The sequence below is a fragment of the Pantoea sp. BJFS-204 genome, assembly GCF_049310725.1.
GTDB classification, from domain to species: domain Bacteria; phylum Pseudomonadota; class Gammaproteobacteria; order Enterobacterales; family Enterobacteriaceae; genus Pantoea; species Pantoea agglomerans.
The window spans coordinates 169376-400061 of record NZ_JBMOWE010000002.1; the positions used below are offsets into that span (position 1 = coordinate 169376).

Here is a 230686-nt window from a genome sequence, read left to right on the forward strand (position 1 = left end):
GCGCTACGCGCCCATTTTACCGGACACGCCTATGATCCTCACTGGCACGACAGTTATCTGATTGGCGTGACCGAGCAAGGTGTACAGCAGTTTCATTCACGGCGCAAACAGCATCAGAGCCGACCAGGCACGGTCTTTATGCTGGAGCCGGAGGAGCTGCATGATGGTGATGCCATCAACGAAAGCGGTTTTACCTACCGGATGCTCTATCTTTCACCGCAGCAGATTGCGCAGCACCTGGCTCCGATGCTGGCTGATAAACCCTCACTGCGTGAGCTACGTTTTGCCGCCACGCTGCGCGACGAGCGTCCACTGGCTTATGCCGTCTGGCATGCGTTTGATGCGCTGTGGCACAACCATCCCGCCATCATCAAAGAGGCGGCGCTGGACCGGATGTTTGGTCAGCTCATCCCGCACCGGCAGTGGTCACAGCCCGCTCAGCCCCCGGATAAAGATGCGCGGCTGGCGCTGCAGGCGCGTGACTGGCTGATTGCCCATCATGCGGATAATCCCGGTCTGGAGCAGATGGCGCAGCATCTGCAGGTAGATCGCTTCCGGTTATCGCGTCTGTTCCAGGCTCACTGGGGTTTACCGCCCCACGCCTGGCTGGTGCAGTGGCGGCTGAGCCAGGCGCGTCGTCAGCTGGCGCAGGGCCAGCCCGTCGCCGATGTGGCAGCCGCGCTGGGTTTCGCCGATCAGAGTCACCTGGGCCGCTGGTTCAAACGCGCCTGCCAGCTTACCCCTTCCCGTTATCAGCACGCCTGCACAAATCTTCCAGACCTGGGTTAAGCCACTTGCCACAATGCGTTTTTTTAGTCAGGAGAAGCGCAATGCAAGACCCACGCTGTGTAATGATACTCAATGCCGCTCTGCCGCCTGGCAAAGCCACCAATGCTGCCGCCGTGATGGCATTAACCCTGGGACAGCGACATCCGGCGCTGGTTGGCGACGCCCTGGAGGATGCTGACAGGCGCCCTTCTCCCGGTTTGATCACCACCGGCATTCCGGTGCTGGCCGCGACTGACGAGCAGCTCAGTGCATTGCGGGAACAGTGCGAACAGGCTGAATACGATCTGGTGCTGTTTCCGGAAGAGGGTCAGACCACCACCGATTATCAGGCGCTGAGCGCCGTCCTGCGACAGCAACCGCGTCAGCAGTGGCGCCTGCTGGGCGTCGCCATCGTCGGCGATAAAAAAGCCCTGCGAAAGCTGACGGCAAAACTGGCGCTATTCAGCTAATCTTTTTGCGGGAAGCTGGTCATGGCTTCCTGTTTTTCCCCTCCCGCCCCTCGGCCCCGCCGTTTGTACAGGTTACTTGTACAGCTTTCGTTTCGGAATAGTCCTTATAAGCTGCTGATAAGTGTCAAATAGCACACTTTGTTAAAGAATCCGATTGTACAGATTGGGCTTCATTGTATAAGTTTACTGCCACGAGTTGTCATGCGACTCTGTAACGAATGATGCACTTGCGTCGCCTCTGAAGGTGTCAGTGGATTTCCACCTTCAGAGGTTATTTTTTCTGTTCAATTTGTGACACTGGTACCATCGCATCTGTCCATGCGGTGGTTTTTTTGATCGCTTTGTCCTGACATCCGAACCGGAATCGGGCTGTTCTGAAGGGCTTACACATGCAATATATTCTTCCCCGGACCAATCAGGAAATTGCTGATTATTTTAATCCTGCCGCCAATAAACCCGCCAGCGAGATGGAGATGCTGGGTATCCTGGTTGCAGAAATTTTGCAGTCAGGCATGCCAGTGAACAATAAAGCGATTATCTCAAAGCTTATTCATCGGCTGGAGCTGGAAAGCGACAGGGAATTACTGGATATCTACCGACAGCTGCTTGAACTGGTGGTCCATAAAACCCCGGACGATTTTTCACTGTAGCATCGACTCCACGGAGGGAGTCATCCGCCTTTTTCTGGTATCTTCGCCAGTCGCCCGGTACTATCTGCCCCTCACTGTTTATCCTGATCTTCCCGCCCCTCGCGCGGGAGCAAAATAACTAAAGAGCCTGCAATCCTTTATGACTCAAACCAATGATATTGCCGCAACCGACGTTGTGGCGGGCGATATCAGTGTAGGGCGCGTTCTGCGTTCGCCTGCGCTGCTGACCCGCGAATGCCTGGCCGGGGTGATTACCGCGCTGGCGCTGATCCCTGAAGTGATCTCCTTTTCCGTTATTGCCGGTGTAGACCCTAAAGTCAGCCTCGTCGCCTCGGTGGTGCTCTGCCTGACCCTGTCGATACTGGGCGGACGTCCGGCGATGGTAACAGCGGCTGCGGGTTCAGTGGCGCTGGTTATCGGGCCGATGGTCCATCTGCACGGCGTTGAATATATTCTGCCTGCGGTGGTGATGGGCGGCGTCATTCAGATTCTGTTTGGTGTGGCCGGTCTGGCGCGCATGATGCGTTATATTCCCCGTTCGGTGATGCTGGGATTTGTGAATGCGCTCGGGGTGCTGATTTTCTTTGCTCAGGTGCCGCACGTCTGGGGACAGTCATCACTGGTGTGGATCTTCTTTGCCGTCACACTGGCTATCGTGCTGTTGTTGCCGCGTCTGATAAAAAGTGTTCCTTCACCGCTGGTTGCCATTGTGGTAGTGACTGCCGTCGCGCTGTTAATGGGCTATCGCATGCCGAACGTGGGCGATGAAGGGCCGATGAGTCCCGGTCTGCCCGGTTTTAACAGCCTGCTGGTGCCACTTAACCTGCAGACCCTGCAGATTATCTGGCCCACGGCCCTGAGCATCGCCTTTGTCGGGCTGATGGAGTCACTGCTGACCGCCAAACTGGTCGATGACCTGACCGATACCCCATCCAGTAAGCGTCGCGAATCCTGGGGCCTGGGCGTGGCGAATATTCTGGCGGGCTTTTATGGCGGTATCGCCGGGTGCGCGATGATAGGTCAGACCATCGTCAATGTTGAGCTGGGCCGGGCGCGCAGCCGGGTCTCCACCGTGGCCGCCGGTCTGGTGCTGCTGTTACTGGTGACCGGACTGAGCCGGATTATGGCGCAAATCCCGATGGTGGTACTGGCCGGGATCATGATGGTGGTGGCCGTGAAAACCGTTAACTGGCATAGCCTGCAACCCGCTACCCTGAAACGTATGCCGTGGTCAGAGACGCTGATTATGGTGCTGACGGTAGCGGTGACTGTCTGGACAGGTAATCTGGCACTGGGCGTTCTGGCTGGGGTAATCCTGGCTATGCTGCTGTTTGCCCGCCGTATTGCGCACGTTATTCATGCGGAGCGTCAGCTGAGCGAAGATGGCGAGTCGGTGCGCTATGTGGTGCGCGGCCCGCTTTTTTTCGCCAGCAGCAACGATCTGTTTGAGCATTTCGATTATGCCCATGACCCTAAAAAGGTCACTATCGATTTAACGCACGCGCAAATCTGGGATGCGTCCAGCGTCGCGGCGCTGGACGGCATTGAGTATCGCTATCAGCGTTATGGTGCAGAGGTGACCATTGAGGGGCTGGATCCACGCAGCACGGACTTCCATCAGCGTCTGACCGGTAATTTCGGCTAAAAACGCCGTTCTGCTGCCTCTCCGGCAGCAGAACTCACTCAGCCTGTTGCCGCCGCGCGCGGTAGCGGCCAACCATGGTAATCAGCGCCTGGTAGATTAAACCGGCGTAAAGACTTGTCAGAATCGCCAGACCAGGCTCTTTGCCCTGCTGATGCCATGACATAAACCACATGAATACGCCCCACAGTACAGAGAACACCAGCCACCCGCGGACGAACTTCATCATGCCATTCATAACGACTCCTCTTAAATGAAGCGCTACCTTAGCGCGCTCCGGCCTGAAACGCATTGCCAGCATGCGCGAGTTGCGAGGCGTCTCAAATAATCGTCGACAATTTGCCATGCGTGTTGATGATTTAGCCCTGTCCGGGCGGTTTTGTTGCAATTCTCTATACTCAACGTTCCGCTTACCTGATCGGGGAATTACGATGAAACGTACTGCTTATCTGTTATCCACACTGGCTATCCTCGCCACGCTTACGGCCTGTGCACCGCCGCCACCGGGCAGAGATGCCCCGCCACCGCCACCACCTGGCGGGCAGCAGCCGGTGGGCGCACCCGGCGGCAGCGGCCCGGCAGGACAACCGCAGGCCTGACATTATTCTGCCAGCCTGCGTTGCGGGCTGGTTAATGCCGGAAGGCGCAGCCGCAGGCTGACATCTCACCCGGCAGCACTTTGCCTGCGTGAGAGTGACGCCGCTGTAATTGCCCCTGCTCTTCAGCACTGCTGTTGCCTGCCTGCTGTCCCAGCCAGCGATCCAGCACGCGACCAGCGATCTGCCGGATGTCAGGTGACCAGCTGGTAAGATGCCAGGTTGAGCTGCGGGCTTCTTCACTATCGCCAAAACCTGCCACTGCCAGATGAATACCCTGACCAAAATCCCGAATCGCCTGCATTGCACCAAAGGCCATCAGATCGATTTCACAGAAGAGTGCCTGGATACGCTCAGCAGCACGTGTCTTTTTCAGGTAAGACATCATCGCCTGATAAGCGCAGTCGCGATCATCACTCCCCACAGTCAGTTCGGCGTTCAGCGCCATGCCCGCCGCCAGCAGGGCGGCGCGATAGCCCTGTTTTTGCGCCAGTTCGCCTGGCTGAGCCTGCATAAAGCCAAACCGCTGATGCCCCTGTTTAAGCAATAATTCCGCTGTCACCTCACCCGCCCGCAGTGCATCCGCCTGCAGTTCAGGCTCAGCGTCAATCTGAAGCACTGGCAAATTGCAGGCATCAGTAACGCGGTTACCGGGGAGTAACAGCAAACCACGCAGCCCGAGTGGTGTAGCCTGCCGGATGAGTGCGGTCAGTGTGACGTCGGTTTCGGCACTCAGTAGCACCGAGATAACACCGCGCGCGTTAAGCTGGCGCATCACTTCGTCCAGCATTTTTTGTTGATACGGATTGAGCAACTGACTGGCGACAACACCGATAACCGGAGGGACCGCCGGTTCAGTTAAGTCAGGTGTGGAAGGTGTAATCATTGGCATTAATTCTCTGCGACGGCAAACAATAGCTACCACAATACGGTAAACCACAACGTTTCAACAGGTTACAGAGTTCGACACAAGCCGCAAAAATGAGTGAAATCGGATGTAATTGGGATGAATCGGCAGAACCCCAAAAGGGCCAGGCTGGCGTTAACGTAGATGCAGGAGAAGGACCGGGCAGCAGGAGTTGAACCCGCATCGTCAACCCGTTAAGAGTTGCAGTAATACCTTTATACCATGCCCGAATGGCGTGCCTGGAAAAGCCGCGCTGTGTGAACAAGAAGCGTAGTACGACTTTCTGACCAGGCAAGCGCAAGCGGCAGGTATATTGCAACCGTCGTATGAAATCAAAAAAGAGGTGCTGCTGCCTGTAGGCATTGATTATTCAGCTAACCTTAAGTTTCAGGCAGCCTGTTCCGACCGGGACTTATGGCCAACATTTTGCAGAGGTCAAGACTATGCCGTCAGGACAATTTTACGTGGTTGATCAACCCGAACTGAATTTTACCGCCAATTATCATATTGATACGGTTAATGATAAACCCTATCCCTCGCGGATGGTACTGGAGATCCGGAAGCAGTCACAGCCGACCGACGCCTTTGATGATATCAGCATCGGCCATGAAGTGACCTTTGTCTCTTCCAGTGGTGAGGCGCAACGGATGGTGCTGGTGAGTGACACTGATGATGAGCTGGTGTTCAGCTCCCGGGGCTGATGCCGGCTTATACCGCTAAACGGAGGTTGCAGTCGCCGTATCCGCCAGATAGCAGGCACAAAAAAACCGCCCTTGGGCGGTTACGACATTACTGCATATTGCTTTTATTTTATTAGATTTTCTTCGGCAGAAATATGGTGCCCGGGGCGGGACTTGAACCCGCACAGCCTTACAGCCGAGGGATTTTAAATCCCTTGTGTCTACCGATTTCACCACCCGGGCAGGGTGTAACTGGAGGCGCGTCCCGGAGTCGAACCGAGGTACACGGATTTGCAATCCGCTGCATAGCCACTCTGCCAACGCGCCTTAAACTGATGTGCCGTCAGGTTAACCTGACCTGCGAATCTGGAGCGGGAAACGAGACTCGAACTCGCGACCCCGACCTTGGCAAGGTCGTGCTCTACCAACTGAGCTATTCCCGCAATTCAGCAATTTCGTCGAACCTGCTGATTTTATTTATCTTCTGGCAGCCTGGCTGCCGTTCGATGCGATGCATTCTACTTAGATGACGCAATGAGTCAATAAAATTATCCTCACAGCGCGTCCGTTTGCTGCTTTTTAAATCGTATCGATCACGGTTCGAGCAGATCACCGCGCGCGGCGCTTAAATACTGGAACATAGACCAGAAAGTCAGCACGGCAGCAATGTATAACGCCACCACACCAATCGCCACGACGGTCGCATCAGGACGCCACAGCAAGGCAAACAGTGAGAACATCTGGGCAGTGGTTTTCACTTTACCAATCCAGGAAACCGACACGCTGCTGCGTTTACCAATCTCCGCCATCCATTCACGCAGCGCAGAGATAATGATCTCGCGTGCAATCATGGTGGCGGCGGGCAGCGTAATCCACCAGGCGTGGAAATATTCCGCCACCAGCACCAGCGCAATGGCCACCATCACTTTATCCGCTACCGGATCGAGAAACGCACCAAAGCGTGTCGTCTGCTTCCAGCGGCGCGCCAGAAAGCCATCAAACCAGTCGGTGATGGCAGCAAAAACAAAAATCAGTGCAGTCGCCAGCGGCGCCCAGGTGAACGGCAGATAGAAAGCCAGCACAAAGAACGGGATGAGCACGACTCGAAACAGGGTGAGACACGTCGGAATGTTTAATTGCATATGCCGGTAACTGTCTGGATATAGGTAGAATTTAGCCTATGTTCCTACATTGCCCCCCCCGTTTCAATGCTAGTGTTTCAACGAGTAGTATATTTTTTCTGCCAGAGCATGTGAGATACCGGGTACATTGGCGATCTCCTCCACCGACGCGTTCATCAGCGGTTGCAGGCCCCCCATGTACTTAAGCAGTTGCTGACGCCGTTTCGGCCCCACCCCTTCGATGCTTTCCAGTGCGCTGGTGTTCTTTACTTTGGCCCGTTTTTTACGGTGGCCTGAAATGGCATGATTGTGAGCGTCATCACGAATATGCTGGATCACATGCAGCGCTGGCGCATCGGGTGGCAGCGAAACGCCCTCACCTTCCGCTTCAAAGAACAGCGTCTCCAGTCCGGCTTTACGATCGCTGCCTTTCGCTACGCCGAGTAAAATCGGCCGGCTTTTGTCCCAGGGCACATCCAGTTCCGCGAAGACCTGCTTCGCCTGAGACAGCTGGCCTTTACCGCCATCGATCAGAATCACATCCGGAATCTTATCTTCTTCAATGGCTTTACCATAACGGCGGCGTAACACCTGATTCATGGCGGCATAGTCATCACCCGGCGTAATGCCGCTGATGTTGTAGCGACGATAATCGGCACGCAGCGGACCATTCTGGTCGAACACTACGCAGGAGGCGATGGTCTGCTCACCCATGGTATGACTGATATCGAAACACTCCATGCGTTTAATTTTGTCCAGCTCAAGAAACTCCGCCAGCGCCATCAGCCGCTGATGAATTGTGGAGTGCTGTGACAGCCGCGTGGTTAACGCCGTCGCGGCGTTGGTGCGCGCCAGTTTGAGATAACGGGCGCGATCCCCGCGCGGCTTGCTCTGAATACTCACCCGACGTCCGGCCAGTTCACTGAGCGACTCAGCCAGCAGTTCACGCTCTGGCAAGGTGAAGTCCAGCAAAATATCGCCAGGCAGCGTACGTGCCTCGCTGCCCTGCAGGTAGAACTGCCCGACAAAGGTCTGAACGACCTCAGCCAGATCGGTATCGACGGGCACTTTCGGGAAGTAGCTGCGGCTGCCTAGCACTTTGCCCTGACGGATAAACAGCACGTGGAGACAGGCCATGCCCGCTTCATAAGCCACACCCATCACATCAAGGTCATCACCCTGATTCGAGACAAACTGCTTTTCGGTGATCCGTCGCACAGCCTGAATCTGATCGCGCAGGCGTGCCGCCTCTTCAAAGCGCAGGCCGATGCTCGCCTCTTCCATCCGTTTGACCAGCTGGTTGAGAACCTGATCGTCTTTCCCCGCCAGGAACAGGCGCACGTAATCGGTCTGCTGTGCATACTCCTCCTCACTGACCAGTCCCGCGACACAGGGACCCAGACAGCGACCAATCTGATATTGCAGACAGGGCCGGGAGCGATTGCGGTAGACGCTGTTTTCGCACTGGCGGATAGGGAAAACTTTTTGCAGCAGCCCCAGCGTTTCACGCACCGCATAGCCGTTGGGGAACGGGCCAAAGTATTCGCCTTTGGCATGCTTTGCACCACGGTGCATCGCCAGTCGCGGATGGGTATCGCTGCTAAGAAAGATGTAGGGGTAAGATTTATCGTCGCGCAGCAGCACGTTGTAGCGCGGCTGGTAGAGCTTGATGTAGTTATGCTCAAGCAGCAGCGCTTCGGTTTCGGTGTGGGTTACGGTGACATCGATGTGCTGGATATTACTAACCAGCGCTTCGGTTTTGCGGCTGCCGACCTGAGTGCGGAAGTAGCTGGTCAAACGCTTCTTCAGGTCTTTGGCTTTGCCCACATAGATGACGGTGCCTGAGGCGTCATACATGCGGTAAACACCGGGCTTGCTGGTTACCGTACTCAGAAAGGCTTTGGAATCAAAAACGTCATTCACTACTGATTAACGGCTCCGCATTATAGAGGCCATGTCGAATGGCCAGATGCGTTAACTCTACATCGCCACTGATATTCAGCTTGCTGAACATCCTGTAGCGGTAACTGTTAACGGTTTTAGGACTGAGATTTAACTGCTCGGAAATTTCCGTCACCTTTTGTCCACGGGTGATCATCAGCATAATCTGCAATTCCCTTTCCGACAAACAGCTGAAGGGGGATTCCGCTTTTTGTGGCTCAATCTGGCTCAGCGCCATCTGCTGAGCGATATCTGAAGCGATGTAGCGCTGTCCGGCATTGACCGAGCGAATCGCATTGATCACCTCCTGCGGCGCAGCCCCTTTACTGAGGTAGCCTGCAGCCCCCGCCTGCATCACTTTCGCAGGCAGCGGATTTTCCGTGTGAATGGTCAGCATGATGATTTTGATATCGGGATTGTAACGCACGATTTTGCGCGTCGCCTCCAGTCCACCGATGCCCGGCATGTTCATATCCATGAGGATCACATCAACCTGATTGGCACGGCACCACTTAGCGGCATCCTCGCCACAGTTGACCTCTCCGACCACGGCCAGACCTTTGACATCCTCCAGGATGCGACGGATTCCGGCACGGACAAGTTCATGGTCATCAACAAGAAGCACACTGATCAACGGGGAAACTCCAGAGGCTAAAAAAAGAGGAATCAATTAACGAATACAGGCGATAATCATACCCGCTTTTACCTCAAAAGCACATCAACAAAGCAAAACAGTCGACGCTTCGCATAACGATTTCCAGCCCCGTGCAGCCAGCAATAACAGAGATTTCTTACAACCGACAGGCGTACTGAATAATCCTTAAACTCTTACTATTTCATGGTATTAACATCAGACTTTGCTGTGCCTTATCGCTGCAGGCCCTTGTGATATCTGGCCCGGCAACACCTGTAATTACTTTCAGCGATTGATTAGTTGTACTGGACAAACCAGCTGTTTATAGCGAAGCGAACCGGCTGCTCCAGCAACTTACTGACCCTGTGATATACTCACGCACTGCTGTTCGGACAGATTGCCGACATATTGTCATTCACCAAGGAGAAACGCATGAGCGATGAAGATTTTGCAACTTCGCAGGAAGCCCGGAAATTAGCGGATGAAATCGCGGGTCTGAAGATGATGATCACCCTGATCCTGAAAGGTATGGGCCAGGCTGATGCCGGCAAAGTGATTATCAACATGGAACGCTATGTACAGACGCTGGGCGACAAGCCTCAGGCGGAAGTATTCAGCAATACCATTAAGCAGATCAAAACAGCCTACCGTCAGTAAGCTTGCTTGCCCCCACAGCCGCGGGGGCAAATTAATTAACTGTGCGCCTGCCAGTTAACCGAAACGCCCAGCGTAGGCAGTACCTCTTCCGGACTAAAGCGCCGCGTTCCCCGATACTTTTCAGCCAGCGCTGGCTGAACCACCGGAATACGGATCGCAAACAGATTATCTTCTGACAGAATAAGTCCCGGCGTCAGCGGCTCATACACCACCTGATGCTCTTCAAACATCTTCTCCAGCATCGGCGTTGCCGAACTGATGATGTATTCCATACCGTTCAATTCTGCCAGCTGCACGGCGTGCCAGATAATATTCAGTGGCAGTTCAGCGTCCACATCCAGCCGTGCCGAGAAGCGCGACATTTCCCACACTTTCTCATGGCTGAAAGGCAGTACGATGCCTTCACTCAGTTCAGGTTCGAACCAGGGCATCAGACGCGCACAGCCGCTGATGCCCTCCCGCGCATTCCATGCGATCAGCCAGGTGACATCTGAACGATCGTAGCGATCATATTCCTGTCCTGGCGTGCTCAGACGTGGCGGAATTGACCACCCTTCGCCGCGCGCAAAGACGCTGTATCGGTAGCTGCCGAGTTCGGCAAGCAAAGAGGATGGCATATCCTTTAATTGCGTTTGCACTATTTTCATCATGCGCCTCTGACATCCCCATGTTTGCAATGATTTCTTTGCGCCAGCCTGGCAAAGTCCCGGCGCAGAATAGACAACAGACCTGTGCAAAGGAACAGCTAAATGTAGCCGTTGCTTGATGTTCAGATCAGTCCGATTGCCGCTGCATAGCAGGCAATCTGCGTTTTATTGGAAACATTGAAACGCTTTTGCATATTTTTTTGGTGAAAGTTAACGGTATGTTCAGAGATGGATAAAATAAGTGAAATTTCGACCGCCGTTTTTCCTTCGGCTGTCCATTTCAAAATTTCCAGCTCGCGCTGACTAAACTCTTTTTTTAGTACCATCATTGCATCATCGCTAAAGCGTTCCAGCGTATCCAGACTTAGTTCCGCTAAAAGGTGTAGTTTCACCTCCAGCTCAGCATGGCAGAGCTGGACAGAAATGGGCTGTTGCGACGATATAGATAATATACCAATGACGCGATTTGGTGCCATTGCAGAGCAAGAAAATCCGCTCTGCAGCCCATATTCTCTCGCCTCACGCCACAAATTGCCGGCGTCAGCGAACAGTTCCTCCGTCCACGCCATGCCTCTGCCCGGTCGCTGACACAACCTGAGCACCGGATCGACAGCGTAATAATTCTGCTTCTCATAGCGTTTAACCCATAATCTGGGATAGGTGCTATGTAAATGAATGCGCGGTCGGGTAAAAGGCACCGGGTGCTGAATCAAAAAGGCAAAATAATCGAAGCCTAATGATTCAATAAATTGTTGCAATAACGGCTTCAATTCAGAAGAAACCGTTAATGCCTGAAATTTTTCTTTCGCCTCAGCTCGCCAGGCGAAATAATTTTCAGTACTCATATTGCCTCAGCGTTAATTTCACTCGCCCTTCCGGTAATATTCATTCAGATTCATCGGATAAAATAAATTTGCAGAAGAAAATTAATTTATCTTTCAGGACGAATCTGTCGCGATCTACAGCGCATTTAACCTTTCACCGTTGGAGCGGAGTGAAAAAGTGTTCCTGCCTTTACAAGGTGAGGCCGATCACAGCAATTTCAATCACCCCAGGAGAATAAGATTTTTCTGATAGGATTTCAATCCCTGACCTCCAGTGCAATTTTATCTCAGACCCGAAACGTCTGCTGAAAATATTGAATCGCGATGCTGATTGTTGGGTAAATAACGAGTAAACAAGGCGTTAATTACTCCGTTATAAGCGAAGCGGTAGTGACAAATTTCTGACATATTTTTCATCAGGAAATAAGCCCGGCTCTCTCTTTGCAGCATCAGGACCGGTTTCGTCAGACGACCCCGCAGCCCCTGTGGCGTCTGTTGAGGCCGCTAACCGGCTTGCTGACCGCGCCACGCGCTTGCCGGTGACAGACCTGTCCCGGTTTTCAGTGGCAGCCCTGTAAGCGTAACGATGTGCTGTTTAATAAACCTTTTCGGGTCTCCCCTGCCCGACCATGCTCTGTGCCCGTCGATTCACATGCTGCTGTGGTTTATCGACTTATCTGACTGCAAATACCTGATCCAGGACAGCGCGTCCGTAAAAGTCTCGTTTACTTACTTTGCTGTCTGACCGCAATACGTGGCGGAGATCACTATTTATGGCGTAATGCTCAACACTGACTCTATTTTAATCAGTTAAATCACTTTCCCGATAGTCACGCAACTAAATCATATGAAAATAAATTTGCAGGAAAATCCGTTCTTTTCTCAATCATGCACGCTTTATTTATGCGATACCTTTCCCTTATTTCTGCCAGCGCAACCGTGAAATAATTTCATCATGCCACCAGCAGGCGCTGAGCAAATGAGGCTGAGAATCTGCACAAGGGTTTTATCCCGCAGGCATCGTTTTATTCTTACAGATGGCCCTGAAATCGGTTTTTTTAGGAGCATCCTGACCTGTTGTCAGACTATTTCAGTAAGGGATCAGGTTCAGCAATGATAACTGGATGGGTTTTACTGGCACCATAAGAACATTTCTTAATCAAACACGGTATTAATCCTGTCTGATGATTTATCGGCAGTAGCCTGCACCACGCATACCCAGATGAAAATGTGAGGCGTGAGCGGCGTTATAGTCCGGCCCCAGCGCATTGCCGAATACCTCACAGCCGCCACGCCACAGCGTATGAAGCATTGCCGCTTTTTCTTCCGGCTGTTGCCAGTGACGACTGACCTCAAGCCGCTGGCCATCAGCCAGCTGAAAGCCTGTCACATCCCAGGCATCGGCGGTGGCATGTTCACTGAGCCGCCCCTGGGCACGATGATAAATATTACGGCAGGCGTAACTGCCGACATGGATAATTCGTACCAGTGGACTGTGCATCTCTCTGGCGGTCTGTTCACGACTGCGCAGAGCATACATGGTGCTGGCGACGGCCATAGGACAGCTGGCCAGAAAGCTGCTGCTGAGGCTGACCGGGCCAAATTTCTGAACCCGCAGCGGATGACTGAGCGGACAGTGACCCGTGACGTCCGGACGCTCGCTGAAGCTGACCCAGCCCGCCTGTTGAGCGCGTCGCATCACCGCCAGACACGCGTCTGGATCGCTGGCCAGCCTTTTCATCTTAATCTGCGTCATCCAGCCCGGCGGATCGGTAACAGAGAGTGGCGTAAAGGGATTAAACTGCGGCGGCAGATGCTGCTTAAGCCAGGGTAAGCTGACCCATCCCAGCGCAAGCAATAGCAAAAACAGGATAAGCGTGCGCATAGTCCCTCTCGCAGCATGATGATTAGCAAACAAAAAGTGTAGAAGCCCATCGCCTTTCACGCCGCCTGACTGACATAACGTGATGAATAATTACCCAGGCTGACGAAGGTTTGAACAAAACCGCGCTTTATTGCCGCTTCCGGGGCGGCAGGCATCACAATTGGTAAAAAAGCGTTACCCGATCCCGGCTCTCTTCCTCTATCTTATGCCGACTTGCCCTCAGGCAGACGCCTTGACTAACAGCCAGCAGAGCTGAACACAACATCACGACAGGAAAGACAATTCTATGGTTGATCAATCTAAAGAAACCGCAAGCACCCACGAGACGCCCGATAAACTCCAGCGCAATCTGCACAATCGTCACATCCAGCTGATCGCCATTGGTGGCGCTATCGGTACCGGCCTGTTTATGGGTTCCGGTAAAACCATCAGCCTGGCTGGCCCCTCGATCATTTTTGTCTATATGATCATCGGTTTTATGCTGTTCTTTGTGATGCGCGCCATGGGGGAGCTGCTGCTCTCCAACCTTGAGTACAAATCCTTTAGCGATTTTGCCGCGGATCTGCTTGGCCCGTGGGCCGGCTACTTTACCGGCTGGACCTACTGGTTCTGTTGGGTGGTAACCGGCATTGCCGACGTGGTGGCAATCAGCGCCTATTTCCAGCTCTGGTTTCCGGGCTTCTCGATCTGGATGAGCGCCCTGCTTTGCGTGGTGGTTTTTCTGGCGCTCAATATTGCCACCGTCAAGCTGTTTGGTGAGATGGAGTTCTGGTTTGCGATCATTAAAATCGTCGCCATTGTGGCACTGATCGTAACCGGGATTGTGCTGGTATCGATTCACTACCCCTCACCGGGCGGCGGCACAGCGTCACTCAGCAACATCTGGGATCACGGCGGCATGTTCCCGAAAGGCCTCAGCGGCTTCTTTGCCGGCTTCCAGATTGCGGTGTTTGCCTTTGTCGGCATTGAACTGGTGGGCACGGCAGCGGCTGAAACCCACAATCCGCATAAAGTGTTACCGCGCGCGATTAATGCGATTCCGTTGCGGGTCATTATGTTTTACGTGCTGGCGCTGATGGTGATTATGGCGGTAACGCCCTGGACCCAGGTGATGGCCGATCGCAGTCCGTTTGTTGAGATGTTCGTTCTGATTGGTCTGCCTGCGGCTGCGAGTATCGTTAACTTTGTGGTGCTGACTTCTGCCGCCTCCTCAGCCAACAGCGGCATCTTCTCCACCAGCCGTATGCTCTATGGCCTGTCGCAGCAGGGTGTGGCCAGCCGCGCCTTTGGCCGACTCTCTGCCCGTGCGGTGCCGACTACCGGCCTGTTTTTCTCCTGCCTGTGCCTGCTGATTGGTGTGGCGTTGATCTACCTGATCCCGGATGTGATGAAGGTCTTCACGCTGGTGACCACCGTCTCGGCCATTCTGTTTATGTTCGTCTGGACCATCATTCTGTGCAGCTATCTGGCCTACCGTAAAAAGCATCCGCAGCGCCATGCGGAGTCGGCATTTAAGATGCCGCTGGGCAAATTCATGTGCTGGGTCTGCATGGCATTCTTCGCATTTGTGCTGGTGCTGCTGACGCTGCAGGAAGATACGCGCCAGGCGCTGATGGTTACGCCACTCTGGTTTGCCCTGCTGGGTGTGGGCTGGATGCTGCGTAATCGTCGTAGCCGCTAATCGGTAATATCATGAACAAAGCCCGGTCAGATGACCGGGCTTTTTTTTTACAGGCGATCGCCCAGCGCAGAGAAAATGGCGGATAAAGAGGGGCGTTCATTAGGTAAGCGCTGCGGCCGGGGATCGGGCTGCTGAGGCGTGCCCAGACCAAAGGTGAAGGTATACTTATCGCCTTCGCCCATGCGCAGGTCGGCAATCGTCGTCTGACCGTCCTGCTCACGCAGCGCGTAGAAGCCGTGGCTGAACCAGGCGACACGTTCTGCATACCAGCTGCCCCGAAAAGCGTCGAACAGTTCAGGATGACGCGGATACCACGCCACCTGCAGTGGCCGTGAGGGCGACAATAGCGACCAGTAAACTTCACCATAGCGATCCGGCGTCATAATCACGCTGCGCCATACCAGCGTATTAAAGGCCGTGGGCGTCACCAGCACTTTATTGTCCGGAATACCCTGCTCCGCCAGCGACGCTCTGATCTGCCAGCCTGCGACGCCCTGAATCACCACACTCCAGACCAGATAAAGGGTACTCAGCATCAGCCCGAGCCGGTTTCCGCGCAGCCCTTTATCACTGCGCCGCCAGAGCGCGACGCCCAGGCCTGCCAGCAGCGGCAGCGTATAGAGTGGATCGACGATGTAGATACTGCCGATGGCATAAGGATAATCGGTGATCGGCAGGCCAAGCTGGGTGCCATACACCGTCATCAAATCGAGCAGCGGATGGGTAATCAGCGCCAGCCAGATGGCAGGCCACCATGCTGCCCACTTCACCCGCTGACGAAACAGACCTGCCACCAGCCATGCAATCAGTGGCGAGAGCAGCGTGAGCCAGAGCAGCGCATGCGTTTCCGTGCGATGCAGGGTCATGTTGCGTATCGCATCGCCATGATCAAGAAAGACATCGAGATCGGGTAAGGTGCCGCAGACGCCGCCCACCAGCGCGGCCTGCCAGACCGGCACCCGACGTCCCATCACTGCGACACTGACTGAGGCACCCAGCACCAGTTGCGAAACAGAATCCATTGATTAACTCCGTACCTGAACCGTGGATGTATCCTGAATTAGCGTACGCGAATCCCTTCGATGATCATGCGCTGCACGTTATCAACAGCCTGATCGAAAAACGCCGGATCGCTGAGCGTCTGGCCGGTAACGGCCTCAACCTGAGTGGCAAAATCGGCGTAATGCTGCGTGGTGGCCCACAGCATAAAGATCAGATGCTGCGGCTGTACGCCTGCCAGTCGTCCTTCATCAATCCAGCGTTCAATAATTGCCGCTTTGTCATCCACCAGCTGCTTAAGATCGCCTGCCAGCTCCCCTTTCAGAAGCGGAGCACCCTGCAGCATCTCCAGACAGAAGAGCCGGGAAGCCTGAGGATGATCGCGCGACACTTCCAGCTTCAGCCGGATGTAGCGACGAATCGCGACCAATGGATCCTGATCGTGCGCCAGCGCGCGCAACGGTGCCAGCCAGACATCCAGAATCTGCTTAAGCACGGCCACATAGAGCACTTCTTTAGAGGGAAAATAGTAGAGCAGATTGGTTTTAGAGACATCGGCCAGCTCGGCCACCTTATCGAGGCTGGTGCCGTGAATGCCAAACTGTGAGAAGAAGGTTAATGCCGCTTCCAGTATGGCGGCCCGCTTCGCTGCGACCGCACGCGAACGTCGCGTTGGCTTTTTTTCATCGGTATTCACACGTTTACCTCATCCTTCTGGTGTCAGCGCATCATAGCAAAGGGATTCATCGCTGCCCAATCCGCGCCCTGCACCTTTTTTGCTCAGCCTGCATGGAAAATGTGCAGCGAATTTTGACCAGACGGTCTGAAATGGACCAGTTACTCCACTTACCTCTTTCGGGTTAACTTTAACTCACTGTTATTTAAAACAATAAAAAAAGTGGCACACAGTTTGCAGAATTGTGACTGAGCGCGGCCCACACGGACGATGCAGGATGCAGTGCAGCGCGTGAAACACCTTTCCCCCATCGCAACGAGGTTTCACATGAAGATAGGCGTCTTTATTCCGATTGGTAACAATGGCTGGCTGATTTCGTCCAATGCGCCGCAGTACATGCCGACTTTTGAACTGAACAAAGCGATCGTGCTGAAAGCAGAGCATTACCATTTCGATTTTGCGCTCTCGATGATCAAACTGCGCGGCTTCGGCGGAAAAACCGAGTTCTGGGATCATAATCTCGAATCGTTCACCCTGATGGCAGGCCTGGCCGCCGTGACATCACGCATTGAGATCTACGCCACCGCCGCCACCCTGACGCTGCCTCCGGCGATTGTGGCGCGCATGGCGTCCACCATCGATTCCATTTCAGGCGGTCGCTTTGGCGTCAACCTGGTGACCGGCTGGCAGAAGCCGGAATATGAACAGATGGGAATGTGGCCTGGCGATGAGTACTTCAGCAGCCGCTACGCTTATCTGACCGAATACGTTACCGTGCTGCGCGACCTGTGGGGCACCGGAAAATCGGACTTTAAAGGTGAGTTCTTCACCATGAACGACTGCCGGGTGAGTCCGCAGCCGCAGCGCCCGATGAAGGTGATCTGCGCCGGACAGAGCGATGCCGGTATGGCCTTCTCTGCTCAGCACGCCGATTACAACTTCTGCTTTGGTAAAGGTGTTAACACGCCTGCCGCGTTCAGCTCTACCTCGATTCGCATGAAGCAGGCCGCTGAAAAAGCGGGCCGCGATGTCGGCTCCTATGTGCTGTTTATGATCATCGCTGCTGAAACGGACGAAGAAGCGCGGGCGAAGTGGGAACACTACAAAGCAGGTGCGGATGAAGAGGCGCTCTCCTGGCTCACCACTCAGAGTCAGCAGGACACCAAATCGGGCAGCGACACCAATGTGCGCCAGATGGCGGATCCGACCTCGGCAGTCAATATCAATATGGGCACCCTGGTGGGGTCGTATGCCAGCGTGGCGCGGATGCTGGATGAGGTTGCGCAGGTCGAAGGCACCCACGGCGTGCTGCTGACGTTTGATGACTTCCTGCAGGGTATCGAGAACTTCGGGCAGCACATTCAGCCGCTGATGGCCTGTCGCAGCGCCCTGCTCGACGCACAGCAGGAGGTGGCATGATGGCTACCGTTTATTGTGCTCACACGCCGGATGTTCCCCAGGTTGAACTGCCGGCGCGGCCAGAGCCGATCGCCTTTCCGCCTGGCCAGACCGCGCTGATTGTCGTGGATATGCAGAACGCCTACGCCACTGAAGGCGGCTATCTCGATCTGGCGGGCTTCGATGTTTCCGCCACCAAGCCGGTGATTGCGAAAATCCATCAGGCGGTGACGGCGGCCCGTGCGGCAGGCGTTCAGATCATCTGGTTCCAGAACGGCTGGGACAGTGACTATGTAGAAGCGGGCGACGCCGGTTCCCCCAATTTCCACAAATCGAATGCCCTGAAAACCATGCGTAAACGGCCTGAACTGCAGGGGTCGCTGCTGTCGAAAGGCGGCTGGGATTACGCGCTGGTCGATGAACTGGTGCCACAGCCCGGTGACATCGTGCTGCCGAAATCGCGTTACAGCGGCTTCTATAACACCCCGCTCGACAGCATGCTGCGCAGCCGCGGGATCCGTCATCTGATGTTTACCGGCATCGCCACCAACGTCTGCGTTGAATCGACGCTGCGCGACGGCTTCTTTCTGGAGTACTTCGGCGTGGTGCTGGAAGACGCCACTTATCAGGCCGGCCCGCCCTTTGCTCAGCAGGCTGCCCTGTTCAATATCGAAACCTTTTTTGGCTGGGTATCGGATGTCGATACCTTCTGCGAAAGCCTGAATGCCCGCTAATCCACGATAAGGACGACGCTATGCCGAAAAGTATTATTGTTCCGCCAGGCACCACCACCCCCATCGCCCCGTTCGTTCCCGGCACGCTGGCGGATGGCGTGGTCTATGTCTCGGGTACGCTGCCGTTTGATGCTGACAACAACGTGGTGCATGTGGGTGATGCCGCAGCGCAGACCCGCCACGTGCTGGAAACCATTAAAAAGGTGATTGAGACCGCCGGTGGCAGCATGGCCGATGTGACGTTTAATTCGATTTTTATCACCGACTGGTCGAACTACGCCGCGGTGAATCAGGTTTATGCCGAGTACTTTCCCGGCGAAAAACCGGCGCGCTTCTGTATTCAGTGCGGTCTGGTCAAGCCTGATGCGCTGATTGAGATCGCCAGCGTGGCGCACATCGGCAAAGCGGAGGTCTGATGCAGCTGGATATTCTGGGTCTGCAAAATCCCGATGCACCGACACTGGTGCTCTCATCCGGTCTGGGCGGCGTGGCGGGTTTCTGGCAGCCGCAGCTGGCCGCGCTAACGGCACGCTATCGCGTGGTGACCTATGACCAGCGCGGCACCGGTCGCAGCGCTGACAGCCTGCCGGAAGGCTACAGCATGGCGATGATGGCGGCGGAACTGGCCGCCGCGCTGGCGCAGCACGGCATCCTGCGCTTCAGCCTGATCGGTCACGCGCTGGGCGGTCTGATGGGGATGCAGCTGGCGCTGGATTATCCGGAACGGATCGAACGGATCGCGGTGATCAATGGCTGGCTGACGCTGCATCCCCATACCCGTCGTTGCTTTCAGGTACGTCAGGACCTGCTGCTCAACGTCGGCGTCGAGGCATTTGTCCGCGCTCAGCCGCTGTTTCTCTATCCTGCGGAGTGGATGGCACAGCATCAGACACTGCTGGATCAGGAAGATAGCCATCACGTCGCACATTTTCAGGGGATGGAAAATCTGATGCGGCGGCTGCACGCCCTGATGAGCGCCGACTTCAGCGCGCGGGCTGCTGCCATTCCACAACCGGTACTGGTGATCGCCAGCCAGGACGATCTGCTGGTGCCGTGGAGCTGCTCAACTGAGCTGGCCGCGGCCCTGCCCAATGCGACTGAACAGATGATGGCCTGGGGCGGCCACGCCATGAGCGTCACCGCCCCCGAAAACTTTAATGCCCTGCTGCTGCAGTGGCTGGATCAGACTGATGACGTGCAGCCGCTGCAGCGCGTCGTCGGATAACCTTTTCGCGGAGAACACGATGAGCCTGGATACCCTTACCCCTGCCGTTGAGAAAACTGAGTTTCGTAATGCGATGTCGCGGCTGGGCGCTGCGGTCAACATCATCACCACTGAAGGCCCGGCCGGACGCGCAGGCTTTACGGCCTCGGCGGTGTGCAGCGTCACGGATTCGCCGCCGACGCTGCTGGTCTGTCTTAACCGCTCTGCCTCGGTTTACCCGGTGTTCCGCGAAAATATGCAGCTCTGCGTCAATACGCTGGCGGCGGGCCATGAAACGCTCTCCAATCTGTTCGGCGGCAAAACGCCAATGGCTGATCGTTTTATTGCCGCTGAGTGGTCAACGGCCGTGACCGGCTCGCCGGTGCTGAGCGGCGCCGTCGCGTCCTTTGACTGCCGCATCACTCAGATTGTCAGCGTCGGTACGCATGACACGCTGTTCTGCGAAGTCGTGGGGTTAGTGCGCAATGATGACACCCACGGTCTGGCGTGGTTTGACCGGGGATACCATCCCCTGTTGCGGCAGGATGCCTGTTAACGCTTCCCTGAATCCCACCGGCATTCATAACGCTCTGGAGTAGACGATGGCACGATCCTGGTTTCCGCAATGGCAAAAGAAGTCGGCATTAACAGAAAACGGTATTATCGCCCCGGATGAGACCCTGCCTCTGGGGCAGACGCTGGTGCTGGGTTTACAGCATGCGGTAGCGATGTTTGGCGCAACGGTGCTGATGCCCCTGCTGATGGGGCTGGATCCCAATCTGGCCATTCTGGTCTCGGGTATAGGCACGCTGCTGTTCTTCTTTATCACCGGCGGTCGGGTGCCCAGTTATCTCGGGTCGAGCGCTGCCTTTGTCGGCGTGGTCATTGCGTTAACCGGCTTCAGCGGTCAGGGGCTGAATCCCAATCTCAGCGTGGCGCTGGGCGGCGTGATAGCCTGCGGCCTGCTCTACACGCTGATTGGTCTGGTGGTGATGAAGTCCGGCACGCGCTGGATTGAAAATCTGATGCCGCCGGTCGTGACCGGTGCAGTGGTGATGGCTATCGGGCTGAATCTGGCCCCGATTGCGGTTCACAGCGTCTCCGCCTCGTCGTTCGACAGCTGGGTTGCGGTGATGACCGTACTCTGCATTGGTCTGGTAGCGGTATTTACCCACGGGATGATTCAGCGACTGCTGATTCTGGTCGGCCTGATTCTGGCCTGGGCGATCTATGCGCTGCTGACCAACGGTCTGGGGCTGGGTAAGCCGGTCGATTTTACGATGCTGTCACAGGCTGCCTGGTTTGGTCTGCCGCACACCACTGCACCCACCTTTGATCTGCAGGCGATGGTGCTGATCGCCCCGGTGGCGATCATTCTGGTGGCTGAAAACCTCGGGCATCTGAAAGCGGTGGCGGGCATGACCGGACGCAATCTCGATCCTTACATGGGACGCGCTTTTGTTGGCGATGGCCTGGCCACCATGCTCTCCGGATCGATCGGCGGCAGTGGCGTTACCACCTATGCCGAAAATATCGGGGTGATGGCGGTGACCAAAGTCTACTCTACGCTGGCGTTTGTCGCCGCGGCGGTTATCGCCATCCTCGCCGGTTTCTCGCCGAAGTTTGGTGCGCTGATCCACACTATTCCGGCCCCGGTGATTGGCGGCGCATCCATTGTGGTGTTCGGGCTGATTGCGGTAGCGGGTGCCCGCATCTGGGTACAGAACCATGTTGATTTAGGCCAGAACAGTAACCTGATCATGGTGGCGACCACACTGGTGCTCGGTGCCGGTGATTTCGCGCTGAAAATCGGTTCTTTCACACTGGGGGGTATCGGTACCGCCACCTTTGGCGCGATTATCCTCAATGCGATTCTGCGCCGACGCAGTGCGGCAAAGCAGGACAAGCCACTGGCGCGACAGCAGGGTTAACGACCTACTCCAGCGGTGTGGCAGCAGGCTGCACCGCTTTTTTTCGTTTCAGCCGCAGCTCACTGACGATCACCCCGCAGACGATCAGCGCGCCGCCCAGCAACGCCAGCGCAGGCAGGCGCTCACCCGCAATACGCCCCACGACGCCAGCCCAGACTGGTTCCCCGGCATAAATCACCGTAGCGCGGGTTGGCGAAACGCTGCGTTGCGCCCAGTTCATGGTGACCTGAATCAGGGCGCTGGCCGCACCCAGCCCCAGCGCGCTGAGCAGCAGCGGCGTTGAGATGGCAGGCACCGTTTCCCCATTGGGGATCATCAGACCAAAGGCGCACAGCGATGCCACCGCCAGCTGGATCAGGGTCACACGGCGCACATCGACCTTACCGGCATAGCGGCTGATTAAGATGATCTCGGCGGCGATCGCCAGGGTACTGATCAGCGTCGCTATTTCACCTGCATTCAGAGTGATGCGACCATCCTGCGGCCCGGCCACCAGCAGCAGGCCGGTAAACGCCAGTACAATCCCCAGCCACGACATCAATCCCGGCGGACGGCGCAGAAACAGCCATTGCAGCAACGGCACGACAGGGACATAGAGCGCGGTGAGAAAGGCGGACTGACTGCTGGAAATGGTCTGCATTCCCCACGTCTGAAGACCATAGCCCCCGGCGATCGACAGGCCAATCAGCGCGCCCGCTTTCACCTCCAGCCAGGTCATGCCTGCCAGATAGCGGCGGAAAAAGAGCGCCAGCAGCAGTGCCGCGGTGGCAAAACGCAGGCCGACAAAGAAGAACGGGCCGGAGTGCTGCATCGCACGATGCACCACCAGAAAGGTGCCGCCCCAGATCATGGTTATGAAAAGTAATACCAGCTCCTGCCGCGTCAGGCGCAGGGTTAAACCGCGGAGTGTGTCCGACATAATTCACCTGATGATGTGTCCGGACAATATTGTGGGGAGAGCGAGGGGGAAAAGCAACGACGTTAACCGCCGGTCTCAACCGGCGGCAGTGTGGGGTTATGCGTCCGGTTTTTTAGGACTGCTGCGTCCCCCTTTCTCCCCGGCACGCGCGGCGCGCTGCGGATCGTTTTTAAAATTACCGCCGCTGTTTTTTCCCCCTTTACGTCCCGCTTCTGCGGCACGTTCACGGTTTTCAGCAAAATTTCCAGAACCCCCACGATGTGTTGTCATGATTTGCTCCTGTCGCGTAGTGCGATAATTAAGAATTAAAAACAGAGGGCTGACGGCCCGAAACCCGAGCTCAGCCCATGTTTAAATAATAGCCAGATTATCCTTTCACTCGTCCGCCAGTCACATTTAGCAACAGAGTAATCACCAGAAATTTGGCTAAACAACGAACACTCTGCCGACTTACAACCGATTAGCTGCTGATTTATTGCCCGACACCTCCGTTCCGGCTTCGGCATCGCCTGCGTAAAACGAAAGCTCTTCTATACTTTTTCTGGACGTCAAAACCATCTGGAGAGATCAATGGCTAAGATTCTGGTGCTCTACTATTCGATGTACGGACATATCGAAACAATGGCGAACGCGGTTGCAGAAGGCGCTCGTCGGGTTCCCGGCGCGGAAGTGGATATCCTGCGGGTACCAGAAACGATGGAGGCCGATCGCTTTGCACAGGTGGGTGGCAAAACCGATCAGCAGGCGGCAGAAGCCACGCCTGAGGTGCTGCCGCACTATGACGCGATTATCGTCGGTACTCCGACCCGCTTCGGCAACATGGCCGGACAGATGCGGACATTCTGGGATCGCACCGGCGGACTCTGGGCGTCAGGCGCGCTGTTTGGCAAGGTTGCCAGCGTCTTTACCTCAACCGGCACCGGCGGCGGTCAGGAACAGACCATCACGTCTGTCTGGACCACCCTGGCGCATCACGGCATGGTGATTGTGCCAATCGGCTACGGAACCAAAGAGTTGTTCGATATTTCACAGGTTCGCGGTGGAACGCCTTATGGAGCCACCACCCTGGCGGGCGGCGATGGTTCGCGTCAGCCTACCGAAGCGGAACTGAATATCGCCCGTTTTCAGGGCGAACATGTGGCCGGACTGACCGTCAAACTGCAGGACTGATTTAATCAAAGGAGAAAAGTATGTCTACTGAACAATCGAAAGCACATCACGTTGGCGAATGGGCAAGTCTGCGTCATACCTCCCCTGAAATTGCCGAGGCCATTTTCGAAGTGGCTAACTACGATGAAAAACTGGCAGAAGAGATCTGGCGTCAGCAAGGCAGTGATGACGTGCTGATTCGCGCCTTTGAAAAAACCGATAAAGATCTCCTGACCTGGGATGATAAGCCCGTAGAACGTAAGAACGTCTGATTCAGGGGCGGGACTTTCCCGCCCTCAATTTTTAGCTCACCAAGGAGTACGCTATGTCTTCCTATCAAAGCATTAATCCCGCAAACAACCAGTTGCTGAAAAGCTGGCCGTCACACGATGAAGCCGCCGTCAGCCATGCCCTCGAAGTGGCCGATCGCCTTTTCCATTCTTCATGGAGCAAAGGTGATATTCAGCCGCGTCTGCAGGTACTGAAAAAACTGGCTGACCTGATTGATAGCCGCGCGGAAGAACTGGCCACCATCGCCAGTAAAGAGATGGGTAAACTGATTGGTCAGAGCCGCGGAGAAGTGAAAATCTGCTCGCAGATTGCCCGCTACTACGCAGAGAATGCGGAACGTATTCTGCAGCCGCAGTCCTATCCCAGCGATCTGGGCGAAGCCTGGGTTGAGTATCACCCGATTGGCGTTTTAGTCGCCGTCGAGCCGTGGAACTTCCCTTACTATCAGCTGATGCGCGTGCTGGCACCTAATCTGGCGCTGGGTAACCCGGTGCTGGCAAAACATGCCAATATCGTGCCGCACTGTGCCGATGTCTTTGAGAAGCTGGTTCGTGAAGCGGGTGCGCCTGAAGGGGCCTGGACTAACCTGTTCATCTCCACCGATCAGGTCGCCGATCTGATTGCTGACGACCGGGTGCAGGGTGTCGCCCTGACCGGATCCGAGCGCGCGGGCAGCGCCGTGGCTGAGCAGGCCGGTAAGCATCTTAAGAAATCGACGCTGGAGCTGGGTGGCAATGACGTGTTTGTGGTGCTGGATGATGCCGATCTTGATGAAGCGGTACGTCAGGGCGTGCAGGCTCGCCTCAGCAACTGCGGACAGGTCTGTACCGCCGCAAAACGTTTTATTCTGCATGAGAAGATTGCCGATCGCTTTATCAACCAGTTCAGCGCTGCACTGAGTTCCGCTACGCTGGGCGATCCGCTGGATGAGAAGACTACGCTTGGCCCGCTCTCCTCCGCTGACGCGCGTGACCGCCTGGTGAAACAGGTAGACGAAGCCGTCGCCAATGGCGCAAAACTGGTCACGGGCGGCAAAGCCGTTGAAGGTGCAGGTTGCTACTATCAGCCAACCATTCTCACTGGCATTACCCCGGATAATCCCGCCTATTATCAGGAGTTCTTCGGTCCGGTCGCGCAGGTTTATGTCATAGGTGACGATCAGGCGGCTGTGGCGCTGGCGAACGACTCTCACTATGGTCTGGGCGGCTCGGTCTGGACACGCGATATTGCACGCGGTCGTAAACTGGCCTCCGCCATTGAAACCGGCATGGTGTTTATCAACTCCCAGAGCGACACCTCAGCGGAGCTGCCCTTTGGTGGCGTGAAACGTTCAGGTTATGGTCGTGAGCTATCTGATCTGGGCATCAAAGAGTTTGCTAACCAGAAACTGGTGGTCGTGGCGGGTTAATCGCCTTGCAGCCATAAAAAAACCCCGTCTCGACGGGGTTTTTTATTATCAGCCGGATAGCGCGATTACTGTGTTGCCACAGCCGCTGACTTTGATTCGTCGTTGTGCGCTGTTGCAGGCGTGTTCGAGGCGTTAGCCTGGTCAGCCGCACCTTTATCGGCACTGGCTGATTTCGCTGCCGCGTTGTCCGCTTTCGCTTTCTCAGCGGCGGCTTTATCCGCTGCTGCCTTGTCCGCTTTTGCCTTCTCAGCGGCGGCTTTATCCGCTGCTGCCTTATCCGCTTTTGCCTTCTCGGCTGCGGCTTTATCGGCTGCTGCCTTGTCCGCTTTTGCTTTTTCAGCGGCGGCTTTATCGGCTTCAGACTTCTCAGCGGCAGCTTTATCGGCGTCAGCCTTCTCTTTCGCCGCGGTCGCTTTATCCGCTTCAGCCTTATCAGCAGCAGCATCATTGGTCGCTGCGGCTTTCGCACTGTCGTCGTCAGACTGGGCTGCCGGTTGTGGTGCCGCCGCTGGCTGCATTGGCGTGCCCTGCAGCGCAGCATTCAGCACCTGAGAGAACTGATCCCAGCTGCAATAGCCGTTTGCATCGGTCTCACAACCCGCCAGCTGCAGCGTAACGCGCTTCGGTGGGTTCTTCAGGCTCAGCACGTCTGCGTTGCGCAGCTGATCGGCGCTCTGATAGACATACTCAACTTTGAGCAGGTCTTTATCATTTTTGGCATCATGCCAGCGTTCGAAAACAACCTGACCGCCAATCGGCGTTTTTTCGAAGGTATCAGGCAGTTCATAAGGCTTGACCTGCAACGCGCTCAGCAGCGAGGCGATGTTTGAGTCATGGCCTACCATCAGCGTAATTTTTGGCGCGTTGGCTTTGTCCTGGTCCACTAACTGACTGCGGATGTAGTCCACCAGCGGTGCCGCCACTTCACGGGAAATGTCCGGGCTGGTAAACAGCGCATCCTGGTAACCATTTTTAATCGCTGACAGCTCTTTCCACTGCTCAGGCGTTTTGATCTGACCCCATGCAACCTGATCCAGCGGGAAACCTTCGTAATATTGCAGCGTGAACGCATCCATCAGGGAATTCCCCGTTTTCAGCGGGCCACTGACATTCGGTTCTTTACCATTTTCAGCGCTGAAGGTGTTCTGACCACTGCTGAGATCGCACTGCTTTTTATTGTTGCAGTCAGGCGATGCTTTGTAGTCGACAATCTTTTCCAGGCGCTGGAAGGCAGGCTTCAGCGACAGTTTTTCATTTGCAGCGGCCATCTCAGCCAGCGCTTTCTTATTGAATGCTTCACTGCCATCTGTGATAACCGGATTGAAGATAGGATCCATGGAACCCATTTCATCCTGATGAGAGACCGCGACGTCACAGCCCGGGAAGGCGCCATTAACAAAGAACTGGGCGGTGGCCACAGTGCGCTGCAGGCTGTTGGCGTAAACAAAGACGTTATTGCTGTCAGGACAGCTGCCGTTCTTTACCAGGCCCTGCTGTGCCAGCCACTGACGGGTGTAGTTACCCATGTAGACTTCCAGCACACCACCTTTCGTGGTCAGCTGTCCGCCGGGAACATCCCACTGCGGCCAGCTCTTTTTGGTCGACTGCGCCAGCACGCTGCCATTATCAGCCAGCGGTGCACGCAGATTGTGACGACTTAACATCAGCACCTGTTGCAGCTGCATATCACCCTCAGCAGCAAATGCTACCGTTCCGACCGGCAATGCAGCGAGCACTGACAATGCGCAAAGACTCAGTTTCTTGATCATTGTGCCTATTCCATTCATTCAGTAAAGAAACACTCTGGCTATCAACCCATTAGCTCGCCTCAGAGCGATGTAATCAACAGTGTAACTCAGCTCGCCTCAGAAAAGCGCCAGATGTTTGCAAAAACGGTGAGTGGACTATAGCAGAGATGCACCGGAGAGATGAATGCGCAGCCACGCGTCACAGAGAGTGGCACGCTTTTTTCAGACAGGAAGAAGTTACAGAGAGAGCAGAAACGAAACAGGCCAGCACTGCGTGCTGGCCTGTAAAATGTGGCGGAGGAGGAGAGATTCGAACTCTCGGATGGTTTCCCATCGGCGGTTTTCAAGACCGCTGCCTTAAGCCGCTCGGCCACCCCTCCGTTTTGAAACTGTACTGCATTGGCAAAACATCTATTTTTGCCGCTTTATTGCCCAGGGCAGATAAAGTGGCGGAGGAGGAGAGATTCGAACTCTCGGATGGTTTCCCATCGGCGGTTTTCAAGACCGCTGCCTTAAGCCGCTCGGCCACCCCTCCGCAATGACGCGCACTATAAACACCCCGTTTAGGGATGTAAAGCACCTATCTGTCTATTCGCCTGAAAAACAGCCAGATTGTGATTTTTCGGTGTCAAAATCGCCACTCTGCTCAAACAATTAGCAGTTTAGCGCGTAAAGAAGGGTAAAACGCCTTTTCCCTCTTTAATGGCCTGCGTATTCTCGGCACATATTTGGTGTTCTGCTTAAAGGAGCGCAACATGGAAAGAATTGTCACCTCATCGCAGTCCTCACTGCTGTCTACGCACAGAGTTCTGCGCAATACCTATTTTCTTCTCGGACTGACCCTGGCCTTCTCGGCCGTTACGGCTACCGCCAGCACCCTGCTGGCCCTGCCTGCGCCGGGTTTAATCCTGATGCTGTTTGGCTTCTATGGCTTAATGTTTTTAACCTACCGTCTGGCTAACAGCCCGATGGGCATTCTGGCCGGTTTTGCCTTTACCGGCTTCCTGGGTTATTGCCTGGGGCCTATCCTGAGCTCATTCTTAACCGCAGGCATGGGTGACGTGATAGCGCTGGCGCTGGGCGGTACGGCGCTGGTGTTCTTCTGCTGTTCGGCTTACGTGCTGACCACCCGTCGTGATATGTCCTTCCTCGGCGGCATGATGATGGCAGGTTTCGTCGTGTTGCTGGTTGCTGTGGTAGCCAACATCTTCCTGCAGCTGCCTGCATTGCATCTGGCCATCAGCGCCCTGTTCATTCTGTTTTCAGCCGGTGCGATTTTGTGGGAAACCAGCAACATCATTCACGGTGGCGAAACCAACTACATCCGGGCGACGGTCAGCCTCTATGTTTCGCTCTATAACATCTTTGTCAGCCTGCTGAGCCTGCTGGGGTTTGCCCGCAGTAACTAATCCGCAGTGACAGTAGCCTGTAAAACCCCGCTTCGGCGGGGTTTTTGCTTTTACTGCCCGCCAGGTTTGATAAACTGCGCCGTCATTTACTAAGAGGATGTCACGTGAATTTTAACGGTAACGAAATCGCCGTCGATGCCGAAGGCTATCTGAAGCATCCCGGCGACTGGAGTGAAGCACTGGCTGTCCACATAGCCGATCAGGAAGGCCTGACCCTGACTGAAGCACACTGGGAAGTGGTCCATTTTGTGCGCGCCTTTTATCTGGAATATAACACCTCACCCGCCGTGCGAATGCTGGTGAAGGCGATGGCGCAGAAATATGGCGAAGAGAAAGGTAATAGCCGCTATCTGTTTCGCCTGTTCCCTGAAGGGCCGGCTAAACAGGCGACGAAAATCGCCGGCCTGCCTAAACCGGCGAAATGTCTGTAATTAACCGGTCGTAAAATCGCGGGGCGGCTCTGCGGGCTGGTGCGGCTCCACCAGCACCTTTTCAACGCGCGCGCTGCGTGGCCCGCCCGCTTTAAGCCAGGCGATCAGCGCATCGACCTGCTCCGCCTCACCCCAGGCCAGCACCTCGACACTACCGTCATCCAGATTTCGCGCATAGCCCAGTACGCCCAGCGTCCTGGCTTCTGCCTGAGTACTGTAACGAAACCCGACGCCCTGGACGCGGCCATGAACCCATGCTTTAAAACAGGCTGCTGACATTATTCTCTCCTGCTGCTGTTCGTTGCAATTTCCCGTTATCCACCGGACAATGGCGCCTCATTTTTTCAGGTAAGCATAGCAAACTATGACAGTCAGATTGATTCTCGCAAAGGGACGTGAAAAGTCCCTGCTCCGTCGCCATCCATGGGTCTTTTCAGGTGCCGTTGCGCGTCTGGAAGGTAAAGCGCAACTGGGTGAAACCATTGACGTTTGTGACAGCAACGGTAAATGGCTGGCTCGCGCCGCTTATTCACCCGAGTCGCAGATCCGCGCCCGCGTCTGGAGCTGGCAGGCCGATGAATCCATCGATATCGCCTTCTTTGTCCGCCGGTTTGAACAGGCGCAGCAGTGGCGCGAATGGCTGGCGGCCCGCGATGTTCTGGACAGCTATCGCCTGATCGCTGGTGAATCTGATGGTTTACCGGGCGTCACCATTGACCGCTTTGGCAACTTTTTAGTGATGCAACTGCTCTCAGCAGGCGCAGAATATCAGCGTGCAGCGATCATCACCGCCCTGCAGCACTGTTTCCCTGGCTGCGCCATCTATGACCGTTCTGACGTCGCCGTTCGTAAGAAAGAGGGTCTGGCGCTGACGCAGGGCACCGTTACCGGTGAACTGCCGCCGCCGCTGCTGCCGATTACTGAACATGGCATGAAGCTGCTGGTGGATATCCAGGGCGGTCACAAAACCGGCTATTACCTTGATCAGCGTGACAGCCGTCTCGCCACGCGTCGTTACGCACAGGATGCCCGCGTCCTTAACTGCTTCTCTTACACCGGTGGATTCGCGGTTTCGGCGCTGATGGGTGGCTGTAAAGAAGTGATCAGCGTGGATACCTCCCAGGAGGCGCTGGACGTTGCCCGTCAGAACGTTGAACTCAATGAGCTGGATCTCTCCCGCGCGCAATTTGAGCGTGATGATGTTTTCAAACTGCTGCGCCGTTATCGGGACAGTGGCGAGAAATTTGATCTGATCATTATGGATCCGCCAAAGTTCGTCGAAAACAAAAGCCAGTTGATGGGCGCCTGTCGCGGCTATAAAGACATTAATATGCTCGCCATTCAGTTACTGAATCCGGGCGGCGTATTAATGACCTTCTCCTGCTCCGGTCTGATGGCCACCGATCTGTTCCAGAAGATCATCGCCGATGCCGCGCTGGATGCGGGCCGTGAAGTGCAGTTTATTGAGCAGTTCCGCCAGGCCGCAGATCATCCGGTGATCGCCAGCTATCCGGAAGGTCTCTACCTGAAAGGTTTCGCCTGCCGCGTCATGTGACTTGAAAAAACGGCTCCTGCCCCCATATTCGTAAGAGAGCTTTTTTTCGGAGGTCACAATGATTGCCAGTAAATTTGGTATTGGTCAGCAGGTTCGTCATCGTTTGTCCGGCGTACTGGGCGTTATCGTCGATGTCGATCCTGAATACTCGTTAGATGAGCCTAAAATTGAAGATGTTGGCGCGGAAGAGAAAATGCGCACCGCGCCCTGGTATCATGTGGTGATGGAAGATGAGGAAGGCGATCAGGTACATACCTACGTTGCTGAGATTCAGCTTTCCGGCGAAACCAGCATTGAACACCCTGAGCAGCCTTCAATGGATGAGCTGGCAGCATCGGTGCGTCAGCAATTACAGGCACCTCATCTGCGACATTAATCTGTGGCGGCACGCTCTGCCGCCACACTCATCATTTCTGACGCGTTATTCCCAGACGCGGAATTTCAATCTTCGGGCAGCGATCCATAATCACCGTCATGCCCGCATCCTGTGCCAGTACCGCCGCTTGCTCATTAATCACACCCAGCTGCAGCCATAATGTTTTTGCCTCCACGGCGATAGCCTCCTGCGCCACGCCCCACGCGGCTTCAGAATTGCGAAAGACATCCACCATATCAATCTTGCCCGGTACATCCGCCAGGCTGGCATACCCCTGCTGCCCCAGCAGCGTTTTCCCTGCCAGTTTCGGGCTGACCGGGATCACCTCATATCCCTGGTCGAGCAGATATTTCATCACACCGTAACTGGGACGTTCGGGGCGATCGCTTGCTCCGACTAAGGCGATACGTTGGGTGCGCGTCAGCACCTCACGAATTGTCTGATCGTTCATGTTTATCTCCTTTCAGGCCAGTGTTGAGTGTAGATTGGCGTGCCCTTTAGCGGGTAAGTCCTCAGCGAAATTAATTGAACCCGCGCACGAATAAATATGTTTAAATGTAAATTAACTGCCATAATGTAAGAATTTGCTACACACCATCCTTTGTGTCTTCAGTTACCGGAGTTGAAATGAAGCTGTCGCTGGCTGTTACGGGGTTAATTACCCTCCTCGTTTCGGCGTCCTGTTCTGCCATCACATTAAAGCTCGATCCTCAGATCGATTTGCTGGTGCTGGATGGTCGAAAAATTTCAGGCTCCCTCCTCAAAGGCGCAGACAGCCTGGAGCTGGACCGCGGTCAGCATCAGTTTCTGTTTCGGGTAGAGCAGCAGCGCAAAGGTCAGAATGAGAACGTCATCGCTTATCAGTCGGTGCCGATGATCGTCACGTTCACCGCGGTTGCCAAAACCATTACCATTCGGTTGCCTGCGCTGGAGACAAAACGCGAGCGTTATCATTTTGACCGCAGCCTGAACTTTCAGCTGGTGGATGAAAAAGGCACGGAGATTACCAGCGTGCGCGACCACCTGCCGGTCACCACATCCGCAGATATGGAAAAAGCGATGCTGAATTATAATCGCACCCGCCAGATTGCCTCTGTGCCGCGGTTTGCAAATACCCCTTCTGCAACGCCCTCTTCCGTCCGGCTTACCGCCGATCTGGACTGGACTACTCAGGCCGAACTGCCCTCGCTGCACCGCTGGTTTCACCGCTTCGATGAAGCCACGCGTCAGCAGCTTCTGACGCTGGTCAAAATGCTACGTACGAGTTGATAAAGTCGAAAGGCCAGAGGTACACTCGTGCTCTCTCTTCTTGCGCATGAGCCTTACCAGGACGCCTTTATGGAACAGACTGTTCGTACCCTCGGCACCACAAAACATATCGCGCTGGTCGCCCACGACCACTGCAAAGCCGCCCTGCTTGACTGGGTGAAACAAAACCAGCCCGCGCTGGAATCGCACATCCTCTATGCCACCGGCACTACCGGGAATCTGATCAATCGCGATACGGGTCTGAATGTGACAGCCATGCTGAGCGGCCCGATGGGCGGCGATCAGCAAGTGGGTGCGCTGATTTCGGAAGGGAAGATCGATGCACTGATTTTTTTCTGGGATCCACTCAACGCAGTGCCGCACGATCCGGATGTCAAAGCACTGCTGCGTCTGGCTACCGTATGGAATATCCCGGTAGCCACTAACCGTTCCACGGCTGACTTTATCATTCAGTCGCCACTGTTTGCGCAAAGTGTAGAGATTATGATCCCCGACTATCAGCGCTATCTGGCCGATCGTCTGAAGTAACTCAGGCTTTACGCATCACCGGCACACCCAGCTCGCGGAAGTGATCGACAAACGGTGACGGCGCTGCCTTATCGAACATCAGAAAAACCTGCTGACGCGCGCGCGTCAGTGCCACATAGGCCAGACGTCGCTCTTCTGCATCAGGGAACGCTTCTGGCTGCGGTAATAAGCCCTGTTCAATGATCGATTCGCGCGCCTCTGCCGGGAAGCCCTCTTTACCCTGCTGTAATCCCAGCAAAATGACGTAATCCGCCTGCTGACCTTTGCTGGCATGAATCGTCATAAATTCCAGATTGAGCTTTGGCCAGCGGGTTCTGGCTTTATCCAGTAAATCCGGCCGCAGATAGTGATAACGCGCCAGCAGCAGAATTCGCTCATCAGGCTTCGCGTAACCGCTGAGTTTGTTCAGCAAGGCTTCCAGCTGATCCTGCGCCAGCAGCGAAATCGACTTTTTATTGCCTTTGGTGACGCTGTTCAGCGGTTTTGCCAGCTGCTGCGGGTTCTGTTGTATAAACCGGTTGGCAATGTCGCCAATGCGGTCGTTGAAACGGTAGGTTGTGTCCAGTACGCAGCGGTCTCCTTCACCAAAATAGTGATGGAATGCCGTCGTCAGCGTCATCTCCGCCCCACTAAATCGGTAGATAGCCTGCCAGTCATCGCCAACAGCAAACAGTGCAGTACGCTTATTCTGCTGGCGTAATGCGCTCAGCAACGCGGCACGCTGAGGCGAGATATCCTGGAATTCATCCACCAGAATGTGTTTCCACGGACTGATAAACCGTCCTTTTTCCAGAATGGCAATCGCCTGGTGAATCAGACCTGAGAAATCGACCGCGCCCTCCTCTTTTAATGCGCTCTTCCACGCTTTCAGCAACGGTGCCATCAGTTTGATGCGCTTACTGAAGAGATCCCGGATCTCTTCGGGTACGTCGGCGATCATCGCTGCCTGCGCACCGCCATGCATGCGCATCAGACCAAGCCAGCGCTCCAGCCGTGACGCCAGCCGGTTTGCCAGCCTGTCGTCCTCCCAGAATGGCCCCTCGGGTAACTCCCACTCCAGTTCATCACGCAGCCACTGACGCCAGCCGTTTGCCTGCGCCTTCTTCTCATGACACTGCTGCCGCCACTGCTGGATCAGCAGCGTGCGACGCGCATCGGCATCACTCTCAAGTTTGCTGATAACCGGCTGCTTATTACTGCCTTCACGAATAATATGCAGCGCCAGAGAATGGAAAGTCCGCGCCTGGATGTCAGCGGCGGAGAGCCGCGACTGGATACGTGCGTTCATCTCTTCAGCCGCCTGGCGGCCAAATGCCAGTAACAGGATTTGATCGGCGCTGGCCAGCTTGCGCTGCATTAACCAGCCTGCACGAGCCACCAGCACCGAGGTTTTACCGCTGCCCGCGCCTGCCAGCACCAGCAGAGAATTCTCGCCATTAACCACCGCCTCACATTGCGACTGATTGAGTGGCGTGCTCTCGACGCTGGCAAAGAAATCCTGATAGCGGTTGAGCATGGCGGCCGTCCAGTCACGGTTTCGCTGCCGCAACGCCGTGTCGCCCTGCTCCAGCCAGCGCTGACAGAATTGCCAGTTATCCCGGCAGTCAGCAAAATCTTTTAAGCGGGAGAGCGGCATCGGCAATGCATCGAACTGTTTGAGGATGTTGGTTTTCAGCGCCTGCAACTCGTGGCGGTTCAGCCAGCGATCCTGCGCGCCAAACGCCTCGATTTCGTCGCGTAGCGCCTGCAGCACCTCGCGGCACACTGCGCTCATCTCCAGACTCCAGCTCTGCCAGGCCTGCAGCAGATAGTGGTGAAAGCGCTGCGTTTCCTGCCATTCCGTGCCATGCAGGCGGACCACTTTTTCATCGGCCAGCAAAAACTCCAGCTCGCCCCACACCAGCCCGCGCTTGCAGGCGATATCCAGTAACTGGTTAAAGGGGATCAGATACTCATGCTTATCGCCGCTGACTTCGACGCCTGCCGCCATCAAACGGACACGATTATAAGGATGCTGGGCAAGCCGTTTGCCCATCGAGGTTGCTTTCAGTTCCACGCCGACACCAACGTCAGAGAATAGGATTAGGGGGAGTTTACCTGTCAGACCCTTAGCGCTCCAGCCTTAAAACAGGCTAAACTTGGCGTCACATCTTGCGGAATGCAAAAGGAAAAGAAGATCATGCGCACCGTTTTAAATATTCTTAATTTTGTTCTGGGCGGTTTTTTCACCACCCTGAGCTGGCTGTTTGCCACGTTAATCAGCATCGTGCTGATTTTTACTCTGCCGCTGACCCGCTCCTGCTGGGAAATCACCAAACTCTCGCTGCTGCCGTTTGGCAACGAGGCGGTGCATGTTGATGTGCTGCGTCCGGAAAGTAAGAGTCATATTCTGAATACCGGCGGCACCTTTCTGAATATCTTCTGGCTGGTTTTCTTTGGCTGGTGGCTCTGCCTTTCGCACATCTCCGTGGGGATTGTGCAGTGCATCAGTATCATCGGTATTCCGGTAGGGATTGCGAACTTTAAGATCGCCGCTATCGCGCTCTGGCCGGTTGGCCGCAGGGTGGTATCAGTGGAAGAGGCGCGCGCCGCGCGCGAAGCCAATGCCCGCCGCTATTAATATGATGTCGGATGCCGTGCCAGGCTGGCGCAAATATCTGTTTAACAGTACGTGGCGCTATCTGCTGCGGATCCTGTTTGCACTGAGTGGCTGCGCCGCCATTCCCTGGTGGCTGCATCAGATTGAGTGGACGATCCCTCTGACCCTGGGCGTGGTCGCTGCTGCGCTGGCCGATCTTGATGATCGCCTGGCCGGTCGCCTGAAGAATCTGCTGATTACCCTGCTCTGCTTCTGCATCGCCTCGGTTTCAGTCGAGTTACTGTTTCCCTATCCGTTCGCCTTTATTATCGGGCTGGCAATCTCGACCTGGGGCTTTATTCTGCTGGGCGCCCTTGGCCAGCGCTATGCGACTATCGCCTTTGGTGCTCTGCTGATTGCGGTCTATACCATGCTCGGCATTGGACTGTTCAGCCAGTGGTATATGCAGCCGATGCTGCTGCTGGTCGGCGCGCTGTGGTACAACCTGCTGACATTACTGGGCCATCTGATGTTTCCGGTCCGGCCGGTGCAGGAACAGCTGGCCGGGAGTTTTTCACAACTGGCGCGTTACCTTGATGCCAAAGCGAACCTTTTCGATCCGGATGCGGGCGATCAGGATGATGCCGCGTTTATCGATGCGGCGATGGTCAACAGCCAGTTAGTGGCGCAACTGAATCTGACCAAGACCACACTGCAGAGTCGTCTGCGCGGCGATCGCGGGTCGCGCGGCACCCGCCGTAGTCTGCACTACTACTTTGTGGCGCAGGATATTCATGAACGGGCCAGCTCTTCCCATCTGCAATATCATCTGCTGCGCGGCGACTGGCGCTACAACGAAATTCTGTTTCGCTTTCAGCGTCTGCTGAATATGCAGGCTCAGGCCTGTCGCCAGCTGGCACATTGCATTCTGATGCGTCAAAGGTGGGTGCATGACAGCCGTTTTGAGCGTGCATTTGAACGATTACAGAAAGCGATAGAACGTCTGGAGCAGCATGATCCTGACGCTACGCATACCCGTGCTCTTTTCTGGCTGCTGCGCAACCTGCGCGCCATCGACGCACAGCTTGCTTCGATCGAATCAGAACAGACGCTGGCCGGTGAAGATCCTCAGCACAGTGACAATCTGCTGTCACGCGAAGGATTGAGTGGCTGGAGTGATATCCGGCTGCGCTTCAGCCGCCACCTCTCTCCCGAATCGGCGCTGTTCCGGCATGCGGTTCGCATGTCTGTGGTGCTCTGTATTGGATATGGTTTTATTCAGGTAACCGGGCTGGAGCGGGGATACTGGATTTTGCTGACCAGCCTGTTTGTCTGCCAGCCCAACTACAATGCAACGCAGCGACGACTGGCCTTGCGCATCGGCGGAACGCTGGCGGGGATTGCGATTGGTCTGCCCGTTTTATGGCTGGTGCCTTCGATTGAAGGTCAGTTAATCCTGATAGTGATCACGGGCGTCCTGTTCTTCGCTTTCAGGCAGGTGCAGTATGCACAGGCCACGCTGTTTATCACTCTGCTGGTGCTGCTCTGCTTTAACCTGCTGGGTGAAGGATTTGAAGTTGCCCTGCCGCGGGTAGTGGATACCCTACTGGGCTGTGGGCTGGCCTGGCTGGCTGTCGCGTTTATCTGGCCAGACTGGCGCTTTCGTCAGTTACCTGCCGTGGCAGAACGAACGCTGAAAGCGAATTGCCGCTATCTGGACGCGATCATGGAGCAATATCATCAGGGCAAAGATAACCGTCTCGCCTATCGCATTGCACGGCGTGATGCGCATAACGCGGATGCTGAACTGGCGTCAGTGGTCTCAAACATGAGCAGTGAAAGTCGCACCAGCCAGAAGCTGCGCGATTCGGCTTTTCAGCTGCTTTGCTCCAACCATTCGTTTCTGAGTTACATTTCTGCGCTGGGCGCTCACCGCGATAAAATTACCGCACCCGAACTGCTGACATTGCTGGATGATACGGTTTGCTATGTGGAGGATGTGCTGCAGACGGAAGTTGTCAGCGATGAGCACGTAGAAACGATGCGCCATCAACTGGCTCAGCGAATCAGCCAGCTGGCCGCAGATGCGGATACGCGTGCGCCGCTGGTGCTCCAGCAACTCGGTCTGCTGGTGGCATTAATGCCCGATGTGGCTCGCCTGCGCCGCACGCTAATCACTGATTAGCCTTCGCCGCTTCTGAGATTGGGGTTTGATAAAAGCGTGCGCTGGAACCACGCATTCAGCTCCGCCCGTGTCGCCTGCGGCAGCGCGGCGGCATGGTGGCCCGTGATCGCCCCCTGCAGCGCAAGTAATGTCTGGAACCCAACGTGCTGGTTGATCGCTTTAAGCTTCAGCCAGCACTGTTTAGCCCCCATCTGGTAGAGATGATTGACGCTCATGACGCCCGCCTCGTACAGCATCATCTCCATACGTACGCTGAGATTTGGCAGATCTTTTAACCGCGGTGAGGATTGTCGGTCCTGCAACTCCAGCTGCGCCGTTTCTAAAGAGGCAGCAGAGAGCGCCAGCAGATGGTCAGGGTCGCGCCACAACGCCTCATCGACCCGAAAGTAATTGAGACTCACCAGCTTGCCCCGCTTGCGAAAAATCAGGGGTTGCAGCGGACGATCTGTAAGGTATTCCCGCAGAGGCTCACTGGCACGCAGATAGAGTTCGTCTTTATTAATTAAGGCAAAAACCACACTTTCTACAGCCAGGGCATAGCCTCCGAACTGGGTGCGCGACTCTATTGTTCCTAATGGGGCCAGGCGCGCTCTGGAGCGCTCTACAACCGGATTCACCTTTTTCATTGCACCACCTCCATGTAAGAAATATATCATAAATTACCTTGGGTATCAGGTAATTAGAAGATAAAAAAAAGCGTCAACGGGTTCAATTAATAAATAGCGTTTCAACTAATCTTGTCGCGATTTTGCGAGGCGTTTTCAGAAATTTGGGTTGATCTTTATCCAGGATGACAGTACTGTATATTCATACAGTCCACTGCTGGTGATTAACTTATGCGAACACAACATCCTAATAATGCACGCTATGCTCATCATTATGCGTCCTCTTCCGTTCCGGCCTCTCAGGGCGGTGGAATTACTGAGTTACGCTACAGCGAACAGCCCGGTATGATGCAGATGTTGCTGTTGCCTTTATTGCAGCAGCTGAGTCAGCAATCACGCTGGCAGTTGTGGTTAACACCGGCATATAAACTGAATCGCACCTGGCTGCAGGAATCAGGATTACCACTGGATAAAAGTATGCATATCGCCGATTCTGAACGTCTGAATGCGGTTGAAGCGATGGTTAAAGCATTGCGTACAGGAAATTACAGTGTCGTTCTGGCATGGATTCCTTACGATCTTGACGAAGATGAACGACGTCAACTTGAAAATGCGGCGGCAGAGGGTGAAGCGTTAGGATTGATTTTGCGTGCAAGCGGGACATCAGAAGCGCCTCTCAGACCGCAAACTGCGATAAAAATTCAGTCGGATTTGTTTCATTAAGTAAAAATCAGAAGTTTCCCAAGCTATTTTTCTTATCTGTCGCAGCTAAACCACTGATTCTGTTAGTTCGAGCGTTGACAATGGTTTAGCAAGTTTTTAGGGCTTTTTGCCGCGGCAATAAGACCAGCCTAATTGTTAGAAATTGTGTATAAATCGCTGTTTTTTTACATAAGCGCCTCACATCATACTTGTAAGTTTCCAATCTCGTTGTAGACTTTAGCTCGCCAGGGTGCTCAATAACCTCCGTTTTTTGCGGTAGAGTCATAAGCGAGCGTTTTGACCCGGCGAAGGATTTAAACCAAGAGCAACCTTTTTGCTCATTGCCTATTTGGATGATAACGAGGCGCAAAATGAAAAAGACAGCTATCGCAATTGCAGTGGCACTGGCTGGCTTCGCTACCGTAGCGCAGGCCGCTCCGAAAGATGACACCTGGTACACCGGTGCTAAACTGGGCTGGTCTCAGTATCACGACACTGGTTACTACGGTAACGGTTACGAAAACAATGACGGTCCAACTCATGAAAGCCAGCTGGGTGCAGGTGCATTCGTTGGTTACCAGGCAAATCCATACCTGGGCTTCGAGCTGGGCTATGACTGGCTGGGTCGCATGCCTAACAAAGGCAACGTGACTAACGGCGCATTCAAAGCACAGGGCGTTCAGCTGGCTGCTAAACTGAGCTACCCAATCTATGACGATCTGGACGTGTATACTCGTCTGGGCGGCATGGTATGGCGTGCAGACTCAACGCAGACTAACCCAACTACTGGCCGCATCAGCGACCACGACACCGGCGTATCTCCGCTGGCTGCTGTTGGTGTTGAATATGCGCTGACCAAAAACTGGGCTACCCGTCTGGATTACCAGTGGGTTAACAACATCGGTGATGCACAGACCGTTGGTACTCGTCCAGACAACGGCATGCTGAGCGTAGGCGTTTCATACCGCTTCGGTCAGGATGACGTCGCTGCTCCGGCGCCAGCTCCGGCTCCAGCACCAGCTCCAGTTGTTGAAACCAAGCGTTTCACTCTGAAGTCTGACGTTCTGTTCACCTTCAACAAATCTACCCTGAAGCCAGAAGGCCAGCAGGCTCTGGATCAGCTGTACAGCCAGCTGAGCTCAATGGATCCTAAAGATGGTTCCGTTGTCGTACTGGGCTTCACCGATCGCATCGGTTCAGAGCAGTACAACCAGAAACTGTCTGAGAAACGTGCTCAGTCAGTCGTAGATTACCTGGTATCTAAAGGTATTCCTTCCAACAAGATCTCTGCACGTGGCATGGGTGAATCTAACCCAGTTACCGGCAACACCTGTGACAGCGTGAAAGGCCGTAATGCCCTGATCGACTGCCTGGCGCCGGACCGTCGTGTAGAAATCGACGTTAAAGGTATCAAAGACGTTGTAACTCAGCCACAGGCTTAAGTTTATACGTAATAAAAAACCCCGCTAAGGCGGGGTTTTTTTATGCCGGTAATAAAACCGGACTGAGAGATGAAGGCTCTGATTGCCCTGCCCGATTCCGATTATTCGCTCTCTGAACCGGAGTTACCCAGAATCGCCTGCAAATCCTGCTTCAGGCTCGACATCTGAGTGGCATATTTCTCTTTACGTTCTGCATCTTCTATCAGCTGAACAATCGTTTCAGAGAGCGTGCAGCCGCGCCGCTGTGCCAGACCTGCCAGTCGCTGCCAGACCAGATATTCCAGGTCTATCGATTTTTTTCGCGTATGCTGATGTTCAGCGTTGAAATGGCGTTTTCGTCGGGCACGGATGGTCTGCTTCAGTCGGTTATCCAGATCAGCATGAATATGTTCTGCGATCCATTCATTCACTGTAACCGGATTATTTTCCATTGCCAGCAGCTTATCCACTGCTGCCTGCGCCGCGCTTAACTCAAGGTGACGCGTGATCAGTTCACCTTCCCGATGTTTTTTCACCAGGTATTTCCACTTCCATCCACATTCAAGATTTTCGAGTTGCTGGTATTTCATCGGAATCTCATCGTGATCACGTAACGAACTAAGAATAACAGCTTTTTTCCCGGATGCAGCAACGAAAAACATGCTGTCACCATCACATCTTCAACAGGAAGTCTGCAGTGCTTAACAAGGGTGAATCCTGTATAATCTCGCTTTTCTTAAAACAGACAAATGCGATTATTTTGACCAGCACTCAACTTACGTGGCAGACCTTACAGCCAGATAGCGCGCAATACCAATCCGTTTTCTCCCGAATTGCTGATGAAGAAACTGATGCTCTGGCAACGGTACAGCCCCGGTTGCTGAATGCACTGGCGCACTTACACCATCAGACGCAGGGGTTCCCGTTACTGCTGGTTCGTAGCCAGGAGAATCGCGATTATCTGACATTCATTGCCCAGGCCGCAGAGCGGGTTATGGCCGACAGTACCACTCTATTCGGCGGTGATTACCATATCATGGCCGACAACGTCACGCTCCAGCCCCCCTCCGATCCTCAACGCCCATTCACCAGTCAGGGTGGTATTCACTTTGCTGAATGGACTGAGATGGAGCAATTGTTTGGCTGCGTGCGCCAGTATAAAGATCGCATCCAGCTGGAACCGGGCCTGATCCATCGTGCTAATGGCGGCACGCTGCTGCTTTCCCTGCGTAGCCTGATGACGCAGCCGATTCTCTGGTTACGCCTGAAGAAGTGTGTTGAGCAGGGCTATGTTGAGTGGACATCTCAGGATGAACGCCGGCCGCTGCCAGTCTCGATTCCTCCCTTGCCGCTCAATCTGAAACTGGTCCTGTGTGGCGATCGGGAAGCGCTGGCAGAATTTCAGGAGCTGGATCCCGAAGCTCACGAAATGGCCATCTATACTGAATTTGAAGAGAATATTCAGATTCTGGATGAAGATGACATGCTTGCCTGGTGTCGCTGGAACATCGAACTGGCGCAACAGGCGGGTCTGCCCCTGCCGGAAGCGGACTTCTGGCCAGAACTGATTAAAGAAGGCGTCCGCTACAGCGGCGATCAGGAGACGCTGCCACTCTGCCCCCGCTGGCTACAACGCCAGATGCGCGAATCGGCCCTGATGGGCGATGAACTGAACGCTGAAGCGCTGCGTGATGCGCTGGAAGCGCGTTTGTGGCGCGAGAATTATCTTAATGAGCGGATGCGTGACGAGATCCTGCTGCGACAGATTCTGATTGAAACCGAAGGCGAAGTGGTTGGTCAGATTAATGGCCTGTCGGTCGTTGAATATCCAGGCCATCCCCGTGCCTGGGGCGATCCATCGCGTATTACCTGCGTGGTACATCCCGGCGATGGCGAATTCATGGATATCGAGCGTAAAGCGGAGCTGGGCGGTAATATTCATGCCAAAGGCATGATGATTATGCAGGCTTACCTGATTGCCGAGCTGGAACTCGATCAGCAACTGCCCTTCTCGGCCTCAATGGTCTTTGAGCAATCTTACTCCGAGGTGGATGGTGATAGCGCTTCGCTGGCTGAACTCTGTGCCTTAATCAGCGCGCTGGCTAATCAGCCCATCAATCAGCAAATTGCGGTGACCGGCTCGGTTGATCAGTTCGGCAACGTACAACCGGTGGGCGGACTGAACGAGAAAATCGAAGGCTTCTTTGATATCTGCCATCAGCGAGAACTGACAGGTCAGCAGGGTGTGATTATTCCCGCCAGCAATGTCCGTCATCTCAGCCTCAGCCAGGCGGTTGTCAGTGCGGTTGAACAGGGTCATTTCCATATCTGGGCAATTGACCGTGCCGATGAAGCGCTACCGCTGCTGACCGGTAAAATCTGGAGTACCGAGGATGGCCTGGGCGACTGCCTGCTGAATACCATCCAGGAACGCATTAGCCTGTTCAACCAGCCGGACGGTCCGCAACGTCCCTGGGCGCTGCGCTGGCTTAACTGGTTCAACCACCGTTAATCCGATTTGCTCAGCGTACAACTGTTCGCTAATATTCGTGATTCACTAAAACAAGGCTTATTGAAAACATGGTAGATAAACGCGAATCCTATACCAAAGAAGATCTGATTCTGTCAGGTCGTGGTGAACTGTTTGGCGAAAATGGTCCGCCGCTTCCATCCGGCAACATGCTGATGATGGACCGCGTGGTCAAAATGACCGAAGACGGCGGCAAATATGACAAAGGCTTTGTTGAAGCGGAGCTGGATATCAATCCTGATCTCTGGTTCTTCGGCTGTCACTTTATAGGCGATCCTGTGATGCCGGGTTGTCTGGGCCTTGATGCCATGTGGCAGCTGGTTGGTTTCTATCTGGGCTGGCTGGGCGGCGAAGGTAAAGGTCGTGCGCTGGGCGTGGGTGAAGTGAAATTCACCGGTCAGGTCCTGCCAGATGCGAAGAAAGTGACTTACCGCATTCACTTCAAACGCGTTATTAACCGCAAACTGGTTATGGGTGTGGCAGATGGTGAAGTGCTGGTTGACGGTAATCTGATCTATACCGCCAGCGATCTTAAAGTCGGCCTGTTTAAAGATACCGCCGCTTTCTAAGTGTTTCCCCCGGAAACAAAAACCTCCGCGCATGGCGGAGGTTATATTCCCTTTTCAGTGACATCCGGTTATGCAGCTACCGACCTGTCCTCCATGGCTTGTCGCCAACCTCCCAACCAGTGAGACTTAGCGTCAATCAACTGATACGGACACATCTCTTTTGAGCGTCCAGTAATGCCTGCCTGATAACCACGTGAATGGGCGCGTTCGAGGCGGTCTCGTTTCTGTCTCTTCATACTCCGTGTCCCTCATGTAAGGTCTGTGGAATCTGGTGGAAAGAAAAGTGGTGAATTAATGTTCAACCACCCTTATGTTCTACCTCCTGCGCACCCAAAGATCAATGCCCAATCTTCATGCCAGTGTCATAAATGTGACCTTAATCGGTAAAAATAATGACGTTCTGTGATGCATGCGACAACACTATCTTTCTGATTAAGCTAATAAAAAAGCCCCTGACCTCTGTCGATAAAGCACGACAATCGGTCAGGGGCTTAGCTTATTTATTCACATCAATCTTAATTTAACGCAACCACGCTATTGGCAATCTTCTGTGCTGTCTGTTGCCAGCCCGCCGCCAGCGTTCTGACCATCGCATCGTAGCCATCTTCGGTCTGCGGCAGTACCAGGTTAAACGCCTGTTTGGTCAGCCGGCCCTGATGTTCCAGCGTCCATTCGCCACTGACGACTGCTTTGCCATCATAGCGTCCCTGAAAGCCTGTCACGGTCACATTCAGCGTATCGTGCTGCGCGCCTAAAGGTGAACCGGCTACCAGCCGGCCTGGCAGCGCCTTGCTCAGGTTAGTGATCAATGTCTGCTGCAACTGCTGATCGAGCGGGCTGGCCCAGAGATTATTCGCGGCGATAACGTATTTGACATCGCTGGTCTGATAAACCAGTCCATTGCCTGCCAGATAGTCCGGCACCGTCACCTGCTGCACCCACAACATCGGTTGCGCTTCATTCAGCTGGCTGCTGCTGACCTGCATGGAAGCCGCCCCGGAGGGCAGCTGATACCAGGTATTGTCAACGCTGCTACTGCACGCACTCAACACCAGCGCGGCACAAAGTATCAATCCTTTATTCACTGTTTCGCCCTCTTCGGCTGGGGATCCTGTCCCGGTTTTGCCTCAAATACCAGCGCATTGCTCTTGGTGTTAAGCGTTCTTAACACCGGCTGGAGTTCACGCAGAACCTTATCCAGGCGCTGCATATCCCCCACCAGCTTGCTGTAGGCTGGTGAGCCTGGCTGCAGGCCTTTCATGCTGCGGTTCAGCTCGCGCAATGTCTGCTGCAGGTCTTCCGGCAGGGTTTTCATAGCCGGACTGGCGGTGACTTTGTTGATGTTGTCGATGGTGCGCTGCAGATCACGCATCGTTTTCTGGCTCTCTTTAAGCGTACCTGTCGCTTCATTGACCATACCGTTCAGTGGCAGACTGTTAATCTTATCCAGCGCCGCCATCAGCTTCTGCTGAATCTGGCTCAGGCCACCGCTGACCGTTGGGATAACTTCATAGCCAGAGACTTTCTGCGGCCCTTTGTAAGGCGGTGCATTGTCATAGAAGTCGAGATCGACATAGAGCGCACCCGACAACAGGCTACCGGTTTTCAGCGTCGCACGCAGGCCACGTTTTTTACCATCCTGCAGATGCTGTTGCAGATCGAAGTTCTCACCCAGTCGGCTGATAAAGCGATCCGGCTCAATGCGAATCAGCACCGGCACGCGGTAATCATTGTTCAGCGCCTGGTCCAGACCGGCTTTCATCAATGGCGCTTCTGAGACGGTACCCAGGCGAATGCCGCGGAACTCAACCGGCGCCCCCGCCTGCAGACCACGAATGGAGTCGGTGAAGAACATCAGGTAATCAATATGGTTGGTGTAGAGCGAGTCCTGAATGCTGCGCTGATCGTCAAACAGATGATAATCAGACTTATTCTGCGCAGGCTGACCCAGCTCCCAGCCATCCGGCACGTCAAAACTGACGCCGCCACTGAACAGCGTGGTCAGCGATCCCATTTCCACCCGCATTCCTGAAGCGGACATATCCACGGCGATGCCGCTGTCCTTCCAGAAGCGAACGTTGGTTGTAATCAGGCGATCGTAAGGCGCAGCGACGAACAGCTGATAGGTCATCATGCGTTTTTCGGTATCAAAAGCGCTGGTCTCGACCGTACCGACGCGATAGCCACGGAACAGCACCGGATCCCCCGGATTGAGCTGACCCGCTTTCTTGCTGTCCAGCACGATGCGAATCCCTTTGGCATCCGGTGGCGCTAACGGCGGCGCATCCAGCAGCTTAAACTGCTCGGGTGCCTGGCTTTTAGTGCCCGGCTGTAATTCGATATAGGCACCGGATAACAGAGTGCCGAGACCGCTGATCCCTTCGCGACCCACCTGCGGTTTCACCACCCAGAAAACGCTGTCGCTGTGCAGCAGTTTTTCCATGCCTGAATTCAGGCGCGCTTTGATTTCCACATGGTGAAGGTCGTCGCTTAACACCGCGCTTTCCACCACACCGACATCCACACTGCGGCTTTTAATCGTGGTTTTACCCGCAACAATGCCTTCGGCGTTTTCGGTGATGAGGGTGACTTCCGGCCCCTGATGGCTGAAGTGATAAAAGAGGATCCATCCGCCGATTAACAGCGTAACGATGGGGACAATCCAGACTGGCGACCAGCGCTTAATCTGTTCCACCTTTGCATGGCCGTGATTAGTTTCCGTCAAGGCGCGACTCCTTCATATTGTTTTCGCGTACACGATCCCAGGTTAATCGCGGGTCAAAGGTCATGGCAGCAATCATGGTGATAATCACCACCATTGCAAACAATACTGCCCCCCACGCGGGATAAACATTCATTAATTGCCCCATGCGCACCAGCGCAGAGAGCACGGCAATAACAAACACGTCGATCATTGACCAGCGGCCAACAAATTCGACCACTTCATAAATTTTGTGCATCCTGTGGCTGTCACGCTGTCCGCGTCCGCTGGCATCCCAGCAAAGCCAGCCAATCGCCAGCATTTTCAGCGTAGGCACCATGATACTGGCGATAAAGATCACCAACGCCACCGGATAGGAGCCATCACCCCACAGCACAATCACCCCCGCCATGATATTGGAAGGATAGGCAGTGCCGAGGGTTTCCGTCACCATAATCGGCAACAGGTTGGCCGGGATATAAAGCAGTATGGAGGTGAACAACAGCGCCAGCGTCCACTGCAGGCTGTGCTTACGCCGTGCCTCAGCCGTGACGCCGCAGCGGGGACACTTATGCTCTGCTTCCGGCAGAATGGCCGTACAGCAGGGACAGGAGCGCAGACCCTGCTCTAAACCACTGATGCCCACTTCGGGCGGATGGGGCAGTGCAGGTCGGGGTGACAGACTGTCCCACAAGCCGCGTCGATCAACGCACTGAAAGGCCCGCAACTGCAGCAGACAGAACAGAACCCACGGCCAGAAGCTGGTCTCCAGGCCGATCTCGCCATAGGCCATCAGCTTGACGAAACTGACCAGCACGCCCGCCATAAAGATTTCTGCCATGCCCCAGTTACGCAGCTGAAACAGAATACGTGCCAGACCAGTTTTGAGTCCAGTCGGCAACGGGACCCGATTGACCAGAAGGATAATGGTGATCATGCAGAAGGCCGGAACCGCCTGCACAAAGAGAAGGAACAGCGTCGCCAGACTGCTGTAATCTTCCGTCACCATCACCTGAGGGATCTGCGCCAGGGTGATCTGGCTGGTCAGCCCGGCCACCTTCATTGAGACAAAAGGAAACAGATTCGCCAGCAGCAGCATAAACAGCGCTGCCAGCGCATAGCCCGTTGGCCGTTTACGCGGTTCGTGCCAGTTGGCCGTCAGGGAGGTGTGGCAGCGCGGGCATGACGCACGGCTGCCAACGGGAATGTCCGGCAGCTTAATCATTAAATCGCATTGTGGACAGAGCATCCACGCGTTACTTTTCACTGCTGAACACATCCGTTAGCCCTGCCCTACGCGCCGTTTTTCAGTGACTCTAGCTCTTCCCAGCGCGCAAAAGCGGTTTCCAGCTCCTGCTCAGTCTGAGCCAGATTATCCAGCACCGGTTGCGTCTGATCGTGTGCCTGACTGAAGAAGTCGGGATGACTCATCTTCGCCTGCAGTTCTCCGATACGCGCTTCCAGCTGCTCCAGTTTTTGCGGCAGCTGTTCCAGCTCACGCGCCAGATTGTAGCTGAGTTTATTCACGCTACGCTTCGCATCACCCTTCTCTGCTGCAGGCTTAGAGGCGTTACCCGTCGCTTTCGCCGGTGCTGCCGCCTTGTGCTGCCGGTAGGCGGCGCGCTGCTGCTGAGCATCGTGATAACCGCCAACAAAGGTACCAATCTCACCGTTGCCTTCAAAAATCCAGCACTCGGTAACGGTATTATCGACGAACTGACGATCGTGGCTCACCAGTAACACGGTGCCCTGATAACCATCAATCAGCTCTTCCAGCAGTTCCAGCGTTTCGACATCGAGGTCGTTAGTCGGTTCATCCAGAATCATCAGGTTGCTGGGACGCAGGAACAGGCGTGCCAGCAGCAGACGGTTACGTTCACCGCCCGAAAGGGCGCGCACCGGCGTCATGGCACGTTTTGGATGGAACAGGAAGTCCTGCAGATAGCCCAGTACGTGGCGCGGTTTGCCGTTGACCAGTACTTCCTGCTTGCCTTCGGCCAGGTTGTCCATCACGGTGCGATCCGGATCCAGTTCAGCGCGATGCTGGTCAAAGTAGGCTACTTCCAGCTTGGTGCCGGAATGCACACGACCATGGTCAGCTTTCAGCTGCTGCAGCATCAGGCGTAGTAAGGTAGTTTTCCCGCAGCCATTTGGTCCGATCAGCGCAATTTTGTCGCCACGCTGAACCTGGGTTGAGAAGTCCTTCACCAGCACTTTGCCATCGACCGCGTAGTCGACATTTTCCAGCTCAAAGACAATCTTGCCGGAACGGGACGCTTCGCCCACCTGCATGTTGGCTTTGCCCATCACTTCGCGGCGTTCTGAATGTTCACGACGCAGCGCTTTCAGCGCACGCACACGGCCTTCGTTGCGGGTACGACGAGCTTTGATGCCCTGACGGATCCACACCTCTTCCTGCGCCAGTTTGCGGTCGAATTCGGCGTTCTGCATCTCTTCAACGCGCAACGCTTCCTCTTTGCCTTCCAGATAGAGATCGTAGTTGCCTGGCCAGGAGACCAGCTTGCCACGGTCCAGATCGACAATGCGCGTCGCCATGTTGCGGATAAACGAACGGTCATGGGAAATAAAGATGATGCTGCCGGTGAAGTTCTTCAGGAACGTTTCCAGCCAGTCGATGGTTTCGATATCGAGGTGGTTGGTTGGCTCATCCAGCATCAGGACGCGCGGGTTACTCACCAGCGCACGACCCAGCGCCGCTTTACGCAGCCAGCCGCCCGAGAGCGACGACAGCTCGGTATCGGGCTGCAGACCAATCTGCTCCAGCACGTCATGGATGCGGCTCTCCAGCTGCCACAGATTCTGGTGGTCGAGAATGCTCTGCAGACGCGCCATCTCATTGAGGTTTTTATCGCTGGGATCTTCCATCACCACATGGGAAATGGCGTGATAGGCTTTCAGATGCTCAGCCTGCTCTTCAACGCCCTCGGCCACGAAGTCATACACCGAACCGGTAATATTGCGCGGCGGATCCTGTTGCAGACGCGCCACGACCAGATCGGTTTCATAAATAATGCGGCCATCATCCAGTGGCTGTTCGCCATTGATGATTTTCATCAGCGTGGATTTACCTGCACCGTTACGGCCCACCAGACAGACGCGTTCGTTCTCTTCGATGTGCAGTTCGGTGTTGTCTAACAGCGGCGCATCGCTGAAGGAGAGATAAGCGCCGTGGATACTGATTAATGACATGTAAGCTTATTCCTTACCGGCGTGAGTGATCAGCCAGCAGTTGTGAATTTGACGGTTACGCGCGAAGTCCTGCGACTGCGTTTTCTGGGTAATATCCTGCGCCTGCAGGCCCAGTGATTTCAGGCCATCCATGTCCATTTTGAAACCGCGTTTGTTATTGGAGAACATGATGGTGCCGCCGCGACGCAGCAGGCGCTTCAGGTTACGCATCAGCATCATATGATCGCGCTGAACGTCGAAGCTCTCTTCCATACGTTTTGAGTTGGAAAACGTTGGCGGATCGATAAAGATCAGGTCAAAGTTCTCGTCACTCTCATTCAGCCAGCTCAGACAGTCCGCCTGCATCAGACGGTGCTGACGCCCGGTCAGTCCGTTAAGACGCAGGTTGCGCTCCGCCCACTCCAGATAGGTACGCGACATATCTACCGTAGTGGTTGAACGCGCGCCACCCAGACCGGCATGCACACTGGCGGTACCGGTATAGGCAAACAGGTTCAGGAAATCTTTGCCCTGACTCATCTGGCCCAGCATTTTACGGGCAATGCGGTGATCGAGGAACAGGCCGGTATCGAGATAGTCGGTCAGATTCACCCAGAAACGCGCATTAAACTCTTTAACTTCCAAATAGTCGCCCTTCTCGCTCAGCTTCTGATACTGCGCTTTGCCTTTCTGGCGTTCACGCGTTTTCATAATCAGACGGTCGGCAGGCAGTTGCAGCACGCTCAGCGTCGCGCTGATGACATCGAACAGACGCTGACGCGCTTTATCAGGATCGATAGTTTTCGGTGGCGCATATTCCTGGATAATCACCCAGTCGCCATAGCGATCGACAGCAACGTTGTAGTCTGGCAGATCGGCATCGTAAATACGGTAGCATTCAATGCCTTCCTGACGCGCCCACTTCTCCAGTTTCTTCACGTTTTTACGCAGGCGGTTAGCGTAATCTTCCGCAATCTGTCCGGCGCTTTCATGACTGTTAACCGCCAGCTTATAGTTTTTCTGCACGCAATCCAGCGGACCGTTCTTCGCTTTAAACTGGCGATCGGCACGCAGCTGCAGGCAGCTCAGCAGTTCTGGCGAGGCGCTGAACAGCGACAGGTTCCAGCCGCCAAAATGCTGCTTCATCAGACGTCCGAGCTGGCTGTGCAGCGCAATCAGGGCTGGCTCGCTCTCCAGACGTTCACCGTAAGGAGGATTACTCAGCACCGTACCGTGAACCGCCGGATCGACCGGATTAGTCAGCTTCAGCAGATCCTGCTGGCCGAAGGTGAAAAGTTCAAAGACGCCAGCGCGGCGGGCATTCGCCTGCGCCCACTCCAGCACCCGACCATTATTGTCGTAGCCAAAGAAGCGCGCCTGAGTGGCAGCCGTACCAGTGCGGGCACGGTTCTGCGCCTCAGTTTTAACCTCCTGCCACAACGCAGCGTTAAACTGGCTCCAGGCGGTGAAGCCCCAGTGCTTGCGCAGCAGGCCAGGCGCACGATCGCAGGCAATCAGTGCGGCTTCAATCAGCAGCGTACCGGAACCACACATCGGATCGATCAGCGGTGTCGTCGGCTCCCAGCCAGAACGCAGCACGATGGCCGCCGCCAGGGTCTCTTTTAACGGCGCCTGACCGGTCTGCTGGCGATAACCACGCTGATGCAGCGAGCTGCCGCTGAGATCCAGCGCAATGCTGGCGCGATCGTCATTCAGCCAGACGTTGACACGGATATCTGCCTGCTCACGATCGACGTTAGGTCGTTCGAGGTTCTGACGGGTAAAGCTGTCCACGATGGCATCTTTAACTTTCAGCGCACCAAACTGGCTGTTACGAATCGAATCGTTTGTGCCGCTGAAATGCACAACAAAGGTTTTGTCGCTGCCGAACATCGTCGGCCAGTCCACGCTCTGCACACCCAGATAGAGATCCAAATCGCTGTAGACGCCAAACTCGCCCAGCGGCAACAGGATGCGTGATGCTAAACGACTCCACATCAGGCTTTGGTACATGGTGCGATCGTCGGCTTCGTAGTGAACGCCTCCCTGCACTACTTGCAAATCCTGCGCGCCCAGCGCGTCCAGCTCACTTTTTAACAGCTCTTCGAGCCCACGCGCCGTGCTGGCAAACAGAGAATTCATATCGTCACTTTTTAACTCTTGAGAAAATTGTCGCGCATTATAGCGAATCGGAGACCTATGTCATAAAGTTAGCTTCTTTTGTGCTGCGCGTCGGGTTCAAGGAGAACACCATGATCACGCTTTCCCGCTTATTTATTCATCCTGTGAAGTCGATGCGGGGATTAGCGCTGTCACACGCGCTGGTCACTGACAGCGGACTGGCATTTGATCGTCTGTTTATGGTGACCGAACCTGATGGCACCTTTATTACCGCGCGTCAGCACCCGGAGATGGTGCGCTTCACGCCCGCGATTTTACCGGATGGCCTGCTGCTGACGGCCCCGGATGGCAGTCACTCCCTGATCCGCTTCAGCGATTTCGATGAGCAGGATCACCCCACCGAAGTCTGGGGAAATCATTTCACCGCGCGCATAGCGCCGCCTGCGATTAACCAATGGCTGAGCCAGTTCTTCCCGCGTGAGGTTCAGTTGCGCTGGGTCGGGCCGCAACCCAGCCGCCGGGTTAAAGCGTTTAATCATATTCCGCTGAGCTTTGCCGACGGCTTTCCGTTTTTGCTGATCAACAACGCGTCGCTGCATGATCTGCAACAGCGCTGCCCGGCCAGCGTCCGTGCCGAACAGTTTCGTCCGAATCTGGTCGTCAGCGGCGCTGCCGCATGGGATGAAGACAGCTGGGCGGAGATTCAGATTGGCGACGTGATATTCGAGGTTCCTAAGCCATGCAGTCGCTGCGTGCTCACCACTGTCAGCACCGAAACCGGCGTTAAGCATCCTGCCGGTCATCCGCTGGCCACGCTGCAGACGTTCCGCACCGCCCTGGATGGCAGCGGGGATATTGATTTCGGTCTGAACTTAGTGGCGCGCAACAGTGGGGTGGTGCGCGCTGGTGATGAGATGATTGTCCTGAAACGTCATGCACCGCGCAGCTATGGTGCCGGTGAAGTGGTCGAAACACTGAAACCAAAGCAGCAGGCGCCTGATGCCGTGACTATCACGTTTCAGGGGCATTCGTTCACCGGAGATAATCAACAGGTATTACTGGATCAGCTGGAGATGCAGGGCTTCCGGATCCCCTACTCCTGTCGGGCGGGACTGTGCGGCAGTTGCAAGCTGAGTCTGGTCGCGGGTGAGGTTAAGGCGCTGAAACAGAGCGCCCTGCGTCAGGACGGCACGCTGTTGAGCTGCAGCTGTATTCCGGCTGGCGATGTAGAACTAAGGTAGTCAGACTGCGCGGGCGTAGCGCGGCGCGACATCCTGATACAGGGGCTGCAGGCGATCGTTCATCACCTTGATGGCATCGCCGAGCACCATGTTTTTTCCGGCCAGCGTCAATCCCGGCTGCGCCAGCAGGCAGAGTGCCGCGTTATCGCCACTCTCAACCACCAGCAGTCGTGCCTGCGTTCCCTCGTCTGCCAGCGTAACCTGTACCATTTCACCGGGACGGGGCTGCATTGCCGGGGCATAAGAGGCGAAATGCCAGCTTTTCGGCATCAGTGGCTTGAGGAAGCGTGCAGCGACCAGCGCATTTAACACCAGTTCGGCGCGATGGCTGCCACTGAGTTTGCACTGACGGCAGGTCTCTTCAAAGGTGTAATAAAGGGCGGCGTCATCGACACAAAAACCCGATTCAGTGAAGGCATCCGGCGTGAGCATCTTGCGGGAATAACGGGAACGAAAAAGCATACCATCTGCCAGGTCGAGCATCATTCGGTCGTGGCTGTTGTCAAAATACCAACGCCAGTTATCATCGGGTTTAATTTTCATCGTGTGCCCTGTATTTACCGCTGCGCCAAAAATCACGCAGAATTCAGCGAAAAAAGAAACATAAGTAAAAGCTGAAAAAGCGTGCAACAGGACAAAATATAAACGAGCCGAGGGGATAAATAAACCCCCTGGCCAATGATTGTGAGAATTGTCTTAGAGATGGGTGACGATATCTTTAATTAAGCCTGGCCCCTGATAAATAAAGCCTGAATAAATCTGAACCAGTGTTGCCCCGGCGGCGATTTTTTCACGCGCTGCCGTCAGAGAATCGATCCCGCCTACCCCAATAATCGGCAACCGTCCCTGCAGTTCCTGAGAGAGGCGCTGTATCACCGCCGTGCTGCGCGACTGCACTGGCCGTCCACTTAACCCACCCGCTTCTTCAGCATGCTTAAGACCGCTCACCAGCGAACGATCGAGCGTGGTATTACTGGCAATCACGCCATCAATCTGATGACGAATTAAACTGTCCGCGACCTGAATTAACTCTTCTTCAGAGAGATCGGGCGCAATTTTTACGGCCAGCGGAACATATTTCAGATGACGCTGTTCCAGCTCTTTTTGTTTCTGTTTGATGGAAGAAAGCAGATCATCCAGCGCCTCGCCATATTGCAGCGAACGTAAACCTGGGGTGTTAGGTGAGGAAATATTGATGGCGATATAACCGGCGTGGGCATAAACCTTTTCCATGCAGATCAGATAATCATCTTTGCCCTGCTCGACCGGCGTATCTTTATTTTTACCGATATTGATCCCCAGCACGCCGTTAAAGCGCGCTTTCTTCACGTTTTCAACCAGGTGATCAACACCCAGATTATTAAACCCCATCCGATTGATAATTCCGCCCGCTTCCACCAGACGAAACATGCGTGGCTTATCGTTCCCCACCTGGGCGCGCGGCGTGACGGTGCCGACTTCAACAAAGCCAAAGCCCATCGCCGCAAACGCATCGATGCACTCTGCGTTCTTATCCAGACCCGCCGCCAGGCCCAGGGCATTCTTAAAGGTCAGTCCCATACAGGTGACCGGACGCGACGGCAGATTCTGGCGATAAAACATCTCCAGTGGGGTGCCGTTCATAAAACGCAGTTGCTGAAAGGTGAGTTCGTGTGCGCGTTCGGGATCAAGTTTAAACAGCGCCGGTCGGACGATAGGATAAAACATGCACTCTCCTGAAGGACGGAAGCGATCGTGAAAGTCGGTGCACGGGAAATTGTGCGCCAGAATGGTAAAGTGCTCTGGCGCAAAAGTAAATCGAACAGCGGGGAAGCGTGAAGTTAACTGAAAATGCTTTGATCTTACGCGGCGGAATCGTTTACGGGTTGATTTTTCACCTCAGAGGGAAAGAGATATTCCCGCAGGATGCCGTGACGTTGCATGATGCCAAAAATACCGAGACAGACGAACGCTTCAGCCCCGACCATCGACCATGCGGCACCGATTGCGCCAAACTTCCACGCCAGGAAACAGCAGAGCGGCACGTTAACCACACCAGCGGCCATCATCACCCACATACGCTGGCGGGCCAGACCATGTGGGATCAGAATCTGTAATCCAGCCGGGTAGGCAATGTTGCCAAACAGGAAGCAGAGCACAAAGACGCGCAGCACATCCGCTGACTGGATAAAGTCTTTACCCAGCAATATTGAGACCACCAGGTCAGCAAAGAACCAGGTGAAGATTACAATCGACAGACTCAGGGAAAACGACAGCAGCAGGCTTTTGCGTGTCGCGGCAATCGCGGCCCGTTTATCCCGGCCGAACAGGTGGCTGACGCGCGGGAAGAAGGCGCTGCCGATCTGCTCCGGCACAGAGTTGGCCGCTTTACGCAGGCGATCGGCGCCGTTGTAGATCCCGACCATGTAAGTAGAAGCAAAGGTGGCGAGAATCACCACGTTGACGCTGTTGAAAAGGTTAGCGCCGGCAATGGCGATAAATACATCCATGCTGTCGGTGATGCGCTGTTTGATTTCGCGTGGTTCAAAGCGATAGCGGCCTATGACTTTCATCTCCAGCACAAACTTCAGCGTAATCGCCGCGCTGATAATGGAGACCGCGCCAGGGATCAGGGCAGCCAGCCAGGTATCCTGCGGAGATTTCACCAGCAAAAAGGTCAGCGGAATCGCACAGAAGTTACCGAAGGTGGCGATCATCGCCGTCTTACCCAACTTCTCAAAGCCCTGCATCAGCCAGCCGAATGAAAACAGCGAGCCGACTAGCGTGGTGCAGTTCGCCAGAATGATGAAGAACAGAGGATGCCAGGAGGGATTGAACCACGTCGCAGTCAGCAGCGTGCCGCTGGTGACCACCAGCAGCATCAGCTTGGCGTTAAACGTTGACCAGAAGAGCTGGCTAACGCGTTCTTTGTCATCACGATGGTGAGCAATATCTTTGGTGGTAAAGACATTGAATCCCCAGTCGGAGATGGTGCTGCAATAGAGGACGCAGGCGATCGCCAGCGCCAGCGTACCCATCTGCTCTACGCCCAGAACGCGGGCAAGATAGGGCAGCGTGGCCAGCGGAAACAGAAACGATGCGCCACGGTAAGCCAGCAGCGAGAAAATATTAATAACCAGACTTTTATCGAGTACTTTTGCCATGTCGCAACAACCTTATACACATTGCATGTCTCACCTTCTCATTTCGCTAAGGCATAAACAATATCGCTTCACATTTTTCAGAATCAGGCTGCGCGCTTAAGCTCTTTTTTAACCTTGTAATGCTGCAGCGCAATAAAGAGTTCCGGGCGATTAAACAACAACCACTCTTTAAGATTTTCTGATTTTACATTACGACCCATAAAGCGAATGGCATTACAGACATATTCCGGCACCGGCGTTTTATTATAGAGAGACAAATAGATCATCAGACGGAACGAGTGAAGTAAATAAGATTTTTCCAGCGAACTACGCCAGGCTGATTTAGGGAGCGAACTGGTTAACGTATTATAAGCATGCATAAAAGCGTCATAGCGCTGATAGAAAAACTCATTGCCTTTGGTACTGTTGGTCAGTGAACCACTGCGGATGCGCTGCTTATAATAGACCTGACGGCTGACCCATGCGTGCTGGCATTTCATAAACACGGAGAGCGTAAAGTTGTGGTCTTCATGAATCCGACGTACAAAGCGCAACTTATGCTGTTCAATGACGCTTTTTCTTAAGGCGTAATTCCAGACGGCAGAGGTATATCTGCCATTACGCAGCAGGCGCAGAAAGACCTCCTGTGGTTTCTGCTGGCCAAACTGGTCATGCTTCACTTTTGGCGAGGTGATATCAATGTGGCCATCTTCATAGACGCAGGAGTTAAAACAGAAAAGATCCGTTTCAGGATGCTTCTCCGCCACCATTGCCAGCTCAGTGACGAGGCCATCAACCACGACATCATCCGGGTCACAGAAAAAGAGAAACTGACCCTTTGCCAGTGCAATGCCGGTGTCCCGTGCATTGCCGAGGCCGCCATTTTCAATGGTGATCACTTTCACCTGAGAAAGGTGCGCATAATTCTGTTCAATTAAGGCTAATGTTCCATCAGTAGATCCATCATTCACAATGATTATTTCATTGGGCGCTTTAACCTGGCGTAATAACGAATCGACGCACTCTACAATATATTTCTCAACATTGTAGGTTGGAATAATAACGGATAACAGGATGTCAGACATATGCAATTCTCTGCTGTTAGAAAATGACAATACGATTCACCTGCCTGATGCAGGTTCTGACCAGAGGCGAAACGTCGAAAAGAGTAAGGCGCGATTATTATGATTGCTTTCATTGAGCCCGATTATCTTAAACCTGTAATGCGAAAAAAGACCAGCCGTAAAAATCATCTTAATGTTTCATGTGAGCATCACTCTTAACGAAAGTGCATCTATAGCCCGCAGTAATGTTAAAACCGTTGAGGATCGATTTAAATTAGCCCTGCAAAGCAGACGTAACCAGATTCAGAAATCTGTAAGCGAACATCTGAAACGATGAATAAGTTCAGCATTCCTTCATTATTATTACAGTTTGCTTTCTGCAATAAATCTTAATCTTTGGCAGAGGCTGCCGCAGATAAGCTGATTCTGTGCTGCTTCGTCGCGCTATTTTGTCAGCCGTTGCGCTTTATGGCCGCGCCACTCTCAGAAAAAATGATTAAGCAATCAGACGAAAGATATTTTTTCTGCTCAACCGACACATTTTGACGATCTCGTATCATGCCCCTTAATGAATTGTTCCGCTGCCAGCGCTTAATTTAAGAATTATCGGAAGCGGCGATGCTGACATCTGTCGCAACGCCTTCTATTTGCAGATTTCACCCTTACTTTGCCGGATAAATCATTTAAGCCCACTCCCCTGCTCTGACAGTATGAAGGCATAAGTTCTCAACATTTGATAATCAATAACTTTTAGTTATAAGGAGTGATGATGCGAGTTATTACGCTGGCAGGCAGCCCACGATTCCCCTCCCGCTCAACCTCACTGCTGACGCTGTGTCAGCACAAGCTGGAGGCGCGTGGTATTGAAGTCATTCCGTGGAATATTCACAACTTTCAGCCTGACGATTTAATCAATGCGCGTTTTGATGCACCTGCGCTTCTCGCCCTGCGTGACGATCTGGCTTCGGCTGATGGACTGATTATTGCGACACCTATCTATAAAGCGTCGTTTTCGGGTGCGCTGAAGACGCTGCTCGATCTGCTGCCTGAACGCGCACTGGAACACAAAGTCGTTTTACCGCTGGCCAGCGGCGGCAGTGCCGGTCATATGCTGGCGCTGGACTACGCCCTGAAGCCGGTGCTCAGCGCCTTAAAAGCGCAGGAGATCCTGCATGGTGTTTATGCCGAGGATCATCAGATCAGTCATTACGACCGTCAGCCCGAACTGCAGGATTCACTGTCACAGCGCCTGGATGAGGCCGTCTCCGCCTTCTGGCTGGCACTGACCCGTCACCACCATCCCGTTGCGCAAGCGGTATAAGGAAGCGATCGATGAAGCTGAGATTAGGAAAGTGGCTGGTGGCCGGACTTCTGCTGGCCGGCCTCCAGGTACAGGCCGCCGAATCCGATCCGTCTGAGATTCGCATCGGCTATCAGAAAGGTTCGGTCAGCATGGTGCTGGCGAAGTCACATCAGTTACTGGAGAAGCGTTTTCCCCATACCCGGATTAAGTGGATCGAGTTCCCTGCAGGTCCGCAAATGCTGGAAGCGCTGAATATCAACAGTATCGACCTGGGCAGTACCGGTGATCTTCCCCCGCTGTTTGCCCAGGCCGCGGGCGCGGATCTGCTCTATGTTGGCGCGGAGCCGCCAAAACCCAAAGCGGAAGTGATTCTGGTGCCAAAAAGCAGCCCGCTGAAACAGGTTGCGGATCTGAAAGGCAAGAAAGTGGCTTTCCAGAAAGGCTCCAGCTCTCACAACTTACTGCTGCGCGCCTTACAGCAGGCGGGTCTGACCTTTAAAGACATCACGCCGGTCTATCTCACCCCCGCCGATGCGCGCGCCGCCTTCCAGCAGGGTGACGTTGATGCCTGGGCAATCTGGGACCCCTACTATTCATCGGTGCTGCTGCAGGGGAATTCGCGCCTGCTGATTGATGGCAGCTCCCTTAATCTTACCGGCTCCTTCTATTTAGCGACCCGCAGCTATGCCGAAGCCCATGGCGCGTTTATTCAGCAGGTGCTCGACACCTTCAGCTCTGCTGACGCGCTGACAATCAGCCAGCGTCAGCAGAGCACCACGTTACTGGCACAGGCGATGGGCTTGCCCGAACCGGTCATCGCCAGCTACCTCAGCCATCGGCCGCCAACCCGCATTTCGCCGGTCAGTGCCGAAACCGCGGCCGCCCAGCAGCGTACCGCTGACCTGTTCTATGCCAATCATCTCTTGCCAGTAAAAGTGACGATTCAGGATCGCATCTGGCATCCGCATACCGTGACGCAATAAGGAGCAACAATGAGCGTATCCATTTTCTGGTTCCTGCCGACGCATGGCGACGGCCACTATCTTGGTACTGCCGAAGGGGGGCGACCCGTTGACCACGCCTACCTGCAACAGGTGGCACAGGCCGCTGACCGCCTCGGTTTTGGTGGCGTACTGATCCCGACCGGCCGCTCCTGTGAAGATGCCTGGCTGGTTGCCGCCTCGCTGATTCCGGTGACGCAGCGCCTGCGATTCCTGGTGGCGTTGCGTCCTGGGGTGATTTCACCAACCCAGGCAGCGCGTCAGGCCGCCACGCTGGACCGTCTTTCTAACGGACGTGCGCTGTTTAATCTGGTGACCGGCGGCGATCCGGAAGAGCTGGCGGGCGACGGCGTGTTTCTCGATCACCGCGAGCGTTACGCGGAATCCGCCGAGTTTACCCGCGTCTGGCGTCGGGTGCTGGAAGGCGAAACCGTCGATTATGAAGGCAAGCACGTGAAGGTTCGCGGTGCGCGTCTGATGTTTAACCCGGTGCAGCAGCCTCGTCCCCCGCTGTGGTTTGGTGGCTCTTCTGAACCCGCCCAGGAGCTGGCGGCCGAACAGGTCGATGTTTACCTCACCTGGGGCGAACCCCCTGCGCAGGTTAAAGAGAAGATTGATCAGGTGCGCGCGAAAGCGGCAGCCCAGGGGCGCACCGTCCGGTTCGGCATCCGTCTGCATGTGATCGTGCGTGAAACCAATGAAGAGGCCTGGCAGGCCGCAGACAAACTGATTGCCAATGTGGATGACGCCACCATCGCGAAAGCGCAGGCGGCGTTCCAGCGGGCAGACTCTGTGGGGCAGCGCCGGATGGCCGCACTGCATGGCGGTCGCCGCGACAAGCTCGAAATCAGCCCTAACCTGTGGGCAGGCGTCGGCCTGGTGCGCAGCGGAGCCGGGACCGCGCTGGTCGGCGATGGTCCGACCGTGGCCGCTCGCATCAAAGAGTATGAAGCGCTGGGCATTGAGACCTTTATCCTGTCGGGTTATCCGCACCTGGAAGAGGCTTATCGCGTCGGCGAACTGCTGTTCCCGCATCTTGATCTGCAGGTTCCACTGGTGCCCCAGCCGCGCGTGGTTCAGGCACATGGTGAAGCGGTAGCCAACGATTTTACCCCTGAGAAAAAAGTCGCCCGGGGCTGAGGAGAGCATGATGACCAGAACCCGAAAACGCCTTGCTGATACGCTGGTGCCCTGGCTGCTGCCGACGCTGCTGGTGGTGGTGTGGCAGATTGCCTCGCAAACCGGCTGGTTATCGACCCGTATTCTGCCCGCACCGGAGAAAATTGTGACCACCTTCTGGCAGCTGACCGCCAGTGGTGAACTCTGGCAGCACCTGGCGATCAGTAGCTGGCGGGCGCTGATCGGCTTCAGTATCGGCGGTTCTATCGGCCTGCTGCTCGGGCTGATTACCGGCACCTCCAGAACCGGTGAACGACTGCTGGATACCTCGGTACAGATGCTGCGCAATGTGCCGCATCTGGCGCTGATCCCGCTGGTAATCCTCTGGTTCGGTATTGATGAGTCCGCCAAGATCTTTCTGGTGGCGCTGGGGACGCTGTTCCCAATCTACCTGAATACTTATCACGGCATCCGCAACATCGATCGCGGGCTGGTTGAGATGGCGCGCAGCTATGGCCTTTCCGGCTGGAGCCTGTTTATCCAGGTGATCCTGCCAGGCGCGCTGCCCAATATCATGGTCGGCGTGCGTTTCGCGCTGGGCCTGATGTGGCTGACGCTGATTGTCGCAGAGACCATCTCTGCCAACGCGGGTATCGGCTATCTGGCCATGAACGCGCGTGAATTCCTGCAGACCGATGTGGTGGTGGTCGCCATTATTCTTTACGCCCTGCTCGGCAAACTGGCGGATGTCGCCGCGTTGTTGCTTGAACGTGTCTGGCTGCGCTGGCATCCCGCTTATCAACTGAAGGAGGAGAACGCATGAGCCAGACTCTCTCACCGGCGCGCCTCAACACCGGCACCCCGGTTGGCGTTAACGGCGTCAGCAAACAGTATGGCAGCCGCACCATTCTCAATAAGATTGACCTGCATATTCCCTCAGGTCAGTTTGTGGCGGTGGTGGGCCGCAGCGGCTGTGGTAAAAGCACGCTGCTGCGCCTGCTGGCCGGTCTCGAACAGAGCTCCAGCGGTGAACTGCTGGCAGGCAATGCGCCGCTGCAGTCGGCTCGTGAAGATACCCGCCTGATGTTTCAGGATGCGCGACTGCTGCCGTGGAAAAAAGTGATCGATAACGTCGGGCTGGGTCTGCGCGGACGCGAATGGCGCAGCGCGGCGCTGGATGCGCTGGCGGCGGTAGGCCTCGCCGATCGGGCTGATGAGTGGCCAGCCGCCCTCTCCGGCGGCCAGAAACAGCGCGTCGCACTGGCCAGGGCGCTGATCCACCGGCCCGGTTTACTGCTGCTGGATGAACCGCTGGGGGCGCTGGATGCCCTGACACGCATTGAAATGCAGGGATTGATTGAGTCACTGTGGCAGCAGCATCACTTTACCGTGCTGCTGGTTACGCATGATGTCAGTGAAGCGGTGGTGATGGCAGATCGCGTGCTGTTAATCGAAGAGGGTCAGATCGGGCTGGATCTGCTGGTGGATCTGCCCCGTCCCCGCCGTCGCGGATCGGCGCGGCTGGCCGAGCTGGAAGCGGAGGTACTGGATCGGGTCATGCAGCGTACGGAGCGACCGCAGCCGGTTCGTTACGCGCAGCAGCGCTGAAAAAGGGGAGTGTCTCAGACGCTCCCCTTTTTAATTATCAGGCGTTCAGTGCCCGGGTAATTTTTTCGTAGAGGTCGCCAGAGAGTTTATCCAGCTCCAGCAGCTGCTCCAGTGCCTGGCGCATCATCGCCTGACGGCCTTCGTCATAACGTTTCAGGCGAATCAGCGGCTCCACCATCCGTGCCGCAACCTGCGGATTGCGGGTGTTGAGGTCGGTAAGCATCTCCACCAGGAACTTGTACCCGCTGCCATCTTTAGCATGGAAGGCGGCCGGGTTAGCCGAGGCAAAGGCACCCACCAGCGAGCGAACACGGTTCGGATTACTCATGGTGAAGGAGCGATGATTCAGAAGCTGGCGCACGTTGCGCATCACGTTAGCGGCCGGACTGGTCGCCTGCAGCACAAACCATTTATCCATCACCAGACCATCCTGATGCCAGCGCTCATCGTAAGCTGCCAGCAGCGCATCACGGCACGGTAACTGTGCCGCAACTGCAGCAGAAAGCGCCGCCAGCGCATCGGTCATGTTGGTCGCCTGGTGATACTGGGTCTGCACCAGTTTATCCGCCAGCTGCGCATCACTGAAGGCGAGATAGGTCAGGCAGATATTTTTCAGGCTGCGCTGACCAATCGCGTCATGCTCCACGCGGTATTCAGGCTGCTGATTGGCGTTGTAGATCGCAAAAAACTCATCGGCCAGTTCGCGTGCCAGCGTGCGTTGCAGCGCGTCGCGCACCAGCGCAATCGCCTGCGGATCGATAGTATCAAACAGCTCGGCAATCTCATTTTCCGACGGCAGCGTCAGAATCAGCGCGGTCAGTGCCGGGTCGCAGTCGGTATCCAGCAGCACCGCGCGGAAGGCGTCGGCGACATGCAGCGGCAGTGACAGATGCTGGCCCTGCTGATAGCGGGCGACATTCAGACGGATATAGGTCGCCAGCAGGCTCTGAGCCGCATCCCAGCGGGAGAAGTCGTTGCGTGCATGACGCATCAGGAAGGTGAGCTGAGCATCACTCCATTTGTAATCAAGCTTCACCGGGGCAGAGAATTCGCGCAGCAGCGACGGCACCGGCTGGAAGTAGACGTTATCGAAAATAAAGGTCTGGAACTCCTCGGTAACATTCAGCACATGATGTACCGGATGACCATTATTCTGCAGCGGGATCACCTTGCCTTCGCCATCGTAGAGTTCAATATCCAGCGGGATATGCAGCGGCAGCTTCTCTTTCTGATCGGCAGTCGCAGGCGTGTGCTGCGTGACGTGCAGCGTATACTGCTCCAGCTCCGGGTTGTAATCGTCGCGCACGGTCAGCACCGGCGTACCGGACTGGCTGTACCAACGGCGGAACTGCGACAGGTCAACATTTGAAGCATCTTCCATCGCCTGAACAAAATCATCGCAGGTGGCGGCGCTACCGTCGTGGCGATCAAAATAGAGTTTCATGCCCTTCTGGAAGTTCTCTTCACCCAGCAGGGTGTGCATCATACGGATCACTTCTGACCCTTTTTCATACACCGTCAGGGTATAGAAGTTGTTCATCTCGATGACCTGATCCGGACGGATCGGGTGTGCCATCGGGCTGGCATCTTCGGCGAACTGCGCACCGCGTACGATACGCACGTTATCAATTCGGTTCACCGCGCGTGAACCCAGATCAGAGCTGAACTCCTGATCGCGGAACACCGTCAGCCCCTCTTTCAGGCTGAGCTGGAACCAGTCGCGGCAGGTCACGCGGTTACCGGTCCAGTTATGGAAATATTCGTGACCGATAACCGCTTCAATGCCCAGGTAATCTTTGTCCGTCGCCGTTTCCGCTTTAGCCAGCACATATTTGGCATTGAAGACGTTAAGGCCTTTGTTCTCCATGGCGCCCATGTTGAAGAAGTCCACCGCCACGATCATAAAGATGTCGAGGTCATACTCCAGACCGAAACGCTCTTCATCCCACTTCATGCTGTTTTTCAGCGAGGTCATCGCCCAGTCGGCACGGTCGAGGTTACCGCGATCGACGAAGATCTCCAGCGCCACATCACGTCCTGAACGGGTGGTGAAGCTGTCGCGCAGCACGTCGAAATCGCCCGCCACCAGCGCAAACAGGTAGCAGGGTTTCGGGAACGGATCCTGCCACTTCACCCAGCTGCGACCCTGCTCATCCCGGCCGCTATTAATCCGGTTACCGTTGGAGAGCAGGAATGGATAGCGCTCACCGTCGGCATAAATGGTGGTGGTAAAGCGCGCCAGCACGTCGGGGCGATCAAGATACCAGGTAATATGACGGAAGCCTTCAGCCTCACATTGGGTGCAGAGCGCCTCGCCCGATTTGTACAGCCCTTCCAGCGCGGTGTTCTGGTCCGGATGAATATCGTTAATAATTTTCAGGGTGAAGCTTTCCGGCAGCTGGCTGATGACCAGTGCGCCCTCTTCTTCACGGAAGGCCGTCCAGGCTTGCCCGTCGACCTCCAGCGCAATCAGCGTTAACGCTTCGCCGTCCAGTCGCAGCTCAGCCTGGCTGTCGCCCAGTCGTTTAACCTGGCTGATGGCCGTTACACGAGTGGTGGACGCATCCAGTTCAAAAGTTAAATCGATATCGGTGATGGTGTACTCAGGCGCACGGTAGTCGTGGCGATACTTGATTTGGGGCTGTTGCGTCATATTGCGTCTCGCGTTGTTATAAGTTTACCGGCAAAGTCTAAGCTTGTTACTACAAGCTTGCCACGCACAATGCACCTAAAGGGTGAAATGGCTACACTTTGTTAACAATGGCACAGATTGGCCTCGACCCGCCCGTCTGAAATATGCTGTGATCGGCTTCAGATAGTGAATTATACTTTTGCGTCTTTATGACTGTGTACAACACCGGGCTCTGCGCCACCGAACAGGATGCTGAAACGCGCCATGACAGGACATGCTTCCCCGATACTGACCTCGCTGCTGGATACGGACGCCTATAAGCTCCATATGCAGCAGGCCGTTTTCCACCGCTATCATGACATAACGGTGGCGGCGGAGTTTCGCTGCCGCGGCGACGAACTGCTGGGTCTCTACGCTGACGAAATTCGTGACGCGATAACCGCAATGCAACACCTGGCGCTGACTGATGATGAAGCGACCTGGTTGTCTCACCTTCCCTTCTTCCGGCAGGATTACCTCAGCTGGTTACGCCAGTTCCGCTATAACCCGGATCAGGTTGAGGTGCGCAATCACCATGGCAAGCTGGAACTCCGTATTCAGGGGCCGTGGCGCGAAGTGATCATGTGGGAGGTGCCGCTGCTGGCGCTGATCAGTGAGATTGTGCATCGTCATCGCACGCCGCAGGTCACTACTCAGCAGGCACTTGACCACTTACATCAGAAACTCGGCGACTTTAAAGGCCAGCTTGCTGACCTTGATATGTCACGCTTCCGCCTGATGGATTTCGGCACCCGTCGTCGCTATTCGCAGGATGTGCAGCAGTCGATCGTCTCAACGCTGAAACAGGATTTTCCGTGGCTGATTGGCACCAGTAACTATGATCTGGCGCGCCGTCTGTCACTGACGCCAGTGGGAACACAGGCGCATGAGTGGTTCCAGGCCTTCCAGCAGATCAGTCCGGTACTGGCCAACAGCCAGCGCGCGGCGCTACAGGCGTGGCTGGATGAGTATGACGATAAGCTGGGCATCGCCCTGACCGATTGCATCGCCATGGACGCATTCCTGCGTGATTTCGGTCCGGTGTTTGCCCGCCGCTATCAGGGACTGCGCCACGACTCCGGCGATCCGGTCGAATGGGGCGAGAAAGCCCTCGCCCACTACCAGAAGCTGGGTATCGATCCGCAAAGCAAACACCTGGTCTTTTCTGACAACTTAAATCTCGACAAAGCGCTGGCGCTTTACCGCCACTTTGGTCAGCGGACGAACGTGGTGTTCGGCATCGGAACCCGCCTCACCTGCGATATTCCGGGCGTGACGCCACTGAATATCGTTATCAAACTGGTGCAGTGCAATGGCAAGCCGGTGGCGAAACTCTCAGACAGCCCGGGCAAAACCATCTGCCAGGATAAAGCCTTTGTCAGGGCCCTGCGTAAAGCTTTTGATCTGCCGCTGGTGAAAAAAGCGAGTTAATCCTCTTCTTACCGGGGCGTTGATACGCCCCGCCTCTGCTGTAATAAATCTGCTTTCCCCCTGAATTTTGCTTGTTTCCTGAAGACTCGCAAGTAACATAGCAAAACCCCGGATGGGGCAACTTTTTTACTCACTTCTTCTATATAGAGAGATATTTATGAGCGTAGTGCCTGTAGCGGACGTACTGCACGGTCGCGTCGCGGTTGACAGTGAAGTCACCGTACGTGGTTGGGTGCGTACCCGAAGAGATTCCAAAGCCGGTCTTTCCTTCATCGCTGTCTATGACGGCTCCTGCTTTAATCCCGTTCAGGCTGTCGTCAATAATTCTCTGAATAATTATCAGGATGAAGTGTTGCGTCTGACTACGGGCTGTTCCGTTATCGTCACCGGTAAAGTGGTGGCCTCACCGGGTCAGGGCCAGGCGTTTGAGATTCAGGCGACCAGCCTGGAAGTCGTGGGCTGGGTGGAAGATCCCGACAGCTACCCGATGGCGGCGAAACGCCACAGTATCGAGTATCTGCGCGAAGTGGCTCACCTGCGTCCGCGCACCAACCTGATTGGCGCGGTCGCCCGTGTTCGCCACACCCTGGCGCAGGCGCTGCATCGCTTCTTCCATGAAAATGGCTATTTCTGGGTCTCGACGCCGCTGATTACCGCCTCCGATACCGAAGGTGCCGGCGAAATGTTCCGTGTCTCTACGCTGGATATGGAAAACCTGCCGCGTAACGATCAGGGCAAAGTTGACTTCAGCGAAGATTTCTTTGGTAAAGAGGCGTTCCTGACCGTTTCCGGTCAGCTGAATGGCGAAACCTATGCCAGCGCCCTGTCGAAGATCTACACCTTCGGTCCGACGTTCCGCGCAGAGAACTCCAACACCAGCCGCCACCTGGCGGAATTCTGGATGCTGGAGCCGGAAATCGCCTTTGCCTCACTGGATGATGCCGCTGCACTGGCCGAATCAATGCTGAAGTATGTCTTCAACGCGGTGCTTGAAGAGCGTGCCGATGACATGGCCTTCTTTGCTGAGCGGGTAGATAAAGAGGCGGTTGAGCGTCTGCAGCGTTTCATCACCACCGATTTCGCGCAGGTGGATTACACCGATGCGGTTGAGATCCTGATGAAATGCGATCAGACCTTCGAAAACCCGGTTTCCTGGGGTATTGACCTCTCCTCTGAGCATGAGCGTTACCTGGCCGAGAAACATTTTAAAGCGCCGGTGGTGGTGAAAAACTATCCGAAGGACATTAAAGCGTTCTATATGCGCCTGAATGACGATGGCAAAACCGTGGCGGCGATGGATGTTCTGGCGCCAGGCATTGGTGAGATCATTGGCGGTTCACAGCGTGAAGAACGTCTGGATGTCCTGGATGCGCGTCTGGAAGAGATGGGTCTGAATAAAGAAGATTACTGGTGGTATCGTGACCTGCGTCGCTACGGTACCGTGCCACATTCTGGCTTTGGATTAGGCTTTGAACGTTTAATCGCCTATGTCACCGGCGTACAAAATGTCAGGGACGTAATCCCCTTCCCGCGCACCCCACGCAACGCGAGTTTCTGATATTCGGCATTAAATATAAGAAATTCATATATATAACGAGGTCGGCACTGCCGGCCTTTTTTTATTTTTGTAATTTTTGAGTTCTCTCACAAAGTTCCGTGTTTTTTACATTTTGTAATACATATTTTCTTACTGAAACAAGATTACGAGTTTAGTAGCATTTAAGCGCTAGAATTACGGCGGGTGGGATGGAAAGATGCGTGCAGACACAGGAAGACACCAAACTTCGTTCAGGGTTCCCGTAAAGGTTTCTTGACGGCAGTGGCAGGTGTACAAATAACTCCAATGAGGGTAATGAATAATGATGAAGCGCAATATTCTTGCAGTGGTTATCCCTGCTCTGTTAGCCGCCGGCGCAGCAAACGCTGCAGAAATCTATAACAAAGACGGCAACAAACTGGACCTGTACGGTAAAGCTGTTGGCCTGCATTATTTCTCTGATGACTCAGGCAACGACGGTGACAAATCTTATGTTCGTTTCGGCTTTAAAGGCGAAACCCAGATTAATGACCAGCTGACCGGTTACGGCCAGTGGGAATACAACGTTCAGGCGAACAACTCTGAAGGTTCTGATGCACAGAATGGCAACAAAACCCGTCTGGGCTTTGCCGGTCTGAAATTCGGCGATGCTGGCTCAATCGACTACGGCCGTAACTACGGTGTGGTTTATGATGCAATCGGCTGGACCGATATGCTGCCAGAGTTCGGTGGTGATTCAGGATATTCCGATAACTTCATGAACGGCCGTAGCACAGGCCTGCTGACCTACCGCAACACCAACTTCTTCGGCCTGGTTGATGGCTGGGACTTCGCAGTTCAGTATCAGGGTAAAAACGAGCGCACCGGTACCGACGGCCTGCGTCGCTCCAACGGCGACGGCTACGGTGTGTCAACCTCTTATACCTCACCAATCGGTCTGGGTATCGTAGGTGCTTATAGCAGCAGCGATCGTACTAATGCTCAGGCAGCAGGCGCACAGACAACTGTTACACCTAGCCAGGCTAATGGCGGCGGTGCTGCAGTTACCACTGTCACCGGTCAGGGTGCTGGTAAACGTGCTGAAAACTGGGCAACGGCAATCAAGTACGATGCAAACAACGTTTACCTGGCTGCAATGTATGGCGAGACACGCAATTCAACACCAGTTACTGCTACCGGTACTCTGGCTAACGGCAACGCGTTCTCTACCACTGGCTTTGCAAACAAAGCACAGAACATTGAACTGGTTGCACAGTATCAGTTCGACTTCGGTCTGCGTCCATCCATTGCCTATGTACAGTCTAAAGGCAAGGACATTGAAGGCGTGGGCGATGCTGACCTGATTAAATACATCGACGTTGGCGCGACTTACTACTTCAACAAAAACATGTCGACCTATGTGGACTATCAGATCAACCAGCTGAATGACAACAACCGCTTGGGTCTGAACACAGACGACGTGGTTGGTGTTGGCCTGGTTTACCAGTTCTAATTCCGCTTAAAACATGTTGAAAAACGGGGCTACGGCCCCGTTTTTTTATGGCTGCTATTCCCGACAGGTGCGTTTTTCCTCGCGCCGTTACCCCGCTTTAATCACTACCTTTCCCCGTCGCGCAATCCACACTGCAAAATGTATGAATTTGTCTCGCAAACGGTTGGCATTTGTCTGGCCGGACGCTAACCTGAGAGCTCTCTTGCTTAAGTTCACGCTAATGGACCTGACACATGTTTGAATCGATCTCTGCTGCACCCGCCGATCCTATTCTTGGGCTGGCCGATCTGTTTCGTGCTGACGACCGCCCGGAAAAAATCAATCTGGGTATCGGCGTCTATAAAGACGAAACCGGCAAGACCCCGGTGCTGACCAGTGTTAAAAAAGCTGAGCAATATCTGCTGGAAAATGAAACCACCAAAAACTATCTCAGCATTGATGGCCTGGCTGATTTCGCCCGCTGCACGCAGGCCCTGCTGTTTGGCAACCAGAGCCCGCTAATCACCGCTGGCCGCGCTCGCACGGCTCAGACACCGGGTGGTACCGGTGCGCTACGCGTTGCAGCCGATTTCCTCGCCACGCAAACTTCGGTGAAGCGGGTCTGGATCAGCAATCCGAGTTGGCCGAATCACAACAACGTGTTCAATGCTGCCGGTCTTGAAGTCTGTGAATACCACTATTATGACGCTGCAAACCATACGCTCGATTTCGATGGCATGGTGGCGTCACTTAAACAGGTTCAGCCAGGCGACGTGGTGCTGTTCCACGGCTGCTGCCATAACCCGACCGGTATCGACCCCACCGCCGAGCAGTGGCAACAGCTGGCGCAGCTGTCACAGGCCAATGGCTGGCTGCCGTTGTTTGACTTCGCTTACCAGGGTTTTGCCCGTGGTCTGGAGGAAGATGCAGAAGGCCTGCGTATTTTTGCCGCCTCGCATCAGGAACTGATCGTCGCCAGCTCTTACTCCAAGAATTTCGGCCTGTATAACGAGCGTGTTGGTGCCATCACGCTGGTTGCCGCCGAAGCAAGCGTGGCTGATACCGCGTTCAGTCAGGTGAAGTACACCATTCGCGCGAACTACTCCAATCCGCCGGCACATGGCGCCGCCATCGTCGCCACCATTCTGGGCAACGATACCCTGCGTACCATCTGGGAGCAGGAGCTGTCGGACATGCGCCAGCGTATTCAGCGCATGCGCCAGCTCTTTGTAAATACCCTGGCGGAAAAAGGCGCACAGCGCGACTTCAGCTTTATTATTAAGCAGAACGGCATGTTCTCGTTCAGTGGCTTAACCAAAGAGCAGGTCATTCGCCTGCGTGAAGAGTTTGGCGTTTACGCGGTGAACTCAGGTCGGGTGAATGTGGCGGGCATGACGCCAGACAATATGTCGGCGCTGTGCGAAGCGATTGTCGCCGTGCTGTAAGCAGGATGACAGAATTGAAAAATGGGCCTGCTGGCCCATTTTTTATTGCAGGAAAGGATTACTGATGCGTTCATGCCCCAGCGTAGAAATCGGGCCGTGACCGGGCAGAAAAGTGACATCATCGCCCAGCGGCAGCAGTTTCGTGCGGATAGCATTGATTAACTGCTGATGATCGCCCTGCGGGAAGTCTGTGCGTCCCACACCACCATTAAAAATCACGTCACCTGAAATCAGTAACCTTCCTGGCCGATCGAAGAACACCACGTGGCCAGGCGAATGGCCCGGACAGTGCAGGACTTCCAGCGTGGTCAGCCCTACCTGTACGCTCTCCCCCTCTTCCAGCCAGCGATCGGGGGTAAAAGGCGCGCATTCATCAAGTCCGAACATCCGGCTCTGGGTAGGCAGCGCTTCCAGCCAGAATGCATCACGCTTTTGTGGTCCGACAATCGGAATCTGCCAGAAGGCAGCCAGCTCGACGGCGGCCCCGACGTGATCAAGGTGTCCATGAGTCAGCAGAATCCGGGAAGGTTTAAGTTGGCGTTGTTCCAGCGTCTCTTTGATCAGATCGGCATCGCCGCCTGGATCAACCAGCGCGGCTTCACGAGTGGACTCGCACCAGATAACTGAACAGTTCTGGGCAAACGCGGTAACAGGAATAATGTGGTAATTCATAACGCTCCATGACCGGCTCACGCAGCGTTGCCGGTGTCATTACCAGTGCCTGATCGGCCCGGTATCAATATGTACAAAGTTACTGCGGGGATAATATCCTACACCACCCGCACGCAGAGATAACGCCGCTTTGCGTACATTGGCCAGAGAAACCCCTTCGATATGGAAATCCATTGCCTGGCCTTTGGTATGATAGCTGTGCTTTGCCACCCCAGGACCGCTCTCACGTAACATGTTGTTGGTTGCCAGTGAACGGTAGCCCGAAACCAGCTGTATCGGTTTACGCATTCCCAGCAGCGCCTGCAGGCGGAAGATTTGATCAAACAGGTGCGGATCGATGCTTTTCACTTTATTGGCGCGATAGTCACGGAAAAAGTGATTTAATCGTGACAACTCATCCTTGTCGTAACTCTTACCATTAAAAAACTCAGTTTTAAGGGTTTCACCGGTATGAAGATTATTAAGCATCAATACACGCGGGCGAGAGGTAGAAAGCGAGGCCCTTGCAGAAGCGGGTAATAATGCCAGACCGGCGGCGGCGCTACCGCACAGCAGTAGTTTGCGACGAAAAGAATCAATAGTAGACATGTAACGATTTACCTGAGAGTGAAGCCATAGAAATGTGCAAAAAGCGCACAGCCCGAACCATAACTTTCTCTCAGTAGAGCGTCAACCCATCTGCAACCTGTTTGCGTGGCGATCCCTGCAGGAATCGCCATTTGATAATATTTTTCTGAATAACCGGCACGCCGCTAACGATTTAAAATCAATCACTAGAGCAGCAATTGCTCAGCCCGACTCAGTGCCTGACTGCCCGAACGCGCGGTGTCATCATAATTGTAAATATCTGTGCGGAACTGCGGTTTGCCATCATCAGCCACCCACGCCGTCAGATAATAGAGATTGACCGGGATGCGATGGCGAATAGGCACGTAGCGGGTGTCACCCTCTTTTAACGTGCTGGAGATGCGGGCATCGTTCCAGCCCGCGTCCTGCAGTAATAAGCCCGCCAGTTCGGACGCTTTATTCACCCGGACGCAGCCTGAGCTGAGCGCGCGGATATCCCGCTGGAACAGGTTGTGGTTCGGCGTGTCGTGCAGATAGATCGCATCTGAGCTGGGCATATTAAATTTATAGCGGCCCAGCGCATTCGCCACACCCGGTGCCTGAATCAACCGATAGGGGAACGATGAAGCGGTGACCATGCGCCAGTCGATCATGCTGGGATCGATCACTTCAGCATCAGCGCTCCAGCCCGACAGCAGGGTATAACCGTGCTTATAGAGATAGGTCGGATCCTGCTTCACTTTCGGAATGATATCTTTGCGCACCAGCGTGGTTGGCACATTCCACGGCGGGTTCAGCACCACATTATTCAGCGCGCTGCGCATCAACGGCGTTTTGCGATCGGGACGCCCGACGATGACGCGTGATGAGAGGATCTTGTTGCCGTTGTTGTAATAAATCAGCGAGTAGTTGGCGATGTTCACCATAATGCCGTTGTGCATATCGTCCGGCAGCAGGCGCAGTCGCTGAATGTTCAGCGCCAGCAACGAAGCACGCATCTGCGGAGAGACGTTAAGCCACTGCCGCGTTCTGGCACCGATAGCACCGTCGCCATCCAGTCCCTGCCACTGCTGGAAACGCTTCACACCCGCCACCAGCGTCTCGTCATAGACATTGGCGGTGTTCCCTTCCAGCGTCTGACTCTGAACGTTACCCGGCGATTGCAGTGAAGGCGCAGACAGATCGGTGACTGGCGCGGCAGAAGGGCTGACCGCAACCGGCTGGTCGCTGTGGGTCACTGGTGAGGCGGCCACCGGCACCGCATCGTCATCCGGTGCCGGCGCATTAACCTGCGCCGTTAACATGCCGCTGCGCTGCAGGATTTCACGCAACGCAGGCACATCGTCACTGACCTGTCCCGGACGCAGCGTTTCACTGCTCTTCAGCTGCGGCCAGGGCTGCTTATCACCTAACAGGGTTTTCAGCGCGGCGTGCATCGGCTGATACTGCGGGTGCTGCGGCTGCAGTGACGCAATAAACGTGTTGCCCGATCCTGCATTGACCGCGTTCTGCCACTGATTCACGACCGCCACCGACGGCTGTGTCAGCCGGTAGGGAACATTGCTGTAAAGCCAGGTTTCACCCTGCGTCGGCACATTCGAAACAAATTGCAGATAGCCCAGCATCGCATCGGACAGCGCGACATCCCGGGCAAAGCCGGTGATCGCCGGGTTTGTCAGACGCTCAATCCAGCGCGTGAACTGTGGCTGAACACCAGAAAGCGCCACTTCAGCCAGCTGCTGCTGAAATTTTTGTATCGCCTGGGGATCCTGCCAGAGCGGTTGCATATGGCGGGATGCATAGAGCGTCGCCAGCGGTGCCAGATAAAACGGCTGATCGGCGCTGGAAAACGCCTGCCGGATGCGTTGCTGACTTTCGGAAACGGAGATAGCCGCCTGCGTTGTCCCGGGCAAAGCGGCGATAACAGCGGCCTGCGGTAGCGTAAATGGAACAACGGTTAGCGCCAGCGCTAACAATGATAGAACGCGATGATGATTTAATTTTTTTACCAGCAACATCCCTGCCCCCTTGTTTTTCAACTTCGCAGTGTTCCCTGTATCCACTGCGACCGCGCCGTGACTCATCATGTGAGTATACAAACAAAAACGGCATTTGCCTCATGCGACAAATGCCGTAACCAGATTAACGAATGGTTCAGTTTTTGACTACGTTTCCGCCTGCGAATTTTCAGCGGTTAAATCGGGCAGCGCATCTGCGTCGCTTCCCGCCCGCACCGGCGAAGGATCGGCAGCAAAACCACGCAGACCGACCACATGCACATGCTCGGTGTTATTAAACACCTTACGCACCAGTTTGTAGGTCGTGCCTTTTTCCGGACTGATATTCTCCGGTGCTGCAATCACCAGCTGCATCTCCAGTCGCTCACAGAGTTCAAACAGCGTGGCGATGGAACGGGCATCCAGACGGGCCGCTTCATCAAGAAACAGAAGTCGGCATGGCGAAATATCTTTGCCGCGCAGACGACGGGACTCTTCTTCCCAGCTCTGCACTACCATCACCAGAATGGACATCCCGGTACCGATCGCTTCACCGGTTGAGAGCGCCCCGCTCTCTGCGCGCAGCCAGCCATCGGAACCACGGTTAACTTCCACTTCCATCTCCAGATAGTTGCGGTAGTCCAGCAGCTCCTCACCGATGGTCTGCGGCGTACGCTGCCCCATGTCGATATGCGGATTAAGACGCTGGTAGAGCTTCGCCAGCGCCTCCGAGAAGGTCAGGCGATTGCTGTTAAAGAGATCCTGATGCTGCTCGTGCTCTTCCGACAGCGTATCCAGCAGCATGGCGTGGGTTTCACGCACGTTCACGTTGAGCCGCACGCTGCGTACCTGACCAAAGCTGACGGTCTGCAGGCCCTGGTTGAGCTGGCGGATACGGTTCTGTTCACGCTGGATCGTTTTACGGATGATGTTGGCCGCACTGCGCGAACTGATTGCCAGCATCTGCTCACGTGCCGTCAGCTCTTCCGTCAGACGGTTCAGCTCGATTTCCATCTGCTCAATTGCTTCGACCGGATCGTCAGTCCGAATAATATCCTGACGAATACGCTCGCGCAGATGCTGATAAACCGCAATAAAGAACTGAATTTTACGTTCCGGACGTTTTGGATCTTCCGACAGTCGCAGCACGTCGCGCAGATGTTCGTTGTCCGCCACCGCCAGACGCAGCGCACCCAGCGCTTTATCCGACATAGAGCGCAGCTCATCGCCGCTCAGGTAGGCCAGTTCACGGCGATGCAGACGACGCTCAACGCCATTCTCTTTCACCAGACGCAGTACAGTACACCAGCCCGCTTTGGCGCTGACCACCTGCTCGCGCACCTGATGATACTGACGCTCCAGCTGACGCAGTCGCTTCTGCAGGTTATCCATCTCCGCTTCGCAGAAGGTAAGCTGTTTCTCCAGCTGATTGCGGCGGGCGCGGTTGTGACTCAGTGCCGTGTAGAGCTCGTCACGGCGAACACGCGCGCGTTCTTCCGCGCTGCTGTCAGCCTGGACGCCAATGTCCTGCATCTCCTGCTGCAGCTCTTTCAGCATGTCGCGCTTGGCGTCATAGGCGCTTTTCAGCGAGGCCAGCACCTGGGAGTATTGCGTCAGCTGCGCCTGATGTTCACGCAGGCGATCACGACTGCGGCTGCGTTCGCCCTCAGCCTGCTCCAGACGCTGACGCAGCTTATCGCTGAGATCGTTGTTGCCGTTGAGCATGCTGGCCGAGTCGTCGTAGCTGAAGTGGGCGCGACGCTGCACCACTTCTGTCAGGGCAAAGGCCTGCTGACGGGCGTTGCGCTGCTGCTGCTGCGCCTGCTGATAATCCGCCTGTAACTGCTCATGCTGTTCCGGATCGCTCTGCAACACGGCGATGATCGGTTCCAGTTTCGCCAGCTTAGCGCCATGCTGATGCAGGAAGCGCGCCGCTTCCTGTGCGGCATCGACCTGCTCGCGGATCTCTTCACAGCGATCGCCCAGCGTGTCGTCAAGCAGCAGATTGACGCGTGGCAGCAGCCGGTTTAACTGTGACACGCCCTCTTTGGCCAGCTCATACTGCTGACGCTGCTGCTGATTGTTGCTCTCATGCTGATTCAGCGCCCGCTCCAGCTCACCCCGGCGCGCGCCGAGCTGACGGATCTGCGCTTCCGGATCGGCGTCAAAGGCGACGGCCAGATGACTGCCGATAAAGCGGCTGAATGACTGATGCAGACGCTGCGTTTTCTGCACGTCGAACGACAGCGTGGCGTAGCGTTCGGCCAGCTTATCGCGCTCAAGGTGCAGCAGCTCCAGCTGATTCTCACGCGCCGCGCGGCCAAACAGCGGTATTTTCGGGAAGCGGGAGTAGCGCCACTGACGCTCCGCCACCTTCACCACCACTGCATTCTGCAGTTCATCGACGCTGAAGACGCTGTCATCGAACGACTGCGGATCACCCTCGATCAGGTAGAGATCTTCCGGACACTCTTCCAGACCATCCAGCAACTCACGAACGCGCGAGAGATCCGGCACCACAATCGCATGACGCGACGGACCGTAGAGCGCCGAGAAGTACGGCGCATCATCCAGCGTCACATCATCGTAAATCTCTGACAGCAATACGCCGCCAAAACGTTCGGCAAGCTGGGTCAGGCGCGCATCTTCCGCACCGCCTGGCTGGCTAAGACGTTCAATCTGCCGCTCGATATCACGTTTTTGAGCGGCCACTTCGTCGCGCTCGACGGTGGTTTCACGCTCACGCTCCAGCAGCTGCTGCATATATTCGGTCACGTCCTGGCTGCTGTTCAGCGCCTGGCCGGTCTGCTCGCTAAGCTGAGTCAGGATCTCCTGCGCCGCCAGCCAGTGTGGCGCACGGGCGGTCAGGCTGGTGATGCGTTCGCGCAGCTGCTCCAGCTCCTGGCGCATCATCATGCGCTGCTCACCGGCGTCGGAGACGCTGCTATTCAGCTGTTCAATCTGTGCTTCAAGCTCCTGCTGCAGGCCTGCCAGCGCATCCGCTTCATAATGCTGCCCCTGACGCTTGCAGAATTCCGCCAGCAGACGCTCCGCCTCATGCTGTTCGCGCAGACGCTGTTCCAGCTCATTGAGACGCAGACGCAGCGAAGAGAGCTGTTCGGCGTGATGACGCTGGTTGCTGGCATCACGCAGCAGTTCGCGGCCGGTTTGCCAGGCGTCCTGACGGGTCACGTCACCGGCAATGCTGGTCACCAGCGCCAGCGCCTGTTCAAACTGACTGTGCGCCGCTTCCGCCACGCTCAGCTTCTGCTCCAGGCGCAGCAACCGTTCTGTCGCCTCTTCCTCTTTGGCCTGGAAGCTTTCCTGCCATTCAGCCGCATTTTCAATGCTCAGATCGGGTAACTGGCAGAGCGTGCGGGCGCGTTCCAGCGCCTGCAATGCCTGCTGATACTGGATGGCGCGGGTTTGCTGCACGTCGAGCGCCTGCTGGAAATCGGCCAGCTGGCTTTTCAGCTCATCCACTTCCAGCTCAGCCGCTTCGGCCCGCGCTTCATTCTCTTCCTGAATTTCACGCGCTTCAGCGACCACTTCGGTCTGCTCTTCCAGCCGCAGCGTCAGATCTTCGATATCCGCATCGTAGCGCTCAATCTTCTCCTGCTGACGCATCGCCGTCTGTACCAGGTTCAGGTGATCGCTGGCGGCCTGATAATCGACTTCAAGATCGTTTTCTGCACCACTGTGCTCGGCCAGTTCGCGCGCCATCTCAACATGACGATACTGCTCGGTAGCGAGCTGCTTGCGGCTGCTGAAAAGCTCGTTGCGCAGCTGTAACGCGCTGTCGAGGTGTCCCCGACGCTCGTTGGCGTGGCGCATATAGTCAGCCGAAACGTAGCTGGTCGCCTCGGAGATCAGATGCTTGAAGAGATCGCGGTCAGACTGGGTAACGCGGATCGCCTCCAGCGTCATGCGGTTCTCGCGCAGCGCGGCTTCCATATCCTGGAACGCTTTGCGCACGCCACTGTTTTCAGGCAGCAGGTAATCACGCAGAGAGCGGGTGATGGCGCTGGAGATACCGCCATACAGCGAGGCTTCAATCAGACGATAAAACTTGCTGCGATCGCTGGCAGAGCGCAGACGACGCGGCACCACACCAAGATCAAACAGCATGGCGTGATAATCGGTGACTGAGTTATAGGCGCGGAACTGCACGCCTTCCTGCGCCTCAACCCGCTCTTTGACTTCGTTCAGCGGTAATACGCGAGCCTGACGACTGTTGAGCACTTCCGTCAGCATATCGGTTGGGTTGGTGTCGGTGGGCAGGCCATGGATACTGAATGGCTTAATATCGACCTTTTTATCGCGTCCGGCGACCTGTTGCAGACGGACACCGACCACGACACGCTGATGGCGTGAGTTCACCACATCCAGCATGGAGTAGCAGACGCCAGCCCGCAGTTTACCGTGCAGACCCTTGTCACGGGATCCTGATGTCGCGCCCGCTTCGGTGGTATTACGGAAGTGCAGCAGCGTTAAATCGGGGATCAGCGCGGTGACAAATGCCGCCATCGTGGTGGACTTACCCGCACCGTTACCGCCTGATAGCGTGGTCACTAATTCATCGAGATCAAAGGTACGGGCAAAAAAGCCGTTCCAGTTGATCAGCGTAAGCGAACGAAACTTTCCGCGCTCAATCATGCCTGTTCTTCCTCTGCGTTCTCACTCGCGTCGCCTTCCTGTCCTTCACCGTCATCGGTGTCGACTGGTGCTGTCGCGTTTTCCAGTAGCATGGCTTCGCCATCACGAATCAGACGAAGCTGCGCTTCACGGGCGTCATCACCGCCGCGCACGTCGGCACCAAAGCGGAACACCGATTCCGTGATGCGGAACTTGCTGCTGTCGTTGCCGAAAAACCACACCATGCCAAGGCGACGCAGGCGGCTCAGAGAGGCGCGCACTTTCTCCTGCAGTTTGGTGCGATCCAGATCCGAACCGGTTGAACGCTGGTTGACCAGCTTCAGCAGGCGGTTCTCATCGGCCAGAGAGAGCAGTTCGTCGTACAGCTCCTGCTGGGTGAAGATACCTTCATTGGCCAGTCGTTCCGGGCTGAGATAGAGATAGCAGAGAATCTTCCCGACCATCATGTCCAGCTCAGAGAGCACGGAACGCGGAATCAGCGTGGTTGAACGCGGACGCAGATAGAAAAAGCCTTCCGGCGCACGGATTAACTCAACGTTATAGCGGCTGTAAAACTCTTCGAGAAACGACTGGTAGTCCATCAGAAAAGCGTGATTATCCAGCTCTTCGATACCGATATGGCGTCCGGCGCGTAACTGGCTGTCCAGCGCGGGAAAAATCGGGTTGGCCAGTGCCTGTGCCAGCTTAACCGGCATCACTTGTTCAATATTTGTCGATGACATGTGCCTGCACCTTGGCTCCGTAATCATTGATGGCTTGCCATTCCACAGGCAAACCGGCTAAATCAGCTTCCGCTACGCCAAGGCGCACCGCCTGATCCACCACAATACGCGCCAGATCGAAATGGCGGGCTCGGGGATACTGGGCCAGGTAGTCGCGCATCACTGACGCGAGGTTGAGCGGTTTTTGTTGCGATTTGTAGACCTGCAGCGCTTCTTCAATCATCGCTGCCAGCTGTTCGCGGATTTCGTTGATCTCCTCGTACTCCATCTCCGGCGGCAGTTCGCCCATCACTTCGTCGTTACGCAGCGTCAGCGCCTCATCACGCATGTCATACAGGCGGTCGGCGTTGGCATAGGTCAGCGCCCAGGGCGCGTCGAAGTAATTCTGCACCGATACCCGCAGGCGCTGCGCAAAGACGCGGTTTTTATCCATGTCGATGGCGGTACGAATAAATTTATGGACGTGGCGGTCATAGCCGATCCAGAGGTCAATCGCCTGCTGGCCCCAGCTGGTAATACGGTCGAGTTTGCTTTGCAGATCAAACACCAGCTTATCGACGAAGCCCAGATCGGGACTGTCCAGCGTGGCATCCTGAATGCGCAGCAGATTTTCCTGAAGTTTGTCGCCCGCGGCTTCCAGCGTATCCTGCAGTTCACGCAGCGTTCCTGAGGTTTCAGAAAGCAGCATTTCACAGCTGGAGATGGCCGCGCGCCAGTCTTTATTCAGCAGTTCGGCGATATCATTTTTAACCGCCTGCTGCTGTTCATCCATCAGACGCTGGGTCATATCGATGCTGTCGAAGATCTCCGCCACGGAATATTTCAGCGGTGCGAAAACATTGCGGTGCCAGTGAAACTCATCGCCGTTTTCCTGCGCAGCATCGGCTGCCCGCTTAAGCTCATTGGCCACAATCGACAGCTGCATCGACAGGCGCAGAGTCGAGAACTCACGCTGGCGGATGTAATAGTCGGTGATGCCGATCGCCAGCGGCGTCAGGCGATAGATGGCATTGCCTTCCGTGATTTCGCTGGTAAAACGGTTGAGCAGGCGCTGTCGCACCATGTCGTTGATGGCGTTGTTGGCACGAACCAACACGGTTTCATGGGTTTGTTCGAAAGCTTTACTGACGTGACGGAAAGCATCAATCAGATCGCCTTCGCTCATTTCGCCATCCATCCGCTCACCGTTGAGGGTGGCGATAGCCAGCAAAAAGGCCAGACGTTCCACTGGCAGCGCAAGGGAAAAGTCATTTTTGCGCGCCCAGGAGACCAGTTCAGGTACCGTCTGGGAAAATTCACTCATAATTCGTCCTTCTGCCCGGGTTTACGCGCGGTCACGTGGATGTAGCGCCCTAAGCTCAAAAAGGGTTCCTGACGGCAGTAACGCCGCTCCATCTCAATAATTTCGTCGTCGCTTTTTGGCTCGCCCTTCGGCGGCTTCATGTAGTCACTGAACACCCGGATCCCGGCACGCTGCTCAATCACAAAGCCACACGCCTCCAGCCAGCGATAGACCTGCTCGGGGTCGCGCGGATAGTCAGGCGACAGCGTTCGCTTTTTGCGTTTGGTCAGGTTGGTGCGCAGATAGCCGAAGTTACCCAGCGTTAAGGTGCGCAATGTCAGGCCGTGCAGATTGTAAAACATCAGCGACATGACGCCCCCCGGACGCAGCAGATCGAACAGCGCTTTCAGCACCTTCTCCGGTTCAGCGACCCACTCAAGCACAGCGTGGAACAATACCAGATCCACCGGCTTATCCAAATGTTCGCCCACCTGCTGAGCGCTAATTTGTCTGAATTGCATGTTGTGGCTCACACCCTGTGCCGCCGCATTTTCCGCGGCCCGGCGCAGCATCTCGCTGGAAAGGTCGCACAGCAGAACCTGATGGCCCTGCGCAGCAAGCCCGCTGGAGACCTGGCCGACACCGCCGCCAGCATCCAGCACCGACAGCGGGTGCGGTGACAGACCGGGCAGTATCTTCTCCAGCTCATCCCAGAGGATGGCCTGGCGTATCTTCCCTTTAGTGGTGCCGTAAATATTTTGCGAAAATTTATCCGCGAGATCGTCAAAGTTACGATCCTGCATGGCATGCGCTCCGGTATGCTGCGGTGAGACTTGTGCTATTTTGTCACAGGCACCAGAAGAATGAACCTTTCATCCCCATCTTCCCTTCCGGGTGCTCTATTTTCGGACAACAGGACTCTTTTTTGATGTTATTTACCCTTAAAAAAGTTATCGGCGGGCTGCTTTTACCCTTGCCGTTTCTGCTTTTGCTGATGGCGGTTGGCATTTTACTGCTTTGGTTTACTGGCTGGCAGAAAAGCGGCAAAACCGTGATCTCCGTCAGCTGGCTGTTACTGCTGCTGCTGAGCCTGCAACCGCTGGCCGATCGTCTGCTTTTGCCGCTGGATAGCCGCTATCCGACCTGGAACGGATCAGAGAAGGTGGACTTCATTGTGGTGCTGGGCGGAGGCTATACCTTTAACCCGGCATGGGCGCCCAGCTCGAACCTGCTGAATAACAGTCTGCCGCGCGTGGCAGAAGGCGTTCGTCAGTGGCAGCGGAATCCGCAGTCGACGCTGATTTTTACCGGCGCAGCGGGCGGCACCAATCCAAAGAGTAGCGCCTGGGTAGCGGCACAGGTGGCGGAAAGTCTGGGCATTCCCCGCGAACATATTCAGATTCTCGACCAGCCCCGCGACACCGCGGATGAAGCGCAGGCGGTTAAAACCGTGGTGGGCGATCGCCCGTTTCTGCTGGTCACATCCGCGAATCATATGCCGCGGGCAATACGCTTTTTCCACGCGATTGGGTTGAAGCCAATGGCCGCTCCCGCTAATCAGCTGGCGATTACGTCACCGCTGAATGGATGGGAACGGGCGATACCCTCATCGATCTGGCTGAGTCACAGCGAACGTGCGGTCTACGAAACGCTTGGCACACTATTGCAACGGCTGAAAGGCGAGGAATCGGACTCAGCCGAGCCAGGGAAGTAATTGCGCGCGTGCATGGTCAAAACGCGGACGATTAAACGTGCCGGTCTGTACCAGATGATCAATGCAGTCCCACAGTTGATAAACCCACCGACGCCAGACAAAACCCTCTGAAACCGGCGCCCGTTGCAGGTAGCTGTGCAGCAGCGCCGTTTCTGCAGGCGAGGTATCCAGATGGATAAGATCGTATTCACGGGGTGCCCAGAGGATGGTGCCCGGCTGTGTCATCGCGATTAACTGGTCACTGCGGCTATCTTTCAGCATGCTCTGCAGCTGAATGTTGCCGTGAACCATCACACAGGGATCGTCGAAGCCGCGAAACAGATGCGCCAGTCGTGCCCGGCAGCGAAACAGAATCTGACGATCTTCCAGCGTAAAGGCTGGAGGACGCAGATAGCTCAGGGTCGCCCATAGCACCTCAACCCGTTGTGCATACCAGGCGGGCCAGCTGTTCTGCTGCGTGCTGTCCACCGTACCGACCAGGCCATGGCTGTCGAGCCGGTGCCAGGCCAGCACTCCCTCGACCACCTGTTCGCAAAACTGTTGCCAGCGCTGAGCATCCCGCGCAGGCGCTTCCGCCGTTACGCCATTCAGTCGCGCCAGCAGGAGCATTTCATGCACCGGCGGCTGCTGGCTCATCACCAGACCATAGACCGCTGGCACGGCGATCAGTCCGGCCTGGCCCAGCAGCGCCAGCTTTCTGGCTTCCATCGCCGCCCGGCCCTGATGACGAAAATATTTCGCCACCACCGGCATGGGGCGCCCGTCCCGATCGTATAACGCATAAAGCCGGGTGGGTGGATGTTCACTGATCATTTCGAGGCGGCTGATGGTTTCACCCAGCGCCAGCGTGAGTTCCGATTTAAGCTGTTCCATGCGGCATCCTCCTCAGATGAGTATCACAATATCCTGAAGGAAGTGTTGGAGATAAGTTTAGCGGCGGATCAAGAACGTTGCGCTGAAACGGGGAGACAGGCTCCCCGCTTGTCAGGCCTGCATGGCATCACGAACGCGTTGCAAATCGTCTGGCGTATCCACACCCACACTGGGAATGGTTTTCGCGACGGCGACATGAATTTTTTCGCCGTACCATAAAACACGCAGTTGCTCGAGCAGCTCAATCTGTTCCAGAGGACAAGGCGCCCAGGCGACATAGCGGCGAATAAAACCAGCACGGTAGGCGTAGATGCCAATGTGGCGCAGCAGCGTATCACCGATCTGCTCGCGCGATGCGGCGTACCGTTCACGATCCCAGGGGATGGTCGCCCGTGAAAAATAGAGCGCGTAGCCATTCACATCCATGACGACTTTCACCGCATTCGGATTAAAGGCTTCTTCCACATCGGTGATCGGCACCGCCAGCGTCGCCATCCCGGCCGCCGACCCCGCCAGATTGGTCGCCACCTGACGCACAATCTCGGCCGGAATCATCGGCTCATCGCCCTGCACATTTACGATGATTTCATCATCGGCAAACTGATATTTTTCGATCACTTCCGCCAGTCGCTCAGTGCCAGACTGGTGATCGGCGCGCGTCATGCAGACTTCGCCGCCTGCCGCTTCCACTGCCTGCGCCACGTCGGGATGATCGGTGGCAACAATGACCCGGCTGGCACCCGATTCACGGGCCCGCTCCATTACATGCACGACCATCGGTTTACCGTGGATATCGAGCAGCGGCTTGCCGGGTAAGCGGGTTGACGCATAACGCGCAGGAATGATAGCGGTGAAACTCATGGATGAATCTCTTCAACTGACAGCGTGCGGGCTTCTGTTTCCAGCAGCACCGGAATGCCGTCCCGGACCGGGAAGGCCAGGCCATCAGGTTTGCAGATCAGCTCCTGTTGAGCATTGTTGAAGTAGAGTTTGCCATTGCAAACCGGGCAGGCAACGATTTCGAGTAAACGATGATCCATATGTCCTCCATCAGGGACCGAATGCTTAAGGATTCAAGCATACCATAGCGCGGCGCGTGCGGGATGGGGTAAAACGCCATCCCGCAGCGGCTGCCGCAAAATTGATTAATCCAGCGTCCACAGGGCTGGCCACTGATCGTTAAGCGCATCGGGTGCCTGCAGGATAGCGACGCTTTCAGCACCCTGCCACGTCGCGAAGCGTTCGATAGCACGCCGGATATCCAGCAAAAATCGCGCCGTAACGCGGGTCTTCTCCTCCAGCCAGATGTTTTTAATCTCCAGCTGTTTTGCCTGACGCAGCATGCGGGCATCCAGCCGCCCTTTTATCTGGCCGCGATGGAGGATGGGCAAAACAAAATAGCCAAATTTGCGTTTTTCCTCCGGCGTATAGCACTCAATACGGTAGTCAAAATTGAACAGCTCACGCGCACGCTTGCGATCCCAGACCACCGGATCAAACGGCGACAGCAGCGCGCTGTGCGTCGCCTGCAGCGGTGTCTCCAGCAACGGCACGTAGTCACGATGCAGCCACATCTCACCCAGGCCCTCTGTATTGACGGCGACCAGATCGCCCGCAGCCTGGGCGTCAGCGATAAAGTCGTTCACGGGTGCCCGCTTCAGGCGGTAGTAATCCGCCAGCCAGGCCGCGCGGAAAACCCCTAAGCTGCGGGCGCTGTTCATCAGCATCTGACGGGTTGCCTCCGCTTCACTGATGCCATGTATCGCATCCTGCCAGTCAGGCATTACGCGGCTGCGCAGATCGTAGACGCGCTGAAAATTACGGCGTTCGGTGACCATAAGCTCACCGGCGCTGAAGAGATTCTCCAGATGACGTTTGTGCGGTTTCCATGCCCACCAGCCTGACTTCGGGTTATCGGCATGGGTAAAATCGGCGGCGCGTACCGGGCCGTTGTCTCTGATCTGCTGCAGTAATTCGGCAATGGCCTGCTGGTGCTCAGCGACCCATTGCGCATTGTATTTCCAGCCCAGACGTTCCGGCGACAGCATGCGATGACGAAGAAGTCGGTAATCGGCACGGGGAATAAAGCAGGCTTCGTGCGCCCAGTACTCAAAGAGTTCGCCCTGTGCCAGAGCCTGTTCCAGCCATGCCTGAGGATAGTTCCCCAGGCGACTGAACAGCACCAGATACGGACTGCGGGCCACCACATGAATGGTATCGATTTGCAACAGCGACATGCGGGAAATGCAGTCAATCAGATCCTGATAAACAGCACGTTTTGCCGGAGTTCGCAGCAGGCCCTGCGCGGCGAGATGAAGGTGGCGTGCTTGCTGTAACGAAAGTGAATGCGTACTGTTCATCCTCTTCCTTATCAGGCTTCACCTGAACGGGGGCGGGTATCAGGAAATATGGCGGCAGAGTTGTTCAATGTCATCCAGTAACGGCGTCACGGCATTACCAGTTAAATGGGCATCGACCGGCAAATACCACCAGTCAGGCTGGGCAAAGTGACGGCATTTCACCGCGTCTTTTTCGGTCATCAGCAGTTGCTGCCCCGCCTGGAGTAATCGGGTCAGTTCATCTTTGCTGTAGGCGTGATGATCGGCAAAGGCGATCTCTGCGACCGGCGTTATACCCTGCTGTTTCAGCGTGGTGAAAAAACGCGGGGGATGACCAATACCGGCCATGGCGACTACCGCACCCAGTTGCTCCGGCGGGCAGGTTTCACCGGTCAGCAGATTGGTAGCCAGCCCGGGCTGAAGTTGCATGGCAATCTCGTCGGGCTGTGCTTCGCCGCCGTTAATGATCACGGCATCAACCTGCTGCAGACGATCGGCACGTTCACGCATCGGACCGGCAGGCAACCACCAGCCATTACCAAAGCGACGGATCCCATCAACCACCACGATCTCGCGATCGCGCTGCAGGGCGTAATGTTGCAGGCCATCATCCGTGATGACCACATCCAGCGAACCCTGTTTCAGTAACGCCTCAATCGCCCGTCGCCGTTGAGGGGCGACCGCGACCGGCGCCCCGGTGCGCTGGGCGATCAATACCGGCTCATCCCCGGCCTGTTCGGTGGGGGTCTGCGCCGTGACCAGCAAGGGATAGTGGTCCGCCTTACCGCCATATCCTCGGGAGACCACGCCAGCGCGCAGGCCGCGCTGCTGTAACGCCTCGACCAGCCAGATGACCACCGGCGTCTTTCCATTCCCGCCAGCAGTCAGGTTACCCACCACCACGACCGGCAGGGGCGCACGCCAGCTTTTACGCCAGCCGCGCCTGTAACTGAAGCGTATCAGGGCCGTGATCGCACCATACAGCAGGCTGAATGGCCATAGCAGTAGCCATAGCGGTGAGCGACCACTCCAGATACGTTCAATCATTGGCCGAATTGCATCTTGTGCAGCTGTGCATAGGCACCGCGTTCTGCTAACAGCACCTGATGCGTACCGCGTTCAACAATCTGCCCATCTTCAATTACCACGATTTCATCCGCTTTTTCGATGGTAGAGAGTCGGTGCGCAATCACCAGCGAGGTACGGTTCTTCTGCAACTCATCCAGTGCAGACTGAATCGCGCGTTCAGACTCGGTATCCAGCGCCGAGGTGGCTTCATCGAGGATCAGGATCGGGCAATCACGTAACAGTGCACGGGCAATGGCAATACGCTGACGCTGACCGCCAGATAACAGCACGCCATTCTCGCCAATCATCGTATCCAGGCCCTTATCCATTTTATTAATAAAGTCCATGGCATGCGCCATGGTGGCCGCCTGCTCGATCTCTTCACGGCTGTATTGCTCACTGCGGGCATACGCGATGTTATTGGCAATCGTGTCGTTGAAGAGGTGCACATTCTGTGACACCAGCGCCACCTGATTGCGCAATGAGCGCAGGCTGTACTCACGCAGATCATGACCGTCCAGCAGGATTTCGCCCTGCTGGATATCATAAAAGCGGGTCAGCAGGCTCGCCATCGTAGACTTACCGGAACCGGAACGGCCCACCAGCGCCACCGTTTTTCCTGCTGGCAGCGACAGATTGATATTACGCAGTGCCGGAATTTCACGACCTGGGTAGGTAAAGGTCACATCACGGAATTCAATATCCCCTTTAGCACGGGTGATTTCGCGCGTACCGTTATCTACTTCCTGCTCACTATCCAGAATAGAGAACAGTGTCTGACAGGCCGCCATCCCACGCTGGAACTGGGCGTTGACGTTGGTCAGAGACTTAAGCGGGCGCATCAGGGCAATCATCGAGGAGAAGACCACGGTGATGGTACCGGCTGTCAGGGTATCCATGACGCTGGGGAAGCTGGCGGCATAGAGCACAAAAGCCAGTGCCAGCGACGCGATCAGCTGGATAATCGGATCGGAAATGGAGGAGGCTGAAACCAGTTTCATTCCCTGCTGACGCATCCGGTTACTGACGCGGGAAAAGCGCTCCGATTCAATGTCCTGTCCGCCAAAAATCAGCACTTCTTTGTGCCCTTTCAGCATCTGTTCGGCGCTGGTTGTCACCTGCCCCATAGTGTTCTGCATACTTTTGCTGATGGTGCGGAAGCGCTTAGAAACGGTGCGGATAGCAAAGGAGACGATAGGTGCCAGTACAATCAGGATCAGCGACAGCTGCCAGCTGTAGTAGAACATCATGATAAACAGGCCAATAATGGAAGCCCCTTCACGCACTACGGTGACCAGCGCGCCCGAAGAAGAGGAGGCGACCTGCTCAGAATCGTAAGTAATGCGTGACAACAGGGTGCCGGTTGACTGCTGGTCGAAAAACGAAACCGGCATGCCCATCATATGGCTGAACAGACGACGGCGGATGTTCATCACGACGTTGCCAGAGACCCAGGAGATGCAGTAGCTGGAGATATAACTGGTGACTCCGCGGACCAGCATCAGGCCAATAACCACTAACGGCAGCCATAGCATCACCGATCTGTCAGCTTTACCAAAACCATCATCCAGTAACGGTTTCAACAGTGAGAGCATTAAGGCGTCGCCCGCAGCATTAATAATCAGGGCGACTGAGGCCGCAATTAATCCCGCTTTATTAGGCGCGATCATCGGCCAGAGTCGGCGAAACGTCTGCCACGTAGAGAGATCTTTATCTTGATGCATTATTTATTCACGCTGTTGGAAATAGCCGGCCATTCTACCTGGATTCGCGTTTGACGCCAAACCACTGATGATACCAACGGGGCATTAATTGTTCCCGCAGGGTAGAAACCTGCGCTCTGCCCTGATTTATTCTGATACTGATTTGTCCTGACTGGCCCGTATCCAGCCAGTGAAAACCGGCCGTTCGATAGTTTTCCAGCACATTTTTCGCGGGCATACGCCATGCATTGTAGCGTGCCAGCGAGGCGATAGCGGTGTGGCCTGCGGCTTTACGCAGCAGCAATGAGGTCGACGACGTCCGGCTGCCGTGGTGCGGGACCTGCAGAATATCGACCTTCAGCCCCTGCTTCTCCAGCGCCACCAGCTGGCGTTCCGCTTTCGCTTCAATATCACCGGTTAACATCAGCCGGACCTGACCATCATCGACGATCACCACACAGGAGTCATTATTTCCGCCCGGCAGGGGTGCCGTCAGCGGCCAGATCACCCGAAAGTGGAGCTGCCGCCAGCGCCACTGCGTGCCCCGTACGCAGGGTAAGTGTGCCTCATCAGCCAGCGCACTTCTGACTTCAACCGCTGGCCAGCGTTGAGTAATTGCCGCCAGCCCGCCAGTATGATCCAGATGTTTATGACTCAGGATGACCTGTTTTAACCGTAACTGCCTGCGCTCCAGCCACGGAATGATCACCCGACTCCCCGCATTATCGTTCTGCCAGCGCGGGCCGGTATCATACATCACTGCCTCGTCGCCCTGGCTGATCACCAGACTCAGACCGTGCCCGATATCCAGCATATCGATTCGCCAGCCCTGCTCCTGTTCTGGCTGGCGACTCAGTATCATTGCCAGCGCTAACGCGCCGCTGCTTAGTGGCAGAGAGAAGAAGAGCTGCGCACGCCAGAGAATCAGACCGCCCCATACCATGACTGTAAACCAGGTTGTGCCACTCAGCGGCCACCAGCCTGGTGGCAGCAACGTCAGGCAATGAAACAGTGCACGTAATGAGAGATCGGCCGCTCCCCAGAAGAAGCCAGATAAATGCGCCACCGGTAGCAGCAGGGCAAGCGTCACAAGAGGCATGGTAATAAACGAGACGATCGGAATCGCGACAACATTTGCCACCAGCGCAGTCAGGCTGATGCCGTTGAAAATCGCCACCTGCAACGGCACCATTAAAATCATCATGCCCGCCTGTAAATGCAGCAGCTGTACCGGAATCCAACGCCGTTGCTGACGGAACGACGCGGGCAGCGGGAACCAGTGATACCAGACCAGCAGCATGCCGACAGCCAGTACCGAGAGCCAGAAGCTGTCAGAGAGCACGGTCAGCGGGTCGGTTACCAGCAGTAATGCAATACAGAACGTCCAGACCTGCCAGCTATTCAGCTGAACACCCGCAAACCGTGTTATCGCCCAGAGCGTCAGGGCAAGCAGCGAACGCTCTGCGGGAGGCTGTGCACCGGAGAGCCAGGTATAGATTGCAGCAAACAGCCAGCTCACGATGAGGGGGAAAAGATAGCTGATATAACGGGCTGGCAAGATAAATTGCACCCCACGCGCAATCATCCAGCCGGTGCTGGCGGCCAGGGCGATATGCATGCCCGATATCGCCATCAGATGCGCGGTACCGGTATCTCGCAGTAGCTGACGCGTCTGCTGGCTCATCTCATCCCGAATGCCAAAAGCCAGTGCCTCCAGCGTTGCACGTGCAGGCATTGCACGGGTCCTGTCACGATGCCATAAAATAAATTGCCAGCGGCTATCACAGCGATCGCTTACCGCAGTCTGCTTAAGGATTCGTCCCTGAAGCGGCGTATTATTAGCCAGTGCGAAACGCTGCGCATCAAAATCGCCCTCATTAAGGCGGGCATGTACCGGCCGCAGACGCAGTTTCATCGTCCAGCGTTGTCCTGGACAGTAGACCTCCGGATCAGCATCAAACCAGATCCAGGCAAAGCGAGGCGGAAAAATCATCCTGCCCTCCTCTTTCAGCAGACGAACCCGGATTTGCTTCCGCTCTTTCCGCAGTTCACTGATCTGAAGGGTGTAGGTGGCAGGACGCGCCGAGAACTTTTCGATATCCCGCACCATCAGACGGGCGTCGTTACAGGCCCATGCCAGAAACAGCAGAGTAATACCGGCCAGACGGACGGGTTGGTAAGGGCAATGCAGCAGAGCCAGTCCTGTGAGGAGGAAGCCCCACATCACCTCACCGGAAGGCAGCCGGGCCATCAGCATTAGCGGTAACGTTGCAACGATCGCCAGTCGCGCCAGAACGGTCCATGTCAGCATAATCGTATCCATTGAATCAGTTCGATTATTCTGGGCAAAGGAGATGAAAGTAACAGCGGATGATCAGGCAGGCTGGAGCGCTCTCACAAAGAGAGTGCGGTGTTGCAGTGTTGATGACAGCAATCCGGATGTCAGGTCTGAGCCTGAATCGCAGGCAAAAAAAAACGACATCCGGAGATGCCGTTTATCTGGTTCGGTATCGGCTTAGCCGTAGATATTTGCGCGATCGCGCAGCTCTTTGCCTGGCTTAAAGTGGGGAACGTATTTACCTTCCAGATCCACTTTGTCACCCGTTTTCGGGTTACGTCCAGTACGCGGAGCGCGATAGTGCAAAGAAAAGCTGCCGAATCCCCGGATTTCGATGCGTTCGCCCTGTGCCAGCGTAGTGGCCATGTGCTCAAGCATCTCTTTTACTGCATCCTCAACGACTTTCGCCGGCATATGAGTATGCTGTCCCGCCAGTCTTTCGATCAGTTCTGACTTGGTCATGTAACCTCCGGTTTATCCCTATGGGAATGTATGACAGCTTTTACCGAAACCGGGTGGTTGCCCACCCGGTGCTTCAGGCCGATTACTCGCCTTTAGCCGCTTTGAACGCTTCAGCCATAGCGCTAGAGAAATTGCCTTCTTCCTGTTTGGTGTTAACAGTATTGATAGCTTCTTTCTCATCAGCCTGGTCTTTCGCACGGACAGACAGGCTTACGACACGGTTTTTACGATCAACGCCGGTGAACTTAGCTTCAACGTCGTCGCCAACGTTCAGAACCAGAGTTGCATCTTCAATGCGGTCCAGTGAAGCTTCAGAAGCGCGCAGGTAACCCTCAACGCCGTCTGCTAATTCAACTGTAGCACCTTTAGCATCAACTGCAGTCACTTTACCGGTGACGATGGCACCTTTCTTGTTCAAAGTGATGTAGTTGTTGAACGGATCTTCTGCCAGCTGTTTAACGCCCAGAGAGATACGCTCGCGCTCTGCATCAACCTGCAGTACAACGGCAGCGATTTCGTCGCCTTTTTTGTACTCACGAACGGCTTCTTCGCCAGTCGCGTTCCAGGAGATGTCAGACAGGTGAACCAGACCGTCGATGCCGCCATCCAGGCCGATGAAGATACCGAAGTCAGTGATTGACTTGATTTTACCTTCAACACGATCGCCTTTGTTGTGCGTCTCAGCGAACAGCTGCCATGGGTTAGATTTACACTGCTTCAGACCCAGGGAGATACGACGACGCTCTTCGTCAATGTCCAGAACCATAACTTCAACCACGTCGCCTACGTTAACAACTTTAGACGGATGGATGTTTTTGTTGGTCCAGTCCATTTCAGACACGTGTACCAGACCTTCAACGCCTTCTTCGATTTCCACGAAGCAGCCGTAATCAGTCAGGTTGGTAACACGACCGGTCAGGCGGGTGCCTTCCGGATAGCGTTTAGCGATAGCAACCCATGGATCTTCGCCCAGCTGCTTCAGACCCAGAGAAACACGGGTACGCTCGCGGTCGAACTTCAGCACCTTAACGGTGATTTCGTCGCCCACGTTGACGATTTCGCTTGGATGCTTAACGCGTTTCCATGCCATGTCAGTGATGTGCAGCAGGCCGTCAACGCCGCCCAGATCAACGAATGCACCGTAGTCAGTCAGGTTCTTAACGATACCTTTGACTTCCATGCCTTCCTGCAGGTTTTCCAGCAGCTGATCGCGCTCTGCGCTGTTTTCGGATTCGATAACCGCACGACGTGAAACCACGACGTTGTTGCGTTTCTGATCCAGCTTGATCACTTTAAATTCAAGCTCTTTGCCTTCCAGGTGCAGCGTATCGCGCACCGGACGCACATCTACCAGTGAACCTGGCAGGAACGCACGGATACCGTTGAGCTCAACTGTGAAGCCGCCTTTAACTTTGCCGTTGATAACACCGGTAACAGTTTCAGCGTCTTCGTAAGCTTTCTCCAGCGTGATCCATGCTTCATGGCGCTTAGCTTTCTCACGGGACAGCAGGGTTTCACCGAAGCCGTCTTCCACTGCATCCAGAGCAACATCAACTTCGTCGCCTACCTGGATTTCCAGTTCGCCGGCTGCGTTCTTGAACTGCTCTGCAGGAATTGCAGATTCAGATTTCAGACCCGCATCAACCAGAACGACATCTTTGTCGATAGAAACGACGATGCCACGAACGATAGAACCCGGGCGGGTTTCGATTGTTTTTAAGGATTCTTCAAATAGTTGAGCAAAAGATTCAGTCATATTGATAATCTTCAGGATTCTTCAATTTAACGTCCATCTGACTTCATGTCGGATGGGGTTGTTTCACATGCCCGGCACCGGATCCATGGTACAGGGTGGTAGATTCAGTTAAGCCGTAATACCCAGCTTCTCGCGGGCATATTGTAGCGCTTTTTCAATGACCTGGTCGATAGACATCTCGGTAGAGTCCAGAACCAGTGCATCGCCAGCGGCTACTAAAGGCGCAATTACGCGATTACGATCGCGGTCGTCGCGTTCTTTTATCTCGGCTAAAAGGCGGTCAAAGTTAACATTAAAGCCATTATCCTGCAACTGTAGCATACGGCGCTGAGCACGCTCTTCCGGGCTGGCATCAAGGAAAATTTTCACTGGCGCATCCGGAAAAACCACGGTGCCCATATCACGGCCATCAGCAATCAGGCCCGGCATCTCGCGGAAACCGCGCTGGCGGCGCAATAACGCTTCGCGTACCCGGGGAAAAGCGGCAACACGAGAAGCGGTGTTGCTGACCTCCTGAGTACGGATTTCACCGGTGACATCTTCACCTTCAAGTATGACCTGCATTTCACCATTTTGTGACACAAAGCGCACATCCAGGTGAGCGGCAATCGGAACCAGCGCCTCTTCAGATTCAATCTCCACCTGATGATGCAATGCGGCCAACGCCAGCACGCGATAAATAGCACCGGAGTCCAGCAGATGCCACTGCAGCGATTCCGCCATCGCTTTGCACAGGGTTCCCTTTCCCGCTCCACTTGGCCCATCAATAGTTATGACCGGGGCAGTTACTGTCATTATTCCCTCCTGTTGCTGCGTGCTTCCTGACCTTTCGGTCACCATTAATGACTAGCATTATACGCTGCATAGCACGGCTTGGTTACCCTTTCGCACTGATCAGGTTCGTAATCTTAGTCAATTCAGAGGATCTCTGGCCTGTTACAGCCAGATAAAATCAGGGGAGTTCCGGTGCGAACCGCACCGGAAGGGGAGATATCAGGCGCTCTGGCTGATTTTAGCCAGTTGAACGAAATAGTCCGGGAAGGTTTTTGCAGTACAGCCAGGATCGAGAATGGTCACCGGGGTATCAGAAAGTGCAACCAGAGAGAAACACATCGCCATGCGGTGGTCATTGTAGGTGCCAATATCCGCATGAATCAGCGTCGCTGGCGGCGTAATGCGGATGTAGTCATGACCCTCTTCGACTTCTGCCCCGACTTTACGCAGCTCTGTGGCCATTGCGCTCAGTCGATCGGTCTCTTTTACCCGCCAGTTATAAATATTGCGTAACCGGGTGGTGCCCTCTGCAAATAGCGCTGTAGTCGCGATGGTCATTGCAGCATCCGGAATATGGTTCATGTCCATATCGATGGCCTGCAGTTTGCCGGCCGTACAGGCAATGTAATCATCGCCCCACTCAATCGTCGCGCCCATCTTTTCCAGCACGTCAGCAAACCGGATGTCACCCTGCACACTCTGGCGTCCAATCCCGGTGACGCGAACCGTTCCGCCTTTTATAGCGGCAGCGGCCAGGAAATAGGAAGCGGAAGAGGCATCGCCTTCAACCAGGTAATCACCCGGCGACTGATACTGTTGCTGTCCCTTGATCAGGAAGCGCTGATAGTTCTGATTCTCAACCTCGACGCCAAAGCACTGCATCAGATTAAGGGTAATATCGATGTAAGGTTTCGACACCAAATCACCTTTGATGGTGATGCAGGTATCCTGCTGTGCCAGCGGCGCGGTCATCAGCAGCGCTGTCAGGAACTGGCTGGAAACGCTGCCATCCACACTGACTTCACCCCCGGTAAAACCACCGCGTAAACGCAGCGGCGGATAGTTTTCGTTTTCCAGGTACTCAATGGTTGCTCCGCCCTGACGAAGTGCGTCAACCAGATGCCCGATTGGACGCTCTTTCATGCGGGGTTCGCCGGTCAGTTCGATATCGTGCTGGCCCAGACAAAGCGCCGCGGCCAGCGGACGCATTGCGGTTCCGGCATTGCCCAGAAACAGTGACAGCGGTTGAGATGCGTGCAGTAGCCCGGCATTTCCCGTCACTTCACACAGGGTGCGATCGCTGGAAAGCGTATAGCTTACACCAAGCGCGGTCAGCGCGTTCAGCATGTGCTTAACGTCGTCGCTGTCGAGCAGGTTGGTAAGACGGGTTGTACCTTTAGCCAGAGCAGCCAGCAGCAATGCACGATTGGAAACGCTCTTTGAGCCGGGCAGATTTACCGTGCCGTTGACGCGCGCAATCGGTTGGAGAGTCAGGGAGTCCTGCATGTGAAACGAAATCCTCAAAAAATACAGAGACCTCGCCGTGTGACGAGGTCTGGCATCAGCATCAATGCTGATATCTTAATAATCAGCCGTGACGGCGTTCAAAATCGACCATGAAATCGGTCAGGGCCTTCACACCTTCCAGCGGCATCGCATTATAAATAGAGGCGCGCATACCGCCTACTACACGATGGCCTTTAAGCGCGTGTAATCCCGCCTTAAACGACTCTTCCAGGAACAGCGCATCGAGTGAAGCATCGGCCAGCTGGAAAGGGATGTTCATGCGTGAGCGGTTTTCTGTTGCCACATCATTACGATAGAAGCCACTGTGATCGATTACGCCATAAAGCAGGTCAGATTTTGCCTGATTGATACGATCAATTTCAGCTACACCGCCCTTCTCTTTCAGCCATTTAAACACCAGCCCTGAGAGATACCACGCAAAAGTCGGCGGGGTGTTAAACATCGAATCGTTATCGGCCAGCACTTTGTAATCGAGGATTGAGGGCACAGAGGCGTGCGCCTGACCCAGCAGATCTTCGCGAACGACAACCAGCGTTAATCCGGCCGGGCCCACATTTTTCTGCGCACCCGCATAAATCACACCGTAACGACTCACATCGATAGGGCGTGACAGAATGGTGGATGAGAAATCAGCAACAACGGTTTTACTGCCAAAGTCGGGCTGTTCGTCAATCGCGATGCCATCAATGGTTTCATTCGGGCAGAAATGCAGGTAAGCGGACGTCTCACTCACCTCCCATTCGCTCATTGGCAGGATGGCTCGTTTACCGTCGCGCGTTGTTTTGACATCCAGCGTGCGTGGGGAACAATACTTTTCCGCTTCTTTTATTGCGCTATGCGCCCAGTAACCGCCATCAACATAGTCGGCACTGGTCGCTTTACCCAGCAGATTTCCCGGTACGGCAGCGAACTGCGCACGCGCCCCACCATGACAGAATAAAACTTTGTAATTCGACGGTATTTTTAGCAGATCACGGAAGTCCTGCTCCGCTTCTTCAGCCACCTGAATAAACTCTTTACTGCGGTGACTGATCTCCATTACAGAGGTACCCAGACCGCGCCAGTTCGTCAGTTCCTGTTCTGCACGACGAAGCACTTCAACCGGTAGCATCGCCGGGCCAGAGCTAAAATTATAAACTTGCGTCATTTCCCCTCACCACTGTCATATCGAACGGTTATGAATAACCATCCGGTTTTATCACTGCATTCTGATAGCTGCAATCATAAATCAGGGAGCGGTCACATTTTCTGAATCTGGCTCGCCGGAGGTTATGTTACCAATGCAAATCTGCACGGAATTTTGTGAGGCTTTATCCAGCGCCATTAATCCGCGTTTGGCCTGAGAGCGAAAGTGATGAAAACTAAGCAGGTAAAGTAAGCCGGTAAAAATGTCCCGCCCTGATAGCGGTCTGTTAGCAAAATCCGTATCATTGCGCGCTTTACGCACCCTATGACAACTGAGAGAGCGGCACTATGACGCAAACATTTATCCCGGGCAAAGATGCCGCACTGGAAGACTCCATTGCGCGTTTCCAGAACAAGCTGCAGGATCTTGGCTTTAACATTGAAGAAGCATCTTGGCTGAATCCTGTCCCCCATGTCTGGTCAGTGCATATCCGCGACCGCGATTGCCCGCTCTGTTTTACCAACGGCAAGGGCGCCAGTAAAAAAGCGGCGCTGGCCTCCGCGCTTGGCGAGTATTTCGAGCGTCTCTCAACTAACTATTTTTTTGCTGACTTCTGGCTGGGAAAAAAGATCGCTAACGGCGATTTTGTTCACTATCCCAATGAAAAATGGTTTGCGTTACCTGATGATGAGTCCTTACCTGAAGGTATTCTGGATCCACGCCTGCGCGCATTTTACGATCCCGATAATGCCCTGACGGCTTCCGGCCTGATTGATCTGCAGTCCGGGAATACTGAACGTGGTATCTGCGCCCTGCCCTTTACCCGTCAGTCCGACCAGCAGACTGTCTATATCCCGATGAATATTATCGGCAACCTCTATGTCTCAAACGGCATGTCGGCAGGTAATACCGCGAACGAAGCGCGTGTTCAGGGGCTGTCTGAAGTGTTTGAGCGCTACATTAAAAACCGCATTATTGCTGAAGCGATCAGCCTGCCTGCGATTCCAGATGACGTGATGCAGCGTTATCCTGAGGTGATCGAAGCCATTGCACGTCTTGAAGCGGAAGGCTTCCCGATTTTCGCTTATGACGCCTCTCTCGGCGGTAAATATCCGGTTATCTGCGTGGTGCTGTTTAACCCAACCAACGGAACCTGTTTTGCCTCATTTGGTGCTCACCCTGATTTCGGTGTGGCGCTGGAGCGTACCGTTACCGAGTTGCTGCAGGGCCGAAGCCTCAAAGATCTGGATGTGTTTACCCCACCGACCTTTGATGACGAAGAAGTGGCTGAGCATGCCAACCTTGAAACACACTTTATCGATTCAAGCGGCCTGATCTCCTGGGATCTGTTTAAAGAAACTGCGGATTATCCTTTTGTCGACTGGTCATTCGCGGGCAGCACCGAACAGGAATTCGCCACGCTGATGGCAATCTTCGCCTCGGAAGATCAGGAAGTCTATATTGCAGACTACGAGCATCTGGGTGTCTATGCCTGCCGCATCATCGTGCCAGGCATGTCTGATATCTACCCGGCAGAAGACCTGTTCCTGGCGAACAACAGCATGGGAGCGGGCATGCGTGAAACCCTGCTGGCCCTGCCTGACAGCAACTGGAATCCGGAAGAGTATCTGGATCTGATTGGACAGCTTGATGATGAAGGCTTTGATGACTTCACCCGCGTTCGTGAGCTGCTGGGTCTGGCGACCGGTAAAGACAATGGCTGGTACACGCTGCGTGTTGGCGAATTAAAAGCGATGCTGGCGCTGGCGGGCGGCGATCTGGATCAGGCATTGATCTGGACAGAATGGACGATGGAGTTTAACAGCTCAATCTTTACGCCAGAGCGCGCTAACTACTATCGTTGCCTGCAGACCCTGCTGTTACTGGCTATGGAAGATGAGCGTGATCCATTGCAGTATCATCACGCTTTCCTGCGGATGTATGGTGAGAGCGCAATGGAAGCAGCCTCCGCCGCGATCAGTGGTGAGAATCCGTTTAACGGCCTTCAGGCTGTTGATGATGAGCTGCAGGCCTTCCCTGCCCATCAGTCGCTGCTTGCCGCCTACGAAAAACTGCAAAACGCCAAACGTCACTACTGGAAAAACGCGTAAGCCCTGACGCGTCAGACTGAAAGCAGACGGTTAAACATGGCACTGGATTTATCTGGTGCCATCCTTCCCCACTTTCTCTATGAAACATTAGCTACTTTAAAATTCCTTCCCATTACATCACATCATTTTAATTAACATATAAGCCATTAATTAATAACACAGGCTGAACTAAAAAAGTGGCGCATCACTTTATATTAAAATATTTTTGTATTTTTAAAATAAATTTATTTGTCTATATTCAGCTAGTTAACTCATTATTTTCTCATTAATTTGCGACCAGTGGGTTACCACCCTGGCAAACATGATCCATATCAATTACTGACCTATACTCCTTTGTTAGTATTTTTTCAGACAACTTCAGGAGTAAGTTAGTGTGAAAACTGACAACCCTTTTAATCTTTTATTACCCGCCGCGATGGCAAAAGTGGCCGAAGACGCGGGTATCTATAAAGCAACCAAACATCCTTTTACGACCTTCTTTCTGGCAATAAACGCCGGCGTATTTATCTCAATCGCATTCGTTTTTTATATTACAGCGACCACCGGTAGCGGCGCGATGCCCTATGGCATAGCCAAACTGATTGGAGGTATCTGCTTTTCACTCGGCTTAATGCTGGTCGTGGTATGTGGTGCCGACCTTTTTACCTCTACTGTACTAATCGTTGTCGCCAAAGCCAGTGGCCGCATCAGCTGGGGACAGCTGGCCCGCAACTGGATTAACGTTTACGCCGGTAACCTTGCAGGTGCACTCTTCTTTGTCGCCCTGATGTGGTTTGCCGGACAGCACATGGTCGCGAATGGCGCCTGGGGATTGAATGTCCTGCAAACCGCCGACCACAAGATGCATCACACCTTCATAGAGGCGGTTTGTCTGGGTACATTGGCCAATCTGCTGGTCTGTCTCGCCGTCTGGATGAGTTACTCAGGCCGCACCCTGACCGATAAGCTGGTCGTGATGATTCTGCCTGTTGCGATGTTTGTCGCAAGCGGTTTCGAACACAGTATCGCCAACATGTTTCTTATACCCTATGCCATTGCTATTCGTGACTTCGCGACACCTGAATTCTGGCAGGCAGCTGGCACCACGGCGGCACAGTTTCACTCGCTGACCCTCAGTAACTTTATTATCGACAACCTGATTCCCGTGACCATCGGAAACATTATCGGCGGCGGCGTTCTGGTTGGGTTGACCTACTGGGTTATCTATCTCCGTAAAGGTGACCAGGTTCATTAAACGCATTTTTGACGGCACAGGAAGTTGGCTGTGCCCGACCGTAAAGTCTCCTCATATAAGGCAGGTATATTATGACCGAACTTAATGCAAAACTGGCTTCAGCATGGGAAGGATTTGCTGAAGGCGAATGGCAGAATAGCGTCAATGTGCGCGACTTCATTCAGAAAAACTACACCCCATATGAAGGTGACGAGTCATTCCTGGCGGGTGCCACCGAAGCGACCACCAAACTGTGGGAAAGCGTGCTGGAAGGCATCAAAATTGAGAACCGCACCCACGCGCCAGTCGACTTCGACACCGATCTCGCCTCAACCATTACCTCGCACGACGCGGGTTACATCATTAAGCCACTGGAAAAAATTGTTGGTCTGCAGACCGAAGCGCCATTAAAACGCGCCATCATTCCTTATGGCGGCATCAAAATGGTCGAAGGGTCATGCAAAGTGTATGGCCGTGAACTCGACCCTTCACTGAAAAAAATCTTCACCGAATACCGCAAAACGCACAACCAGGGCGTGTTCGATGTTTATACCCCGGACATTTTGCGCTGCCGTAAATCAGGAATCCTGACCGGCCTTCCTGATGCTTATGGCCGTGGCCGTATTATCGGTGACTATCGTCGTGTGGCGCTGTACGGCATCGATTTCCTGATGGCGGATAAATTCGCTCAGTTCGCCTCACTGCAGGAAGATTTAGAGAATGGCGTTAATCTGGAAGCGACTATTCGTCTGCGTGAAGAGATTTCTGACCAGCATCATGCGCTGGCCCAGATTAAAGAGATGGCAGCAAAATATGGCCATGACATCTCCGGTCCGGCTACCAATGCGGTTGAAGCAGTACAGTGGACTTACTATGGCTACCTGGCTGCAGTTAAATCACAAAACGGTGCTGCCATGTCATTTGGCCGCGTCTCAACCTTCCTTGATGTTTACATCGAACGTGACCTTAAAGCCGGTAAACTAACTGAAGAGCAGGCACAGGAACTGATTGACCATCTGGTGATGAAACTGCGTATGGTTCGCTTCCTGCGTACACCTGAATATGATGAGCTGTTCTCAGGTGACCCAATCTGGGCAACGGAATCCCTGGCTGGTATGGGCGTTGATGGCCGTACCCTGGTCTCAAAAAGTACGTTCCGCTTCCTGAATACCCTCTACACCATGGGTCCTTCACCTGAGCCGAACATGACCATCCTGTGGTCAGAAAAACTGCCGATTAATTTCAAAAAATATGCCGCTAAAGTCTCTATCGATACCTCATCTTTGCAGTATGAGAACGATGACCTGATGCGTGCTGATTTCGACAATGATGACTACGCAATCGCCTGCTGCGTGAGCCCGATGATTGTCGGCAAACAAATGCAGTTCTTTGGCGCACGTGCCAACCTGGCGAAAACGCTGCTCTACGCAATCAACGGCGGCGTGGATGAAAAGCTGAAAATGCAGGTTGGACCGAAAGGCGACAAAATCAGCGACGACGTACTGGATTTCGACACCGTCATGGAGCGTATGGATCACTTCATGGACTGGCTGGCAAAACAGTATGTGACTTCGCTGAACATCATTCACTACATGCATGATAAATACAGCTACGAAGCGGCACTGATGGCCTTACATGATCGGGATGTCTACCGCACCATGGCCTGTGGTATCGCGGGTCTCTCCGTCGCTGCGGATTCACTTTCTGCCATTAAATATGCCAAAGTGAAACCGATTCGTGACGAAGATGGTCTGGCCATCGACTTCGACATTGAAGGCGAATATCCGCAGTTCGGTAACAACGACTCACGGGTAGATGACCTGGCCTGCGATCTGGTTGAACGCTTCATGAAGAAAATTCAGCAGCTGAACACCTATCGTAATGCCGTGCCGACGCAGTCTGTTCTGACCATTACCTCGAACGTGGTATATGGTAAGAAAACCGGTAACACACCAGATGGACGTCGCGCTGGCGCGCCGTTTGGACCAGGTGCTAACCCGATGCATGGTCGTGACCAGAAAGGTGCAGTTGCCTCACTGACTTCCGTCGCGAAACTGCCGTTTGCCTACGCGAAAGATGGTATCTCTTATACCTTCTCAATCGTACCAAACGCGCTGGGTAAAGATGATAACGTGCGGAAAACCAACCTTGCCGGTCTGATGGATGGTTACTTCCATCACGAAGCCAGCATCGAAGGCGGTCAGCACCTCAACGTTAACGTTATGAACCGTGAAATGCTGCTGGATGCGATGGAACATCCAGAGAAATATCCGCAGCTGACCATTCGCGTTTCCGGTTACGCTGTACGCTTTAACTCACTGACTAAAGAACAGCAGCAGGATGTGATTACCCGAACCTTCACTAAATCACTGTAATTACTGCTCTACCTGATAAAAAAGGCTCCTCGCGGAGCCTTTTAATTAAAAGTCTGTTCTGGTGGTCATCTCCATCAAGGTTCCCACCAGAATCGATTTCCTGCCCTGAGCGCAACAGAGATTGCGCCGTCTGTCCCGGCAGACTTACTGGAGAAAACATCGCAATGTCAGTTAACGGTCGTATCCACTCATTTGAATCCTGCGGCACCGTCGATGGTCCCGGTATCCGTTTTATCACCTTCTTCCAGGGCTGCCTGATGCGCTGCCTCTACTGTCACAACCGCGACACCTGGGATACTCACGGTGGCAAAGAGATCAGCGTCGAAGCGCTGATGGCGGATGTGCTCTCCTATCGCCATTTTATGAACGCCTCTGGCGGCGGCGTCACGGCGTCGGGTGGTGAAGCCATTCTTCAGGCTGAATTTGTGCGCGACTGGTTCCGTGCCTGTAAGGCCGAAGGTATTCATACCTGTCTCGACACCAACGGCTTCGTACGCCGCTATGATCCGGTGATCGATGAACTGCTCGACGTTACCGACTTAGTGATGCTCGACCTGAAACAGATGAATGATGACGTCCATCAGATTCTGGTGGGTGTCTCTAATCACCGTACGCTGGACTTTGCCCGTTACCTGCAGAAAAAAGGCAAACGGACATGGATCCGTTTTGTCGTGGTGCCCGGCTATTCCGACGATGATGACACCGCGCATCGGCTGGGGGAATTCACGCGTGATATGGAGAACGTTGAGAAGATTGAATTGCTGCCCTATCACGAACTGGGTAAGCATAAATGGATTGCGATGGGTGAAGAGTACAAGCTGGACGGGGTGAAGCCACCGAGCAAAGAGACAATGGAGCGCGTGAAAAACATTCTCGCCAGCTATGGCCACGAAGTGATGTACTGAAGAATCTGCCACAAAAAAAGGGAGCTTAACGCTCCCTTTTTGCTGTTCAGCGATCAGGCATGTGCCACTGGCGTAGCCTGATGATTCGTTTTGCGCAGCAGCATCACCAGATAAATCAGCGCCACAGCAGCGATCATCACGAACAGTAGCTGGTCAGAATAATTCTGCATCAGAACAGAGGTCATTGCCGGTCCAGCCAGACTGCCCACGGTATAACTCATCAGCAGTGCCTGATTCATCGCTACCAGTTCATGATGTGCGACCGTCTCGCAAGCCCAGGACATCGCCACCGGATAGAGTGTGAAGCCCGCCAGTCCCAGAACAAACAGCGCTGGTGCCATCGCGGCATTGGTTAACATGGCCATCGCACCCAGGATAACCACAAAGACCTGAACTCGCAGCACCAGCATGCGACCAAAACGATCGGCCAGACGGCCAATGGGCCACTGGCCCACAATGCCTGCGCTGACCAGCAACGCCATCCAGTAACCCACATTGGCATCACTCATTCCCTGATGTGACAGGTAAAGCGGCATCAGGCCATAAAGCGAGCCCAGAAGGATGCCAGAGATAATGCAGCCATTGATGCCCAGACGTGAGCTACGGCGACGCAGCATCGGCCAGATGCGGGCCGGAGCGGCTTCTGTCGCTTCACCGCTGGCGGAGACGCGAGTAAAGACCAGCGGCAGCACGGCGCAGAAGACCAGTGACGTCACCCACGGAATCACGCTGAGTAATTCCGTAGACAGTTTGCTGACCAGCAACTGGCCTGTCACGGTGCCGATGTAATAGACAACCATATAGGCCGCCAGCAGCTGTCCCCGATTACGTACCGTTCCGCTGCACAGAAGTGCGCTCTCGACCACCACCCACATCAGCGCACAGCCGACACCGGCGATGAAACGCATTGAACTCCATGCCCAGAAACCCGACATCATCGCCAGGCACAGGGTTGCGACGGCAAACATCAAGGTAGCCAGGTAGTAGCTGCGGTTGAAGCCGTAATGCCTGATTAACCAGCCAGCCAGCAGAGTTCCTGCGAGATTACCGGTGTAATAGGAGGAGCTTACGATGCCCACCTGCCAGGTTGTCAGTAAGTCATGCGTCAGCCACAGTGGAACGAGCGTATTCAGCACGGCAATTGCGACCGTCATTAACATCAGGCCGCAAAGCAGCAATATCACGGGGCGTGACCAGGTTGACATAGGGGATAGAAACCAGAGCAAATGAAGGAAATTGCGCGCAGTTTGCCATTGGCTTTTTTAAAGTCAATGGGCGAATTTTAACGGCAGCACATTTTGCTGTGCGACAATTTAATTTACTAATCTTCAGTGGGTTACAATCGTAAGAAGCGGCAGGTCGCTAAATGCTATCTCTATGAAAAACTAGGTTTTTAGCCATTCCGGCCTGGCTGGTATCGATAACGTTTATTTGTGATTAAATTGAGGCCTGACAGAACAGTTTTTCCTGAGCAATAACATAAAAAAACCCGGCCATGGCCGGGTTCAGAGAGTTACTGTTGCTTAGCCGATAATTTCGACGCCATTCATATAGGGGCGTAAAACCTCAGGCACAGTGATGCGGCCATCTTCCTGCTGATAATTTTCCAGCACTGCCACCAGGGTACGGCCTACGGCCAGCCCTGAGCCATTCAGGGTATGAACCAGACGCGGTTTCTTATCCTGTTTGTTGCGGCAACGCGCCTGCATACGACGCGCCTGGAAATCACCCATGTTGGAACAGGATGAAATTTCACGATAGGTATTCTGCGCCGGTAGCCAGACTTCCAGATCGTAAGTTTTAGTCGATCCAAAGCCCATATCGCCGGTGCAGAGTAAAACCTTACGATATGGCAGGTTCAGCAGCTGCAGCACTTTCTCAGCGTGACCGGTCAGCTCTTCCAGGGCATCCATTGACTGCTCCGGCGTGACGATCTGCACCATCTCAACTTTGTCGAACTGGTGCATACGGATCAGGCCACGCGTGTCACGACCGTAAGAACCCGCTTCAGAACGGAAGCATGGCGTATGCGCAGTCAGTTTAACCGGCAGGCTATCCTCTTCGAGGATCTCATCACGCACCAGGTTAGTCAGCGGCACTTCCGCAGTAGGAATTAACGCATAGTTGCTGCTGTCTGACTCCTCTTCCAGCGGACGGGTGTGGAACAGGTCTTCGCCAAACTTAGGCAGCTGTCCGGTACCGTAAAGCGTTTCGTGGTTAACCAGATAAGGCACGTAGGTTTCAAGGTAGCCATGCTGCTCGGTGTGCAGGTCAATCATAAACTGACTCAGTGCACGGTGCAGGCGGGCAATCTGCCCCTGCATGACCACAAAGCGTGAACCGGTCAGTTTCACGGCAGACGCAAAATCCAGGCCTTTAGCCGCTTCACCCAGCTCAACGTGATCTTTAACCGGGAAGCTGAACTCGCGCGGGGTACCCCAGCGGCTCACTTCCTGGTTTTCGCTGTCATCTTTGCCCAGCGGCACTTCATCGGCCGGAATGTTCGGCAGTGCCAGTGAGAAGTCACGGATTTGATTCTGCAGTTCATCCAGTTCTGCTTTTCCGGCATCCAGGCGTTCGCCCAGCGCGTTCACTTCCTGACGCAGCGGCTCGATGTCTTCCCCACGTGCTTTGGCCTGACCGATGGATTTGGATCGGGAGTTACGCTCTGCCTGCAGATTTTCTGTTTCCACCTGCAACACTTTGCGACGCTCTTCAAGCGAACGCAGCGTTTCCACATCCAGTTTGTATCCCCGGCGTGCCAGTTTTTCTGCGACTGCGTCTGGCTCGTTACGCAGCAGATTGGGATCGAGCATGCTTATCCTGTGTATAAAAAGTTGGTTGAAAGAAGGGACGCATTCCAGCGGAATGCGTTGAAAACATTGCCCACATTACCGTAACGTCTGTTTCAGCGGTAGCGTTTTGTCGGGCTATTTTGATCCTGCTCGGCCAGCCAGCTTAGCTTTTCACCAATCTTACCCTCAAGCCCGCGCTGGGTTGGGGTGTAATAGCGCGCGCTGGCCAGTTCCTGCGGAAAATAGACTTCACCCGCGGCATAGGCGTTGGTTTCATCATGGGCATAACGGTACTCTTTACCCAGGCCCATCTCTTTCATCAGCTTAGTCGGGGCATTGCGCAGATGTTCCGGCACATCGTAATCGGGATGGTCGCGCGCATCACGCATTGCGGCTTTAAACGCGTTGTAGACCGCATTACTTTTAGGCGCGCAAGCCAGATAAACAATGGCCTGGGCAATCGCGCGCTCCCCTTCTGCCGGACCGACGCGCGTGAAGCAATCCCAGGCCGCAATTGCCACCTGCATACCGCGCGGATCGGCATTGCCGACATCTTCGGAGGCGATTGCCAGCAACCGACGAGCCACATAGAGCGGATCGCCGCCCGCAGTGATAATGCGCGCATACCAGTAGAGCGCCGCATCCGGTGCGGAGCCGCGTACCGATTTGTGCAGTGCAGAAATCAGATCGTAAAAACGATCGCCTTTATTATCAAACCGCGCGGATCGCTCACCAGAGACTTCGTTAAGCAGCTGCGGCGTCAGTTCCCGCTGACCTGATGCGGTGATTTCGGCCATATCAGCCATCATCTCCAGCGTGTTCAGCGCCCGACGTGCATCACCATTAACCAGTTCAGCGATCATCCTGCGTGTGTTGTCCGGCAGCACGATGTCACTGTCCCCATAACCTCGCGCTTTATCCTGCATCGCCTGATCCAGCACCTGCTCAATATCTTCCAGGGTTAGTGATTTCAGCAGGTAAACGCGGGCGCGTGACAGCAACGCTGAGTTAAGTTCAAAAGAGGGGTTTTCGGTGGTCGCACCAATAAAGGTAATGGTGCCATCTTCGATATGGGGCAGAAAGGCATCCTGCTGGCTCTTGTTGAACCGATGGACCTCGTCCACAAACAGGATCGTGCGCCGCCCGGCATGTTTATTCTGACGGGCCCGCTCAATCGCCTCACGGATCTCTTTTACGCCGGAGGTGACGGCCGAAATACGTTCCACATCGGCGTTACCGTAATGGGCAATGATCTCAGCCAGCGTGGTCTTGCCGGTCCCGGGAGGTCCCCACAGGATCATTGAATGCAGGTGCCCTGCTTCAATCGCGCGCGGCAGAGGTTTGCCTGCGCCCAGCAGATGTTGCTGACCAATGTACTGTTTCAATGTTTCTGGCCGCATACGCGCGGCCAGAGGTTTGAAATTTTCGGTGGAAAAATCCAGGGACAGGTTACTCACCGTGACCTCACTGACGTTGGTCGTCCACCGTCACGCCTTTTGGCGGTGTGAACGTGAATTTATCCGGGCTGATAGCGCCATTCTGCTGGCTTTTCAGCTGGTAATCGCTGCGCTGGCCATCCTGCTCGATAGCACTGAAGCGGTTGATGGTCCCGCTGGACGTCACCTGGATGGTGAACTGTTTCAGGTTGCCGTCGCTGTTCTTAGGTGTCAGTTCAAAATTGTCACCCTGCTGTTTGATATTGTACTGCTTCCAGTCATTTGACTGGTTGCGGGCAATCAGCATAAAGGGCGTGTTGCTGGTCGCATTCTGCAACAGGCTGACTGTCGCCTGCTCAACAAACGGGTTGTAGAACCACAGCGATTTACCGTCGGAGATGATGATGCTTTCGTCCGGCGCGGTCATGTGCCAGTTAAACAGGCTGGGACGTTTTACCCACAATTCGCCTTCGCCGTCCTGCACATTCGCGCCGCTGCTGTCGGTCACTTTTTGGGTGAAGCTGGCGTGGAAGCTGCTGACCTTGTTCAGGCGCTGTTGCAGATCACTGGAAGCATCAGCCAGAACGCTGGCTGAAGAAAAGGTGGCCAACAGGCCCAGAGCGATTACGCGTAATTTCATCTGCTTCAATTCCTTATTTAAACGTTCCCATCGATAATTGCATTAAGCCTGGCCGCCGTTCCGCCATCAGAACAGAGGAAAAAACCGAAAGCTGATTCAGATATGGGGTTTAACCGCATAAAAACAATGAGCCAGTCGGAACTGGCTCATTGCGTTGTGTTTCAAAACATTTAGCCACTACATATCGTGTGGCGGTGGCGACAGCACTTCACGGTTACCATTGTGTCCAGGTGCAGAAACGATGCCCTGCGCTTCCATCTGTTCAATGATACGTGCCGCGCGGTTATAGCCGATGCGGAACTGACGCTGAACGCCTGAAATCGACGCACGGCGCTTATCGACCACAAAACCGACCGCCTGATCGAACAGCGGATCGAGCTCTTCATCACTGTCGATGCCACCGGCATTTTCGCTCTCTTCGCCCGCCGTAATGCTGTCGATATATTGCGGACGACCACGCGCTTTCCAGTCCTGAACCACTGCATGCACTTCCTGGTCACGAACAAACGCACCGTGAACACGAATCGGCAGCGAGGAGTTTGGCGGCATGTAGAGCATGTCACCCATACCCAGCAGTGACTCCGCGCCGCCCTGATCGAGAATGGTACGTGAGTCAATTTTGCTGGAAACGGTAAAGGCGATACGCGTCGGAATGTTCGCTTTGATCAGGCCGGTAATGACATCCACAGATGGACGCTGTGTCGCCAGTACCAGATGGATGCCGGCAGCACGGGCTTTCTGTGCCAGGCGGGCAATCAGCTCTTCCACCTTTTTACCGACTGCCATGATCAGGTCAGCAAACTCATCGACCATCACCACGATGTAAGGCAGTTTCTCCAGAACCGGCGGCGTCATATCCATGCTGTCGCCCGGCTTCCAGAACGGATCGGGAATCGGACGACCCATCGCTTCGGCCTGTTCCACTTTTTCGTTGTAGCCCGCCAGATTACGCACGCCCAGCGCCGACATCAGCTTGTAGCGACGCTCCATTTCACCGACGCTCCAGCGCAGCGCATTGGCAGCATCCTTCATGTCTGTGACCACTTCGGTCAGCAGATGCGGAATACCTTCATAGACCGACAGCTCAAGCATTTTCGGGTCGATCATGATGAAGCGAACTTCTTCCGGCGTCGCCTTATACAGCATGCTGATAATCATGGCGTTCACGCCCACAGATTTACCGGAACCGGTGGTACCGGCGACAAGTAAGTGTGGCATTTTCGCCAGATCGGCCACCACCGGCTGACCGGCAATGTCTTTACCCAGCACGACGGCCAGTGGTGAAGGGTTGTCGCGGAATTTAGGGCAATCCAGCACTTCACGCAGATAGACGGTCTGACGATGCTTGTTTGGCAGTTCCAGACCTACGTAGGGTTTGCCTGGGATCACTTCCACCACACGAACCGCTACCGTCGACAGCGAACGCGCCAGATCGCGGGACAGGTTGGAGATACGCGCCGCTTTCACGCCCGGTGCCAGGTCAAGTTCGAAACGGGTAATAACCGGGCCAGGCGAGATACCGACCACCTCCGCTTTGACGCGATAATCGCCTAAGCGCGACTCCACCAGACGGGCAGTCTGCTCCAGCGAGAACATATCAACCGGCTCTTCCTCTTCAGGCGGTGCGGTCAGCAGATCCAGCGAAGGCAGTGGCGTGGAGGGTTTCTCCAGCGGCTGCTCATGGCGCATCAGGAACGGATGAATCAGGCTGTCGTGCAGTGAAGGTTTCGCCTCTTCCACCGGCTGAACAGGCGCTGCCGCTGGCGTGCCATAGCCAGGCGCAGCGTAAGCCGGAACCTGAGGAGCCGCAGGGGCACCATAAGCGGGTGCAGAGGTTGCCGCAGGCGCAGCATAGTCAGGTTCAGACGGTGCTGCCGGGGCGCTATAGGCAGGCTCTGCCGGGGCAAAGCTCGCTGGTGCAGGAACATGAGCCGGAGCCTGAGGTCTTGAAACCTCACTCACCTGCTGCCAGGGTTCGTGTGAAACCGCTGGGGCTTCAGGTTCTGGCGTCGCCGCAATGGTAAACAGCGGTTCAGAAGGACCGTCATCCACCAGATCTTTCATCGGTGAAAAATCAAACGCTGAGGCGGTATCAATATTGAATACCGGCTCTTTTTTCACTTCTGGCTCATAGCGCTGCTGTTGCTGCTCGGCGAACTGACGGGCCAGTGCATCCTGCTGCTGTGCATCCTGTTCATCTTCCTCGTCCTGCTGCCAGCTGGTGCCGTAACGCTGCTGCTGTTCAGACTGGAAAGCCTGTCGCAGTTCAGCCTGCTGCAACGCCTCTTCAGCATCCGGAGTAGAGGAAACGGAGCCAGCACTAACCGGTTCGGTCTCTTCCGTTTTCGCTTTCTCTTCTGCCATGCGCTGAGAAGGCAGCTTAATGCCATAAGAGGCCAGCTCACGACGGGTTGGCAGTTTTACCGGGTTAGGACGCGGCAGTGCCGGGCCGATACCTTGTTTAACCTGCGGATTGAGATTGGTTTCAGGGGCTAAATCAAAAACAGGCGCAGTACGCGTTGTTGCCTGGGCTGCCGTTGCAGCGGCTGCCGCTGCCGCCGATGCCGCAGGGATGGCTGACGTATCCCGCCAGTTACCCATTTTAGGTTCATCATCGTCGTAAGCACTGAACGACGGCGTAGCCGGAGCGTCGTCTGGCATTTCAAAGTGATAAAGCGGTGGTGCGTCTGCGGGTGCAGAAGCACTCTGCGGCGGCGTCGGGGAGTTCGCCACACTCTGCGGAGCTGGCGCGCTCTGTGCGTACGCAGGCGCAGGTTGTGCAGACGGCGATGCAGGGATGGATGTCGCTGACGCGGCAGGCGCCGAAGCTGAAACCACAGCAGCAGCAGATGCGGCGACAGGTGCAGGCGTCACCGTGGCTGCCGGGGCGAGGGTCACCTCGGCGGCTTCAGCGGTAGCCGCGACTGCCGCACTGGTGGCTGCTGCAGCTTTAGCCAGCAGCGGATCCTGTTGTGACGTCGCAGGCTCAGCAGCTGCACGTGGGGCAGAAAGCAGCACATCATCATCCTGATCGGCGGCATGAAGCTCAGGCACATCCGCGTATTCACGCGCGTCCCGCTCGTCATCCTCTTCCTGCCAGGGTTCATCGTGACGTGAGCGGTTGCTGGCAAACGTCAGTACGCCCATGACTACGCCACCAATTCTTTCTGCAATGGTGAGCCATGACCAGCCAGTGTAAAGGGTAATGCCTGCCGCCCAGACGCAGAGCAGCATCAGCGTGCCGCCAGCCGGACTGAACCAGGGTGCAATAGCATTACTGACCAGGCTGCCGATCACGCCGCCCGAGGCAAAGTACCAGATATCATCGGCGTTCAGCGCCGCCATACCACAGGTCGTCACCACCAGCGCGAGGACGCCAATTAAGCGCAGCCCGACGGCAAAGTAGTCAAAGTAGTCCTGGCTGTCGCGCTGACGGAAAGCAATCCAGCACAGACCCAGGATGACGGGCGGAATGGCATACGCCATCACACCAAAGATGAAGAGTAAGGTGTCAGCCAGCCAGGCACCGACGCTGCCGCCGATATTGTGGATAGGTTCATGCCAGGCCGTTTGCGACCAGCTCGGGTCGGAAGGGTTAAAACTGACCAGAGAAACCATCAGGTAGATGGCAAACAGCGCCACCAGAATGAGCATCGCTTCCAGCAGACGACGTCCACTGCTCATCGATTGTAACGAAACGTCTTTATCTTCTGTATATTCCTGGCTCAAGAGGACTCTCCAGGTGCCTGTAAAGTAAGAAGCAACAGCGCCGGGCGAGCCCGACGCTGATCCTGTATGAATGCACAGGAGTGTACCGAAATCTCACAGGTTTTGCACCTGCCCCGCATCAGCGAGTTTTGATCACCAGTCGATTGCTCTGTTTAACCTCTTCCATCACCACATACGTACGCGTGTCGTTTACGCCCGGCAGGCGCAACAGGGTTTCACCCAGCAGCTTACGGTAGGCTGACATATCAGGTACGCGCGTTTTCAGCAGGTAGTCGAAATCGCCGGAAACGAGGTGACACTCTTGAGTTTCCTCAAGTTTTTGCACAGCGGCGTTAAATTGCTCAAACACATCCGGTGCACCACGATTCAGAGTAATCTCAACGAACACCAGCAGCGACGCATCCAGATAGTGCGGGTTCAACTGCGCGGTGTAGCCAAGAATAAATCCCTGACGTTCGAGACGACGCACGCGTTCAAGACATGGCGTAGGCGATAAGCCTACGCGTTTGGAAAGCTCTACGTTTGAAATGCGACCATCTTTCTGAAGTTCATTCAGAATGTTCCTGTCAATTCTGTCGAGGTCTTTCCCGGGGCGTTTCTTATTGTCTACCATTATTATTGTCTCTCTTAATTCCTTCCCTTTACCTGCCACGCCCTGAAAACGCTCATTGTTCGGGGCATTTCTGAAGTGAGCTAACAGAGCCTGTGTTCTGACACCTATCGATATGACGCATGTTGTCTGTCCACATCATGCGTCATTATCCATATCAGGCTGCTTTTATTCGGCGTTACGTGCAAAACGGGCGATGAAAACCTGTTTTGTTCCGATAAATGTTATTCGCTTCTGATAATGTTTTCGCAAAAGCGCAGGCGATTGTCAAAGTAAAATCACCAAATTCAGGACAAGATGCCAGACAGTCCGCTGGGTATCTGTTTTTAAATGACTATTTTTCCACTATTGCACCCCTCTAACCCGAGTTTTGCCCCCTTTTGGCGCATTGGCCAGGCAAAACCGTCGCTCATCGTCTACGCCGTTTGCAGCTATCGTTAACAAAATTGCCTAAGCCTTGTCATTGTCGCCGGATATTCCCTACAATCGCAGGCTATGTCAGCCGAATGAAACTGAGGAACGCATGAGTACGGCCAAACACAGTAAGTTACTCATTCTGGGCTCCGGCCCAGCGGGTTATACCGCAGCCGTTTATGCTGCACGCGCCAACCTGAACCCGGTACTGATTACGGGTCTGGAAAAAGGCGGACAGCTGACCACTACCACCGAGGTGGAGAACTGGCCGGGCGACCCGCACGATCTGACAGGTCCATCGCTGATGGAGCGGATGCATGAGCATGCCGAAAAATTTAATACTGAGATCATTTTCGATCACATTCACACCGTCGATTTGCAGAACCGTCCGTTCCGCCTTACGGGTGACAGCGGCGAATACACGGCAGATGCCCTGATCATCGCCACCGGTGCGTCAGCGCGCTACCTCGGTCTGCCTTCCGAAGAGGCCTTCAAAGGCAAAGGCGTCTCTGCCTGTGCAACCTGTGACGGCTTCTTCTATCGCAACCAGAAAGTCGCGGTGATTGGCGGTGGCAACACGGCTGTGGAAGAGGCGCTCTACCTGGCGAATATTGCGGCTGAAGTGCACCTTATTCACCGTCGTGACAGCTTCCGCGCAGAGAAGATCCTGATCGACCGCCTGATGGAAAAAGTGCGCAATGGCAATATCGTGCTGCACACCCATCGCACGCTGGAAGAAGTGGTGGGCGATCAGATGGGTGTCACCGGTCTGACGCTGCGTTCTACCCAGAACAGTGATGAGACAGAAGCGCTGGAGGTGGCGGGTCTTTTTGTTGCTATCGGACACAGCCCGAATACGGCCATTTTTGAGGGTCAGCTGGCGCTGGAGAACGGTTACATCAAAGTTCAGTCAGGTCTGCACGGCAACGCCACTCAGACCAGCATCCCTGGCGTCTTTGCGGCAGGCGATGTGATGGACCATATCTATCGTCAGGCGATCACCTCTGCGGGCACCGGCTGTATGGCCGCGTTAGACGCTGAGCGCTTTCTTGACGGACTGGTTAAAAACGATCAGTAAGTTGTTAACCCTCTGATCTCAAATGTTCCAGGCGACGGTTTTTCCGTCGCCTTTTTTATTGCTCTCATGCTAGATTCTTGCGCCTGAAGAGATGGAAATGTCTTTCCATTTTCACCCGTCATCGACATTCATCATGGTCTCGCATGGACAAATCGCGGCAGCAGCATCTTACCCGCTGGCTTCGTCAGCAACGTCATTTCGCCGGTCGCTGGTTGCGACTCAACACCCTGCTGGGCATGGCAAGTGCACTTCTGATCATTGCTCAGGCGGGTTTACTGGCCTCGCTGCTGCAGGCTCTGATTGTTGACCAGCAGCCGCGTGAATCCCTGACTGTCAGCATCCTGCTGTTACTGCTCTGCTTTGTGCTCCGCGCCCTGATTAACTATGCCCGTGAACTGACCGGTTATCGTGCCGGACAGGCTATCCGTCAGGCTTTACGTCAGCAGGTATTAGACCGATTGTCTGATCTGGGGCCGGCGTGGATTCAGGGAAAGCCAGCCGGCAGCTGGGCGACGCTGCTGCTGGAGCAGATCGAAGAGATGCAGGAGTATTACGCGCGCTATCTGCCGCAGATGACCCTGGCGGTGCTGATCCCCTGCTGCATTCTGCTGACTATTTTTCCGCTCAACTGGACGGCGGGTCTGATCCTGTTTGCCACCGCGCCACTGATTCCGCTGTTTATGGCGCTGGTCGGGATGGGTGCGGCCGAGGCCAACCGCCGGAACTTCCTGGTGCTGGCCCGCCTGAGCGGTAACTTTCTCGACCGCCTGCGCGGCAGAGAGACGCTGCGGCTGTTTCATCGTGGCGCAGCGGAGCAGCAGGCGGTTGCCGCCGCCACCACCGATTTTCGCCAGCGCACCATGGAAGTGCTGCGCTTAGCCTTTCTCTCCTCTGCCGTGCTGGAGTTTTTTGCCTCGCTGGCGATTGCCGTGGTGGCCGTCTACTTTGGCTTCTCCTATCTGGGCGAATTGCATTTTGGTGATTACGGCCAGGGCGTGACGCTGTTTGCCGGCTTTCTGGTGCTGATCCTCGCCCCGGAGTTTTTCCAGCCGCTGCGCGATCTCGGCGCTTTCTATCACGCCAAAGCCCAGGCTGTAGGCGGTGCCGATGCCCTTGAAGCCTTTATGCAGGCGACGCCTGCCACCGCGCCGCAGGAAGGCCAGTTGCCCTTCACTGCCGATCGCTCAATCGCACTTACCGCCGAAGATCTGCGTGTCTGTGCGCCTGATGGTCAGGTGTTGTGCGGCCCGCTCTCTTTTACTGTCGCCCCCGGCGAACAGATTGCGCTGGTCGGTCAAAGCGGGGCCGGTAAAACGGCCCTGATGAACGCCCTGCTCGGTTTTCTGCCTTATCAGGGTTCGCTGAAAGCGAATGGCGTTGAACTCCGCGATATACGACGGAATGACTGGCATCAGCAGCTCAGCTGGGTAGGACAGAATCCTCAGTTACCGGCCGCCACCTTGCGCGACAACATCGTGATGAATGCGGCCTGGGATGACGAGCGTTTTGCGGCACTGCTGGAGTCGTGCGGCATTAATGAGTTCCTGCCTCGTCTGCCCCAGGGCATTGACACCCTGCCAGGCGATGGCGGTAATCAGCTGTCGGTGGGTCAGGCGCAGCGGGTCGCGGTCGCGCGCGCACTCTATAAATCCTCGCATTTTTTGCTGCTCGATGAACCCGCAGCCAGCCTGGATGCGCTCAGTGAACGTCATGTGATGCTGGCACTTAACCAGGCGGCAGCCCGCCAGACCACGCTGATGATAACCCATCAGATTGATACGTTAAGTCACTGGCAGACCCTCTGGGTAATGGAAGCCGGTAAGCTGGTGCAACAGGGTAACTGGCAGCAGCTGTCGCAACAGCCGGGTGCGTTCAGTGAGATGCTGAAGCATCGTCAACAGGAGATTCGCTGATGTCCGCCTTGCGTCCTTTTCTTCGTCTCTGGCTGCGCCACCCTTATCGCCTGGCGCTGGGCATCGTGCTGGCGATTGTTACCCTGCTGGCCAGCATCGGCCTGCTGACGCTTTCAGGCTGGTTTCTGGCCGCCTCGTCAGTGGCAGGCGTAGCCGGTCTCAATACCTTCAACTATATGCTGCCTGCGGCAGGCGTACGTGGCGCCGCCATCATTCGCACTGCCGCACGCTATGCTGAACGGCTGGTCAGCCACGATGCAACATTCAGGGTTCTTCAGCATCTGCGTGTCCACACCTTCAGTCGCCTGATGGCCCTTTCGCCAGGCCAGCTTTCGCGGTTCCGGCAGGCGGACCTGCTCAACCGCTTCGTGGCCGATGTCGATACGCTGGATCACCTCTATCTGCGCGTCATCTCGCCGCTGTTCGGCGCACTGGTGGTGATTGTCGTAGTTACCCTCGGAATGAGCTTCATCGATGTTCAGCTGGCACTGACGCTGGGCGGCATCATGCTGAGTACGCTGGTGGTGATGCCAGCGCTGTTTTACCGTCTGGGATCGCCCGCAGGCGGCGCGATTGCCCGTGGGCGCGCCCGCTGGCGCTTACAGCTGATGCAGTGGCTGGCGGCTCAGGCTGAACTCACCCTTTACGGTGCCTCGCGGGACTGGCGTCAGCAACTTGATGAAGATGAACAGCGCTGGCAGCAGGCTCAGAGCCAGCAACAGCGCTTGCAGGCTGCGGCACAGAGCCTGCTGCTGCTGATCAGCGGCGTAACCGTCACACTGTTGCTCTGGCTCAGTGCGGCGACAATCAGCCAGCAGCAGTTGCCCGGCTCGCTGATTGCCCTGGTGGTGTTTTGCGCGCTGGCTGCTTTCGAGGCGCTGGCACCGGTTGCAGGGGCCTTTCTGCCCATGTCGCAGGTGATAAATGCCGCTCAGCGGGTCAATGACATTATCGATCAGTCACCCGCTATCACCTTTCCGGCAGATTCAGATGCCCGGCCAGGACGTCTCGCAGTCGATATCGATCAGCTCGACTTCAGCTATCCCGACCGCCCGGATAAGGTGCTGAACCGCTTTACCCTTAAGGTGGCAGCCGGTGAACACATTGCACTGCTGGGGCCGACCGGCTGCGGCAAATCCACTCTGCTGGCGCTGTTGACCCGTGGCTGGGATAGCCAGCGCGGTGTCATCAGCCTGAATGACCTGCCGATCACCGCATGGTCAGAGCCAGCGCTGCGTCAGCGCATCAGCGTGGTGACTCAGCGGGTTCATCTCTTCAGTCAGAGCCTGCGTGATAACTTACTGCTGGCCTGTCCCGATGCTACTGATGAGCAGTTACGCCGCGTGCTGAATGACGTCGGCCTGCAGCGCCTGCTTGAGAGCCCGGAAGGATTAAACGCCTGGATGGGAGAAGGCGGTCGCCCGCTGTCAGGCGGCGAACTGCGTCGGCTGGCGCTGGCGCGTGCGTTAATGCATAACGGCGATCTCTGGCTGCTGGATGAACCCACCGAAGGACTGGATGCCACAACCGAGCAGCATATCCTCACCCTGCTGCAGCGGCTGACCGCTGGCAAGACCGTGATAATGGTCACCCACCGTCTCAGCGGCCTGGAGCAGATGGATCGCATCTGCGTGATGGATAATGGCGTGATTGTGGAACAGGGAAGTCATGCCGAATTAATCTCAAAAGCGGGTCGGTACTGGCGTTTCCGACAGCGGATTGCGCTATAGTCTTAGCGAAATGCTGATAGGTAACAAAACGCGATGAGACTGGTACAACTGTCACGGGAATCTTTGCAATTTCCCCCACCGGAGATGGCGCTGCGCGAGCCAAACGGCCTGCTGGCCATGGGGGGTGATCTCTCCCCTGCCCGGTTACTTAACGCTTATCAGCGCGGCATCTTTCCGTGGTTTTCTTCTGGCGACCCGATTCTCTGGTGGTCGCCCGATCCCCGTGCAGTGCTGTTGCCTGAGCAGTTTCATCTCAGCCGGAGCATGAAGCGTTTCCACAGCCGTTCGCCCTATCGGGTGACGATGAATGAGTCATTTGCCGAGGTGATCGAGGGCTGTGCCACCGGTCGCGAGGAAGGCACCTGGATCACCTTTGAAATGAAGCGCGCCTGGTTGCGATTGTATGAACTGGGCCACGCCCACTCCATTGAGGTGTGGGATGAACATCAGCTGGCAGGTGGCATGTATGGGCTGGCGATGGGGCAAATCTTCTGCGGCGAATCAATGTTCAGCCGTCAGCAGAATGCGTCAAAAACCGCACTTTGGGTATTTTGTCAGCATTTCCTCAGACATCAGGGCCGTCTGGTGGATTGTCAGGTACTTAACCCTCATACGGCCTCTTTGGGGGCGCAGGAGATACCGCGCGCTGACTATCTGCAATATGTACAAAGCCTTGCGTGCCAGCCTGTCAGCGATGGCTGCTGGCAGACACAAACCCTTTTTTAGTCGCACAGAGATGTTTTGCACACATAAAGGCGTATTAAGTGGTATAATGGTCGAGTTTGGTATGTCGTCCGCGCTTCGCAATAACGAGCCGGAATTGCCAGGCTGGGAATCTCAACGCACTCTCGGAACTGTTTTCAATCGTGCGCGTGTAACCGGTTGATACAGATTCTTAGCCCGCTAATCCCCCGCAGACGTCACATAAACACCCTAATTTTACCGGATGCGCGCGACTGACGTGCACCCCGGCAAAGCGTTGGCAAAATCGCCGACGGTTCTTTACATAAATCGTTGAATTGGGCATTATCTTGCCGGTTCAACTGAAAGGTAGTACACCCAGAGGATTCGATGGCCAAAGAAGACAATATTGAAATGCAAGGTACCGTACTGGATACGTTACCTAACACCATGTTCCGCGTAGAACTTGAGAACGGACACGTGGTTACTGCTCATATCTCCGGTAAAATGCGCAAAAACTACATCCGTATCCTGACGGGTGACAAAGTGACCGTTGAGCTGACCCCGTACGACCTGAGCAAAGGCCGCATTGTCTTCCGTAGTCGCTAATTTGCAGTAATCTCATCGCTCTGCAATTTGCAGCGAAAAAAAAGGCCGGATTTTAATCCGGCCTTTTTCATATCTGCAGCAGGTGATTAATGCACAGTGCCTTCGGTTTTGCGTTTTTCAGCACTCAGGAAGTGATAGGTCAGTTCACCTTTCTCACGATCCAGCGCCACTGACACCGAGCCGCCATCCACCAGCGAACCAAACAGCAGTTCATTGGCTAACGGTTTCTTCAGGCTGTCCTGCACGGTGCGCGCCATCGGACGAGCGCCCATCGCTTTGTCATAGCCTTTCTCAGCAAGCCAGTCGCGTGCTTCATCGCTGACTTCCAGCGACACGCCTTTGGCATCCAGCTGCGCCTGCAACTCGACAATGAACTTGTCGACCACCTGATGGATCACCTCTGGTGACAGGTGACTGAACCAGATAATGTTGTCGAGACGGTTACGAAACTCTGGAGAAAACATCTTTTTGATCTCCTCCATGGCATCGGTGCTGTTGTCCTGATGAATCAGGCCAATCGACTTACGTTCAGTCTCGCGGACCCCGGCGTTAGTGGTCATGACCAGCACCACGTTGCGGAAGTCCGCTTTGCGACCGTTGTTGTCGGTCAGCATACCGTTATCCATCACCTGCAACAGCAGGTTGAAGACATCCGGGTGTGCTTTCTCAATCTCATCCAGCAACACCACCGCATGAGGATGCTTAATCACTGCATCCGTCAGCAGGCCGCCCTGATCAAAACCGACGTAACCCGGAGGCGCACCAATCAAACGGCTGACGGTGTGACGCTCCATATACTCGGACATATCAAAGCGCAGCAACTCAATGCCCAGCGCTTTCGCCAGCTGCACGGTGACTTCCGTTTTACCGACACCGGTAGGCCCGGCAAACAGGAAGGAACCGACCGGCTTACGATCCTGACCCAGACCTGCACGGCTCATTTTGATCGCTTCCGTCAGCGCCTCAATGGCGTTGTCCTGACCAAACACCAGCATCTTCAGACGATCGCCCAGATTTTTCAGCGTATCGCGGTCGCTTGCTGACACGCTTTGCTCAGGAATACGGGCAATACGAGCCACCACCGTTTCAATGTCAGAGACGTTGATGGTTTTCTTGCGCTTACTGGCTGGCATCAGGCGCGCACGCGCACCCGCTTCATCAATCACATCAATCGCCTTGTCAGGCAGATGACGGTCGTTGATATATTTCACCGCCAGTTCCACGGCTGCGCGCACCGCTTTCGCGGTATAGCGCACATCGTGATGCGCTTCGTACTTGGTCTTCAGGCCATTCAGGATCTGCACGGTCTCTTCTGGTGAAGGCTCCGTGATATCGATCTTCTGGAAGCGACGTGCCAGGGCACGGTCTTTTTCAAAGATGTTGCTGAATTCCTGATAGGTGGTGGAACCCATCACCCGAATCTTGCCAGAGGAAAGAAGAGGTTTGATCAGGTTCGCAGCATCGACCTGGCCGCCGGATGCAGCACCCGCACCGATGATGGTATGGATCTCATCGATAAACAGAATGCTGTGTTCGTCCTGCTCCAGCTGCTTCAGCAGCGCTTTGAAACGTTTTTCAAAGTCACCACGGTACTTGGTGCCGGCTAATAACGAACCGATATCCAGCGAGTAGATCGTGCAGTCTTTCATCACTTCCGGTACATCGCCCTGCTCTATGCGCCAGGCGAGACCTTCAGCAATGGCGGTTTTACCCACACCCGACTCACCCACCAGCAGCGGGTTATTTTTACGGCGACGACATAGCACCTGAACGGTACGTTCCAGCTCTTTATCGCGACCAATCAGTGGATCAATACCACCGACGCGAGCAAGCTGATTAAGATTGGTGGTGAAGTTTTCCATACGCTCCTCCCCGCCTGCTTGCTCTTCGTTAACCGGATTTTCTGCGCCTGGCGCCTGGCCGGACTCATCTTTACGCGTACCGTGAGAGATGAAGTTCACCACATCAAGGCGGCTCACTTCATGTTTGCGTAGCAGATAGGCCGCTTGCGACTCCTGCTCGCTGAAAATGGCGACCAGCACATTCGCACCGGAGACTTCGCTGCGACCGGATGACTGGACATGGAAAACCGCACGCTGCAGGACGCGCTGGAAGCTAAGCGTGGGTTGTGTATCACGCTCCTCTTCGCTGGCAGGCAGCACGGGCGTGGTTTGTTCGATGAAGGCTTCGAGTTCCTGCCGCAGAGCCACAATGTCCACCGTACAGGCTTCCAGTGCCTCTCTGGCCGACGGGTTACTGAGCAACGCCAGTAACAGATGCTCGACGGTCATAAACTCATGACGGTGCTCACGCGCTCTGGCGAAAGCCATATTTAAACTGAGTTCCAGTTCTTGATTGAGCATTAGGCACCTCCCCCAATTATCGCCCTTACCTGTTTCCTATATGGAGACGGGTTCAGGCCTTTTCCAGCGTACACAGCAACGGATGATGATTTTCCCGTGCATAGTTGTTCACCTGGGCCGCTTTTGTTTCGGCGACTTCTGCAGTAAATACACCACAGATCGCCTTGCCGTGATAGTGAACTTTCAACATCAGCTGCGTTGCACGTTCAACATCATAAGAAAAGAACTTTTGTACAACGTCAATAACAAATTCCATAGGTGTATAATCGTCATTATTCAGAATGACTTTATACATAGAAGGCGGCTTTAACCCTTCACGTACTTTATCGTCGGCCAGATGTTCAAAGTTAAGCCAGTCGTTTGCGTTTGCCATAGTGTTCCGTTGAGATTTTGCTTTTAGCCTTTAAGTAGCTACATATTGAGAGTTTAACATGCCTGTCAAGCCGCATGCCGCTGCTGAAAATTTATTCAGAAATTCCCCTGCGCGACCTGCATCACAAAATTTGCAATAGCGTTAACTGCCTCAAATTTTGATGATTTTTTCCCCACCTGGCCCGGTGGTTTGCTTGACGTCAGCCGCGCTTTCTCTACATTCTAGCTGCACAGGCTGATTGAGTTTTAATCAAATCCGACTCACAGCTTCGATGACCTCACCTACTTATAAAATGTCTTGCGAGGGAAGTAAAAGCATGGAGACGGGCACAGTTAAATGGTTCAACAATTCCAAAGGCTTTGGCTTTATCTGTCCGATTGGCGGTGGCGAAGATATTTTTGCGCACTACTCCACCATTCAGATGGAAGGCTACCGCACGCTTAAGGCAGGCCAGCAGGTTCAGTTCGATGTCCATGAAGGCCCAAAAGGCAATCACGCCAGCCTGATCGTGCCGGTCGAGGTGCAGGCCGTGGCCTGACACATATCGCCTTTCTGAACAAAGACCCAAAAATGCCAGCCAGTGCCGCTGGCATTTTCCTGTTCGATGTCACCTAATCTGCCTGGCCCTGCGCCAGTCCAATCACCCGGGCAAACATCTGCCGCATCAATGGCGGGATGGCCTCTGGCCCGCGTTCCGCCGCCGACGTAGCCACTGCGATCGCCAGTTCCGGCTTGGAGCTCTGGTGAATCGCTTTAGTAATAATACGCCTGGAACTCATCGGAACGTTTAACGGCAGGTGCGCCATCTGATGATAGACATCCTTAAAGCCGTGCTGATAGAGAAAATTTTCCATATCCAGCGCCGGTAACTGCGTCAGAAAACGCGGCTCCGGTTCACCCGGCTCTAACTGAGTGCGTGCCGTACTGGCATATTTATTCCCCGCCTGATCACCGTCAGTCAGGACATGCCAGGCGATACCCATGCGCCGGGCAAACTTCAGTAGCGGTTTTAACCCCGACTGCGCAAACTCAATCACCTTCACGCCTTCAGCGGCGAAGTTGTAACCGCACTGCTGCGCCAGCTCATTCATGATCCAGACTTCGGTTTCTCCCTCCACCAGCAGCCAGCAACGGGCGAACAGCGCAGCAGGCCGGTTGACCCGAATATGGAAGCCGATGCGCCGGCTCTCTTCGGCACTCAGTCCCTCCGGACCGATGCGCCAGGCCGCTACGCGCGAGGGTCCACGCACCAGACGACAGACGTTTTCCACCGGCACCTGCGACAGCAGCTCCGGCGAATTAGTGGTGGCGATTTTTTGCAGCGGCAGCAGCCTCAGCAGATTCCATGCTACCGACAGCATAATCGGATGCAGCCGGGTTTCCGGATCTTCAATCAGCAGCAGCGGGCGGGCACCGGCGGCCAGCGGGACGTCTCCTCGTGCCTCAATCAGTAGGGTAAACATCTGCAGCAGTATCAGCTGACGGCTGCGGGAGTCGGTTCCGGCAATCAGCTGATTCAGGTGATCCAGCGCCCGCCATCCCTGTCCCCCCTCGCGCGTCTGCGGATCCCGTAGCCTGACCTCGTTGCCCGCATCGGGCGGCTGCACCAGGAAGTAGTGCTGCATCAGTTGCTGCATCGTCTTCAGCCCCTGCCGCAGCACCTCATCGCTGAGCTGTTGTGGATGGTGCTCCAGATCGCGCGCCAGCGTCTCCATACCCGCCAGTAGCTCAGGATGTGCGGTGGGGAGCGGTGCACTACTCCGCGTCCGCTTACTGAAACGCGCATCGCGCAATCGCAGAACCGGATACCGTTTCAGCAAAAGATCGATGGCCGCCGCGCAGTTCTGCTCAGGCAACAGCTGATAGTTCAGGTCAACAAAACGGCGGCGGGTTTCGATACCGCTGTCACGCCAGGTGGCGCTGACGCTGTAACAGAGCTGACGCTGGCCCTGAGCATCACGCTGCCAGAAGGTCGAGAGCAACGCATCCGGGTCTTTGCCGTCATCGCGAAAGTAGAACACCACCGACAGACGGCGCATCGCATCGGTCACATCGCCTGGGGTGAAATGGAAATCAGCCTCGGTAAAAACATAGGCCGGTTCATGGGGCGAAAGTAACAGGCTCAGGGCATCCAGCAGACTGGATTTGCCCCAGGCGTTCTCACCAATCAGCAGATTGGTCTGGGTTAAAGGCAGTGAGAGCTTATTGATGCCGCGGAAACCGCGAATGTCGATATGTTCCAGAATCATAGGCGTCCATCCTCAGTTTATAAACAGCATGGTTGCCGCCAGCGAGCCGGTCAAGCCGCTTTCTCAGGGTTTACTCCGTTACGCTTTTTCGCTAGCGTGTGGCCTCTTCCACCATGGATGGCCCTTATCGCTATGTACTCCGGACTCCTGATTATTCTTCTGCCGCTGATCGCCGGCTGGCTGCTACCGTTCCGTCAAACTTCAACCCTGCGCCGGGTCAATCAGCTGCTGGGCTGGATGGTTTACGTCATTCTGTTCTTTATGGGCATCAGCCTGGCCTTTCTCGACAACCTGAGCAGCAATCTGCTGGCGGTATTTCACACCGCGCTGGTAGCGGCCTTTTGTATTTTGCTGTGCAACCTGCTGGCGCTGCGCGGGCTGGAAAAATATGCCCCATGGCAGCATGCGCATCGGCAGGAGAAACTGCCCTCGCGGCTGCATATGGCGCTGGACTCTCTGAAGCTATGCGGCGTGGTTGTCATCGGTTTTCTGCTTGGCCTGACCCAGTGGCCACTGCTGCAACACGCCTCGACGGCCAGCGAATATGCGCTGATCTTCCTGCTGTTTCTGGTTGGCATTCAGCTGCGCGGCAGCGGCATGACGCTGCGTCAGATTATCCTGAACCGTCGTGGCCTGCTGGTTGCCAGCGTAGTGCTGGTCAGCGCGCTTATCGGCGGCATGATTGCGGCGTTGCTGCTGGGCGTGCCGCTGAAAACCGGTCTGGCGTTAGCCAGCGGTTTTGGCTGGTACTCTCTCTCCGGCATTCTGATGACCGAAGCTTTTGGTCCGGTCATCGGCAGCGCCGCCTTCTTCAACGACCTGATACGTGAACTGGTGGCAATCATGCTCATTCCGGCGCTGATTGGCCGTCATCGCTCCAGCGCACTGGGCCTGTGTGGCGCAACTTCAATGGACTTTACCCTGCCGGTGCTGCAGCGGGCGGGCGGCAATGAGATCGTCCCGGCCGCCATTGTGCACGGCTTTGTGATGAGCCTGCTGGCCCCGATTCTTATCGCCCTCTTCTCCGCCTGAATCCTGTCTGATATGCGCTGAGCTCTGCCAGCGCATTTTTTCACGCCTGCTTTTCTTCCGTGTCGTCTACGCTTCTTTTTTCGGTTCTGGTCACGTCACTCTTCAGGGCGGGCCGACAAAGGAGAAGAGCATGAAACAAACCGTCGCGGCGCTGGTCGCCAAAACGCTGGAAAGCGCGGGCGTAAAACGCATCTGGGGCGTCACCGGGGATTCCCTTAACGGCCTGAGCGACAGTCTTAATCGCATGGGCACCATTGAATGGATGCCGACGCGCCATGAAGAAGTCGCCGCATTCGCAGCAGGCGCGGAAGCGCACATCAGCGGTGAACTGGCGGTCTGCGCCGGCTCCTGTGGGCCAGGCAACTTACATCTGATCAACGGTCTATTCGATTGCCATCGTAACCGCGTTCCTGTTCTGGCGATTGCGGCACATATTCCCTCCAGCGAAATCGGCAGCGGCTATTTTCAGGAAACCCATCCGCAGGAGCTGTTCCGCGAATGCAGCCACTACTGCGAACTGGTTTCGAACCCTGAGCAGCTCCCGCAGGTGCTGGGCATCGCGATGCGTAAAGCGATTCTGAATCGTGGCGTCTCGGTGGTGGTGCTGCCTGGGGATGTCGCGCTTAAACTGGCGCCAGAGAGCGCCAGCGCGGAATGGTATCCGCCACAGTTGCCGCAGGTCCTGCCACAGCCCGCCGAACTGGCGCAGCTGGCGCAGACGCTGAACGAAGCCAGCGATATTACGCTGCTGTGCGGCAGTGGCTGCGCCGGAGCGCATCAGGAGGTGGTAGCGCTGGCAGAAGCGCTGAAAGCCCCTATCGTCCATGCGCTGCGCGGCAAAGAACACATCGAATATGACAACCCTTATGATGTCGGCATGACCGGACTGATCGGTTTCTCATCCGGTTTCCACGCCATGATGAATGCCGGGACGCTGGTGTTGCTGGGCACGCAGTTCCCCTATCGCGCCTTCTATCCGGAAAAGGCTAAAATCATCCAGATTGATATCAATCCGGGCAGCCTTGGGTCACATTGTCACGTCGATCAGGCCTATGTCGGCGATGTGAAAAGCACACTGCAGGCGCTGCTGCCGCAACTGACACACAAAAGCGATCGCAGCCATCTCGACAGCGCGGTTAAGCACTATGGCGAGGCGCGCAAAAGTCTGGACGAACTGGCGCAGCCCAACGACAAGCAGCCGATCCATCCGCAATATCTGGCACAGCAGATCAGCCACTACGCCAGTGATGACGCCATCTTTACCTGCGATGTCGGGACACCGACCGTCTGGGCGGCGCGCTATCTGAAGATGAACGGCAGACGTCGCCTGCTGGGTTCGTTTAACCACGGCTCAATGGCGAACGCGATGCCACAGGCGCTGGGCGCACAGTCGATTGATCGCAATCGTCAGGTGGTGGCACTGTGTGGCGACGGCGGCTTCAGCATGCTGATGGGGGATTTTATCTCGCTGGCGCAACTGAAAATGCCGGTCAAACTGGTGATCTTCAACAACAGCGTGCTGGGCTTTGTGGCGATGGAGATGAAAGCGGGTGGCTATCTCACCGATGGCACCGAGCTGGAGAATCCTGACTTTGCCGCTATCGCCGAAGCCTGCGGTATCCGGGGTATCCGGGTGGAAAAGGCATCCGATCTCAATGGCGCGCTGGAGCAGGCGTTTGCCCACGATGGCCCGGTGCTGGTGGATGTCATTACCGCCAAAGAGGAACTGGCGATGCCGCCCGAGATCAAAATGGAGCAGGCTAAAGGCTTCAGTCTCTACATGCTGCGCGCCATTATGAATGGTCGCGGTGATGAGGTGGTAGAACTGGCGAAAACCAACTGGCTGCGGTAAAACAGAGACTCCATCCAGGCGGGCGCGATGCCCGCCTTTTTTTTTCTTCCGCCACGTTCAGGAGCATAGGGTGATCGATTTACGCAGTGATACCGTAACCCGGCCCAGCGCCGCCATGTTAAGCGCGATGATGTCTGCCGAAACCGGTGATGACGTCTACCGTGACGACCCCACCGTAAATGCGCTGGAGGCGGAAGCCGCACGGCTGAGCGGCAAAGCAGCGGCGCTGTTTTTCCCGACCGGCACCCAGGCGAATCTGGTGGCGCTACTCAGCCATTGCGAACGCGGCGATGAATATATCGTGGGTCAGCAGGCGCACAACTACAAATATGAAGCGGGCGGCGCGGCGGTGCTGGGCAGTATTCAGCCACAGCCGATTCTGGCCGCCGACGATGGTACCCTGCCGCTCGACGTAGTAGCGGCCGCCATCAAGCCGGACGATATTCACTTTGCCCGCACCCGTCTGCTGAGTCTGGAGAACACGCATCACGGTAAAGTCCTGCCGCTGGCGTATCTGGAACAGGCGTGGACCTTTACCCGCGAGCACCAGCTGGCGCTGCACATTGATGGCGCACGCATTTTCAATGCGGTAGTCGCGCAGCAGACCACGCTGGCGGCGATTGCCCGCTACTGCGACACCCTGACCATCTGTCTCTCTAAAGGTCTGGGCACGCCTGTCGGTTCTCTGCTGTGTGGCGACACGGCGCTGATTGAGCGCGCACGTCGCTGGCGTAAAATGACCGGCGGCGGCATGCGCCAGGCCGGTATTCTGGCGGCGGCGGGTCTCTATGCGTTAGAACACAACGTGGCGCGGCTGCAGGAGGATCATGACAATGCCGCCTGGCTGGGACAGCAGTTGCATGAGCTGGGCGTTCAGGTCATCGATCAGCAGACCAACATGCTGTTTGTGGCGGTGCCGGAAGCCCAGGTCAAACCATTAGGTGAGTGGATGAAGGCGCGCGGGGTGTTAATCAGCGCAGGAACCCGCACTCGTCTGGTCACCCATCTGGATGCTGAACGTGCGGCACTGGCGCAGGTCGTCGCCCACTGGAAGGCGTTTTTACACCAATAATCCGCTATTGCGCCGCGCCATATTTATCCAGTAGCGCGGCAGCTATCGCGGCGGTTTCTGCATCGGGCTGCCCGCGATAATCCGCAGGCCGGAAATGCATCTGAAACGCGGCGATTACCCTCTGCTGTTCACGCGCGCTCATCTCTGCCGTCACCGGATAGCCATAGCGCTGTAAACGTTCCAGTAGTGGCTCCACGGGTACCACCGCGTGCGGATCCTGACCCGCTAAATGAAACTGCACTCGTCCGGCATCGGGCCAGGCACCCATTCCGCGCTGGGCCAGCTGATGCCACGGAAAGAGTGGGCCGGGATCCTGCTTACGCTGCGGCGCGATATCACTGTGACCGACAATATTTTCCGGTGCGATGCCGTAGCGCTGTGCAATATCGCGCAGCAGCGCCTCCAGCGTGGTGATCTGCGCAGCGGTAAATGGCTGCCATTCAAGACCTGTCAGGGTCCGGCGATAACCCTGGTTCACCAGTTCGATACCAATCGATGTGTCATTGATGCGGCTGGCTCCGCGCCAGAAGCTTGGACCGGCATGCCAGGCGAGCTGCTGCTCCGGCACCAGTTGCCAGATAACGCCTTTCCCGGCGCGCTGTGGCGGCTGGCGGGGGATCAGATAGTGGGCGCTGACTTCCCGATCGGTCAGGGTCGCCAGCGACGAAGAAAAATCTTCGGCGGTGTAGTGGATCACAATCACCTTCACCCGCGGTCGCGCGCCCTGCGCCGGATGCCGCACATCGGCCCAGTAGCCGTCACGGGATTCTATCCCGGACTGGCAGCCCGCCAGCAGCAGCGCCAGTATCAGCCACAGCCCCCGTTTCAACGAATGATCACCGCCGTGCCGCTGACGCTCACCATCAGCATGCTGCCATCTTTGCCGACCGTTTCGTAATCAATATCGATACCGACTACTGCGTTGGCGCCCAGCGCTTTTGCCTGCTCCTCCAGCTCTTCAAACGCGATCTCTCGCGCTTTACGCAGCTCTTTCTCGTAAGCACCGGAGCGGCCACCGACCACATCACGGATGCCAGCGAAAAAGTCACGGAAGATGTTGGCACCCAGAATCGCTTCACCGGTGACGACGCCACAATATTCGCTGATGCTGTGACCTTCCAGCGTGGGGGTTGTTGAAAATTTCATCGCATTCTCCTTGTTGAAAACCGGGCTAAGGCTCTTTCGACTAAAAAGCACGGCTATACTCTATGCTAAAAAGGGCACCTTGCCAGAGAACCATAAGGAAATCGAGATGAGAAACAACGCGTTTGCGCTAATGATCCCGGCAGCCCTGCTGCTCAGCGCCTGTACCACCGTTGAGCCAGTGATTAAGGATAATGGCCCACGTACCGCACCGTGCATTGAAGGCGGTCCTGACCAGGTGGCCCAGCAGTTTTACGACCTGCGTATCGAACAGCCTACGCAGGGTCTGCCCGACAGCAACACCCTGGCAAAATATCGCCCTTACCTGAGTGATGCGCTGTACCACTCATTGCAGGCGGCCAGCGGCAGCAATGCAGGCGCACAGTGGCGCAATGGCGATCTCTTCTCCAGTCTGTCACAGGGTCCAACCGCCGCCAGCGTCGCTGATGCCTCCACCATTCCGAACCGCGATGCACGCAACATCCCGCTGCGGGTCGATCTGAGCCGCGACGGCAAGCAGTGGCAGGATGAAGTGCTGATGATCCATCAGGGCAGTTGCTGGGTGGTGGATGATGTGCGCTACATGGCCAACCCTGCGCATGCAGAGGGTGGCAGCCTGAGCCAGATGCTTGAGAAATCGAAAAAATAACCTCAGGCTTAACCGTTCACAGAAGCGCAGTCGCCCCCGGGCGCTGCGCTTTTTTTATTTCCGCCGTCCGTCCCGCTGCAGCGCGCTGCCCCAGGCAGTGCATGATATTGTGCTAAGCTTTTGCGGTTAGCCTGCTGTTTTACAAATTTTAACCCACCTTATTTGCATAACTATTCTGGTGACGTTAAAATCCGCGACACTAATAGCTATTCAAATCTGGCGCATGAGTATTCAACTAAACGCAATAAACTGCTTCTACGGTGCTCATCAGGCGCTGTTTGACATTAACCTTGAGTGTCCGCAAGGCGAGACCCTGGTACTGCTGGGTCCCAGCGGTGCGGGTAAGAGTTCGCTGCTGCGGGTGCTTAACCTGCTGGAGCAACCCCGTTCAGGTCAGTTGCAGATTGCCGGCAATCAGTTCGACTTCAGCCAGAAACCCTCCGATGCTGCGATTCGCGAACTGCGTCAGAACGTCGGTATGGTGTTTCAGCAGTACAATCTCTGGCCGCATCTTACCGTGCTGCAGAATCTGATTGAAGCGCCCTGCCGGGTACTGGGCCTCAGCAAAAGTGACGCCCGCGCCCGCGCCGACAAGCTGCTTGACCGGCTGCGCCTGACGCCCTACAGCGATCGCTTTCCGCTGCATCTCTCCGGTGGTCAGCAGCAGCGTGTGGCGATTGCCCGTGCGCTGATGATGGAGCCGCAGGTGCTGCTGTTCGATGAGCCGACTGCCGCGCTGGACCCTGAAATTACCGCACAGATTGTCAGTATCATTCGCGAACTGGCCCAGACCCGCATTACCCAGGTGATTGTGACCCATGAAGTGGAGGTGGCACGTAAAACGGCCAGCCGCGTCGTCTATATGGAGAACGGTCACATTGTGGAACAGGGCGATGCCAGCCGCTTTACACAGCCGCAAACCGAGGCGTTTGCTCACTATCTTTCGCACTAAGTCAGGATGCTAAAAATGAAAAAAATGGTACTTGCTGCACTGCTTGCTGGTTTTAGCCTGAGCGCTACGGCGGCACAGACGATTCGTTTTGCGACCGAAGCCTCTTATCCTCCTTTTGAGTTTGTGGATGCGGACAACAAGATTCAGGGCTTTGATGTCGATCTGGCCAATGCGCTGTGTAAAGAGATTGACGCGACCTGCACCTTCACCAATCAGGCGTTCGACAGCCTGATCCCGAGCCTGAAATTCCGTCGTTTTGATGCGGTGATGGCGGGCATGGATATCACACCAGATCGTGAAAAACAGGTCCTGTTCACCAAGCCTTACTACGACAACTCCGCGCTGTTTGTTGCCCAGAAAGGCAAAGTTGCCAGCGTGGAAGCGCTGAAAGGCAAGCGGGTTGGCGTCCAGAACGGCACCACGCATCAGAAATACCTGACTGAGAAACACAGCGAGATCACCACCGTTCCTTACGACAGCTATCAGAATGCGGTGCTGGATCTGAAAAATGGCCGTATTGATGCTGTGTTCGGTGACACCGCAGTCGTCAACGAATGGCTGAAGCAGAATGCCGCGCTGGCTGCCGTTGGTGAGAAAGTCACGGACAAAGCCTACTTTGGTACCGGCCTGGGCATTGCGGTACGTACCGGTAACACCGAGCTGCAGACCAAATTCAATGGCGCGCTGGATAAGATCAAAGCAGACGGCACGTACAAAACCATCTACAGCAAATGGTTCCAGCAGTAATCTCTGATGAATGAAATGATGACCCTCGCAAGCGCCGCCGGCATGACCGTCGGCCTTGCTGTTTGTGCTCTCATCGCTGGCCTGGTGCTGGCGATGATTTTCGCTGGCTGGGAGTCACTGCGCCTGAAACCGCTGGCGTGGATTGGCACCGGCCTGGTAACGCTGATCCGTGGCCTGCCGGAAATTCTGGTGGTGCTGTTTATCTATTTTGGCGCTTCACAGCTGCTGCTCACCCTCTCTGACGGCTTCACCCTGAATTTCGGCCTGTTTCAGTTACCGATACAGGTAGAAATTGAAAACTTCGACGTCAGTCCGTTCCTGTGCGGTGTGATAGCGCTGGCGATGCTCTATGCCGCCTACGCCTCGCAGACGCTGCGCGGCGCGCTGAAAGCGGTGCCGATGGGTCAGTGGGAGTCGGGTCAGGCGCTGGGCATGAAAAAATCGGCCATCTTTCTCCGGCTGATTATGCCGCAGATGTGGCGTCACGCCCTGCCCGGTCTGGGCAATCAGTGGCTGGTGCTGCTGAAAGATACCGCGCTGGTCTCGCTGATTAGCGTCAACGATCTGATGCTGCAAACCAAAAGTATTGCCACCCGCACGCAGGAGCCGTTTACCTGGTTCCTGGTGGCGGCCGCTATCTACTTAGTGATCACGCTGTTCAGCCAGGCGGTGTTACGCCGCATCGAACTGCGCACCACCCGCTTTGAACGGGGGAACAGCTAATGCTGGCCTATCTGCCTGAACTCCTGAAAGGGTTGCATACCAGCCTGACGCTGACGGCAGCATCGCTGGTCGTGGCCCTGCTGCTGGCGCTGCTCTTCACCGTGGTGCTGTCGCTGAAAACGCCGATGTTCAACCCGCTGGTCAAAGGCTTTATTACACTGTTTACCGGCACACCGCTGCTGGTGCAGATCTTCCTGATCTATTACGGTCCGGGACAGTTTCCCTCGATCCAGCAGATCCCCTGGCTGTGGCATTTACTGTCGCAGCCCTGGCTGTGCGCGATGCTGGCGCTGTCGCTGAACAGCGCGGCTTACACCACGCAGCTGTTTTACGGTGCGGTGCGTGCGATTCCTTCCGGACAGTGGCAATCGTGTGCCGCGCTCGGCATGAGCCGCAAAGATACGCTGCGCATTCTGCTGCCATATGCATTTAAACGCGCCCTCTCCTCCTACTCCAATGAAGTGGTGCTGGTGTTCAAAGGCACCTCGCTGGCCTACACCATCACCCTGATGGAAGTCATGGGCCACGGCCAGTTGCTCTATGGCCGCACCTACGACATCACGGTCTATGCCGCGGCGGGTCTGGTTTATCTCTGCGTTAACGGTTTGCTGACGCTGATGATGCGGCTGATCGAAAAGCGCGCTCTGGCCTTCGAACGACGTAACTGATATCCGGGCGAGGCTCCTCGCCCTTTTCGCCTGAAAAATCACACTAATTGCATAAAAATGCATTTTATGGCAGGGTATCGCCTTCTCTGGCTGACCACATCACAGGAATCATAAAATGAAAAAATGGATTGTTGCCGCTGCGCTGGCTTCACTGGCACTTACCGCCCAGGCAGCGGAAAAGATTCGCTTCGCCGCTTCAGCGACTTATCCGCCGTTTGAATCCCTGGATCGGGAAAATAACCTGGTGGGATTCGATATCGATCTGGCCAAAGCGCTGTGCCAGCAGATGAAAGCGGAGTGTACCTTTACCAACAATGCCTTCGACAGCCTGATCCCGTCACTGAAGTTCCGCCGCTATGACGCGGTGATTTCCGGCATGGATATCACCACTGAGCGCAGCAAGCAGGTCGATTTTACCCAGCCTTATTACGCTAACTCCGCCATCGTGATCGCCCGTAAAGGCCAGTTCAGCAGCTTTGCTGAGCTTAAGGGCAAACGCATCGGCGTGGAAAACGGCACCACTCACCAGAAGTACCTGCAGGATAAGCATCCGGAAGTGAAAGTGGTGGCCTATGACAGCTATCAGAATGCGATTCTGGATATGAAAAGTGGCCGGCTGGATGGCGTATTTGGCGACAGCGCGGTGGTGAATCAGTGGCTGAAGACCAATGCGGATCTCGCCACTGTCGGTGAACATGTTACGGATGCGGACTACTTTGGCACCGGTCTCGGCATTGCCGTGCGTAAAGGCAATACGGCGCTTCGCGATCAGTTCAATCAGGCACTGAACGAACTGAAAGCCAACGGCAGCTGGCAGCAGCTTAATCAGAAGTGGTTCCCGGAGTGATTACCGGCTGAGGCTACCTCTGACGATGCTTTCCCGGACTCGTGCTGACGGCGGGTTAACAGCGTCAGCACTTCAAAATGGGCGGTGTGGGGAAACATATCGAACAGTTGCACCTTCGTCACCTCATAGGCGCTCAGTCGGGCAATATCCTGCGCCATGGTCTGCGGATTGCAGCTTGAATAGAGCAGATAATCCGGAGCCATCTGGCTGAGATAGTTACACAGCGCCTCACCAATCCCACGACGCGGTGGATTAACCAGCACCAGCTGCGGCACCGCATCGCGTCCGGTCGCAAACGCCGTAGAATCCAGCGCCGCAAACTGCACTTTTTCCAGCCCCAGCATCTCAGCGGAACGTTGGGCGCATTTTATCGCCTCGGCGCTGATCTCAATGCCCGTCAGTTCCATCTCCGCTGTCGCGCAGTGCAGACCAAAACCGCCCACGCCGCAGAAGAGATCCCACATGCTGTTGACCGGCAGCGCCCTGACCCAGTCGCGCGCGGTGGCATAGAGTGCGCTGGCAACCTGCGGGTTGGTCTGGAAGAAGCTTTGCGGGCGGATCCACAGCGGCACGCCGTTGAAGTTCTCTGCCAGCGACTGCGCGGGCGTCAGCGCAATCTCCTCTTCCCCCTCCAGAATCGCCATATGCACCGGCTGAATATTGGCAGAGATCACCGCCAGCTGCGGCAGTTGCTGTTGCAGCCACGGCAATGCGGCGCGCAGCTGTTCCAGTTTCGCGGTTGAACGCAGGACAAAGCGCAGCATCACGCCGCCCTGCTGGCTTTCGGTTATCAGCAGGAATTTGAGTTCGCCGCGTTTGCGCGCCACGTTATAGGGCGTCAGTCCGGCACGGGCGATAAAGGGCTTAAGTGCAGCAAAAACCGGCTGGAAGCTGGCGGGATAGAGCGGACAATCGCACAGATCCACAGCTTCACCATCACGATGGATTAATCCCAGCACCGGACGCTCTACGCTGCCACTCACCACCATTTTGGCTTTATTACGAAATGCCTGCTGCGGTGAGGTGACCGGCGGCAACCAGGCAGCGACCGGCTGCTCAGCCAGTAACTGTTCCAGCATCGACTGTTTGTCGTTCAGCTGAGTGGGATAGGGTTTTTCCAGCCACTGACAGGAGCGGCAACGGTTAGCGTCATAAAGCGCGCAGTGCATGGTAAAGCCTTAACGATGGGGTCGGGCGGAGCGCGATTGTATCATCGCTTCCTGAAAAAAGCGCGGCTGCTGGCAGGCAGAAACAGCAGCAGGAGCACCAGCAGATCGGGGATTTTCTGCGACAGGGTATGGTGGACAATCTGGACGTTATTGTCGCCATCAATGCTGAAAATCTCGGGGTAGATCCAGCCCAGCGAGGCGACCAGCATATAGCTGAGCACAATCACCTGCGTCGCCACATAGCCCCAGCGTCCACGGTTACTGCCGCGCATCAGGGTAAAGGCGCAGCGCAGTTCGAACAGGAAGATCAGCTGGCTGGCGACAAAGATGAGTGTCGCGTCCCAGGACTGGGCGCTGCGGTGAACAAAGTTGGCGAGTTCACTGTAACCCAGCTCGTTTGCCAGCATCAGGACGCTCAGGCAGCGGGTCGCAATAATAGCAATGCCCGCAACCGTCACCGGAACCGGCGCGATTGAAAGCGTGGCACTGCTTTTGAAGATTTCTGACATAGTCCGTGACTCCACCTGATCGAAAAACGGGCCGGTCAGACCGGCCCGTTCATATAGTGGCAAAGGTTACGGATTTCAGCCACGTTTAGCTTTCTGAATATCGCTTAAACGTTGTTTTTCTTCGTGTGCCATCACCCGCCAGGCGATAAAACCCACTAAACCGACCACAAACAGGATCAATGAAGCCAGCGCATTGATTTCCGGGTTAACGCCGCGTCGCACGGTGGCGAAGATCGCCATCGGCAATGTGGTGGCACCCGGCCCGGTCACAAAGCTGGCGATCACCAGATCGTCGAGTGACAGGGTAAACGCCAGCAGCCAGCCGGTCACAATAGCCGGTGCAATCATGGGCACGGTAATCACAAAAAAGACTTTCAGCGGCGTTGCGCCTAAATCCATCGCCGCCTCTTCGATGGAGCGGTCCAGCTCACGCAGACGCGAGTTAATCACCACGGCCACATAGGCGGTACAGAAGGTGACGTGGGCCAGCCAGATGGTCAGCATGCCGCGTTCGCTCGGCCAGCCAAAGGCGTTGCCCATTGCCACAAACAGCAGCAGCAGCGACAGTCCGGTGATGACGTCGGGCATCACCAGCGGCGCGGTTAGCATAAAGGCAAAACCGTTGTGGCCACGGAAGCGACCAAAGCGCACGATAATTACCGCCGCCAGCGTGCCCAGCACCACCGCCATGGTGGCGGAGAGACCGGCAATGCTCAGACTCAGCAGCACGGCGTCAATCATCGCGCTGTCCTGGAAGAGCACCCTGTACCAGTGGAACGAGAAGCTCTCCCACACCGTCACCAGCGGTGAACTGTTGAAGGAGTAAACCACCAGCAACAGCATCGGCGCATAGAGGAACAGGAAGCAGCAGACCAGAATACCGGTACGCCAGGGTGAGCGAATGGTTGGCAAATTATTCATGCCTTCTCTCCCATTTCACGGTTTTGATGCTTGTGGAACCAGATGATCGGCAGAATCAGGATCAGCAGAATGATGACCGCCAGCGCAGAGGCCACCGGCCAGTCGCGGTTGTTAAAGAACTCCTGCCACAGGATGCGGCCAATCATGATGCTGTCCGGGCCACCCAGCAGTTCAGGGATCACGTACTCCCCCACCGCCGGGATAAACACCAGCATCGATCCGGCGATAATGCCCCCTTTTGTCAGCGGGACAATCACGCTGAAAAAGGTCTTCAGCGGACGCGCACCCAGATCCAGTGAGGCTTCCACCAGCGAGTAATCAATGCGGGTCAGCGCGGTGTAGATTGGCAGCACCATAAACGGCAGATAGCAGTAGACGATACCGATATAGACCGCTGTATTGGTGTAGAGGATCACCAGCGGATGATCGATCACACCCAGCCACAGCAGGAACCGGTTCAGGATACCGTTGTTGTTAAGCAGCCCCATCCAGGCGTAGACGCGCACCAGAAATGAGGTCCACGACGGCAGGATCACCAGCAGCAGCAGAATGGTGCGCATGGATGGCTTGCTGTGCGCCACGGCCCAGGCAAGCGGGTAGCCAATCAGCAGACAGATCACCGTGGAGATCGCCGCCACTTTCAGCGACTGCAGATAGGCATCGACGTAGAGCGGATCGTCGGTCAGCGTCAGGTAGTTGCCGAAATTGAGCACAATGCTGAACTGGTCATCAGCCCAGCTCACCAGCTCGGTGTAGGGGGGAATCGCACGCGCAATGTCCGCGAAGCTGATCTTCAGCACCGTCAGAAACGGCAGCAGAAACAACAGCACCAGCCAGACATAAGGCAAGGCGATCACCAGCTTGCGGCCATGCTGCATTTTTATCCGCGTGGCCCAGCGTTGCAGCGGCGTGCCGACCAGTCGGGCAGGCGCTTTGGCGCGTTGGAAAATCTGGCTCATAGCCGCTCCTTAAACCGTCAACACCACGCAGCTGTCGCATTCCCAGCAGAGGCGGACTTCATCACCCCAGGTCGGCAACCCTTTGCGGTAGCGATGTGCGTTTTGCAACTGTGCGCTGATCATCTGTCCGCTGTGCAGACGGACATGGAAGATAGAGAGGTCGCCGAGATAGGCGATGTGGACCACTTCACCCACCGCAAAGTTACAGCCATCGGCAGGCACCTCATCGCACAACATCACTTTTTCCGGGCGCAGTGCGACATGGACCGGAACGTTATCCACCACCGAGACATCGGAGTCGACTTTCAGCGGATGCATCAGGCCGGGACTGTCGATCACCAGGCCATCCGCCTGACGTTCACGCAGTAAGCCTTCGAAGACGTTAACCGAACCGATAAATTCCGCGCTGTAGCGGCTGGTAGGATGCTCGTAGATCTCCTCCGGCTCGCCAATCTGCACGAACTTGCCGCGATTCATAATCGCGATACGGCCCGCCATGGTCATCGCCTCTTCCTGATCGTGCGTCACCATCACGCAGGTAGCGCCAACACGCTCCAGAATATCGACCACTTCCAGCTGCATTCTGTCGCGCAGCTTCTTGTCCAGTGCCCCCATCGGCTCATCCAGCAGCAGCAGTTTTGGCCGTTTCGCCAGGCTGCGGGCCAGCGCCACACGCTGACGCTGACCACCGGAGAGCTGGTGCGGTTTGCGTTTAGCAAACTCCTGCATATGCACCAGCGCCAGCATCTCTGCTACCCGGCTGGTGATCTCCCCTTTCGGCAGCCGATCCTGTTTCAGACCAAAGGCGATATTCTGCTCCACCGTCATGTGGGGAAACAGCGCGTAGGACTGGAACATCATGTTGATCGGGCGCTGATAGGGAGCAACGTGGGACAGATCCTGGCCATCCAGCACAATCTGCCCGCTGGTTGGCGGCTCAAAACCGGCCAGCATGCGCAGCAGCGTTGATTTACCACAGCCCGATGCGCCCAGCAGGGCAAAGATCTCACCTTTATAAATAGTCAGGCTGACATCATCCACGGCGTGTTGCCCGTCAAAGGATTTGGTCAGATTGCGAATTTCCAGCAGTGGCGTTAACGCCTTTGCGGTTTTATTTTGAGGACGGGGAATGGCATCGTTCACAAAGGTTCTCTCCGGAGCCAGGCGGAACATGGCGACAAAATTTGCCGCTAAAAATGGCACAACAGAGGCCGACACCGCGCCTCTGTTGCTGATACATGACAGGTCAATCCGTTAAGGACGAATTACTTACCACTTTTTACTTTAGTCCATGCGCGCGTACGCACACGATCCAGTTTAGGATCCTGGACTTTCAGCACAAACAATTTCGACATCGCTTCTGGCGTCGGGAAGATACCCGGGTTGTTGCGGACGTCGGCATTGATCAGCGGCAGCGACGCTTTGTTGCCGTTGGCGTAGTTCATTTTGTTGGAGACATCGGCGATCACTTTCGGATCCATGATGTAGTTCAGCCAGGCGTAAGCACCATCGAGGTTTTTCGCATCTTTCGGGATCGCCATCATATCGAAGAAGGCCAGTGCGCCCTCTTTCGGTACGCTGTAGCCCAGATGCACGCCATTTTTCGCCGCATCAGCACGGTTTTTCGCCTGCAGAATATCGCCCGACCAGCCAATGGCGACGCAGATATTACCGTTGGCCAGATCGTTGATGTACTGCGACGAATGGAAGTAGCGGATATTCGGACGCAGTTTCAGCAGCAGGTCAGTGGCCGCGCCCGAATACTCTTTAGCATCAGAGGTGTTAGGATCTTTGCCCAGGTAGTTGAGCACCGTGGCGAAAATCTCTTCTGGCGCATCCAGGAAGGAGACGCCGCAGCTTTTCAGCTTCTCCAGGTTTTCCGGCTTCAGCACCAGATCCCAGCTGTTGACCGGCGCATCGGCGCCCAGGGCGGCCTTGACCTTGTCGACGTTGTAGCCGATACCGGTGGTGCCCCACAGATAAGGAATGGCATATTTATTACCCGGATCGTGCTGCGCCACTTTTTCCATCAGCGCCGGATCGAGGTTTTTGTAGTTAGGCAGTTTGCTCTTATCCAGAGGCTGGAATACCCCGGACTGCAGCTGACGCGCCAGGAAGCTGGAGGATGGCACCACCACATCATAGCCGGTGCTGCCCGCCATCAGTTTGCCTTCCAGGACTTCGTTGGAGTCAAACACATCGTAGACCACTTTGATGCCGGACTGCTTTTCAAAGTTCGGCACGGTATCTGGCGAAATATAATCGGACCAGTTGTAGACGTGCAGCGTTTTATCTTCCGCCATGCTGCTGGCCGATGCGGCCATCAGCGCAGCAGCTACCACAGCTGACAGCCATTTCTGACGTGAGTTGAACATATTTTTCCATCCTCCTGAGCGGGTCATTACAACGCTGCAAACCAGAGATCCCTGCATTGCGTTCTGTACAAGACGTCAGTGACACAATGAATCATTATTCAGCGGGAGTTTAATAGCAAAAACCTATAGCTGAGGCGCAGTTACGCGCCTGTTACAGCCCCGCAAGCATAGCCCCCCCGGTCAGGCTTCACCAGACCCCAGCGTAAAAAACGCCTGAAAGCGATATTTTATGCATGTTTGAGCTATGAGGTTCGGCTTTGATGGCATAAACCACGACTAATATCTGGCGTTAAAGGGCAAAATGCAGAATAAAAAATTATCGCGGCAGCGGATGGCGGGCATAAAAAAGCCGTCTCAGGGACGGCTTAGTGTGTGACCATGTCGGGCTTAGTGCAGCACAGAATGAACGCTGGTCACCGGAACGTGCTCTTCTTCTTCGCCCACGATCAACAGATTGTTGGCAAAGGCTTCCAGGATCACCATGGAGATCTGCTCTTCACTCTGTTTCATAAAGTGCGAGAACTGACCAAAGGTTAACCCGGCGGTGGTAATCATTGACTGACAGACAATGAGTTTCGGCAGATTATCATCCTGAATGTCGATAAATGCTTTCACCGTCAGCGAACTGGCATTGATCTGCGACAAATCGCCAACCAGTGGAATCAGCGCCGTCGGCTTCACTTCAGCCAGCGCCGAAAACAGAATGACGTTGTCGACCAGATCGATTTTGGCGTCAAACACCCCATCGAAGTTTTGCATGTGCGGCAGATGAAGTGCCTGACAGGCATCGCATTCGAACCAGGTGATATTTTGCTGATCCAGCCAGCGACGCAGCAGGTCGATATCCGGAACGACAAGAGAATCCATCGTAAAATCCCAGTGGGGTGATAAACAGGCGACTTAGCTTACGGAAAAATGCGCGACGATGCCATGAAAACCGCTGAAAAGCGCGTGTCAGCCAGCGGTTTTAGGACGGAGCCCGGGGATGGCCTGCTGCTCAATCCGCTCGATCATCAGGGCGGCGATGTTAAGGTCACTGCTGGTTTCAATGCCTTCAAGACCGGGCGAGGCGTTAACTTCCATCACCAGCGGGCCGCGATGGGCGCGCAGAATATCGACGCCCGCCACTTCCAGCCCGAGCGTAGCCGCCGCTTTCACGGCGATCTGCCGCTCCTGTTGCGTAATGACGACCGGATAAGCTTTGCCGCCGCGATGCAGATTAGAGCGGAAGTCGCCCTCTTTCGCCACCCGCTCAATCGCTGCCACCACCTGATTGCCAATCACCAGACAGCGAACATCACGACCCTGCGCTTCTTTAATAAACTCCTGCACCAGAATATGGGCATTCAGGCCGCGAAAGGCATCGATAACGCTTTCTGCCGCCTGCCGTGTCTCCGCCAGCACCACGCCAATGCCCTGGGTGCCCTCCACCAGCTTGACCACCAGCGGCGCACCGCCGACAAGGGCAATCAGATCAGCGGTGTCATCGGGTGAGGAGGCAAAGCCGGTGACCGGCATGTCGATGCCTTCCCGTGCCAGCAGCTGCAGCGAGCGCAATTTGTCACGGGTGCGGGTAATGGCGGCGGACTCATTCAGCGGATAGCTGCCGCACATCTCAAACTGTCGCAGCACGGCCGTGCCATAAAAGGTAATAGGGTTGCCGATGCGCGGGATAACCGCATCAAAATGGCCCAGCGGTTCACCACAGTAGTGAACCGCCGGTGAGGCGGGATTAATATTCATATAGCAGGAGAGCGGATCGATGATCTGAACCTGGTGGCCGCGCGCGGCGGCCTCCTCACGCAGTCGCCGACTGGAGTAGAGCGTCTCATCACGTGACAGGATAGCTATCTTCATCGCTGCTCTCCCTTACTGGCTTAACGCGTGGCCCAGCCCTGCTGATGCAGATAATCGAGCATAAACGGACGCGTCTCTTTAATGATCAGGCGCTGGATCAGCTCACTCCAGGTTTCGCTGCGCTGGTTGCTGCCGCGCTGCTGATAATAGAGCTCTGTGCGGCTATCGTATTCGGCCAGTACCGCCGGATCCAGCGGCTGATAGCGGTTCTCATGCACCAGCATCGCGTGCGGCATACGCGGTTTGACGTCCGGCTTTGACTCCGGATGGCCCAGGCAAAAACCAAACAACGGCAGAACAAATTTCGGCAGGCCCAGCAGTTCGGTTACTTCCACGATACTGTTACGGATTCCGCCGATAAAGACGCCGCCCAGATCCAGCGATTCCGCTGCGACCATGGCATTCTGACCCATCAGCGCGGTATCGACGCAGCCCAGCAGCAACTGCTCGGCACGACCCAGCTGCGCATCAGGGCAAATCTGCAGGTGGCGATTAAAGTCAGCGCAGAAGATCCAGAACTCAGGCGCATCCGCGACCCAGGTCTGTCCGCCCGTCAGCGTCACCAGCTTGTCGCGCAGGGCTTTGTCGGTGATACGGATAATGGAAGAACACTGTAAAAAACTGGATGTGGACGCCGATTGCGCCGCAGTAATAATCGCTCCACGCTGTGCTTCGCTGACCGGCTGGTCAGTAAAAGCGCGGATTGAACGATGGCTGCACAGTAAATCAATGGTCGGTGTCATAAAGTCTCCAGCAATATTATCTTTTTTTGTCAGTTTGATTAAACAGCTGTGGTGCTATCGCTTTCGCGGTGCGCCACATTAACAGCCAGGCAGCAGGTAGCATCAGAACCACGCCAGCAATAAACAGCACAGTGGCCAGCGTTTTTACATCCGCCTTGTCTGGCAGCGGAAGCCAGTGGTTGATCAGCAGCAGCGCGGCCACGATTAACAGGCCGCCAGCCGCCTCCAGCACCACCACAAACCGGGGTAATCTGGCTACACTCTGCATGATATCCTCCTGCCTTAGCGGCTGACTGAGCGTCAATTATGGTCAACAACCCAAAAATTGCGCGAGATACACGGGCTGCCGGCGCGAAAAAGCCTCTGATTCAGAGGCTTCCTGACCGGGCAGCGATAGCGTGCGGGCATCAGACTAACAGGCAAATCCTGCTTTCCTTAAGCGATACGAGCGGGCATCATGGTTGCCATTCTCTGTTTCATTGTGTGATACACATCACATAATAGTCGCTGCAAGGAGTTCTCAATGATTGCTGTTATTTTTGGTCGTCCGGGCTGTCCCTACTGTGTGCGTGCCCATGAACTGGCCGACAAACTAACCGCTGAACGTGATGATTTTAGCTACCAGTATGTCGATATTAACGCAGAAGGCATTACTAAAGCCGACCTGGAAGCGAGCGCCGGTAAACCGGTCAGCACCGTGCCACAGATTTTCGTCGACGAAAAACATATCGGTGGCTACACCGAGTTTGCGGCCTGGACCAAAGAGAATCTGGGATTTGCCGCGTAAGCGCTGATACCCGGAATGAAAAAGGCGAGCCAGGATTTTCCTGTCTCGCCTTTTTGCGCTCTGCCTGACACCCGTCACCCGGCACTGTTTAATTGAGTGAGGCCATCACTATCTGCATCAACCGCACCAGCAAAGCCCCGCAGCCTGCCCAGAACAGCGCGCTAAGGCTCCATGCGACCACAAAGAGTGCGTTGCTGTGGATAAACAGGCTGCTGTTTAACAGCAGTGCTGCCAGTAACGTTCCCCATAATCCCATCAGCAGGGTGCTTTTTAACGGGCTCTCCACCTGCACCAATGCCATCACAATACCGGGCAACATAAAGAGCAGTAATTCGGGCTGACCACGAAGCGGGCCGGGACCGACCTGCCAGAAATGACAGGTAAAGACAAACACCAGACTGTACAACACCACGCCGCACAGGCGGGTAGTCCAGAGATAAGAACGCTGCGGCATACCACCCCACTGATTAAAAGTAACCCCGACAATAACCTGCTGATAACCCTGATGCGTTCAGATGGAAATAAAAAGAAACAGTTCGCTGTGGCAACGAATGAAAACAGCCAATGGCTGTGAAAGATATTTGTGATTAGAATAGCGCCGCGGTAAAGGTTCCATTTGCAGTACTGAAGCAACAGCACCTCAACGGCCTGCTCACGATAGCGAAAAACAGGCTACTCTTCAATAGGTTACATGTAAACAAGAAGTTAAACAGTGAATATTAACGTCGCAGGATTGTTAAGCGGAAATGACATTTTGTTATTGTTTGTCGTTTTAGCGCTCGGCCTCTGTCTGGGTAAGTTGCGTCTGGGCTCGGTTCAGCTGGGAAATTCGATTGGCGTATTAGTGGTTTCGCTCTTATTAGGCCAGCAGCACTTTACGATCAATACCGATGCATTGAGTCTGGGCTTTATGCTGTTTATTTTTTGTGTCGGCGTCGAAGCCGGTCCCAACTTTTTTTCCATTTTCTTTCGCGACGGCAAAAACTATTTCATGCTCGCCATCGTCATGGTGGTCAGCGCACTGTTGCTGGCGCTGGGACTGGGCAAACTCTTTGGCTGGGATATCGGTCTCACCGCCGGCATGCTGGCCGGGTCGATGACCTCAACGCCGGTGCTGGTCGGGGCGGGCGATACCCTGCGGCAAAGCATCAGCGATCCGAAGCAGCTTGGACTGATGCAGGATCAGCTGAGCCTCGGTTATGCCGTGACCTATCTGATAGGCCTGGTCAGTCTGATTTTCGGCGCACGTTATCTGCCCCGTCTGCAACATCAGGATCTGCCCACCTGCGCCCAGCAGATCGCCCGGGAGCGCGGTCTGGATGCGGACAGCCAGCGCAAAGTTTTCCTGCCGGTGATCCGCGCCTATCGCGTCGGTCCGGAACTGGTGGCATGGAGCGGCGGCAAAAACCTGCGCGAACTGGGTATCTATCGTCAGACCGGTTGCTACATTGAGCGCATCCGCCGCAACGGTATTCTCGCCAGTCCCGATGGCGATGCGGTGTTACAGCTCGGTGATGATATCTCGCTGGTGGGCTATCCCGATGCTCACGCCCGGCTCGACCCCAGCTTCCGCAACGGCAAAGAGGTTTTTGACCGCGACCTGCTGGATATGCGCATCGTCACTGAAGAGATCGTGGTGAAAAACCACAATGCGGTAAACAAACGCCTCAGCAAGTTAAACCTCACCGATCACGGCTGCTTCCTGAACCGGGTGATACGCAGTCAGATTGAGATGCCGATCGACGACAGTATCATGCTGAACAAAGGTGATGTGCTGCAGGTCAGCGGCGAGGCACGACGAGTGAAAAGCGTGGCGGATCGCATTGGCTTTATCGCGATTCACAGTCAGATGACCGATCTCTTAGCCTTCTGCGCCTTCTTTATCGTGGGTCTGATGATTGGTCTGATCACCTTCCAGTTCAGCAATTTCAGTTTTGGTATTGGTAACGCCGCGGGCCTGCTGTTCGCCGGTATCATGCTCGGCTTCCTGCGCGCCAACCATCCAACCTTTGGTTATATTCCGCAGGGCGCGCTCACTATGGTGAAAGAGTTCGGTCTGATGGTGTTTATGGCGGGAGTGGGATTGAGTGCCGGTAGCGGCATTAATCATGGCCTGAGCAGCGATGGTGCGCTGATGCTGCTGTGCGGCCTGCTGGTCAGCCTGATTCCGGTGATCATCTGCTATCTGTTTGGTGCTTATGTGTTGCGGATGAACCGCGCCCTGCTGTTTGGCGCCATCATGGGCGCACGTACCTGCGCACCGGCCATGGAGATCATCAGTGATACGGCACGCAGCAATATCCCGGCGCTGGGCTATGCCGGGACCTATGCCATCGCCAACGTGTTGCTGACGCTGGCGGGAACGCTGATTGTGATTATCTGGCCGATATTGCCCTTATAAAATTTTTTTGCCTGCGTCCAGAACTTTATTGTTAAGGGATAGTCATAATAAGTGCCACTGCTTTTCTTTGAAATCCCCAAATTGTGGAGCCCGCTGGTCTTTTTCCCGGCGGGTTTTTTTATGCCTTTTTCCGTCCCTCCCCGTCATTCCCCGCCTGATTCGCAACTTCAGGTGTCATAAAACTTAAACCGTTACACAACTCAACGGCAGATTAAGAGCCTTTCTATAGACGAACAAAACGGTAAAAAGCAGGATAGACCGCTGTTTAGTTAGCAATTTGTGCTGACTGATTGGGTGAGCGTGCTGTCGCTGACCGTTTTTTTGCCGCTGTTATCGGACCGGGCTGGCGGGATGCTGCCAGCTGCCGTTAACCGGACTGTCTGCTGAGGAATTTATCCCGAAATGGAAGAGCTGAACCATTCACTGTTTACTGCCATTAATGCCACACCGGCTTCACCCGCCTGGTTACTGCAGCTGGCGACGTTTTTTGCCAAAGATCTGATCGCCATTGTGCCGCTGTTAATCGTGGCGATGTGGCTCTGGGGACCGCGCGATCAGGTGTCTTCGCAGCGGGTACTGGTACTGAAAACCGGTATGGCGCTGATCTATGCGCTGGCGATCTCCTGGTCTGTGGGCCAGCTGTTGCCGCATCCCCGTCCTTTCGCTATCGGTTTTGGTTATCAGTTCCTGCATCACGCCGCCGATGACTCCTATCCCAGCGATCACGGCACCACAATATTCACCTTTGCACTGGCCTTTATCTTCTGGCATCGCCTCTGGTCAGGTGTGGTTCTGATGGTGGCCGGTTGCGCTATTGCCTGGTCGCGGGTCTACCTTGGCGTTCACTGGCCAATGGATATGCTGGGGGGGTTCCTGGTGGGGCTGCTGAGCTGTCTGGCTTCGCATCTGGCGTGGCAGTTCTATGGCGAGCGGATGCTGGCGGTAATCAATCCACTCTATCGGTCGCTGTTTGCCGTGCCGATTCGCAAAGGCTGGACGCAGGATTAAAAAAGGGACGCGTTAGCGTCCCCAGCACTGTGGCAAACCCGGATTTACCGCAGCGAATAAGCTTAAAGCGCAGGGAACAGGGTCAGAGGAGGAAAGCGTCCCGCGCCAGGGACGGCGCGGGCCGAGCGTGTCATGGATGACGGATTTTGCGTCTTTCCGATCTGACCCTGTTCCCTGTGCAGGCTCGGGCTCAACGCAGTACGAGCCTGCGTCCCTGCTTACTTATGAAAACCACTTCCCGAACCAGCCATTGAATTTCATCATCACGAAATCAATCATCCGGCTGAAGAACCCGCCTTCCGGCACATCCTGCATCACCACCAGCGGCCGCTGCTCAATCGTTTTCCCGTCCAGCTGGAAATCAATGGTGCCGACCACCTGATTCTTCTTCAGCGGGGCTTCCAACTGCGGCGTAGTGAGTCTGAAACTCGCCTTCAGATTCTTCATCTGCCCTTTAGGGATGGTCAGCGCAGCATCTTTCGCCACGCCCAGATTGACCTGGCTGCGATCACCGAACCAGACCCGCTGCTGCGCAAACGGTGCATCCGCTTTAATCGGCGTAACCGTTTCAAAGAAACGGAAGCCCCATGTCAGCAGCTTTTCACTTTCGCGGAAACGAATCGCATCGCTGGCGGTGCCCAGCACCACCGAGATCAGACGCATATCCCCTTCGGTTGCTGAAGCGACCAGGTTATTCCCCGCGCCTGAGGTGTGGCCGGTTTTGACGCCATCAACCTTGAGATTGGTGCTCCACAACAGGCGGTTGCGGTTGATCTGGCGAATATTATTGAAGGTGAACTCTTTCTCTTTATTCAGCGCGTACTCTTCGGGCACATCGCGGATCAGCGCCTGAGCAATCAGCGCCATGTCACGCGCGGTACTGTACTGCCCTTCTGCATCCAGACCGTGTACCGTCATAAAGTGGGTATTCTGCAGTCCCAGCGCCTTCACGTAGTTGTTCATCAGGCCGATAAACGAATCCTGACTGCCCGCCACATAATCCGCCAGCGCAATACAGGCGTCATTGCCGGACTGGATCACGATTCCCTTATTCAGCTCATGCACCGGAATACGATCGCCCGGCTTGAGAAACATCAGCGACGAGCCGCGCAGCTTAGGGTTGCCGGTGGCCCAGGCATCCTGTCCGACGGTAACCAGGTCATCCGGCTTGATTTTCCCCGCTTTAATCGCCTGACCCACAACATAGCTGGTCATCATTTTAGTCAGACTGGCGGGGTCGAGGCGCTGATCGGCACTGGATTCGGTTAACACCTTACCGCTGGCGTAGTCGATCAGAATCCACGCTTTAGCATCAATGCCTGGCGCGGCGGGAGCCTGCTCAGCAAAAACGCTGACGGGGGCAAGAATCAGTAATGAAGTGGCAGCAAGGTGCCGCAGGCGAGATGTGAAGCGAGTGTTTGTCATGGGCTTGGCCGGATTGTCCTTGTTAAATCGAAATTCCAGGGGCAGAAAATTCTCACTCAAACGCTAACCCTTGACGGCAGCGAAAAAAACCGTCGAATCGTAAAGTTTTTTAGAGTTTAGTAGAGTAACCCTGGCATAAGTGCCGCGCGCGTGCCGCTTTTCCCCGATTCTGTCGCTATCAAAACTGCGTGAAATTCCGATTTTTCGCAGAAGAGTTAAGCCCGTCACAAATATCAGTTAACCTGAACGCCAGTCAGCCGAGGAGACCGACCATGGACTTAGCCCTTTTTGATCTGGATGAAACACTCATTTGTGAAGACAGCACCAGCCTGTGGCTGCGCTGGCTGGTATCACAGGGATTCGCCCCCAGTGAACTGATTGATCAGGAACAGGCATTAATGAGCCAGTACTATGCCGGTACGCTGTCGATTGAAGAGTATATGAATAAAACACTCTCCCCCCTGGCGGGCATGGCCACGCTTACCGTTGAAGGCTGGGTGCGCCGCTTCATTCACCGCGACATCATGCCACGCGTTTATCCTGCAGCCCGCGAGCGGATTGAGTGGCACCGGGCGCGTGGCGACAAGGTCATGATCATCTCCGCCAGCGGCGAGCATCTGGTGGTGCCGATTGCAGAAAAGCTGGGTGCTTGCGGCGCGCTGGCGATTGGCGTTGAAATCGTGAACGAGCGCTACAGCGGCAACACTTACGGCACCATGACCTATAAAGAGGGCAAAGTCACGCGACTGGGTGACTGGAAAGCGCTGCAGCAGGACGAGACCTTTGACCGCACCTGGGCCTACAGCGATTCGATGAACGACCTGCCGCTGCTGGAACAGGCCGATCATGCCCATGTCATCAACCCTGACGAACAGTTACACAAGGAAGCGTTAAACCGCGGCTGGCAGGTTTATCACTGGGCGCGCTGACTCAGAGCCTGCTCCATCAGGCATACTGTTGCTGGCAGCCTGGACACGGGCAGCGCGGCACAATCCGTAGTACACGTAGTCCGTGAGGATTACTCGCTGCGCTCGCCCCTTCAGGGCCGCCCTGACGGGCGTTCAGGTTGCTAAAGCAGCCTGTGTGAGCACTGCCCTGGCCCAGACTGACCAATAAAATAGCCTGGGGACAGGCTCTTAGCCGCGGGACGCACCAGCGTCCTGCGCTAATCCCACTTTCAGCAGCTTGCCATTGGCCTCATCGGTCAGCACATAGAGCCAGCCATCCGGCCCCTGACGCACATCGCGAATGCGCGCCTTCTGATCGTCCAGCAGACGCTGCTCTTCCACCACTTTCTCGCCGTTGATACTCAGACGAATCAGGTTTTTCTCTTTCAGAGCGCCGATAAACAGCGAGTTTTTCCACTGCGGAAAACGGGCGCTATTGTAGAACGCCATGCCGCTGATGGCCGGAGAATCCTTCCAGTGATAAAGCGGCGGTTCGGTACCCGCAACCTGTGTGCCTTGTGACTCCGGCACTTTGTCACCGCTATAGTCGATGCCGTAGGTTGCCAGCGGCCAGCCGTAATTCTTGCCCCGCTCCATGATATTCACTTCATCGCCGCCGCGCGGGCCATGTTCATTTTCCCATATTTTGCCGGTCCAGGGGTTAAGCGCCAGCCCCTGCGGATTACGCAAACCATAGGCCCAGATCTCTGGCCGTGCGCCGCGCTGTTTCGCAAACGGGTTATCGTCCGGCACGCTGCCATCGGCGTTGAGCCGCAGCAGTTTGCCCTGCAGCTTATCGAGATCCTGCGCAGCGCTGCTGGCAAAGTTATCGCCGAAGGCGATCCAGAGATAGCCCTGGGTATCAAACGCCAGCCGGGTACCGATGTTGTTGCCGCTGGAGAGCATCGGCGTCTGCCGAATCACCTCGCGGAAATCGCTGAGTTGCCGGTTATCCTTGCTCAGCGTGCCCACGCCTACCACCGCGCCCGCTTTGCCACTGCTGTTCGCTTCGGTATAGCTAAGCCAGACGCGACGACTGGTGGCAAAATCGGGTGCCAGCACCACGTCCAGCAGGCCACTCTGCCGTTCTGCCCAGACCTTTGGCACGCCCTGGATCGGCTGCGACAGGCCGCTCTCCGGGCTCCAGCTGCGCAGTTGTCCGCTACGTTCGGTAATCAGCAGCGTTTTATTGTCCGGCAGGAAGGCGACGGACCATGGATGTTGTAACTTATCCTGTAATACCTCGACCTTTACGTCGGCGGCAAACAGGGGGGCGGTACAGAACAGGGAGCCACTTAGCAACAAGGCAGTTGAGAAACGGGCCATAACGATCTCCTGACGGGATAGAATGCCCTTAAGCGTAGTCAGCCCCTCTGCAATGATGTTGAGGATTTACAAAAGATTAATCAGGGCGACAGCGCTCTGCTGTCGCCCGTCAGAGTCAGGGCGCGTTAAAACTTACCGTGTCACGCACCATCGTATCGATACCAGGCTTCAGCTCGTCAAAGGTGATCGGCGTATTGCTGTTACTGACCGTTTTGCCAAAGGCTTTGCGAACCACCCGGATCATCGGTTTGCCCGTCACCGCATCGCTGGCTTCTATCTCCAGAAACAGTTCGCTGTTCTGAGTACGATGCCCTGACGCCGCCATGGTGCTGGCAACGACCGCGGCAACCGGTACCACTTCATAAAACTGCACGCCCTGATTTTCTGCTGACACGGCGGTAATGGCGGCCCTTACCTTCAGAGTATGCGACGTAGCCTGATTCACCAGCGGCAGGCGGGTGGCTATCGCGCCTTTTAGCTGGATCTCGGTGTAACTGAGCACCTGATCCAGCGTTTGCTGAGTGACGCGTGGCGTGGGGTGCGCCGCCGGGTAGTAGATCAGCGATGTATAAAGCACATCTTTATAATGGCTGCTTTGATAATCGGGTGAAATCCAGCGCAGAGTCGGTTCACCACTGGCTGACGACGTCGGTTGCAACTGGCTGTAATCGCTTAAAAAACCTGAATATTGCTGTTTATCAGCAACATGAGAAGTACAACCACTGAGCAGCACGGCAGAGACCGCCAGAAGAGCAGCAACGGAAGTTTTACGCATCATCAACTCGCTTGTATCAGGAAGGTTTAAGCAAGCATAGATAAGCCAGAGGGGAAATGCAGAATAACAGAGGCGATTTAACGCTGTTATGCAGAATAAATAGCAGGAAAACCCGCTGCAGAGCACAGCGGGCGAAAAATATTACTCAAAGCAGGTATCAGGATTCTCAGACAGGGTGATGAACTGTTTGCCACCCTGGGTCAGCGCCATAATGGTGCCGCTTTCGATATCGTAAACCCAGCCGTGCAGACGCAGCTTACCGTTACGCAGCGCGACGGAGACGGAAGGATGGGTTTTCATGTTGTTCAACTGGGCGATGACGTTCTCTTTGACCATCTCGTTCAGCTTCTTCTCTGGCGAGTCATACTCACGCTGCTCAACCACCGCTTTTGCCGCATCGGCATAGCGCAGCCAGTGCTCAACCGCAGGCATGGTATCCATGCAGGCGCAGGAGGCGATGGCGTTCATGGCACCACAGTTAGAGTGACCACAGATGATGATGTCGGAGACGCCCAGCGCGACCACCGCATATTCGATAGTGGCGGAGACACCGCCTGGCTCCGGGCCGAATGAGGGAACGATGTTGCCCGCATTGCGGATAACGAACAGCTCTCCTGGCTCCTGCTGCGTCACCAGTTCAGGCACCAGACGGCTATCTGAACAGGAGATGAACAGCGCTTTCGGATTTTGATTTGATGCCAGGCTTTTGAAAAGATCCTTCCTTTCAGGAAACACATTCTGCTGGAAATTCAGAAATCCGTTGATGATCTCTTTCATTATTTAGCTCTCACATTATCCATTTCATTACCTGAGGGGCATAGCCCCCTCAGTGGGGTTTGCCCGTTTATTATTAATGAAAACAAGTGAATATCAACCCGCCTTTTACCGGATGCTCTAAACAACGGCCACTGTCAGCGTTTCGCTTGTTCACCAGTCAGAGGCTCCGCAGCCAATTTCTTTTTATAGCACGGGAAGTTATTGGAAAAAGCACGGTTTGAACCGCCCGTTTTTTTGCCTGTGCTGTGGATCGGCTTTTACGCGTTTTTTCACTACTTTACGCCCCCGGCTCGCCAGCAGAAAAGGTTTCTTGTCTGCTGTGTGAGTTTATCTGGCAAGCGTGGCGGGCTATGGCGTTTTGGGGCGTGGCGAAACGGCTGCGCATCTGGCAGCACGGGCGCTGCAGCAGAACCGTTGCAGGCAAGGAATGAGGGATAGGATTGAGCAGGACGGGTTCATTAAAACAACCCCGGCAGCAGGAGGTAACAGCTGCCGGGAGAGCAGGATTAACGCTTAGCCATACTGCTGCTGATGCGCTTTTTTACGTCGCAGATAGTCTTCATCTGCACGAAGTTTGTCCCAGTAGCCTTTGAAAACAGCCGCCGCCGCGGCTTTTTCCTCGTTGACACCGCGCGGCAGCTCCTTGCCATCCGCATCATATTTGCGTCCGCCCTTGTGGTTGCTGTAACGGCGCGCACGGGTATACCCCATCTGAATAAATTTGCGCGCCATATCCATGCCGACAAAATCATCTTTGCGCCGATACTCCTCAAACAGCGCCATGATTTTCTCAGCCGACTCTTCAGCAATGGGAACGGTACGAAAACGCCAGTGTGGCAGTATTTCGCCTTTATAAGGCTCGACCATCAGCACGCCCTGCTCACCACGCCCGACCTGATAAAGCTCGGGGTGCTGGCGGAAGTCGATAGTGCTGAAGTCCTGATCATAATCGAAAGGTTTCATCTCTTTAGTTTAGGATCAAGTGCGTCGCGCAGCCCGTCTCCGAGTAAATTAAATGCCAGAACGGTGAGGAAGATGGCCAGGCTGGGGAAAATTGCCACGTGAGGCGCGATGACCATGTCGGCCCGCGCCTCATTCAGCATCGCCCCCCACTCCGGCGTAGGCGGTTGTGCGCCCAGCCCCAGAAACGACAGGCTGGCCGCGGTAATGATTGAGGTACCGACCCGCATGGTGAAATAGACCACAATCGGCGATACCGTGCCGGGCAGGATATGCCGCATCAGGATAGTCCAGTCAGAAGCGCCGATGCTGCGTGCCGACTCAATATAGGTCTGATGCTTCAGCACCAGCGTATTGCCGCGAACCAGCCGGGCAAAAGCCGGGATACTGAAGATAGCGACCGCCACAATCACATTACTCATGCCGCTGCCCATAATCGCCACCACCGCAATCGCCAGCAGAATGCCGGGAAAGGCAAACAGCACATCGCAGATACGCATGGTGATGCGGTCCCACCAGCCTTCGTAATAGCCGGCTAACAGACCAAAGAATGTGCCGATCAGCGCGCCGATCACTACCGAAAAGAAGCCCGCAATCAGGGAAATCCGCGTGCCGACCAGCACCCGACTGAAAATGTCACGCCCCAGCGAATCGACGCCAAACAGATGCATCAGCGAGGGGCCGTCATTGAGCCGGTCATAATCGAAGTAGTTCTCTGCGTCGAACGGCGCAATCCACGGGGCAATAACCGCCAGCACAATCAGTACCAGCACAAACAGCCCGGCCAGCAGCGCCACCGGCTGCCCTCTGAAACGCCGCCAGAATTCACGCCACGGCGTTCGCACCCGATTCTCCGCAATCAGCGGCATCGTTTTCAGTGCCGCTTCGCGTCGCCAGTTTTTCATCGCGACTCCTTAAAGCGAATAGCGGGATTAATCACCGCATAGAGCATGTCGACAAACAGGTTGATCAGAATAAACTCCAGTGAAAACAGCAAAACTTCCGCCTGAATAACCGGGTAGTCGCGCATCGCCACGGAATCGACCAGCAGTCGCCCCAGGCCCGGCCAGTTAAACACCACCTCGACCACGATCGAGCCGCCCAGCAGGAAACCAAACTGCAGCCCCATCATCGTTACCACCGGGATCATGGCGTTGCGCAGGCCATGCTTGACCACCACCAGCGACTCGCGCACCCCTTTGGCCCGGGCGGTCCGCATATAATCTTCCTGCATCACCTCCACGAACGAGGCACGGGTAAAGCGCGCCATCACCGCCGCCACCGCCGCACCCAGGGTGATGGAGGGCAGAATATAATGTTTCCAGCTCTCTGCACCGACGGTTGGCAGCCATCCCAGCTCCACCGAGAAGACCTGCATCAGCAGCATGCCCAGCGCAAAGGCGGGAAACGAAATGCCCGACACCGCCAGCGTCATCCCCAGTCTATCGGGCCAGCGATTGCGCCAGACAGCGGAAACGATGCCGATTGCCATGCCAAAAATCACTGCCCAGATCATGCTGACCAGTGTCAGCCACAAAGTTGGCATAAAGCGTGAGGCGATCTCCTCCGCGACCGGCCGCTTCGAGACCATCGACTGGCCGAAATCGCCCTGCAGCGCATTCAGCATAAAGTGCCAGAACTGCTGCGGCAGCGGCAGGTCGAGTCCCAGCTCCTGACGCACCAGCGCCACCACCGAGGCATCGGCTTCCGGCCCGGCGATCAGACGCGCCGGGTCGCCCGGCAGCAGGTGAACAAACAGGAACACCAGCACCGCCACAATCAGCAGCGTGGGGATCAGCCCAAAGAGTCGTTTGAGAAAATAGTTAAACATGCAACATCCTGCAGCTGCGGCCAGCCTCGCGGGCTGGCCTGCTCCGTTACTTCAGAGTTGCCTCATCGAAATTGAATGAGGTATCGGGCATCACATAAAAACCGCTGAGGTTTTTGCTGTTGGCAGAAACCAGCTGCTCAACCACCAGTGGGATCCACGGATGATCCTGCCAGATGGTATCCTGCGCATCTTTGTAGAGACGCGCTTTCTCGGCACGATCGGTGGTTTTCAGCGCATCTGCCAGATCTTTATCGACCTTAGGATTGCTGTAAAACGCGGTATTGAAGATCGCCGGTGGCCAGGCCGTAGTAGCAAACAGTGGCGTCAGTGCCCAGTCCGCTTCGCCGGTTGAGGCGGACCAGCCGGTGTAGAACATGCGCACGCCGCTCTCTTTCTGGCCCTTGCCTTCTACTTCAGCGGCACGCTGACCCGCATCCATCGCCGTAACTTTAACTTTCACGCCAACCTGCGCCAGCTGCTGCTGGGTGAACTGCAACACTTTCTGCGCGGTGCTGTGGTTGTGTGACGACCAGAGCGTGGTTTCAAACCCGTTCGGGTAACCCGCCTCTTTCAGCAGGGCTTTCGCTTTGGCCGGATCGTAGCTGATGGCCGGATAGGTCTGAGCGAAGTCGATGGTGGGCGGCACGATGCCGGTAGCAGGCGTGGCGTAACCGGAGAACGCCACTTTCGCCAGCGCCTGACGGTTGATGGCATATTCCAGCGCTTCACGCACCTTCGGATTATCGAACGGCTTCTGAGTGACATTAAGGCTGATGTAACGCTGCATAATCGATGGCGTGGTTACCACAGCAAGCTTGCTGTTCTTCTCCAGCAGTTTTGCCTGCTCATAGGGCACCGGGAAAGCAAAGTTCGCTTCGCCGGTCTGCAGCATCGCCGCGCGGGTGTTGTTATCCACCACCGGTCGCCAGGTAATGCTGTCCAGCTTCGGATAGCCCGGCTTCCAGTAGCCGTCCCACTTCTTCACCTTCACAAAATCGGTCTGGTTCCAGGTTTCAAACACAAACGGGCCGGTTCCTACCGGATGGAAACCGATCTCTTTGCCATATTTTTTCAGCGCGGTGGGCGAAATCATCGCCGCCGCCGGATGGGCCAGAATGTTGATAAAGGCGGAGAACGGCTCTTTCAGCGTTACTTTTACCGTAGTTGGATCCACCACTTCGGTGCTGGCGATATGTTTAAACAGGTTGTAGCGCTTGAGATGGTTATCCGGATTGCTGGCGCGATCGAGGTTGACCTTTACCGCTTCCGCATTGAAGTCAGTGCCATCCTGGAATTTAACTCCGGAACGCAGCTTAATGGTATAGGTCAGGCCGTCGGCGCTGGCCTGATAGCTCTCAGCCAGCACGTTAGTGAGCTTCATCTCTTTATCAAAGCCAAACAGGCCCTGATAGAAGGATTTCGCGACAGCCTGCGACAGCGTGTCGTTGGCGTCATAGGGATCGAGAGTGGTGAAGTTGGACGCGACGGCAATCACCGCATCCTGTGCTGCCCAGGCGGGCAATGCCATTGCGCTGCTTAACACGCCAGCCGCCAGTAACCCTTTACGCATCGTAATCTGCATCTTGTTCTCCTGTAATCCCTGTCGGGTTGGTCGCCGGGGCGACATCGTCACTGTTCAGGTCGCACTGATAACGTGGCGGGCGACGAAATGGCCCGGAGCCACCTCCATCAGCGGCGCCACTTCAGGTTCATCCCCTAACGCATGAATCGGGCTGGGGATCTCATCGACCAGTAAGGCTCGTTCGCGACGCCGGTGAGCCGGATCGGCTACCGGCACCGCTGCCATGAGTTTTCGGGTGTAAGGGTGCTGAGGCTGCTCAAACACCGCCTGACGCGGCCCCATCTCGACAATCTGACCGAGATACATCACCGCCACGCGGTGGCTGATACGCTCCACCACCGCCATATCGTGAGAAATAAACAGGAAGGCGATGCCAAACTCGCGCTGCAGGTCGAGCATCAGATTAATAATCTGCGCCTGAATTGACACATCCAGCGCCGAGACGGACTCATCAGCGATCACCACTTTGGGATTCAGCGCCAGCGCGCGGGCTATACAGATGCGCTGACGCTGGCCGCCGGAAAATTCATGGGGATAGCGCTGAGCATGTTCCGGCAGCAGACCCACTTTATCCAGCAGCCAGGCGACGCGCTGCTCCGCCTCGCGACGCGGCATCGCCTTGTGGACCAGCAGCGGCTCCATAATGGAGAAGCCAACCGTCAGCCGGGGATCCAGCGAGGCGTAGGGATCCTGGAAGATAAACTGAATGTCGCGTCGCAGATGGGCCAGCGCGGCACCCGACAAATGGTCTATCCGCTGTCCGTCAAACGTCAGGGTGCCACCCTGACTGGCCACCAGCTTCAGCAGCGATCGCCCGGTGGTCGATTTACCACAGCCAGACTCGCCCACCAGCGCCAGCGTCTCACCGGCATAGAGATCAAAACTGACTTTTTCGACGGCATGCACCCGGCTTTTGACGCGGTTCAGCAGGCCGCCGCGAATATCAAAGCGGGTGACCAGATCGCGCACCTGCAAAATGGGTGGCTGCAGGCGGCGAACCGTATCCTGCGGTACGTCATCAACGGCATCGCTGTGCAGCAACGGAAATTTGGCCGGCAGGGGCTGGCCCTGCATCGAACCGAGCTTTGGCACCGCCGCCAGCAGTGCCTGGGTATAGGGCTGCTGCGGTGCGCTGAACAGCCTGGCTACCGGGGCATTTTCTACTACTTCGCCGCGATACATCACCTGAACCCGATCGGCCATTTCGGCGACCACGCCCATATCGTGAGTGATAAAAATCACCCCCATCTGCATCTCTTTTTGCAGCACGCGGATAAGCTGCAAAATCTGCGCCTGGATGGTGACGTCGAGCGCGGTGGTCGGCTCATCGGCAATCAGCAGGGCCGGTTTGCAGCAGAGCGCCATGGCGATCATCACGCGCTGGCGCATCCCGCCCGACAGCTGATGCGGGAAGCGGGATAATACATTTTGCGCATCCGGGATTCGTACCAGATCCAGCATCCGGCGCGCTTCGGCCAGCGCGCCAGCGTGGCTCAGACCCTGATGCAGACGGATGGATTCCGCGATCTGCTCGCCCACGGAGAAGACCGGATTCAGCGAGGTCATCGGCTCCTGAAAGATCATCGCCATATCCGCACCGCGCACCCGCCGCATCTGACCTTTTGAGGCGCGGATCAGATCCAGCACGTCGCCGTTGCGACGCCGCAACAGCACCTCGCCGCTGACCCTCCCGCCAGCCTGCTCAATCAGCCGCATCAGCGCCAGCGAGGTCACTGATTTCCCCGAGCCTGACTCCCCCACCAGCGCCAGCGTTTCGCCGCGAAACAGATCGAGTGATAAATGACGCACCGCGTCAGTGACGGTGGTTTCGTGCTGAAAACGCACATTGAGATCGCGCACCGCCAGGACCTGCTCAGGGGCCAGCGGCGGTAACGTTTGCCTGTCGCTCATCTCTGCTCCTTAACTTTCGCGATAGATAGCGACGTCTGCCACTTCGCCAACCCGCGCCACACCGCGATACATCCCTTCGCTGTTGAAAGGCAGCGCTACGTTGCCTGCGCGGTCGACGGCAATCAGCCCCCCGCTGCCGCCCAGCTCCAGCACACTGTCATGAATAACATTAACCGTGGCCTGCTGCAGTGATCGCCCGGCATAGCGCATCTGGGCTGCCACATCATAGGCCGCCAGCGTCCGCATAAAGACTTCTCCGGTGCCGGTACAGGAGACCGCCACGCTGTCGTTGCTGGCGTAGCAGCCTGCGCCCGGCAGCGGCGAGTCGCCGACCCGCCCGGCCTGCTTGTTGGTCATACCGCCCGTTGACGTGGCGGCCGCGAGGTTGCCCTCAAGATCCAGCGCGACGGCCCCCACCGTACCAAACTTACGGTCCGGGTCGAGCGGGTCATCGCTGTGCGCGGCTCCATCATGGTCCAGCACTGCCGTATCGCTGTTCAGCGCGCGCTGCAACTGCTCCCAGCGTTCCGGGGTCGAGAAGTAATCAGGCGTGACCATTTCCAGCCCGTGCGCCTCAGCAAACTGCTCTGCGCCCTCGCCGATAAACAGGACATGCTCGCTATGTTCCAGCACGGCACGTGCCGCCAGCACCGGATTCCGTACCCGCGTTACGCCCGCGACCGCCCCTGCACCCAGCGTGCGGCCATCCATGATGCAGGCATCGAGTTCATGGGTGCCCTGATGGGTGAAGACCGCGCCTTTACCGGCGTTGAACAGCGGGCACTCTTCCAGCAGCCGCACCGCTTCGGTCACCGCATCGAGTGCGCTGCCGCCCTGAGCCAGTATCTGCTGGCCCTGAGTGACAATATCGTGTAGCGCCTGACGATAGAGTTGCTCTTTTTCGGCGCTCATTGCTGAGCGCGTAATGGCACCGGCGCCTCCATGAATGGCGATCACTGCATTGACCATAACGATCTACCCTGTGGTTGCATCAGGACGAAAAACACTGATTTAAAATGGTTTTCACCCATTTTTGGTGATTTTTGACTATAGAAAGCCTGCTAAGTGTTGTAAAGCGGAAACTGTTCCTGTGGTTATAACCTTTTCTTACCGCCATATTTCACTTTGGCCACAACAACAGGCAAGTCAGGCCGACACCGATGTGACTCAGCGGCTAATTCCCACCATAATAGGCAGCATCTGAGATAACCAGGCTGGAATATCCATGGAAAGTTTTACTGCAGGCTTGATCTCCCTTGAGGAGGCACAACAAAAAATGCTGTCACAGCTGACGCCCGTCACCGACTCTCTTAGCGTGCCGCTGGCCGAAGCGGTCGGGCGTATCACCGCCAAATCGGTGACCTCACCGATTGCCGTCCCGCCATTTGATAACTCTGCAATGGATGGCTACGCCGTCAGACTGGCAGACGCCAGCAGCGGTCAGCCGCTGCCAGTGGCGGGTAAAGCCTTTGCCGGCGCACCGTTTAGCGGTGAGTGGCCGCAGGGCAGCGTGATTCGCATCATGACCGGTGCGCCGGTGCCTGCAGGCTGTGAAGCAGTAGTAATGCAGGAGCAGACCGAAACACAGGGTGATGCGATTATGATCACCGCGCCGGTCCGTCCCGGACAGAATATTCGTCTCATCGGCGATGACATTCAGCCAGGCACCGTGGTGCTGGAAGCGGGAACGCGGCTGGGCGCGGCGGAGCTGCCACTGCTCGCCTCACTGGGTATCGCGCAGCTCAGCGTGCTGCGAAAACTGCGGGTCGCTATCTTCTCCACCGGTGATGAACTTCAGCCGGTAGGCGAGCCGCTGGCCGAAGGCCAGATCTACGACACCAACCGCTTTGCGGTATCACTGATGCTGCATAAGCTGGGTTGCGAAGTCATCGACCTTGGCATCATCAAAGATGACCCGGCCGCACTGCGTGCTGCTTTCACCGAGGCCGATCGGCAGGCGGATGTCGTGATTACTACCGGCGGCGTCTCGGTGGGCGAAGCGGACTTCACCAAAACGATGCTGGAAGAGCTTGGTGCCATCAGCTTCTGGAAGCTGGCGATCAAGCCTGGCAAGCCATTTGCCTTTGGCCGCCTCAACAGCAGCTGGTTCTGCGGCCTGCCAGGTAATCCGGTCTCCGCCGCCGTGACCTTTTATCAGCTCGTTCAGCCGCTGCTTGCCACCCTCACCGGCCAGCAAAAATCAGCATTGCCGCCACGTCAGAAAGTGCGCTGCGCCTCGCGGCTGAAAAAGTCACCTGGCCGGCTCGATTTCCAGCGCGGTATCCTGCGACAGAACGCACAGGGTGAACTGGAGGTGGAAACCACCGGGATGCAGGGTTCGCACGTCTTCAGCTCCTTCGCCCAGGCAAACTGTTTTATTGTGCTGGAACGGGATCGCGGCAATGTTGAACCGGGCGAATGGGTCGAGGTGGAACCGTTCAACGCCCTGCTGGAGGCGTAAATGCTGCCTGAATTAAGCGATGAGGAGATGCTGCGCTACAACCGGCAGATTGTATTGCGCGGCTTTGATTTCGACGGTCAGGAGCGGCTGAAAGCGAGTCATGCGCTGGTCGTCGGGCTGGGCGGACTCGGCTGCGCGGCTGCGCCCTATCTGGCGGCTGCCGGTGTCGGTAGCCTGACGCTGCTCGACTTCGATACCGTATCGCACTCTAACCTGCAACGGCAGATCCTGCATCACGATGCTGACATTGGTCGTGCCAAAGTGGACTCCGCCGCACAAAGCCTGGCCGCCATCAATCCGCACTGTCAGCTGCATCCGGTCAATGGACAGCTGGACGATGCAGCGCTGCTGGCGCTGATCGCCAGGCAGCAGGTGGTGCTTGACTGCACCGACAACGTTGCGGTGCGTGAGCAGCTTAACCGGCTCTGTCGTCAGCAGCGGGTGCCACTGGTCTCCGGCGCCGCGATTCGGATGGAAGGTCAGATCAGCGTATTCAACTGGCAGCCCGGCACACCCTGCTATCGTTGCATCAGCCGCCTGTTTGGGGAACAAACCCTGAGTTGCGTGGAAGCGGGCGTCATGGCTCCGCTGGTTGGCGTGATTGGTGCGATGCAGGCGATGGAAGCGATTAAAGTGCTGACGGCATTTGGCACGCCCGCCACCAGCCGGTTGCTGATGTACGATGCGATGAGCGCGGAGTTCCGCAGCATGAAGGTAGCGCAGGATGCGCACTGTGAAGTGTGTGGTGGTAGCGCGTAGCGTCGGCAGGAACGCCTGTGCTTCATGAAGCCCGCACCGTGGTGAAGTTTTTACCTGCTTAGGGAACACGGTCAGATCGGAAAGTCGCTTAAACCATCCATGGGCGCTCGGCCCGCGCGATTACGCACCTCATCCCTGAGGTGCGCCCGTACCGGGCCAACGCGTTGCGTTGTTCAAAAACGCTCCCGGCGTTTTTGTCCATGGCGCGGGACGCTTTCCTCCTCTGACCGTGTTCCCTGCGCCTTAAGTATATGCGTTGCTGCCAGATAATCCCTGAGCCTGGCATCCTGCCCAACCCACACCATCTAACAAGCTAAAAGCATATAACTCATTCATTGCCACCAAAAAAAACAGGGTGACCTGCGCCACCCCGTTTCAATCAGACGATACCCTGACTCCGCAGGTAATCTTCGTAATTACCGGTGAAGTCCACCACGCGGTCTGCTTTCAGCTCTATCACGCGGGTTGCCAGCGAGCTGACAAATTCACGGTCGTGTGAAACAAACACCAGCGTGCCTTCATACATCTCCAGCGCCATATTGAGCGATTCAATCGACTCCATATCGAGGTGGTTGGTCGGCTCATCCATAATCAGAATGTTCGGTTTTTCCATCATCAGCTTACCGAACAGCATACGACCCTTCTCTCCACCGGAAAGCACTTTGGCCGGCTTCTTAATATCATCCTGCGAAAACAGCAGGCGACCCAGAATACCGCGAATGGTCTGCTCATCATCGCCAGGCTGTTTCCACTGACTCATCCAGTCAAATACCGTCAGGTCATTGGCAAAATCATCGGCGTGATCCTGAGCGTAATAACCAATACGCGCATTCTCTGACCATTTAACGCTGCCGTTATCTGGCGTCAGCTGACCCACCAGCGATTTTAACAGTGTTGATTTACCGATACCGTTGGCACCGATCACCGCCAGCTTCTCACCCACTTCCAGCAGCAGATTTAAATTCTTAAACAGCGGACCGTTATCAAATCCTTTGGTCAAACCTTCCACTTCCAGCGCATTACGGAACAACTTCTTGTCCTGCTCAAAGCGGATAAACGGGTTCTGACGGCTGGAGGCTTTCACTTCATCCAGTTTAATTTTATCCATCTGCTTAGCGCGTGATGTCGCCTGACGCGATTTAGAGGCGTTGGCGCTAAAACGACTGACGAACGATTGTAAGTCAGCAATCTGCGCTTTTTTCTTGGCGTTATCGGATAACAGACGTTCACGCGCCTGGGTCGCCGCGGTCATATATTCGTCATAATTACCGGAATAAACCCGCAGCTCGCCATAATCCAAATCAGCCATGTGCGTACAGACCATATTAAGGAAGTGACGGTCATGCGAAATGATAATCATGGTGCTGTCACGCTCGTTCAGCACCTGCTCCAGCCAGCGAATAGTATCGATGTCCAGGTTGTTCGTCGGTTCATCGAGTAACAGAATATCGGGATTAGAAAACAGCGCCTGCGCCAGCAGCACACGTAATTTAAAGCCCGGCGCAATTTCGCTCATCGGGCCATAATGCTGCTCAACCGGAATGCCGACGCCGAGTAATAACTCACCGGCACGAGACTCCGCGCTATAGCCGTCCATCTCACCGTAAAGTGCCTCAAGATCGCCGACTTTATACCCCTCTTCTTCGCTCATTTCTGGCAAAGAATAAATACGGTCGCGCTCCTGCTTCACTTCCCATAACTCATGGTGACCCATGATAACGGTGTCCAGTACGCTAAATTGTTCAAAGGCGAACTGATCCTGACGCAACTTACCGATGCGCTCGTTGGGATCGTAAGAAACATTGCCGCCTGAAGGCACCAGATCGCCACCCAAAATCTTCATGAAGGTGGATTTTCCGCTGCCGTTCGCACCGATTAAACCGTAACGATTACCGCCGCCAAATTTAACGGAGATATTTTCGAACAGTGGCTTGCTGCCAAACTGCATGGTGATATTGCTGCTAACTAACACGGCATTGACCTTTGTGAAGAGAATGGATGAAAAAACGGCGGCTATTATGCCAGATGTGACGCAGCGCACGCCAGCGTCAGCCGTGGATTCCTTGCGGGGTGATTGATATCCCGGCAGAAATAAAAAAGCCGGAAGGCCATGATGGCCCCCCGGCTCCCACTTACAAGGATTGTGTCGATCAATCGATCAGGAAACTGTCCAGGCTTTTACCGGAATCCAGCGCTTTTTTAATCGCTGCCGGGGTACGGCCCTGGCCAGTCCAGGATTTCTGCTCACCATTTTCGTCGGTGTAAGAATATTTAGCCGGACGCGGCGCACGCTTGGTACGTTTTTTTCCGCTTTCCAGTGCACCTAATAATTCATTAGGATCGATGCCGTCAGCCAGCAGCATTTCGCGATATTTAGAAAGCTTTTCTTCTTTTTCGCGATTCTGCGTCTCTTCCGCTTCTGCTTCTTCACGGCGCTCAGTAACAACAACCGTTAATTTTTCCAGGATCTCTTCAAGATCGGTCAGTGGCAGTTCACGAGCCTGGGCACGTAATGTGCGAATATTGTTCAGTACCTTAAATGCGTCACTCATCACAATGTCCTTGATTAAGGGGGGTTAATAAAACTGTAGCGCCAAGACTACCTAATTCAAATAAAAAAATAAATTATTTTTACGCTACAGATAATTCCTAAGTATTAATTCGGGCAAAACAGAGCTATTAAAATCGGGCGTGCCTGACCTTTTATTAACGCTGAATTAACAACAAATGGCACTTTTACTCAGGAGTTGAAAACGATTTCAGGCAGATTATCCCGGCATAAGGCAGTTAACGCTATCAACTAAATGCGGGCCATGCAGCCTCATTATTTACGCTTACGGGCCGGAGATAACAGATTAAAAATGTGCCTGCCCGTGACCCCAGTCACACCAGCTTACAGATTATGCTTAAAAAGCCACCCCCGGCACCGTTAAATAGCGCAAAAGAATTAACGCTCTGGTAGCTTTTTTAATTATGCCCTTTGCCACCTGTTAACCATTTTTGCCGCTGCGATTTATAGCAGAGTCGGATTATTCGCAGATCGCTTAGCTGCGCAATAACAGTTCCGCCCGGCTCAGGCTGACTGAATAGCCTCACGCGCCCCCACTCGTTCAGTCGTAAGTTGCCTTAAAAAAACGTCAAAGAAATAAACTGAGAAAGGTGACAGAGCTCAAAAACCTGAATCCGGAAAGTGCCTGCAACATAAAATTAATCGCTCGCCGGAGACGCTGATAATAACCCTGCGATTACCACTGTTTTATTTTCTGCTGGCTGCACCCGTTCCAGTGATGCTGAGAAGCTCTCTTTATCAACGAGTTAGATCATGATGAACAACATGGAGAGAAAGGCAGCATCGGTTTAACGCTGCCGGAGGAGAGATAAAGCGGTAACTGCGCAGAGGCAGCTACCGCCGGATAACTAATTCGCCTGCGTGGCCGGGCCAAATACCGGATATTGCGGCATATCCACGTTCTGGTAAGTCTCCCAGCCGCCGCCCAGCGCTTTATAGAGCGCCACTAAATCGAGTGCACTCTGCATCCGCGCCTGTGTCGCCTGCTCCTCTGCCTGAGCCAGCTGACGCTGCGCATCCAGCACCTCCAGGAAGGTCGAGAGCCCCTGGCGATAACTGTCGCTGGCGAGATCAAAGGCGCGCTGAAGCGCACCGGTTGTCTCATCCAGCGCGGTGACCCGCTGCTGATCGGCGCGATAGCTGACCAGCGCATTCTCCACATCCTGCAACGCCGTCAGCACCGTCTGGCGATAATCCAGCGCGGCACTGGCCTGCTGTGCCCGCGCTAACTTCACGCTCGACACCAGCTGTCCGCCCTGGAAAATCGGAATCGATAACGACGGGCCATAACTGTAGAAATGGCTGCTCCAGTTATCCAGATAACTGACATCGGTGTTGCGCACGCCCAGCTGGCCGGTCAGTGACAGGCTCGGGAAAAGCTGCGCGACAGAAACCCCAATCTCAGCGGTTTGTGCATGCAGCGTCGCTTCAGCCTGACGAATATCAGGACGACGACGTGCCAGCGTAGAAGGAATGCCTACCGGGACAAACTGTGGCAGCGGGGGTAACGCTTTTGGCGTACTGAGTTCAGCATCCAGCGCCCCCGGCGTCTTGCCGAGCAGCACCGCTAACCCATTCATCGCCTGCCGTGCCTGCGACTGATACTGCGGCAGCTGCGCCTGCAGCGTGCTGAGCTGGGCACGCGCATTTTCCACATCGGTCAGCGGGGCCAGGCCATTACGCTGCTGGCTTTGGGTCAGCTCGGTCGTCTGCTGCGCCACCTCAATCTGCTGTTGCAGCGTCTGAATCGTGCTCTGCGCGCCACGCAGCTGCAGCCAGGCTCGCGCCACTTCGGCCTCCAGTGAGACCAGCGCATCGTTGCGCTGTTCTATCGCTGCCTGCTGCTGGGCATTAGCTGCCTCAACCTGACGGCGCACTTTGCCCCACAGATCCAGCTCCCAGCTGGCATCGAAGCTGCCCTGATAGAGGGTAACCGGCTGGGTCAATCCATTGAGCTGGCTGGCCACGTTGCTGTCGAGCTGATCGGTTGCGCCATTGGATTTAAGCAAGCCTTCCAGCCCAAGCTGCTGACGCGTCACTTTGGCTGAACCGCCCAGGGTGGGGAACAGACTGCCCTGCGCCTGCGTCAGCTGTTCACGTGCCCCGGCAATACGCAGCACCGTCTGCTGCAGGCTCAGGTTGCCCGCAATCGCGCGCTCAATCAGACTGTCGAGCTGCGGATCATTGAAGCTGCGCCACCAGCGTGAATTAATCGCGGCATTTTGTGGCTTTGACGCCTCCTGCGAATCCAGGGTGTTGTAGCCACCCGGCACGGCAGGTTTCGGCGCCTGATAGTCAGGTCCGACGGCGCAGCCCGCCAGCCCGAGGGCCAGCAGTAAACTCAGGGGTTTCAGGCGATGAGTGTAAAAAACCTTCATGTTAGTGTGCTCCTGCACTGCCTTCGCTCTTAATCGGCGACAGCAGCCAACAAAATGGAATCAAAATCAGGGCGACAATACTCAGGCCTGAGAAGACATCGATGTAAGCGAGGATACGCGACTGCGCAATCATCTCCTGATAGAGCTGACCGGTTGCCAGCGTGACGGGATCGCCCACCGCCGAGGTAAAGTCGCGTATCGCCTGCGCCCAGTGCTGAAGCGTAATGTTGAACGGCTCATTCAGCGGCGTCATGTTATGCACCATGTGCGCTGACCGCACCTGTTCGCGCTCGGTAATGGCAGCGGTCGAGAGTGAAATCCCAATCGATCCGGCAACGTTACGGAACATGGTAAACAGCGCCGAGGCGTCAGCATTAAGCCGCTGCGGAATGGTGACAAAGGCGATAGTCGTCAGCGGGACAAACAGGAAACCCAGCCCGATTGACTGTGCGCTGCGCATCAACACCAAAGTGGTGAAATCAACGTTGGGCGTTAAGGTGGCGGAGTAGAGAAACGCCACGGCCAGACAGCTAAAGCCAAAGGCAATGATGTAGCGCGTCTGAACGATTGGCATCAGTTTCAGCACCAGCGGTATGGTCAGCACAATCAGCACCGCGCCAGGCGACAGCACCAGACCTGACCAGGTGGCGGTGTACCCCAGATCCTGCTGCGCCAGCTGTGGCAGCACTACGGAGCTGCCATACAGAATCATCGCCATCCCCGCCATCAACAGCCCGGCGACCCAGAAGTTGCGGTCTTTCATCACCAGAATATCGACCACTGGCTTACGGGCATACATCAGCCAGTAGATGGCACCGACGATGCCAATCAAGGCCAGAATGGCGAACAGCACGATAAAGTGCGAGGCAAACCAGTCCTCATCCTCTCCGCGATCCAGCATCACCTGCAGACAACCCAGTCCTAAGGTAATCAGGCTGATGCCGATATAGTCGATCTTCAGCTTACCTTTGGCCCATTTACGCTCCCAAGGTGGATCTTCCAGCAGCTGATAGATCGCCAGCACGGTAAGCACGCCGACCGGAATGTTGATAAAGAACACCCAGCGCCAGCTGTAGTTGTCGGTAATCCAGCCACCTAATGTCGGGCCAATCACCGGCGCGACAATAATGGCAATAGAGGAGAGCCCAAATGCCTTGCCGCGATCTTCCGCCTTGAAGTAGTCCAGCAGCACAGACTGCTGAACCGGCTGCAATCCGCCACCAAAAAAGCCCTGCAGCACGCGGAACAGAATGATTTGCCACAGTTCGGTAGCGATGCCGCACAGGAAGGAGCAGATGGTAAACATCACGATGCAGATCAGGAAAAACTGTTTACGGCCAAACAGTCGGCTGAAGAACGCAGAGATAGGCAGCACAATGCCGTTCGCTACCAGATAGGAGGTCAGCACCCAGGTTGACTCATCGTAACTGGAGGAGAGCGAACCGGCGATATGCGGCAGCGCCACGTTAACAATGGTGGTGTCGAGGATCTCCATAAACACCGCCAGCGTGACCGTGATCGCCACTAACCACGGATTACTGGCGGGTTTCCAGCTCTGCGCCGTACTCATTCCACCGTTACCTTCGGTTCAACAGAGAGACCCAGCGGCAGAGGATGGTTCGGATCAAGGCCCTTGTCGATGACGATTTTCACCGGCACGCGCTGAACGATTTTCACATAGTTACCGGTGGCGTTTTCTGACGGGAAAGTCGAGAAGCGTGAACCAGAGCCCATCTGAATACTGTCGACATGCCCTTCCAGCTTCATATCCGGCCAGGCATCGACGCTGATTTCAACTTTGTCGCCAGGATTCATGTGTTGCAGCTGAGACTCTTTGAAGTTAGCGGTGACCCAGATCTCAGGCGAGACCAGCGAAAACAGCGACGATCCCGCCTGCACCAGTGTGCCCAGCTGAACGTTACGCTTGGTGACAAACCCGTCATAGGGCGCGCGAACCTGGGTATAGGAGAGATTAAGATCGGCCGTGCTTAACTGCGCCTTCGCCTGCTCAACCTGTTGCTGACGCGCTTCAACATTGGTCTCCTGCTGGCGAATCTGCAGAGCAACCTGTGACGCCACTTCAACCTGTGCTTTCGCGCTTTGTAACTGCGCCTGCGCCGAACGTAACTGCGCGGACGCGCTGTCGATATTACGCTGACTGGTCGCACGCGGATCGACGCCGCGCTGGCGACGATAATCCGCCTGCGCATTAAGCAGATTCGCTTCGGCTTTCGCCTGATCCGCCAGCGCCTGATCGCGCTGTGCCGGATACTGTACCTTTGACAGCGCCAGTTGAGCCTGCGCCTGATGCAGCTGTGCGACAGCTAAACCGAGCTGCGCATTAGCCTGTTCACGCTGGGCACGACTGTCGCTGGGATCGATCTCCACCAGCAGATCGCCCTTCTTCACCCGCTGGTTATCTTTCACCAGCAGCTTCACGACATAGCCGGAGGCTTTAGGCGCAATGGTAACGGCATCGCCTTCGGTAAAGGCGTCGTCGGTGGTTTCAATATTGCGGGTAGTGAACCAGAACCAGAAGCCGACAATCAGCATAATCACCACCACTACCGCCAGAATAATCAGCGGCTTTTTACCGGGGCGTTTACGCTCAGGCTGCTGGTCGTTGTCCTGATTTTCCTCTGACTGACGGTTTTTATCCGTCGCATTCTCTGCGTCCTGCTGGTGTGGATCGCGTTGGTTATTCTCGCTCATAGTTCCCATCACTGGCTAAGGCCCTAATTCCCGGGCATAAAGGTCCTGTTAACCTTATATCGGAAACTGACAAAATCCAGCGCAACTTTACGAAACTTGAGAAATGGCGCACATCCTGCCACCTGTGGCGGGTAGCAGGATGCGTCGGGCCTAATTAAGCAGCCGCAACAGCAGCCAGCCGCTGGCCATCGACCAGGCAAGCAGAGGGAGAGAAAAGAGATGGAAATGCCACCAGACGGCCCGATCTTTCGCCATACGCAGGGCAATAAGGTTAGCGAGCGAACCCGGCAGCAGGCCGAATCCGCCAATATTGACCGCCCAGGCCAGCACATCGCCAGGCGGGACTTTTTGCAGCAGCAGAATCGTCGCCGGAACGTTGCTGATCACCTGTGACAGACCAATCGCCAGCAGGTAGAGCTGCCCCTGACCGAAATGAGAAACCGCATCAAAGTGAGCCTGCATCACCGGCAGACGCGTCATCAGGAAGACGTCAATAAACATGGCGATAAACACCGCCAGCAGGCTCCAGTCGATGCGCAGCAGCACCGGACGCGCCATCACCAGGAACGTGGCAAGAATCAGCAGCAGGACCCAACCGGTGATTTCCAGCTCCAGTCCGGCGATAAACAGCAGGTATAGCACCACGCTGACAATAAACAGCGGCTTCTGCCACTGCGGCTGTTCCGGGTTGTCATGCTTATCAATCGAGCGCTTTGAAAAGCTGAACCAGGTTAATACCATCAGGCTAAGCAGCAGCCAGGCGGCCAGCGGCAGCATCTGCACAATAAACGCGACAACGCTTAGTTTGCCGTGGCTCCACAGCAGAATGTTTTGCGGGTTGCCGACCGGCGTCAGCAGGGATCCGGCGTTGACCGCCAGCGCTTCGAAGATGATCAGTCGCGAGATAGGTAAGTGAGAGAACTTTCGCAGCGTCAGCGTCAGCGGCACCAGAATAAACAGCGCCACATCATTGGTCAGAAACGTAGAGAGCAACGCGGCAGCCAGCACCATAAACAGCGCCAGCGCACGTTCGTGCCGGAAACGCGCAATCAGTCGTCCCCCCAGCACGTCAAAGTAGCCACTGGTTTCCAGCCCTTTGGTCAGGATCAACAACCCGGTGAGCGTAATAATGGTATGCCAGTCTACGGCACCGGGCAGATCGGCCCAGCGAAAATCCGCCAGAAATGCCAGAACTACACCAATCACAATTAATAAATGCAAAACAGAGTCATGCAAAAAAGATCGAAGCAGTTGAGGCATGATGAGGGTACGCCTTAGCGTTAACGGGTTTCGGAGAATTTCTTAAATACGGCCAGCGTTTCATCACTGACGTGATGCTCAATACCTTCTGAATCACGTCGGGCAGTTTCGGGACTGATGCCTAACGCCAGCAGAAAACTTTCAACAATGTGATGGCGGGCGCGACTCTCCTCTGCCAGTTTCTCTCCTTCACCAGTCAGAAAGACACCGCGGTAAGGCACCTGTTCAACCAGCCCGGCACTGCCAAGCCGCTTCAGCATTTTCGCTACGGTCGGTTGTGAAACGCCCAGGCGGGCCGCCATATCAACCTGACGCGCTTCGCCAAATTCACCAATCAAATCAGAGATTAACTCAACGTAGTCATCAATTAATTCCCGACGATGCGCTTCACGCACCTGCCGAAAACCTTCGACATGCTCTTCAATATCTTTCAGTGGTCCTTTTGGCGCAGAAACCACGCTTTTAGCACGACGACTCATTCAGCTTCCTCATTATTTTTTCCCGTACTGTCACTGCTGTACGGATTTAGCTGCGCTCATTGTAAACCAGCCGCAAAGAAGCTCAAATTTTTCGTCATTAGCCTTGGCTAAAGGATATAGCCAGTGCTATATTTGACGATAATGTAAGCAGCAAAAGAGCGATCCCAGTTGATCCTCTGTTGCTCCGGTGATGATGACGCCTCTCACCGCAGGCTGCTGACTACCGCGTCGACAATGATTGGGAGGTGATTCTATGAGCACCCTGAAATGTTGCTTAGATTGCAGTAAATGCTTCCAGGCTGAGAAGAAAACAACCACGGAGATGAAATCCTGGCTGTGCCTGCTGACGCGTTCACCGTTCACACTGCGTCTGATGTTGCTGGAAAAACTGCTGGGCCATAAGTCTGACGATCGTCGCTGTGAGAATCTCATCTGGCGCGGCTAATCCTGATTCTATGCCTTTCAGCCGCTGGCTGAGAGGCGCACTCTCCCTTTCTGCTCTCTCTTTTTCCTGTTTCCCCATCGAATCAATATGACCTGCGGCTTCAACCAGCATGGCTGCTGATCGGCTACAGCGATCCGGAAAAGTCGGGAAACGTGCAGATACGAGAGAAGGGTGAGTAAATCAGCACAATAAAAAACGGCCCACAAGGGGCCGCTTTTTTGCAGGTCAGCTAAGCTAAACTTAGAAGCTGTAACCTACGCCAGCAATCCAGGTGCCAACGTCAACGTTACGGATACGGCTCTGCTCGTAACCAACGTCAACTGCGAAGTCCTGAACTGGGTTAAACTGCAGACCTGCGCCGTAAGAGAAACCTACGTCGCTTGAATCAGTTTTATCGCGTGATGAAGTATCGTTCTGCTGGAATTTACCGTAGCCGATACCCACAACACCGTAGATGCTTGCCCAGTCGTTCAGACGGAAAGCAGGACCACCGGTCACACCGTAGTACTGGCCTTTGTTATAAATGCCAGAATCGGTGTTATCTTTTTCTGTGTAGGTGAATGAACCGATCCAACCCAGTGGGTTAGAACCGTCTTCGTAGCGGTATTTCAGGTTGAAGCCGTTAGCTTTGTTAGCTACGCCCTGATAGTCGCTCTGAGCATAGCCACCAGTTACGGTGCTCTGTGCCATTGCTGAACCTGCAGATACTGCCAGTACACAGGCTAATGCTGAAAGACATGCAATTTTTTTCATAACCACCTCAAATGTGAAAATACTTCTCTCCTGACAACGCTGAAAATATAACAAAAAATAGCGAGAAACTCTGCCCGGATTTTGTTGTCTAACAGAATGTTTGGTGTAACAGGAAGTTAATGCGACAACCTATGTCATTCATTTTTCTTATAAAATCCGTCATCTTTCTGCAATAATCATTTTGTGCTCATTTCGTTCTTTAAGTTAAATCCTAAAAAAACCTGACATTTCTTTACCTAAATGGCCCTGATTCTGGCCAAAAATCGCTCAGTTGAGAGAAATTTAAAACCCCATTCCGTGATTTTTTGCCTGCTATTTCCTTTACACTGGCTGACTCATTACGTTGATGACCAGGAAAAGTACACAGGATGTCTGCCTCTCCCGCTTCTAAAAACCTTGCCCCGATAGTGATGCCGATTGCCGTACTGCTGATTGCGATGCTGTCGCTTCAGGGCGGTGCTTCGCTGGCGAAAAGCCTGTTTCCTGCCGTTGGCGCTACCGGCATCACCGCGCTGCGTCTGGGATTTGGCACCCTGATACTCTGTATTATCTTCAAACCCTGGCGTTTACGCTTTAGCCGGGAGCAACGTCTGCCACTCCTGATGTATGGACTGGCGCTGGGCACAATGAATTTCACGTTCTATCTGGCGATTCGTACCGTGCCGCTGGGTGTGGCGGTGGGACTGGAATTTACCGGCCCACTGGCGCTGGCGCTATTCGGATCGCGCCGGCCACTGGATTTTGTCTGGGTGCTGCTGGCCGTGATTGGTCTGTGGTTCCTGCTGCCTTTTGGCACAGGCATGACTGCGATTGATCCGCTGGGCGCTGCGCTGGCGGTGAGTGCAGGCGCCTGCTGGGCGATCTATATCCTGGCGGGACAGCGGGCAGGCGCAGAACATGGCCCGGCGACAGTAGCTACCGGGTCGCTGATTGCCTCAGTGATTTTTGTACCGCTGGGGCTGACGTTCGCAGAAAGTGGCATCTGGACATGGGCCGTTATGCCGATCGCGTTGCTGGTTGCCCTGCTCTCCAGCGCCATTCCCTATTCGCTGGAGATGATCGCCCTCACCCGCTTACCGGCGCGCATCTTCGGCACGCTGATGAGTCTGGAACCCGCCATGGCTGCCTTTTCCGGCATGCTGTTTCTGGGGGAAACCCTGACCGGGCTTCAGTGGCTGGCGCTGCTGGCGATCATCATCGCCTCGGCAGGTTCAACGCTGACCATGCGGCCGAAAAAGAGTCAGTTAAACAGCGTTGAATTATCAGACGATATCCAAAAATAAACGCTATCCGCCCCGCCTGCTGGCGGGGCTAAATAATAATCATGCTCATCATGAGAATTATTCCTAATCTTCGCTCCTTCCTGCGTTGTCTATTTTGAAACAGACACTTACCAGTTATTTACATAATAGAATAACCTAATGATTTAATTATCTATTTATTTGTTTTTATATTTTAACATGGCATTAACCTTCTTAGCCCAGCCCTGCTCTGACTAAAGACGCACGCTATTTCATCCATCGACAAAGTCGTTTCTGCAAAGCTGAAAAGCGCTGCTATACTTATCCGGTACTTGATTAGGACAACCATCAAAGAGAGGACTGAAACGATGAGTACCGCTAAATTGGTTAAAACTAAATCTTCTGACCTGATTTATACCCGCAATGATGTGGCCGAAGACGATAAAAAAGCCACCATCGCGGTGTTAAACCGTCTGGTAGTCGAGTTTATTGACCTGTCATTGATCACTAAGCAGGCGCACTGGAACATGCGCGGTGCTAATTTTATCGGTGTGCATGAGATGCTGGACGGCTTCCGCACCGCGATTACCGATCATCAGGATACTATTGCCGAGCGTGTGGTTCAGCTGGGTGGCGTGGCGCTGGGCACCACGCAGGTCGTTAACGATACGACTCCGCTGAAGAGCTATCCGCTGAATATTCACAGCGTTCAGGATCATCTGAAAGCGCTGGCAGACCGTTACAGCGTTGTCGCGAATGACACCCGTAAAGCGATCACTGAAGTGAAAGACGAAGATACCGCTGATATCTTTACTGCGGCATCACGTGACCTTGATAAATTCCTGTGGTTTATCGAAGCGAACATCGAATAAGACTCAATGCAGTCTGTCAGGCGGGGAAACCCGCCTTTTTTACGTCTGTGTTACCGCATTTTTATGACCCTGTTAACAGTTCTTCCCTCCTCCGCTTCACAGCCTTAACATCTGAGGCACACTACCGCTTGCACCAAAACAGCCACCTGCACCAAAAATGAGCACCAAACTGGTGCAATGGCAGAATTAACTGCAAAATCGTGTCAGCTATGTTATTTAACTCTCTGATTTCGCGGATTTTGCAAAGTTGGCATAATTCTTTCATATGACAAGCCGCAAACGCAGGCCCTGCCGCCTGGTAGTAAAAAAAGGAAAAATGATGAAGTCACTGTTAAAAGTTTCTGTGGCCGCGCTGGCGCTGGCCTTCTCTGTCTCTTCCACTGCAGCAGACAAAAAGCTGGTCGTCGCCACGGATACCGCCTTTGTTCCGTTTGAATTTAAACAGGGTGATAAATATGTCGGCTTCGATGTGGATCTGTGGGATGCCATTGCGAAAGAGCTGAAGCTCGATTACACCCTGAAGCCAATGGACTTCAGCGGCATTATCCCTGCACTGCAAACGCGCAATGTCGATCTGGCACTGGCGGGTATCACCATTACCGAAGAACGTAAAAAAGCGATTGAGTTCTCTGACGGCTATTACAAAAGCGGTCTGCAGGTGATGGTGCGTAACAATGAAAACGACATCAAAGGCATCAGCGATCTGAACGGTAAAGTGGTCGCAGTGAAAAGCGGCACCGGCTCCGTGGAATACGCGAAAGCCAACATCAAATCCAAAGATCTGCGTCAGTTCCCGAATATCGACAGCGCCTATATGGAGCTGGGCACCAACCGTGCGGACGCCGTGCTGCATGACACGCCTAACATCCTTTACTTCATCCATACCGCCGGTAAAGGCCGCTTTAAAGCGGTAGGCGATTCAATTGAAGCGCAGCAGTATGGTATCGCCTTCCCGAAAGGCAGCGACGATTTACGTGAAAAAGTAAACGGCGCACTGAAAACCCTGAAAGAGAACGGCACCTACAACACGCTCTATAAAAAATGGTTTGGCACCGAACCTAAATAATAATTTGCCCGTTATCTGATTTCAGCAGGGGAACTTTTTCCCTGCTTTTTTCCATCGCAACATATCTGGAGTGACACCATGGAGTTTGACTGGAGCGTCATCTGGCCCGCCATGCCGGCGCTGCTTGAAGGCGCTAAACTGACCTTAATTATCTCAATTATTGGACTGATTGGCGGCCTCTTCATCGGCCTGGTAGCGGGCTTTGCCCGCGCTTACGGTGGCTGGATCACCAATAACATCGCACTGGTGTTTATCGAAATCATTCGCGGCACCCCTATCGTGGTGCAGGTGATGTTTATCTATTTTGCTTTGCCGATGGCGTTCCCCGACCTGCGTATTGATCCCTTCAGCGCGGCGGTGGTAACCATCATGATTAACTCCGGCGCTTACATTGCCGAGATTACTCGTGGTGCCGTGCTGTCGATCAACAAGGGCTTCCGCGAAGCCGGACTGGCGCTTGGCCTGTCGAGCCGCGAGACGCTGCGCTACGTGATTATGCCGCTGGCGCTGCGCCGTATGCTGCCACCGCTGGGCAACCAGTGGATTGTCAGCATCAAAGATACTTCGCTGTTTATCGTTATTGGTGTGGCTGAACTGACTCGTCAGGGTCAGGAGATTATTGCCGGTAACTTCCGCGCGCTGGAAATCTGGAGCGCCGTCGCGATTATCTATCTGGTTATTACGCTGGTGTTGAGCTTTGTGCTGCGCCGCATTGAGAAAAGGGTGAAAATCCTGTGATTGAATTTAAAGATGTCTCCAAGCATTTTGGCCAGACCCAGGTGCTGCACAATATTGACCTGAAGATTAACCAGGGCGAAGTGGTGGTGATTATCGGCCCATCCGGTTCCGGTAAATCAACCCTGCTGCGCTGTATTAACAAGCTGGAAGAGATCACCAGTGGCGAACTGATTGTCGATGGCCTGCGCGTCAATGATCCGAAAGTCGATGACCGCCTGATTCGTCAGGAAGCGGGCATGGTGTTTCAGCAGTTTCATCTGTTCCCACAGATGAGTGCGCTGGATAACGTCGCCTTTGGTCCTATCCGGGTGCGCGGTGCCAGCAAAGAGGCGGCACGCCAGCTGGCGCGTGAGCTGCTGGGCAAAGTGGGCCTCGCCGAACGCGCGCACCACTTCCCGTCTGAGCTTTCCGGCGGCCAGCAGCAGCGCGTGGCGATTGCCCGTGCGCTGGCAGTTAAGCCGAAAATGATGCTGTTTGATGAGCCAACCTCAGCGCTCGACCCGGAACTGCGTCACGAAGTGCTGAAGGTGATGCAGGATCTGGCCGAAGAAGGCATGACGATGGTGATTGTGACGCACGAAGTGGGCTTCGCACAGAAGGTGGCCTCACGGCTGATCTTTATCGATAAAGGCCGGATTGCGGAAGATGGCGATCCCGACAGCCTGATCAGCAACCCACCGAGCGAGCGTCTGCGCGAATTCCTGCAGCACGTCTCCTGATCAAAACGGGCCGCGATGCGGCCCGTTAAAACTGATGACAATCCAAACCAGGGTAAATCTGGCAGCAACGAATAAACCCGAAGCACAGGGAACCCGGTCAGAAGAGGAAAGCGTCCCGCGCCAGGGACGGCGCGGGCCGAGCGTGTCATGGATGACAGCCTTTGCGTCTTTCCGATCTGACCGGGTTCCCTGTGCCAGCTCGGTCTTACCTCCACCGAGTCGGGCGTTGTCAACAATCAAAACGGGCCGCATCGCGGCCCGTTCTATTTTACTCTTCGCCCACAGATACACCTGTTACCCATGTAAAGCGACACCTCAGTTCCCCAGGCGACTCAGCAGTTTAGTGCGCTGGGCGGCAGGCATAAAACTCCACGCCAGGAAGCGACTCTGCTTCTGACCCTGCGCCATATTAACCACCCGCATCTCCGCCACGTCGAGCGCCTGCAGCTGTTTTTCCAGCGCCGGTAAGTTCTCTTTGCGCGACACCAGCGAGGTAAACCAGCCGATCTGACGACCAAACGCCACGCTCTCGGCGATCATCTTGCCGATAAAGCCCTTTTCGCCACCGGGATACCACAGCTCATTGTGCTGGCCGCCAAAGTTGAGCGGCGCACTCTTATCCAGTCCGAGATTGCGGACCTTACGCTGCGATCCCGATACCGCCTCTTCCGCCGACGCGTGGAACGGCGGATTACACATCACTGCACTGAAAAATTCAGTTTTACTGACTACACCAGCCAGCACTGCATCGCTGTTTTTCTGACGACGCAGACGGATCTGGCGCGTCAGGCGCGGATTGGCCGCAACAATACGGTTAGCAGCTTTGATGGCGGCTTCATCGACTTCGGTGCCGGTAAAGCGCCAGCCATATTCTGCCGCGCCAATCAGCGGATAGATGCAGTTTGCACCGCAGCCGACATCCAGAACGTCCGCCGTCGGGATCACGCCGTTGTTATCCAGCGCCAGCAGATCGGCAAGGTAGTGCAGATAATCGGCGCGTCCCGGCACGGGCGGGCAGAGTGAGCCGGGAGCCAGCTGCCAGTCGATGTCGTAAAATAGTTTGATCAGCGCCTGGTTCAGCAGCATCACCGCCTCCGGGTCCGCGAAATCCACGGACTGCACGCCATACCCATTGGGCCGGACTTTGGCTTTCAGCGGCGGATGGGCAGCGGTTAACGCGGCAAAATCGTATTCGCCCTGATGGCGATTGCGGGCGTGGAAGGGCGACGTGCTGGCTGACTTTTTCATACGTTCTCTCAATTATTCAGGCGCGCGTACAATACGCTGTAGGCGGCGGAAAATAAACCCGCACCATCCGCTTACCTCTTTCCGATTCCGTCGGGCGATGCTGTCGGGCTAAGATAAATAAAATTCCCTGCTGGAGAAGTTATGACCCGGAAACGCTATTCCTATCAACCCCGTGCTGGTCACGGTCTGCCGCACGATCCGCTGAACGCCATTATCGGACCGCGCCCGATCGGCTGGATTAGCTCAGTGAGCAGCAGCGGCCAGCACAATCTGGCACCTTACAGCTTCTTTAACTGTTTCAACTATCATCCACCGATTATCGGTTTCGCCAGTAGTGGCTGGAAAGACAGCGTGAGAAATATTGCTGAGACCAAAGAGTTTGTCTGGAACCTGGCGACCCGTCCGCTGGCGGAAGCGATGAACGAAAGTTCCGCCTCGCTGCCTGCCGATCAGGATGAGTTCGCCTTTGCCGGTTTAACGCCGCTGGCGGCTTCACAGGTCAGCGCCAGTCTGGTGGCAGAGAGCCCGGTCAACTTCGAGTGCCGCCTGACGCAACTGATTCAGCTGCAGGATGCCAGCGGCAATCTGATCGACAGCTGGCTGGTGCTGGGGGAAGCGGTGGCGATTCACATCGATGAATCGCTGCTGGAAGAGGGCATTTATCAGACCGCTAAAGCCGAGCCGATTCTGCGCGCGGGCGGCCCCAGCGCCTATTACGGCATCAGCGAAGCGCAACGTTTTGATTTAGTCCGTCCGGACGCACGCCGCAGGTAATCCTCACCCCACAAGCGCATCGGCCCGGTGCGCTTTAATCTGAGCTACGGCGCGGGCGATGTCGGGTGCCAGCCAGCGATCCTGCTGCCAGCGCTCAACAACCTGCCGCAAATGCTGCCAGGCGCGCCGCGTGCCTGCTGCCAGCTGTGATTCACCGTGAAACTCCAGCGCCTGCGCCGCCAGCAGATACTCAATCGCGATAATGTGATCAACATTGCTGACCAGTTTCAGCAGCTTCAGCGCCGAGCCGGTGCCGAGGCTCAGATGATCCTCCTGTAATCCTGAAGTGACATAGTTATCAAGCACCGCAGGCTGCGCCAGCTGACGGTTCTCCGCGCAGAGTGATGCCGCCACGTACTGCGCAATCATCATGCCGGAATTGACGCCCGGCTCGGCGACCAGAAATGGCGGCAGGCCGCTGACCAGCGGATTCACCAGCCGATCAAGCCGTCGCTCGGCGATGCTGCCCAGCTCCGCCATCGCAATCGCCAGCAGGTCGCAGGCCATTGCCACCGACTCGCCATGCGGATTGGACTGTGACACCACGCGCCAGGCCTGCGGCGTCCCCAGCACCAGCGGATTGTCGGTACAGGCGTTGAGTTCGGTCTCCACCTGACGGACAGCGTGACTAAACTGATCGCGACAGGCGCCGTGCACCTGCGGCATCGAGCGCAGACTGAGTGCATCCTGAGTCCGGATGCCAACGCTGGCTTTCAGCAGCGGGCTGTCACTCAGCAACTGGCGCAGTCGTTCGCCGCTGCGCTGAATCCCCGGGCTGGCCTTCAGCGCCAGCACCTCAGGGTCAAACGCCACCAGCTGACCGCGCAGCGCTTCAAAGCTCATCGCACCGGTGACGTCTGCCCAGTCCAGCAGCCGTTCGGCATCGTCCAGCGCCAGACAGGCTAAGCCGGTCATGCAGGGCGTGCCGTTGACCAGGCTCAGCCCCTCTTTGGCACCAGGCCGGTAAGGGGCTAATCCCGCCTGGGCCAGCGCCTGCTGCGCGGGCATGATTTCACCCTGCCACTCCACCTCGCCGATGCCAATCAGCGCCAGGCCGATATGCGCCATGTGGGTCAGATATCCCACCGATCCCTGCGACGGTACCTGTGGCGTAATCTGCAGGTTTAGCAGCGCCAGGAGATGTTGCACCAGCGCCACTGAAACACCTGATTTTCCGTGGCTGTAGTTCGCAATCGCAGCGCACAGAATGGCGCGGACCTCGGGTTTTGCCAGCACCGGCCCGACGCCACAGGCATGACTCAGCAGGGTATTGCGCGACAGCTGGCTCAGCTCATCTTCAGACAGGGTGATGTTGCACAACGCCCCCAGCCCGGTATTGATGCCGTAAGCCACCTGCCCCGCCGCCACGATATTACCGACGATTTCACGGCTCTGCGCAATTCGCTGCCAGGCACTGTCGCTCAGCGTCAGGGTGGCGCCGTGCCGGGCGACCTGCACCAGCGCCTGCCATTTCAGCGGGCCATCGCCCCAGACCAGCGTCTGACGTATTACGTCGCTCATACCGCCGGCTCCACCTGATGATGACTGGAGATAAACTGCTTAAAGCGCGCCGATCCCGCCTCGCCGAACATCGCTTCTGGCGTGCCCTGACAATCAATAGTGCCCTGATGCATAAACACCACCCGGTTAGAGACGTTGCGGGCAAAACCCATCTCATGGGTCACCACCAGCATAGTGCGGCCCTCTTCCGCCAGGCTGCGCATGACCTTCAGCACCTCGCCTACCAGTTCCGGATCGAGTGCCGAAGTTGGCTCATCAAACAGCATCACCTCCGGGTCCATTGCCAGCGCCCGGGCGATCGCCACCCGCTGCTGCTGACCGCCTGAAAGCTGGGCGGGATAGAAATCTTTGCGATTCAGCAGACCGACCCGATCAAGCAGCTGTTCCGCCTGGGCAATACAGGCTTTTTTATCGCGCTTGAGGACGTAGTGCGGCCCTTCAATGACATTTTGCAGCACCGTCAGGTGCGACCAGAGGTTAAAGCTCTGAAACACCATGCCGAGCCGGGAGCGCAGCCGCTCAATCTGACGCGGATTAGCCGCCAGCTGGTGTCCCCGGGCATGGCGCTTCATCTCAATGGTTTCACCGCCCACGCTGACCACGCCCGCGTCAGGCGTCTCAAGCAGATTAATGCAGCGCAGCAGCGTACTTTTGCCCGAGCCGCTGGCACCGAGTATTGAGATAACATCGCCCTGGTGCGCCTGCAGCGAGATGCCTTTCAGCACCTCCATGGCGCCAAAGGATTTATGGATATCGCTGGCCGACAGCGTGACGGGTGGCAGTTCAGACATGTTTATTTTCCTCCAGGAATCGGCTTAGCGGCCGGTAACGGCTTTTTTTCCGGTTTATGAACCGGCGTCAGGCGCCGCTCCAGCAGGGCATAGAGTTGTACAATGATGAAGTTGAGGATCAGGTAGATTGCCGCCGCACAGAGAAACACCTCCATGGTGCGGTAAGTACGCTGAATAATCTGCTGCGCCACCCCGGTGACATCCCAGACCGTGACCAGACTGGCCAGCGCGGTCGACTTCACCAGCAGAATCGCCTCGGTGGAGTAAGCGGGCAGCGCATAACGCAGCATCACCGGCGCGATAATGCGCCGCAGCAGCAGCCCGCGCGACATGCCGCACGCCATCCCCGCCTCCACCTGACCGGGCGGCACAGCCAGCAGCGCGCCGCGCAGGATCTCCGCGGTGTAGGCGGCGGTGCAGAGCGACAGTGCCAGCACCGCACAGGTAAAGGGCTCACGCAGAAACGGCCAGAAGAGACTGTGCCGGATCACACCAAACTGCCCCAGACCGTAGTAGATCAGAAACAGCTGGATCATCAGCGGCGAGCCGCGAAACACCAGAATGTAGCCACGGGCAAAAGCACTCAGCAGACGCCAGCGGCTCATGCGTAGCGCCAGAATACCCACCGCCAGCACGCCGCCGCACAGGAAGGCGCTGATAAACAGGCCCAGCGTAACCGGCAACGCGGCGCTGAGTTTCAGGAAGGTGTCAGTGAGGAACGCGAAATCGATCATAAATCTCCTTAATGCTGTGCAGCGGTGCGGCTTTGCCAGGCGCGACCAAGACGGGATTCAGCCCGCAGAAAGGCGCGGTTCGACAGCAGCGTCAGCAGCAGATAACAGGCACCGCCCACCAGATAAAAGGAGAAGTAATCACGGGTGGAGCCGGCCGCAATCTGGCTGGCCCGCATCAGCTCGACAATGCCGGTCACTGACACCAGCGCCGAGTCTTTCAGGCTCATCTGCCAGACGTTTGACAGGCCGGGCAGCGCATAGCGCGCCACCTGCGGCAGCAGGATGCGTTGCCGGATGCGCCAGCGCGGCATACCAATAGCGACAGCGGCTTCGATCTCCCCTTTCGCCAGGGCCAGCCGTGCGGCACGATAGACTTCCGCCTGGTAAGAGCCGGAGATAAGCCCGATGGCCAGCGCCCCGATCAGAAACGGCGGCGCTTCGATAAACCCGTCCGCGCCAAACAGTTGTCCGATCTGCGTGATCAATCCCGATCCGCCGAAGTAGAACAGGTAGATCACCAGCAGCTCAGGGATGCCACGAAAAATCACCGAGTAGCCTTCCCCTGCCCAGCGCACCGCGCGGTGCGGGGATAACTTTGCAGCGGCAACGCCCGATCCCACTACCGCACCGACCAGCAGTGCGGCAAATGAGAGCAGCAACGTCGTCAGCGTGGCACTCAGAATCAACCGTCCCCAGCCCTCCGGGCCAAAACTCAGCAGGCTTATCATCAGTTACCTCACTCAGGGTGTGACGTCAGTTTTGAACCACTTCTCGCTCAGCTTTTTCACTGTGCCATCGGCCAGTGCGGCTTTGATAGCCTGATCCAGCCGGGCTTTCAGATCGTTGTCTGCCATGCGCACGCCCATCGCCTCACCCTCACCCCAGATTGGGCCGCCCAGCTGCGGACCGCTAAAGCTGAGGTTACGGTTATCCGGTCGCGCCAGCATCGACTGCGCAAAGGTCACATCGTCAAACACCGCGTCAATACGCCCCGCCTGCAAATCAAGGATCGCATCGGCTGAGCTGGTGTATTCCCGCACATCCGCCACCTCTTTGAAGTACTTGTCGATAAACGGCGTGTAGACGGTGCCGGAGGCGATACCGATGGTTTTGCCCTTCAGCGCCGCTTTCAGGGGTGCGATGGCAGGCTCCACGGTTTTCTCATCGTCGGTGAGTTTGATGATCTTATTGTCGGCAGGCAGCAACGACCCTTTCACCGTGATGAAGGTGGCGGGCGTTGAGGCGTAGGGCACGGTGAAATTGATCACTTTCTTGCGATCGGGGGTGATCACAATTGCATCCATGATCACGTCATATTTTCCGGCATTCAGACCGGCGATCATTCCATCCCAGTTCTGCACCACCAGCTTGCACTGTATCGCCATGCGCTGGCAGAGATCGGCCATCAGCTCCGGTTCAAAACCGCCCAGCTTGCCGCCTGGCAGGGTGAGGTTCCAGGGTTCATAACTGCCTTCGGTGGCAATGGTGATCGACTTCCACTCTTTGGCCTGGGCGCTGACGCCACAGAGCAGCAGGCTGGAAACCAGCGTAGTGAGACATAAACGACGAAGAGTCAGAGGGTGCGTCATACGGTTCTCCTGAAAGTAGCGGCCTGGTGATCGCCCTGACGAGATTTAACATAAATTTCACAGGATGATATGTCATGTATATACAAGTTAACGCAGCGCAGTTCATTGCCGGCTTTATCGTTTTGTGAGCCAGACAGAATTTATTACGCAGATGGCGGTGCTGCTGCACTTGTACATACAACCAAGCAAAGGTTATGCCAGCTCTGCAGAGGCGGAAAAAGGCGGCGGGAGTCTGGGAGCGGGCAGGCGACCTGCCTGACGCTGCACCCAATCAGGGCAGCGATGCACCGGAGTGGCGCATCGCTCTGGTGAGTTTTATTGCGATTTAGCCTGCGCCAGCATGGCGTGGATCAGTGCCTTAAGCACGTTCTGCAACCGGGCGGCACGCGCCTGCTGCCAGGCGTAAGGTGGGGTTTCATCCATATAGTTGAGCTGCGCCAGCTCCAGCTGGACCGCCTCAATCTGCTGCTGCGGCTGACCGTAGGCACGGGTGATGTAACCGCCTTTAAAGCGCCCGTTAATCACCCAGCTGTAGTCGTTCTGCGCCGCGCACACGGCCTCCAGCGCCGCACTCATTGCAGGCGTGCAGCTTGCGCCGTCGTTGGTGCCGATGTTGATATCGGGCAGACGTCCGTCAAACAGGCGGGGAATTTCACTGGCGATAGAGTGGGCGTCAAACAGCAGCGCATAGCCATGCTGCGCTTTGAGCCGCGCCAGCTCCTGTTGAATCTGCTGATGATAGGGCTGCCAGATCTGATCGATGTAGCCCTGACGCGCCGTGTCGTCGGGTGTTTTGCCTGGTGCAAAGGTCGGTGTACCGTTGAACAGGGTTTCCGGGAACAGGCCGGTGGTGGCGCTGGTGTAGAGCGGCTGGTTATCGGGCGGGCGATTGAGATCGACCACAAAGCGGGAGTAGCGGCCGATTAACACGCTGGCCCCGAGATCACGCACAAAATCATACAGCAGGGGAATATGCCAGTCGGTGTCGGGTAAGCCGCGCGCGGCCTCACTCAGTCCGGCTTCCACGTCGGGCGTCAGCTCGGTACCGGCGTGGGGAATGCTGACCAGCAGCGGCAGACTGCCCTGGGTAAAATGGAAAGGGTTCATTGCGGTTCTCCACGATAGATAACGGTACAGGGCAGTTCACCACCCAGCCAGTAAACCAGTTCTGCCGGACGGGCCAGCGGCCAGTGAACGAAGTTCGCCACTTTTCCCGCCTCCAGCGAGCCGTGACTGTCAGCCAGCCCCAGCGCTTTTGCCCCCCACAGCGTGACGCCCGCCAGCGCCTCTTCCGGCGTCATGCCAAACAGGGTACAGCCCATATTAAGCATCAGACGCAGCGACAGCGCAGGCGAGGTGCCGGGATTGGCATCGCTGGCCAGCGCCATCGGCACGCCATAGCGCCGGAAGAGATCCACCGGCGGACGCTGCGTCTCCCGCAGCAGATAAAATGCACCAGGCAGCAGCACCGCCACGGTGCCATGCTGTGCCATCGCTCTGGCATCCTCCTCGGTGGCATATTCAAGGTGGTCGGCAGAGAGCGCCCCATAGCGCGCCGCCAGTGCTGCGCCACCTGACGCCGAGAGCTGCTCCGCATGCAGTTTCACCGGCATGCCAAGCGCCACTGCACGGTCAAACACCCGCGCCACCTGCTGCGGTGAAAAGGCGAGATGCTCGCAGAACGCATCCACCGCATCCGCAAGTCCCAGTGCCTGCACCTGCGGCAGCAGCCGTTCGCAGATGATATCGACCCAGCCATCCGGGTCGTGCTTAAACTCCGGCGGAAAAGCATGTGCCGCCAGACAGGTGGCGCGCACGTCAGCGGCTACGCTCTCTCCCAGCTGGCGAATCGCCCGCAGCATCCGCAGTTCGCTCTCTTCATCCAGGCCATAGCCGGACTTGATTTCCACGGTGGTGACGCCCTCGGCCAGCAGGCGGTTAAGCCGCCAGCGAGCCGATGCCACCAGTTCCTCTTCAGTGGCGGCGCGGGTAGCGCGCACGGTTGAGAGAATGCCACCGCCCTGCGCGGCAATCTCTGCATAGCTGACGCCATTCAGGCGCTGTTCAAACTCCTGGCTGCGGTCGCCGCCAAACACCAGATGGGTATGACAATCCACCAGTCCCGGGGTCACGATGCCGCCCGGCAGATGATGATGCTGATCGGCGACGAACGCGGGCATCTCCGCCTGCGGCCCGACCCACACCAGCCTGCCCGCCTGCACCACCAGCGCGCCCTGGGGGATAAGATGGTACTTTCCGTCACGCATGGTGACCAGGTCAGCCCCGGTCCACACCGTCTCTACGCGCATCTCTTCTGCCATCGCTGCCTCATGCCTCCGCCGTTTACACTGTGCCTCAAAGTATGTATATGTATATACAACCACATCCGATGAGGATCAACCATGGCGACTTTTTTTGCCTCGCGTGCACTGCTCGCGGAGGGCTGGCAGCAGCAGGTACGTATCACGGTCAATCAGGCCGGTTTTATCGACTCCATTACCCCGGATAGCCACGCTGATCAGGCTATCCGGCTCAACGGCGAGGTGATCCCGGCAATCGCCAACCTGCACTCGCACGCCTTCCAGCGTGCCATGGCGGGTCTGGCTGAAGTAGCGGGCGATCCTCAGGACAGTTTCTGGACGTGGCGGGATCTGATGTACCGCATGGTGCAGCGCCTGACGCCGCAACAGGTGGGCGATATTGCCGCCCTGCTCTACATCGAGATGCTGAAAGGCGGCTACACCCAGGTGGCAGAGTTTCACTACCTGCACCACGACACACAGGGTGCGCCCTACAGTGATGATGCGATGCTGCAACAGCTGATTGAAGCGGCGGAGATCGCCGGTATCGGCCAGACGCTGCTGCCGGTGCTCTACACCTACAGCGGCTTCGGCAGCCAGCCAGCGTCGGCGGGTCAGAAGCGTTTTATCCAGCAGACCGACCGCTATCTGCAACAGCAGGCGCGGCTTGATACGTGGCAGCAGCAAAGGCCACTGCTGAACCGTGGCCTCTGTTTCCATTCACTGCGGGCGGTGAGTGAAAGCCAGATGCAGGACGTGCTGGCGGCCAGTGATCCGACGCTGCCGGTACATATCCATGTGGCTGAACAGCAGAAAGAGGTGAATGACTCGCTGGCGTGGAGCGGCGAGCGTCCGGTGGCCTGGCTGCTGAACCGCTTTGAGGTGGATGCGCGCTGGTGCCTGATCCACGCCACCCATCTGGATGAGAGTGAGCTGGCGCGTCTCGCCCGCAGTGGCGCAGTGGCGGGTCTCTGCCCGACCACCGAAGCCAACCTCGGTGACGGCATCTTTCCGGCAGTGGAGTACATCGCGCAGGGCGGACGCTGGGGCATCGGCTCTGACAGTCACGTTTCGCTGAGCGCCCAGGAGGAGCTGCGCTGGCTGGAGTATGCTCAGCGACTGCGCGACCAGCGTCGCAACCGGATTGCCCTGCCCGGCCAGCCGTCGGTAGGCGATCTGCTGTGGCAACAGGCAGCAGCGGGCGGTGCGCAGGCGTGTGGCATTCAGCAGGGCACGCTGGCGGTGGGACAACGTGCCGACTGGCTGGTGCTGCGGGATGAGGCGTGGCTCGGCAGCGTCGGGTCGCACGCCGTCCTGAACCGCTGGCTCTTTGCCGGGCAGCGCGATCAGATTCGGGACGTTTATGTGGCGGGTAAAGCCGTGGTAGAAGATGGGGTGCATCCGCACCAGACGGCGTGTGCCGCCCGCTTTGCTCAGGCGATGGAGGCGCTGCGATGATCGCCCGGTTCACGTACGCGGAGCTGGCGGTCAGCCGCTGGCGCAACGGCGGCGGCGAAACCCGCGAAATCATCAGCTTTCCACCCGGCGCGGAGCGCTTCGGCTGGCGCGCCAGCATTGCGACGCTGGCGCAGGATGGTCCCTTCTCTGCCTTTCCTGACATTGATCGGGTGATTACCCTGCTGCATGGCGATCCGGTGTTGCTGACCGCACCGGGCGGGCAGCACTTACTGACGCCTCAGCAGCCGTGGGCGTTTGCCGGCGAACTCGCCTTAACGGCAAAGCTGCAGGGCAGCGTCAGCGAAGATTTTAATATTATGACGCGGCGCGGGGAATGGCAGGCAGCGGTGGAGGTGGTGACCACGCCGGTCAGCACTCTGCATGGCGTCGCCTGGGTGCTGGCTGGCGCCTGGCAGATGGCTGACGGGGAACGGCTGACTGCGCAGCAGGGCGCGTGGTGGGTCGATGAAGAAACAGCACTCAGCCCGTGCGATACCGATGCCCGGCTGCTGTTTACCCGTCTTAACCGTGTCCTCTGAAGCGGCCCAGTAATTTGTAACGTGAGCCGGGATAGAGCAGCCGCGCATAGGTCACGATTTTAGTGTCGCTCCAGGTCTGACGGCGAATCAGCAGGCAGGGTTCGTGCTCATCCACCGACAGATGTTTACGCTGACGCGCATCGGGCAACACCGCTTCAACAATGTGCTCGCCCGCCGTCAGCGGCGCGACGCGCATCAGATAGGTGTAAGGCGTCATCTGCTGATAATCCTGCGTCAGGTAATCGGGCGCGACCAGCGGATTGACCAGACGGTCCTCCAGTTGCACCGGCAGATCATTTTCGTAATGCACAATCAGCGAATGATAGAGCGTCTGCCCGGTAGTCAGTCCCAGCACCGCCGCCTGCTCTGGATCGGCTTTGTCCTGACCGATGGCGAGGATTTTGCAGCTGTGCTGATGGCCGCGCTGAGCGATCTCATCGGCGATGTTATGCACCTCCAGCATGGCGGTGTAGCCTTTCATCTCCGCCACGAAGGTTCCGACGCCCTGCATCCGCACCAGAAAGCCTTCGCTGGTGAGTTCACGCAGCGCCCGGTTAATGGTCATGCGGCTGACGCCCAGTTCATTCACCAGTTCACTTTCTGATGGCACACGCTGATTCGCTTTCCACAACCCTTCACGGATCTGGCTGACGATGGCCTGCTTCACCCGCTGATAAATCGGGGCAGGCTCATCGCTCATTGCCGCCGCCAGTTGTGCCAGTGCCGTATGCTCAACCATTTGCTGTTCCTTATGCTGAAAGTCCCCTAAGTTTACTGTCTCACCGTGTGAATGTATATACATCCAGTACGCTGCGCGGTGCCCCAATGGTGCAGCCTGCGCATCCTGATGGTGCAGCCTCTGAGTAGCGCTAAATAGTCAACCCGCAGCGGACGGGCAATCGATTTTTGTGATCGGCCTGGCACGGCACTTGCTTGCTCTCTTTGATTGTATAGACAAGCATAGACAAGAATTAACGCTTATGTTTCACTCGTATTATTCCGCTGGATCAGGGCAAGGAGAGCAGTTTAGCCACACCAGCACACTTGTATAGACAGGAGTAGACTATGTCAGGTTCGTTTCAGGTTTTGCGCCTGGTGCCAGGCGAGGTGGACCTCGCCACATTACGCGCTATCTATCAGGGCAACGTCACGCTGACGCTTGATGAGCCCGCGCGTCAGGCAATTGCGGCGGCGCAGCAGACCGTGGATGCGATTGTCGCCTCCGGCAACGTGGTGTATGGCATTAATACCGGCTTTGGCAAGCTGGCGCAGACGCAAATCCCGGCCAGCCGGCTGGCGGATCTGCAGCGTAATCTGGTGCTGTCACACAGCGTCGGGCTGGGCGATCTGCTGCCCGACAATGTTACCCGTCTGGTGGTCGCCACCAAAATCATCAGCCTGGCACGCGGTCACTCTGGCGTGCGAATCGAACTGGTTGAGGCGCTGCTGGCGCTGTTCAATGCGGGTGTCATGCCCTGCATCCCGGAAAAAGGCTCGGTCGGTGCCTCCGGCGATCTGGCGCCGCTGGCGCACATGTCCCTGATGCTGCTGGGCGAAGGTCAGGTCCGGCTCAGGGGTGAGTTGATCCCGGCAACCGAAGGCCTGGCAAGCGTGGGTCTGTCGCCGTTTGTACTCGGCCCGAAAGAGGGACTGGCGCTGCTTAACGGCACCCAGGTCTCAACTGCGCTGGCGCTGCGCGGCCTGTTTGAGGGTGAAAACCTGTTTGCCGCCGGTCTGATGGCCGGTGCGCTGTCGCTGGAGGCGATTAAAGGCTCGCTAAAACCGTTCGACGCCCGTATCCATCAGGCGCGCGGTCAGCATGGTCAGATTGCGGTCGCCGCTGCCGTCAGCACCCTGATTGAGGGCAGTGAAATAGTGCTGTCGCATACGCATTGCGGCCGCGTTCAGGATCCCTACTCCATCCGCTGCGTGCCACAGGTGATGGGTGCCTGCCTGGACAACTTCAGCCACGCCGCGCGGATTCTGGAAATCGAAGCGAACGCGGCCTCTGACAACCCGCTGGTGTTCAGCGACAGCGGCGATGTGATCTCCGGCGGCAACTTCCACGCCGAGCCGGTGGCTTTTGCTGCGGACATCCTGGCGCTGGCGATTGCCGAAGTCGGGGCCATCTCCGAGCGGCGGCTGGCGCTGCTGCTGGACAGCGGCTTGTCGGGTTTGCCGCCCTTCCTGGTGCGCGACGGCGGCGTGAATTCCGGCTTTATGATCGCCCAGGTGACCGCCGCCGCGCTGGCCTCTGAGAACAAATCGCTGGCCCATCCGGGCAGCGTCGACAGCCTGCCGACCTCCGCTAATCAGGAAGATCACGTCTCGATGGCAACCTACGCCGCCCGCCGTCTCGGCAGCATGTGCTTTAACAGCGCCGCGGTAGTCGGCATTGAGGCGATGGCCGCCGCACAGGGCATTGAATTCAACCGGCCGCTGAAAAGCTCTGCGCTGATTGAGCAGGCCATCGACACCATTCGCGAGCAGGTCGCCTTCCTTGAGGAGGATCGCCTGCTGGCTCCCGATATCGAGGCAATGCGTCAGTGGGCAAGTCGCACTGACTGGCCTCAGGCATTGACCGCGCTGCTGCCGAGCATGCGCCCAACTTCTTGAATTAAGGAATCTTTCATGAGCGAAACTCTTTCTCAGGCTGTGGCACGTGAAATTCGCGCGCCTCACGGTACCACGCTGCACTGCGCCAACTGGCTGATTGAAGCCGCTTACCGCATGATTCAGAACAACCTCGATCCCGATGTTGCCGAGCGGCCGGAAGATCTGGTGGTTTACGGCGGCATCGGTAAGGCGGCGCGTAACTGGGAGTGCTTCGAGCAGATCCTGCGTTCGCTGCGGGCACTGCAGCCGGATGAAACCCTGCTGATCCAGAGCGGCAAGCCGGTCGGCATTTTCCGCACCCACGCGGATGCACCCCGCGTGCTGCTGGCGAACTCCAATCTGGTGCCGCACTGGGCGACCTGGGATCACTTCCATGAGCTGGATAAAGCGGGCCTGATGATGTACGGCCAGATGACCGCCGGTTCCTGGATCTATATCGGCGCGCAGGGCATCGTGCAGGGCACCTACGAAACCTTCGTGGAAGCGGGACGTCAGCACTACAACAACGACCTCAGCGGACGCTGGATCCTCACCGCCGGGCTGGGCGGCATGGGCGGCGCGCAACCGCTGGCGGGCGTTCTGGCCGGGGCCTGTGTGCTGGCGATTGAGTGTCAGGAGTCGCGCATCGATTTCCGCCTGCGTACCCGCTATGTAGATTACAAAGCCACTACGCTGGATGAAGCGCTGGCGTTAATCAGCGAAGCGACCGCGGCGAAAAAAGCGATTTCGGTCGGGCTGCTGGGCAATGCCGCCGAGATCCTGCCGGAGCTGGTGAAACGCGCCCGGGCGGGCGGGCCAAAACCGGATATCGTGACCGATCAGACCTCGGCACACGATCCAATTAATGGCTATCTGCCGGCTGGCTGGGATCTGGCGCGCTGGCAGCAGGAACGCGTCTCACAGCCGAAGGCAGTGGAGAAAGCGGCGCGTGCCTCAATGGCGGTCCACGTGCAGGCGATGCTCGACTTCTGTCATATGGGCATCCCGACCGTGGATTACGGCAACAATATCCGTCAGGTAGCGCTGGATGAGGGTGTCAGCAACGCCTTCGACTTCCCTGGCTTTGTACCGGCCTACATCCGTCCGCTGTTCTGCGAAGGAAAAGGCCCGTTCCGCTGGGTGGCGCTGTCCGGCGATCCGGAAGATATCTTCAAGACCGACGCGAAACTCAAAGAACTGTTCCCGCATCACAAAACGCTGCATCGCTGGCTGGATATGGCGCAGGAGCGCATCGCCTTCCAGGGACTACCAGCACGTATCTGCTGGCTGGGACTGGGCGAACGGCATCTTGCCGGTCTGGCGTTCAATGAAATGGTGCGCAACGGCGAGCTGAAAGCGCCGGTGGTGATTGGCCGCGACCATCTCGACTGCGGCTCGGTTGCCTCACCTAACCGTGAAACCGAAGCGATGAAGGATGGCTCGGATGCGATCTCAGACTGGCCGCTGCTCAACGCGCTGCTGAATACCGCAGGCGGTGCGACCTGGGTCAGCCTGCATCACGGCGGCGGTGTCGGTATGGGCTTCTCGCAGCACGCCGGTATGGTGATTGTCTGTGACGGCAGCAAAGAGGCGGATGCGCGTCTGGGTCGGGTATTGTGGAATGACCCGGCCACCGGCGTGATGCGTCATGCCGACGCGGGTTACGAGCTGGCACAAAGCTGCGCGGCAGAGCATGAACTGAACCTGCCGATGCAGAAGTAATACGCTGAACGGGGCGGGCAGCGACTTGCCCCGTTTTCTTCGCATTTTTCCCTTCTGAAGCCCTGCCCGGACATCACTTCCTTATTACTTATTCCATTTTGATTTAGCCTATAGCCAGATTTCGTCCTGCCGGCGATAGACGCAGCGCCACCCGACCTCTAAAGTGAAATCTTCTCATTCTGTATGGAGCGCGACTCTGCATGACCCTTTCCCCTGCCCTGCTTGAAGATGCCCTGCGCTGGCGCCGTGAGTTTCATCGCCACCCCGAATTAGGTTACCAGGAACAGCAAACCAGCCAGTTTATCGCTGATGAGTTAGAGCGGGCGGGATTGCAGGTGTTTCGTGGTCTGGCGGGCACCGGCGTGATCGGCACGCTGGAAAACGGTCCCGGCCCGGTTATCGGGCTGCGTGCGGATATGGATGCGCTGCCGATTACGGAAAAAGGCGACACTGAATGGCGCTCCGCCACTCCCGGCGTGATGCACGCCTGCGGGCACGACGGTCACAGCGCCATTCTGCTGGCCGCCGCCCGACAGCTGGCCGCCACACGCCAGTTCAGCGGCACGGTACATTTCATTTTTCAGCCTGCCGAAGAGAACCTGGGCGGTGCGCGCAAAATGGTGGAAGAGGGACTGTTCCAGCGCTTCCCGATGGATGCAATCTATGCGATGCACAACTGGCCGGGCCTGCCGCTGGGGTCACTGGCGGTTAACCCTGGCGCCATGATGGCGTCGCTGGATTCGTTTGAGATTACCCTGCACGGCAAAAGCTGCCACGCGGCGATGCCGGAAAGCGGTGCCGATCCAATGGTGGTGGCGGCCGAGCTGATTCTGGCGCTGCAGACGATTCCGTCACGTCGGCTCTCGCCGCTCGCCTCGGCGGTGGTCAGCGTGACGCAGATCCACGGTGGCGAAGCGATCAACGTGATCCCGGAACAGATTGTACTGCGCGGCACGGTGCGCTGCCTGCAGACCAGCGTGCGCGAAAAAGTGCGCGGGCTGATTGATGAGTTTGTCGCTACCCTGCCACGTCCGTTTGGCGTGAGCGGTGAGATTGAGTGGTTACCGGGCTATCCGGTGACCGCCAACCATGCGGCCCCGGCTGAGCAGGTACGCGAGGTGGCGCTGGCGACGCTGGGGGCCGAACAGGTTCAGTGGCAGGTTAATCCGTCGATGGCTTCAGAAGATTTTGCCTGCATGATGGAGGCCTGTCCGGGTGCTTACTTCTGGCTGGGCGCGGATGGCGACACGCCTTCCGCCCCGCTGCACAACGCCCGCTATGACTTCAACGACGCGCTGCTGCCAATTGGCATTACTTTCTGGCAGAACCTGGTTGAACAGGCGCTGCCAGCAGCCTGAGTCAGTAACCGGCGGCGAGGATCTGCTGCTCTGCCGCCGCCAGCGAGTCGCACTGGCCGCTGGCGCGCAGGCAGCAGGCGAGCTGCAGTCGCATTGATGCGGGCACCGGCCGCTGCTGATTCAGCACCTGCTCAATCCAGCGCGCGGTTACCTCTGCCGTCTTATCGGCCGGCAGTTCAACGGCCACTTCGGGCTGACGCTCAACCCACACTTCCGCTTCTGCGCCTGCGCCCTGAATCATGCTGATCGCCGGGCAGCGCTGTGGATTGGCATAGACTTCCCCTTCGGTGCCATTGAGCAGTATCGCAGGCGCATCGATGTCACTGAAGAATTTCGCCACACGCGGCACATACTCCGGATGCGACACGCTCGACAGACGCAGCGCCGCACGTTCGGCAAACGGGGTCGCCAGTTTTGCCAGCGTATGCGCGCTGTTACGCACGCCCATTCGCCAGCGCAGCGACAGCTGTTTCGCCATTGGCGGGCAGAGATGATCGATGGTGATAAAGGCGAGTTCGCCCTGATCGAGTTTTGCCTGCGCCGCCTCTGCGGTGGTGACGGGGGTAATACCCAGCGCGGCAAACACCGCTTCACTGGTGATGCGCGTCGCGTCGTCGCTGACGCCATGCACCAGCACCGGGAAGCCGAGTTTCACCAGCAGCAGCGCCAGCAACGGCGTGAGATTGCCCTGCCGACGCGCACCGTTGTAGCTGGGGATCACAATCGGCATCGGGCGGTTTTCCGGCGCCTGCAGTTGCATCATCTGCGCCTGCATCGCCTGATAAAAGCCGCGCATTTCCGCTTCGCCTTCGCCTTTAATACGCAGCGCAATCAGAATGCCGCCCAGCTCCAGGTCCGGCACCTCGCCCGCCAGCATCGCGCCATAGAGCGCCACGGCAGTATCAAAGTCGATATCGCGGGCATGATTTTTACCGCGACCAATCTCTTTAATGATTTTATTCAGTTCCATCACTCGCTTCCGGTTAAGTGCGCGGCTCAGCGCCGCGTGGGACGTCGTTTACGCACCGTATTTTTTGGCACCACGGTGGCCGGTATCGCTGCCGGCTCTGGCGTTTCCGGCTGCTCAATCGGGAAGATCGGCAGCGCCGCTAACAGCCGGCTGCCGTAGGATTTGCTCAGCAGACGGCGGTCGTAAATGACGATTTCGCCATAACATTGATGGCTGCGAATCAGGCGTCCGACCTGTTGAATCAGGGTAAAAGAGGCGCTGGGTAAGCTCTGCACCTCAAACGGATAGCGTTTCAGGCTTTTCAGCCACTCGCCTTCGGTCAAAATTACCGGACTGTCTACCGGGGGAAAAGCGATTTTGTGAATATGCACCTGACTCAGCAGATCGCCTTTAAGATCCAGCCCTTCGGCAAACGACTGCAGGCCAATCAGGATGCTGGTTTCCCCTTTGGCGACGCGCTGACGATGCAGATCGACCAGGCGGCTGCGCGGCTGATCGCCCTGAACCAGCATTGAGAGGCGCAGGTCGGGCAGACAGGCGACAAACTGCTGCATCGCCCGGTTGCTGGCAAACAGCACCAGCACGCCTTTGTGCTTTTTCTCCGCCATCTGCTGCCGGAAGAAACCGGCCATCTCCGCGATATGCTCCGCTTCGTGCGTCATCAGCGGCTCATAGCGCATCTGCGGGATCACCAGCTTGCCCTGCTCCACGTGGTTAAACGGGGAGTCCAGCGCCACAAATCGGTCGCCCGCCTTCTCGCTGAGTCCCGACATCTCCTGCAGGCGGTTGAAACTGTTAAGCGATCGCAGGGTGGCGGAGGTCACGACCACGTGCGGAATTTTACGCCACAGCATCTTCTCCAGCTGGTCGCTGACGCGGATGCCAGCGCAGTGAAACAGCAGGTGCGCCTGACCTTCGCGCAGCTCACGGGTGATCCACTTCGATACCGGCGCGCCAGAGGCTTTTTCCATCGCCGCCAGCCGCCACAGTTTGCTGACCGATTCGAACCAGCCAAACTGGCGATTGAGCTGCAGCAGATTGCGATGCAGTCGCACCACATCCACCTTGCCGGTCTGCTCGCTCAGCGCATTAATCAAACCTTCACTCAGGCCGCGCAGCGCATCGCTGAGCTTAAAGAGCCGGGCGCAGAGATCCAGCAGCTCCTGCGGCAACGCGCCCAGCACAAAGCGGAATTCGCCCGGCTGGTTATGCGGTGGCAGCAGCGGATTCAGCGCCTGAGCGGTAATCGTCAGCAGTTCGCGCAGCTCATCGCAGTGCGCTTTCAGGCGCTCCGGGTTAGCCAGCGGCGGCGGCGATTTTGGCCGCATCTGCGTCATAATGCTCTCCACCAGCTTGATAAAGAGGTCGAGCTGCAGGCTGCTCCAGCCCGGCGTGATGTCGGCGCTCATCTCCAGCGCATCGCGGGCCACTTCCGGCAGGTGATGCCCTTCATCCAGCACCAGCATCAGGTTTTTTGCCGGTGGCAGCACCGACTCATTCTCCATTGCTGCCATGACCAGCGCATGGTTCGCCACCACTACATCGACCTGCTCGATTTCGCGCCGCGCCACAAAGAACGGGCATTCACGATACCAGCGACAGTGTGCGCCAAGGCAGCTCGCTTTGTCGGTGGAGAGCCGCTGCCACAGGCTGTCGCTGACGTTCTCCTCGCTGTGGTCGCGCAGGCCGTCCCACTGATAGCGATCCAGCGATTTCTGCAACCGGCCACACTGCGTCTGCTCCTCTTTAGTGCTGCTGACGGCGTCATCGTCCAGATAAAGCAGCAGATCGCCCTGCTCATCGTCATCGGCCGCCATCGCCGCCAGATTACGCGGACAGACATAGCGCCCGCGGCCAAAGGCGGCAGTAAAGGTGAGATCGGGAATGATTTTTTTCAGCAGCGGCAGATCTTTGGTGAAGATTTGATCCTGCAGCGCCACGTTGGCGGTGCTGATCACCAGCCGCTTCTCCTGGGCGCGGCTGGCCGCGATGCCCGGGATCAGATAAGAGAGGGTTTTGCCCACGCCGGTTGGCGCTTCAACCGCCAGATGGCGCGAATCGTCGCCCGCCAGACATTTCGCCACTTCGGCGATCATCTGGCGCTGCGGCGCACGTGGGATGAAGTCAGGCACCTGCTCCTGAAGCGCTTTATACCACTGCGCTATCTGGCTTTTTACTGCGGCTGTCAGGGCCATGATTTGCGTTACCACACCGAAAATATGGCCTGTATTTTTACACAGTATCCTGTTGGCGTCAGCTTTCGCGCCGAATTTTTCGTGCGACGTCGTAAATTTCAGCAGTTGCCCGTTTCAGGGTCGTGCGGGCAGCCCGTCAACCCGGGCCGGGCCGGCACGAAGAAAGGCCAGCCGCATGAGCTAGCGGCTGGCTACGCCAGCACTTTGTACATATAGGTGGTGGCATCCAGCACGCCTGCGGTGGATTCGGCATAAAACGGGATCGACCCCGCCACCTGCCAGCCCAGCGAGCGATAGAGATCGCTGGCGACATCGCCGCTGCGCGTATCCAGCACCAGCAGCGTTTTGCCCTGCGCACGGGCCTGCTGCTCAGCGCGCTGCATCAGCTCACGCGCGATGCCCTGACGGCGCGCCTGCGGATGCACCAGCAGTTTGCTGATCTCCGCCCGGTGTCGGCCATTAGGCATCGCGCTGCCACTGAGAATGACAGTGCCGACGATGCGACCGTGCTGCCGCGCAACGAATAATTCGCTGTCGCCGTCTGCCAGACCGGCGATCCGCTGCTGCCAGAATCGCGTCATCACCTCTTCGTCTGCGGCATCAATAAAGCCGACGCTGGCACCGTCTGCCACACAGGCCTGCAGCACCTCCGTCAGTTCACCCAGTTGCGGTTGCGCTTCGTCGGCGCGAAGTATTGTGTAATCGATCATGGTTTCGCCACCACCAGTAAATAGCGCGCACCCTCAGTCAGGTGCGCCTCAAAAGCCGATTTCCCGACCAGATGAAAACGTAAGCAGTCACCGGGCTTCAGCGCCCACTGCTGCACCCCCATCGTGACGGTGAGGCCGCCCTCGCGTAGCCAGATATGCTGCTCCAGCCCCTGAATGGGTGGCGCATCGTAATCTATACGTGCACCGGGCCGTAATTTGCCCTCAACCAGTTCGCATCGGAAATGAAGCGCAGGAGGTGAAACATTCCGGCGAATAAATCCGCTGGATTCATCCTGCCACACGGGCTGCTGGTCATCTCTGATCAGCAGGCTGGACTCCTCCTCCACTTCACTGAGCAGGCGCGACATCGTTAATCCGTAGGCAACACATAGACGGTTAAGCAGCGCAGCAGTAGGGCTGGTCTCGCTTCGCTCAATGCGCGATAATGACGCACGACTGATGCCCGTTGCGACAGCAAGTTCATCCAGCGACCAGCCGCGTTGCAGGCGTAATTCTGCCAGCCTCACCGCCAGTCGTTGCTCCGTATTCAGCTCTGACATGGTGATTTCTCATACTTGGGAATAATTCTCTTATATGAGATATAACGGAGAAACGGCGTATCAGTCAAGTTGTACATCGAGAAATGTATTGTACAACTTAGTCGGCTTCGTTATGGTAATTGCACTCAGACCAATCGAAAGAGGAATTTATGACCTTATACAGTATCGGTGACGTCGCCGAGCGCTGTGGCATAAACCCAGTCACCCTGCGCGCCTGGCAGCGTCGTTATGGCTTACTGAAGCCGCAACGTACCGAAGGCGGCCATCGTCAGTTTGACGAAGAAGATGTTCATCGCATCGAAGAAATTATGCGCTGGATTGAAAGCGGCGTGCCGGTCGGTAAAGTTAAGGCACTGCTGGAAGGTGGCGATGTAGATGCCCATGACGGCTGGACCACACTCCAGGATGAGCTGATCAGCGTCCTGCGTCATGTCAGACCCGCTAAACTTCGTAATAAAATTGCCGCGATTGGTCGCGAACATCCGATTGATGCGCTGATCGACCATGTTTTTATGCCGGTGCGCCAGAAGCTGAGTCTGGATCAGAACACCGCCCGCACCATGTGCAGTCTGCTGGATGGTTTGCTGATCGATTATGTCGCGTTCTGCCTGACCGGCAGCCGCAAAAAATCGGGTAAAGATGCGCTGATTATTGGCTGGGGTATCGACGATCGTACCCGAATCTGGCTGGAAGGCTGGCGTCTGTCGCAGCATGGCTGGCGGATTGATGTGCTGGCAGAACCGCTGGATTTACCGCGTCCTGAACTCTTTCCCGGCATGAATATGTTTGTCTTTACCGGTAAAAAACTGACCCGCCGCCAGCAGGAACAGCTGTCACACTGGCAGGAACAGGGCTATGCCGTGCGGTTGCACGATCCCGCCTGATAACAAAAACGCACGCCGGGCACTTTGCCTGCTGCCTTGCGCGCGCTATTATCCCCGCCTCACTATTAACGAGCTCAGGTTTTACCCATGAACTGTAAAAAAGCTTTCTTCGCTACGCTGTTTTTTATTATGGCGGCAGGCGGCACCGGCGGTCTGATGCTGGTGGGATACTCTCTCATCGTTCACTCACGCTAAGCCAGCGCTGCAGGCGTTCAAACAGGCGATCGCTGACTATCGCCAGCAGCGCCACCAGTAATGCCCCCTGAATGACATAGGCTGTATTAAAGCCGCTTAAGCCGATAATCACCGGCGATCCCAGACTTTTCGCGCCGACCGTCGAGGCGATGGCAGCAGTGCCGATGTTGATGATCACCGAGGTGCGTATCCCGGCGATGATGACCGGCGCAGCCAGCGCCAGCTCAATCTGCCACAGCCGTTGCCAGCTACTCATGCCGACCCCGATGGCGATCTCCCGGCTGCTGGCCGGTACGCTATCAATACCCGCCAGCGTCCCCTGTAAAATCGGCAGCAATCCATAGAGCAGCAGCGCCACGACTGCGGGCCAGGCGCCAAATCCCATCACCGGCACCGCAATTGCCAGCACCGCCACCGGCGGAATCGTCTGCCCTGCCGCCACAATCGTTTCCATCAGCGGCCGGAAGGCCCGCCCCGCCCGCCGTGTCACCAGCACACCACTGCCGATGCCAATCACAATCGCCAGCAGGCTGGCGGTGATCACCAGAAACAGATGCGCCAGCGTCAGCTGCCAGAAGCTCTCCTGCTGATAGAGTGGCCGCGCCAGTTCGGGAAACCAGCGGTGAAACAGCGGCCCACTGTAAGGCATCAGGGTCAGCAGCGCACCGTAGAACAGCACCAGCCACAGCAGCGGATCCCTTAGCCTGCGCATGTTAAATCCTCGCGCAGTTGCAGCAGATCGCCAAAGTGGAGCACGCCCAGCGGGCGCTGCTGATCGTCAATGACCGGCAGTTTATCGGTACGCCGGGCGATAAACTGCGACAGGGCATCGCGCAGCGTCAGTGCCGCAGCGATCGGTTCGCCCGGCAGCCACTCGCCGCGCCGCACGGCATTACCGACCTGCTCCAGCGACAGCAGCCGTACTCCCATTTCGCTGCGGCCAAAGAAGTCGCGCACAAAATCATTTTTCGGCTGGGTGAGCAGCTCCACCGGCCTGCCCTGCTGAACAATCTCGCCGTTATCCATCAGCACAATGCGGTCCGCCAGCGTCAGCGCTTCGTCGATGTCATGCGTCACCAGCACGATGGTGCGGCCCGACAGTTGATGAATGCGCAACATCTCCTGTTGCAGCACCCCGCGCGTCACCGGGTCGAGTGCACCAAACGGCTCATCCATCAGTAACACTTCCGGATCCGCCGCCAGCGCCCGCGCCACGCCGATGCGCTGCTGCTGCCCACCCGAGAGCTGATGCGGATAGCGGTCCAGCAGCTGCGCATCGAGATTCAGCAGCGCCAGCAGCGCCGTGATACGTTCATTGACCTGTGCCCGGGGCCAGCCCAGCAGCACTGGCACCGTGGCGATATTCTTCCGCACCGTCCAGTGCGGAAACAGACCAATCGACTGAATGGCGTAGCCCATGCGCCGCCGCAGCGTGCGGGCATCGAGCTGGCGAATCGACTCTCCGGCAAAGCGGATTTCACCACTGTCAAACTCCACCAGCCGGTTGATCATCTTCAGGGTGGTCGATTTGCCCGAACCGGAGGTGCCAAGCAGCACGCAAAATTCCCCTTTCGCCACCTGTAACGACAGATCTTTCACCGCCGCTTTACCGTTAAACGCGCGGGAAACGCCGTCAAACTCAATCATCTTTTCTCTCCAGCAGTGAGATCAGCAGGCGGAACAGCGCATCGATGACCACCGCCAGCGCAATCACTGGGATCACACCCAGCAACACCAAATCAAGCGCACTGCTTAGCAGTCCCTGGAAAATAATCGCGCCAAAGCCGCCCGCGCCAATCAGCGCCGCAACCACCGCCATGCCCAGCGTCTGCACCACCACTACCCGCAGGCCCGTCAGCCAGACCGGCAGCGCCAGCGGCACATCCACCGCAATAAACTGCTGCCAGCCACTCATGCCGACGCCACGTGCACTCTCCCGCACCTCGTGCGGCACCTGTTGCAGCCCCACCACCACGCTGCGCACCAGCGGCAGCAGGGCGTAAAGCACCAGCGCGATCAGCGCCGGAGCCATCCCAATGCCGCTGATGCCCCAGTCGCCGAGCCACGGAAACTGCTGAGCCAGTCCGGCCAGCGGCGCAATCAGCAGACCAAACAGCGCCACCGAGGGCACAGTCTGAATCACATTCAGCACACCGAACACCCCGCCCTGCCAGCCAGGCCGCCGGAACAACGTGACGCCCAGCGGCAGCGCAATCATCAGCGCAGGCACCACCGTGCCCGCCAGCAGGGTGAGATGACGGCTCAGCGCGGCATCAAACACCGCGTGGCGGTTGGCATACTCTTTCAGCAGGGAGAGATCGCTGAGCTGGCCACTGAACAGCAGCAGCAGCGGCAACAGCCAGACCTGCAGATTGAGCAGCAGCTGTGCCAGCCGATGGCGGGTCAGTTGCCGCACCTGATCGGTGATCAGCAGCAGGATCAGCGCGCCGCTGCACCACAATCCGCTGGCAAAGCTGGTGCGCGCCAGACGGCTGCCCTGCTGGCTGAGTAAAGTGGCCTGATGACCGCTGAGCCAGATGATCGCCGCCAGCATCAGTTCTGCCGCCAGCAGCGCCAGCATCAGCGTGATGCGGGTCGGATGCCGCCACAGCAGCAGCCACAGCGTCAACAGCGGCAGCAGCAACAGCCCGAAGCGGCTAATCTGCCAGCCCATCAGCGGTTCACCCGCCACCAGACGGTTCGGGGCGAAGTTCAGAAACGGCAATGCCACCAGCGCCAGAGTCAGCAGCGTCAGCAGCAGCAGTGCCACCGGCTGCTCAACCGGACGGCTTATCGCTTCCCGCGATATCTGCATCGGTTACAGCAGCTTTTTCTGCTGCAGCCATTCGGTCGCTACGCTGCTGGCATCCTGACCGTCGACCGCGATTCTGGCGTTGAGCTGTTGCAGTGTCTTCTCATCAAGCGCGCTGAACACCGGCTTCAGCCACTCTGCAATCTGTGGATAAGCTTTGAGTACCGATTCACGGATCACCGGCGTCGGTGCATAAATCGGCTGAACCCCTTTAGGATCGCTGAGCGTCTGCAGACCTAATGCCGCTACCGGACCGTCGGTGCCGTACGCCATCGCCGCGTTTACGCCGGAAGTCTGCTGTGCCGCTGCGCTGATGGTAACAGCGGTATCGCCGCCAGCCAGCGACAGCAGCTGGTCCTGCTTGAGGTCAAAGCCATAGGCTTTTTCAAAGGCGGGTAAGGCATCGCTGCGTTCAATAAATTCTGCTGAGGCCGCCAGTTTGAAGGTGCCGCCTTTTTTCAGCCAGGCGCTGAGGTCCGCCAGAGAGTTGAGCTGATTTTTTTCAGCCAGATCTTTTCGCACAGCGATGGTCCAGGTGTTATTGGCCGGAGCGGGTGTCAGCCAGACCAGATGGTTTTTCTCCGCATCCAGCTTCTTCACTTTCTCGTAGCCTTCGGCGGCATTTTTCCAGGCGCTGTCTTTCTCATCATTGAAGAAAAATGCACCGTTGCCGGTATATTCCGGATAGATATCAAGTTCGCCCGCCGTGATGGCACCGCGCACCACCTGCGTGGTGCCGAGCTGAATTTTATTGACGGTTTTTACCCCATGCTTTTCCAGCACCTGAAGAATCACATTGCCCAGCAGCGATCCTTCGGTATCAATTTTCGAGCCGACCCGCACCGGGTCCGCCGCCTGTGCTATCCCCATGCTGAGCAGCAAAGCGCTGACGCCCATCCAACCCCGAATTCTGACCATGGCTTTTTCCTTATCGCAGTGTGTTGTTTTTACGTTTTGTTCGTGCGTGATGATTCACAAGGCGTTGTGCGCCTGCGCGTTCAGGCTGCCCTCCTGCCACTCTGCGGGAGGCTGGCAAGGCGTGCAGCGGAAATTATCTGCCTTAAAAGCGTAGCCTGGCGCAGCGGCGATGTAGCTGACTTTATCGCAAATTGATAACGATTTGAGATTATAAATTCATCTCATATAACCGAAATGAATTTACGTCTGGGCGTCTAAACGGCTATCCTCGGAAATCTGTTTTATAATAAAAGACGTACAACATCATGTCCGACCTGACCTCTTCCGCCCATGTGGCAACAGCAGGGAGTTCGCCCGGTGGCGAAACACAGTGGATCCGCAGCGCAGCTGACGTCTCCCGATTAGTGAACAGTGGCGACAGCGCCCGTAATAATGCCCGCATTGTGGTGGCGATTGCGCTGGGGGGCGTCTTCCTTGACGCCTACGACCTGGGTGCGCTGGCCTTTGGCATCAAAGACATCACGCGCGAATTTAATCTCACCCCGACCGGCACCGGCATGGTCGCTTCGGCAATCACCTTCGGGGCCATTATCGGCGCACTGATCGGCGGCTATCTCACGGATAAAATTGGCCGTTATCGGGTGTTTATGGCCGATATGTTCTTTTTCGTGGTGGCGGCTATCGCCTGTGCGTTTGCCCCCAATGAGTACGTGCTGGCCGGCGCGCGTTTTGTGATGGGTCTGGGAGTCGGAATCGATCTGCCGGTGGCGATGGCGTTTCTGGCGGAGTTTTCCAGGCTGCGTGGCAAGGGGAATAAAGCGGCCAGCGTGGCGATGTGGTGCCCAACCTGGTATGCGGCAATCAGCATCTCTTATCTGCTGGTGCTCTTGCTCTATGCCGTGTTACCCGAAAGCCACACCGACTGGCTCTGGCGTCTAATCCTCGGTTTTGGTGCCGTTCCGGCGATTATCATCATCGCCATCCGTAGCCGTTACATGAGCGAATCCCCGGTTTGGGCGGCGAATCAGGGCGACCTGAAAGGTGCCGCGGCGATTTTACGCAGTGCGTGGAATATTAATGCCCAGGTGGCGCCCGACGCCGCGCTGACGCCTGCCACGCCGGTGCGCAAGGCGAGCTGGCGTAACTATGGTGCGCTGTTACAGGGTGTTTATCGCCGCCGTACCCTGCTGGCGACCATCACTTCCATTGCCTCATCTTTTGCTTATAACGCGGTGGCGTTTGGCTTGCCGGTGATCATCTCCAGCTTCTTTGCCCAGTCAATGCTTACCACCATTCTGGTGTCGCTGGCGCTGAATCTGCTGTTCGCCTTTGTCGGCGGGATACTGGCGGTGCGGCTGGTGCCGCGCCTCGGGGCGTGGAAGATGTCGGTGGCGGGTTATGCCTGTCAGTGCGTGGCGCTGCTCGGGCTGGCGCTGATTGGTCGTCCGGAAGGCGGTCAGGAAGCCGCGCTGGCGATCGGCATGCTGGCGCTGTTCCTGTTTGGACAGGGATTCGGGCCTGGCTCCCATACCATGACTTTTGCGTCGCTGAGCTATCCGACGTCGCTGCGCGGCGTGGGTGTCGGCTTTAACCAGACGCTGATGCGCGGCAGCTCTACCGTTTCGCTGTTTCTGTTTCCGGTGCTGGTCGCGGCGCTGGGCACCGGCGTGTTCTGGGTGATCTTCCTGGCACCACTGGCGGGCCTGCTGGCGCTGCTGGCGATCCGCTGGGAACCGTCGGGTTATGATGTGGATGCGGAAGATTTCGAGCTGCAGCGATAATCAATGGTCAGGACGTGGATAGCGCGCAGGCTCAGGGAGCAAACGGGCTCATAACCCTGGCGCATTGTTTACCCCGGCCCGACTTCTCCGGCCAGCATTGAAACCGCACCTTAGTGCGGTTTTTTTATGCAGTGACTTCCGGGAAAGGAAACTGCTCCAGATAGTCCGGGATGCGCGGGAAGGTGTGCAAAAACCACGGTGTGAACTGCTGTGGCTGCTGCTGCATCTGCTGCTCAATCAGCGCCATCGGGCGATAATCCCAGGCATCCGCTTCCTGCGGATTCAGCTGCGGCAGGCTGTCGCAGACGGCAAAGAAGACGTGACCATACTCATGTTCAGTCAGGCCATTGCTCAGTTTCAGGTTGTAGCTCAGCTCAAACACCGGCGTCAGCGTCACCACCATCCCCATCTCTTCACGCAGGCGGCGCTCGGCGGCGTCGCGGGTTGATTCATGGGGATAAGGATGACCACAGCAGGTATTACTCCACAAGCCACCACAATGATATTTATCGCTGGCACGCCGTTGTAGCAACAGCTCCTGCCGGGAATTGAAGACGTAGACCGTCACCGCGCGGTGCAGTAATCCTTTTTCATGCACTTCCAGCTTTTCCATCTTGCCGGTGGGACGATCGAGGTGGTCAACGAGGATAACTTCAATAGCAGACATGGCGTTTCCTTGAGATTATTCCCAACTATTCTGGCACAGAATTATCGGTTTGGGCGGATCATCGAGGATTTTTTACCCGGGTCAGGCGGAGATAAGCGGATGAAGCAGAGAGAAAATCAGGCCAGCAAGGCTGGCCTGGAGAGGGATTACAGTCGGAAGCTCTGAACCACCCGCTCAAGCTGGGTGCTCTGCGATTCCATCGCCTGCGCGGCAGCAGAAACCTGCTCCACCAGCACGGCGTTCTGCTGTGTGGTGCCATCCAGCTGGGTAATCGCAACGTTAACCTGTTCGATGCCCAGGCTCTGTTCGCGGCTGGCTGACATGATTTCACTCATCAGCGTTGTCACACTGCTCACGCCCTTCATCAGCTCATCCATGGTCTGACCCGCCTGCTCGACCAGCGCGCTGCCGGTATCGATGTTCGCCACCGACTCTTCGATTAACTTTTTAATCTCACGCGCCGAGTTGGCTGAACGCTGTGCCAGGTTGCGCACTTCTGATGCCACCACCGCAAAACCGCGACCCTGTTCACCGGCCCGTGCGGCTTCTACTGCGGCGTTCAGCGCCAGGATATTGGTCTGGAATGCGATGCTGTCGATCACGCTGATGATATCGACCACTTTACGGGATGAGTGATGAATCTCGCCCATGGTGGTCACCACCTGACGGACCACTTCGGTGCCACGTGCGGCCACCTGCGAGGCATCGCCCGCCAGCTGGTTAGCGTGGGTGGCGTTGTCGGCGTTCTGACGCACGGTGCCGGTCAGTTGCTCCATCGACGCGGCCGTTTCTACAATCGAGCTGGCCTGATCTTCGGTACGGGAGGAGAGATTGGCGTTGCCGCTGGCAATTTCCCGCGACGCGGCGGTGATCGCCAGCGCGCTATCGCCCACCTGCTGGAGCAGCCCCTGCAGATAGCTGATGAACTGGTTAAAGCTCTGCGCGACGGCGTTGAATTCCGGGCTGTTGCTGGCTGGCAGACGCTGAGTTAAATCGGCACCACCGGTCGACAGCGCTTCAATGTTGCTGTTCAGCACGTTAAGACGTTTCATCATGGCGCGGACAAAGCCCAGCGACACCAGCAGCAGGATCACCGCCAGGGGGATCTGCACCAGACCCAGGCGGGTCAGCATGTTGTGAGACTGCGCTTTCAGCAGGCTGGTTGGCAGGCTGCTGGCGAGATACCACGGGCTGCCAGGAATGGCCTGCACGAACAGCGTCTGCTCGCCTTCACTGCTGTCATAGGTGGTTTCCAGCGGCTGATTGCCAACACCGTTAAGCAGCGTTTTCAGCGGTGCTGCCATCGGCATCTGCACGTCAGCCAGGTTCTCCAGCTTCGGTGCGGCATTCACCAGTGCGCCATTGCCCACGACTTTACCGTCGGCTTCAACGATCAGGACGTTGCCCTGAATGGTTTCACCCATCTGCTTCGCCAGCTGGTTAAAGAACCCCAGCGTCACATCAATGGTGGCGACACCCCAGGCCGTGCCGTTTTTGTAGATAGCCATAGCACAGTTGGTGCGCGGCTGCGGGCTGGCGGCATCCTGATAGGCTTTTGCCCAGGCACACTGGCCTTTCGGAGCGGCCATGCCATCTTTGTACCAGGGTTGCTCCCAGTATTTGTCAGCCGCGTCGGAGTTCCAGTAGGTGTTCACCTGCAGTTCATTGCTGGCATTACGGGCAAAGAAGCTGCTGTCCTTCTCTTTGGCCGGGTCACGACGATTTGGCAGTGGCCAGATCCCGCCCCCAAACACATTGCTGTCCTGATACTGGTTAACCAGCGTCGGTAACAGAGTGTCGATGGTGGCGCTGTCCATGACAGATGCGGCTTCGGTAATGGCGCGCTGCTGAGCCTGAACGCGGTTCATCTGTTCAACGATACCGGAAGCCAGCGAATCCACCTGATAGCGAACCAGACGGCTTTCGCTATCGACCAGCTGTGGCGCGACAAACTGATTAATAACCCAGACTGTAACGAGTAAAAGCGCAACAAAGAACGCGATCATTGTTGCGGTAAAGCGGGATTGTGTTGTTTTAAACATCTTCGTTCCCCTGAACCTGGTGCGGCGCGATTGCCTGATCGGGTTTAACGGCGCGGCAAGCGGGAACTTGAGATGAGCAGGATCACATATTTGAGAAATGTTTGATTTTTGTAAAAATTTAATTTCACTTGGAAACTATCACATCCCCGGCGGGTGCCGGGGAATGGGCGAACAGGCGCATTATTGCTGGCCTACTCTTCTGAACTGACGACCTGCTGGCGCGGACGGAAGATATGATTATTGCCATCCGCCGTTAACAATTCCCGTAACTTCTGACCGCCATGTTCATCCGCCTGCGCGAACTGCCGCTCCGCTTCAGTAATCGGCGTAGTCCAGAGCAGAGTCGGGCGATCGCCGTCGCGTTTTGGCAGCGAGAACTGCGCCTGATCGGTTGCCAGCTCATTGGCGAGCAGGAAGCTTTCAAAGCCGACGGGGGCCACTTCCGACGCCAGCGTATGGCCCTCGCCCAGCCAGGTCAGCCGCGCCCACGGCAGATGCACGAACTCCGCCAGCGCGCTGGCCATCTGCACCGCGTTGCCTTCGGTCATGACTTCACCGTCAACCGCCATACCCAGTTCAATGCGGCGATACTGCGGCGCCAGTTCATCAAACAGATAATCGACCTGCGGCATCGGCCGGATGCTCATGCCGATGGTCAGGAAATACCAGATGCCCTGATGCCAGTGCTGGGAGATCGCCATCGGCGGCCAACTGCCCTGATCGATAGCGTAATACTTTACTGACTCGCCAAAGCGCGCCTGATAGCAGGCCATCAGATCGTTCTGCACCTTATCCCACTCGCTGCCGTCGTGCCATTCGCGCCAGAACTGACGCTGATGCTCCGCTCGGGCGTAGTAGTCATTGGTTGATGCCGACCCCAGCGGTGCCGTCAGCCGGTTCTTTTTGATGCAGCCTGCAGAGAAGCTCACCTGCTTCTCCTGATAGAGACTCCAGCCGGGGATCACCGCCAGCAGCTGGCCGTAGTACCACAGCGCCGCGCCATCATCGCTCGGCTCCCACAGCACCTGCAGACCGGCTGGATCCAGCGCGGGTTCCGCTTCCAGATTACGGCAATACTCGGCGCTGAGCAGCGGCGCTATGCCCTGCTCCATCGCCTCGCGATCTTCCTGCGCCGGTGCCGGCAGCAGGTTTCGTAGCCAGCAGCCGCGTACCGCATACTGGCTGCGGAACAGGTCGGTTGGCCAGATGTAAAAATAGGCAGTGCGCTCATCCTGTTCGACAATAGCGGTCAGGGTGCGCTGCTGATTGTGGACTTCAGCAATCAGGGATTTGTACGTCATAGTGCCTCGACAAAGCCTGGAGGAATCCATTTTCCCCGAGAATAGAGCAGGATCCTGGCTGCGGCTATCTGAGACAAGGGTAATAGTCTCAAAGTGTGGGGGTTGGAGAAGATGGTGAGGGTTTTTGGTGAAGTGCTGCGCTTTGAAAATGTGGCCGTTGTTGGCCTTAAAGGCCGCTATGAGCGAATAGCGGAATTTCGGAATAAATACTCATATTGAGGATACTCAGGAGCAGTGGGCAAGGCATTCCAGAGTCGTATGTTTAATTCAGCACAACGGTGTTTATTAAATATCCTTTTTACCTTAACCATTAATTAAATTTCTGGCCGACTGTATAAATCTTTAACCCATTCATAGTCATTTGCTGCAGACGCAATTGATCAGCTTATTCTGGCGATCGCTTGAGTAGTCGCCTGCTACTTATTATTATGGCATCGCTGATTACCGATGGAGCGGCCTTTGGTTGTTTACAGCTGATAATCAGAGAGTATTATCGATGATGTAATGTATAGGGAGATAAAAAATGGACGCAGCATTGCTTGAAATAATGCGCTCAGGCGGGAGGAATAAAGCCTGGGCTGAAACAATGGTCAACCTTGAAGCCAGGAAACTTATCGATACAGCTAACAGGTTGTCAGCTTTCTATCTCAGGGATGGGCTAACCCGGTTGCAGTTCGTCCAGGAAATAAAATCGGTTATTGACCGGCAGTTCGCCGCCGCCCGGCAGGCGAAATCTGATGAAGAATGCATGAAGTGCGTTAAGCACCTTAGGTCAGAGACAGAAAATCTTGAAGAGCAGGGACAATTGCTGCGTTCAAAGACAGCAGAACTCTACGCCAAAGTGGAGTTTGTGCGTGAAAACAACAAAATTGTGGGTTACATGATTTCCGCTGTTCGTGTTGTAATTTCAGGTTTTGCTGTTGTCGGCGGTGCTTTGATGATATCGACAATGACGCCACTCGGCGCACTGGCCGGTGCCGTTCTCGTTATGGACGGGCTTAATGGGCTGTCTAAAGAACTCATTCCGCGCCTCTCTGGCGAGAACACAGAAGGCATGTTTGCCGATGGTGCAATGCAAGCTGCTGAATTTATGGGTTTTAAGCCAGAGTCAGGACTGGCTTTTTATAATACGGTAACGCTTACTGCCGATATTTACAGCATTAGGGGGCTGGCGAGAAAGCCTGGCGCATGGCGGCTGTTCAGATGGATGCCCCGTGATTACTTCCGTAAAGTTGACACTATGAGCCGTCCGAAGCTGACCATGAAAATCGTTGGCTGGGGTGTTAAAGCTAAAGTGATATTTGATTTACTCAGCCTAAACGAGCAATCACGCTAACTCTTTATTCAACCGGCAGTAACGCCATGACTTCCAGGCCAGCATTGGCGGTTGAATAAACGTCACTATGACTACCCCGATTAGCAGAGACAGGCCTCCGCCTAAAATATATGTTTTAGTGGAGAAACACAGAAGAAATATAAAGACTAACGTGCAGCCAGAAATAATCCATAACAGCACTCTGAATCTGTTTTTTAAATCCGCTACGGCTTCCCCCAGAGTACCGCCATAGCTTTCAAGGTTATTTTTAATTTTTTTCAAATCAGCATCAGTAAAACCCGACTTTAGCAAATCTGCCTCACTAACTTTCATGGTGCTTCACCTTTCATCCATAAAATGTGCATTCATTCTACCGCAATTATATACGCGTATGTCTCTCATGCGGCAACTTCCGTCGCTGGCACAAAACGGATGTTAGTATCTGCCCCAATCAGCCTGTTGTAACTAACCCCCAATAAGTTAACGTCTGCACAAAAGCACCTGCCAAGGCCCCGATATCTAACACTGCGGTTGAGTAATCCTTTATGCGCTAAAGCAATCCACCCTTTTACCAGTGAACCCCTCACCCCACATCCCTGCCCATCCGCACCATTGCCCGATACCAGGCTCCGCGCTGAATCGACCACCTTAACCCCACCGCAATCGCATTAATCTTCCGGTCAATGATCGCCTGCTGAAAGCGGCCGATCTCAGTACCGGACATTGCCTGCGCCCAGGCTGGCATCAGCCCGAACCCTGACTTCAGCATGATTTTCATCACCGGTTTTGCCTGCCAGCTGGGTGCGGGGGCATTCATCAGCAATCGCGTCACTTCGGCAGTGCGATGATCAAAGCGCAGCTCTGAACGCATCTGTTGCAGGTAATCCGCGACGTCGACAACGCTTTTCGGTACCTGCTCCGCCCCCAGCGCTTCGGCAATCTGCGCCGCTTCCTGATAGTACTGATCCTGCCCGGCGCGGCTGAGGTTTGGATTTTTGTAGCGCAGATGGGCGGCCAGAAAACGGCTGGTCTCCGCCACATGCACCCAGGTCAGCAGATGCGGATCGCTGGCGGCATAGGGTTTACCTTCGCTGTCGACGCCGCTGACTTTCAGGTGAATGCGTTTCACCCGGTCGATCAGCGTCTGTGCATCCTGCGAATTACCGTAGGTGGTCACCGCGATAAACTGACTGGTACGGCGCAGCCGGCCCATCATATCTTCACGGAAATTGGAGTGATCCCAGACGCCCGCCAGCGCCGCCGGATGCAGCATCTGCAACAGCAGCGCGCTGATCCCACCGCACATCATGGAGGTGAAGTCACCGTGGACGCGCCAGATCACGCTGTCCGGGCCAAACAGGCCGGGATCGCCAGGCGGTTGAGAGAGGTCAAATTCATTCATCGACAGGCCATTAAGGCGGAATACCTGCTGCTGAATGCGGTCACGCAGATTAATCATGATGGCTCTGATAGTGGATATGACGCGGCGCGCCGTAGCAGGACGCTAACGACGCGCCGCATCACCTTCCCCTGACGTCAGGGGAAAGGCTGACGGTTATAAATAGTTGAACTGCCCATCCTCGGTACGAACGGAATCGAGTCCAATCATGACGTTGAATTTGCCGGGCTCTGCAACATGCTGCATCTGCTGGTTCCAGAACTTCAGCGCATCCACGTCGATTTTAAAGGTCACGGTTTGCGACTCGCCCGCTTTTAGCATGATGCGCTTAAAGCCACGCAGCTCCTGCACCGGACGGCTGATGGAAGCGACCGGATCGTTGAGGTACATCTGCACCACCGTCGCGCCATCGCGTTTACCGCTGTTGGTCACGGTCACGCTGGCTTCAATGCTGCCGTTACGCGGCATGGTCGGTGAGGACATTTTTACCGGCGACACGGTGAAAGTTGTGTAGCTCAGGCCGTAACCAAACGGATAGAGCGGGCCATTAGCCGCGTCGTAGTAGTGCGACGTGTATTTGTTCGGCTTAGCAAAGTTGTAAGGACGGCCAGTGGGCAGATGGTTGTAGTAGATCGGAATCTGACCCACTGAACGCGGGAAGGAAACCGGCAATTTGCCCGACGGGTTGTAATCGCCGAACAGCACATCGGCGATGGCGTTGCCGCCTTCGGTGCCGCTGAACCAGGTTTCCAGCATCGCATCGGCCATCCGATCTTCATTCACCACTGACAGCGGGCGTCCGTTCATCAGCACAATCACCAGCGGCTTACCGGTGGCTTTCAGTGCTGCTAACAGCTTCTGCTGGCTCGGCGGGATCACCAGGTCGCTGCGGCTGGAGGCTTCGTGCGCCATACCCTGCGCTTCGCCCACGGCGGCAACCACCACATCGGCCTGCTTCGCTTTGGCGACCGCGTCATCAATCAACTGCTGCGGTGAACGCGTATCCACGGAAACCGCCTGCTCATAGAGGTTCAGGAAGTCCTGAATCCCTTTGTTGTCGGTGACGTTAGCGCCCTTCTCATAGAGCAGCGTAGCCTTGCCTTCGGTGGCATTGCGCATGCCCTGCAGCAGCGAAACGGATTGCTTCGCCACGCCAGCGGCGGACCAGCTGCCCATAATGTCGCGCTGGCTGTCTGCCAGCGGACCAATCAGGGCAATGGTGCCCGATTTTTTCAGCGGCAGCGTTTCCAGGCGGTTTTTCAGCAACACGATGCTCTTACGCGCGACGTCGCGCGCTTCAGCCCGGTGCAGACGGCTTTCCGCATTGGTGTCCTGCGGATCGCTCTCTTTCGGACCTAAATGGCTGTAGGGATCGTTAAACAGGCCCATGTCATATTTGACGTTGAGCACATGGCGCGCCGCATCGTCAATCTCCGCCATGGTGACGTCGCCGCTCTTCACCAGCGCGGGCAGATACTTGCTGTAATATTCGTCGCTCATGCTCATATCGACGCCCGACTTCAGGGCGATGCGCACCGCTTCCTGCGGATCGCTAGCGACGCCATGCTTGATCAGCTCTTTGATTGCGCCATGGTCGCTGATGGTGATGCCTTTGAACTTCCACTTATCGCGCAGCAGATCTTTCAGCAACCAGCTGTCCGCCGTGGCGGGTACGCCATTGATCGAGTTCAGCGCCACCATCACGCCGCCGCTGCCCGCATCCAGTGAGGCTTTATAAGGCGGCAGATAGTCCTGGAACATGCGCTGCGGACTCATGTCCACGGTGTTGTAATCGCGTCCGCCTTCAACTGCGCCATAGAGTGCGAAGTGCTTCACGCTGGTCATCACGCTGTAGCGATCGGCAGCACTTTTGCCCTGCATCGACTGCACCATGCTGCGACCCATTTCGCTGGTGAGATACGTATCCTCACCAAAGCCTTCGGAGCCACGGCCCCAGCGCGGTTCACGGCTGACATCCACCATCGGCGCCCAGGTCATGTTCAGACCATCGTCGGCCGCTTCATAGGCAGAGACGCGCCCCACCTCTTTCACCGCATCCAGATCCCAGCTCGACGCCAGGGCCAAAGGAATCGGGAAAATGGTGCGCTGACCATGAATAACGTCGTAGGCGAAAAACAGCGGGATCTTCAGGCGGCTGAGCTGCATCGCCTGATCCTGCATCGCGCGGATATCCTGACGGGTTACGGTATTAAAAATCGCGCCAACCTGACTCTTCTGAATCATGTCGCGAATCACTTCTTTCGGATTATCAGGTCCGACGCTGATTAAACGCAGCTGGCCGATCTTCTCGTCCAGCGTCATTTTTTTAAGCAGTTGGTTGACGAAGGCATCCCGCGCCTGTTCGGTCATCGGGTGGTTACCTGGCACTGTCTCAGCCAATGCCGGTTGCATCGCGAGGGAGACAGCGAGACTAACAGAGTAAATCCATTTCATCAGGTTGGGTTCTCTTAAGTAACTGCGCAATATCGAATTAACAGGCGGCAGTGTGCCACAAGATGAGAATAGCAGGTAGCTGCCGCTGTCACACTGCGTTGAGGTGAGTTGACGTGCTACAGTTAGGACGCACTGATAAGACAAGGGAATTGCTCATGATACAAACCTCTGCCCTGCTTTCTGACCTGCGCCGCCTGGTCGGCCCCACCCATCTGCTGACTGAACCTGAACAGACCGCGCGCTATCGCAAAGGCTTTCGCTCCGGCGAAGGCGAGGCGCTGGCGGTGGCGTTTCCCGGTACGCTGCTGGAGCTCTGGCGGGTACTGCAAACGCTGGTAAATGCCGATGTCATTATCCTGATGCAGGCGGCGAATACCGGCCTGACCGAAGGCTCGACGCCGCATGGCGACGATTACGATCGTCCGCTGGTGATTGTCAGCACCCTGCGGCTGGATAAGCTTCAGCTGATCGACGAAGGCCAGCAGGTGCTGGCGTTCCCCGGCAGCACACTCTATCAGCTGGAAAAAGCGCTGAAGCCGCTGGGGCGTGAACCCCACTCGGTGATTGGCTCCTCCTGCATTGGTGCCTCGGTGCTGGGCGGCATCTGTAATAACTCCGGCGGATCGCTGATCAAGCGCGGACCGGCCTACAGTGAAATGGCGCTGTTTGCCCAGATTGATGCGCAGGGAAAACTGAAGCTGGTGAACCATCTCGGTATCGATCTTGGGACGTCACCGGAAGAGATTCTGGGGCGGCTGGATGATGACCGCTGGCAGCCCAAAGATGTGCAGCACGATGGCCGTCACGCCTCCGATCATGAATATGCCGACCGGGTTCGTGAAGTGGATGCGGATACGCCCGCCCGCTATAACGCCGATGCGCGTCGCCTGTTTGAAGCCTCCGGTTGTGCCGGGAAACTGGCGGTCTTCGCGGTGCGACTCGATACCTTCGCCAGCGAACCGCAGCAGCAGGTGTTTTACATCGGCACCAACGAGCCCGGCGTTCTCAGCGATATCCGCCGTCACATGCTGGCGCATTTCACCCATCTGCCGGTGGCGGGCGAATATATGCACCGCGACATCTATGACATTGCGGAAGTCTACGGCAAAGATACCTTCCTGATGATCGACAAGCTGGGCACCGACAAGATGCCGCTGTTTTTCACGCTGAAGGGGCGGGTTGATGCCTGGCTGAGCAAACTCTCCTTCGTTAAACCGCACTTCAGCGATCGCCTGTTGCAGCGCCTGAGTAAACTGTTTCCGGCGCATCTGCCGAAACGCATGAAGCAGTATCGCGACAAATATGAACACCATCTGATGCTGAAGATGTCTGGCGACGGCGTGGCGGAAGCGCGTAACTATCTGCGCGACTACTTCCGTGAAGGCGGTGGCGAATTCTTCGAGTGTGAAGGCAAAGAAGGTGCGCACGCCTTTCTGCATCGCTTCGCAGCGGCGGGTGCGGCAGTGCGCTACCACGCGGTGCATTCTGATGAGGTCGAGGACATTCTGGCGCTGGATATCGCCCTGCGTCGTAATGATGCGGACTGGTTCGAAACCCTGCCCGATGAGATCCGCGCCTCGCTGAGCCATCGTCTCTACTATGGTCACTTCTTCTGTCATGTGTTTCATCAGGATTACATCGTCAGAAAAGGCGTCGATGTGCATGCGCTCAAAGCGCAGATGCTGGAGATTCTTCAGGCGCGGGGCGCGGAATATCCCGCTGAACATAACGTCGGACATCTCTATCAGGCCAAACCGCAGCTGGCGGCGTTCTATCGCCAGCTCGATCCCACTAACAGCTTCAACCCTGGGATTGGCAAAACCAGCAAGCAAAAGGGATGGGCGGTGAAGCAGGTTTAATCGCCTTATCGGTCAGCCTGCTTATCTGAGCAGGCTGATTGTCATACAACCGGGAAGCCCGTTCACACCGCCAGCCTCCCGTTTCAGCAGTCCTGCCAATAGCTAACATCTTCATCAGAAAATTAATCTCCCCTCCCATATTGCACCTGCTTTATTTTATCTCATCGGGTTCTGCGCAATAGTTCACAAATCACCACGCTGCTAATTGATAATTCGCGTCGCGAAAAATAGATTACCGCCACAATAATAATATTCTGCTTAATTATCCGGATTGCATTCAGGGAGGAATAATCATGCGAAAAATTAATTACGCGTTAGCGTTAATTGAAATAGCCACCGCATTAATAGCGTTAACTGCAATAAGTTCATCAGCGGCCTACGCCAGCGGATTTATTGAGGACTCATCGCTGAAAGGTAATGTTTTTTACTGGCAGCGTCAGCGAGATCGCAGAGACACCGATCCCGCCAGTGAATATCAGGGGCACTATCGGGCTAATTTACATCATGCCTCGCTCAACAGTAATCTCGACTATCAGTCAGGCTATGCCGGAGAGTGGATTGGTCTGGACCTCGCCATTTTCGGTGCTGCTGAGCTTTCCAACAGCGGCCCCGCCGCACCCAATGAAATTGGCTTCAGTAAGGCGCGTACCCGCTGGGATGAAAAGTGGAATGGCGACAGCGGCGGTGCTTCTGTTTATAAAGCCGCACTGAAATTAAAATATAACGATTACTGGTTGCGTGCCGGTTATATTCAGCCAACCGGCCAGACAATTATTGCGCCACACTGGAGTTTCTTACCCGGAACCTATCGCGGCGTCGAAGTCGGTGCACTGTATGATTTCCAGCAGGCCGGGGCATTATCACTCTCCTGGATGTGGAGCGATAAATATAAAGCGCCCTGGTATCGTGACTTATATGATTTTCGTCAGGCTGATGGCAAAACCCCTGTCAGCTACCTGCATTCGTTCGGTATGAAATATGACTTCAAAAATAACCTGGTGCTTGAGGGCGCATTTGGCCAGGCGGCGGATTATATGGATCAATATTTTGCCAAAGCCTCGTGGTCAGCCACGCCTGCCGGCAATGCACTTTACACCAGCTATCAGTTTTACGGGGCACACGACAAAGTATCGGGGGGTGCCGCTAATCCCCGTGATGTCTATGACGGCCTGGCCTGGTTACAGGCGATCACGGTCGGCTATACCGTCGGCCCGGTTGATCTGCGACTCGAAGGCAGCTGGGTCAAAGCAGAGGGGAATCAGGGCTTCTTTTTGCAGCGCATGACGCCAGGCTACGCCAGTTCCAATGGACGACTGGATATCTGGTGGGATGCCCGTTCCGACTGGAACGCTAATGGCGAAAAAGCGATCTTTGCCGGGGCGATGCTCGACTTAACGCCATGGCAGCTGGCGGGATGGAAAGTGGGCGCATCGTACGTCTGGGGCTGGGATGCCAGACCCGCCACGCTGCCCACCATTGACCAGAGCCAGCGGCTGAAAGAGTCCGCCTGGAACCTTGATCTGATCTATCAAATCCAGCAGGGCCGCGCCAAAGATACCCTGTTAAAACTGCATTACACCCGCTACGACAATCACAGCAATCTGCCCAGTTACAGCGGCGGTTACGGCAATATTTTTCAGGACGAGAAGGACATCAAATTTATGGTTATCGTGCCGTTTACGCTGTTCTGACGCCCTGCAGACTCCCGGATATCTCTTCAGCAGCAAGGATGAATCATTATGTTTAAGTTAAGCCTTATCGCGCTCACTCTGCTGGGCGTTGCAGCCACAGGTCACGCCAGCTCGTCAGCGCAGCAGGTGGTGAATCAGATCAGCCAGTTTGGCGTCACTTATCAGGTGAACGATAATCAGGCCGCCCTTCATGGCACCGACTGCGCTGCGCTGGGTGCCGACTATGCCGCCTGCAATCGCGCCACCATTACCCTGAACAATAACGGCCCAGCCCTGACCGACAAACACTGGGCAATCTACATGAGCAACGTCCACCAGACCCTGCGTGTCGATAACGATCAGTTTAAAATGACCCATCTGGTCGGCGACCTGACCCGGCTGGAGCCGACTGAGAAGTTCACCGGCATTGGCGCGGGCGAATCGGTGCAGATTCCGATCGTTAACGAATACTGGCAGCTGTTTGCCACGGATGTGATGCCGCGCTGGTATGTGACGTCCGGGCAGGACACCCCCAAAATTATTGCCAGCACCGATCATGAAGATCCCAGCCAGTTTGTGTTGCCGTTGGGGGATAACTGGCGACGCAGTGCCGATGACCGGAATATCCTGATGCAACCCGCCAGCCGGTTTGATAAAAACAGCGACGTTGCCACCCTGCCCGCTTCCGCGCTGCGCGGTCAAATCACACCCACGCCGCTTGAGGTGAAACTGCGTCCGCAGGATGCCGATCTCAGCCGTGGCGTCAGTCTGTCTCTGACCGGGCTGACCCGTGAAACCGGTGAGGCGGTAAAGCAGCGTCTGGCCCTGCTCGGCCTGAAAGAATCGCCTGATGGATTTGCTATCAGGACGCAGATCAAACCCGATCACTTCAGTGGCAAACAGGCTAAACCGGGCGCATACGATCTGGATATCACCCCACGCCGTGCCATTGTGGTGGGCTACGATGCTGCCGGTGCGTTCTACGGTCTGATGTCGATTCTCTCGCTGATCCCTACAGAAGGCACGCCGCGTATTGCCACGCTGGAAGCCCATGATGCGCCACGCTTTGCCTATCGCGGCGCGTTTCTTGACGTTGCCCGTAACTTTCACACTAAGCAGGCGGTCATGCGGCTGCTTGATCAGATGGCGGCCTGGAAGATGAACCGCTTCCACTTTCACCTTAGTGACGATGAGGGCTGGCGGATTGAGATTCCCGGCTTACCGGAATTGACTGACGTGGGGGCTAAACGCTGCCATGACCTGAGCGAACAGCGCTGCCTGCTGCCGCAGCTTGGTTCCGGTCCGTTCAGCGATAACAACGGCAGCGGCTATTTTAGCCGTGCCGACTATATCGAGATTGTGAAGTATGCCCAGGCCCGCCACATCCAGGTGATCCCGGAAATCGATATGCCCGCCCATGCCCGTGCCGCCGTCATCGCCATGGAAGCGCGCTATCAGCGGCTGATGAAGGAGGGACAATCTGAACAGGCCAGTGCGTATCGCCTGATCGATCCCACCGACGACTCTAATACCACCTCGGTGCAGCTCTATGACCGCACCAGCTATCTCAATCCCTGCATTGCGGGTTCGCAGCGGTTTGTCGATAAAGTGATCGGTGAAGTTCAGGCGATGCACCGGGAAGCGGGACAGCCGCTCGGCGTCTGGCATTTTGGCGGTGACGAAGCGAAGAATATCCGGCTGGGTGCTGGCTACTCGGATAAACGCGACCCTAAACCGGGCACCGGTCTGCGCGACTGGAGTAAAGAAGATCTGCCGTGGGCGAAATCGCAGGTTTGTCAGGCGCTGGTGAAGAGCGGCCAAGTGGACGATCTGGCGCACCTGCCGAGCTACTTTGCCCTGACCGTCAGTGACATCGTTAACCGACACGGTATTGGCAAAATGCAGGCCTGGCAGGATGGTTTAAAACATGCCAAAGATTCAGCAGCCTTTGCCACACCGCGCGTCGCGGTCAACTTCTGGGACACCCTCTACTGGGGCGGTTTTGACACAGCCAGCGACTGGTCACAGAAAGGTTACGACGTGGTGATCTCCAGCCCCGACTATCTCTATCTGGATTTTCCGTATGAAGTTAACCCGCTGGAACGCGGCTATTACTGGGGCACGCGCTTCAACGACGAGCGCAAAATCTTTGGCTTCGCGCCGGACAACCTGCCGCAGAATGCTGAAACCTCGGTGGATCGCGACGGCAACTTTTTCAGCGCCAAATCAGAGAAGCTCTGGAGCGGTGCTTACGGCATTTCGGCCCAGCTGTGGAGCGAAACGGTGCGCACTGACGCTCAAATGGAGCACATGATCTATCCTCGCCTGTTTGCAGTAGCGGAACGAAGCTGGCACCGCGCCAGCTGGGAGCAGGATTACAAGGCAGGTCAGGAGTATGTAGGGGGTAAAACCCATCTGGTCGATCAGCAGGCGCGTCTGAATGACTGGCAGAGATTTGCCAATCTGCTGGGACAGCGGGAACTGGCGAAGCTGGATAAGGCGGGCATCGATTATCGCCTGCCGGTGCCGGGAGCCAGAATCGTTGATGGCATCCTGTCGATGAACGTGGCCCTACCGGGCGTTACGCTGGAGTACAGCCTGGACAAGGGCACAAACTGGCAGCGCTACGATGCCACCAGACCGCCGCAGGTCAGCGGTGCGGTGGCAATTCGCTCGGTGAGCCGCGACGGGCAGCACACAAGCCGCGTTGAATCCCTGTAGAAAGCGAAGTCTGAACGGGCTGAGAAGCCAGCGTTTGAACATAAAAAAAGGCCGACAGAAGTCGGCCCTTTGATTGCTGCCAATCCTGAAGCAGGGTGAATCTGGCAGCAATGAAGAAACTTAATGCGCTGGGAACACGGTCAGAAGAGGAAAGCGTCCCACGCCAGGGATGGCGTGGGCCGAGCATGTCATGGATGACAGCTTTTGCGTCTTTCCGATCTGACCGTGTTCCCTGTGCCAGCTCGATTACACAGCTAACCGGGCCACACTGTATTTACCATCTGAGCCGACAGAAGTCGGCCTTTACACACCTAAACCTGGCTCTCTTAAACCAGCTTCTCTTCGGGGACCGGCTCCGCACCCGCCATCTGCTGACGGCGCTCGATAATCATGGTTTGCGGTGTGGAGAGCAGAATACCCTCTTTACGCAGACGCGTCAGAATATCGAACAGCAGATCGCTCTTCGCCCCTGCGATCTGGCGCTGACCCGCCACGTTACCGGTGACGCTCAGTATAATTCCCTGCTGAGTCAGATCTTTAAACGAAACGGATGGCTCTGGCGTCTCCAGAATGCGTTCATTTTCGTTGTAGACCTCCAGCAGGATATCGCGCACTTTCGCCGGATCGATGTCGAGCGGGAACGTCAGCGTAATCGTGACCACCCCCTGCGCATTACCCATGGTGGCATTTCGCACGTTCTGCGAGATAAACTGCGAGTTCGGCACAATCACCGTGGATTTATCGCCCAGCTGGATCTCGGTAGCGCGCACGTTAATCCGGCGGATATCCCCTTCGATACCGCTGATGCTCACCAGATCGCCAACCTTCACTGGCCGCTCGGTCAACAGAATCAGCCCCGAAATAAAGTTCTTCACAATCTCCTGTAAGCCAAAACCGATACCTACCGACAAGGCACTGACGATCCAGGCCAGCTTATTCCACTGCAGGCCCATGATCGACAACGTCAGCAGGATAATCAGCACATAACCGATGTTGCTGAACAGCGTCACCAGCGACACCCGCATACCCACATCCATGGTGGTTTTCGGCAGAAAATCGGTGTCGAGCCAGCGGCGCACCGTTCGCAGTACATAGATGCCGACGATCAGGCAGATAATCGCATTCACCATGTGCGCCGGGACGATATTCAGGGATTCAAGTCCTTTACCGCCCCAGAACTCAATCACTTTTTGCAGCAGTTCAATCGGCGTTGAAGAGGCAAAGGTCCCGTTGACCAGCGCCAGCGCCACAACCAGCACCAGGAAGGTTTTACCGATAGCCGTCAGCAACGTAGCCGTTTGCTGCAGATGACGCTCATTGATGTTAAGCGAACTCTGAATGCGGCGACCGGTTGCGTTACTGGTCGAGAACAGGCTCTCACAGCCATCGTTAAGCAGATGACTGAGGAAGTAGAACGAACCAAACAGCAGGCCGCACCAGATCACTTCATAACTCAGGAAGCGCGCCAGCGTGACGTAACCGATGAGCAGCGACACCAGAATGGCGATGCCGGTCAGCGTCAGGCCCATCTGGATCAGTCCGACCAGCGTAGAGCGAGCCTCTGGTGGTGTGCCCGCCTGGGTCATACGGCGACGAACCCGGTTGGTGCGCATGCTGATCGCCAGCGCGGTAGTACCAATCAGCAGTGCCGTCAGCCCGTTGGCAAAAATGGTGGTATTCAGGCTGGTGCCGACGCTGTAGTTAAACGCTTCGACCGTCTGGAAGATAAAGACCAGCACGGCGGTAATCGGTGGAAACGGTTTTAACGCCATCGCCACTTCATTGGAGATGGTCGGTAAACGCCAGCTGGGTCGACGGGTAGAGAGGAAAGCGCGTCCCAGTCCGGCAATCAGGCCACAAAAGACACTGAGCCGAACCAGTTGATCCACAAAGTCCTGAACGTTTTCAGAAACCTCATCACGGCGGGTAAAGGCCAGGGCGATAAAGTTAAAGGTGAGGACGACAGCCACCAGGGTGGTCAGGGCTATCGCTGCCGCCAGAAAACTGCGGCGCAGCTTCCCTTCCGGCAGTTTGTGAATGCTGATCCAGGCCAGAAACTCTTCGCTGTAACGACGGCCAGCCGTCATCACCAGCATCGCAGCCAGCAGCCAGAAAACACTACCCACGCGCCAGCCCGGCTCCCATGAGAGTGCCGCGGTGTCCTGCAACTCCTGCAGGAATTCACCGATTTTCTCGCCATCCAGATCCTGACTATTGAGCAGCGGTGACCAGAAGCGCGGCCCCAGAATGGTGCCGGAGTTCAGCGCCAGCTGGCTTTTCAGCTGATCGCGGCGCAGGTTAACAATCTGCGAGGAGAGCATCAGCGCGCCATTTTTAATGCCTTCGGCCTGTTTGATCTGGTCGTCGAGTTTGCTTTTCTGACTCTCCAGCGCGTTACGCTTGCGCGTGACTTCCGACGTCTCTTTTACGCCGCTGTCGGCTTTAGGTGCCGGCCCCAGAACCTGCAACTGGGCTTCCAGTTGCTGGCGATCGGGGAGCAGCGCCTGGCCCAGCGTGTCGGCACTGCCTGAGAGCTCAAGCGCCATTTCATTCAGCTGAGTCAGCTTGTTTTCGCCAGCATCAACGGAGACCTGACTTTTGATTTTATCGAGGATCTTCTGCATTTTCGGCAGTTCAACCGCAGCATTCAGCTTCGGCGGAGCATCCTGTTCCTGAGCAGCAGTGGCCTTATCATCCGCGGCCAGCGTCAGCGCCGGGGCAAACGCCACCAGCGCCAGCATTAACAATGCAAAAAAGGATCGTAGCTTAAACATATGAGTAAGATTCCGGCAGCTTAAATCAGGCGATCGTCCCTCGCCAGTCGCGCGTAGTGTAGGGCTTTGCAAGGGATGGCAATATAGGAATAACGGGCATTTTTCGGGCTAATTCGGTGCAGACAGAAGCGTGAAAATCGCTGTACGCCTCTGCCTGCATCATCCCGGATACCCGCTCAGCCTGCAGGTAATGCCAGTGTCCGCAGCGCGCAACACCGGCTGTTTTCTACTCAACGTCGGCGCTGCTGGCCCCATTACTGGCAACCTGGCCCGACTTCTGTTTTTTATAGGCCAGTGCGGCAGCCGGCACCGGCGCCGCTTTACCGGTCTCAATCCAGCTGCGCAGACGGTTAGCGTCGGCGAAGTGGGTATATTTGCCAAAGGCATCCAGCACCACCAGCGCCACCGGACGATTATTAATCATGGTGCGCATCACCAGGCAGTGGCCAGCCTCATCGGTGTAACCGGTTTTGGTTAGCTGAATATGCCAGTCATCTTTATAGACCAGATGGTTGGTGTTGCGGAACGGCAGCGCATAGCTCGGATGGGCAAACACCGCCGTCTCCTCTTTAGTGGTGCTGAGCGCACCAAGCAGCGGATATTCCCGCGTCGCTTTGAGTAGTTTAACCAGATCCTGCGCGCTGGAGACGTTTTGCGTCGACAGGCCGGTTGGCTCCACGTAGCGGGTCTGTTTCATGCCCAGTGACCGCGCTTTCGCGTTCATCGCCCGGATAAAGGCGTTATAGCCGCCCGGATAAGCATGAGCCAGGCTGGCGGCGGCGCGGTTTTCTGAGGACATCAGCGCCAGCAGCAGCATATTCCGGCGGCTGATCTGGCTGTTGAGCTTAACGCGTGAGAATACACCCCGCATTTCCGGCGTCTGGCTGACATCGACGGTTATCATCTCGTTCATCGGCAGATGCGCATCCAGCACCACCATAGCAGTCATCAGCTTGGTGATGGAGGCAATGGGCCTGACCCGATCAGGGTGGCTTGAAAACAGCACTTTATTGGTCGTGAGATCGACAATCATCGCACTGCCAGAGGCGATCTGCGGCTGAGCAATCGGCGCCAGTTGCGACAGCGACGTCGTCGCCTGCGCCGGAAGTGAAACAATCTGCCCTGAAACGAGCAGCGCCAGCGAAAGCAGGGTAGAACGAATTTTTGCAGGCATCGTAGAAAAAACCCGGTTATGAATATGTACTGTGTCAGACCGACACAGGCCGCCCGCTTCAGTGAGGTCGGAGCGCGGGCTGGCGGCGATATCATACCCGTAAGGTTAAGAAATTTCCTGGTGAGAGTGTTTCCGGGCGTAAAAAGAGAACTGCCGCCAGAGCGGCGGCAGCGGTCGGTCAGAACAGATGCGGTCCATATCCCCACAGCACCACGGTTAATGCCAGTAATACTTCAAATACCAGCACGCCGATGGCCAGCGTTGAACCGGAAAAACGCAGACTCTCTTCGCGGTCGATATTAAGAAACAGTGGAATACCGATATAGAGCAGATAGCCGGTGTAGAGCAGCGCCAGGGCGCCCGCCAGCACGCAGAGCCAGACCAGCGGATAGAGTGCCACCAGCCCGCTGAGAAACAGCGGCGTGGCCACATAGCCCGCAAACACCGTACAGCGCTGTACGCCGGGGCGCTGCGGATAATCACGTGCCATCCAGTGAATCACGCGTCCCATTACCGCGACGCCACCCAGAATAATCAGATAGAACAGAATGCCAAGCCCAATCCCGGTCAACAGGTTGAGTTGCACATATTGCCCCTCTCCCAGATTCCAGCCCAGCTGAGTTGTGCCGATAAAGGCGCAGATCACCGGAATCGCCGCCATCAGCAGAACATGGTGGGTGTAATGGTGCGATACGCTCTCATTCTCTTGCTTGATATGACGCATTTCCTGATTCGGATGCGCCAGCAGACCCCAGACATGATTCATAGATTCACTCCTCTGATGCAGTGGGCCGCCCGATGATGCATCCGTCTTTGGGGGCAGCGTCCTCTCAAGTATAAACGGCAGCGAAACTTTCGTGGTGATCGGACAGAAAAACAGCATAAATAAACGGACCCATGAGGCACGGGCGGAAGCGAAGCCAAATCGCGTATAGACTGGAAGAAACAGTCACTGAACAGGGAGGGTCATTTTGCATCTGGATATCAACGCATTAATTACGCAGTACGGTTATCTGGCACTTTTTATTGGCTGTATCGCCGAGGGGGAAACATTTACGTTGCTGGGCGGCGTCGCCGCGCATGAGGGGCTGCTGCATTACGTGGGAGTGGTGCTGGCCGCGATGGGTGGCGGTATTGTCGGCGATCAACTGCTCTACTGGGTCGGTCGCCGCTGGGGCACGCAGATCCTGCGCCGCTTTAAAAAGCATCAGGATAAAGTGGTCAAGGCGAACCGCCTGATTAAACGCCGTCCCAGCCTGTTTGTGATTGGCGTGCGCTTTATGTATGGCTTTCGACTGATTGGCCCAATAATCATCGGGGCCAGCCGCCTCAATCCGATGAAATTTTTTATTCTTAACGTCATCGGGGCGGCCATCTGGGCGCTGATCTTTGTCACCCTGGGCTATTTCGCGGGCGGCATCATCGCGCCATGGCTGCATAAACTCGACCAGCATCTGAAGCATCTGCTGTGGCTGGTCGGCGCAGTGGTATTCGCCTTTGCGCTGCGCTGGGTGATTCGCCGCTGGCACAATCGTCGTGCCGATCAGGAATAAATGAACCACGGATTCGCCAGCAGACGCCACCCGCTATGAGAGTGAGCTGACCGGTGGTAAGGGTCGCCGACGCTGAGCAGCGCCAGGCGACCCTGCTGGCGATTTCCCATGTCTCACCCGCCCTCACCCCTTCCCTGCCTCATTCAACCGTACGTTAACCATCTGTGCCCAAACGAAGCCGCATCAGATGGCTCAGCTATAGTTAGGATGGACACTGACAGGGAGATGAGGATGAGTAAGGTAAAACGTAAGATTGAAGACCATGGCGTGATCGGAGATTTGCGCACCTGCGCACTGGTCGCGAATGATGGCACCATTGATTATCTCTGCTGGCCGGAACTCGACAGCCCGTCGGTCTTTGCCGCCCTGCTCGACAGCGATGATGCCGGGCTTTTCTCCCTGGCCCCTGACTGGCCCAATGCGCGACGTCAGCAGCTCTACCTGCCCGATACCAACATCCTGCAGACCCGCTGGCTGGATGATGAAGGCGTGGCGGAGATCACCGACTACATGCCGATTTGTGATGACAAGGACAAGCTGCCGCGTCTGATCCGGCGGGTCAAAATGGTTCGCGGCAGCGCGACCTTTAGCCTGCGCTGTTCACCGCGTCACGACTATGCCCGGGCGCAGACCCGCGCAGAGGCGCACAACGGCTGTATCGATTTTCATGCCGAGGGCCAGCCGTCGCTGCGCCTCGCCGCCAGCGTGGCGATGACGCTGGAAGATGAAAGTGCTACCGCCCTCTTCACGTTACAACCCGGTGAACATGCGCAGTTTGAATTTGGCAGCGTGGATGATGCGCATATCGAAGCGCTGACCACCGAACACTGCTTTGAAGAGACGCTGAACTACTGGCGACGCTGGAGCGCCCACAGTAACTATCAGGGACGCTGGCGCGAAATGGTGCAGCGTTCGGCGCTGGTCCTCAAACTGCTGACCTCACATCAGCACGGCTCTATTGCGGCAGCAGCGACCTTTGGCCTGCCCGAAGAGCTGGGCGGTGAACGCAACTGGGACTATCGCGCCTCCTGGATCCGTGACGCCTCGTTCAGCATGTATGCCCTGATGCGGCTGGGCTATATCGATGAAGCCAAACACTTTACCCACTGGGTTGGTCGCTGCGTTGAAAACAGCCATCACGATGAGATGCGCCTGCAGGTCATGTACCGGCTGGACAGCGGCACCGAACTGCACGAGATGGAGCTGCTGAATCTCTCCGGCTATGCCGACTCCCGTCCGGTGCGCATCGGCAATGACGCCTGGCAGCAGACACAGCTCGACATCTATGGCGAGCTGATGGATGCGGTCTATCTGGCCAATAAATATGGTGAGGCGATCTCCCAGCGCGGCTGGGAACATGTCGTCAAAATGATCGACTGGCTGTGTGATAACTGGGATCAGCCCGATGCCGGTATCTGGGAGATGCGCGGTGAACCGGAACATTTCCTGCACTCGCGTCTGATGTGCTGGGTGGCGATGGATCGCGCGCTGCGTCTGGGCATGAAGCGATCGCTGCCGATGCCTTATGAACGCTGGGATCGGGCGCGCCGGGAGATCCGCGAAGATATCTGGGCTAACTTCTGGAACAGTGAGCGGGGTCACTTCTCTTCGACCCGTCATGGCGAACATCTCGACGCCTCAATGCTGCTGATGCCGCTGGTGCGTTTTGTGGGAGCCACCGACCCGGACTGGATTGCCACGCTGGATGCGATCAAAACCAATCTGGTCAGCGACGGTATGGTGCGCCGTTACAATACGCATGAGACGCCCGCCGATGGCCTGAAAGGCTCAGAAGGGTCGTTCGGAGCCTGCTCCTTCTGGTATGTCGAGTGTCTGGCGCGCGCGGGCCGGATTCAGGAAGCGCATTTTGAATTTGAAAAGTTGCTGAGCTACGCCAATCCACTGGGCCTCTACGCGGAGGAGTTTGACAGCCACGGCCATGCGCTGGGCAACACGCCGCAGGCGCTGACCCATCTGGCGTTAATCAGTGCCGCCTTTTTCCTGAACCGCAAACTCAGCGGCGAACAAACGCAGTGGCAACCTTAGTCAGGCATAACCCCGGAAAGCCCCATTTTTAGCGCCCTGCTTTACGGAAATGCGCTAACATCCGCGGTGAATTTACGTAAAGTATTGCAGGCAGGTTAAAATCCCGATTCACAACGTCAGATTAATGAACATATAATGCGCAGCAGGTCACATTGGCCAGCATGAATTCGACACACTGAACAGCCTGAAATATGGCGATAAAGAATTGTAAAATATGAAAATCATTCGCGCTTTCGCTTCAATCGCACTGGCTCTGGCGGCCTTCAGCCAGTCAGCCTTTGCTGTGGTTTACCCGTTACCGCCGGCCAACAGTCGTCTGATCGGCGAAAATATCGAAATTACTGTCCCTGAAGACAGCAAACTGCCGCTGGAAGCTTTTGCGGCGCAGTACCAGATGGGCCTCAGCAATATGCTGGAAGCCAATCCGGGCGTTGACGTTTATCTGCCTAAGGCTGGCAGCAAAATGATCATCCCACAGCAGCTGATCCTGCCAGACGCACCGCGTGAAGGCATTGTGATTAACAGCGCGGAGATGCGTCTTTACTACTATCCGAAAGGCAGCAAAACCGTGGTGGTGTTGCCTATTGGTATCGGTGAACTGGGTAAAGATACCCCGATTAACTGGACCACAGCGGTAGAACGTAAAAAAGATGGCCCGACCTGGACGCCAACCAAAGGCATGCATGCGGATTACGCGGCGCGCGGTGAAACCCTGCCAGCGGTCTTCCCGCCAGGCCCGGATAACCCGATGGGCCTGTATGCGCTCTATATCGGTCGTCTCTATGCGATTCACGGCACCAACGCCAACTTCGGTATCGGCCTGCGCGTGAGCCATGGTTGTGTGCGTCTGCGCGCTGACGATATTAAATGGCTGTATCAGAACGTGCCGGTCGGCACGCGCGTACAGTTTGTTGATCAGCCGGTAAAAGCGACCGTGGAGCCAGACGGTTCACGGTATGTAGAAGTGCATAACCCGCTGTCGACCACCGAAGAGCAGTTCAACTCGCGTGAGCTGGTGCCGATTACGCTGAATCAGGCGGTGAGCAAAGTTCTGGTTGGTGCCAGCGTCAATCAGGATCAGGTTAATGGCGCGATTCAGGGCCGTACCGGTATGCCAGTAAAAGTGAACGGCGTGGAGAACAACATCCAGACTGCGCCAGTTCCGATGCCGGAAAACCCGCAGGCTGTGCCACAGGAAGAGCCAATGACGCCAGTCACCCCTCAGGGTGCAAACAGTGATGCCGCGCAGCCACAGCAGCCGGCCACTGAGCCAGCCGCACCGGCCGCTCCGGTAACACCAGCAGCCCCTGCAGCCGCGGCCAATACCAGCTCGTAATTGCCGCCCTGCTTTCAGAAGCCAGCGCCTGTCGCTGGCTTTTTTATTGCCTGCGTTTCCGCGTTTTTCCCCGCACTCCGCTCAGAATGCCCCGTCCGACGATCATTAATCTGTCATATAAAGCGCGTATCACACTGCGTTGACCCGGTGCAAATCAGCATCCGGCATCAGCCACCAGAGGTACACCATGAGCGAAAACAGTCTCTCCTCCTCATCAGCCCGAGGTCGCCCCGATTTCAACGGCAAAAATAGCCGTTTCAGTAAACCGCTGTTCTTTATTCTGCTGGTTGCCGGACTGGCGTTCGCTGGCCTCAATCTGGTCAGCGATGTTGAAGAGACCAATATGCCGGTCACCAGCTATCTGCCGTTCTTTCTGCTGGGGCTGGCACTGCTGATTGCGCTCGGCTTTGAGTTCGTGAATGGCTTTCACGATACCGCCAATGCCGTGGCGACCGTGATCTACACCCATTCGCTGACGCCCGGCGTCGCGGTGGTCTGGTCCGGTTTCTGTAACTTTCTGGGTGTGCTGCTCTCCAGCGGCGTGGTGGCGTTTGGCATTATCTCACTGCTGCCGGTGGAGTTGATCCTGCAGGCCAGCAGCGGCAGCGGGTTTGCCATGGTCTATGCGCTGCTCTTCTCAGCGATTATCTGGAACCTGGGCACCTGGTATTTAGGGCTGCCGTCGTCGTCGTCCCATACGCTGATCGGATCGATCATCGGCGTCGGCGTTGCCAATGCGATGCTGCACGGACGCAGCGGTCTGAGCGGGGTTGACTGGGATCAGGCACTGAAGGTCGGCTATGCACTGCTGCTGTCGCCGGTGGTCGGCTTTGTCTGCGCCGGGATGCTGCTGTGGGTGATGAAACTGTTTATCCGCAATCGCCAGCTTTATCAGGCGCCGGAAAGCAATCAGCCGCCACCGGTCTGGATCCGCGGCCTGCTGATCCTGACCTGTACCGGCGTGTCGTTTGCGCACGGCTCCAACGATGGTCAGAAAGGGATGGGGCTGATTATGCTGATCCTGGTGGGCACCATGCCGATCGCCTACGCCCTGAATCGATCGCTGCCACCCGATCAGATCCCGCGCGTCGCGGCGCTGAACGAAGTGACCGCCCATCAACTGCTGCAACTGCAACCCGCTTCGGCGAACCCTCCTCCGGCCCGTGAGGTACTGACCGGCTTTGTTGGCAGCAACAGCATGAATCCCGACGTGCTGCCCGCGCTGGCGATGACGCTGCGCGAAGTCGGCGATGAGATTCGTCGTTACGGTTCAATGGAAAACATTCCAGCTCAGGCGGTGACCAATACCCGCAACCAGATGTATCTGGCGTCAGAATCGATCAAGCATCTGCAGAGCGCCGAGGTCAGACTGCCGCAGGAGACGGAACGCAACCTTAAGGCAGTGAAAACGGAACTCGACAGCGCCACCCGTTTTATTCCGATGTGGGTGAAAGTGGTGGTGGCGATTGCGCTGGGACTGGGCACCATGGTCGGCTGGCGCCGGATTGTGGTCACAGTGGGAGAACGGATCGGTAAAACCCATCTGAGCTATGCTCAGGGCGCCAGCGCCGAACTGGTGGCGATGATGACCATTGGCGCGGCAGACGGTTTCGGTTTACCGGTTTCTACCACCCACGTGCTCTCATCCGGCGTGGCGGGCACCATGGCGGCGAATCGTTCCGGCTTGCAGCTCTCGACGCTGCGTAACCTGGCCGTCGCCTGGATTTTAACGCTGCCGGTTTCTGTTCTGCTCTCTGCCCTGCTCTACTGGGCGTTCAGCCATTTTTAACGGTCTGCGGCTTATCGTCATTCAGGCGATAAGCCGCTGCTGCCAGTAAAGCCGCAGGGTAATCAGCAGCGCTCCCAGCACCATCAACGCCGCCGCCAGATAGACTGACTGCATCCCCCAGTGACCGATAAGCAATCCCGCCACCGGGCCGGTTAAACCCAGGCCCAGATCGAGAAAAGCGGAATAGGTGCCCAGCGCAGAGCCCTGATCCTGGCGCTCAACCCGTTTAACCGCCTCAACGCCCAGCGCCGGAAAGACCAGCGAAAATCCGCTGCCGGTGAGGAATGCGCCCGCCCCTACCAGCCAGGCGCTGTCCGCCTGCCAGATAATCAGCAGTCCCAGGCACTCCAGCAGGAAAGAGAAGAGCGACACACGCAGCCCGCCGAAACGGGTAATAAAGCGACCAAACCCCAGACGCACCAGCACAAAACCCAGGCTGAACAGCGTCAGCGCATAGGCCGCGCCCTGCCAGTCACGGCTGGCAAAATAGAGGGTGATAAAGGTGGCGATAACGCCAAAACCGATGGTGCCGAAGCCCAGCGCCAGGCCATAAAGCCAGACGCGCGAAAAGACGCGGTGAAACGGAATGCGCTCGCCCACACTGACCGTCACCGCCGGTTTGCGACTGGCCATCAGATAGCCCGCCACGCCCATCAGCGCAATCAGCCCGGCAAATCCACTCATACCAAATTCACTGTTCAGCAGCACACCCAGCGGTGCACCGACGGCCATTGCCAGATAGGTCGCAACACCGTTCCAGGAGATCACGCGCGCGGTCTGCATTGGCCCGACGATGTTCATACCCCACAGGGTAGAGCCGGTGCTGCTGAAGCTTTCACCTACGCCGAGAAACAGCCGCCCGATGGCCAGCAGCGCCAGACTCAGCCACGGCCAGCCGCTCAGCAGTGCGGCCACGATAGTCAGCACCCCGCTCATGCCGCAGCAGAGCAGTCCCAGCATCACCACCCGCTTTGGCCCAAGGCGATCGGC

At 56.0% G+C, this 230686-nt stretch carries 203 protein-coding genes and 6 tRNA genes (2 of these 209 cut by a window edge); 88 read left to right on the forward strand and 121 right to left on the reverse strand.

Translation table 11 applies throughout. The annotated features are described in order from the left end of the window. From ACO6VX_RS07510 to ACO6VX_RS07525, 4 genes are all read left to right on the forward strand, one after another. Nucleotides 1-789: the 3' portion of an AraC family transcriptional regulator gene (locus ACO6VX_RS07510; RefSeq protein WP_052270889.1), read on the forward strand. It extends 60 nt beyond the left edge of the window; 789 of the gene's 849 nt are visible here — the last part of the coding sequence; its start codon lies beyond the left edge, outside the window; it ends in the stop codon at nt 787-789. Nucleotides 790-830: 41 nt separating this feature from the next. Beyond that, nucleotides 831-1238 carry a DUF2000 domain-containing protein gene (locus ACO6VX_RS07515; protein WP_191918598.1) on the forward strand — a complete coding sequence of 136 codons (408 nt, stop codon included), beginning with the start codon at nt 831-833 and terminating at the stop codon, nt 1236-1238. A 389-nt stretch (nt 1239-1627) separates the two neighbouring features. Further along, the gene (locus ACO6VX_RS07520) at nt 1628-1888 is read left to right on the forward strand and encodes a biofilm/acid-resistance regulator YmgB/AriR (RefSeq protein WP_010246474.1); all 261 of its coding nucleotides are present in this window, start codon (nt 1628-1630) and stop codon (nt 1886-1888) included. A gap of 139 nt (nt 1889-2027) precedes the next feature. After that, a complete protein-coding gene (locus tag ACO6VX_RS07525; protein WP_022625901.1) occupies nt 2028-3533 on the forward strand; it encodes a SulP family inorganic anion transporter in 1506 nt (501 codons plus the stop codon). Between the two features lie 34 nt (nt 3534-3567). On the opposite strand, the gene ACO6VX_RS07530 is transcribed toward ACO6VX_RS07525, so the two are convergent. Continuing rightward, nucleotides 3568-3768: a DUF6404 family protein gene (locus ACO6VX_RS07530; protein ID WP_010669807.1), complete on the reverse strand. Its 201-nt coding sequence runs from the start codon at nt 3766-3768 to the stop codon at nt 3568-3570. 193 nt (nt 3769-3961) lie between these two features. Between ACO6VX_RS07530 and ACO6VX_RS07535 the strand changes: the two genes are divergently transcribed. After that, nucleotides 3962-4129 (forward strand): hypothetical protein, encoded by a 168-nt coding sequence (locus ACO6VX_RS07535; RefSeq protein ID WP_010246480.1) that lies wholly within the window; start codon nt 3962-3964, stop codon nt 4127-4129. A 31-nt stretch (nt 4130-4160) separates the two neighbouring features. Here the strand turns inward: ACO6VX_RS07535 and ACO6VX_RS07540 are convergent, their stop codons facing one another. Continuing rightward, complete coding sequence (locus ACO6VX_RS07540) at nt 4161-5012, reverse strand: substrate-binding domain-containing protein (RefSeq protein ID WP_422458024.1); 852 nt, start codon at nt 5010-5012, stop codon at nt 4161-4163. Nucleotides 5013-5190: 178 nt separating this feature from the next. Then, a tRNA-OTHER gene (locus ACO6VX_RS07545) sits at nt 5191-5263 on the reverse strand. Between the two features lie 234 nt (nt 5264-5497). Between ACO6VX_RS07545 and ACO6VX_RS07550 the strand changes: the two genes are divergently transcribed. After that, entirely contained in the window at nt 5498-5734 is a 237-nt protein-coding gene (locus tag ACO6VX_RS07550) for a hypothetical protein (RefSeq protein ID WP_223565690.1), read from the forward strand. A gap of 135 nt (nt 5735-5869) precedes the next feature. Here the strand turns inward: ACO6VX_RS07550 and ACO6VX_RS07555 are convergent. The 6 genes from ACO6VX_RS07555 to uvrY all read right to left on the reverse strand — a co-directional run bounded on the left by ACO6VX_RS07555 (nt 5870) and on the right by uvrY (nt 9409). Next, nucleotides 5870-5956, reverse strand: a tRNA-Leu gene (locus tag ACO6VX_RS07555). A gap of 10 nt (nt 5957-5966) precedes the next feature. Next, nucleotides 5967-6040, reverse strand: a tRNA-Cys gene (locus ACO6VX_RS07560). A gap of 40 nt (nt 6041-6080) precedes the next feature. Beyond that, nucleotides 6081-6156, reverse strand: a tRNA-Gly gene (locus ACO6VX_RS07565). Between the two features lie 150 nt (nt 6157-6306). Next, nucleotides 6307-6855, reverse strand: coding sequence for a CDP-diacylglycerol--glycerol-3-phosphate 3-phosphatidyltransferase (pgsA, locus tag ACO6VX_RS07570; RefSeq protein ID WP_010246604.1), 549 nt, complete (start codon nt 6853-6855; stop codon nt 6307-6309). 69 nt (nt 6856-6924) lie between these two features. Continuing rightward, nucleotides 6925-8757 carry an excinuclease ABC subunit UvrC gene (gene uvrC, locus ACO6VX_RS07575; protein ID WP_010669803.1) on the reverse strand — a complete coding sequence of 611 codons (1833 nt, stop codon included), beginning with the start codon at nt 8755-8757 and terminating at the stop codon, nt 6925-6927. After that, entirely contained in the window at nt 8750-9409 is a 660-nt protein-coding gene (gene uvrY, locus ACO6VX_RS07580) for a UvrY/SirA/GacA family response regulator transcription factor (protein WP_010246608.1), read from the reverse strand. The genes uvrC and uvrY overlap by 8 nt, the downstream gene beginning before the upstream one ends. A gap of 432 nt (nt 9410-9841) precedes the next feature. Here uvrY and ACO6VX_RS07585 point away from each other — a divergent pair, with 432 nt between their 5' ends. Continuing rightward, complete coding sequence (locus ACO6VX_RS07585; RefSeq protein ID WP_003849983.1) at nt 9842-10066, forward strand: DUF2594 family protein; 225 nt, start codon at nt 9842-9844, stop codon at nt 10064-10066. A gap of 35 nt (nt 10067-10101) precedes the next feature. Here the strand turns inward: ACO6VX_RS07585 and ACO6VX_RS07590 are convergent, their stop codons facing one another. The 3 genes from ACO6VX_RS07590 to ACO6VX_RS07600 form a co-directional block, all read right to left on the reverse strand. After that, nucleotides 10102-10713, reverse strand: coding sequence for an acyl-homoserine-lactone synthase (locus ACO6VX_RS07590; protein WP_422458028.1), 612 nt, complete (start codon nt 10711-10713; stop codon nt 10102-10104). Between the two features lie 122 nt (nt 10714-10835). Continuing rightward, a complete protein-coding gene (sdiA, locus tag ACO6VX_RS07595) occupies nt 10836-11558 on the reverse strand; it encodes a transcriptional regulator SdiA (protein WP_064690102.1) in 723 nt (240 codons plus the stop codon). A 1168-nt stretch (nt 11559-12726) separates the two neighbouring features. Further along, nucleotides 12727-13422: an extensin family protein gene (locus tag ACO6VX_RS07600; RefSeq protein WP_010246615.1), complete on the reverse strand. Its 696-nt coding sequence runs from the start codon at nt 13420-13422 to the stop codon at nt 12727-12729. Nucleotides 13423-13708: 286 nt separating this feature from the next. On the opposite strand from ACO6VX_RS07600, the gene cycA reads away from it, so the two are divergent. Beyond that, entirely contained in the window at nt 13709-15103 is a 1395-nt protein-coding gene (gene cycA / locus ACO6VX_RS07605) for a D-serine/D-alanine/glycine transporter (protein WP_022625909.1), read from the forward strand. 47 nt (nt 15104-15150) lie between these two features. Here the strand turns inward: cycA and ACO6VX_RS07610 are convergent, their stop codons facing one another. Next, complete coding sequence (locus ACO6VX_RS07610; RefSeq protein WP_061901596.1) at nt 15151-16125, reverse strand: metal-dependent hydrolase; 975 nt, start codon at nt 16123-16125, stop codon at nt 15151-15153. Between the two features lie 38 nt (nt 16126-16163). After that, nucleotides 16164-16799: an HTH-type transcriptional regulator RutR gene (gene rutR / locus ACO6VX_RS07615; RefSeq protein WP_003849991.1), complete on the reverse strand. Its 636-nt coding sequence runs from the start codon at nt 16797-16799 to the stop codon at nt 16164-16166. A 306-nt stretch (nt 16800-17105) separates the two neighbouring features. On the opposite strand from rutR, the gene rutA reads away from it, so the two are divergent. From rutA to rutG, 6 genes are read left to right on the forward strand one after another with little or no spacing between them, the layout of a single operon-like run. Further along, a complete protein-coding gene (gene rutA, locus ACO6VX_RS07620) occupies nt 17106-18197 on the forward strand; it encodes a pyrimidine utilization protein A (protein ID WP_010669800.1) in 1092 nt (363 codons plus the stop codon). Next, the gene (rutB, locus tag ACO6VX_RS07625; protein ID WP_010246624.1) at nt 18197-18910 is read left to right on the forward strand and encodes a pyrimidine utilization protein B; all 714 of its coding nucleotides are present in this window, start codon (nt 18197-18199) and stop codon (nt 18908-18910) included. The genes rutA and rutB overlap by 1 nt, the downstream gene beginning before the upstream one ends. A 20-nt stretch (nt 18911-18930) precedes the next feature. Then, nucleotides 18931-19326 (forward strand): pyrimidine utilization protein C, encoded by a 396-nt coding sequence (gene rutC / locus ACO6VX_RS07630; protein ID WP_010246626.1) that lies wholly within the window; start codon nt 18931-18933, stop codon nt 19324-19326. Then, nucleotides 19326-20135, forward strand: a complete 810-nt coding sequence (rutD, locus tag ACO6VX_RS07635) for a pyrimidine utilization protein D (RefSeq protein WP_422458032.1) — start codon at nt 19326-19328, stop codon at nt 20133-20135. Before rutC ends, rutD begins: the two co-directional genes overlap by 1 nt. Before the next feature lie 19 nt (nt 20136-20154). Continuing rightward, nucleotides 20155-20670 (forward strand): NADH-dependent FMN reductase RutF, encoded by a 516-nt coding sequence (gene rutF, locus ACO6VX_RS07640; protein ID WP_029518970.1) that lies wholly within the window; start codon nt 20155-20157, stop codon nt 20668-20670. 46 nt (nt 20671-20716) lie between these two features. Continuing rightward, on the forward strand, nt 20717-22045 hold the full coding sequence (gene rutG, locus ACO6VX_RS07645) for a pyrimidine utilization transport protein G (RefSeq protein WP_422458035.1): 1329 nt from the start codon (nt 20717-20719) through the stop codon (nt 22043-22045). Nucleotides 22046-22049: 4 nt separating this feature from the next. Here the strand turns inward: rutG and ACO6VX_RS07650 are convergent, their stop codons facing one another. After that, on the reverse strand, nt 22050-22964 hold the full coding sequence (locus ACO6VX_RS07650; RefSeq protein WP_010669796.1) for a DMT family transporter: 915 nt from the start codon (nt 22962-22964) through the stop codon (nt 22050-22052). 96 nt (nt 22965-23060) lie between these two features. Then, complete coding sequence (locus ACO6VX_RS07655) at nt 23061-23234, reverse strand: general stress protein (RefSeq protein ID WP_010246636.1); 174 nt, start codon at nt 23232-23234, stop codon at nt 23061-23063. Nucleotides 23235-23534: 300 nt separating this feature from the next. On the opposite strand from ACO6VX_RS07655, the gene wrbA reads away from it, so the two are divergent. The 3 genes from wrbA to ACO6VX_RS07670 are packed head-to-tail and all read left to right on the forward strand — an operon-like array spanning nt 23535 to nt 25812. Beyond that, nucleotides 23535-24134, forward strand: a complete 600-nt coding sequence (gene wrbA / locus ACO6VX_RS07660; protein WP_022625914.1) for an NAD(P)H:quinone oxidoreductase — start codon at nt 23535-23537, stop codon at nt 24132-24134. 20 nt (nt 24135-24154) lie between these two features. After that, complete coding sequence (locus ACO6VX_RS07665; RefSeq protein WP_010669794.1) at nt 24155-24385, forward strand: YccJ family protein; 231 nt, start codon at nt 24155-24157, stop codon at nt 24383-24385. Nucleotides 24386-24438: 53 nt separating this feature from the next. Then, nucleotides 24439-25812, forward strand: a complete 1374-nt coding sequence (locus ACO6VX_RS07670) for an NAD-dependent succinate-semialdehyde dehydrogenase (protein ID WP_167422831.1) — start codon at nt 24439-24441, stop codon at nt 25810-25812. A gap of 65 nt (nt 25813-25877) precedes the next feature. Here ACO6VX_RS07670 and agp read toward each other — a convergent pair whose 3' ends face one another. From agp to ACO6VX_RS07685, 3 genes are all read right to left on the reverse strand, one after another. Further along, nucleotides 25878-27581 (reverse strand): bifunctional glucose-1-phosphatase/inositol phosphatase, encoded by a 1704-nt coding sequence (agp, locus tag ACO6VX_RS07675; protein ID WP_181955665.1) that lies wholly within the window; start codon nt 27579-27581, stop codon nt 25878-25880. Nucleotides 27582-27852: 271 nt separating this feature from the next. After that, a tRNA-Ser gene (locus tag ACO6VX_RS07680) sits at nt 27853-27940 on the reverse strand. A gap of 67 nt (nt 27941-28007) precedes the next feature. Continuing rightward, nucleotides 28008-28095: transfer RNA gene (locus tag ACO6VX_RS07685), tRNA-Ser, on the reverse strand. Between the two features lie 220 nt (nt 28096-28315). Here ACO6VX_RS07685 and yccA point away from each other — a divergent pair. Together yccA and ACO6VX_RS07695 are read left to right on the forward strand one after the other, a co-directional pair. Then, the gene (yccA, locus tag ACO6VX_RS07690; RefSeq protein WP_422458041.1) at nt 28316-28969 is read left to right on the forward strand and encodes an FtsH protease modulator YccA; all 654 of its coding nucleotides are present in this window, start codon (nt 28316-28318) and stop codon (nt 28967-28969) included. Between the two features lie 104 nt (nt 28970-29073). After that, nucleotides 29074-29400 (forward strand): TusE/DsrC/DsvC family sulfur relay protein, encoded by a 327-nt coding sequence (locus ACO6VX_RS07695; RefSeq protein WP_010246645.1) that lies wholly within the window; start codon nt 29074-29076, stop codon nt 29398-29400. Here ACO6VX_RS07695 and yccX read toward each other — a convergent pair whose 3' ends face one another. Beyond that, the gene (yccX, locus tag ACO6VX_RS07700) at nt 29401-29679 is read right to left on the reverse strand and encodes an acylphosphatase (RefSeq protein ID WP_010246647.1); all 279 of its coding nucleotides are present in this window, start codon (nt 29677-29679) and stop codon (nt 29401-29403) included. 85 nt (nt 29680-29764) lie between these two features. On the opposite strand from yccX, the gene rlmI reads away from it, so the two are divergent. Both rlmI and hspQ read left to right on the forward strand, forming a co-directional pair. Next, on the forward strand, nt 29765-30955 hold the full coding sequence (gene rlmI / locus ACO6VX_RS07705; protein WP_245116733.1) for a 23S rRNA (cytosine(1962)-C(5))-methyltransferase RlmI: 1191 nt from the start codon (nt 29765-29767) through the stop codon (nt 30953-30955). A 58-nt stretch (nt 30956-31013) separates the two neighbouring features. Continuing rightward, nucleotides 31014-31331 carry a heat shock protein HspQ gene (gene hspQ / locus ACO6VX_RS07710; protein ID WP_010246651.1) on the forward strand — a complete coding sequence of 106 codons (318 nt, stop codon included), beginning with the start codon at nt 31014-31016 and terminating at the stop codon, nt 31329-31331. Nucleotides 31332-31362: 31 nt separating this feature from the next. Here the strand turns inward: hspQ and ACO6VX_RS07715 are convergent, their stop codons facing one another. Then, nucleotides 31363-31782, reverse strand: a complete 420-nt coding sequence (locus ACO6VX_RS07715; protein WP_422458044.1) for a CoA-binding protein — start codon at nt 31780-31782, stop codon at nt 31363-31365. Between the two features lie 176 nt (nt 31783-31958). Here ACO6VX_RS07715 and ACO6VX_RS07720 point away from each other — a divergent pair, with 176 nt between their 5' ends. Together ACO6VX_RS07720 and mgsA are read left to right on the forward strand one after the other, a co-directional pair. Continuing rightward, the gene (locus ACO6VX_RS07720; RefSeq protein ID WP_010669788.1) at nt 31959-32600 is read left to right on the forward strand and encodes a DUF2057 family protein; all 642 of its coding nucleotides are present in this window, start codon (nt 31959-31961) and stop codon (nt 32598-32600) included. Between the two features lie 69 nt (nt 32601-32669). After that, entirely contained in the window at nt 32670-33128 is a 459-nt protein-coding gene (gene mgsA, locus ACO6VX_RS07725) for a methylglyoxal synthase (RefSeq protein WP_010246657.1), read from the forward strand. Nucleotide 33129: 1 nt separating this feature from the next. Here mgsA and helD read toward each other — a convergent pair whose 3' ends face one another. Continuing rightward, the gene (helD, locus tag ACO6VX_RS07730) at nt 33130-35184 is read right to left on the reverse strand and encodes a DNA helicase IV (RefSeq protein WP_422458046.1); all 2055 of its coding nucleotides are present in this window, start codon (nt 35182-35184) and stop codon (nt 33130-33132) included. A 123-nt stretch (nt 35185-35307) separates the two neighbouring features. On the opposite strand from helD, the gene ACO6VX_RS07735 reads away from it, so the two are divergent. Both ACO6VX_RS07735 and yccS read left to right on the forward strand, forming a co-directional pair. Beyond that, a complete protein-coding gene (locus ACO6VX_RS07735) occupies nt 35308-35748 on the forward strand; it encodes a YccF domain-containing protein (RefSeq protein ID WP_167429951.1) in 441 nt (146 codons plus the stop codon). Further along, nucleotides 35732-37891 (forward strand): YccS family putative transporter, encoded by a 2160-nt coding sequence (gene yccS / locus ACO6VX_RS07740; protein ID WP_187494374.1) that lies wholly within the window; start codon nt 35732-35734, stop codon nt 37889-37891. Before ACO6VX_RS07735 ends, yccS begins: the two co-directional genes overlap by 17 nt. Here the strand turns inward: yccS and ACO6VX_RS07745 are convergent. After that, nucleotides 37888-38517, reverse strand: a complete 630-nt coding sequence (locus tag ACO6VX_RS07745; protein WP_022625925.1) for a TfoX/Sxy family DNA transformation protein — start codon at nt 38515-38517, stop codon at nt 37888-37890. The genes yccS and ACO6VX_RS07745 overlap by 4 nt on opposite strands. Before the next feature lie 210 nt (nt 38518-38727). Between ACO6VX_RS07745 and sulA the strand changes: the two genes are divergently transcribed. Beyond that, complete coding sequence (gene sulA, locus ACO6VX_RS07750; protein ID WP_022625926.1) at nt 38728-39219, forward strand: SOS-induced cell division inhibitor SulA; 492 nt, start codon at nt 38728-38730, stop codon at nt 39217-39219. Nucleotides 39220-39569: 350 nt separating this feature from the next. Further along, entirely contained in the window at nt 39570-40640 is a 1071-nt protein-coding gene (gene ompA, locus ACO6VX_RS07755; RefSeq protein ID WP_010255028.1) for a porin OmpA, read from the forward strand. 101 nt (nt 40641-40741) lie between these two features. Here the strand turns inward: ompA and matP are convergent, their stop codons facing one another. Further along, nucleotides 40742-41209 (reverse strand): macrodomain Ter protein MatP, encoded by a 468-nt coding sequence (gene matP / locus ACO6VX_RS07760; protein ID WP_138919647.1) that lies wholly within the window; start codon nt 41207-41209, stop codon nt 40742-40744. A 53-nt stretch (nt 41210-41262) separates the two neighbouring features. On the opposite strand from matP, the gene ACO6VX_RS07765 reads away from it, so the two are divergent. Both ACO6VX_RS07765 and fabA read left to right on the forward strand, forming a co-directional pair. Continuing rightward, nucleotides 41263-43131, forward strand: coding sequence for an AAA family ATPase (locus tag ACO6VX_RS07765; protein ID WP_111533592.1), 1869 nt, complete (start codon nt 41263-41265; stop codon nt 43129-43131). A 68-nt stretch (nt 43132-43199) separates the two neighbouring features. Beyond that, a complete protein-coding gene (gene fabA, locus ACO6VX_RS07770; protein ID WP_009091047.1) occupies nt 43200-43718 on the forward strand; it encodes a bifunctional 3-hydroxydecanoyl-ACP dehydratase/trans-2-decenoyl-ACP isomerase in 519 nt (172 codons plus the stop codon). Nucleotides 43719-43786: 68 nt separating this feature from the next. On the opposite strand, the gene rmf is transcribed toward fabA, so the two are convergent. The 6 genes from rmf to rlmKL form a co-directional block, all read right to left on the reverse strand. Continuing rightward, a complete protein-coding gene (gene rmf, locus ACO6VX_RS07775) occupies nt 43787-43954 on the reverse strand; it encodes a ribosome modulation factor (protein ID WP_008925875.1) in 168 nt (55 codons plus the stop codon). 279 nt (nt 43955-44233) lie between these two features. Continuing rightward, on the reverse strand, nt 44234-44803 hold the full coding sequence (pqiC, locus tag ACO6VX_RS07780; RefSeq protein WP_022625928.1) for a membrane integrity-associated transporter subunit PqiC: 570 nt from the start codon (nt 44801-44803) through the stop codon (nt 44234-44236). After that, nucleotides 44800-46443, reverse strand: coding sequence for an intermembrane transport protein PqiB (gene pqiB, locus ACO6VX_RS07785; protein WP_010255015.1), 1644 nt, complete (start codon nt 46441-46443; stop codon nt 44800-44802). The genes pqiC and pqiB overlap by 4 nt, the downstream gene beginning before the upstream one ends. After that, nucleotides 46430-47698, reverse strand: coding sequence for a membrane integrity-associated transporter subunit PqiA (gene pqiA, locus ACO6VX_RS07790; protein WP_010669781.1), 1269 nt, complete (start codon nt 47696-47698; stop codon nt 46430-46432). Before pqiA ends, pqiB begins: the two co-directional genes overlap by 14 nt. Before the next feature lie 14 nt (nt 47699-47712). Further along, complete coding sequence (locus ACO6VX_RS07795; protein WP_031592840.1) at nt 47713-49629, reverse strand: ABC transporter ATP-binding protein; 1917 nt, start codon at nt 49627-49629, stop codon at nt 47713-47715. Nucleotides 49630-49635: 6 nt separating this feature from the next. Continuing rightward, nucleotides 49636-51750 carry a bifunctional 23S rRNA (guanine(2069)-N(7))-methyltransferase RlmK/23S rRNA (guanine(2445)-N(2))-methyltransferase RlmL gene (rlmKL, locus tag ACO6VX_RS07800; RefSeq protein WP_422458047.1) on the reverse strand — a complete coding sequence of 705 codons (2115 nt, stop codon included), beginning with the start codon at nt 51748-51750 and terminating at the stop codon, nt 49636-49638. Between the two features lie 110 nt (nt 51751-51860). Between rlmKL and ACO6VX_RS07805 the strand changes: the two genes are divergently transcribed. Further along, a complete protein-coding gene (locus ACO6VX_RS07805) occupies nt 51861-52970 on the forward strand; it encodes a YcbX family protein (protein ID WP_307617929.1) in 1110 nt (369 codons plus the stop codon). Here the strand turns inward: ACO6VX_RS07805 and ACO6VX_RS07810 are convergent, their stop codons facing one another. The 4 genes from ACO6VX_RS07810 to ACO6VX_RS07825 all read right to left on the reverse strand — a co-directional run bounded on the left by ACO6VX_RS07810 (nt 52971) and on the right by ACO6VX_RS07825 (nt 57177). After that, nucleotides 52971-53513: a cell division protein ZapC gene (locus tag ACO6VX_RS07810; RefSeq protein WP_022625930.1), complete on the reverse strand. Its 543-nt coding sequence runs from the start codon at nt 53511-53513 to the stop codon at nt 52971-52973. Nucleotides 53514-53666: 153 nt separating this feature from the next. Continuing rightward, complete coding sequence (gene pyrD / locus ACO6VX_RS07815) at nt 53667-54677, reverse strand: quinone-dependent dihydroorotate dehydrogenase (protein ID WP_062757339.1); 1011 nt, start codon at nt 54675-54677, stop codon at nt 53667-53669. 134 nt (nt 54678-54811) lie between these two features. Next, the gene (locus tag ACO6VX_RS07820; protein WP_010254996.1) at nt 54812-56113 is read right to left on the reverse strand and encodes a flippase; all 1302 of its coding nucleotides are present in this window, start codon (nt 56111-56113) and stop codon (nt 54812-54814) included. 83 nt (nt 56114-56196) lie between these two features. Beyond that, complete coding sequence (locus ACO6VX_RS07825) at nt 56197-57177, reverse strand: glycosyltransferase family 2 protein (protein WP_062757337.1); 981 nt, start codon at nt 57175-57177, stop codon at nt 56197-56199. 748 nt (nt 57178-57925) lie between these two features. Between ACO6VX_RS07825 and ssuE the strand changes: the two genes are divergently transcribed. The 5 genes from ssuE to ssuB are packed head-to-tail and all read left to right on the forward strand — an operon-like array spanning nt 57926 to nt 62187. Next, the gene (ssuE, locus tag ACO6VX_RS07830; protein ID WP_045140577.1) at nt 57926-58477 is read left to right on the forward strand and encodes an NADPH-dependent FMN reductase; all 552 of its coding nucleotides are present in this window, start codon (nt 57926-57928) and stop codon (nt 58475-58477) included. An 11-nt stretch (nt 58478-58488) separates the two neighbouring features. Then, complete coding sequence (locus tag ACO6VX_RS07835) at nt 58489-59442, forward strand: sulfonate ABC transporter substrate-binding protein (protein ID WP_010254990.1); 954 nt, start codon at nt 58489-58491, stop codon at nt 59440-59442. A gap of 9 nt (nt 59443-59451) precedes the next feature. Then, nucleotides 59452-60600, forward strand: a complete 1149-nt coding sequence (gene ssuD / locus ACO6VX_RS07840) for an FMNH2-dependent alkanesulfonate monooxygenase (protein ID WP_422458048.1) — start codon at nt 59452-59454, stop codon at nt 60598-60600. Between the two features lie 10 nt (nt 60601-60610). Continuing rightward, nucleotides 60611-61402, forward strand: a complete 792-nt coding sequence (gene ssuC / locus ACO6VX_RS07845) for an aliphatic sulfonate ABC transporter permease SsuC (protein WP_010254987.1) — start codon at nt 60611-60613, stop codon at nt 61400-61402. Next, nucleotides 61399-62187 carry an aliphatic sulfonates ABC transporter ATP-binding protein gene (gene ssuB, locus ACO6VX_RS07850; RefSeq protein ID WP_010254985.1) on the forward strand — a complete coding sequence of 263 codons (789 nt, stop codon included), beginning with the start codon at nt 61399-61401 and terminating at the stop codon, nt 62185-62187. Before ssuC ends, ssuB begins: the two co-directional genes overlap by 4 nt. Before the next feature lie 37 nt (nt 62188-62224). On the opposite strand, the gene pepN is transcribed toward ssuB, so the two are convergent. Further along, nucleotides 62225-64840 (reverse strand): aminopeptidase N, encoded by a 2616-nt coding sequence (gene pepN, locus ACO6VX_RS07855; RefSeq protein WP_422458049.1) that lies wholly within the window; start codon nt 64838-64840, stop codon nt 62225-62227. Between the two features lie 243 nt (nt 64841-65083). Between pepN and pncB the strand changes: the two genes are divergently transcribed. The 4 genes from pncB to ACO6VX_RS07875 all read left to right on the forward strand — a co-directional run bounded on the left by pncB (nt 65084) and on the right by ACO6VX_RS07875 (nt 70742). Then, complete coding sequence (pncB, locus tag ACO6VX_RS07860; protein WP_050679503.1) at nt 65084-66289, forward strand: nicotinate phosphoribosyltransferase; 1206 nt, start codon at nt 65084-65086, stop codon at nt 66287-66289. A gap of 157 nt (nt 66290-66446) precedes the next feature. Next, a complete protein-coding gene (gene asnS / locus ACO6VX_RS07865) occupies nt 66447-67847 on the forward strand; it encodes an asparagine--tRNA ligase (protein ID WP_033757166.1) in 1401 nt (466 codons plus the stop codon). A 301-nt stretch (nt 67848-68148) separates the two neighbouring features. Beyond that, on the forward strand, nt 68149-69318 hold the full coding sequence (gene ompF / locus ACO6VX_RS07870) for a porin OmpF (RefSeq protein WP_010669769.1): 1170 nt from the start codon (nt 68149-68151) through the stop codon (nt 69316-69318). A gap of 233 nt (nt 69319-69551) precedes the next feature. Next, nucleotides 69552-70742 (forward strand): amino acid aminotransferase, encoded by a 1191-nt coding sequence (locus ACO6VX_RS07875; protein WP_010669768.1) that lies wholly within the window; start codon nt 69552-69554, stop codon nt 70740-70742. Nucleotides 70743-70784: 42 nt separating this feature from the next. Here the strand turns inward: ACO6VX_RS07875 and ACO6VX_RS07880 are convergent, their stop codons facing one another. The 7 genes from ACO6VX_RS07880 to cmoM form a co-directional block, all read right to left on the reverse strand. Continuing rightward, on the reverse strand, nt 70785-71414 hold the full coding sequence (locus ACO6VX_RS07880) for an MBL fold metallo-hydrolase (protein ID WP_010669767.1): 630 nt from the start codon (nt 71412-71414) through the stop codon (nt 70785-70787). 39 nt (nt 71415-71453) lie between these two features. Continuing rightward, nucleotides 71454-72002, reverse strand: a complete 549-nt coding sequence (locus ACO6VX_RS07885; RefSeq protein WP_010254972.1) for a YcbK family protein — start codon at nt 72000-72002, stop codon at nt 71454-71456. Nucleotides 72003-72187: 185 nt separating this feature from the next. Continuing rightward, nucleotides 72188-73999, reverse strand: a complete 1812-nt coding sequence (gene ldtD / locus ACO6VX_RS07890) for a L,D-transpeptidase (protein WP_010254970.1) — start codon at nt 73997-73999, stop codon at nt 72188-72190. Nucleotides 74000-74146: 147 nt separating this feature from the next. Next, the gene (mukB, locus tag ACO6VX_RS07895; protein WP_033766838.1) at nt 74147-78634 is read right to left on the reverse strand and encodes a chromosome partition protein MukB; all 4488 of its coding nucleotides are present in this window, start codon (nt 78632-78634) and stop codon (nt 74147-74149) included. Next, entirely contained in the window at nt 78631-79356 is a 726-nt protein-coding gene (gene mukE / locus ACO6VX_RS07900; protein WP_010669765.1) for a chromosome partition protein MukE, read from the reverse strand. The genes mukB and mukE overlap by 4 nt, the downstream gene beginning before the upstream one ends. Then, nucleotides 79337-80659 carry a chromosome partition protein MukF gene (mukF, locus tag ACO6VX_RS07905; RefSeq protein WP_010254963.1) on the reverse strand — a complete coding sequence of 441 codons (1323 nt, stop codon included), beginning with the start codon at nt 80657-80659 and terminating at the stop codon, nt 79337-79339. The genes mukE and mukF overlap by 20 nt, the downstream gene beginning before the upstream one ends. Continuing rightward, nucleotides 80656-81441, reverse strand: coding sequence for a tRNA uridine 5-oxyacetic acid(34) methyltransferase CmoM (gene cmoM, locus ACO6VX_RS07910; RefSeq protein ID WP_010669764.1), 786 nt, complete (start codon nt 81439-81441; stop codon nt 80656-80658). The genes mukF and cmoM overlap by 4 nt, the downstream gene beginning before the upstream one ends. Nucleotides 81442-81566: 125 nt before the next feature. Between cmoM and elyC the strand changes: the two genes are divergently transcribed. Further along, complete coding sequence (gene elyC, locus ACO6VX_RS07915) at nt 81567-82352, forward strand: envelope biogenesis factor ElyC (RefSeq protein WP_422458050.1); 786 nt, start codon at nt 81567-81569, stop codon at nt 82350-82352. On the opposite strand, the gene ACO6VX_RS07920 is transcribed toward elyC, so the two are convergent. From ACO6VX_RS07920 to serC, 12 genes are all read right to left on the reverse strand, one after another. Then, nucleotides 82332-83225, reverse strand: a complete 894-nt coding sequence (locus ACO6VX_RS07920; protein WP_422458051.1) for a fructosamine kinase family protein — start codon at nt 83223-83225, stop codon at nt 82332-82334. The two genes, elyC and ACO6VX_RS07920, sit on opposite strands and share 21 nt — an antisense overlap. A 111-nt stretch (nt 83226-83336) precedes the next feature. Continuing rightward, complete coding sequence (kdsB, locus tag ACO6VX_RS07925; protein WP_010254955.1) at nt 83337-84086, reverse strand: 3-deoxy-manno-octulosonate cytidylyltransferase; 750 nt, start codon at nt 84084-84086, stop codon at nt 83337-83339. Then, nucleotides 84083-84265 carry a Trm112 family protein gene (locus ACO6VX_RS07930; protein WP_003849374.1) on the reverse strand — a complete coding sequence of 61 codons (183 nt, stop codon included), beginning with the start codon at nt 84263-84265 and terminating at the stop codon, nt 84083-84085. The genes kdsB and ACO6VX_RS07930 overlap by 4 nt, the downstream gene beginning before the upstream one ends. A gap of 105 nt (nt 84266-84370) precedes the next feature. Continuing rightward, nucleotides 84371-85585, reverse strand: coding sequence for a winged helix-turn-helix domain-containing protein (locus tag ACO6VX_RS07935; protein ID WP_061901618.1), 1215 nt, complete (start codon nt 85583-85585; stop codon nt 84371-84373). Between the two features lie 39 nt (nt 85586-85624). Then, nucleotides 85625-86611: a tetraacyldisaccharide 4'-kinase gene (gene lpxK / locus ACO6VX_RS07940; RefSeq protein WP_422458052.1), complete on the reverse strand. Its 987-nt coding sequence runs from the start codon at nt 86609-86611 to the stop codon at nt 85625-85627. Next, a complete protein-coding gene (msbA, locus tag ACO6VX_RS07945; RefSeq protein ID WP_010669759.1) occupies nt 86608-88356 on the reverse strand; it encodes a lipid A ABC transporter ATP-binding protein/permease MsbA in 1749 nt (582 codons plus the stop codon). Before msbA ends, lpxK begins: the two co-directional genes overlap by 4 nt. 34 nt (nt 88357-88390) lie before the next feature. Further along, the gene (locus tag ACO6VX_RS07950; protein ID WP_422458053.1) at nt 88391-90646 is read right to left on the reverse strand and encodes a DNA internalization-related competence protein ComEC/Rec2; all 2256 of its coding nucleotides are present in this window, start codon (nt 90644-90646) and stop codon (nt 88391-88393) included. 204 nt (nt 90647-90850) lie between these two features. Continuing rightward, on the reverse strand, nt 90851-91135 hold the full coding sequence (gene ihfB, locus ACO6VX_RS07955; RefSeq protein WP_422458054.1) for an integration host factor subunit beta: 285 nt from the start codon (nt 91133-91135) through the stop codon (nt 90851-90853). Nucleotides 91136-91217: 82 nt separating this feature from the next. Continuing rightward, on the reverse strand, nt 91218-92891 hold the full coding sequence (rpsA, locus tag ACO6VX_RS07960; RefSeq protein ID WP_003849352.1) for a 30S ribosomal protein S1: 1674 nt from the start codon (nt 92889-92891) through the stop codon (nt 91218-91220). Nucleotides 92892-92999: 108 nt separating this feature from the next. After that, entirely contained in the window at nt 93000-93686 is a 687-nt protein-coding gene (cmk, locus tag ACO6VX_RS07965; RefSeq protein ID WP_422458055.1) for a (d)CMP kinase, read from the reverse strand. Between the two features lie 198 nt (nt 93687-93884). After that, the gene (gene aroA / locus ACO6VX_RS07970) at nt 93885-95171 is read right to left on the reverse strand and encodes a 3-phosphoshikimate 1-carboxyvinyltransferase (RefSeq protein WP_422458056.1); all 1287 of its coding nucleotides are present in this window, start codon (nt 95169-95171) and stop codon (nt 93885-93887) included. 82 nt (nt 95172-95253) lie between these two features. After that, nucleotides 95254-96339, reverse strand: coding sequence for a 3-phosphoserine/phosphohydroxythreonine transaminase (serC, locus tag ACO6VX_RS07975; protein WP_010669757.1), 1086 nt, complete (start codon nt 96337-96339; stop codon nt 95254-95256). 326 nt (nt 96340-96665) lie between these two features. Between serC and ycaO the strand changes: the two genes are divergently transcribed. The 4 genes from ycaO (at nt 96666) to pflA (ending at nt 102922) form a co-directional block, all read left to right on the forward strand. Beyond that, entirely contained in the window at nt 96666-98429 is a 1764-nt protein-coding gene (gene ycaO / locus ACO6VX_RS07980; RefSeq protein WP_010254940.1) for a 30S ribosomal protein S12 methylthiotransferase accessory factor YcaO, read from the forward strand. A 373-nt stretch (nt 98430-98802) separates the two neighbouring features. Then, a complete protein-coding gene (gene focA, locus ACO6VX_RS07985; protein WP_010254939.1) occupies nt 98803-99663 on the forward strand; it encodes a formate transporter FocA in 861 nt (286 codons plus the stop codon). A gap of 71 nt (nt 99664-99734) precedes the next feature. Further along, the gene (gene pflB / locus ACO6VX_RS07990; protein ID WP_010254936.1) at nt 99735-102017 is read left to right on the forward strand and encodes a formate C-acetyltransferase; all 2283 of its coding nucleotides are present in this window, start codon (nt 99735-99737) and stop codon (nt 102015-102017) included. Between the two features lie 164 nt (nt 102018-102181). After that, complete coding sequence (pflA, locus tag ACO6VX_RS07995; protein ID WP_010254935.1) at nt 102182-102922, forward strand: pyruvate formate lyase 1-activating protein; 741 nt, start codon at nt 102182-102184, stop codon at nt 102920-102922. Between the two features lie 53 nt (nt 102923-102975). Here pflA and ACO6VX_RS08000 read toward each other — a convergent pair whose 3' ends face one another. From ACO6VX_RS08000 to lrp, 6 genes are all read right to left on the reverse strand, one after another. Next, the gene (locus ACO6VX_RS08000; RefSeq protein WP_422458057.1) at nt 102976-104127 is read right to left on the reverse strand and encodes an MFS transporter; all 1152 of its coding nucleotides are present in this window, start codon (nt 104125-104127) and stop codon (nt 102976-102978) included. Nucleotides 104128-104445: 318 nt separating this feature from the next. Continuing rightward, a complete protein-coding gene (gene serS, locus ACO6VX_RS08005) occupies nt 104446-105738 on the reverse strand; it encodes a serine--tRNA ligase (protein ID WP_422458058.1) in 1293 nt (430 codons plus the stop codon). Nucleotides 105739-105830: 92 nt separating this feature from the next. After that, a complete protein-coding gene (locus tag ACO6VX_RS08010; protein WP_033757131.1) occupies nt 105831-107174 on the reverse strand; it encodes a replication-associated recombination protein A in 1344 nt (447 codons plus the stop codon). Nucleotides 107175-107181: 7 nt separating this feature from the next. Continuing rightward, complete coding sequence (gene lolA / locus ACO6VX_RS08015) at nt 107182-107793, reverse strand: outer membrane lipoprotein chaperone LolA (protein WP_003849334.1); 612 nt, start codon at nt 107791-107793, stop codon at nt 107182-107184. Nucleotides 107794-107970: 177 nt separating this feature from the next. Beyond that, entirely contained in the window at nt 107971-111522 is a 3552-nt protein-coding gene (locus tag ACO6VX_RS08020; RefSeq protein ID WP_422458059.1) for a DNA translocase FtsK 4TM domain-containing protein, read from the reverse strand. A 118-nt stretch (nt 111523-111640) separates the two neighbouring features. Then, a complete protein-coding gene (lrp, locus tag ACO6VX_RS08025) occupies nt 111641-112135 on the reverse strand; it encodes a leucine-responsive transcriptional regulator Lrp (RefSeq protein ID WP_006118610.1) in 495 nt (164 codons plus the stop codon). A 520-nt stretch (nt 112136-112655) separates the two neighbouring features. Between lrp and trxB the strand changes: the two genes are divergently transcribed. From trxB to infA, 5 genes are all read left to right on the forward strand, one after another. Next, nucleotides 112656-113624 carry a thioredoxin-disulfide reductase gene (trxB, locus tag ACO6VX_RS08030; protein ID WP_003849329.1) on the forward strand — a complete coding sequence of 323 codons (969 nt, stop codon included), beginning with the start codon at nt 112656-112658 and terminating at the stop codon, nt 113622-113624. Nucleotides 113625-113767: 143 nt separating this feature from the next. Continuing rightward, nucleotides 113768-115537 (forward strand): heme ABC transporter permease/ATP-binding protein CydD, encoded by a 1770-nt coding sequence (cydD, locus tag ACO6VX_RS08035; RefSeq protein WP_064690077.1) that lies wholly within the window; start codon nt 113768-113770, stop codon nt 115535-115537. After that, a complete protein-coding gene (gene cydC / locus ACO6VX_RS08040; RefSeq protein ID WP_422458060.1) occupies nt 115537-117267 on the forward strand; it encodes a heme ABC transporter ATP-binding protein/permease CydC in 1731 nt (576 codons plus the stop codon). Before cydD ends, cydC begins: the two co-directional genes overlap by 1 nt. Nucleotides 117268-117300: 33 nt before the next feature. Next, nucleotides 117301-117993 carry a leucyl/phenylalanyl-tRNA--protein transferase gene (aat, locus tag ACO6VX_RS08045; protein WP_010254921.1) on the forward strand — a complete coding sequence of 231 codons (693 nt, stop codon included), beginning with the start codon at nt 117301-117303 and terminating at the stop codon, nt 117991-117993. 345 nt (nt 117994-118338) lie between these two features. After that, a complete protein-coding gene (gene infA / locus ACO6VX_RS08050; RefSeq protein ID WP_002211347.1) occupies nt 118339-118557 on the forward strand; it encodes a translation initiation factor IF-1 in 219 nt (72 codons plus the stop codon). Nucleotides 118558-118643: 86 nt separating this feature from the next. Here infA and clpA read toward each other — a convergent pair whose 3' ends face one another. Further along, nucleotides 118644-120920 carry an ATP-dependent Clp protease ATP-binding subunit ClpA gene (clpA, locus tag ACO6VX_RS08055; protein WP_010254457.1) on the reverse strand — a complete coding sequence of 759 codons (2277 nt, stop codon included), beginning with the start codon at nt 120918-120920 and terminating at the stop codon, nt 118644-118646. A gap of 52 nt (nt 120921-120972) precedes the next feature. Then, a complete protein-coding gene (gene clpS / locus ACO6VX_RS08060) occupies nt 120973-121293 on the reverse strand; it encodes an ATP-dependent Clp protease adapter ClpS (protein ID WP_010254453.1) in 321 nt (106 codons plus the stop codon). A 316-nt stretch (nt 121294-121609) separates the two neighbouring features. Here clpS and cspD point away from each other — a divergent pair, with 316 nt between their 5' ends. Further along, nucleotides 121610-121831: a cold shock-like protein CspD gene (gene cspD, locus ACO6VX_RS08065; RefSeq protein WP_010254451.1), complete on the forward strand. Its 222-nt coding sequence runs from the start codon at nt 121610-121612 to the stop codon at nt 121829-121831. Nucleotides 121832-121904: 73 nt separating this feature from the next. On the opposite strand, the gene ACO6VX_RS08070 is transcribed toward cspD, so the two are convergent. After that, nucleotides 121905-123542 carry a DUF2813 domain-containing protein gene (locus tag ACO6VX_RS08070; RefSeq protein ID WP_422458061.1) on the reverse strand — a complete coding sequence of 546 codons (1638 nt, stop codon included), beginning with the start codon at nt 123540-123542 and terminating at the stop codon, nt 121905-121907. 132 nt (nt 123543-123674) lie between these two features. Between ACO6VX_RS08070 and ACO6VX_RS08075 the strand changes: the two genes are divergently transcribed. The 3 genes from ACO6VX_RS08075 to ltaE all read left to right on the forward strand — a co-directional run bounded on the left by ACO6VX_RS08075 (nt 123675) and on the right by ltaE (nt 127498). Further along, the gene (locus ACO6VX_RS08075) at nt 123675-124574 is read left to right on the forward strand and encodes a lysine exporter LysO family protein (protein WP_010254448.1); all 900 of its coding nucleotides are present in this window, start codon (nt 123675-123677) and stop codon (nt 124572-124574) included. Nucleotides 124575-124704: 130 nt separating this feature from the next. Then, on the forward strand, nt 124705-126426 hold the full coding sequence (gene poxB / locus ACO6VX_RS08080; protein ID WP_022625954.1) for a ubiquinone-dependent pyruvate dehydrogenase: 1722 nt from the start codon (nt 124705-124707) through the stop codon (nt 126424-126426). Nucleotides 126427-126496: 70 nt separating this feature from the next. Then, on the forward strand, nt 126497-127498 hold the full coding sequence (ltaE, locus tag ACO6VX_RS08085; protein WP_422458062.1) for a low-specificity L-threonine aldolase: 1002 nt from the start codon (nt 126497-126499) through the stop codon (nt 127496-127498). Between the two features lie 4 nt (nt 127499-127502). On the opposite strand, the gene ACO6VX_RS08090 is transcribed toward ltaE, so the two are convergent. Continuing rightward, complete coding sequence (locus tag ACO6VX_RS08090; protein WP_033785523.1) at nt 127503-128327, reverse strand: N-acetylmuramoyl-L-alanine amidase; 825 nt, start codon at nt 128325-128327, stop codon at nt 127503-127505. After that, nucleotides 128324-128644: a heavy metal-binding domain-containing protein gene (locus tag ACO6VX_RS08095; RefSeq protein ID WP_003849304.1), complete on the reverse strand. Its 321-nt coding sequence runs from the start codon at nt 128642-128644 to the stop codon at nt 128324-128326. The genes ACO6VX_RS08090 and ACO6VX_RS08095 overlap by 4 nt, the downstream gene beginning before the upstream one ends. Before the next feature lie 106 nt (nt 128645-128750). Here ACO6VX_RS08095 and ACO6VX_RS08100 point away from each other — a divergent pair, with 106 nt between their 5' ends. The 6 genes from ACO6VX_RS08100 (at nt 128751) to ACO6VX_RS08125 (ending at nt 133227) form a co-directional block, all read left to right on the forward strand. Beyond that, the gene (locus ACO6VX_RS08100; RefSeq protein ID WP_010254434.1) at nt 128751-129290 is read left to right on the forward strand and encodes a lipoprotein; all 540 of its coding nucleotides are present in this window, start codon (nt 128751-128753) and stop codon (nt 129288-129290) included. Between the two features lie 223 nt (nt 129291-129513). Beyond that, entirely contained in the window at nt 129514-130242 is a 729-nt protein-coding gene (artP, locus tag ACO6VX_RS08105; protein ID WP_010254433.1) for an arginine ABC transporter ATP-binding protein ArtP, read from the forward strand. Nucleotides 130243-130257: 15 nt separating this feature from the next. Then, on the forward strand, nt 130258-130989 hold the full coding sequence (gene artJ, locus ACO6VX_RS08110; protein ID WP_010669747.1) for an arginine ABC transporter substrate-binding protein: 732 nt from the start codon (nt 130258-130260) through the stop codon (nt 130987-130989). Nucleotides 130990-130995: 6 nt separating this feature from the next. Beyond that, nucleotides 130996-131712 carry an arginine ABC transporter permease ArtQ gene (artQ, locus tag ACO6VX_RS08115; protein WP_010254430.1) on the forward strand — a complete coding sequence of 239 codons (717 nt, stop codon included), beginning with the start codon at nt 130996-130998 and terminating at the stop codon, nt 131710-131712. Beyond that, nucleotides 131712-132380: an arginine ABC transporter permease ArtM gene (artM, locus tag ACO6VX_RS08120; RefSeq protein ID WP_422458063.1), complete on the forward strand. Its 669-nt coding sequence runs from the start codon at nt 131712-131714 to the stop codon at nt 132378-132380. Before artQ ends, artM begins: the two co-directional genes overlap by 1 nt. Nucleotides 132381-132495: 115 nt before the next feature. Continuing rightward, nucleotides 132496-133227, forward strand: coding sequence for an arginine ABC transporter substrate-binding protein (locus ACO6VX_RS08125; protein ID WP_010254425.1), 732 nt, complete (start codon nt 132496-132498; stop codon nt 133225-133227). On the opposite strand, the gene rlmC is transcribed toward ACO6VX_RS08125, so the two are convergent. The 10 genes from rlmC to ACO6VX_RS08175 all read right to left on the reverse strand — a co-directional run bounded on the left by rlmC (nt 133206) and on the right by ACO6VX_RS08175 (nt 142028). Next, nucleotides 133206-134396: a 23S rRNA (uracil(747)-C(5))-methyltransferase RlmC gene (gene rlmC, locus ACO6VX_RS08130; protein ID WP_346448785.1), complete on the reverse strand. Its 1191-nt coding sequence runs from the start codon at nt 134394-134396 to the stop codon at nt 133206-133208. The two genes, ACO6VX_RS08125 and rlmC, sit on opposite strands and share 22 nt — an antisense overlap. 41 nt (nt 134397-134437) lie before the next feature. Continuing rightward, nucleotides 134438-134905, reverse strand: coding sequence for a YbjO family protein (locus ACO6VX_RS08135; RefSeq protein ID WP_422458064.1), 468 nt, complete (start codon nt 134903-134905; stop codon nt 134438-134440). A 75-nt stretch (nt 134906-134980) separates the two neighbouring features. Further along, nucleotides 134981-135826: a putrescine ABC transporter permease PotI gene (gene potI / locus ACO6VX_RS08140; RefSeq protein ID WP_010254422.1), complete on the reverse strand. Its 846-nt coding sequence runs from the start codon at nt 135824-135826 to the stop codon at nt 134981-134983. Continuing rightward, entirely contained in the window at nt 135823-136785 is a 963-nt protein-coding gene (gene potH / locus ACO6VX_RS08145; RefSeq protein ID WP_010254421.1) for a putrescine ABC transporter permease PotH, read from the reverse strand. Before potH ends, potI begins: the two co-directional genes overlap by 4 nt. Nucleotides 136786-136794: 9 nt before the next feature. Then, entirely contained in the window at nt 136795-137928 is a 1134-nt protein-coding gene (potG, locus tag ACO6VX_RS08150) for a putrescine ABC transporter ATP-binding subunit PotG (RefSeq protein ID WP_010254420.1), read from the reverse strand. 122 nt (nt 137929-138050) lie between these two features. Beyond that, nucleotides 138051-139160, reverse strand: coding sequence for a spermidine/putrescine ABC transporter substrate-binding protein PotF (gene potF, locus ACO6VX_RS08155; RefSeq protein ID WP_010254418.1), 1110 nt, complete (start codon nt 139158-139160; stop codon nt 138051-138053). A gap of 387 nt (nt 139161-139547) precedes the next feature. Then, nucleotides 139548-140027, reverse strand: coding sequence for a YbjN domain-containing protein (locus ACO6VX_RS08160; protein ID WP_022625960.1), 480 nt, complete (start codon nt 140025-140027; stop codon nt 139548-139550). Nucleotides 140028-140114: 87 nt separating this feature from the next. Next, nucleotides 140115-141017, reverse strand: coding sequence for a 30S ribosomal protein S6--L-glutamate ligase (gene rimK / locus ACO6VX_RS08165; protein ID WP_010254416.1), 903 nt, complete (start codon nt 141015-141017; stop codon nt 140115-140117). A 20-nt stretch (nt 141018-141037) separates the two neighbouring features. Further along, complete coding sequence (nfsA, locus tag ACO6VX_RS08170; protein WP_422458065.1) at nt 141038-141760, reverse strand: oxygen-insensitive NADPH nitroreductase; 723 nt, start codon at nt 141758-141760, stop codon at nt 141038-141040. Nucleotides 141761-141776: 16 nt separating this feature from the next. After that, a complete protein-coding gene (locus tag ACO6VX_RS08175; protein ID WP_010254414.1) occupies nt 141777-142028 on the reverse strand; it encodes a DUF1418 family protein in 252 nt (83 codons plus the stop codon). Nucleotides 142029-142283: 255 nt separating this feature from the next. On the opposite strand from ACO6VX_RS08175, the gene ACO6VX_RS08180 reads away from it, so the two are divergent. Further along, nucleotides 142284-142547, forward strand: a complete 264-nt coding sequence (locus ACO6VX_RS08180; protein ID WP_010254413.1) for a GrxA family glutaredoxin — start codon at nt 142284-142286, stop codon at nt 142545-142547. Nucleotides 142548-142635: 88 nt separating this feature from the next. On the opposite strand, the gene ybjM is transcribed toward ACO6VX_RS08180, so the two are convergent. Continuing rightward, on the reverse strand, nt 142636-143001 hold the full coding sequence (ybjM, locus tag ACO6VX_RS08185; RefSeq protein ID WP_010254412.1) for an inner membrane protein YbjM: 366 nt from the start codon (nt 142999-143001) through the stop codon (nt 142636-142638). 258 nt (nt 143002-143259) lie between these two features. Here ybjM and ACO6VX_RS08190 point away from each other — a divergent pair, with 258 nt between their 5' ends. Together ACO6VX_RS08190 and ybjG are read left to right on the forward strand one after the other, a co-directional pair. After that, nucleotides 143260-144948 carry an aspartate:alanine antiporter gene (locus ACO6VX_RS08190; RefSeq protein ID WP_010254410.1) on the forward strand — a complete coding sequence of 563 codons (1689 nt, stop codon included), beginning with the start codon at nt 143260-143262 and terminating at the stop codon, nt 144946-144948. Between the two features lie 402 nt (nt 144949-145350). After that, nucleotides 145351-145956 carry an undecaprenyl-diphosphate phosphatase gene (gene ybjG, locus ACO6VX_RS08195; protein ID WP_010254408.1) on the forward strand — a complete coding sequence of 202 codons (606 nt, stop codon included), beginning with the start codon at nt 145351-145353 and terminating at the stop codon, nt 145954-145956. Nucleotides 145957-146178: 222 nt separating this feature from the next. Here the strand turns inward: ybjG and ACO6VX_RS08200 are convergent, their stop codons facing one another. Continuing rightward, the gene (locus tag ACO6VX_RS08200) at nt 146179-147381 is read right to left on the reverse strand and encodes a serine hydrolase (protein WP_010254406.1); all 1203 of its coding nucleotides are present in this window, start codon (nt 147379-147381) and stop codon (nt 146179-146181) included. Between the two features lie 272 nt (nt 147382-147653). On the opposite strand from ACO6VX_RS08200, the gene ACO6VX_RS08205 reads away from it, so the two are divergent. Continuing rightward, a complete protein-coding gene (locus ACO6VX_RS08205) occupies nt 147654-148310 on the forward strand; it encodes an HAD family hydrolase (RefSeq protein ID WP_187494353.1) in 657 nt (218 codons plus the stop codon). A 207-nt stretch (nt 148311-148517) separates the two neighbouring features. Here the strand turns inward: ACO6VX_RS08205 and ACO6VX_RS08210 are convergent, their stop codons facing one another. The 9 genes from ACO6VX_RS08210 to ACO6VX_RS08250 form a co-directional block, all read right to left on the reverse strand. Beyond that, nucleotides 148518-149654: a PQQ-dependent sugar dehydrogenase gene (locus ACO6VX_RS08210; protein ID WP_010254401.1), complete on the reverse strand. Its 1137-nt coding sequence runs from the start codon at nt 149652-149654 to the stop codon at nt 148518-148520. A 115-nt stretch (nt 149655-149769) separates the two neighbouring features. After that, nucleotides 149770-150429 (reverse strand): DUF3313 domain-containing protein, encoded by a 660-nt coding sequence (locus ACO6VX_RS08215; protein ID WP_010254398.1) that lies wholly within the window; start codon nt 150427-150429, stop codon nt 149770-149772. A gap of 141 nt (nt 150430-150570) precedes the next feature. Beyond that, nucleotides 150571-151206, reverse strand: a complete 636-nt coding sequence (locus ACO6VX_RS08220; RefSeq protein WP_010254395.1) for a carbonic anhydrase — start codon at nt 151204-151206, stop codon at nt 150571-150573. 513 nt (nt 151207-151719) lie between these two features. Next, nucleotides 151720-152169 (reverse strand): DUF4385 domain-containing protein, encoded by a 450-nt coding sequence (locus ACO6VX_RS08225; RefSeq protein ID WP_010254385.1) that lies wholly within the window; start codon nt 152167-152169, stop codon nt 151720-151722. Further along, nucleotides 152166-153071: a glutathione ABC transporter permease GsiD gene (gene gsiD / locus ACO6VX_RS08230; protein ID WP_010254377.1), complete on the reverse strand. Its 906-nt coding sequence runs from the start codon at nt 153069-153071 to the stop codon at nt 152166-152168. The genes ACO6VX_RS08225 and gsiD overlap by 4 nt, the downstream gene beginning before the upstream one ends. After that, on the reverse strand, nt 153068-153997 hold the full coding sequence (gene gsiC, locus ACO6VX_RS08235) for a glutathione ABC transporter permease GsiC (protein WP_010254376.1): 930 nt from the start codon (nt 153995-153997) through the stop codon (nt 153068-153070). Before gsiC ends, gsiD begins: the two co-directional genes overlap by 4 nt. A gap of 46 nt (nt 153998-154043) precedes the next feature. Further along, nucleotides 154044-155579 carry a glutathione ABC transporter substrate-binding protein GsiB gene (gene gsiB, locus ACO6VX_RS08240; protein ID WP_010669736.1) on the reverse strand — a complete coding sequence of 512 codons (1536 nt, stop codon included), beginning with the start codon at nt 155577-155579 and terminating at the stop codon, nt 154044-154046. A 54-nt stretch (nt 155580-155633) separates the two neighbouring features. Continuing rightward, nucleotides 155634-157490, reverse strand: coding sequence for a dipeptide ABC transporter ATP-binding protein (locus ACO6VX_RS08245; RefSeq protein WP_422458066.1), 1857 nt, complete (start codon nt 157488-157490; stop codon nt 155634-155636). 9 nt (nt 157491-157499) lie between these two features. Then, a complete protein-coding gene (locus tag ACO6VX_RS08250) occupies nt 157500-158459 on the reverse strand; it encodes an isoaspartyl peptidase/L-asparaginase family protein (protein ID WP_022625970.1) in 960 nt (319 codons plus the stop codon). A 256-nt stretch (nt 158460-158715) separates the two neighbouring features. On the opposite strand from ACO6VX_RS08250, the gene moeA reads away from it, so the two are divergent. Continuing rightward, nucleotides 158716-159951 carry a molybdopterin molybdotransferase MoeA gene (moeA, locus tag ACO6VX_RS08255; RefSeq protein ID WP_422458067.1) on the forward strand — a complete coding sequence of 412 codons (1236 nt, stop codon included), beginning with the start codon at nt 158716-158718 and terminating at the stop codon, nt 159949-159951. Further along, the gene (moeB, locus tag ACO6VX_RS08260) at nt 159952-160710 is read left to right on the forward strand and encodes a molybdopterin-synthase adenylyltransferase MoeB (RefSeq protein ID WP_033771233.1); all 759 of its coding nucleotides are present in this window, start codon (nt 159952-159954) and stop codon (nt 160708-160710) included. Nucleotides 160711-161089: 379 nt separating this feature from the next. On the opposite strand, the gene ACO6VX_RS08265 is transcribed toward moeB, so the two are convergent. From ACO6VX_RS08265 to mntR, 7 genes are all read right to left on the reverse strand, one after another. Beyond that, nucleotides 161090-162682 carry an ABC-F family ATPase gene (locus tag ACO6VX_RS08265; RefSeq protein WP_010254366.1) on the reverse strand — a complete coding sequence of 531 codons (1593 nt, stop codon included), beginning with the start codon at nt 162680-162682 and terminating at the stop codon, nt 161090-161092. 178 nt (nt 162683-162860) lie between these two features. Continuing rightward, nucleotides 162861-163262 carry an H-NS family nucleoid-associated regulatory protein gene (locus ACO6VX_RS08270; RefSeq protein WP_003850507.1) on the reverse strand — a complete coding sequence of 134 codons (402 nt, stop codon included), beginning with the start codon at nt 163260-163262 and terminating at the stop codon, nt 162861-162863. 865 nt (nt 163263-164127) lie between these two features. Then, complete coding sequence (locus ACO6VX_RS08275) at nt 164128-165657, reverse strand: efflux transporter outer membrane subunit (protein ID WP_052270853.1); 1530 nt, start codon at nt 165655-165657, stop codon at nt 164128-164130. Between the two features lies 1 nt (nt 165658). Continuing rightward, entirely contained in the window at nt 165659-167227 is a 1569-nt protein-coding gene (locus ACO6VX_RS08280) for a DHA2 family efflux MFS transporter permease subunit (RefSeq protein ID WP_010254360.1), read from the reverse strand. Next, nucleotides 167224-168369 carry an HlyD family secretion protein gene (locus tag ACO6VX_RS08285; RefSeq protein WP_422458068.1) on the reverse strand — a complete coding sequence of 382 codons (1146 nt, stop codon included), beginning with the start codon at nt 168367-168369 and terminating at the stop codon, nt 167224-167226. Before ACO6VX_RS08285 ends, ACO6VX_RS08280 begins: the two co-directional genes overlap by 4 nt. Before the next feature lie 150 nt (nt 168370-168519). After that, the gene (locus tag ACO6VX_RS08290) at nt 168520-169629 is read right to left on the reverse strand and encodes an SLC13 family permease (protein ID WP_022625975.1); all 1110 of its coding nucleotides are present in this window, start codon (nt 169627-169629) and stop codon (nt 168520-168522) included. A gap of 20 nt (nt 169630-169649) precedes the next feature. After that, a complete protein-coding gene (gene mntR, locus ACO6VX_RS08295; protein WP_010254350.1) occupies nt 169650-170108 on the reverse strand; it encodes a manganese-binding transcriptional regulator MntR in 459 nt (152 codons plus the stop codon). A 253-nt stretch (nt 170109-170361) separates the two neighbouring features. Between mntR and ACO6VX_RS08300 the strand changes: the two genes are divergently transcribed. Then, complete coding sequence (locus ACO6VX_RS08300) at nt 170362-170553, forward strand: hypothetical protein (RefSeq protein WP_122458979.1); 192 nt, start codon at nt 170362-170364, stop codon at nt 170551-170553. A 240-nt stretch (nt 170554-170793) separates the two neighbouring features. Here ACO6VX_RS08300 and ompX read toward each other — a convergent pair whose 3' ends face one another. Then, nucleotides 170794-171306, reverse strand: a complete 513-nt coding sequence (gene ompX, locus ACO6VX_RS08305; protein ID WP_010254344.1) for an outer membrane protein OmpX — start codon at nt 171304-171306, stop codon at nt 170794-170796. 368 nt (nt 171307-171674) lie between these two features. Between ompX and rhtA the strand changes: the two genes are divergently transcribed. The 5 genes from rhtA to glnQ all read left to right on the forward strand — a co-directional run bounded on the left by rhtA (nt 171675) and on the right by glnQ (nt 175942). After that, nucleotides 171675-172589: a threonine/homoserine exporter RhtA gene (rhtA, locus tag ACO6VX_RS08310; RefSeq protein WP_422458069.1), complete on the forward strand. Its 915-nt coding sequence runs from the start codon at nt 171675-171677 to the stop codon at nt 172587-172589. 326 nt (nt 172590-172915) lie between these two features. Continuing rightward, nucleotides 172916-173419 (forward strand): DNA starvation/stationary phase protection protein Dps, encoded by a 504-nt coding sequence (gene dps, locus ACO6VX_RS08315; RefSeq protein ID WP_010254336.1) that lies wholly within the window; start codon nt 172916-172918, stop codon nt 173417-173419. Between the two features lie 319 nt (nt 173420-173738). Next, nucleotides 173739-174485 (forward strand): glutamine ABC transporter substrate-binding protein GlnH, encoded by a 747-nt coding sequence (gene glnH / locus ACO6VX_RS08320; RefSeq protein ID WP_422458070.1) that lies wholly within the window; start codon nt 173739-173741, stop codon nt 174483-174485. Nucleotides 174486-174563: 78 nt separating this feature from the next. Then, the gene (gene glnP, locus ACO6VX_RS08325; RefSeq protein WP_010254329.1) at nt 174564-175223 is read left to right on the forward strand and encodes a glutamine ABC transporter permease GlnP; all 660 of its coding nucleotides are present in this window, start codon (nt 174564-174566) and stop codon (nt 175221-175223) included. Further along, nucleotides 175220-175942: a glutamine ABC transporter ATP-binding protein GlnQ gene (glnQ, locus tag ACO6VX_RS08330; RefSeq protein ID WP_010254327.1), complete on the forward strand. Its 723-nt coding sequence runs from the start codon at nt 175220-175222 to the stop codon at nt 175940-175942. The genes glnP and glnQ overlap by 4 nt, the downstream gene beginning before the upstream one ends. A gap of 315 nt (nt 175943-176257) precedes the next feature. On the opposite strand, the gene rlmF is transcribed toward glnQ, so the two are convergent. Continuing rightward, nucleotides 176258-177190 carry a 23S rRNA (adenine(1618)-N(6))-methyltransferase RlmF gene (gene rlmF / locus ACO6VX_RS08335; RefSeq protein WP_022625977.1) on the reverse strand — a complete coding sequence of 311 codons (933 nt, stop codon included), beginning with the start codon at nt 177188-177190 and terminating at the stop codon, nt 176258-176260. Between the two features lie 141 nt (nt 177191-177331). Here rlmF and ACO6VX_RS08340 point away from each other — a divergent pair, with 141 nt between their 5' ends. Further along, nucleotides 177332-177964, forward strand: coding sequence for a flavin reductase family protein (locus ACO6VX_RS08340; protein WP_022625978.1), 633 nt, complete (start codon nt 177332-177334; stop codon nt 177962-177964). Between the two features lie 3 nt (nt 177965-177967). Here ACO6VX_RS08340 and ACO6VX_RS08345 read toward each other — a convergent pair whose 3' ends face one another. From ACO6VX_RS08345 to ACO6VX_RS08365, 5 genes are read right to left on the reverse strand one after another with little or no spacing between them, the layout of a single operon-like run. Next, a complete protein-coding gene (locus ACO6VX_RS08345; RefSeq protein ID WP_256844523.1) occupies nt 177968-179485 on the reverse strand; it encodes an HAL/PAL/TAL family ammonia-lyase in 1518 nt (505 codons plus the stop codon). After that, nucleotides 179482-180276, reverse strand: a complete 795-nt coding sequence (locus ACO6VX_RS08350) for an ABC transporter ATP-binding protein (RefSeq protein WP_122889065.1) — start codon at nt 180274-180276, stop codon at nt 179482-179484. Before ACO6VX_RS08350 ends, ACO6VX_RS08345 begins: the two co-directional genes overlap by 4 nt. A gap of 2 nt (nt 180277-180278) precedes the next feature. Further along, on the reverse strand, nt 180279-181010 hold the full coding sequence (locus ACO6VX_RS08355) for an ABC transporter permease (RefSeq protein WP_010254311.1): 732 nt from the start codon (nt 181008-181010) through the stop codon (nt 180279-180281). A gap of 8 nt (nt 181011-181018) precedes the next feature. After that, the gene (locus tag ACO6VX_RS08360; protein ID WP_010254310.1) at nt 181019-181738 is read right to left on the reverse strand and encodes an ABC transporter permease; all 720 of its coding nucleotides are present in this window, start codon (nt 181736-181738) and stop codon (nt 181019-181021) included. Between the two features lie 12 nt (nt 181739-181750). Then, nucleotides 181751-182599, reverse strand: coding sequence for a transporter substrate-binding domain-containing protein (locus ACO6VX_RS08365; RefSeq protein WP_422458071.1), 849 nt, complete (start codon nt 182597-182599; stop codon nt 181751-181753). Nucleotides 182600-182793: 194 nt separating this feature from the next. Between ACO6VX_RS08365 and ACO6VX_RS08370 the strand changes: the two genes are divergently transcribed. Next, nucleotides 182794-182928, forward strand: coding sequence for a hypothetical protein (locus ACO6VX_RS08370; RefSeq protein ID WP_254920053.1), 135 nt, complete (start codon nt 182794-182796; stop codon nt 182926-182928). Here the strand turns inward: ACO6VX_RS08370 and hutG are convergent. Next, the gene (hutG, locus tag ACO6VX_RS08375; RefSeq protein ID WP_010669725.1) at nt 182915-183706 is read right to left on the reverse strand and encodes an N-formylglutamate deformylase; all 792 of its coding nucleotides are present in this window, start codon (nt 183704-183706) and stop codon (nt 182915-182917) included. The two genes, ACO6VX_RS08370 and hutG, sit on opposite strands and share 14 nt — an antisense overlap. Then, the gene (hutI, locus tag ACO6VX_RS08380) at nt 183703-184920 is read right to left on the reverse strand and encodes an imidazolonepropionase (RefSeq protein WP_033785510.1); all 1218 of its coding nucleotides are present in this window, start codon (nt 184918-184920) and stop codon (nt 183703-183705) included. Before hutI ends, hutG begins: the two co-directional genes overlap by 4 nt. An 81-nt stretch (nt 184921-185001) precedes the next feature. Here hutI and ACO6VX_RS08385 point away from each other — a divergent pair, with 81 nt between their 5' ends. Both ACO6VX_RS08385 and ACO6VX_RS08390 read left to right on the forward strand, forming a co-directional pair. Next, nucleotides 185002-186357 (forward strand): formimidoylglutamate deiminase, encoded by a 1356-nt coding sequence (locus tag ACO6VX_RS08385; protein ID WP_422458072.1) that lies wholly within the window; start codon nt 185002-185004, stop codon nt 186355-186357. After that, nucleotides 186354-186896, forward strand: coding sequence for a HutD family protein (locus tag ACO6VX_RS08390; RefSeq protein ID WP_346556294.1), 543 nt, complete (start codon nt 186354-186356; stop codon nt 186894-186896). Before ACO6VX_RS08385 ends, ACO6VX_RS08390 begins: the two co-directional genes overlap by 4 nt. Here ACO6VX_RS08390 and hutC read toward each other — a convergent pair. Next, the gene (gene hutC, locus ACO6VX_RS08395) at nt 186880-187635 is read right to left on the reverse strand and encodes a histidine utilization repressor (RefSeq protein ID WP_010254300.1); all 756 of its coding nucleotides are present in this window, start codon (nt 187633-187635) and stop codon (nt 186880-186882) included. The two genes, ACO6VX_RS08390 and hutC, sit on opposite strands and share 17 nt — an antisense overlap. Before the next feature lie 326 nt (nt 187636-187961). Between hutC and hutH the strand changes: the two genes are divergently transcribed. The 3 genes from hutH to ACO6VX_RS08410 all read left to right on the forward strand — a co-directional run bounded on the left by hutH (nt 187962) and on the right by ACO6VX_RS08410 (nt 192571). Continuing rightward, complete coding sequence (gene hutH / locus ACO6VX_RS08400; protein ID WP_010254298.1) at nt 187962-189512, forward strand: histidine ammonia-lyase; 1551 nt, start codon at nt 187962-187964, stop codon at nt 189510-189512. A 15-nt stretch (nt 189513-189527) separates the two neighbouring features. Further along, the gene (gene hutU / locus ACO6VX_RS08405) at nt 189528-191213 is read left to right on the forward strand and encodes a urocanate hydratase (protein ID WP_422458073.1); all 1686 of its coding nucleotides are present in this window, start codon (nt 189528-189530) and stop codon (nt 191211-191213) included. A 200-nt stretch (nt 191214-191413) separates the two neighbouring features. After that, nucleotides 191414-192571, forward strand: coding sequence for a M20 aminoacylase family protein (locus ACO6VX_RS08410; RefSeq protein ID WP_010254287.1), 1158 nt, complete (start codon nt 191414-191416; stop codon nt 192569-192571). A gap of 1 nt (nt 192572) precedes the next feature. On the opposite strand, the gene ybiB is transcribed toward ACO6VX_RS08410, so the two are convergent. From ybiB to ACO6VX_RS08430, 4 genes are all read right to left on the reverse strand, one after another. Beyond that, nucleotides 192573-193541: a DNA-binding protein YbiB gene (gene ybiB / locus ACO6VX_RS08415; RefSeq protein ID WP_033766772.1), complete on the reverse strand. Its 969-nt coding sequence runs from the start codon at nt 193539-193541 to the stop codon at nt 192573-192575. A 26-nt stretch (nt 193542-193567) separates the two neighbouring features. Further along, complete coding sequence (gene dinG, locus ACO6VX_RS08420; RefSeq protein ID WP_045140664.1) at nt 193568-195736, reverse strand: ATP-dependent DNA helicase DinG; 2169 nt, start codon at nt 195734-195736, stop codon at nt 193568-193570. Nucleotides 195737-195927: 191 nt separating this feature from the next. Further along, complete coding sequence (locus ACO6VX_RS08425; protein WP_422458074.1) at nt 195928-196446, reverse strand: GNAT family N-acetyltransferase; 519 nt, start codon at nt 196444-196446, stop codon at nt 195928-195930. Next, nucleotides 196443-197006: a helix-turn-helix domain-containing protein gene (locus ACO6VX_RS08430; RefSeq protein ID WP_422458075.1), complete on the reverse strand. Its 564-nt coding sequence runs from the start codon at nt 197004-197006 to the stop codon at nt 196443-196445. Before ACO6VX_RS08430 ends, ACO6VX_RS08425 begins: the two co-directional genes overlap by 4 nt. Before the next feature lie 149 nt (nt 197007-197155). Here ACO6VX_RS08430 and ACO6VX_RS08435 point away from each other — a divergent pair, with 149 nt between their 5' ends. Continuing rightward, complete coding sequence (locus ACO6VX_RS08435) at nt 197156-197890, forward strand: MerR family transcriptional regulator (RefSeq protein WP_010254274.1); 735 nt, start codon at nt 197156-197158, stop codon at nt 197888-197890. 175 nt (nt 197891-198065) lie between these two features. On the opposite strand, the gene ACO6VX_RS08440 is transcribed toward ACO6VX_RS08435, so the two are convergent. The 4 genes from ACO6VX_RS08440 to osmF are packed head-to-tail and all read right to left on the reverse strand — an operon-like array spanning nt 198066 to nt 201815. After that, the gene (locus ACO6VX_RS08440) at nt 198066-198797 is read right to left on the reverse strand and encodes an ABC transporter permease (RefSeq protein ID WP_010669716.1); all 732 of its coding nucleotides are present in this window, start codon (nt 198795-198797) and stop codon (nt 198066-198068) included. After that, entirely contained in the window at nt 198785-199732 is a 948-nt protein-coding gene (locus ACO6VX_RS08445) for an ABC transporter ATP-binding protein (protein ID WP_010254263.1), read from the reverse strand. Before ACO6VX_RS08445 ends, ACO6VX_RS08440 begins: the two co-directional genes overlap by 13 nt. Beyond that, nucleotides 199725-200900: an ABC transporter permease gene (locus ACO6VX_RS08450; protein ID WP_346462141.1), complete on the reverse strand. Its 1176-nt coding sequence runs from the start codon at nt 200898-200900 to the stop codon at nt 199725-199727. Before ACO6VX_RS08450 ends, ACO6VX_RS08445 begins: the two co-directional genes overlap by 8 nt. A 3-nt stretch (nt 200901-200903) precedes the next feature. Beyond that, nucleotides 200904-201815 carry a glycine betaine ABC transporter substrate-binding protein OsmF gene (gene osmF, locus ACO6VX_RS08455; RefSeq protein WP_033766761.1) on the reverse strand — a complete coding sequence of 304 codons (912 nt, stop codon included), beginning with the start codon at nt 201813-201815 and terminating at the stop codon, nt 200904-200906. A 305-nt stretch (nt 201816-202120) separates the two neighbouring features. On the opposite strand from osmF, the gene ACO6VX_RS08460 reads away from it, so the two are divergent. Beyond that, entirely contained in the window at nt 202121-203596 is a 1476-nt protein-coding gene (locus ACO6VX_RS08460; RefSeq protein WP_307380541.1) for an MFS transporter, read from the forward strand. A 124-nt stretch (nt 203597-203720) separates the two neighbouring features. Here ACO6VX_RS08460 and idi read toward each other — a convergent pair whose 3' ends face one another. The 3 genes from idi to ACO6VX_RS08475 form a co-directional block, all read right to left on the reverse strand. Then, on the reverse strand, nt 203721-204263 hold the full coding sequence (gene idi / locus ACO6VX_RS08465; protein ID WP_050679469.1) for an isopentenyl-diphosphate Delta-isomerase: 543 nt from the start codon (nt 204261-204263) through the stop codon (nt 203721-203723). A 146-nt stretch (nt 204264-204409) separates the two neighbouring features. Further along, complete coding sequence (locus ACO6VX_RS08470; RefSeq protein ID WP_022625996.1) at nt 204410-206305, reverse strand: methyl-accepting chemotaxis protein; 1896 nt, start codon at nt 206303-206305, stop codon at nt 204410-204412. Nucleotides 206306-206496: 191 nt separating this feature from the next. Then, entirely contained in the window at nt 206497-207606 is a 1110-nt protein-coding gene (locus ACO6VX_RS08475) for a suppressor of fused domain protein (RefSeq protein ID WP_033757065.1), read from the reverse strand. Between the two features lie 523 nt (nt 207607-208129). Between ACO6VX_RS08475 and ACO6VX_RS08480 the strand changes: the two genes are divergently transcribed. Beyond that, a complete protein-coding gene (locus ACO6VX_RS08480) occupies nt 208130-208942 on the forward strand; it encodes a DUF4225 domain-containing protein (RefSeq protein ID WP_122889071.1) in 813 nt (270 codons plus the stop codon). Here ACO6VX_RS08480 and ACO6VX_RS08485 read toward each other — a convergent pair. The 3 genes from ACO6VX_RS08485 to bglX all read right to left on the reverse strand — a co-directional run bounded on the left by ACO6VX_RS08485 (nt 208934) and on the right by bglX (nt 212774). Continuing rightward, entirely contained in the window at nt 208934-209254 is a 321-nt protein-coding gene (locus tag ACO6VX_RS08485; protein WP_031591701.1) for a hypothetical protein, read from the reverse strand. The genes ACO6VX_RS08480 and ACO6VX_RS08485 overlap by 9 nt on opposite strands. 250 nt (nt 209255-209504) lie before the next feature. Next, nucleotides 209505-210380, reverse strand: a complete 876-nt coding sequence (locus ACO6VX_RS08490; protein WP_052270832.1) for an oxygenase MpaB family protein — start codon at nt 210378-210380, stop codon at nt 209505-209507. A gap of 96 nt (nt 210381-210476) precedes the next feature. After that, a complete protein-coding gene (gene bglX / locus ACO6VX_RS08495) occupies nt 210477-212774 on the reverse strand; it encodes a beta-glucosidase BglX (RefSeq protein WP_010669690.1) in 2298 nt (765 codons plus the stop codon). A 155-nt stretch (nt 212775-212929) separates the two neighbouring features. On the opposite strand from bglX, the gene dld reads away from it, so the two are divergent. The 3 genes from dld (at nt 212930) to ACO6VX_RS08510 (ending at nt 219024) form a co-directional block, all read left to right on the forward strand. After that, complete coding sequence (gene dld, locus ACO6VX_RS08500; RefSeq protein ID WP_010260312.1) at nt 212930-214633, forward strand: D-lactate dehydrogenase; 1704 nt, start codon at nt 212930-212932, stop codon at nt 214631-214633. Between the two features lie 293 nt (nt 214634-214926). Then, entirely contained in the window at nt 214927-216324 is a 1398-nt protein-coding gene (gene chiP / locus ACO6VX_RS08505) for a chitoporin ChiP (RefSeq protein ID WP_346549797.1), read from the forward strand. 48 nt (nt 216325-216372) lie between these two features. Continuing rightward, nucleotides 216373-219024 carry a beta-N-acetylhexosaminidase gene (locus ACO6VX_RS08510; RefSeq protein WP_422458076.1) on the forward strand — a complete coding sequence of 884 codons (2652 nt, stop codon included), beginning with the start codon at nt 216373-216375 and terminating at the stop codon, nt 219022-219024. A gap of 326 nt (nt 219025-219350) precedes the next feature. Here ACO6VX_RS08510 and ACO6VX_RS08515 read toward each other — a convergent pair whose 3' ends face one another. From ACO6VX_RS08515 to ACO6VX_RS08525, 3 genes are all read right to left on the reverse strand, one after another. Then, complete coding sequence (locus tag ACO6VX_RS08515; RefSeq protein WP_050680587.1) at nt 219351-221798, reverse strand: DUF3772 domain-containing protein; 2448 nt, start codon at nt 221796-221798, stop codon at nt 219351-219353. 226 nt (nt 221799-222024) lie between these two features. Next, nucleotides 222025-222972 (reverse strand): D-alanyl-D-alanine endopeptidase, encoded by a 948-nt coding sequence (gene pbpG / locus ACO6VX_RS08520; protein ID WP_010669685.1) that lies wholly within the window; start codon nt 222970-222972, stop codon nt 222025-222027. Nucleotides 222973-223150: 178 nt separating this feature from the next. Further along, a complete protein-coding gene (locus ACO6VX_RS08525; RefSeq protein WP_010260296.1) occupies nt 223151-223738 on the reverse strand; it encodes a Yip1 family protein in 588 nt (195 codons plus the stop codon). A 205-nt stretch (nt 223739-223943) separates the two neighbouring features. On the opposite strand from ACO6VX_RS08525, the gene ACO6VX_RS08530 reads away from it, so the two are divergent. The 4 genes from ACO6VX_RS08530 (at nt 223944) to ACO6VX_RS08545 (ending at nt 229696) form a co-directional block, all read left to right on the forward strand. Continuing rightward, complete coding sequence (locus ACO6VX_RS08530; protein ID WP_010260294.1) at nt 223944-224525, forward strand: DedA family protein; 582 nt, start codon at nt 223944-223946, stop codon at nt 224523-224525. Nucleotides 224526-224756: 231 nt separating this feature from the next. Then, nucleotides 224757-226571: a glycoside hydrolase family 15 protein gene (locus ACO6VX_RS08535; protein WP_010260291.1), complete on the forward strand. Its 1815-nt coding sequence runs from the start codon at nt 224757-224759 to the stop codon at nt 226569-226571. Between the two features lie 214 nt (nt 226572-226785). Next, nucleotides 226786-227907, forward strand: a complete 1122-nt coding sequence (locus tag ACO6VX_RS08540; RefSeq protein WP_422458077.1) for a L,D-transpeptidase family protein — start codon at nt 226786-226788, stop codon at nt 227905-227907. A gap of 187 nt (nt 227908-228094) precedes the next feature. Continuing rightward, on the forward strand, nt 228095-229696 hold the full coding sequence (locus ACO6VX_RS08545) for an inorganic phosphate transporter (protein WP_422458078.1): 1602 nt from the start codon (nt 228095-228097) through the stop codon (nt 229694-229696). Between the two features lie 21 nt (nt 229697-229717). Here ACO6VX_RS08545 and ACO6VX_RS08550 read toward each other — a convergent pair whose 3' ends face one another. Continuing rightward, nucleotides 229718-230686 carry the 3' portion of an MFS transporter gene (locus ACO6VX_RS08550; protein ID WP_010260279.1) on the reverse strand. 219 nt of this gene lie beyond the right edge of the window, so the window shows 969 of its 1188 coding nt (coding positions 220-1188); the start codon falls outside the window, past its right edge; the stop codon is at nt 229718-229720.

What these genes read in the sequence shown, in the direction of transcription:
- ACO6VX_RS07515 (WP_191918598.1), top strand. Translation starts at nt 831, where the DNA reads ATGCAAGACCCACGCTGTGTAATGATACTCAATGCCGCTCTGCCGCCT.
- ACO6VX_RS07520 (WP_010246474.1), top strand. Translation starts at nt 1,628, where the DNA reads ATGCAATATATTCTTCCCCGGACCAATCAGGAAATTGCTGATTATTTT.
- ACO6VX_RS07525 (WP_022625901.1), top strand. Translation starts at nt 2,028, where the DNA reads ATGACTCAAACCAATGATATTGCCGCAACCGACGTTGTGGCGGGCGAT.
- ACO6VX_RS07530 (WP_010669807.1), bottom strand. Translation starts at nt 3,768, where the DNA reads ATGAATGGCATGATGAAGTTCGTCCGCGGGTGGCTGGTGTTCTCTGTA.
- ACO6VX_RS07535 (WP_010246480.1), top strand. Translation starts at nt 3,962, where the DNA reads ATGAAACGTACTGCTTATCTGTTATCCACACTGGCTATCCTCGCCACG.
- ACO6VX_RS07540 (WP_422458024.1), bottom strand. Translation starts at nt 5,012, where the DNA reads ATGATTACACCTTCCACACCTGACTTAACTGAACCGGCGGTCCCTCCG.
- pgsA (WP_010246604.1), bottom strand. Translation starts at nt 6,855, where the DNA reads ATGCAATTAAACATTCCGACGTGTCTCACCCTGTTTCGAGTCGTGCTC.
- ACO6VX_RS07585 (WP_003849983.1), top strand. Translation starts at nt 9,842, where the DNA reads ATGAGCGATGAAGATTTTGCAACTTCGCAGGAAGCCCGGAAATTAGCG.
- ACO6VX_RS07590 (WP_422458028.1), bottom strand. Translation starts at nt 10,713, where the DNA reads ATGAAAATAGTGCAAACGCAATTAAAGGATATGCCATCCTCTTTGCTT.
- sdiA (WP_064690102.1), bottom strand. Translation starts at nt 11,558, where the DNA reads ATGAGTACTGAAAATTATTTCGCCTGGCGAGCTGAGGCGAAAGAAAAA.
- ACO6VX_RS07600 (WP_010246615.1), bottom strand. Translation starts at nt 13,422, where the DNA reads ATGCGCACGCTTATCCTGTTTTTGCTATTGCTTGCGCTGGGATGGGTC.
- cycA (WP_022625909.1), top strand. Translation starts at nt 13,709, where the DNA reads ATGGTTGATCAATCTAAAGAAACCGCAAGCACCCACGAGACGCCCGAT.
- ACO6VX_RS07610 (WP_061901596.1), bottom strand. Translation starts at nt 16,125, where the DNA reads ATGGATTCTGTTTCGCAACTGGTGCTGGGTGCCTCAGTCAGTGTCGCA.
- rutA (WP_010669800.1), top strand. Translation starts at nt 17,106, where the DNA reads ATGAAGATAGGCGTCTTTATTCCGATTGGTAACAATGGCTGGCTGATT.
- rutB (WP_010246624.1), top strand. Translation starts at nt 18,197, where the DNA reads ATGGCTACCGTTTATTGTGCTCACACGCCGGATGTTCCCCAGGTTGAA.
- rutC (WP_010246626.1), top strand. Translation starts at nt 18,931, where the DNA reads ATGCCGAAAAGTATTATTGTTCCGCCAGGCACCACCACCCCCATCGCC.
- rutD (WP_422458032.1), top strand. Translation starts at nt 19,326, where the DNA reads ATGCAGCTGGATATTCTGGGTCTGCAAAATCCCGATGCACCGACACTG.
- rutF (WP_029518970.1), top strand. Translation starts at nt 20,155, where the DNA reads ATGAGCCTGGATACCCTTACCCCTGCCGTTGAGAAAACTGAGTTTCGT.
- rutG (WP_422458035.1), top strand. Translation starts at nt 20,717, where the DNA reads ATGGCACGATCCTGGTTTCCGCAATGGCAAAAGAAGTCGGCATTAACA.
- ACO6VX_RS07650 (WP_010669796.1), bottom strand. Translation starts at nt 22,964, where the DNA reads ATGTCGGACACACTCCGCGGTTTAACCCTGCGCCTGACGCGGCAGGAG.
- ACO6VX_RS07655 (WP_010246636.1), bottom strand. Translation starts at nt 23,234, where the DNA reads ATGACAACACATCGTGGGGGTTCTGGAAATTTTGCTGAAAACCGTGAA.
- wrbA (WP_022625914.1), top strand. Translation starts at nt 23,535, where the DNA reads ATGGCTAAGATTCTGGTGCTCTACTATTCGATGTACGGACATATCGAA.
- ACO6VX_RS07665 (WP_010669794.1), top strand. Translation starts at nt 24,155, where the DNA reads ATGTCTACTGAACAATCGAAAGCACATCACGTTGGCGAATGGGCAAGT.
- ACO6VX_RS07670 (WP_167422831.1), top strand. Translation starts at nt 24,439, where the DNA reads ATGTCTTCCTATCAAAGCATTAATCCCGCAAACAACCAGTTGCTGAAA.
- agp (WP_181955665.1), bottom strand. Translation starts at nt 27,581, where the DNA reads ATGATCAAGAAACTGAGTCTTTGCGCATTGTCAGTGCTCGCTGCATTG.
- yccA (WP_422458041.1), top strand. Translation starts at nt 28,316, where the DNA reads ATGGAAAGAATTGTCACCTCATCGCAGTCCTCACTGCTGTCTACGCAC.
- yccX (WP_010246647.1), bottom strand. Translation starts at nt 29,679, where the DNA reads ATGTCAGCAGCCTGTTTTAAAGCATGGGTTCATGGCCGCGTCCAGGGC.
- rlmI (WP_245116733.1), top strand. Translation starts at nt 29,765, where the DNA reads ATGACAGTCAGATTGATTCTCGCAAAGGGACGTGAAAAGTCCCTGCTC.
- hspQ (WP_010246651.1), top strand. Translation starts at nt 31,014, where the DNA reads ATGATTGCCAGTAAATTTGGTATTGGTCAGCAGGTTCGTCATCGTTTG.
- ACO6VX_RS07715 (WP_422458044.1), bottom strand. Translation starts at nt 31,782, where the DNA reads ATGAACGATCAGACAATTCGTGAGGTGCTGACGCGCACCCAACGTATC.
- ACO6VX_RS07720 (WP_010669788.1), top strand. Translation starts at nt 31,959, where the DNA reads ATGAAGCTGTCGCTGGCTGTTACGGGGTTAATTACCCTCCTCGTTTCG.
- mgsA (WP_010246657.1), top strand. Translation starts at nt 32,670, where the DNA reads ATGGAACAGACTGTTCGTACCCTCGGCACCACAAAACATATCGCGCTG.
- ACO6VX_RS07735 (WP_167429951.1), top strand. Translation starts at nt 35,308, where the DNA reads ATGCGCACCGTTTTAAATATTCTTAATTTTGTTCTGGGCGGTTTTTTC.
- yccS (WP_187494374.1), top strand. Translation starts at nt 35,732, where the DNA reads ATGCCCGCCGCTATTAATATGATGTCGGATGCCGTGCCAGGCTGGCGC.
- ACO6VX_RS07745 (WP_022625925.1), bottom strand. Translation starts at nt 38,517, where the DNA reads ATGAAAAAGGTGAATCCGGTTGTAGAGCGCTCCAGAGCGCGCCTGGCC.
- sulA (WP_022625926.1), top strand. Translation starts at nt 38,728, where the DNA reads ATGCGAACACAACATCCTAATAATGCACGCTATGCTCATCATTATGCG.
- ompA (WP_010255028.1), top strand. Translation starts at nt 39,570, where the DNA reads ATGAAAAAGACAGCTATCGCAATTGCAGTGGCACTGGCTGGCTTCGCT.
- matP (WP_138919647.1), bottom strand. Translation starts at nt 41,209, where the DNA reads ATGAAATACCAGCAACTCGAAAATCTTGAATGTGGATGGAAGTGGAAA.
- ACO6VX_RS07765 (WP_111533592.1), top strand. Translation starts at nt 41,263, where the DNA reads ATGCAGCAACGAAAAACATGCTGTCACCATCACATCTTCAACAGGAAG.
- fabA (WP_009091047.1), top strand. Translation starts at nt 43,200, where the DNA reads ATGGTAGATAAACGCGAATCCTATACCAAAGAAGATCTGATTCTGTCA.
- rmf (WP_008925875.1), bottom strand. Translation starts at nt 43,954, where the DNA reads ATGAAGAGACAGAAACGAGACCGCCTCGAACGCGCCCATTCACGTGGT.
- pqiA (WP_010669781.1), bottom strand. Translation starts at nt 47,698, where the DNA reads ATGTGTTCAGCAGTGAAAAGTAACGCGTGGATGCTCTGTCCACAATGC.
- ACO6VX_RS07795 (WP_031592840.1), bottom strand. Translation starts at nt 49,629, where the DNA reads ATGTCATTAATCAGTATCCACGGCGCTTATCTCTCCTTCAGCGATGCG.
- rlmKL (WP_422458047.1), bottom strand. Translation starts at nt 51,750, where the DNA reads ATGAATTCTCTGTTTGCCAGCACGGCGCGTGGGCTCGAAGAGCTGTTA.
- ACO6VX_RS07805 (WP_307617929.1), top strand. Translation starts at nt 51,861, where the DNA reads ATGATCACGCTTTCCCGCTTATTTATTCATCCTGTGAAGTCGATGCGG.
- ACO6VX_RS07810 (WP_022625930.1), bottom strand. Translation starts at nt 53,513, where the DNA reads ATGAAAATTAAACCCGATGATAACTGGCGTTGGTATTTTGACAACAGC.
- pyrD (WP_062757339.1), bottom strand. Translation starts at nt 54,677, where the DNA reads ATGTTTTATCCTATCGTCCGACCGGCGCTGTTTAAACTTGATCCCGAA.
- ACO6VX_RS07820 (WP_010254996.1), bottom strand. Translation starts at nt 56,113, where the DNA reads ATGGCAAAAGTACTCGATAAAAGTCTGGTTATTAATATTTTCTCGCTG.
- ACO6VX_RS07825 (WP_062757337.1), bottom strand. Translation starts at nt 57,177, where the DNA reads ATGTCTGACATCCTGTTATCCGTTATTATTCCAACCTACAATGTTGAG.
- ssuE (WP_045140577.1), top strand. Translation starts at nt 57,926, where the DNA reads ATGCGAGTTATTACGCTGGCAGGCAGCCCACGATTCCCCTCCCGCTCA.
- ACO6VX_RS07835 (WP_010254990.1), top strand. Translation starts at nt 58,489, where the DNA reads ATGAAGCTGAGATTAGGAAAGTGGCTGGTGGCCGGACTTCTGCTGGCC.
- ssuD (WP_422458048.1), top strand. Translation starts at nt 59,452, where the DNA reads ATGAGCGTATCCATTTTCTGGTTCCTGCCGACGCATGGCGACGGCCAC.
- ssuC (WP_010254987.1), top strand. Translation starts at nt 60,611, where the DNA reads ATGACCAGAACCCGAAAACGCCTTGCTGATACGCTGGTGCCCTGGCTG.
- ssuB (WP_010254985.1), top strand. Translation starts at nt 61,399, where the DNA reads ATGAGCCAGACTCTCTCACCGGCGCGCCTCAACACCGGCACCCCGGTT.
- pepN (WP_422458049.1), bottom strand. Translation starts at nt 64,840, where the DNA reads ATGACGCAACAGCCCCAAATCAAGTATCGCCACGACTACCGTGCGCCT.
- pncB (WP_050679503.1), top strand. Translation starts at nt 65,084, where the DNA reads ATGACAGGACATGCTTCCCCGATACTGACCTCGCTGCTGGATACGGAC.
- asnS (WP_033757166.1), top strand. Translation starts at nt 66,447, where the DNA reads ATGAGCGTAGTGCCTGTAGCGGACGTACTGCACGGTCGCGTCGCGGTT.
- ompF (WP_010669769.1), top strand. Translation starts at nt 68,149, where the DNA reads ATGATGAAGCGCAATATTCTTGCAGTGGTTATCCCTGCTCTGTTAGCC.
- ACO6VX_RS07875 (WP_010669768.1), top strand. Translation starts at nt 69,552, where the DNA reads ATGTTTGAATCGATCTCTGCTGCACCCGCCGATCCTATTCTTGGGCTG.
- ACO6VX_RS07880 (WP_010669767.1), bottom strand. Translation starts at nt 71,414, where the DNA reads ATGAATTACCACATTATTCCTGTTACCGCGTTTGCCCAGAACTGTTCA.
- ACO6VX_RS07885 (WP_010254972.1), bottom strand. Translation starts at nt 72,002, where the DNA reads ATGTCTACTATTGATTCTTTTCGTCGCAAACTACTGCTGTGCGGTAGC.
- ldtD (WP_010254970.1), bottom strand. Translation starts at nt 73,999, where the DNA reads ATGTTGCTGGTAAAAAAATTAAATCATCATCGCGTTCTATCATTGTTA.
- mukB (WP_033766838.1), bottom strand. Translation starts at nt 78,634, where the DNA reads ATGATTGAGCGCGGAAAGTTTCGTTCGCTTACGCTGATCAACTGGAAC.
- mukE (WP_010669765.1), bottom strand. Translation starts at nt 79,356, where the DNA reads ATGTCATCGACAAATATTGAACAAGTGATGCCGGTTAAGCTGGCACAG.
- mukF (WP_010254963.1), bottom strand. Translation starts at nt 80,659, where the DNA reads ATGAGTGAATTTTCCCAGACGGTACCTGAACTGGTCTCCTGGGCGCGC.
- cmoM (WP_010669764.1), bottom strand. Translation starts at nt 81,441, where the DNA reads ATGCAGGATCGTAACTTTGACGATCTCGCGGATAAATTTTCGCAAAAT.
- elyC (WP_422458050.1), top strand. Translation starts at nt 81,567, where the DNA reads ATGTTATTTACCCTTAAAAAAGTTATCGGCGGGCTGCTTTTACCCTTG.
- ACO6VX_RS07920 (WP_422458051.1), bottom strand. Translation starts at nt 83,225, where the DNA reads ATGGAACAGCTTAAATCGGAACTCACGCTGGCGCTGGGTGAAACCATC.
- kdsB (WP_010254955.1), bottom strand. Translation starts at nt 84,086, where the DNA reads ATGAGTTTCACCGCTATCATTCCTGCGCGTTATGCGTCAACCCGCTTA.
- ACO6VX_RS07930 (WP_003849374.1), bottom strand. Translation starts at nt 84,265, where the DNA reads ATGGATCATCGTTTACTCGAAATCGTTGCCTGCCCGGTTTGCAATGGC.
- ACO6VX_RS07935 (WP_061901618.1), bottom strand. Translation starts at nt 85,585, where the DNA reads ATGAACAGTACGCATTCACTTTCGTTACAGCAAGCACGCCACCTTCAT.
- lpxK (WP_422458052.1), bottom strand. Translation starts at nt 86,611, where the DNA reads ATGATTGAACGTATCTGGAGTGGTCGCTCACCGCTATGGCTACTGCTA.
- msbA (WP_010669759.1), bottom strand. Translation starts at nt 88,356, where the DNA reads ATGCATCAAGATAAAGATCTCTCTACGTGGCAGACGTTTCGCCGACTC.
- ACO6VX_RS07950 (WP_422458053.1), bottom strand. Translation starts at nt 90,646, where the DNA reads ATGCTGACATGGACCGTTCTGGCGCGACTGGCGATCGTTGCAACGTTA.
- ihfB (WP_422458054.1), bottom strand. Translation starts at nt 91,135, where the DNA reads ATGACCAAGTCAGAACTGATCGAAAGACTGGCGGGACAGCATACTCAT.
- rpsA (WP_003849352.1), bottom strand. Translation starts at nt 92,891, where the DNA reads ATGACTGAATCTTTTGCTCAACTATTTGAAGAATCCTTAAAAACAATC.
- cmk (WP_422458055.1), bottom strand. Translation starts at nt 93,686, where the DNA reads ATGACAGTAACTGCCCCGGTCATAACTATTGATGGGCCAAGTGGAGCG.
- aroA (WP_422458056.1), bottom strand. Translation starts at nt 95,171, where the DNA reads ATGCAGGACTCCCTGACTCTCCAACCGATTGCGCGCGTCAACGGCACG.
- serC (WP_010669757.1), bottom strand. Translation starts at nt 96,339, where the DNA reads ATGACGCAAGTTTATAATTTTAGCTCTGGCCCGGCGATGCTACCGGTT.
- ycaO (WP_010254940.1), top strand. Translation starts at nt 96,666, where the DNA reads ATGACGCAAACATTTATCCCGGGCAAAGATGCCGCACTGGAAGACTCC.
- pflB (WP_010254936.1), top strand. Translation starts at nt 99,735, where the DNA reads ATGACCGAACTTAATGCAAAACTGGCTTCAGCATGGGAAGGATTTGCT.
- pflA (WP_010254935.1), top strand. Translation starts at nt 102,182, where the DNA reads ATGTCAGTTAACGGTCGTATCCACTCATTTGAATCCTGCGGCACCGTC.
- ACO6VX_RS08000 (WP_422458057.1), bottom strand. Translation starts at nt 104,127, where the DNA reads ATGTCAACCTGGTCACGCCCCGTGATATTGCTGCTTTGCGGCCTGATG.
- serS (WP_422458058.1), bottom strand. Translation starts at nt 105,738, where the DNA reads ATGCTCGATCCCAATCTGCTGCGTAACGAGCCAGACGCAGTCGCAGAA.
- lolA (WP_003849334.1), bottom strand. Translation starts at nt 107,793, where the DNA reads ATGAAATTACGCGTAATCGCTCTGGGCCTGTTGGCCACCTTTTCTTCA.
- lrp (WP_006118610.1), bottom strand. Translation starts at nt 112,135, where the DNA reads ATGGTAGACAATAAGAAACGCCCCGGGAAAGACCTCGACAGAATTGAC.
- trxB (WP_003849329.1), top strand. Translation starts at nt 112,656, where the DNA reads ATGAGTACGGCCAAACACAGTAAGTTACTCATTCTGGGCTCCGGCCCA.
- cydD (WP_064690077.1), top strand. Translation starts at nt 113,768, where the DNA reads ATGGACAAATCGCGGCAGCAGCATCTTACCCGCTGGCTTCGTCAGCAA.
- cydC (WP_422458060.1), top strand. Translation starts at nt 115,537, where the DNA reads ATGTCCGCCTTGCGTCCTTTTCTTCGTCTCTGGCTGCGCCACCCTTAT.
- aat (WP_010254921.1), top strand. Translation starts at nt 117,301, where the DNA reads ATGAGACTGGTACAACTGTCACGGGAATCTTTGCAATTTCCCCCACCG.
- infA (WP_002211347.1), top strand. Translation starts at nt 118,339, where the DNA reads ATGGCCAAAGAAGACAATATTGAAATGCAAGGTACCGTACTGGATACG.
- clpA (WP_010254457.1), bottom strand. Translation starts at nt 120,920, where the DNA reads ATGCTCAATCAAGAACTGGAACTCAGTTTAAATATGGCTTTCGCCAGA.
- clpS (WP_010254453.1), bottom strand. Translation starts at nt 121,293, where the DNA reads ATGGCAAACGCAAACGACTGGCTTAACTTTGAACATCTGGCCGACGAT.
- cspD (WP_010254451.1), top strand. Translation starts at nt 121,610, where the DNA reads ATGGAGACGGGCACAGTTAAATGGTTCAACAATTCCAAAGGCTTTGGC.
- ACO6VX_RS08070 (WP_422458061.1), bottom strand. Translation starts at nt 123,542, where the DNA reads ATGATTCTGGAACATATCGACATTCGCGGTTTCCGCGGCATCAATAAG.
- ACO6VX_RS08075 (WP_010254448.1), top strand. Translation starts at nt 123,675, where the DNA reads ATGTACTCCGGACTCCTGATTATTCTTCTGCCGCTGATCGCCGGCTGG.
- poxB (WP_022625954.1), top strand. Translation starts at nt 124,705, where the DNA reads ATGAAACAAACCGTCGCGGCGCTGGTCGCCAAAACGCTGGAAAGCGCG.
- ACO6VX_RS08095 (WP_003849304.1), bottom strand. Translation starts at nt 128,644, where the DNA reads ATGAAATTTTCAACAACCCCCACGCTGGAAGGTCACAGCATCAGCGAA.
- ACO6VX_RS08100 (WP_010254434.1), top strand. Translation starts at nt 128,751, where the DNA reads ATGAGAAACAACGCGTTTGCGCTAATGATCCCGGCAGCCCTGCTGCTC.
- artP (WP_010254433.1), top strand. Translation starts at nt 129,514, where the DNA reads ATGAGTATTCAACTAAACGCAATAAACTGCTTCTACGGTGCTCATCAG.
- artJ (WP_010669747.1), top strand. Translation starts at nt 130,258, where the DNA reads ATGAAAAAAATGGTACTTGCTGCACTGCTTGCTGGTTTTAGCCTGAGC.
- artQ (WP_010254430.1), top strand. Translation starts at nt 130,996, where the DNA reads ATGAATGAAATGATGACCCTCGCAAGCGCCGCCGGCATGACCGTCGGC.
- artM (WP_422458063.1), top strand. Translation starts at nt 131,712, where the DNA reads ATGCTGGCCTATCTGCCTGAACTCCTGAAAGGGTTGCATACCAGCCTG.
- ACO6VX_RS08125 (WP_010254425.1), top strand. Translation starts at nt 132,496, where the DNA reads ATGAAAAAATGGATTGTTGCCGCTGCGCTGGCTTCACTGGCACTTACC.
- rlmC (WP_346448785.1), bottom strand. Translation starts at nt 134,396, where the DNA reads ATGCACTGCGCGCTTTATGACGCTAACCGTTGCCGCTCCTGTCAGTGG.
- ACO6VX_RS08135 (WP_422458064.1), bottom strand. Translation starts at nt 134,905, where the DNA reads ATGTCAGAAATCTTCAAAAGCAGTGCCACGCTTTCAATCGCGCCGGTT.
- potI (WP_010254422.1), bottom strand. Translation starts at nt 135,826, where the DNA reads ATGAATAATTTGCCAACCATTCGCTCACCCTGGCGTACCGGTATTCTG.
- potH (WP_010254421.1), bottom strand. Translation starts at nt 136,785, where the DNA reads ATGAGCCAGATTTTCCAACGCGCCAAAGCGCCTGCCCGACTGGTCGGC.
- potF (WP_010254418.1), bottom strand. Translation starts at nt 139,160, where the DNA reads ATGTTCAACTCACGTCAGAAATGGCTGTCAGCTGTGGTAGCTGCTGCG.
- ACO6VX_RS08160 (WP_022625960.1), bottom strand. Translation starts at nt 140,027, where the DNA reads ATGGATTCTCTTGTCGTTCCGGATATCGACCTGCTGCGTCGCTGGCTG.
- rimK (WP_010254416.1), bottom strand. Translation starts at nt 141,017, where the DNA reads ATGAAGATAGCTATCCTGTCACGTGATGAGACGCTCTACTCCAGTCGG.
- nfsA (WP_422458065.1), bottom strand. Translation starts at nt 141,760, where the DNA reads ATGACACCGACCATTGATTTACTGTGCAGCCATCGTTCAATCCGCGCT.
- ACO6VX_RS08175 (WP_010254414.1), bottom strand. Translation starts at nt 142,028, where the DNA reads ATGCAGAGTGTAGCCAGATTACCCCGGTTTGTGGTGGTGCTGGAGGCG.
- ACO6VX_RS08180 (WP_010254413.1), top strand. Translation starts at nt 142,284, where the DNA reads ATGATTGCTGTTATTTTTGGTCGTCCGGGCTGTCCCTACTGTGTGCGT.
- ybjM (WP_010254412.1), bottom strand. Translation starts at nt 143,001, where the DNA reads ATGCCGCAGCGTTCTTATCTCTGGACTACCCGCCTGTGCGGCGTGGTG.
- ybjG (WP_010254408.1), top strand. Translation starts at nt 145,351, where the DNA reads ATGGAAGAGCTGAACCATTCACTGTTTACTGCCATTAATGCCACACCG.
- ACO6VX_RS08200 (WP_010254406.1), bottom strand. Translation starts at nt 147,381, where the DNA reads ATGACAAACACTCGCTTCACATCTCGCCTGCGGCACCTTGCTGCCACT.
- ACO6VX_RS08205 (WP_187494353.1), top strand. Translation starts at nt 147,654, where the DNA reads ATGGACTTAGCCCTTTTTGATCTGGATGAAACACTCATTTGTGAAGAC.
- ACO6VX_RS08210 (WP_010254401.1), bottom strand. Translation starts at nt 149,654, where the DNA reads ATGGCCCGTTTCTCAACTGCCTTGTTGCTAAGTGGCTCCCTGTTCTGT.
- ACO6VX_RS08215 (WP_010254398.1), bottom strand. Translation starts at nt 150,429, where the DNA reads ATGCGTAAAACTTCCGTTGCTGCTCTTCTGGCGGTCTCTGCCGTGCTG.
- ACO6VX_RS08220 (WP_010254395.1), bottom strand. Translation starts at nt 151,206, where the DNA reads ATGAAAGAGATCATCAACGGATTTCTGAATTTCCAGCAGAATGTGTTT.
- ACO6VX_RS08225 (WP_010254385.1), bottom strand. Translation starts at nt 152,169, where the DNA reads ATGAAACCTTTCGATTATGATCAGGACTTCAGCACTATCGACTTCCGC.
- gsiD (WP_010254377.1), bottom strand. Translation starts at nt 153,071, where the DNA reads ATGAAAAACTGGCGACGCGAAGCGGCACTGAAAACGATGCCGCTGATT.
- gsiC (WP_010254376.1), bottom strand. Translation starts at nt 153,997, where the DNA reads ATGTTTAACTATTTTCTCAAACGACTCTTTGGGCTGATCCCCACGCTG.
- gsiB (WP_010669736.1), bottom strand. Translation starts at nt 155,579, where the DNA reads ATGCAGATTACGATGCGTAAAGGGTTACTGGCGGCTGGCGTGTTAAGC.
- ACO6VX_RS08245 (WP_422458066.1), bottom strand. Translation starts at nt 157,490, where the DNA reads ATGAGCGACAGGCAAACGTTACCGCCGCTGGCCCCTGAGCAGGTCCTG.
- ACO6VX_RS08250 (WP_022625970.1), bottom strand. Translation starts at nt 158,459, where the DNA reads ATGGTCAATGCAGTGATCGCCATTCATGGAGGCGCCGGTGCCATTACG.
- moeA (WP_422458067.1), top strand. Translation starts at nt 158,716, where the DNA reads ATGGAAAGTTTTACTGCAGGCTTGATCTCCCTTGAGGAGGCACAACAA.
- moeB (WP_033771233.1), top strand. Translation starts at nt 159,952, where the DNA reads ATGCTGCCTGAATTAAGCGATGAGGAGATGCTGCGCTACAACCGGCAG.
- ACO6VX_RS08270 (WP_003850507.1), bottom strand. Translation starts at nt 163,262, where the DNA reads ATGAGTGACGCATTTAAGGTACTGAACAATATTCGCACATTACGTGCC.
- ACO6VX_RS08275 (WP_052270853.1), bottom strand. Translation starts at nt 165,657, where the DNA reads ATGAAGGTTTTTTACACTCATCGCCTGAAACCCCTGAGTTTACTGCTG.
- ACO6VX_RS08280 (WP_010254360.1), bottom strand. Translation starts at nt 167,227, where the DNA reads ATGAGTACGGCGCAGAGCTGGAAACCCGCCAGTAATCCGTGGTTAGTG.
- ACO6VX_RS08285 (WP_422458068.1), bottom strand. Translation starts at nt 168,369, where the DNA reads ATGAGCGAGAATAACCAACGCGATCCACACCAGCAGGACGCAGAGAAT.
- ACO6VX_RS08290 (WP_022625975.1), bottom strand. Translation starts at nt 169,629, where the DNA reads ATGCCTCAACTGCTTCGATCTTTTTTGCATGACTCTGTTTTGCATTTA.
- mntR (WP_010254350.1), bottom strand. Translation starts at nt 170,108, where the DNA reads ATGAGTCGTCGTGCTAAAAGCGTGGTTTCTGCGCCAAAAGGACCACTG.
- ACO6VX_RS08300 (WP_122458979.1), top strand. Translation starts at nt 170,362, where the DNA reads ATGAGCACCCTGAAATGTTGCTTAGATTGCAGTAAATGCTTCCAGGCT.
- ompX (WP_010254344.1), bottom strand. Translation starts at nt 171,306, where the DNA reads ATGAAAAAAATTGCATGTCTTTCAGCATTAGCCTGTGTACTGGCAGTA.
- rhtA (WP_422458069.1), top strand. Translation starts at nt 171,675, where the DNA reads ATGTCTGCCTCTCCCGCTTCTAAAAACCTTGCCCCGATAGTGATGCCG.
- dps (WP_010254336.1), top strand. Translation starts at nt 172,916, where the DNA reads ATGAGTACCGCTAAATTGGTTAAAACTAAATCTTCTGACCTGATTTAT.
- glnH (WP_422458070.1), top strand. Translation starts at nt 173,739, where the DNA reads ATGAAGTCACTGTTAAAAGTTTCTGTGGCCGCGCTGGCGCTGGCCTTC.
- glnP (WP_010254329.1), top strand. Translation starts at nt 174,564, where the DNA reads ATGGAGTTTGACTGGAGCGTCATCTGGCCCGCCATGCCGGCGCTGCTT.
- rlmF (WP_022625977.1), bottom strand. Translation starts at nt 177,190, where the DNA reads ATGAAAAAGTCAGCCAGCACGTCGCCCTTCCACGCCCGCAATCGCCAT.
- ACO6VX_RS08340 (WP_022625978.1), top strand. Translation starts at nt 177,332, where the DNA reads ATGACCCGGAAACGCTATTCCTATCAACCCCGTGCTGGTCACGGTCTG.
- ACO6VX_RS08345 (WP_256844523.1), bottom strand. Translation starts at nt 179,485, where the DNA reads ATGAGCGACGTAATACGTCAGACGCTGGTCTGGGGCGATGGCCCGCTG.
- ACO6VX_RS08350 (WP_122889065.1), bottom strand. Translation starts at nt 180,276, where the DNA reads ATGTCTGAACTGCCACCCGTCACGCTGTCGGCCAGCGATATCCATAAA.
- ACO6VX_RS08355 (WP_010254311.1), bottom strand. Translation starts at nt 181,010, where the DNA reads ATGATCGATTTCGCGTTCCTCACTGACACCTTCCTGAAACTCAGCGCC.
- ACO6VX_RS08360 (WP_010254310.1), bottom strand. Translation starts at nt 181,738, where the DNA reads ATGATAAGCCTGCTGAGTTTTGGCCCGGAGGGCTGGGGACGGTTGATT.
- ACO6VX_RS08365 (WP_422458071.1), bottom strand. Translation starts at nt 182,599, where the DNA reads ATGACGCACCCTCTGACTCTTCGTCGTTTATGTCTCACTACGCTGGTT.
- ACO6VX_RS08370 (WP_254920053.1), top strand. Translation starts at nt 182,794, where the DNA reads ATGCCAGCTCTGCAGAGGCGGAAAAAGGCGGCGGGAGTCTGGGAGCGG.
- hutG (WP_010669725.1), bottom strand. Translation starts at nt 183,706, where the DNA reads ATGAACCCTTTCCATTTTACCCAGGGCAGTCTGCCGCTGCTGGTCAGC.
- hutI (WP_033785510.1), bottom strand. Translation starts at nt 184,920, where the DNA reads ATGGCAGAAGAGATGCGCGTAGAGACGGTGTGGACCGGGGCTGACCTG.
- ACO6VX_RS08385 (WP_422458072.1), top strand. Translation starts at nt 185,002, where the DNA reads ATGGCGACTTTTTTTGCCTCGCGTGCACTGCTCGCGGAGGGCTGGCAG.
- ACO6VX_RS08390 (WP_346556294.1), top strand. Translation starts at nt 186,354, where the DNA reads ATGATCGCCCGGTTCACGTACGCGGAGCTGGCGGTCAGCCGCTGGCGC.
- hutC (WP_010254300.1), bottom strand. Translation starts at nt 187,635, where the DNA reads ATGGTTGAGCATACGGCACTGGCACAACTGGCGGCGGCAATGAGCGAT.
- hutH (WP_010254298.1), top strand. Translation starts at nt 187,962, where the DNA reads ATGTCAGGTTCGTTTCAGGTTTTGCGCCTGGTGCCAGGCGAGGTGGAC.
- hutU (WP_422458073.1), top strand. Translation starts at nt 189,528, where the DNA reads ATGAGCGAAACTCTTTCTCAGGCTGTGGCACGTGAAATTCGCGCGCCT.
- ACO6VX_RS08410 (WP_010254287.1), top strand. Translation starts at nt 191,414, where the DNA reads ATGACCCTTTCCCCTGCCCTGCTTGAAGATGCCCTGCGCTGGCGCCGT.
- ybiB (WP_033766772.1), bottom strand. Translation starts at nt 193,541, where the DNA reads ATGGAACTGAATAAAATCATTAAAGAGATTGGTCGCGGTAAAAATCAT.
- dinG (WP_045140664.1), bottom strand. Translation starts at nt 195,736, where the DNA reads ATGGCCCTGACAGCCGCAGTAAAAAGCCAGATAGCGCAGTGGTATAAA.
- ACO6VX_RS08425 (WP_422458074.1), bottom strand. Translation starts at nt 196,446, where the DNA reads ATGATCGATTACACAATACTTCGCGCCGACGAAGCGCAACCGCAACTG.
- ACO6VX_RS08430 (WP_422458075.1), bottom strand. Translation starts at nt 197,006, where the DNA reads ATGTCAGAGCTGAATACGGAGCAACGACTGGCGGTGAGGCTGGCAGAA.
- ACO6VX_RS08435 (WP_010254274.1), top strand. Translation starts at nt 197,156, where the DNA reads ATGACCTTATACAGTATCGGTGACGTCGCCGAGCGCTGTGGCATAAAC.
- ACO6VX_RS08440 (WP_010669716.1), bottom strand. Translation starts at nt 198,797, where the DNA reads ATGCGCAGGCTAAGGGATCCGCTGCTGTGGCTGGTGCTGTTCTACGGT.
- ACO6VX_RS08445 (WP_010254263.1), bottom strand. Translation starts at nt 199,732, where the DNA reads ATGATTGAGTTTGACGGCGTTTCCCGCGCGTTTAACGGTAAAGCGGCG.
- ACO6VX_RS08450 (WP_346462141.1), bottom strand. Translation starts at nt 200,900, where the DNA reads ATGCAGATATCGCGGGAAGCGATAAGCCGTCCGGTTGAGCAGCCGGTG.
- osmF (WP_033766761.1), bottom strand. Translation starts at nt 201,815, where the DNA reads ATGGTCAGAATTCGGGGTTGGATGGGCGTCAGCGCTTTGCTGCTCAGC.
- ACO6VX_RS08460 (WP_307380541.1), top strand. Translation starts at nt 202,121, where the DNA reads ATGTCCGACCTGACCTCTTCCGCCCATGTGGCAACAGCAGGGAGTTCG.
- idi (WP_050679469.1), bottom strand. Translation starts at nt 204,263, where the DNA reads ATGTCTGCTATTGAAGTTATCCTCGTTGACCACCTCGATCGTCCCACC.
- ACO6VX_RS08470 (WP_022625996.1), bottom strand. Translation starts at nt 206,305, where the DNA reads ATGTTTAAAACAACACAATCCCGCTTTACCGCAACAATGATCGCGTTC.
- ACO6VX_RS08475 (WP_033757065.1), bottom strand. Translation starts at nt 207,606, where the DNA reads ATGACGTACAAATCCCTGATTGCTGAAGTCCACAATCAGCAGCGCACC.
- ACO6VX_RS08480 (WP_122889071.1), top strand. Translation starts at nt 208,130, where the DNA reads ATGGACGCAGCATTGCTTGAAATAATGCGCTCAGGCGGGAGGAATAAA.
- ACO6VX_RS08485 (WP_031591701.1), bottom strand. Translation starts at nt 209,254, where the DNA reads ATGAAAGTTAGTGAGGCAGATTTGCTAAAGTCGGGTTTTACTGATGCT.
- ACO6VX_RS08490 (WP_052270832.1), bottom strand. Translation starts at nt 210,380, where the DNA reads ATGATTAATCTGCGTGACCGCATTCAGCAGCAGGTATTCCGCCTTAAT.
- bglX (WP_010669690.1), bottom strand. Translation starts at nt 212,774, where the DNA reads ATGAAATGGATTTACTCTGTTAGTCTCGCTGTCTCCCTCGCGATGCAA.
- dld (WP_010260312.1), top strand. Translation starts at nt 212,930, where the DNA reads ATGATACAAACCTCTGCCCTGCTTTCTGACCTGCGCCGCCTGGTCGGC.
- chiP (WP_346549797.1), top strand. Translation starts at nt 214,927, where the DNA reads ATGCGAAAAATTAATTACGCGTTAGCGTTAATTGAAATAGCCACCGCA.
- ACO6VX_RS08510 (WP_422458076.1), top strand. Translation starts at nt 216,373, where the DNA reads ATGTTTAAGTTAAGCCTTATCGCGCTCACTCTGCTGGGCGTTGCAGCC.
- ACO6VX_RS08515 (WP_050680587.1), bottom strand. Translation starts at nt 221,798, where the DNA reads ATGTTTAAGCTACGATCCTTTTTTGCATTGTTAATGCTGGCGCTGGTG.
- pbpG (WP_010669685.1), bottom strand. Translation starts at nt 222,972, where the DNA reads ATGCCTGCAAAAATTCGTTCTACCCTGCTTTCGCTGGCGCTGCTCGTT.
- ACO6VX_RS08525 (WP_010260296.1), bottom strand. Translation starts at nt 223,738, where the DNA reads ATGAATCATGTCTGGGGTCTGCTGGCGCATCCGAATCAGGAAATGCGT.
- ACO6VX_RS08535 (WP_010260291.1), top strand. Translation starts at nt 224,757, where the DNA reads ATGAGTAAGGTAAAACGTAAGATTGAAGACCATGGCGTGATCGGAGAT.
- ACO6VX_RS08540 (WP_422458077.1), top strand. Translation starts at nt 226,786, where the DNA reads ATGAAAATCATTCGCGCTTTCGCTTCAATCGCACTGGCTCTGGCGGCC.
- ACO6VX_RS08545 (WP_422458078.1), top strand. Translation starts at nt 228,095, where the DNA reads ATGAGCGAAAACAGTCTCTCCTCCTCATCAGCCCGAGGTCGCCCCGAT.